General features: G+C 66.2%; 147 protein-coding genes, 2 tRNA genes and 4 pseudogenes (1 of these 153 running past the window's edge). 70 read left to right on the top strand and 83 right to left on the bottom strand.

Annotation, left to right across the window (positions count from 1 at the left end):
* The 7 genes and pseudogenes from ACWDTF_RS05880 to ACWDTF_RS05850 all read right to left on the bottom strand — a co-directional run.
* Positions 1 to 1,076, bottom strand: a 1,076-nt coding sequence (locus tag ACWDTF_RS05880; protein ID WP_449754100.1) for a DUF222 domain-containing protein, incomplete at its 3' end; no start/stop codon positions are given.
* 503 nt (positions 1,077 to 1,579) lie between these two features.
* On the bottom strand, positions 1,580 to 2,419 hold the full coding sequence (locus ACWDTF_RS05875) for an SDR family oxidoreductase (RefSeq protein ID WP_449754099.1): 840 nt from the start codon (positions 2,417 to 2,419) through the stop codon (positions 1,580 to 1,582).
* Entirely contained in the window at positions 2,416 to 3,291 is an 876-nt protein-coding gene (locus ACWDTF_RS05870) for a tyrosine-protein phosphatase (RefSeq protein WP_355274087.1), read from the bottom strand. Before ACWDTF_RS05870 ends, ACWDTF_RS05875 begins: the two co-directional genes overlap by 4 nt.
* A gap of 1,097 nt (positions 3,292 to 4,388) precedes the next feature.
* Positions 4,389 to 4,880, bottom strand: a pseudogene (locus ACWDTF_RS05865) (glycosyltransferase family 39 protein); the annotation flags it as partial.
* Between the two features lie 206 nt (positions 4,881 to 5,086).
* Positions 5,087 to 6,409: a lipase family protein gene (locus ACWDTF_RS05860; RefSeq protein WP_449754098.1), complete on the bottom strand. Its 1,323-nt coding sequence runs from the start codon at positions 6,407 to 6,409 to the stop codon at positions 5,087 to 5,089.
* Between the two features lie 189 nt (positions 6,410 to 6,598).
* Positions 6,599 to 6,727: pseudogene (locus ACWDTF_RS05855) on the bottom strand (type 1 glutamine amidotransferase domain-containing protein); the annotation flags it as partial.
* Between the two features lie 72 nt (positions 6,728 to 6,799).
* Positions 6,800 to 8,116, bottom strand: a complete 1,317-nt coding sequence (locus ACWDTF_RS05850; RefSeq protein ID WP_240855268.1) for a helicase-associated domain-containing protein — start codon at positions 8,114 to 8,116, stop codon at positions 6,800 to 6,802.
* 290 nt (positions 8,117 to 8,406) lie between these two features.
* On the opposite strand from ACWDTF_RS05850, the gene rsgA reads away from it, so the two are divergent.
* The gene (gene rsgA, locus ACWDTF_RS05845; protein ID WP_433256985.1) at positions 8,407 to 9,519 is read left to right on the top strand and encodes a ribosome small subunit-dependent GTPase A; all 1,113 of its coding nucleotides are present in this window, start codon (positions 8,407 to 8,409) and stop codon (positions 9,517 to 9,519) included.
* Positions 9,520 to 10,683: 1,164 nt separating this feature from the next.
* On the opposite strand, the gene dnaB is transcribed toward rsgA, so the two are convergent.
* Positions 10,684 to 12,936, bottom strand: a complete 2,253-nt coding sequence (gene dnaB / locus ACWDTF_RS05840; protein WP_449754097.1) for a replicative DNA helicase — start codon at positions 12,934 to 12,936, stop codon at positions 10,684 to 10,686.
* A gap of 496 nt (positions 12,937 to 13,432) precedes the next feature.
* Between dnaB and ACWDTF_RS05835 the strand changes: the two genes are divergently transcribed.
* Positions 13,433 to 14,104: a hypothetical protein gene (locus ACWDTF_RS05835; RefSeq protein ID WP_433257033.1), complete on the top strand. Its 672-nt coding sequence runs from the start codon at positions 13,433 to 13,435 to the stop codon at positions 14,102 to 14,104.
* 526 nt (positions 14,105 to 14,630) lie between these two features.
* Here the strand turns inward: ACWDTF_RS05835 and rplI are convergent.
* The 5 genes from rplI to ACWDTF_RS05810 form a co-directional block, all read right to left on the bottom strand.
* Positions 14,631 to 15,083: a 50S ribosomal protein L9 gene (gene rplI, locus ACWDTF_RS05830; protein ID WP_240855279.1), complete on the bottom strand. Its 453-nt coding sequence runs from the start codon at positions 15,081 to 15,083 to the stop codon at positions 14,631 to 14,633.
* A 19-nt stretch (positions 15,084 to 15,102) separates the two neighbouring features.
* Positions 15,103 to 15,363, bottom strand: coding sequence for a 30S ribosomal protein S18 (gene rpsR, locus ACWDTF_RS05825; protein ID WP_240855280.1), 261 nt, complete (start codon positions 15,361 to 15,363; stop codon positions 15,103 to 15,105).
* A 27-nt stretch (positions 15,364 to 15,390) separates the two neighbouring features.
* The gene (locus ACWDTF_RS05820) at positions 15,391 to 15,912 is read right to left on the bottom strand and encodes a single-stranded DNA-binding protein (RefSeq protein ID WP_240855283.1); all 522 of its coding nucleotides are present in this window, start codon (positions 15,910 to 15,912) and stop codon (positions 15,391 to 15,393) included.
* A 129-nt stretch (positions 15,913 to 16,041) separates the two neighbouring features.
* Positions 16,042 to 16,323 carry a 30S ribosomal protein S6 gene (gene rpsF, locus ACWDTF_RS05815; RefSeq protein ID WP_240855285.1) on the bottom strand — a complete coding sequence of 94 codons (282 nt, stop codon included), beginning with the start codon at positions 16,321 to 16,323 and terminating at the stop codon, positions 16,042 to 16,044.
* A gap of 130 nt (positions 16,324 to 16,453) precedes the next feature.
* The gene (locus tag ACWDTF_RS05810; protein WP_240855288.1) at positions 16,454 to 16,867 is read right to left on the bottom strand and encodes a hypothetical protein; all 414 of its coding nucleotides are present in this window, start codon (positions 16,865 to 16,867) and stop codon (positions 16,454 to 16,456) included.
* A 50-nt stretch (positions 16,868 to 16,917) separates the two neighbouring features.
* Between ACWDTF_RS05810 and ACWDTF_RS05805 the strand changes: the two genes are divergently transcribed.
* Positions 16,918 to 18,306 (top strand): hypothetical protein, encoded by a 1,389-nt coding sequence (locus ACWDTF_RS05805; protein WP_240855292.1) that lies wholly within the window; start codon positions 16,918 to 16,920, stop codon positions 18,304 to 18,306.
* Positions 18,303 to 18,881 (top strand): GNAT family N-acetyltransferase, encoded by a 579-nt coding sequence (locus ACWDTF_RS05800; protein WP_449754096.1) that lies wholly within the window; start codon positions 18,303 to 18,305, stop codon positions 18,879 to 18,881. Before ACWDTF_RS05805 ends, ACWDTF_RS05800 begins: the two co-directional genes overlap by 4 nt.
* A gap of 27 nt (positions 18,882 to 18,908) precedes the next feature.
* On the opposite strand, the gene ACWDTF_RS05795 is transcribed toward ACWDTF_RS05800, so the two are convergent.
* Complete coding sequence (locus tag ACWDTF_RS05795; protein WP_240855295.1) at positions 18,909 to 19,802, bottom strand: LysR family transcriptional regulator; 894 nt, start codon at positions 19,800 to 19,802, stop codon at positions 18,909 to 18,911.
* A gap of 283 nt (positions 19,803 to 20,085) precedes the next feature.
* On the opposite strand from ACWDTF_RS05795, the gene ACWDTF_RS05790 reads away from it, so the two are divergent.
* Positions 20,086 to 20,907, top strand: coding sequence for a Mesocentin (locus ACWDTF_RS05790; protein ID WP_449754095.1), 822 nt, complete (start codon positions 20,086 to 20,088; stop codon positions 20,905 to 20,907).
* Positions 20,908 to 21,079: 172 nt separating this feature from the next.
* On the opposite strand, the pseudogene ACWDTF_RS05785 reads toward ACWDTF_RS05790, so the two are convergent.
* A pseudogene (locus tag ACWDTF_RS05785) lies at positions 21,080 to 21,348 on the bottom strand (hypothetical protein); the annotation flags it as partial.
* 7 nt (positions 21,349 to 21,355) lie between these two features.
* Here ACWDTF_RS05785 and ACWDTF_RS05780 point away from each other — a divergent pair.
* Positions 21,356 to 21,751 (top strand): annotated as a pseudogene (locus ACWDTF_RS05780) (GNAT family N-acetyltransferase); the annotation flags it as partial.
* A 14-nt stretch (positions 21,752 to 21,765) separates the two neighbouring features.
* Here the strand turns inward: ACWDTF_RS05780 and ACWDTF_RS05775 are convergent.
* The 4 genes from ACWDTF_RS05775 to ACWDTF_RS05760 form a co-directional block, all read right to left on the bottom strand.
* Positions 21,766 to 22,374: a hypothetical protein gene (locus ACWDTF_RS05775; RefSeq protein ID WP_449754094.1), complete on the bottom strand. Its 609-nt coding sequence runs from the start codon at positions 22,372 to 22,374 to the stop codon at positions 21,766 to 21,768.
* Positions 22,375 to 22,402: 28 nt separating this feature from the next.
* Entirely contained in the window at positions 22,403 to 24,031 is a 1,629-nt protein-coding gene (locus tag ACWDTF_RS05770; RefSeq protein ID WP_449754093.1) for a glycosyltransferase family 87 protein, read from the bottom strand.
* An 8-nt stretch (positions 24,032 to 24,039) separates the two neighbouring features.
* A complete protein-coding gene (locus tag ACWDTF_RS05765) occupies positions 24,040 to 26,328 on the bottom strand; it encodes a transglycosylase domain-containing protein (RefSeq protein WP_355274114.1) in 2,289 nt (762 codons plus the stop codon).
* Between the two features lie 173 nt (positions 26,329 to 26,501).
* Positions 26,502 to 26,891, bottom strand: coding sequence for a DUF5318 family protein (locus tag ACWDTF_RS05760; RefSeq protein WP_240855308.1), 390 nt, complete (start codon positions 26,889 to 26,891; stop codon positions 26,502 to 26,504).
* Positions 26,892 to 27,091: 200 nt separating this feature from the next.
* On the opposite strand from ACWDTF_RS05760, the gene ACWDTF_RS05755 reads away from it, so the two are divergent.
* Together ACWDTF_RS05755 and ACWDTF_RS05750 are read left to right on the top strand one after the other, a co-directional pair.
* A complete protein-coding gene (locus ACWDTF_RS05755; protein WP_240855310.1) occupies positions 27,092 to 27,811 on the top strand; it encodes a PadR family transcriptional regulator in 720 nt (239 codons plus the stop codon).
* Positions 27,804 to 28,895 carry an inositol-3-phosphate synthase gene (locus ACWDTF_RS05750; RefSeq protein ID WP_240855315.1) on the top strand — a complete coding sequence of 364 codons (1,092 nt, stop codon included), beginning with the start codon at positions 27,804 to 27,806 and terminating at the stop codon, positions 28,893 to 28,895. Before ACWDTF_RS05755 ends, ACWDTF_RS05750 begins: the two co-directional genes overlap by 8 nt.
* A gap of 338 nt (positions 28,896 to 29,233) precedes the next feature.
* On the opposite strand, the gene ACWDTF_RS05745 is transcribed toward ACWDTF_RS05750, so the two are convergent.
* Positions 29,234 to 31,252, bottom strand: coding sequence for an aconitate hydratase (locus ACWDTF_RS05745; RefSeq protein ID WP_449754092.1), 2,019 nt, complete (start codon positions 31,250 to 31,252; stop codon positions 29,234 to 29,236).
* A 200-nt stretch (positions 31,253 to 31,452) separates the two neighbouring features.
* Positions 31,453 to 33,177, bottom strand: a complete 1,725-nt coding sequence (locus ACWDTF_RS05740; RefSeq protein ID WP_240855318.1) for a plasmid pRiA4b ORF-3 family protein — start codon at positions 33,175 to 33,177, stop codon at positions 31,453 to 31,455.
* Positions 33,178 to 33,282: 105 nt separating this feature from the next.
* Here ACWDTF_RS05740 and ACWDTF_RS05735 point away from each other — a divergent pair, with 105 nt between their 5' ends.
* The 3 genes from ACWDTF_RS05735 (at position 33,283) to ACWDTF_RS05725 (ending at position 36,180) form a co-directional block, all read left to right on the top strand.
* On the top strand, positions 33,283 to 34,215 hold the full coding sequence (locus ACWDTF_RS05735) for a quinone oxidoreductase family protein (protein WP_240855561.1): 933 nt from the start codon (positions 33,283 to 33,285) through the stop codon (positions 34,213 to 34,215).
* A 106-nt stretch (positions 34,216 to 34,321) separates the two neighbouring features.
* Positions 34,322 to 34,897, top strand: coding sequence for a TerD family protein (locus ACWDTF_RS05730; protein WP_240855320.1), 576 nt, complete (start codon positions 34,322 to 34,324; stop codon positions 34,895 to 34,897).
* A gap of 128 nt (positions 34,898 to 35,025) precedes the next feature.
* Complete coding sequence (locus tag ACWDTF_RS05725) at positions 35,026 to 36,180, top strand: DUF475 domain-containing protein (RefSeq protein WP_240855321.1); 1,155 nt, start codon at positions 35,026 to 35,028, stop codon at positions 36,178 to 36,180.
* Between the two features lie 209 nt (positions 36,181 to 36,389).
* Here ACWDTF_RS05725 and ACWDTF_RS05720 read toward each other — a convergent pair whose 3' ends face one another.
* The 3 genes from ACWDTF_RS05720 to ACWDTF_RS05710 form a co-directional block, all read right to left on the bottom strand.
* Positions 36,390 to 37,151: a TerD family protein gene (locus ACWDTF_RS05720; RefSeq protein ID WP_449754091.1), complete on the bottom strand. Its 762-nt coding sequence runs from the start codon at positions 37,149 to 37,151 to the stop codon at positions 36,390 to 36,392.
* A 75-nt stretch (positions 37,152 to 37,226) separates the two neighbouring features.
* A complete protein-coding gene (locus tag ACWDTF_RS05715; RefSeq protein WP_449754090.1) occupies positions 37,227 to 39,323 on the bottom strand; it encodes an Ig-like domain repeat protein in 2,097 nt (698 codons plus the stop codon).
* 9 nt (positions 39,324 to 39,332) lie between these two features.
* Positions 39,333 to 41,009: an Hsp70 family protein gene (locus ACWDTF_RS05710; protein ID WP_355274132.1), complete on the bottom strand. Its 1,677-nt coding sequence runs from the start codon at positions 41,007 to 41,009 to the stop codon at positions 39,333 to 39,335.
* 65 nt (positions 41,010 to 41,074) lie between these two features.
* On the opposite strand from ACWDTF_RS05710, the gene ACWDTF_RS05705 reads away from it, so the two are divergent.
* On the top strand, positions 41,075 to 41,572 hold the full coding sequence (locus ACWDTF_RS05705; RefSeq protein ID WP_449754089.1) for a nucleotide exchange factor GrpE: 498 nt from the start codon (positions 41,075 to 41,077) through the stop codon (positions 41,570 to 41,572).
* A gap of 273 nt (positions 41,573 to 41,845) precedes the next feature.
* Here the strand turns inward: ACWDTF_RS05705 and ACWDTF_RS05700 are convergent, their stop codons facing one another.
* Genes ACWDTF_RS05700 through ACWDTF_RS05690 form a run of 3 tightly spaced genes read right to left on the bottom strand, consistent with a single transcriptional unit; the run spans position 41,846 to position 43,940 of the window.
* Positions 41,846 to 42,607, bottom strand: a complete 762-nt coding sequence (locus tag ACWDTF_RS05700; protein WP_433257051.1) for an AIM24 family protein — start codon at positions 42,605 to 42,607, stop codon at positions 41,846 to 41,848.
* A complete protein-coding gene (locus ACWDTF_RS05695) occupies positions 42,604 to 43,311 on the bottom strand; it encodes an AIM24 family protein (RefSeq protein WP_449754088.1) in 708 nt (235 codons plus the stop codon). The genes ACWDTF_RS05700 and ACWDTF_RS05695 overlap by 4 nt, the downstream gene beginning before the upstream one ends.
* A gap of 8 nt (positions 43,312 to 43,319) precedes the next feature.
* A complete protein-coding gene (locus ACWDTF_RS05690; protein ID WP_240855335.1) occupies positions 43,320 to 43,940 on the bottom strand; it encodes an AIM24 family protein in 621 nt (206 codons plus the stop codon).
* A gap of 193 nt (positions 43,941 to 44,133) precedes the next feature.
* On the opposite strand from ACWDTF_RS05690, the gene ACWDTF_RS05685 reads away from it, so the two are divergent.
* The 6 genes from ACWDTF_RS05685 to ACWDTF_RS05660 are packed head-to-tail and all read left to right on the top strand — an operon-like array spanning position 44,134 to position 50,899.
* The gene (locus tag ACWDTF_RS05685; RefSeq protein WP_240855564.1) at positions 44,134 to 45,249 is read left to right on the top strand and encodes a hypothetical protein; all 1,116 of its coding nucleotides are present in this window, start codon (positions 44,134 to 44,136) and stop codon (positions 45,247 to 45,249) included.
* Positions 45,246 to 46,451 carry an HpcH/HpaI aldolase/citrate lyase family protein gene (locus ACWDTF_RS05680; protein WP_449754087.1) on the top strand — a complete coding sequence of 402 codons (1,206 nt, stop codon included), beginning with the start codon at positions 45,246 to 45,248 and terminating at the stop codon, positions 46,449 to 46,451. The genes ACWDTF_RS05685 and ACWDTF_RS05680 overlap by 4 nt, the downstream gene beginning before the upstream one ends.
* Entirely contained in the window at positions 46,448 to 47,716 is a 1,269-nt protein-coding gene (locus ACWDTF_RS05675) for a phosphoribosyltransferase family protein (RefSeq protein ID WP_449754086.1), read from the top strand. The genes ACWDTF_RS05680 and ACWDTF_RS05675 overlap by 4 nt, the downstream gene beginning before the upstream one ends.
* On the top strand, positions 47,713 to 48,843 hold the full coding sequence (locus tag ACWDTF_RS05670) for a cysteine protease StiP family protein (protein WP_355274143.1): 1,131 nt from the start codon (positions 47,713 to 47,715) through the stop codon (positions 48,841 to 48,843). Before ACWDTF_RS05675 ends, ACWDTF_RS05670 begins: the two co-directional genes overlap by 4 nt.
* 47 nt (positions 48,844 to 48,890) lie before the next feature.
* Positions 48,891 to 49,739 (top strand): HAD family hydrolase, encoded by an 849-nt coding sequence (locus tag ACWDTF_RS05665; RefSeq protein WP_449754104.1) that lies wholly within the window; start codon positions 48,891 to 48,893, stop codon positions 49,737 to 49,739.
* Positions 49,736 to 50,899, top strand: coding sequence for a TerD family protein (locus tag ACWDTF_RS05660; RefSeq protein WP_449754085.1), 1,164 nt, complete (start codon positions 49,736 to 49,738; stop codon positions 50,897 to 50,899). The genes ACWDTF_RS05665 and ACWDTF_RS05660 overlap by 4 nt, the downstream gene beginning before the upstream one ends.
* Before the next feature lie 8 nt (positions 50,900 to 50,907).
* On the opposite strand, the gene ACWDTF_RS05655 is transcribed toward ACWDTF_RS05660, so the two are convergent.
* Entirely contained in the window at positions 50,908 to 51,681 is a 774-nt protein-coding gene (locus ACWDTF_RS05655) for an MSMEG_1198 family transcriptional regulator (RefSeq protein ID WP_374245936.1), read from the bottom strand.
* Between the two features lie 132 nt (positions 51,682 to 51,813).
* On the opposite strand from ACWDTF_RS05655, the gene ACWDTF_RS05650 reads away from it, so the two are divergent.
* The 5 genes from ACWDTF_RS05650 to ACWDTF_RS05630 all read left to right on the top strand — a co-directional run bounded on the left by ACWDTF_RS05650 (position 51,814) and on the right by ACWDTF_RS05630 (position 56,928).
* Entirely contained in the window at positions 51,814 to 52,443 is a 630-nt protein-coding gene (locus ACWDTF_RS05650) for a helix-turn-helix transcriptional regulator (protein ID WP_240855344.1), read from the top strand.
* A gap of 79 nt (positions 52,444 to 52,522) precedes the next feature.
* Complete coding sequence (locus tag ACWDTF_RS05645; RefSeq protein WP_240855345.1) at positions 52,523 to 53,071, top strand: TetR/AcrR family transcriptional regulator; 549 nt, start codon at positions 52,523 to 52,525, stop codon at positions 53,069 to 53,071.
* Between the two features lie 144 nt (positions 53,072 to 53,215).
* The gene (locus ACWDTF_RS05640; protein WP_449754084.1) at positions 53,216 to 54,826 is read left to right on the top strand and encodes a GMC oxidoreductase; all 1,611 of its coding nucleotides are present in this window, start codon (positions 53,216 to 53,218) and stop codon (positions 54,824 to 54,826) included.
* A 24-nt stretch (positions 54,827 to 54,850) separates the two neighbouring features.
* Positions 54,851 to 56,242 (top strand): acyl-CoA synthetase, encoded by a 1,392-nt coding sequence (locus ACWDTF_RS05635; RefSeq protein ID WP_449754103.1) that lies wholly within the window; start codon positions 54,851 to 54,853, stop codon positions 56,240 to 56,242.
* 26 nt (positions 56,243 to 56,268) lie between these two features.
* On the top strand, positions 56,269 to 56,928 hold the full coding sequence (locus ACWDTF_RS05630; protein WP_449754083.1) for a hypothetical protein: 660 nt from the start codon (positions 56,269 to 56,271) through the stop codon (positions 56,926 to 56,928).
* Here ACWDTF_RS05630 and ACWDTF_RS05625 read toward each other — a convergent pair.
* From ACWDTF_RS05625 to ACWDTF_RS05600, 6 genes are all read right to left on the bottom strand, one after another.
* Positions 56,834 to 57,670 carry an endonuclease domain-containing protein gene (locus ACWDTF_RS05625; protein ID WP_240855348.1) on the bottom strand — a complete coding sequence of 279 codons (837 nt, stop codon included), beginning with the start codon at positions 57,668 to 57,670 and terminating at the stop codon, positions 56,834 to 56,836. The genes ACWDTF_RS05630 and ACWDTF_RS05625 overlap by 95 nt on opposite strands.
* A gap of 255 nt (positions 57,671 to 57,925) precedes the next feature.
* Complete coding sequence (locus ACWDTF_RS05620) at positions 57,926 to 59,044, bottom strand: acyl-CoA dehydrogenase family protein (RefSeq protein WP_449754082.1); 1,119 nt, start codon at positions 59,042 to 59,044, stop codon at positions 57,926 to 57,928.
* Positions 59,045 to 59,107: 63 nt separating this feature from the next.
* Entirely contained in the window at positions 59,108 to 60,286 is a 1,179-nt protein-coding gene (locus tag ACWDTF_RS05615) for an alpha/beta hydrolase (protein ID WP_355274152.1), read from the bottom strand.
* Positions 60,283 to 61,392 (bottom strand): homogentisate 1,2-dioxygenase, encoded by a 1,110-nt coding sequence (locus ACWDTF_RS05610; RefSeq protein WP_449754081.1) that lies wholly within the window; start codon positions 61,390 to 61,392, stop codon positions 60,283 to 60,285. The genes ACWDTF_RS05615 and ACWDTF_RS05610 overlap by 4 nt, the downstream gene beginning before the upstream one ends.
* A gap of 32 nt (positions 61,393 to 61,424) precedes the next feature.
* Positions 61,425 to 62,639: an acyl-CoA dehydrogenase family protein gene (locus tag ACWDTF_RS05605; RefSeq protein ID WP_449754080.1), complete on the bottom strand. Its 1,215-nt coding sequence runs from the start codon at positions 62,637 to 62,639 to the stop codon at positions 61,425 to 61,427.
* On the bottom strand, positions 62,636 to 64,003 hold the full coding sequence (locus tag ACWDTF_RS05600) for a 4-hydroxyphenylacetate 3-hydroxylase N-terminal domain-containing protein (RefSeq protein WP_449754079.1): 1,368 nt from the start codon (positions 64,001 to 64,003) through the stop codon (positions 62,636 to 62,638). Before ACWDTF_RS05600 ends, ACWDTF_RS05605 begins: the two co-directional genes overlap by 4 nt.
* Before the next feature lie 146 nt (positions 64,004 to 64,149).
* Between ACWDTF_RS05600 and ACWDTF_RS05595 the strand changes: the two genes are divergently transcribed.
* From ACWDTF_RS05595 to ACWDTF_RS05585, 3 genes are all read left to right on the top strand, one after another.
* The gene (locus tag ACWDTF_RS05595) at positions 64,150 to 64,719 is read left to right on the top strand and encodes a GNAT family N-acetyltransferase (RefSeq protein WP_449754078.1); all 570 of its coding nucleotides are present in this window, start codon (positions 64,150 to 64,152) and stop codon (positions 64,717 to 64,719) included.
* A gap of 115 nt (positions 64,720 to 64,834) precedes the next feature.
* Positions 64,835 to 66,136, top strand: coding sequence for a TrpB-like pyridoxal phosphate-dependent enzyme (locus ACWDTF_RS05590; protein ID WP_240855364.1), 1,302 nt, complete (start codon positions 64,835 to 64,837; stop codon positions 66,134 to 66,136).
* Positions 66,133 to 66,882 carry a DUF429 domain-containing protein gene (locus ACWDTF_RS05585; RefSeq protein WP_240855570.1) on the top strand — a complete coding sequence of 250 codons (750 nt, stop codon included), beginning with the start codon at positions 66,133 to 66,135 and terminating at the stop codon, positions 66,880 to 66,882. Before ACWDTF_RS05590 ends, ACWDTF_RS05585 begins: the two co-directional genes overlap by 4 nt.
* A 188-nt stretch (positions 66,883 to 67,070) precedes the next feature.
* On the opposite strand, the gene ACWDTF_RS05580 is transcribed toward ACWDTF_RS05585, so the two are convergent.
* The 6 genes from ACWDTF_RS05580 to ACWDTF_RS05555 all read right to left on the bottom strand — a co-directional run bounded on the left by ACWDTF_RS05580 (position 67,071) and on the right by ACWDTF_RS05555 (position 74,402).
* Entirely contained in the window at positions 67,071 to 67,736 is a 666-nt protein-coding gene (locus ACWDTF_RS05580; RefSeq protein WP_240855366.1) for a response regulator, read from the bottom strand.
* Positions 67,729 to 69,372, bottom strand: coding sequence for a sensor histidine kinase (locus ACWDTF_RS05575; protein ID WP_240855367.1), 1,644 nt, complete (start codon positions 69,370 to 69,372; stop codon positions 67,729 to 67,731). The genes ACWDTF_RS05580 and ACWDTF_RS05575 overlap by 8 nt, the downstream gene beginning before the upstream one ends.
* Positions 69,373 to 69,477: 105 nt before the next feature.
* Positions 69,478 to 70,941, bottom strand: a complete 1,464-nt coding sequence (locus ACWDTF_RS05570; RefSeq protein ID WP_449754077.1) for a CitMHS family transporter — start codon at positions 70,939 to 70,941, stop codon at positions 69,478 to 69,480.
* Between the two features lie 274 nt (positions 70,942 to 71,215).
* Positions 71,216 to 72,424, bottom strand: a complete 1,209-nt coding sequence (dinB, locus tag ACWDTF_RS05565) for a DNA polymerase IV (protein WP_449754076.1) — start codon at positions 72,422 to 72,424, stop codon at positions 71,216 to 71,218.
* Between the two features lie 34 nt (positions 72,425 to 72,458).
* A complete protein-coding gene (locus tag ACWDTF_RS05560; protein WP_240855375.1) occupies positions 72,459 to 73,064 on the bottom strand; it encodes a class I SAM-dependent methyltransferase in 606 nt (201 codons plus the stop codon).
* A 189-nt stretch (positions 73,065 to 73,253) separates the two neighbouring features.
* Positions 73,254 to 74,402, bottom strand: a complete 1,149-nt coding sequence (locus ACWDTF_RS05555; RefSeq protein WP_449754075.1) for a MalY/PatB family protein — start codon at positions 74,400 to 74,402, stop codon at positions 73,254 to 73,256.
* A gap of 92 nt (positions 74,403 to 74,494) precedes the next feature.
* Here ACWDTF_RS05555 and ACWDTF_RS05550 point away from each other — a divergent pair, with 92 nt between their 5' ends.
* The 3 genes from ACWDTF_RS05550 (at position 74,495) to ACWDTF_RS05540 (ending at position 79,577) form a co-directional block, all read left to right on the top strand.
* Positions 74,495 to 75,295 carry an LLM class F420-dependent oxidoreductase gene (locus ACWDTF_RS05550; protein ID WP_449754074.1) on the top strand — a complete coding sequence of 267 codons (801 nt, stop codon included), beginning with the start codon at positions 74,495 to 74,497 and terminating at the stop codon, positions 75,293 to 75,295.
* 42 nt (positions 75,296 to 75,337) lie between these two features.
* Positions 75,338 to 77,365, top strand: coding sequence for a TPM domain-containing protein (locus tag ACWDTF_RS05545; protein WP_240855380.1), 2,028 nt, complete (start codon positions 75,338 to 75,340; stop codon positions 77,363 to 77,365).
* A 139-nt stretch (positions 77,366 to 77,504) separates the two neighbouring features.
* On the top strand, positions 77,505 to 79,577 hold the full coding sequence (locus ACWDTF_RS05540; protein ID WP_433257083.1) for a PhoX family protein: 2,073 nt from the start codon (positions 77,505 to 77,507) through the stop codon (positions 79,575 to 79,577).
* A 9-nt stretch (positions 79,578 to 79,586) separates the two neighbouring features.
* Here the strand turns inward: ACWDTF_RS05540 and ACWDTF_RS05535 are convergent, their stop codons facing one another.
* A complete protein-coding gene (locus ACWDTF_RS05535) occupies positions 79,587 to 79,811 on the bottom strand; it encodes a PLD nuclease N-terminal domain-containing protein (RefSeq protein ID WP_449754073.1) in 225 nt (74 codons plus the stop codon).
* Positions 79,812 to 79,986: 175 nt separating this feature from the next.
* Between ACWDTF_RS05535 and ACWDTF_RS05530 the strand changes: the two genes are divergently transcribed.
* A complete protein-coding gene (locus ACWDTF_RS05530; RefSeq protein ID WP_240855386.1) occupies positions 79,987 to 80,454 on the top strand; it encodes a MarR family winged helix-turn-helix transcriptional regulator in 468 nt (155 codons plus the stop codon).
* 18 nt (positions 80,455 to 80,472) lie between these two features.
* Positions 80,473 to 81,753, top strand: a complete 1,281-nt coding sequence (locus ACWDTF_RS05525) for an MFS transporter (protein WP_449754072.1) — start codon at positions 80,473 to 80,475, stop codon at positions 81,751 to 81,753.
* A 352-nt stretch (positions 81,754 to 82,105) separates the two neighbouring features.
* Here ACWDTF_RS05525 and ACWDTF_RS05520 read toward each other — a convergent pair whose 3' ends face one another.
* The 14 genes from ACWDTF_RS05520 to ggh all read right to left on the bottom strand — a co-directional run bounded on the left by ACWDTF_RS05520 (position 82,106) and on the right by ggh (position 97,210).
* Positions 82,106 to 82,795 (bottom strand): helix-turn-helix domain-containing protein, encoded by a 690-nt coding sequence (locus tag ACWDTF_RS05520; RefSeq protein ID WP_449754071.1) that lies wholly within the window; start codon positions 82,793 to 82,795, stop codon positions 82,106 to 82,108.
* Positions 82,796 to 82,819: 24 nt separating this feature from the next.
* Positions 82,820 to 84,016 carry an NAD(P)/FAD-dependent oxidoreductase gene (locus ACWDTF_RS05515; RefSeq protein ID WP_449754070.1) on the bottom strand — a complete coding sequence of 399 codons (1,197 nt, stop codon included), beginning with the start codon at positions 84,014 to 84,016 and terminating at the stop codon, positions 82,820 to 82,822.
* Positions 84,013 to 85,356, bottom strand: coding sequence for an FMN-binding glutamate synthase family protein (locus tag ACWDTF_RS05510; RefSeq protein ID WP_449754069.1), 1,344 nt, complete (start codon positions 85,354 to 85,356; stop codon positions 84,013 to 84,015). Before ACWDTF_RS05510 ends, ACWDTF_RS05515 begins: the two co-directional genes overlap by 4 nt.
* 80 nt (positions 85,357 to 85,436) lie before the next feature.
* Entirely contained in the window at positions 85,437 to 86,177 is a 741-nt protein-coding gene (locus ACWDTF_RS05505; protein WP_374245898.1) for a GltB/FmdC/FwdC-like GXGXG domain-containing protein, read from the bottom strand.
* Entirely contained in the window at positions 86,165 to 87,061 is an 897-nt protein-coding gene (locus ACWDTF_RS05500) for a class II glutamine amidotransferase domain-containing protein (protein WP_240855397.1), read from the bottom strand. Before ACWDTF_RS05500 ends, ACWDTF_RS05505 begins: the two co-directional genes overlap by 13 nt.
* A gap of 105 nt (positions 87,062 to 87,166) precedes the next feature.
* Positions 87,167 to 88,510, bottom strand: coding sequence for a type III glutamate--ammonia ligase (gene glnT, locus ACWDTF_RS05495; protein ID WP_355275201.1), 1,344 nt, complete (start codon positions 88,508 to 88,510; stop codon positions 87,167 to 87,169).
* 197 nt (positions 88,511 to 88,707) lie between these two features.
* On the bottom strand, positions 88,708 to 90,060 hold the full coding sequence (locus ACWDTF_RS05490; RefSeq protein WP_355275200.1) for an ammonium transporter: 1,353 nt from the start codon (positions 90,058 to 90,060) through the stop codon (positions 88,708 to 88,710).
* A gap of 62 nt (positions 90,061 to 90,122) precedes the next feature.
* Positions 90,123 to 91,157 carry a heme-dependent oxidative N-demethylase family protein gene (locus tag ACWDTF_RS05485; RefSeq protein ID WP_355275198.1) on the bottom strand — a complete coding sequence of 345 codons (1,035 nt, stop codon included), beginning with the start codon at positions 91,155 to 91,157 and terminating at the stop codon, positions 90,123 to 90,125.
* Entirely contained in the window at positions 91,154 to 92,149 is a 996-nt protein-coding gene (locus ACWDTF_RS05480; protein WP_355275196.1) for a PDR/VanB family oxidoreductase, read from the bottom strand. The genes ACWDTF_RS05485 and ACWDTF_RS05480 overlap by 4 nt, the downstream gene beginning before the upstream one ends.
* Positions 92,146 to 93,651: a heme-dependent oxidative N-demethylase subunit alpha family protein gene (locus ACWDTF_RS05475; protein WP_449754068.1), complete on the bottom strand. Its 1,506-nt coding sequence runs from the start codon at positions 93,649 to 93,651 to the stop codon at positions 92,146 to 92,148. The genes ACWDTF_RS05480 and ACWDTF_RS05475 overlap by 4 nt, the downstream gene beginning before the upstream one ends.
* A complete protein-coding gene (locus ACWDTF_RS05470) occupies positions 93,648 to 94,643 on the bottom strand; it encodes a PDR/VanB family oxidoreductase (protein ID WP_449754067.1) in 996 nt (331 codons plus the stop codon). The genes ACWDTF_RS05475 and ACWDTF_RS05470 overlap by 4 nt, the downstream gene beginning before the upstream one ends.
* Positions 94,640 to 95,254 carry a dimethylamine monooxygenase subunit DmmA family protein gene (locus ACWDTF_RS05465; RefSeq protein ID WP_240855405.1) on the bottom strand — a complete coding sequence of 205 codons (615 nt, stop codon included), beginning with the start codon at positions 95,252 to 95,254 and terminating at the stop codon, positions 94,640 to 94,642. Before ACWDTF_RS05465 ends, ACWDTF_RS05470 begins: the two co-directional genes overlap by 4 nt.
* A 6-nt stretch (positions 95,255 to 95,260) precedes the next feature.
* A complete protein-coding gene (locus ACWDTF_RS05460; RefSeq protein ID WP_240855407.1) occupies positions 95,261 to 95,647 on the bottom strand; it encodes a cupin domain-containing protein in 387 nt (128 codons plus the stop codon).
* A 219-nt stretch (positions 95,648 to 95,866) separates the two neighbouring features.
* Positions 95,867 to 97,210, bottom strand: a complete 1,344-nt coding sequence (gene ggh, locus ACWDTF_RS05455; RefSeq protein ID WP_240855409.1) for a glucosylglycerate hydrolase — start codon at positions 97,208 to 97,210, stop codon at positions 95,867 to 95,869.
* 81 nt (positions 97,211 to 97,291) lie between these two features.
* On the opposite strand from ggh, the gene ACWDTF_RS05450 reads away from it, so the two are divergent.
* Complete coding sequence (locus ACWDTF_RS05450) at positions 97,292 to 97,972, top strand: SDR family oxidoreductase (protein ID WP_355275187.1); 681 nt, start codon at positions 97,292 to 97,294, stop codon at positions 97,970 to 97,972.
* Between the two features lie 401 nt (positions 97,973 to 98,373).
* On the opposite strand, the gene ACWDTF_RS05445 is transcribed toward ACWDTF_RS05450, so the two are convergent.
* Positions 98,374 to 98,763 (bottom strand): nuclear transport factor 2 family protein, encoded by a 390-nt coding sequence (locus ACWDTF_RS05445; protein WP_240855412.1) that lies wholly within the window; start codon positions 98,761 to 98,763, stop codon positions 98,374 to 98,376.
* Between the two features lie 167 nt (positions 98,764 to 98,930).
* On the opposite strand from ACWDTF_RS05445, the gene ACWDTF_RS05440 reads away from it, so the two are divergent.
* The 5 genes from ACWDTF_RS05440 to ACWDTF_RS05420 are packed head-to-tail and all read left to right on the top strand — an operon-like array spanning position 98,931 to position 103,647.
* On the top strand, positions 98,931 to 99,605 hold the full coding sequence (locus ACWDTF_RS05440; protein ID WP_240855414.1) for a DUF4129 domain-containing protein: 675 nt from the start codon (positions 98,931 to 98,933) through the stop codon (positions 99,603 to 99,605).
* Positions 99,602 to 100,858 (top strand): DUF4350 domain-containing protein, encoded by a 1,257-nt coding sequence (locus ACWDTF_RS05435; protein ID WP_449754066.1) that lies wholly within the window; start codon positions 99,602 to 99,604, stop codon positions 100,856 to 100,858. Before ACWDTF_RS05440 ends, ACWDTF_RS05435 begins: the two co-directional genes overlap by 4 nt.
* The gene (locus tag ACWDTF_RS05430; RefSeq protein WP_433257105.1) at positions 100,855 to 101,907 is read left to right on the top strand and encodes an AAA family ATPase; all 1,053 of its coding nucleotides are present in this window, start codon (positions 100,855 to 100,857) and stop codon (positions 101,905 to 101,907) included. Before ACWDTF_RS05435 ends, ACWDTF_RS05430 begins: the two co-directional genes overlap by 4 nt.
* Positions 101,907 to 103,199 (top strand): DUF58 domain-containing protein, encoded by a 1,293-nt coding sequence (locus ACWDTF_RS05425; RefSeq protein WP_240855420.1) that lies wholly within the window; start codon positions 101,907 to 101,909, stop codon positions 103,197 to 103,199. Before ACWDTF_RS05430 ends, ACWDTF_RS05425 begins: the two co-directional genes overlap by 1 nt.
* Before the next feature lie 49 nt (positions 103,200 to 103,248).
* Positions 103,249 to 103,647, top strand: coding sequence for a hypothetical protein (locus tag ACWDTF_RS05420; RefSeq protein ID WP_240855421.1), 399 nt, complete (start codon positions 103,249 to 103,251; stop codon positions 103,645 to 103,647).
* A gap of 3 nt (positions 103,648 to 103,650) precedes the next feature.
* On the opposite strand, the gene ACWDTF_RS05415 is transcribed toward ACWDTF_RS05420, so the two are convergent.
* The gene (locus ACWDTF_RS05415) at positions 103,651 to 104,643 is read right to left on the bottom strand and encodes a stage II sporulation protein M (protein ID WP_355275760.1); all 993 of its coding nucleotides are present in this window, start codon (positions 104,641 to 104,643) and stop codon (positions 103,651 to 103,653) included.
* Between the two features lie 302 nt (positions 104,644 to 104,945).
* On the opposite strand from ACWDTF_RS05415, the gene ACWDTF_RS05410 reads away from it, so the two are divergent.
* Entirely contained in the window at positions 104,946 to 105,818 is an 873-nt protein-coding gene (locus tag ACWDTF_RS05410; RefSeq protein ID WP_449754065.1) for an RDD family protein, read from the top strand.
* Between the two features lie 10 nt (positions 105,819 to 105,828).
* Here ACWDTF_RS05410 and ACWDTF_RS05405 read toward each other — a convergent pair whose 3' ends face one another.
* The gene (locus tag ACWDTF_RS05405; protein ID WP_240855426.1) at positions 105,829 to 107,025 is read right to left on the bottom strand and encodes an acyl-CoA dehydrogenase family protein; all 1,197 of its coding nucleotides are present in this window, start codon (positions 107,023 to 107,025) and stop codon (positions 105,829 to 105,831) included.
* A gap of 138 nt (positions 107,026 to 107,163) precedes the next feature.
* On the opposite strand from ACWDTF_RS05405, the gene ACWDTF_RS05400 reads away from it, so the two are divergent.
* Positions 107,164 to 107,496, top strand: a complete 333-nt coding sequence (locus ACWDTF_RS05400) for a TfoX/Sxy family protein (protein ID WP_240855427.1) — start codon at positions 107,164 to 107,166, stop codon at positions 107,494 to 107,496.
* 80 nt (positions 107,497 to 107,576) lie between these two features.
* Here ACWDTF_RS05400 and leuS read toward each other — a convergent pair whose 3' ends face one another.
* Positions 107,577 to 110,384, bottom strand: coding sequence for a leucine--tRNA ligase (gene leuS, locus ACWDTF_RS05395; protein WP_449754102.1), 2,808 nt, complete (start codon positions 110,382 to 110,384; stop codon positions 107,577 to 107,579).
* A gap of 118 nt (positions 110,385 to 110,502) precedes the next feature.
* Here leuS and ACWDTF_RS05390 point away from each other — a divergent pair, with 118 nt between their 5' ends.
* Entirely contained in the window at positions 110,503 to 111,012 is a 510-nt protein-coding gene (locus ACWDTF_RS05390; RefSeq protein ID WP_240855435.1) for an SdpI family protein, read from the top strand.
* A 21-nt stretch (positions 111,013 to 111,033) separates the two neighbouring features.
* Positions 111,034 to 112,026: a bile acid:sodium symporter gene (locus tag ACWDTF_RS05385; protein WP_433257111.1), complete on the top strand. Its 993-nt coding sequence runs from the start codon at positions 111,034 to 111,036 to the stop codon at positions 112,024 to 112,026.
* A 48-nt stretch (positions 112,027 to 112,074) separates the two neighbouring features.
* Here ACWDTF_RS05385 and ACWDTF_RS05380 read toward each other — a convergent pair whose 3' ends face one another.
* Both ACWDTF_RS05380 and ACWDTF_RS05375 read right to left on the bottom strand, forming a co-directional pair.
* A complete protein-coding gene (locus ACWDTF_RS05380) occupies positions 112,075 to 114,111 on the bottom strand; it encodes a CocE/NonD family hydrolase (protein ID WP_240855439.1) in 2,037 nt (678 codons plus the stop codon).
* A 92-nt stretch (positions 114,112 to 114,203) separates the two neighbouring features.
* Entirely contained in the window at positions 114,204 to 114,881 is a 678-nt protein-coding gene (locus tag ACWDTF_RS05375; protein WP_240855441.1) for a YqgE/AlgH family protein, read from the bottom strand.
* A gap of 62 nt (positions 114,882 to 114,943) precedes the next feature.
* Here ACWDTF_RS05375 and ACWDTF_RS05370 point away from each other — a divergent pair, with 62 nt between their 5' ends.
* Positions 114,944 to 116,266 carry an MFS transporter gene (locus ACWDTF_RS05370; protein ID WP_355275750.1) on the top strand — a complete coding sequence of 441 codons (1,323 nt, stop codon included), beginning with the start codon at positions 114,944 to 114,946 and terminating at the stop codon, positions 116,264 to 116,266.
* A gap of 383 nt (positions 116,267 to 116,649) precedes the next feature.
* Here the strand turns inward: ACWDTF_RS05370 and ACWDTF_RS05365 are convergent, their stop codons facing one another.
* Positions 116,650 to 117,180 carry a hypothetical protein gene (locus ACWDTF_RS05365; RefSeq protein ID WP_449754064.1) on the bottom strand — a complete coding sequence of 177 codons (531 nt, stop codon included), beginning with the start codon at positions 117,178 to 117,180 and terminating at the stop codon, positions 116,650 to 116,652.
* A 168-nt stretch (positions 117,181 to 117,348) separates the two neighbouring features.
* Here ACWDTF_RS05365 and ACWDTF_RS05360 point away from each other — a divergent pair, with 168 nt between their 5' ends.
* A complete protein-coding gene (locus ACWDTF_RS05360; protein ID WP_240855447.1) occupies positions 117,349 to 118,440 on the top strand; it encodes an aminotransferase class V-fold PLP-dependent enzyme in 1,092 nt (363 codons plus the stop codon).
* Positions 118,441 to 118,443: 3 nt separating this feature from the next.
* Here the strand turns inward: ACWDTF_RS05360 and ACWDTF_RS05355 are convergent, their stop codons facing one another.
* Together ACWDTF_RS05355 and ACWDTF_RS05350 are read right to left on the bottom strand one after the other, a co-directional pair.
* Complete coding sequence (locus tag ACWDTF_RS05355) at positions 118,444 to 119,979, bottom strand: glycerol-3-phosphate dehydrogenase/oxidase (protein WP_240855450.1); 1,536 nt, start codon at positions 119,977 to 119,979, stop codon at positions 118,444 to 118,446.
* Positions 119,979 to 120,581 carry a TetR/AcrR family transcriptional regulator gene (locus tag ACWDTF_RS05350; RefSeq protein WP_240855452.1) on the bottom strand — a complete coding sequence of 201 codons (603 nt, stop codon included), beginning with the start codon at positions 120,579 to 120,581 and terminating at the stop codon, positions 119,979 to 119,981. Before ACWDTF_RS05350 ends, ACWDTF_RS05355 begins: the two co-directional genes overlap by 1 nt.
* Before the next feature lie 58 nt (positions 120,582 to 120,639).
* Between ACWDTF_RS05350 and ACWDTF_RS05345 the strand changes: the two genes are divergently transcribed.
* A complete protein-coding gene (locus tag ACWDTF_RS05345) occupies positions 120,640 to 121,560 on the top strand; it encodes a diacylglycerol/lipid kinase family protein (RefSeq protein ID WP_355275773.1) in 921 nt (306 codons plus the stop codon).
* Positions 121,561 to 121,567: 7 nt separating this feature from the next.
* Here ACWDTF_RS05345 and ACWDTF_RS05340 read toward each other — a convergent pair whose 3' ends face one another.
* The gene (locus tag ACWDTF_RS05340) at positions 121,568 to 123,061 is read right to left on the bottom strand and encodes a CCA tRNA nucleotidyltransferase (RefSeq protein WP_433257125.1); all 1,494 of its coding nucleotides are present in this window, start codon (positions 123,059 to 123,061) and stop codon (positions 121,568 to 121,570) included.
* A gap of 111 nt (positions 123,062 to 123,172) precedes the next feature.
* Between ACWDTF_RS05340 and ACWDTF_RS05335 the strand changes: the two genes are divergently transcribed.
* From ACWDTF_RS05335 to murJ, 3 genes are all read left to right on the top strand, one after another.
* Positions 123,173 to 124,384 (top strand): NUDIX domain-containing protein, encoded by a 1,212-nt coding sequence (locus ACWDTF_RS05335; protein ID WP_240855453.1) that lies wholly within the window; start codon positions 123,173 to 123,175, stop codon positions 124,382 to 124,384.
* Positions 124,377 to 127,055, top strand: a complete 2,679-nt coding sequence (locus tag ACWDTF_RS05330; protein ID WP_449754063.1) for a DUF6049 family protein — start codon at positions 124,377 to 124,379, stop codon at positions 127,053 to 127,055. The genes ACWDTF_RS05335 and ACWDTF_RS05330 overlap by 8 nt, the downstream gene beginning before the upstream one ends.
* Before the next feature lie 89 nt (positions 127,056 to 127,144).
* Positions 127,145 to 130,981: a murein biosynthesis integral membrane protein MurJ gene (gene murJ, locus ACWDTF_RS05325; protein WP_433259684.1), complete on the top strand. Its 3,837-nt coding sequence runs from the start codon at positions 127,145 to 127,147 to the stop codon at positions 130,979 to 130,981.
* Here murJ and ACWDTF_RS05320 read toward each other — a convergent pair whose 3' ends face one another.
* On the bottom strand, positions 130,982 to 132,016 hold the full coding sequence (locus tag ACWDTF_RS05320) for an alpha/beta hydrolase family protein (protein WP_240855463.1): 1,035 nt from the start codon (positions 132,014 to 132,016) through the stop codon (positions 130,982 to 130,984).
* A 54-nt stretch (positions 132,017 to 132,070) separates the two neighbouring features.
* On the bottom strand, positions 132,071 to 133,018 hold the full coding sequence (locus tag ACWDTF_RS05315) for a sterol desaturase family protein (RefSeq protein WP_240855466.1): 948 nt from the start codon (positions 133,016 to 133,018) through the stop codon (positions 132,071 to 132,073).
* A gap of 118 nt (positions 133,019 to 133,136) precedes the next feature.
* Between ACWDTF_RS05315 and ACWDTF_RS05310 the strand changes: the two genes are divergently transcribed.
* From ACWDTF_RS05310 to ACWDTF_RS05300, 3 genes are all read left to right on the top strand, one after another.
* Positions 133,137 to 133,823 (top strand): TetR family transcriptional regulator, encoded by a 687-nt coding sequence (locus ACWDTF_RS05310; protein WP_433257131.1) that lies wholly within the window; start codon positions 133,137 to 133,139, stop codon positions 133,821 to 133,823.
* A 31-nt stretch (positions 133,824 to 133,854) separates the two neighbouring features.
* On the top strand, positions 133,855 to 134,214 hold the full coding sequence (locus ACWDTF_RS05305) for a DUF2834 domain-containing protein (protein ID WP_433257133.1): 360 nt from the start codon (positions 133,855 to 133,857) through the stop codon (positions 134,212 to 134,214).
* Positions 134,215 to 134,287: 73 nt separating this feature from the next.
* Complete coding sequence (locus ACWDTF_RS05300; protein WP_433257135.1) at positions 134,288 to 135,142, top strand: oxygenase MpaB family protein; 855 nt, start codon at positions 134,288 to 134,290, stop codon at positions 135,140 to 135,142.
* Between the two features lie 9 nt (positions 135,143 to 135,151).
* On the opposite strand, the gene ACWDTF_RS05295 is transcribed toward ACWDTF_RS05300, so the two are convergent.
* From ACWDTF_RS05295 to ACWDTF_RS05280, 4 genes are all read right to left on the bottom strand, one after another.
* Positions 135,152 to 135,835, bottom strand: a complete 684-nt coding sequence (locus tag ACWDTF_RS05295) for a GNAT family N-acetyltransferase (RefSeq protein ID WP_355275729.1) — start codon at positions 135,833 to 135,835, stop codon at positions 135,152 to 135,154.
* 24 nt (positions 135,836 to 135,859) lie between these two features.
* On the bottom strand, positions 135,860 to 136,375 hold the full coding sequence (locus ACWDTF_RS05290) for a hypothetical protein (protein ID WP_433257137.1): 516 nt from the start codon (positions 136,373 to 136,375) through the stop codon (positions 135,860 to 135,862).
* A 156-nt stretch (positions 136,376 to 136,531) separates the two neighbouring features.
* Positions 136,532 to 137,803, bottom strand: a complete 1,272-nt coding sequence (locus ACWDTF_RS05285) for a nucleotide disphospho-sugar-binding domain-containing protein (RefSeq protein ID WP_433257139.1) — start codon at positions 137,801 to 137,803, stop codon at positions 136,532 to 136,534.
* On the bottom strand, positions 137,800 to 138,444 hold the full coding sequence (locus ACWDTF_RS05280) for a TetR/AcrR family transcriptional regulator (protein WP_240855485.1): 645 nt from the start codon (positions 138,442 to 138,444) through the stop codon (positions 137,800 to 137,802). Before ACWDTF_RS05280 ends, ACWDTF_RS05285 begins: the two co-directional genes overlap by 4 nt.
* A 337-nt stretch (positions 138,445 to 138,781) precedes the next feature.
* On the opposite strand from ACWDTF_RS05280, the gene sigM reads away from it, so the two are divergent.
* The 5 genes from sigM (at position 138,782) to ACWDTF_RS05255 (ending at position 142,972) form a co-directional block, all read left to right on the top strand.
* Positions 138,782 to 139,357: an RNA polymerase sigma factor SigM gene (gene sigM / locus ACWDTF_RS05275; protein WP_355275722.1), complete on the top strand. Its 576-nt coding sequence runs from the start codon at positions 138,782 to 138,784 to the stop codon at positions 139,355 to 139,357.
* A 96-nt stretch (positions 139,358 to 139,453) separates the two neighbouring features.
* Positions 139,454 to 140,161: a hypothetical protein gene (locus ACWDTF_RS05270; protein WP_433257142.1), complete on the top strand. Its 708-nt coding sequence runs from the start codon at positions 139,454 to 139,456 to the stop codon at positions 140,159 to 140,161.
* A 135-nt stretch (positions 140,162 to 140,296) separates the two neighbouring features.
* Positions 140,297 to 141,289, top strand: a complete 993-nt coding sequence (gene trxB, locus ACWDTF_RS05265) for a thioredoxin-disulfide reductase (protein WP_449754062.1) — start codon at positions 140,297 to 140,299, stop codon at positions 141,287 to 141,289.
* A gap of 38 nt (positions 141,290 to 141,327) precedes the next feature.
* On the top strand, positions 141,328 to 141,666 hold the full coding sequence (gene trxA, locus ACWDTF_RS05260; protein WP_240855497.1) for a thioredoxin: 339 nt from the start codon (positions 141,328 to 141,330) through the stop codon (positions 141,664 to 141,666).
* A gap of 112 nt (positions 141,667 to 141,778) precedes the next feature.
* On the top strand, positions 141,779 to 142,972 hold the full coding sequence (locus ACWDTF_RS05255; protein WP_449754061.1) for an N-acetylmuramoyl-L-alanine amidase: 1,194 nt from the start codon (positions 141,779 to 141,781) through the stop codon (positions 142,970 to 142,972).
* Here ACWDTF_RS05255 and ACWDTF_RS05250 read toward each other — a convergent pair.
* The 9 genes from ACWDTF_RS05250 to rpmH form a co-directional block, all read right to left on the bottom strand.
* A complete protein-coding gene (locus ACWDTF_RS05250) occupies positions 142,943 to 143,755 on the bottom strand; it encodes a hypothetical protein (protein ID WP_449754060.1) in 813 nt (270 codons plus the stop codon). The two genes, ACWDTF_RS05255 and ACWDTF_RS05250, sit on opposite strands and share 30 nt — an antisense overlap.
* A gap of 135 nt (positions 143,756 to 143,890) precedes the next feature.
* Entirely contained in the window at positions 143,891 to 144,949 is a 1,059-nt protein-coding gene (locus ACWDTF_RS05245; RefSeq protein ID WP_433257148.1) for a ParB/RepB/Spo0J family partition protein, read from the bottom strand.
* A 64-nt stretch (positions 144,950 to 145,013) separates the two neighbouring features.
* Positions 145,014 to 145,952, bottom strand: a complete 939-nt coding sequence (locus ACWDTF_RS05240) for a ParA family protein (RefSeq protein WP_449754059.1) — start codon at positions 145,950 to 145,952, stop codon at positions 145,014 to 145,016.
* Positions 145,953 to 146,095: 143 nt separating this feature from the next.
* Positions 146,096 to 146,830: a 16S rRNA (guanine(527)-N(7))-methyltransferase RsmG gene (gene rsmG / locus ACWDTF_RS05235; protein ID WP_449754058.1), complete on the bottom strand. Its 735-nt coding sequence runs from the start codon at positions 146,828 to 146,830 to the stop codon at positions 146,096 to 146,098.
* 227 nt (positions 146,831 to 147,057) lie between these two features.
* Entirely contained in the window at positions 147,058 to 147,735 is a 678-nt protein-coding gene (locus tag ACWDTF_RS05230; RefSeq protein ID WP_449754057.1) for a Jag family protein, read from the bottom strand.
* A 59-nt stretch (positions 147,736 to 147,794) separates the two neighbouring features.
* The gene (gene yidC / locus ACWDTF_RS05225) at positions 147,795 to 149,003 is read right to left on the bottom strand and encodes a membrane protein insertase YidC (RefSeq protein WP_433257156.1); all 1,209 of its coding nucleotides are present in this window, start codon (positions 149,001 to 149,003) and stop codon (positions 147,795 to 147,797) included.
* A gap of 3 nt (positions 149,004 to 149,006) precedes the next feature.
* Positions 149,007 to 149,360: a membrane protein insertion efficiency factor YidD gene (gene yidD, locus ACWDTF_RS05220; protein WP_355275714.1), complete on the bottom strand. Its 354-nt coding sequence runs from the start codon at positions 149,358 to 149,360 to the stop codon at positions 149,007 to 149,009.
* Entirely contained in the window at positions 149,357 to 149,758 is a 402-nt protein-coding gene (gene rnpA, locus ACWDTF_RS05215) for a ribonuclease P protein component (RefSeq protein ID WP_355275712.1), read from the bottom strand. The genes yidD and rnpA overlap by 4 nt, the downstream gene beginning before the upstream one ends.
* Positions 149,759 to 149,808: 50 nt before the next feature.
* Positions 149,809 to 149,952 carry a 50S ribosomal protein L34 gene (gene rpmH, locus ACWDTF_RS05210; protein WP_006337454.1) on the bottom strand — a complete coding sequence of 48 codons (144 nt, stop codon included), beginning with the start codon at positions 149,950 to 149,952 and terminating at the stop codon, positions 149,809 to 149,811.
* A 567-nt stretch (positions 149,953 to 150,519) separates the two neighbouring features.
* Here rpmH and dnaA point away from each other — a divergent pair.
* The 13 genes from dnaA to ACWDTF_RS05145 all read left to right on the top strand — a co-directional run bounded on the left by dnaA (position 150,520) and on the right by ACWDTF_RS05145 (position 165,898).
* Positions 150,520 to 152,136, top strand: coding sequence for a chromosomal replication initiator protein DnaA (dnaA, locus tag ACWDTF_RS05205; RefSeq protein ID WP_449754056.1), 1,617 nt, complete (start codon positions 150,520 to 150,522; stop codon positions 152,134 to 152,136).
* A gap of 590 nt (positions 152,137 to 152,726) precedes the next feature.
* On the top strand, positions 152,727 to 153,893 hold the full coding sequence (gene dnaN, locus ACWDTF_RS05200) for a DNA polymerase III subunit beta (RefSeq protein ID WP_433257161.1): 1,167 nt from the start codon (positions 152,727 to 152,729) through the stop codon (positions 153,891 to 153,893).
* Positions 153,894 to 153,924: 31 nt separating this feature from the next.
* Complete coding sequence (gene recF / locus ACWDTF_RS05195) at positions 153,925 to 155,115, top strand: DNA replication/repair protein RecF (protein WP_240855523.1); 1,191 nt, start codon at positions 153,925 to 153,927, stop codon at positions 155,113 to 155,115.
* A complete protein-coding gene (locus ACWDTF_RS05190) occupies positions 155,108 to 155,656 on the top strand; it encodes a DUF721 family protein (protein WP_240855525.1) in 549 nt (182 codons plus the stop codon). Before recF ends, ACWDTF_RS05190 begins: the two co-directional genes overlap by 8 nt.
* A 307-nt stretch (positions 155,657 to 155,963) precedes the next feature.
* Positions 155,964 to 158,024 (top strand): DNA topoisomerase (ATP-hydrolyzing) subunit B, encoded by a 2,061-nt coding sequence (gene gyrB, locus ACWDTF_RS05185; RefSeq protein ID WP_449754055.1) that lies wholly within the window; start codon positions 155,964 to 155,966, stop codon positions 158,022 to 158,024.
* Between the two features lie 98 nt (positions 158,025 to 158,122).
* Complete coding sequence (gene gyrA, locus ACWDTF_RS05180; RefSeq protein ID WP_240855528.1) at positions 158,123 to 160,606, top strand: DNA gyrase subunit A; 2,484 nt, start codon at positions 158,123 to 158,125, stop codon at positions 160,604 to 160,606.
* 108 nt (positions 160,607 to 160,714) lie between these two features.
* Complete coding sequence (locus ACWDTF_RS05175; protein WP_433257164.1) at positions 160,715 to 161,665, top strand: DUF3566 domain-containing protein; 951 nt, start codon at positions 160,715 to 160,717, stop codon at positions 161,663 to 161,665.
* A 248-nt stretch (positions 161,666 to 161,913) separates the two neighbouring features.
* Positions 161,914 to 161,990 (top strand) — tRNA-Ile (locus ACWDTF_RS05170).
* Positions 161,991 to 161,997: 7 nt separating this feature from the next.
* Positions 161,998 to 162,073 (top strand) — tRNA-Ala (locus tag ACWDTF_RS05165).
* Positions 162,074 to 162,967: 894 nt separating this feature from the next.
* The gene (locus tag ACWDTF_RS05160) at positions 162,968 to 163,468 is read left to right on the top strand and encodes a hypothetical protein (protein WP_449754054.1); all 501 of its coding nucleotides are present in this window, start codon (positions 162,968 to 162,970) and stop codon (positions 163,466 to 163,468) included.
* A gap of 68 nt (positions 163,469 to 163,536) precedes the next feature.
* Complete coding sequence (locus ACWDTF_RS05155; protein WP_433257168.1) at positions 163,537 to 164,721, top strand: hypothetical protein; 1,185 nt, start codon at positions 163,537 to 163,539, stop codon at positions 164,719 to 164,721.
* Between the two features lie 11 nt (positions 164,722 to 164,732).
* Positions 164,733 to 165,215 (top strand): enoyl-CoA hydratase, encoded by a 483-nt coding sequence (locus tag ACWDTF_RS05150; protein WP_433257170.1) that lies wholly within the window; start codon positions 164,733 to 164,735, stop codon positions 165,213 to 165,215.
* Positions 165,212 to 165,898 (top strand): hypothetical protein, encoded by a 687-nt coding sequence (locus tag ACWDTF_RS05145; protein ID WP_308221067.1) that lies wholly within the window; start codon positions 165,212 to 165,214, stop codon positions 165,896 to 165,898. The genes ACWDTF_RS05150 and ACWDTF_RS05145 overlap by 4 nt, the downstream gene beginning before the upstream one ends.
* A 16-nt stretch (positions 165,899 to 165,914) precedes the next feature.
* Here ACWDTF_RS05145 and ACWDTF_RS05140 read toward each other — a convergent pair whose 3' ends face one another.
* Positions 165,915 to 166,973 (bottom strand): DUF4190 domain-containing protein, encoded by a 1,059-nt coding sequence (locus tag ACWDTF_RS05140; RefSeq protein WP_449754053.1) that lies wholly within the window; start codon positions 166,971 to 166,973, stop codon positions 165,915 to 165,917.
* Positions 166,974 to 167,009: 36 nt separating this feature from the next.
* The gene (locus ACWDTF_RS05135) at positions 167,010 to 167,192 is read right to left on the bottom strand and encodes a hypothetical protein (RefSeq protein WP_240860458.1); all 183 of its coding nucleotides are present in this window, start codon (positions 167,190 to 167,192) and stop codon (positions 167,010 to 167,012) included.
* Between the two features lie 93 nt (positions 167,193 to 167,285).
* Between ACWDTF_RS05135 and ACWDTF_RS05130 the strand changes: the two genes are divergently transcribed.
* Both ACWDTF_RS05130 and ACWDTF_RS05125 read left to right on the top strand, forming a co-directional pair.
* Positions 167,286 to 167,807 carry a peptidylprolyl isomerase gene (locus tag ACWDTF_RS05130; RefSeq protein ID WP_240860456.1) on the top strand — a complete coding sequence of 174 codons (522 nt, stop codon included), beginning with the start codon at positions 167,286 to 167,288 and terminating at the stop codon, positions 167,805 to 167,807.
* 32 nt (positions 167,808 to 167,839) lie between these two features.
* Entirely contained in the window at positions 167,840 to 168,721 is an 882-nt protein-coding gene (locus tag ACWDTF_RS05125; RefSeq protein WP_240860454.1) for a rhomboid family intramembrane serine protease, read from the top strand.
* Positions 168,722 to 168,963: 242 nt separating this feature from the next.
* On the opposite strand, the gene ACWDTF_RS05120 is transcribed toward ACWDTF_RS05125, so the two are convergent.
* A protein-coding gene (locus tag ACWDTF_RS05120) for a PH domain-containing protein (protein WP_240860453.1) crosses the window boundary here: on the bottom strand, positions 168,964 to 169,402 show its 3' portion. The gene runs 29 nt beyond the window's last position; only the last 439 of its 468 coding nucleotides appear in the window; its start codon lies beyond the right edge, outside the window; its stop codon occupies positions 168,964 to 168,966.

Raw genomic sequence — 169,402 nt, 5'->3', positions numbered from 1 at the left:
GGATCCGACGGCAGATGCGCGGGCAGGGTAAACGTGCCATCCGGATTCGCGGTAGCTTGCGGCCCGATCACCGGTTTCACAATGGAGTCCTTACGGGCAGCGATGTCACGCACATGTCCACCACTGACGAGGCCGTGCCCTTCCACGAACGCCGGGTTGTCCGCGGTGCCGGCCAGCGTCGCCTCATCACACACCACATGCACCATGATCGCCGTCGACGGTGTCAGTGCCGTTGACGCCGAGATGGTCGCCGGGTCCGGGATCTGGGCGTCACACTCCTCACGCCCGCAATCACACTCGAACACGGTGCCCGACAACAACGCGAACATCGCATCCGAGCGCCGCTGCTGAACAGTGCGCGGATCGTTCGCGCACACCGCTTTCGCCAACCCGGCCACCCGCGCCGCAGCGACCCGCACATCCTCGGCAGCCCCCACCGCAGTGATCTCCCCGGTCCCGTCCTCCAACTCGGCCGTCCACACCCCACGTGCATCCAACGCGTCTTTACGGCGCTGACGCACCGCATCCGGGTCATGGCGGTAGACGACGCGGTCGATCATGTCGCGCATCCGCGCCCGCGACCACGTACCTTTCCGGGTCCGCAACAACGCAGCGATCTCGGCATCCACCACAGGTGCCGCCGACGACTCGTCCAACAGTTCGGTGCGTGTCACCGCGAGTTGTGCTTGCCAGGGTGCGATGATCCCGTCGCGTAAACAGTCGAACACCTCGGGCAGCCGGTCCCGCAACGACACCGCCTCACCCAACAGTTTCTCCGCGGCACGCTGCCCGATCCCACGGGCGCGGGCGATCCGCGCCGCACAATCGGCGTACCCATCGGTCACAAACCCCGACCCGGATGGTTCGACGAGTTTGGCCGCCACATACCGGTCATAGAGCACCGCCGCTGACTGGTACTCGGCATACGCCAACGACGCACGCCCACGATCGATCTCAGCCATCCCCAACAACAAATCATTGGTCGGGGTTTCATCCGCATCCGCCGGGTCGACCCCACCCAGCAACCCGGCAGCAAGCTGCTCAGGCCACGGCGACGGCGTCGACAACACAGACACGACAATCCCTTCCGATACGACGAACCAACGGATCGGGACCATCCGCACAACACGCTCATCATCAAAAGGAATCAGACCGGCAACCCGGTCTCAGTCATCAACTACTCACTCATCACATCCCGTGTACAAACCACGCTAAACCATGCCACCGACAAAACTCGTCAGCCCTGGTCAGCGCCCTTCATGCCGGCGTTCCGGAGCAACGTCGGGCAGTGCGCATTCACGAGGAGCAGGTCGGGTTCGTGCGCAACCTGCACGGCGAGTTCAGCGGCGGCCACGTCGAACTACGATGGGCCCGTCACTTAACGCTCGCCCACGACTGCCGCGAATCAGTCGCTCGCGTCACCATGACCGGCTACAACGCCCACTTCACCGTCGATATGCCCTACGCCGTCGCTGCAATCGGTTCTGCGCCCAGTGGCCGACGCCGAAGTGCACGCGTTGCAAAGATCGGTCGATGCCGCCATAAGTGGCATGTAACGCGTCCTGACCATCGGCAGCGATCACGGCCATTCCATCCAGAAGTCGAGTTCCAGTTCGTCGTCACCGGGAACCACGCGGTACTTCGCGGTATCGGTGACACCGTCGCGCGCGAGAACCTCATCGTCGATGAAGCATTGCCCGGTGGCGACACTCGCAGGTTTGGTGATGATGCTCATCGCGGCATCGGCCATGATGTCCGGCGTACGACTACGCGCAATCAGACTCTCGCTCAAGATGTTGCGCACCGCGGCGGTGGCGATCGTTGTCCGCGGCCACAACGAGTTCACAGCGATCCCATCATCACGCAGCTCCGCCGCCAGGCCGAGCGTGACAAGTGTCATGGAGAACTTGGAGATCGTATATGCCGCACCGATATCCCTGTACCACCGGGGATCCAGATTGATCGGCGGGCTGAGGGTGAGTACATGTGCATTCACCGACCGGCGCAGGAACGGGATCGCAGCCTTGGTGAGCGAGAATGCTCCGCGCGCATTGATGTCCTGCATGAGGTCGTACTTCTTCATGCTGATGTGCTCGGTTGTACTCAGATCCAGCGCGCTCGCGTTGTTGACCACGATGTCGATGCCCCCGAACTGCTCGACGGTCAGCGCCACTGCGGCAGAAACCGCGTCGTCGTCACGGATGTCTCCGACGATGGGCAGTGCATTGCCCCCGGCCTTCTCGATGGCGTTCGCCGCGGTGTAGATCGTGCCGGGCAACTTCGGGTGCGGCTCCGTAGTTTTCGCCATCAACGCGACGTTCGCGCCCAGGTCGGCCGCACGAACCGCGATGGCCTCACCGATCCCCCGGCTTCCACCCGAGGTGGTCAACGTGCGGCGAGCCAGCGAACTCGCCGTCATTCGACGACCTTCTTCAGTTCCGCCAGACTCGCCGCGTAGAGTTCGTCGATACTGGTGACCACAGCCGGATCTGCTTGCAGCGTGGCCGTCCACGTCACCAGAGTCCCGGTACCACTGTGATGCGGGCTCACCGTGATGGTCGACTCGTACTGCTCAAGCGGGATCGGTCCGTCGAGATAGGTGTAGGTGTAGGTGCGATCCGAATCACTCCGGGAGACAATCTGTTCACGCGCTTCACCGCCGTCGGCAAAGGTAGCGATCCGAACGTCCCCATCCATCCGTGTCTTGCTCAGCGCGGGCACCCACGCGTGGACGTTGCCGACGTCACCGACCAGACGCCAGACGTCGTCCGCGGACGCGTTGACGACGATCGCTTGCGTGATCTGGGACATGGGTTCTCCTTCATCGGGGGTGAGCAAACGGTCGGCCAGTTGGTCCAGTTGCGCGGTGGTGATTCCGGTGGACACCAAATACTCTCGGGTGCCGCCATATTCGAGATCGACCCAGGCGAGGAATCGCAGGATCGTTGCTGGGATCGACGCATACGCCTCCGGTGGATAGACATCGACCGCGGAGCCGTAGCTTGCCATGTCACGCAGACGACCCATCATCGTTGCGACATCCTCGGATTTCGCAACGTAGTTCGCGATGATGTCGCGGCGCAGCACGCCGAGCGCGTCGAGTACCACGGCGTAGGCGACACCTGTCCGATCCTTGCCGACCGTGCAGTGCACGAGGCCGGGTAAGCCTTCATCGGTCAGCCACAGCGTCACGATGTGTCGGAACGCCTCACGGTTCTCCAGATAGTTCAGGTACGTGCCGACCAGCGGATCGGCACTGTTCATCGGCGCAACCGCTGAATCCGCGCTCACCGTCTTCCGAATGGAAAACGGAACGTTGACGATCGCGAGACCCTACTCGAAGCACATCAGTTGCGGGACTGCGTGATCCGTTGCTCCGAGGGCGACGCCACCGGCTATGGCATCTTCGAGTCCATCGTCATCGGCGATCACCCCCGCTACGGACTGAGTGGAGACGACTCGTTCCTGTAGTCCACCAACTCCCGTCGGGCGTGCGTGATTCATCGTGCGCCCGGCGGGTCACCAGCGGGGACGGGCAGTCGGCGTCATTCCAGATGACGAAGCTCCGCCCACAACCACTCCGGATCGTTTGGATGTTCGCAGAGCGCGACAGGCATGCCCTGTTCTTCGTTGTCGACGCCGAGCCCGTTGTCGAGTGTGGCGAGAACCATGCACTCGCTGAATAGCTCCACAGCCCTGCGGACTTGACCCCCGACCACCAGAACCGCGTCGACGTCTGCAGGCAGCGGACGCTGATCGTAGAGCGCCACGTGAGCCGAATAGGGCGCCGGCAAACCGAATTCAGGACCGTAGCGCGCCAACGCTCCGGCCTCCCCGTAGTTCGACGCGAGGATCGGCGGTCGCGGTACGGGCAGAGCATCGTAGATCTGGGCGATCTGCTCCACGTACTGGGACCAGCCGATCTGGTCGGCCACCATCGGTCCGGCGTCGACCACCGGGGTACGCCCGACGACCCGTAGCGGAATGACCGGTAACGCCAACACCATTGACACCGCAGCATTGATTGTGACCACGAGGATCACCAGCCGCCGCCGGAATCGGTTGCCCGACAACCACGTTGCCACCGGCACGCAACCGGCGGCATACATCACCGACAGCAGGTGCACGGGATAGTGCGGCTGAGCACCACCGACGAACGTGAACACCAGCAGCACGGCGAACCCGACCACGAGCCAGCCGTCGACGTGGCGCCGGTCGGACCGCAATAGCCAGACGACGCCGGTACCCCACACCGCGACCAGCGGTGGACCCAGCAAGACGATCATCATCACGACGAAGCCGCTGCGCACGCTCGCGCCATGTGCGGCGCCGAGCGCCACGCCCATCTCGAGCTGCGGCCACCCGTGCCGGATCTGGTACAGCACATTCGGTAGGCCCACGGTCACCGCGACGACGCAGCCGAGGTACGGCCACGGTGTCCGGAACGCCCGCTGCGGCCCCAGCAGAAGTAGGCCGAGGACGAGCCCAGCAACCACGGTCACGATCAACCACCGGTTGTAGGTGGTAAGGCCCGCGAGCAGGCCTGCCACCAGCCACCATCGGTCGCGACCCTGCACCGCCACGAGCAGGGCGTACGCCACCAGCAGGATCAGCAGCAGATCGATCGTCGATGTGAACAGGACGTGGCCGAGCATCAGTGGCATCATCGCGGTGGCATAACCCCAGGCGGCAAGAGTCTGAGCGGTACGGCCACCACCGAGTCGCCAGGTGATCATCGCCAGCACGACGACCGACAGCGCCGACGCCAGCGTCGCAGGGATGCGCAACGCCCACTCCGCGTCGGCCAGGTGCAGCGTCATCCGCGCGATGGCCGGCGTCAGCGGAGGCTGGTCGACGTAACCCCAAGCAGGCTCGAGCATCCGGTAGTAGAGCTCGTCGCGGTGGTAGTCGTAGCCGAACGAGAAGGCCGTCAGCAGCACGGCCTGGACGGCCGCTGCCGCCCACACCGGGGCTCGCGCGAAGCGCTCGACGATCGTCTCCGAGCTCATGCTTGTGACGCTACTGCCCCCAACACTTGGTCGGCGAGATCTGATCTGGGTCGAGCACAAGTTGATCCAGCACCGGCTTACGGTGCATCGCGACGCCCAACTGTCGACGAACCGCGCAACCAGCGTCGTTGGCGGGCGTCGGACCGGCGACGGAATCGCGGACGTGGTTGCCCCACAAGCGAAGTGACAGTGCGATCGCGCGCCGGACGTCCCTCCAGCCGATGGGAGAGCCACTTGACCGCCAGTGGCCCCGAGAATGGCAGCAGGGTGAAATGCTCGCTGAGCTGGTCGCGGATGTAGGTCACCGGTACGCCTTGCGCCCGGTAGTTCGCGGTCAGCTCGTCTATGTCATCGATGCCGATCACTTCGTCGTGGACGGCTTGGACGACGAGCAGCGGAATGTCGGGTTGGTGTGAACCGAGTCCGAGATCGGCCATCATCGTCACGATCTCAGGCTGGGCAAGCAGGTCGGCGATCGGGATGTCGATGTCGTCATCGATGTCGTGATTGCGGAACTCACGCAGGGCGTCAACGGTTCCCATCTCGGCGATGGCTGCGAGGTTTCGCCGGCCCACCTCGGTCGCGTGTACCTTCATCGCCGCGGCCAACGCCGGATACACCCGACATAGACCGGCAATCACCATCAACGGAAGTCCCGCATGGAATCCGCCGTTGAGGCGTACCAGTGCCGAACCCATGTTGCCGACCGGCGAGCCCAGGACCGCGCCGATGAGATTCAGTTCCGGCGCGTAGGTGGGGGCCATCTCCGCAGCCCATGCGGTGGCCATTCCGCCACCGGAATAACCCCACAAGCCGACCGGCACATCTGGCGCCAGCCGATCGCCGGCGAACGCGATGGTTGCGCGAATGCCGTCGAGCGTGCGGTAGCCGGGTTCGCGGGGTGCACCCCACGCACCGAGCATGCCCTCGTGATCGGGAATGGTCACCGCCCAGCCCTTGGCCAATGCGCGGCGCACCACCAGAAACTCGAAGGGTGCGATTGCGTGTTTGGCTCCCGTGCCTTTACGAAGGGCATACGACGGGAAACAGGATGACGTGACGGCATCGATCGCACACTGGAACGACAACAGCATGAACTGGCTGCGCGGAGCACGCTTCCGCGGCAGAACGATGGTGGTGGCCGCCACTCCGGCGACTCCGTTGAGGTCGGTGGAGCGATAGAGCAGTTGCCACGCCTGGCTCTGATGGTGCGACGCCCAGAAGTCCTTGAGCTCCACTTGCCGCGATCGAATCACCTCGCCCGGAGCCAGGCTGCCGACCTCGGCGGGAGCGTCGAAGAACGGATCCTCGCTGGGCAGTGGCGTCGGCGCAATCATGTCTGGTGACGCGAAAGCTCCGGCGGCGGTCGTCATATCGGCAGTCTTCACTTCGACGGTCATCACGCACCTCGCCTTCCTGTCCGTCCGCTTCGTGCCGCGATCGGCGGACGTCGGCGTCTGAGCCACGTCCCCCACCATTCTGAACGATCACGGCGATGCCAAGATTCCGTCCGACTGGGCCGTCGACCCACCGGCCTCAGTTGTGACCGACCCCACTGCCGCGATTACCGGAAGGCCCCCGAGCCCGAGCTACCGAAGAAGCGACGCGACCTTCGTGGCCGTTTCCTTGGCCGATCCCGGGTTCTGCCCGGTGACGAGATTGCCGTCTGCGAGTACATAGGAGACAAACGGGAGCTTTGCCTTCTTGTGGTTCGCACCATCGTCGATGTGCTCTCCGCACTCGCCAACGACGCGATCCATGCCTACGTGCTGTCGCTGCCAGTGAACCCATTACACCGTCGGCAACACGTACCCGAGCTTGAGCAGAGCGGTCCGGAACTTCGGCTCGTTCTCGGGTGCGACGGTCAGAAATCGGTCTCCGAGCTGGCGGCACAGCGAGCGGAGCCTGCGATCCCGGGCGATGAGCGCGGCTACGGCCGGATCGGCGCACTCGATCACTCGGAGATGTCCGAGGTCGGTGAGTTGTGCGCCGCGTCGGCGGACGTCGTTGATGAGTGTGGTGAGGGGCGACGGCAATTCATGATCGCTGCGCAGGATCAGAAAGGCGACGAAGTCGGCGAGGTCTCTTCCCGCCCCGAGTGCGGCGGTCAGGGTGGTCGCCGACACTGTCCAGACGTGGTCGGCGGTTTGGGCGGCGAAGGCGGAGAGCGTGAGCTTCTCAGTGGTGGTGATGCCGCGGGGGATCACGATGTCGAGGTTGGGCAGAACAGTCAGCGACGACGTCTCGGCGACGTCGTCGGACGGCACGAAGGTATGGGTGAGGCCCAGTGCGTAGGCGCCCAACGGGGTGAGTCGGATTCGGCGCAGGCCGTCGTAGCGACTGAGGGCGTCGAGGAAGTCGCTTCCCCAATTGTCGTGGTAGTCGTCGCGAGCGCCGCGGGGGTCGCGGTAGTCGAGGTCGACCAGGCCCAGTGTGCCTGCGTATTCGAATGTGACCGCCAGCGTGTAGCGGCCCTCGAGCAACGACCAATCGTGGTACCCGTCGTAGCCGAAACTCCCGTACTCGGCGTCGATGATGTAGAGCTTCCACAGGGCGCGTTCGCTGCGGGCGATGGTGGGGTTGAGACGCGCTCGGCGCATCGTCGAGAACAGGTCGTCGACCTCGATCCACTCACCAGGAGGACAGGCGGCCAGTCCCTCGGCGACGGTCGCCCGACGCGGCTTGACCGCAGTCAGCACGTTGGTGGCACGCTGCCCTTTGATCGCATCGATCCGGCTGAACTCATCGACCACTCCGTGCGTGAGCCATCGGCGCCACAGGTCGCGGATGACGTCGGCCGGCGGTTTACCCAGCGCCGCACGACCTTTCGGCGTCAGCGCCAGGCGAGTGCCATCAAGGTTGGCCAGGCCGCCGGACTGGATCAGCAGGGGCCAGGCGAATGCGGCGATCGCGTCGTCGGGATAGAAGTCGCCGTTGATCAGGTGGCTGGCCACGAGACCCACCGTCGCCGCCGACGCGCGGGAGGTCTTCGCGCTGCACTTGAGTTGACCGGACGCACACAACTCCAGAACCGTGCGCAGGTTGGCCAGCGCTTCCTGCTCGGTCAACCGCACTTCGGTGCTCTTATCGGTATCCGTGTTCGTCACTCCTGCAGCCTGTCCGAGGTCGTCGCCCAGCGCAAACCTTCCGTTGTATTGCGAGCTGCCCGACGACAACACAGGCTGCTAAACTGAGTCAACCAGCAGACACATTTGTGTGCTGCGGAGCCTGATAGAGGTGAGCCGATGACCGTCGCGGCGATCACTGCTGTACGCAGTGCCCGAGTCATCCACACCTCACAGGCCTCGTCCTGATCAGCACCCTTCTTGTTCTCCCCTAGCGGGAGTTCTGGTTGCGCGTGCGATACGGAGGGCCCCTTCCGCAAAGGTCTCCACAAATGTCTTCACACCCCACTTCACGTCAACATCGTCACGCTTCCCCTGTGGGAGCACTGCCTCTGACCGATTACGGCTGGGACGCCGACCGCGACCTCCAGTTCGCACCATTCCGTGCCGACGGGCTGATTCCTGGCCGTGTTGTGCGGGCCGAACGCGGCTTGTGCGAACTCGTCACCGCGGCCGGACCGGTTCGCGCGGTGGTTCCCGCGCACTCCGGCAAGGATCGGTTGGCGACGTGCACCGGTGACTGGGTCGCGCTGCGACCGTCCACCACGTCCGACGCCGCCACCGTCGCCGAGGTTCTCGAGCGTCGGACCGCCGTGGTTCGCTCCTCCGCGTCGCGCACGTCCCATGGCCAGGTGCTGGCTGCCAACGTCGACACCGTGGTGGTGGTCGTCTCCCTCGCCGATCCAGTCCGTCCCGGGCGAATCGAGCGAATGCTGGCCCTCGCCTGGGAGAGCGGCGCCACTCCCCTGGTGATCCTCACCAAAGCCGATGAGTGCGAGGATGTTTCACGGGCAGAGGCCGAGGTGGCCGAGGCCGCATTGGGGGTGGACGTGCTGGTCACCAGCGCCGCCACCGGTGAGGGCCTCGACGCCCTCACCGACGCCCTGTTTGGCACGGTCGTGCTACTCGGCCCGTCGGGCGCGGGCAAGTCGACGCTCGGTAACCGATTGCTGGGCGAGGACCTCCTGGCCACCGGTGCGGTACGCACCAGTGATGGCAAGGGCCGCCACACCACTGCCTGGCGGGAGCTGGTGCCGCTGCCGCACGGCGGTGTTCTGATCGACACGCCCGGTCTGCGCGGCGTGGGTCTGCACGACGTCGATGAGGGTCTGGACCAGACCTTCGCCGAGATCACCGAGTTGGCGCAAGACTGCCGGTTCGCCGACTGCGCCCATATCACCGAGCCGGGCTGCGCTGTCCTCGCGGCCGTCGAGACCGATCGTCTCACTCAGCGGCGCCTCGACAGCTACCGACGGCTGCAGCGCGAAAACGCCTACGCCGCATCGCGTACCGACGCGCGACTGCGCGCCGAGCAGCGGCGGCACGACAAGCACTTGACACGCACGATCCGCGCCGTCAAGAACTCTCCCAACTTCAAGCAATGACAGCGAGGACTACGGTCATGGACCTACCTACCCCAGCATCATCAGCATCCGCGAAAGCGGCCTGCGGGTCGAGCGGCGCGCTGGAGCTTCACGTCTCGCGCTATCCCGCGTCGTGGTCGTGGGTCGGGATGATCAGCACCGGGCGCCGTCGGGGCTGAAGGTGGAGATCTGGCAGTTCGCCAGTGCTGGTAGGAACCATTGCCGCGGAGTTCGCGATGACCGGCAGTCTGGTGACGCCCAACGGCGTGGTGTGCGCGACGTATGAACGCGCCGGTGATGTGGCGACAGGAACGGTGAGTGTTTGAACGCTGGTACCCCACCACTACAGGCTGCGGCGCACCGTGGCGACAGCACGTGCACGTGTTGCCAGACGGCTGTGAACTGGCTTTTTTCAGATTGTGGGCTATGGTCGGAGGGACATCTAGCCGTCAAGGAGTGAGTCAGCCGTGAAACCTGTTGTGATGGAGTGCCGTATCCTCGTATGCGCTTCGCCACGTCGAATCGACCGTTTCATCCGCCACGCTAAAACTGTTGGGGCACGGTCCTTTTCCCGTCGGGTACGCCATTCTTTCTCAGTGGAGCCCATCGTCTCACCGATGCTACGTAGCCAGTGGGATGACGACAACGGTCCCGATACCGTCCCAGGTCCTCTCACGCGCGATGTGAGCCTTGCCTTTTCGGGATTCCGCGGACAACTCACCGCAGCGCGGCTCGATTCCGTTGCACGAGATGTCCTAGCCGACCTCGAGCCTCACCCTGGCAAGTTCACCGAGGAGATCACTCCGTGGATCCTCACGCTGACTACGGAGACGGACGATCATTCGCGTCAGACCATCGCCAACCGGCATCCAAGCATCAGCGTTGGGTTGTTCCCGACGACTGCCGGTAGATGAGACACCGCGGCATCACATCAGTGAATGCGATGCCGCGGCACTGCCTGTCAAGTACTGCTTGCTGGTTGCTGCGGCGCTGTTGGTCTCACGCTGCAGCTACGACTTAGCCCAGGCACTCCGCGACATTGCGATCGTGCATCGCGCCGCGGTCCAGGAGTCCCTGGTCGGTGAGTGAGCAGCGTGCGGATGTGCGCCGCGACGGCTCACCATCGTGTTCGCCGGCCCTCGCGACCGCAGTAGCAGCAGCCGCGGCAGCCGCCGCGGCAGCAGCTCAACCCCGAGCCATGTCCACAAACCGGCTCAAATGTAGTTGGTGCGCAACGGTTATCGTCGCTGTCGGTCCATTACGGTGCTTGCCCAAAATGATGTCCGCTTCGCCCGCACGGGGGTCATCCCGCTCGATTGAATCGGGGCGATGCAGCAGGATCACCATATCCGCATCTTGTTCAAGCGATCCCGACTCGCGAAGGTCCGAGACCTGGGGCCTCTTGTCGGTCCGTTGCTCCGGTCCGCGGTTCAGCTGGCTGATGGCGACGACGGGTACTTCGAGTTCCTTTGCGAGCAACTTTAATTGGCGGGAGAACTCGGAGACTTCCTGCTGGCGGGATTCGACCTTCTTGCCCGACGTCATCAGCTGCATGTAGTCCACCGCAACGAGTTTCAGGTCGTTGCGCTGTTTGAGGCGGCGGGCCTTGGCGCGGATCTCCATCATCGTGAGGTTCGGCGAGTCGTCGATGAACAGCGGCGCCTCGGAGATCTCGCCCATCCGCCGGGCCAGGCGGGTCCAGTCGTCGTCGCTCATCGAACCGGACCGCATGTCTGCGAGTTTGATCTTGGCCTCGGCCGAGAGAAGTCGCATGACGATCTCGGTCTTGCTCATCTCCAGCGAGAACATGGCACTGGTCAGACCATGGGTGATGGACGCGGAACGCAGGAAGTCCATGGCGAGCGTCGAATTGTGGGTGGGCACCATCGCCTCACCGGCGAGGTAGAGGGCGTCGGGGTTGTCGACCTGCACGCAGCGCACCGGAACCGACGCCACCGGGCGGACCGCGGTCACGCGTCGAACGCCGGCTGCGCGTCGAAGTTCCTTGTGCCGCACCGCTTTATGGTGGACGGTAAATACGTCGTCGTCGGCGTCGACGCGCAGCCAGCCGGTCACTGACCGCTTGTAGCTGTAACCGAGCCCGGCGACGAGGTCGGCGATCACCGCGGTCATGTGGCGGGTCGCGGCGGGCACGGTGATCCAGCCGTCGTCGTCGACGGTGGCGCGCGCGTCGAGCAGCCCGGCGAGCAGCGCCCGACGCTGGGCGATCGAGCCGCGCAGATACTCGTACGGAATGCGTCCACCGAGATCGGCCATCAGCGTCATCACGTCGACCGGGCCTTCGGCGTCGATGCGCATGGCGATCTCGGGATCGTCGAAGGCCATTCCGGCCAGCGCCGCGACGGTGTACGGGCCGTAGGCAAATCGCTTGCGCGGCAACTCCAATGGCTTGGCGTTGGGCACCACGGCACAGCCGGCGTGGGAGCGCAGGATCTCGGTGGTGACCACCTGAGGCTCGTTGTCGATGTCGACGATCCACTGGTGCTGCTCGTCGGCCACCAGAACGGTGCCGTCGTTGAACTCCACCTCGAAGCACGGGCGGTCGGTCATGACGTCGGTCGCGGCCACCACGCGGGTCGGACGACCCAGCGCATCGATCAACTCATCGCCGACCGAAACCCGGCCCATCGTCGTCCACCCGCACGGCGTCGGCAGCGGAGTATCGAGGGCGAGCGCCTTGCCCACACCGGGACGGGCCGCGACGATGATCATCTGGCCCGGATGTAGACCATTGGTGACCGAGTCCAGATCAGCGAAACCCGTTGGCACACCGAGGGAAATACCGCCGCGGGAGGCGATGGAGTCGATCTCGTCCATCGTCGGCTGCAGCAGCTCCTCGAGCGGCACGTAGTCCTCGGCGGTGCGACGCTCGGTAACCTCGTACACCTCGGCCTGCGCACGGTCGACCACCTCGGCCACATCCTGGCCGTCGGCACCGGCATAACCGAACTGGACGATGCGGGTGCCCGCCTCGACGAGGCGACGCAGAATGGCCTTCTCGGCGACGATCTCCGCGTAGTAGCCGGCATTCGCCGCGGTGGGCACCGTCGAGATCAGGGTGTGCAGATACGGAGCCCCACCGACACGACGCAGTTCGCCGGCGCGCTCCAGCTCAGCGGACACGGTCACGGCGTCGGCAGGCTCACCCTTGCCGTACAGCTCCAGGATCGCCTCGTACACCGCCTGATGGGCAGGACGGTAGAAGTCACTGGTGCGGATCTTCTCCACGACGTCGGCGATGGCGTCCTTGGACAGCAGCATCCCGCCGAGCACCGACTGTTCGGCAGCGAGATCCTGCGGCGGCTGCCGACCGAACTCCTCGGGTGGCGGCTCCGAATCGAAGCGACCACTGCCATTGCCCGACCCCTCGCCCCGACTCCGTGTTGCGTCATGCCCACGGTCATCCACAACGGCCACGCGTGCACACCTCTCGGAACGCCTTGTTGTTGTCAGCCCCGTCTTACCCGGCGGCACCGACAACCCATCTTTCGCGGTGCGCGCAGCGACATCGAGGCGCTGAGGCAGGACACTAGGACCTCACCCGGGCGCACTCAAACCGGACTGTTGATGAATCTGTTAGCGAACTGTGGACCGAGTGTGAACGACGCAGGAGCCGTTGTGCAGCGACTGTGGACACGATGAGGAATTGCGCTGTGAGTACATGCCAACTCGCTGGTCAGGGCGTTGACGTCTGTCCACAGCAACCGATTTCGGATAGCACGGCGTGTCATGCGAATGTCGATATCGGGCGTGTTGCGGACCAGAATCAACCCCCAGTGCCCAACATTTCGGTGAACATCAGATGTGATCTGCGTTACAGCAGGTAGACGCGGTGGGAAGCACCAGGCTCGATGTGGGGCGAGCGTCCCAGATGTGGACGTTCCCGTCCCGAACCGCGCGACGCTGTGATGCAATGTCGATCGTGCCATGGATCACTCTCCGACGACGTCTGGCGAGCACTCTCGCCGCCGCGCTGCTCGTGTCCGCGGGAGCGGCCTTGTCGACGCCCGCCGCTGATGCAGCCCCCGCCGGACCGCCGCTGCCGGTCGAGTTCGACCTCTCGCGCTATCAACCTGTCAACCCGACGACCTTCCGTTCACTGGCCTACGTCGACAACGGGCGCTCGTTCTTCACCACCGGGCGGTGGATGTGCCAGATCGGCCCGCAGTACCGCTACGTGGGCTGTCAGGGGCGTCCTGCGACGGCTCCGTTGAACGCGACGGGCGCGATCTTTGCCCTCGACCTCCAGGGCCCGTGGTGGGTGGCGTCCAAGGGTCCTGGTGGGCAGAACTACCGCTTCGGCTCGAAGTCCGGTTTCCGCCCGCCGCTACTCGGCGTCGGCAAACGCGTCACGATCGCTGGAGTGACGTGCACGGTGCCCCGCGCCAACGAGGTGGCGTGCCGGACCGCTGATCGCGGCCTGATCTTCACACCGGCGTGGCACAAGTTCTTCTTCCCGTCGTGGGACACCATCAAACCCGGCAACGACGCGGTCGGGCACAGCCCTAACCCGGCGCCCCGGTATCTTCCGCCGCGCCTGCAGTACTGGAATCAGTTGCCCGCCAACCCGCCTGCGCCGAAGTAGACGCGGACAGCCGATGGTCCCACTGAAAGTAGGGGAAGAGTTTCTTCCCCTACTTCTGGTGTCCTCCCCGCGAATTATATAGGGGAAGAAGCGATTTCACGGGGAAGAAACTCTTCCCCTACTTTCAGTGGACGGAACAAGCTGGGCGCCAAGTGTTTCCGATCTCCGGGAGCGGCGCCAGGCCCTTCGAGGCTCGCAGGCTCGCACCTCAGGGAGCGGGTGGGCTCGCGTGGCGGTGCTCACACCTTCGGGAGCGGGGTGTGTGAGGAGGTCGGCTCACCGTCTCGACACGACGCCTGGTTTCGAGACGCATCGGACTCGCTGTCGCTCGTTCGGTGCTCCTCAACCCAACGGCCTAGCGGCTCGGAGTCGGCTCGACCAGCGGGGGGCGGGGCGGAGTCGGCTCGACCAGCGGGGGGCGGGGCGGAGTCGGCTCGACCAGCGGAGGGGCCGGTGGGTGCCGTAGACAACAAAGGGCCGGATGGAACGAATTCCATCCGGCCCCTTGGGGTTTGGTGCGCTGGTGTCAGCTGGCGACGACGGCGAGCTGCACGGTGGCCGCCACCTGCGGGTGCAGGTTGACGATCACCGGGTAGCTACCGGTGGCCTTGATGTGGCCCTTGGGCAGCTCGACGGTGCGCTTGTCGACGGTCGGGCCGCCGGCGGTCTTGATGGCGCCCGCGACGTCGGCCGCGGTCACCGAACCGAACAGCTTGCCCGAGTCGTGGGTCTTCACGCCCAGCGAAACGTCGGCGAGACCCTCGAGGGCCTGCTTCAGCTCGTTGGCGTGCTCGAGACCACGAACCTCGCGGGCAGCCTGCACGCGACGGATGTCGTCGACCTGCTTCTGTGCGCCACGGGTGGCCCGGATGGCCAGACCGCGGGGCAGCAGGTAGTTGCGGCCGTAGCCGTCCTTGACCTCGACGGTGTCGCCGGCTTCGCCGAGGTTCTCCACGGCAGCGGTGAGGATGAGCTTCATGTCAGTTCTCCCTTTCCGCTTATCGGCCGGTCGAGGTGAAGGGCAGCAGGGCCACTTCACGCGAGTTCTTCACGGCCACCGCGACATCGCGCTGGTGCTGAACGCAGTTCCCGGTCACGCGACGCGAGCGGATCTTGCCGCGGTCGGACAGGAAGCGCCGCAGCAGAGCGGTGTCCTTGTAGTCGATCTCAGCCTTGTTCTTGTCCTTGCAGAAGCTGCACGCCTTGGTCTTGGTGACCTTTTCGACGCGGGGCTTCCGGCTGGCTTTTGCCTTTGCCATTGTGTGTTGCTCCAGTCGTTACAAAATCTAGAAAGGTGGTTCGTCGTCCCCGCCGCTGAACGATCCGCTGTTGCTGGCAGGCGCGCTGCCCCAGGGATCATCGGCGACCTGCTGATTCGAACCGCCACCGCTGCGGCTTCCGCCGCCGCCCGACGATCCGAATCCGCCGCCGCCCCCACCGCCGCGCGAGGCCTTGTTGACCTTGGCGGTGGCGTAGCGCAGCGAGGGACCGATCTCGTCGACCTCGAGTTCCACGACCGTGCGTCGTTCGCCTTCTTTGGTTTCGTAGGACCGCTGCTTGAGCCGTCCTTGCACGATGACCCGGGCACCCTTGGTGAGGCTCTCGGTCACATTCTCTGCCGCGTCCCGCCAGATGTTGCAGCGGAGGAACAGCGCTTCGCCGTCCTTCCACTCATTGGTCTGGCGGTCGAAGGTGCGCGGAGTGGAGGCCACCGTGAAGTTCGCCACCGCAGCACCGGACGGCGTGAACCGCAGTTCCGGGTCGGCGGTGAGGTTTCCTACGACGGTGATGACCGTGTCGCCTGCCATGTGTGTTTCCCCTCGGGTCGTGTGTGGGCACTCGCTGATCGACGTGCACCGGGAGTCAGTTGGGTTTGACCACTGCGTCAACCCTAGGGCCCGGTACCGACGTGTTCAGACGATCAAGGAATCTGTGGATTACTTCCGCAGGACCTTGGTGCGCAGAACCGACTCGTTCAGCTTGAGCTGACGATCCAGCTCGGAAACAGTCTTGGGCTCCGCGTTCAGGTCGATGACCGCGTAAATGCCCTCGTTGTGCTTGGCAATCTCGTAGGCAAGACGGCGCTTGCCCCAGATGTCGACGCCATCCACCTTGCCGCCGTCATTGCGGACAACATTGAGGAAGGTATCGAGTGAGGGTGCGACGGTGCGCTCGTCCAGATTCGGATCGAGGATGACCATCAATTCGTAGTGACGCATAAGACCACATCACCTCCTATGGGCTAATCGGCCACGGACGTTCCGTGGCAGGAGGGTCGCCTGCGTCGGCAACCGCTCCAAGATACACGACCAGGGGGTTTGGAAGAAAATCCGTGCACAGCGATGCGCGTCAGGTTGCCACGGTGACGCGATAGTTGAGCTCCAGTTCCGAGACCGCGTAGCCGTACAGATCGACCTGGGTGTGCAGCCAGCGTCGGCCACCGCCGCGCGGATCGTCGATGACGGTGGTCACGGCCCGCGCCACACCCAATGCCATCGGGGCCTGCGATCTGCTGAGGAACCGGCGCACGGAGACCTCCGTGTGCACAGACAGCGGTTCATCCGGGTAGTCGAGGCTGTCGGGGACAAAGAAGGCGAGCGGCGAGACGTCGGTGTGCCGGACAATGCCGCGAAACGACTGGTTGTGCACCAGCACGAGCACACCCTGGTACACGGTGATCTGCTGCGATGACACGTCCGCGGCGGCAGCATCCACGGTGTATCGCAGTCCTGGTGTGACCGCCTGAACGCTGATCGGTTCCACACGACCAGCGTAGGTGCTCGACGCTGCGGAGCACCGCATACGCTGTGATCATGGGTGGACCGCGTACTCCGATTCGCTCGCGGTTCCCCGCGTTCACCGGTCGCGGCGAGACAGTCCTCATCATCGTGGTGGCCCTGCTTCTCACCTGCCTGTCGCTGGCGTGGAGCTATCACGTCAAGGTGCGCTGCGGCGGCGACCCGTTCGACGCGGACGGTCGAAGCCAGAACTTCCCCGGCGGCGACCAGACGCGCCTGATCCCCTGCTACTCCGACATCATGCAGCTGTGGCTCGACCGCGACGTCGACAAGCACGTCTTCCCCTACATCCACGGCGGCATCCACCCCGACGGCACCCTCTACGGCGGGGTCGTCGAATACCCGGTGCTGTCGGGGTTGCTGATCTATCTCGGAGCGATCGGCGCCCACACCGACACCGAGTTCTTCCAGCACACCATCTGGCTCCTCACGCCGTTCGCCTTCCTGATCACCGTGCTGCTCGCACTGATGGCGCGGTGGTGGGTGCTGCTGTGGGTGGCGACACCCCCGTTGATGCTCTACGCCTTCCACAACTGGGAGCTGCCGGTGGTGGCCACCACGGTCGGGGCGATTGCGGTGATGGCGTGGGGGTCGAGCCCCGATCCGCGGACAGGAGATCGGCGGCTCTCGCTACGGACGTCGGCCGTGCTGGCGGCGATCCTGCTGGCAATCGGCTTCTGCCTCAAGCTCTATCCGGGTCTGTTCGTCCTCCCGCTCGCCCTGTACGTGCTCTATCGAGGCGACGACACCAAGCGCGGACCCGACTGGAGGAGCGCCGGCTGGGTTGTCGGCGCCGCTTCTCTGACCACCCTGCTGGTCCAATTGCCCTTCATCGCACTGGGTTTCGACGGTTGGAAGGCGGCGTGGCAGTTCCAGGGCAAGCGCACGGCCGACGCGACCACCAACTCGGTGTGGTACTGGGGATTACGCTTCCTCTTCGACGACGACACCCCGAGCTACGACGCCGTGGTCGGCGTCATGTCACCGTTGCTCATCCTCGCCGCGTTCGCCGTCGCCATCGCGCTCAGCCGACGACGCCAGGAACAGCTTGGCTACTACCCGTGGATCGGGGTGGCTGCATCGATGTTGGCCGGGTTCATGCTCTTTCACAAGGTGCATTCACCGCAGTACACGCTGTGGCTTCTACCGTTCTTCGTCCTGCTGCAGGTGCGCTGGCAGCTGATCGCGGTCTACCTCGTCGCGGACTTGGTGCTCGACATCTCCATCTTCCGCTACATAGGCTTCATCCAGAACGGGTGGCCGTCGTGGGTGCCGATCGCAGGCGTGTCTATCTCCGTGTGGGTCCATGCGGTCATCCTGGCCCTGCTGATCGTGACCTTCGTCCGCACGCCGCTGCGAGAACCATTGGCAACCATGATGACAAGAGAGAAGGTCCCCGCGTGAGTTCCTGGCTGGGTAGCGGTCCTCTGATCGGGGAACGAGTGACGTTGCGGCCGTTGAGATTCGACGACGTCGAGGCATTGTCAAAGGTGGTGGGCGATCCTTCCCGATTCCGCTGGGTACCGGGCGTCCCGGTCGACGCTGTCAGCGCCCGCAGCTTCGTCGAAGCAGCCCTGCACGATCCGGAGAGGCGCGTCGGTTTCGCGGTGATCGACAACGAGACCGGGACGCTGATCGGTTCCACCAGTTACTACGACATCGACGCAGCCAACCTTACCTGTGCGATCGGCTACAGCTTCTATACCGAAGCGGCACAAGGCACGACGATCAACCCGACCGCCAAGTACCTGCTGATGAAACACGCCTTCGAAGATTGTGGCGCGGTTCGGCTGGTGTGGCACACGCACGAGAACAACGCCCAATCCCGTGCTGCCATCACCAAACTCGGCGCCACCTTCGAGGGGTTGCTGCGCAAGCATCGACGCTTCGGCGACGGATGGCGCACCACGGCGCAGTTCGCGATGGTCGACGAGGATTGGCCGACGGCGAAGGAGACACTTCTGCAACGACTACCGTGACGATGGCGATCAGAGCTCCCCCACTTCTCACACTCGCGAACCACCGTCGATCATGGCGGATCGCAACGCCGAATGACTGTGCGGCAACCAGATCGCCTGCACAGGCACGAGCGGCGGTTCGTCGAAGTCGATCACGCGTATCGATCCACCCGCGAGCTCGCCGGCCGCATCCGTCACGAACGCCGCGGCGGACCGGTGACGCAGCACCGCGGTGAAGGGCGGGGTTCCCTGAACGTTGTTGATGATCAGCGAAGGCTCAAATCCGGAACGCCGACAATAGGATACGAGAAGATCGGTGTAGAACGAATGCCGTTCCGGAGCCCATACGACGATGGGGGTGGTGGCGAGTGCCTGCGCGGCGATCTGTCGCTCTCCTGCAAGCGGATGCTCCACATGGACCGCCAGCCGCAGTTCGTGATAGGCGAAAACCGACGACATCAATGCCTCGGGCGCGTCCACTCCACGACGAAGGGCGACGTCGATGTCGTTGCTCAACAGTTCTTCCCGAAGGTCTCCGGGGAAGAGCTGACGAACCGTGATGGGCTGCTCCGGCTCCGCGGCGATGATGGGACGGAGTAACCGGTACACCTCTTCACCAGAGATCGCCGGGGAGTGCCCGACGACGAACGGTGTCGGCCGGCCGGTCGCCACCGATTGCACTGACCGGACCAACGCCGCGTTGCCCGCGAGGATCGCCTTCGCGCCCTCATAGAGTACTTTCCCGGATTCGGTGAGCACCCAGTGCCGGTGCGAGCGATCGAAGAGCGGGGTGTTCAGCTCACGCTCGAGCTGACGCACCGAGGCGGAGAGCGCCTGCTGTGTCAGAAAGAGATTCTGCGCCGCGCGGGACAACGTGTCCGACTCGGCCGCCACCACGAAGTTTCGGAGGCGCCTACTGTCCAGCATCATCGGATCGGTCACGTCATCCTCCCTTCACATCGATCTCCAAGCGAGACAACGGTGGATGTCACGAACGACATCTGCGTCCGATGCCGGTGCCGCACGGCGCACGGGCTGTGGCCACTGCCGGTACAAGTCTGATTTGCACTACCCAAAAGCCTCGTTGTTCGTCGGTGGAGATCCGTCAGCATTTGCTTGAATCCTATCGAGAATGTCCACGCGGTCACGATGTGATCGCCCGCGGAATGTATCCGAGAAGAGCGTGATGAAAAGAGTACTTGTATGTGCGGCATCCCTATTCGCTGTGTGCTTCTTTCTGGCGGCATGTAGCGATGACACCTCGTCGGACTCGGCCGCCACGTCGACCAGCATTGTCAATGCGGCGGGATCGTGGGACACCAACGGCAAGCCGGTGAACGGCGGACCCAAAGGTGCGGACGGTTCGATGGGCAACAACCTCACGCGCGGCTTCTGCGCCCACAACGAGGACCCGAAGTGCCCCACCGGAACCTATCTCGGCCCGCATGTGGCGACCCATCCGGCAAGTGGTTTCTGGGACGGGAACGGCAACCCGGTCAAGGGTGGTCCGACCGGGGCGGATGGATCGACCGGCAACAACAAGACGCAGGCGTACTGCGCGCGGAATCAGGATCCCGCTTGCCCGAAGGGCAGTTTCGTCGCAGCTGACGCCATTCGGAATCCGAACGGCAGCAACTCGTACGTGAAGTGCGAGGGAACCGTATGCACCAACCCGAATCACGGCGGCGGCCCGGGCAATGGGGCATGGGACGCCGCCGGCCGCCCTGTCAACGGTGGTCCGCAGGGTGCCGATGGGTCGGAGGGGAACAACAAGTCCCAGGCCTACTGCGCACAGAACCAGGATCCGGCCTGCCCGAGCGGCTCCTACGTCGCGCCAAAGGCGATCCCCGCACCTGACGGATCCAACAGGTACGTTCCGTGCGAAGGCACGGTCTGTACCAATCCCAACAACGGCGCGGGCAATGACCCCGGTGCCGACGACACGACCCAGAACGACGACACGACCCAGGACGACACGACCCAGGACGACGACACGACCGAGGACAACGCCCCGACCACAGCCCCGGACGACGACGGCGAGAACTGAGCACCGGGCGCCTCCGGGCGCCGGCAATCGCCGGCCCCGGAGGTGTCAGCCGGCAGAGTGGGCGAGCGCAGGTCCCGGCGCTTGCGGCGGGTTCTGCGCCGACGACCGCACGGATCTCGGTCCCAACTTGTCCGGCGCGTCGGCGTCGCACGAGATCGTCGGCGGGATGTCAGATCTGCCAGATCACCAGGGCGCACAGCGCGAGCACCATCAGACCTCGCAGCACCACCGCAAAGGTGAACCGTTCGTCGGGTAATTATCGGCGGCTGGGGTCGAGGAACAGGCCCATCCGGGGAATCCAGAGCAGGCGTCGATCACCATCCAGCTCAACACAATTCGCGTGTGCGGCAGCGCCAGCACCGCGAGCGGGACCAGCCACAGCGAGTACTGCGGACTCCACACTTTGTTGACCAGGAGGAATCCCGCGACGAGCAGCAAGCTGAAGACACCTGAGCAGCGCGTCGCGTTCGCCGTCATCGACAGCGAGACCGGCGCGCTGGTCGGCTCGACCAGCTACTACGACATCGACGCGGCCCACCTGACGTGCGCCATCGGCTACACCTTCTATACCGAAGCGGCACAAGGCACGACCATCAACCCCACCGCCAAGTATCTGCTGATGCGTCACGCCTTCGAGGACTGCGGCGCCGTGCGGCTGGTGTGGCACACGCACGAGAACAACGCCCAATCACGAGCGGCGATCACCAAACTCGGCGCCACCTTCGAAGGCCTGCTGCGCAAGCACCGACGTTTCGGCGATGGATGGCGCACCACAGCGCAGTTCGCGATGGTCGACGACGATTGGCCGCCGGCGAAAGAACGTCTATTGCAGAGGATGTCGTGATCCGCATGGGCGGGTCACTGTCCGACCCGGTCCACCTTCGCGACACACAGATCTGAGTTCTCTTGCTCGACAGTGATCTCCATGGTGAAAGGGACCTTTGGCGTGGGTCCGGAGGAGGTCGTCTGCGTGACCGTGAACACGACGATGACTGGGACGGCATCGGGCGTGCGGTTTTCCGAATCGATCGCCGTGCGCTGTACCTGTGCCGATGCGGCTATCTGCTTACGCAGTTGCAGAGTCGTTTCTCTCGCATTCTCCAGCCCAGTGCGGGCACTCGAGCCGCGACAGGTTGACGCGATGGCCCGCTCATATCCGGACTGATCGGTCGGCGTCGACGTACTGAAGTCCGTCACGAACTGGCCGGCGAATTCGGTGTACTCCTTATCCGAGAAGCCAGACTCATCGTCGTTTCCACTTGCGGCCAGGACAGCCCAGATCACACCTCCGGCAACAAGTGCCACAACGACGACAGCCGCCAGGACGATCCCGATGATCAGGCCGGTACGCGAACGTCGTGGCGGCGGAGGCGCGTACGGACCCCATGTCTGTCCCGGCTGCATCGGCTGTCCGGGCGGCATCGGCGGAAACGGCGGGGGTTGCCCACCTGCGTTGTCGTATGTCATTCGTTGACCCCCTTGCGTCGGTTTGCGGTCAGGCTGGTTCAGGCTCTCGCTCGCCCAGCGGTTGCGGGCTCTGCCGACCCATCACCTTCGGTCCCAGTTTGTCCGGCGCACCGTCGAGCACTCCGCCGGCCGGGTCGTCGTAGTGACCGCCAAGACGCCTGCGCCGCACCAGGTCGTCGGCGGGATGCCAGACCTGCCAGATCACCAGGGCGCACAGCGCGAGCACCATCAGTCCCCGCAGCACCACCGCAAAGGTGAACCATTCGTCGGGCAGCCATCGGCGGCTGGGATCGAGGAACAGGCCCATCCGGGGAATCCAGAGCAGGGCGTCGATCACCATCCAGCTCAACAAAATTCGCGTGTGTGGCAGCGCCAGCACCGCGAGCGGGACCAGCCACAGCGAGTACTGCGGACTCCACACCTTGTTGACCAGGAGGAATCCCGCGACGAGCAGGAACGCGAGCTGCGCAACCCGCGGCCGTTGCGGAGCAACCAATCCGATGGCCACCACGGCGCCCACGACGAGCACCAGCAGCACCATCGTCAGCCCGTTGAGCAGACTCACATTCCAGGCGCTACCGCCGAGATCGGTGATGACGCGGTACCACGTGTCGGGGTCGGCGTTACGATCGGCATTGAGGCGGAAGAACTCTCGCCAACCGTTCGGGTACAGGACGAGGATCGGCAGGTTGACGGCCAGCCAGGTGGCGACCGCGGTGGCGGCCGTGGCGGCAAACTCCCGTAGCTTGCCCGCTCGTAGACACAGCACCGCCAGCACGATCAGGAGCAACGCCGGATACAGTTTGGCCGCTGTGCCGACACCGATGAATATGCCTGCCAGCCAGGGCATCCGGCGCGACCACGCGAGCATGGCCAGCGCGACCATGGCGGTGGCGATGGCGTCGAAGTTGGTGAAGGCGTGCACCAGAACCAGCGGCGAGAGTGCCGCCAACCACACCGACCACATGCGCGCGCCCGCAGTCAGAGCGGTCGCCCAGATGGTGACCAGCCAGAACAACGCCAGACCGAGCGCGACGACGTTGAAGAACAGCACGACGTCGATCGCAGCGGGAACTCCCCAGTTGTCGTGCGCCCAGCTCCACCAACCGGCCACCCGTGCGGCTCCGTACATGTACATGCCGGTGAGCACCGGATACTCCATGTAGCGCTTGATCTGTTGGCCGTTGCCGTCGTCCTGATACCAGTAATCCCGATAGGGCAGCGCGCCCATGTCGAGCCGTTCGGCCCCGTACAGACTGATGACGTCCGAGTAGCAGAGGTCGGTGAACTGTCGCTGGTCGTCCCAGTCGAGTCGCGCCACCGCGCCGGGCTGGCCGGCGGTCCCGTCGTCGGGCTCTGCCTGCTGCAGACATCCCGCCTTGCCGAACCAACTGAGCGCGAGCGTGAGAAGCGCGAGGCCGAACAAGACACGGATCGGCGTCAGGTATCGGCTACGACCAACCGCGGCATGTGCGCCCACCGGACCGCCGACAACCGAACTTGCCTCCCACACAAGATGATCCGTGTGCGACGGGGCGATTCGGTGTTCGTCGGTACGCCGATCCGCCGAGAGTGGGAGCGGGCTTACACCGTCCGGTTGTGCTTCACCGCCGACGGGTTCCGACCCACCAGGTTCCGACCCACCAGGTTCCGACACTGCCGGGGTCAGCCGATCGGGGGATTCGGCACGTCGCCGCCGTCGTCGTTGTTCCCGTTCCCGCTGTCGTCGTTGCCGTTGTCGTTGTTGTTCTCGTTGCCCTGGTTGTCGCCACCGCGTGGCGGTCCGGTCGGAATCGTGATCCCGGGCACCGGGGTCCAGTTGCCGTCGCCGCCATTGCGGTTGGTGTCATCGCCACCGCGCGGGGACGTGCGCGGACCTCGCGGCTGCGTGGTCGTGTTGTCGTAGGTGACCGGCGGCGGCTCGTAAGGCACCCCGGCCTGACCGCCGACCGCATCGGGTTCCGGGAACTGCTGAATCGGCTTGCCGGTGAGCGCGCCGTTCATCGCGGCCTGCCAGATGTCGGACGGCAGACCACTGCCATAGATCGACGCGCCGTTGAGATTCTCGATCGCTCCGCCGCCGTTGGTCCCGACCCAGACGGCCGTCGACAACTGCGGCGTGTACCCGACCATCCACGCATCCTTGTTGTTGCCGGTGTCGCCGAGCTGCACGGTGCCTGTCTTGGCCGCCGACGGGCGCGAGCCGAGGGTCGAATCGGAGAGGGCGTGCCCGTTGGAGTACGACGCGACCGGCTCGAGCGCGGCCGTCACGTTGTCGGCGACCTTGGCCGGGAACACCCGCTGGCCCGAGTTCTTCTGCCGCTCGAACAGCACATTGCCGTCGGAGTCGGTGACCTTCTGGATGAAATACGGCTCGCGATAGATGCCCGATGCAGCCAGCGTCGCGTATGCCGACGCCATGTCGATCACGCGCGACGGGTACTGCCCGAGCACGACGCCGCCCTCGGGATAGCCGTTGGCCTCCTGCAGCGTCTGCTCGATGTCGCCGAAGGACCGTGCGACGCCGGCCTGATGCGCCGCGTCGGCCACGGCCTTCGCCTGACCCTGGAGGTCCATCATCAGCCGGTAGTAGACGGTGTTGAGCGACATCTTCATGGCGGTGGCCAGGTTGCACGACCCGCAGCTCTCACCGTCGGAGTTCTCCACGGTCAGTCCGTTGCTGGCCTGGTAGGGAGCGGAGCTGTAGACGCGGGAGAGCGGAATGCCCTGCTCCAGCGCGGCGACCAGCGCGAAGACCTTGAACGACGAGCCGGTCTGCAGCCCGGCCTGGGCGTAGTCCCAGCCGAGCGACTCGTCGCCGCCGTAGTAGCCGCGCACGGCACCGGTCCGCGGATCGATGGAGACCGCCGCGGCCCGCAGATTCTTGGGTTCGCCGTTGAGCTTGCCGTCGGGGCACTTGTAGATGCGGTTCTGCCGGCACGCGGCCTGCACCACCGAGTTCTGCACCTGCGGATCGATGCCGGTCTCGATCTTCAGTCCGCCGGTACGAAGCTGCTTGTCGGTGATCCCGACCCTCGGCAGTTCCGCGAGGACCTGCCGTTTGATCAGGCCACTCGGACCGGGTGTGACGTCGGAGAAGCTGCGCGGTTCGATCGTCTTGGGGAGACGGTCACGAACCTCGAGTGCCTGCTGCTTGGTGATCGCACCGGTCGAGACCATGCCGTCGAGCACGTACTGGTAGCGGCCGAGCACCACGCCCGGGTTGATCGCGGGGTCGTAGTACGACGGCGCGCGCACGATCGCGGCGATCAGCGCGGCCTGATCGATGGTCAGGCCCTTGTTGATGGACTTGCCGTAGTAGGCCTGCGTCGCGACGGCGATGCCGTATGCGCCGCGGCCGAAATAGATGGTGTTGAGGTAGGACTCGAGGATCTTCTCCTTCGACCACCCGTTGCCCGGCTTCATCTTCGCCGCGTACGCCAGTTCGCGGAACTTGCGGCTGTAGCTGCGTTCGTCGCCGACGATCGCATTCTTCACATACTGCTGGGTGATGGTCGAACCGCCGCCGGCGTCGGCGTTGCCGGTCAGCTTGCCGATCACGGCACGCGAGATTCCCTTGGCCGAGAAGCCGTCGTTGTCCCAGAACTCGCGGTCCTCGGCAGCCACGATGGCCTGCGTCATGGTCTGCGGGATCTCGTCGTAGGGGATCACCTTGCGGTCGCCGTCGGCCTGCTTGACCTCGGCGATCATGTTTCCGCCGGAGTCGACGATGGTCGCCTTCTGGCTGACCTCGGGTTCCGGGATCTCGGCGTGGTAGTACGTCCAAGCGAACGCCATGACGAGCACCAGGATGATGGCCGGGACCACCGCGCCGACAATGCCGAGTGCCCACGCGAACCGCGTGTGCTTCTTGTGATTCGCGCTGTTGCTCCCCCGGGCCGGACCAGTTCCGGCACCACGCGACGTGGGCGAAGTGCTTCGTGCCTCGCTCATCGTCAACCTTTCCCACCGGGCCACGCGGGCTGTCTCACCGCCACCACAGTACTTCTCGATCGTGTTTCGTTATCCCATCGTGACGTATCGGCCCGCCTCACGGCAAAATCGTCGCGCAGAACACAGTCTCCTGCGACGACGACCAAGACCAACGTTCGATGGTGAGTTGCTGACTATTTGGCCACGCGACGAGTCCGCGTCGACCGCGGTGGCAACCCCGCAACGTACGACTGGACGAGATGGTTCCAGCTACACGTCCGGCACACCTCGACCACGTGCACCGAGAACTCCTCGGCACTCGCGTCGAGCTTGGCGATCTCCTCGGTGCTGCGGGCCGAGCCCGACACCTGTCCGAGACGCTCGCCGAACACCCAGGAGACCAGCGTGACCTGCTCTTTTCGGCAGATGGGGCACACCGTCTTCGACGGGCGGCCATGGAATTTGGCGGCACGCAGTAGATACGGACTCGCATCGCAGACATCGGCGACGGCGGTCCGGCCCGAGTGAACCTGGGCCAACCGCGCGCGCCGCTGCAGGGCGTAGTCGACGATCTGGCGTTGCACGTGTTTCAGCGTACGTCCTGCGTTGGTGGACCGCCCGCGCGACGTGCGGCCGCAGCAATGTGTCGAGTTGCATGGACGATTGTTATATCGGTGCGATACATTGGTGGACACATCGAAGCGAGGTGTCGGAGCGTCAGTGTGCACCGACACGTCATCGATACACATGCGTCGGACCACACGACCCCGGAAGGGGGTGAGGAATGCTCGAACTGGCCGTTCTCGGACTGCTGATCGAATCCCCCATGCATGGATACGAGCTGCGCAAACGCCTGACCGGTCTGCTCGGTGCGTTCCGTGCCTTCTCTTATGGGTCGCTGTATCCGACGCTGCGCCGCATGCAGGCGGACGGTCTCATCGATGAAGCCGCCACGCCGTCGGGGATGAAGGTTCGACGCGGACGCCGTGTCTACCAGCTCACCGACAAGGGGCGGACCCGGTTCAGCGAGCTCGTCGCCGACACCGGTCCGCAGAACTACACCGACGACGGATTCGGTGTGCACCTCGCGTTCTTCAGCCGGACCCCGGCCGTGGCGCGGATGCGCATCCTGGAAGGTCGCCGTCGGCAAGTGGAAGAACGCCGCGAGGGTTTGCGCGAGATCGTCGGAAGGTCCAACCGGACCGTCGACCGCTACACCCGGCAACTGCATCAGCTCAGCCTGGAATCCAGCGAACGTGAAGTGCGCTGGCTCAACGAGCTGATCGCGGCCGAGAACTCAGGATCTGCCGCCGACGACACGTCTGTGACAGATCCGGGTGGCACCAACGTGGATGCCACCGACACCGCAACCGACAGCGATGTCTTCGATGATGACGCCTTTGAGGGCGATGTCTTCGATGCGGAAACTGAGCAAGTGAAAACACCGGTCGCGCAGCGAACGTCTGCGGCGCCGCGAGAAGAAGGAGAACCCGACCATGGGTGAGCCCAACAAGGTGCGCGTTGCCATCGTGGGCGTAGGAAACTGCGCTTCATCCTTGGTGCAAGGCGTGCAGTACTACAAGGACGCCGACGAGAACTCCACCGTGCCCGGCCTGATGCACGTGAAGTTCGGCGCCTACCACGTGCGCGACGTCGAGTTCGTCGCCGCCTTCGACGTCGACGCCAAGAAGGTCGGCTTCGACCTCTCCGACGCGATCTTCGCGAGCGAGAACAACACCATCAAGATCGCCGACGTGCCGCCGACCGGCGTCACCGTGCAGCGCGGCCACACCCTCGACGGACTCGGCAAGTACTACCTCGAGACCATCACCGAGGCCGAGGGCTCCGGCGTCGACATCGTGCAGGCGCTCAAGGACAACCAGGTCGACGTCCTCGTCTCCTACCTGCCCGTCGGCTCCGACCAGGCCGACAAGTTCTACGCGCAGTGCGCCATCGACGCGAATGTCGCGTTCGTCAACGCCCTGCCGGTGTTCATCGCCTCCGACCCGGAGTGGGCGCAGAAGTTCGTCGACGCCGGCGTCCCGATCGTCGGCGACGACATCAAGAGCCAGGTCGGCGCGACCATCACCCACCGCGTGATGGCCAAGCTGTTCGAGGACCGCGGCGTCACCCTCGACCGCACCTACCAGCTCAACGTCGGCGGCAACATGGACTTCAAGAACATGCTCGAGCGTGAGCGCCTGGAGTCCAAGAAGGTGTCCAAGACCCAGGCCGTCACCTCGAATCTCACCGGCCCGCTCGCCGGCAAGGTCCAGGACAAGAACGTCCACATCGGCCCGTCCGACCACGTCGAGTGGCTCGACGACCGCAAGTGGGCCTACGTCCGCCTCGAAGGCCGCGCCTTCGGTGACGTGCCGCTGAACCTGGAGTACAAGCTCGAGGTGTGGGACTCCCCCAACTCGGCCGGCATCATCATCGACGCCGTGCGCGCCGCCAAGATCGCCAAGGACCGCGGCATCGGCGGACCGGTCATCCCGGCCTCGGCCTACCTGATGAAGAGCCCCCCGCAGCAGCTCGCCGACGAAGTCGCGCGTCAGCAGCTCGAGGCGTTCATCATCGAGGGCTGAGTCTTTCCGCTCTGACAGCCGTGCCGCACACCGAAAAGGTGTGCGGCACGGCTGTTTTCGCTCCATCGCGGCGCCATCTGCTGTCCGCTCCCTGAGGTGCGAGCCTGCGAGCCTCGAAGGGCCGGTGAGACAAGGCAATTGGTCAACCCCGTAGCGACGGTCACCGGGGCCGAGGCTCCTCGCTAGCGCTCGTCGCACCTCAGGCAGCGGACAGGGCTTCGCTCGCTCGTCGCACCTCAGGCAGCGGACAGGGCTTCGCTAGCGCTCGTCGCACCTCAGGCACCGGACAGGGCTTCGCTCGCTCGTCGCACCTCAGGCAGCGGATGGTCTCGTGCGCCTCAGGAAGCGGATGGATTGGTCGCGACGGTCGTCTCGCGCGCCTCCTGGTGATCCGACTCATGCTCGGCCGCGAGCCGCGGAATGATGCCTCCCGCGAGGACATCGGCCACCTGTCGCGCCGACAACCGGTGTCGCACCGTGAATGTCGTGTCCTTGGTGACGTTGTGGACGCTGATCTCGTCCTTGGATTCGAGCACATCGCGCAGATTCTCGACGTGGAGCACGTCGTCCTGGTCGATGCCGTCGTAGTCGGCGGGATCGTCGAATTCGACTGCGAGAACACCGAAGTTGGCCAAGTTCTGCCAGTGGATGCGCGCGAACGATTTCGCGATGACCATGCGCAGACCGAGGTGGCGCGGCGCGATCGCGGCGTGCTCACGTGACGAACCCTGACCGTAATTCTCACCGCCGACGATGATGTGCCCGGTGCTTTCGGCGTCCCGAGCCCGATCGGGATAAGTCTCGTCGACGCGGGTGAACGAGAACTCCGCCAGCTTCGGGATGTTCGAACGAAACGGCAACGCCCGCGCTCCGGCCGGTGAGATCTCGTCGGTGGAGATGTTGTCACCGAGCTTGAGCAGCACCGGGGCCTCGATCTCGTCGGGGAGGTCGTCGAGCTCGGGCAGGCTGGAGATGTTGGGGCCCTTCACCGGTTCGATCTCCAGTGCCTCGTCGGCATCCGGCGGCGCCACCAGCATCGCGGTGTTGATCGCATGTTCGGTGGGCAATGCCAACTCGGGGTAGGCCATGTCGACGTCGCGCGCCCAGTCGCGCGGATCGGTGATCACCCCGGTCAGGGCCGACGCCGTGGCAGTCTCCGGCGAGCACAGCCACACCGCGTCCTCCTTTGTCCCCGACCGTCCCGGAAAGTTGCGGGGCATGGTGCGCAACGAGTTTCGACCCGTCGCCGGTGCCTGACCCATACCGATACAGCCCATACAGCCCGCTTGATGAATACGCGCACCACCGATGACGAGACTCGCCGTCGCCCCCATCGTGGTCAGGTCGGCGAGGATCTCGCGTGATGTGGGATTGATGTCGAAGCTGACCTCGCCCAGCGTCTGACGGCCCTCGACCATCGCGGCGGCGATGGCGAAGTCGCGCAGACCGGGGTTGGCGCTCGACCCGATGACCACCTGCGACACCGGTTCTCCGGCAACCTCGGACACCGGGACGACGTTCCCGGGCGACGACGGTTTGGCGATCAACGGCACGATCTCGGACAGGTCGATCGTGTCTTCGACGTCGTAGGTCGCATCGTCGTCGGCGACGAGCTCGACCCAATCGTCCTCGCGCCCTTCGGCCCGCAGGAACTCGCGCACGGCGTCGTCGCTGGGGAAGACGGTGGTGGTGGCTCCGAGTTCGGCACCCATATTGGCGATGACGTGGCGGTCCATCGCGCTCAGCCCGGCCAGCCCCGGACCGTGATACTCGATGATGCGGTTGACCCCACCCTTCACGTCATGGCGGCGCAGCATCTCGAGGATGACATCCTTGGCCGAACACCATTGCGGCAGTTCGCCTTCCAGGCGCACTCCCCAGATCTCCGGCATGCGGATGTTGAGTGGGTGCCCGGCAATCGCCAGTGCGACCTCCAGCCCGCCGACGCCGATCGCGAGCATGCCCAGCGAACCCGCAGCAGGTGTGTGCGAATCCGATCCCACCATCGTCTTGCCGGGAATTCCGAAGCGCTGCATGTGCGTTGGGTGCGAGACACCGTTACCTGGCTTGGAGAACCACAATCCATAACGCGCACAAGCGGTTCGCAGATAGTCGTGATCCTCGGCGTTCTTCTCGTCGGTCTGCAGCAGATTGTGGTCGACGTACTGCACACTCACCTCGGTCTGTGCCCGGTCGAGCTCGAGGCCCTCGAGTTCCTGCATGACCAGGGTGCCCGTCGCATCCTGTGTCAGGGTCTGATCGATGCGGATCGCGATCTCGGATCCGGGTGTCATCTCACCCGACTCCAGGTGTGCTCCGATGAGTTTCTGTGCGATGTTTCGAGGTTCGTTTGACATGTCGGGTCCTCGGCCGTCCTCACGCGTCACCGCGACCTCTCGCGCACCACAGACGACGTCGGACCGAGCGCTGCTTCTTCTCGGTCGCCGGCGGACGGGCCGGGGCTGGACCCTTACGCGAATCGCGGCGTCGGACTGGGCGCTCGATCCGTGACCTCACCTCATGGTGTCAGGCTCGTCTACCCGTCGCCAGGGTTCGGTCACATGTCCGGATCGAGGAGAAGACGATTGACGTCGGCGACGTCGAACAGGGTCGGGTCAAGTTGGATGCGTTCGGGCATTCCCGTCCACTCACGGAGTTCCTGGTAGCGAGGGTGTTCGGGATCGTTGATCGCTTCGAGGAACTCGTCCCAACCGCCCGCACCGCCGACGTCCTCGAACGGCGCTGTCCCTGAGCCGTCGAGCACTGTGGCCGACGGATCGTCGTTCTCCGGCTCGATCTGCTCGATCTGCTCGACGACGAGCCGGACCGTCCAATCGTCACCGAAGTCGTACTCGTAGATCAGTTCGTCGCCTGGGGCGGCCAGCAACTCGCCAATTCGGATACGTTCTTCGACTTCGGTATCCGCAGCCGGGTGCAGTCCCTGTCGGATCGCATGCTCGGGCATGTACCGATGCACGTGCCCGGTGTGGCGAACGATGAATTGGTGAAGGTGGGCATCTTCCCAGTCGAACACGATCTGCAGGACGTCGTGCAGTTCGTCGAGGCGCACCCATGAGTGCAGCCGCAGCGTGCGCCAGACGGGCGGCGTGATCCCGGGCATGTCGGCGCGAACGGTGATCATCGCTTGGTCGTTCCCCAGTTCCGGATTGAGGTAGTCGGGGAATCCCGCCCACACAGCCGGTCGTAGGGCCTCGGGGACCACGTACTTGTCGTCGTCGATGACGAGCCAACCGTCCACGAGGATCGCCGTCAGACGTGCCTTGACGAGCGCACCGAGCAACTCGTCTTCCTCTTCGATCTCGTCGATCGCCTCCAACGGTATGTTCACCGGCATCAGCCCCTGGTAAACGATGCGGGCGACCACTTCGTCGGGCTCGTCGCTCGGAATCCGGGGGTCGGTGAGCAAGAAGGTCACCGAGGCAGCCACTGCGCGACGCCGTATGTCGAGAGCCGCTGTGAGTCCGTTGGCCTCGGGGCGCCAGTCTTCGGCGAACTCACCTGGTCGTACCTGCGAGGTGTCGGCCTCGATCAACCCGATGGCCTCCGCAAGATCCCACACCTGGGACTCGAGTGGGTGACCGCTCAACGAGGTCAGCTCTTCTTCGGGGGGGTCGACGCCGAGCGTCTCGAAGAGTTCGGGCAAGAGTTCCGGCTCTGGCAACGACTCTTCCGTCGTCGGCTGCCCCGGCCCGATCCAGTCGAGCAGCGCGTCGAGCCAGAGCACGATCTGTGTCGCCGACAGCTCCGCGAACTCGAGGTTCGGTTCGACGTCGGGGACCTCGACGCTCGTGGGCATGTCCATCTTGTCGGCGACGTACCCCTCACACGCACCCATTGCGAAGTCGGCGCCATCTTCGCCGCCCGTCCACTTCCCGGTGGCGACGAGGAAGTCGACGAACACACGCAGCGCGAAGATGAACACCACGGCCGGCGGAGCGCCCACGTCGTTCTGTTCGATGAACTCAGCCGTGTCGAACGCGGCGTCGAGGTCCTCGGCCGACGACCAGTCGGTGATCGACAACCCGGGTTGCGACTGGCTGAGGGTTTCGTACAGAAATTGGACGGCCGCAACCAGATCGGCACGGCGTTCGACGTCCGATTCGAAGTTTGTCTCTTCGAGCCAGTCGTCGAAACCATCCATCAGGGCATCCAGGTTGTCGGCACCGGGCCGCAGCGGAATGACGTTGTTGCGCCGGGCGGCGCGCTTACGCGACTTCTCGGCGCGCTTGGCGCCCCTGGGTTTCTTGTTCTTCGAGCTCATCGACGCCCAGGGTAAGCCATGTTCGACGGTTCTTTCGCGGCTCGGGAACTATCCTCGAGGGATGTGGACCAAGTGTGCGACCTCGACGCCACGGTGGTGAATCGGTTGCGAGCACAACGCTGGGTGGCAACGGGTTTCGATGGTCTCGGCGACTTCGCACTCGTCGACGAGGAGTTGGACAAACCAGGCCCAGGCGAGGTGACCATCGCGGTACGCGCCGCGGGAGTCAACCCGGCCGATCTCAAACACGTTCGACGCGAATCGGATTCGACGCTGCTGCCATTGCCTATCGGGTACGAGGTGTCGGGTACGGTCGAGGCCGTCGGCCCCCAGGTCGATTCCGTGGACATCGGGGGAGATGTACTCGCCTTCCGGGTTCGCGGCGGCTACGCAACAGCGCTGAATGTGTCCGCCGACAAGGTGTTCGCCAAGCCGGCGTCGTTGACCTTCGACGAAGCGGCCGGGCTGCTACTGGCCGGGTGCACCGCCGCCGACATGTTGCGGGCCGCATCTTTGGATCGTGACGAGACGGCGGCGCTGCATGGCGCGTCGGGCGCAGTCGGGGTCGCGGTCCTGCAACTGGCGCGACTGCGCGGCATCCGCGTCGTCGGGACGTCAAGTCCTGCGGGTTTCGACCGGATCCGCGAGTTCGGCGGCGTGCCTGTCTCGTACGACGGCCCGGGTCTCGCCGACCACATACGTGAGGCGGCCGAGCCGTTCGGCATCCAGGCAGCACTCGACGCCTCCGGCACCGACGACGCGATCGACGCCTCACTCGAACTCGTCGACGACCGGTCGAGGATCGTCACCATCGCCGCACCCCGGCGCGCCGCCGCCGACGGATTCATCGCGCTCGGTGGCGCCCAGCCCGAAAGTCAGCTGTTCCGAGACTCGGTGCGATCCAATCTCATTCGCCTCGCCGGACAGGGTGACCTGGTGGTGCCAGTCGCTCGGACGTTCGCACTCGAGGACGCTGTCGAGGCGCTGCGTCTGGTGGCCGGCGGCCATGCAGGCGGGAAGGTCGTCCTGACCACCTGAGTCATTCAGCAAGTATCTGCGGAGGATCCCCCGCAGCGAACTGACATAGAGTGGCGTCCGAGCGTCAAACCACACAATGTGGACACGAAACAGAGAGGTTCTCGTAATGGGCGTTAGCCTGAGCAAAGGTGGCAATGTCTCGCTGACCAAGGAGGCCCCGGGTCTGACCGCGGTGCTCGTCGGTCTCGGCTGGGATGTGCGCACAACGACTGGCACCGACTTCGACCTCGATGCCAGCGCGATTGCGCTCGGCGCCGACAAGAAGGTGCTGTCGGACGCGCACTTCGTCTTCTTCAACAACCTGCGTTCGCCCGACGGCTCGATCGAGCACACCGGCGACAACCTGACCGGCGAGGGTGAGGGCGACGACGAGGCGATCAAGGTCGACCTCGCGGCCGTTCCGCCGAACGTCGACTCCATCGTCTTCCCGGTCTCGATCTACGACGCCGACGCCCGCAGCCAGTCCTTCGGCCAGGTGCGCAACGCGTTCATCCGCGTCGTCAACCAAGCCGGTGGCGCCGAGATCGCCCGCTACGACCTCTCCGAGGACGCCTCCACCGAGACCGCCATGGTGTTCGGTGAGCTGTACCGTCACGGCGCCGAGTGGAAGTTCCGCGCTGTCGGCCAGGGTTACGCGTCGGGGCTCGCGGGTATCGCCCGCGACTTCGGCGTCAACGTCTGATCGACTCCGCAGCAGTGCCCGCGCATGCCGCACCCGACCTTCGGGTGCGGCATGGCGCATTCCGAGAGCATTCCATCCGCGAGGGCTCTGACACCGACCGTTCGCCTCGATGAAAGGCCCTGTACACCTTGGTAATACGAATATTCGGCATCTCGATTGTCGTGACGATTCTGTCCATCATCGTCGCCTTCCTCTATGGCGGGTGGCAGGCCGTCTTCCTCACCGTGATCCTCGGCATCCTCGAGGTGTCGCTGTCCTTCGACAACGCCGTCATCAACGCGACCGTCCTGCGCCGGATGAGCGAGTTCTGGCAGAAGATCTTCCTCACCATCGGCATCCTGATCGCCGTCTTCGGCATGCGTCTGGTGTTCCCGCTGGTGATCGTCTGGCTCGCGTCGGGACTGGGCCCTGTCCAGGCACTCGACCTCGCACTCAACCCGCCGCCCGACGACGCCGCCTACTTCCCCAACGGTGATCCGAGCTACGAGACGATCATCACCGACGCCCATCCGCAGATCGCGGCCTTCGGCGGCATGTTCCTGCTGATGCTCTTCCTCGGTTTCGTGCTCGAGGAGAAGGAGATCACCTGGCTGACCTGGATCGAACGGCCGCTGGAACGCATCGGCAAGCTCGACATGCTCGAGGTCGTCATCGCCACCAGCCTGCTGGTCATCACGGCCACATGGATCGCACCCGAAGACGAGGTGTCGACGGTCATGATCGCCGGCGCGCTCGGCATGATCACCTTCATCGCGGTCAACGGGCTCGGTGAGTTGTTCAACATCGAGACCGAGGACGACGACGAAGATGGCGAGGCGTCGGAGGAGAGCGCGACCTCCGAGACGAAGCGGTCGGGCCCGACGGAACTGGCGAAGGCCACCGGTAAGGCCGGATTCTTCCTGTTCCTCTACCTCGAGGTCCTCGACGCGTCGTTCTCGTTCGACGGTGTCATCGGCGCCTTCGCGATCACCGCGGACCCGATCATCATCGCGCTCGGCCTGGGCTTCATCGGCGCCATGTTCGTGCGTTCGCTGACCGTGTTCCTCGTCCGCAAGGGCACCCTGTCGGAGTACGTGTACCTCGAGCACGGTGCGCACTGGGCGATCGGCGCACTGGCGGTCATCCTGCTGTACTCGATCGGGACACACGTCAACGAGATCATCACCGGCCTGGTGGGCGTGGTGCTGATCGGAGCGGCGTTCACCTCCAGCGTCCTGCGCAAGCGGCGCGAGGAGGCCGGCGACGACGAGGCGAAGCCGTCGGAGATCGACGCACCGGCCTGACCGTCCCGGAAACCGACCGAGGGGTCCCTACCGCTCCCTGAGGTGCGAGCGAAGCGAGCCTCGAAGGGTCGTGGTGAGACAACAATGTCATCTCACCAGGGCCTTCGAGGCTCGTCGCTAGCGCTCCTCACACCTCAGGCAGCGGGAGGGCGACCACCTTCTGGCAGCGGGAGGGCGACCACCCACAGGCAGCGGGAGGAAGCCGCCGCCTACTTGCGGCCGGCCTTCCAGTTCAGGCCCCAGCCGTAGGCTTCGTCGACCTTGGACTGCGAACCACGGATGTAGCGGACCTCGCGGTTGATGATGAGTTCGCCACCGCGGTTCTCCAGCAGGGCGATGGCGCAGGAGATGGCGCCCTGATCCGACTCGTCGAGCCGGACCTCGATCTGCGGGCCGTTGGCCGGGAACAGGGTGACAACACCGTTCGCGGCCGCCCAGTTGGGTGCGCCCTCGTAGATGTAGGCGAAGATCAGCACCCGGCGAATGCGGTGGGTCTGGGAGAGATCGATGTACATGTTCTCGCCGCCGACGGCCGAACCGGAGCGGTCGTCGCCGTCGAGGTAGATGATGGGCTGGCCGTCGTAAGGCGCCTGGAACGAATTTCCCAGCGCCTGCACGATGCCTCGGTCACCGTCGTTGAACTCCCAGAGACACGCCAGATCGAGATCGACGCCCGCCGACCGCTTGAACAGCCCACCCTTGGACCCGGAGGTCCAGTTGAGGTTGACCCGCATCTGCCCGGTCGTCGAACCCTGCTTGGTCAGCGACACGCTCGGCGCCGACTTGGTCAACGTGACCTTGGACAGCGACACGGGTGGTTGTTGCGGGGCCGGCGGCTGCTGATAGGGCTGTTGTTGATACGGCTGCTGCTGATACGGCTGGGCCGGCGGCTGCTGATACGGCTGAACGGGGGGAGGCGGCGGCGGTGGTGCCGGCTGCGCCTTCGGACGTTTGGTGTAGTCGATGCCCATGATTGCGATCCTTCGCGTATCGGTTGCTGAGTTATGTCAACGGTACTGATGTTTCGACGACGACTTCTCTGTTCGTCACTCCAATCTGGATGAATCGACCACAGCCCTCGCCTGTGGCCCGAAAGCTGTTGCGGTGTGCAGCGCTCCACGTTCGTCGCGCCGACAACTCGCGACCGCGACATGGCGCGCACCGGCGGGCAGCACAAAGCCACCGTCGATCTCGTACCGCGTGTTGGTGATCTTGGTTCCGCGGGCCTGCGGGTCGGCGGGGTCGGACGGCGGCTGGTCGGGCCGGATGACCACCATGGCCTCGGTGACCCCGACCGGCCAGTCGAAACGGAGTCGACCGTCGACGACACCCCGGACCACAATGTCGGGACTCGAAGGCGCACTCCGTGATTCGGAGACTCTCGCGACGGCAGCCCCACCGTCGGAACGGGCTATATCCGACGACAATCCACCGAGCAGCGCGACCACGCCGTAGGAGGGCGGCACCGCCCCGGGCGTCGCGCCACCGTCCTCGAGTTCGGTTGCCGATGTGCGACCCACGGTCTGCGACGATCCGTCGGCCCGCAGCCGGAGCACACGGTAGACCACGCCCGGCGTCGCCGACGGTTGCCACGTGATGTGGCAGGCCACGCCACCGAGCACCGTGACACGCACATCGGTCGCGGGTTCGACGCTGACCTGCGCGGTCATCCGCGCCAGTTCCGGGTGGTCGGCGCAGGCGCGCGCAGCAGCGGCCAGTACTGCCGGGCCGACTCCTCCGGCCTTCGACTGCGCGACAACGCTTTCCGCTGCAGCCACGGCACGCCGGGAGACCTCCAGCGCAGCACTCAGCTGGGGTCCGTGGACGTCGAGGGTGTCGATGTCCGATGCCGTGCGCGAAAGCTCATCCAGCGCCGCCAACGCTGCGACGTGACGGTCGGCTCCCGCATCGTCGAGTGCACGTCGCCAACGCGCCTTTGCATCGGCCAGCAGATTCTCGACTTCCTCTGTCACCGAACGGATCTGGCGGATCGCGTCAGAGTCGTCGCCCGCCAGGTCGAGTGCCTCGCGGCACAGCGTCCGGGCCGCCACCGGCTTGCCCTGACGCAGCATCGCGCGCGCCGAACGCAGCGGAGCCTCCCACTCCCTCGATCGACGCGCCGGTTCGGGCCCGACCGCCGGCCGGGCTTCGACCGTCGGCTTGGGTGCCGCGGCGCCGAAATCCGTGGCGATCTCGTCGACCATCGCTCGCGCACCGACCGGGCCGAGGCCCAACGAGAGCGCCTCCTGGACCAGAAACTCGCGATCATGTTCCAGCAGTTCGTCTTCTACGAGCACAGCAGCACGAATACGAGGCTCGAGATGGGATCGGACCCTGGTCATCACGGCTGCGGAATACGCGCGCGCCAAGCCGACATCACCGAGCAGGATCTCCCGTATGTGCACCAGCAGTTCGTCGACGACGGCACGCAACCGGCCGGCCGGTAGTTCGCGCGACCGTTCCCCCAATTGCGCTGTCCGTCTCCCGATCTCGTCCAGATCGGTGGCGTCGTCGAGGGTCAGGCGCAGCAACGACAGCAATGTCGGGGTGCGCTCGTCGACCTGCAGACGGTCGAATTCGCCCAGCAGCGTGGCAATCTGTTCCAGCCGTGCCGAGCTGAGTTCCGGCGTCGGGGCGGGTAGCGGCGTCAACGCCGACGAATCGTCGAGGATGCGGTAGCGCCGCAGACGTGTCGCGATCTCGGCCGGCGTCAGGCCACCCATCGCGCCGATGTCGTCGAGTCCCGACCGCTTCGACGCCGGAATGCCTCCGTGACGCTGCATCAGCCGCTCGATCGCGCTGTCCAGCAACTCGAATCGATCCGCATCTCGTTGGTCCCGGGTCGCCGTGACGGTGCGTGCCAGCGCGGACCGCCGGTTGGCGAAACGCAGTGACTCACTGCGTTGTTCGTGTTCGGCGACGAGCTGACCGACCAGGACACGGTACTTGGGATGGTCGCGTTGTTTCTGCCAGAACGCCCACACCTCGTCGATCCGGCGGCTGACCTCGGCATCGGTGAGTGATTCGGCTTCGTCGAGCGGAATGTCGTAGAGCTCAAAGGGATCGGAGGCATCGACACCACCGCGGCGATCGACCGCGGCGAGGACACGCTTACGATAGTCGTTGGCGACGAACGGCTGCACCGGTCTGCCTCACCGGTCCCGACGCCGCGACCGCTGCACCTGGTCGAGTTCGCGGTTGACCTCCGACTGCGACAGCGTCGCACCGGTTTTGGCGCTCAGGGTCAGTGGTATGTCGGCGTCGACGTGATGGGCCCGCACATGCAGCACCCCGTCGAATCCCATCTCGAAGGTCACCCGCACCTCGCTGCCCTCGTCGTAGCCGGGCGGAATGTCGGTGATGGTGCCCTCGATGAGCACTTTGGCATCTTCGGGACGGGGCGTCGCCTGCTGTCCGAGTTGCTCGAGGACGGTCAGATTGATCCGATCCTGATCTGCCCGAACGGTGCCGAAGGAACGGCCCACCCGGATCGGCAGGGTCTGGTTGCGGTGCACCAGCCAGGTCGCCTCGAGTCCACCCGACCGTCCACCCACAGCCAGGACACCGAAGCCACGCGACACCACCGTGTCGACGGAGATCTCCAGCATCCGGCGCACCCCGGCGACGGGCAGCCCGAACGCGTCGGCGACGCGGCGGCACGAGTCCTCCACGTCGGCTGGATTCGCCTCGAGCGCGCCGGAACCGTCGGTCAGCCTGCCCCGCGTGCGCAGATCGGCGGTCACGAGACGTTCGATTTCGAGTTTGTCACCGTAGATCGCGGCTCCCCGCGCGACAGCGAGGTCGGGGTCGGACAACTCCGGGGTGATGTTCAGTGCCTTGCCGATCGCGTTGGCCACCATCGGCATTCGCGACGACCCACCCACCAGCAGCACACGGTCGACGCGGTCGACCCCCCGCGCACGTGCCGCCTTGAGGCAGGATTGGGTGAGGTCGACGGTGCGCTGCAGCAGCCCGCCGGTCAGTTCCTCCAACTGTGCGCGCGTCAGCGTGATGACCGAGCGAGCACCATCGTGAGCAACCACGACGGACGTCGAATCCGATTCGGTCAGTTCGTGTTTCGCACGCTCGGCAGAAAGAACCAGACTCTGCGACCCGGCCGAGTCGTCGAGCGGGTCCTCGGTGTCGGGGTGTTCGGCGCAGAAGGTTCGCGACAGGTGCAGGGCAATGCGTTCGTCCCAGTCCGCGCCACCGAGTTGATGATCCCCGTCGACCGCCAGGACCGAGATCCGCCGATCGGCGAGTTCGATCACGGTCGCATCGAACGTGCCACCGCCGAGGTCGTAGACGAGAACCGTCTCGTCGGGCGTACGCCCGACAAGTCCGTCGGTCAAACGGCTGAATCCGTACGACAAGGCGGCCGCGATCGGTTCCGAGAGCACACCGGCGACGTCGATGCCCGCGTAGTTCCCCGCCTGAATCGTGGCGCGCCGCTCCTCGTCGCCGAAGTAGGCGGGCACGGTGATGACGGCGCGCTCCACCTTCTCCCCCGCGAACGCCGCATCAGAGACGAGCGACTTGAGGATGAGCGCCGAGATGGCCGGCGCCGACCACGTCTGACCGTGCGCGACGAACCGCCAATCGGGGTCGCCCATACGTCGTTTCACGAGCGCGCAGACGTTGTCGGGGTCGAGGCGGGCCTGGCGGCGCGCACCCTCACCGACGACGTGGTCGGTGGCCGAGGTCAACAGGACAACCGACGGGGTGGTGACCGAGCCGCTGAGTCCGGAGATGACCTCGGGCCTGCCGTCGGCGCCGATTGTGGCGATGCCGGAATTTGTCGTGCCCAAGTCGATTCCATAGACGCCCACGAGACGGATGCTAGCAGCGCATCGACGCTGCGGGCTCCTCGGTGCGAGGCCGGTAGGCTCGATGAATGACCGAATCGGCGGATCCATCGGCACCCGAATCCCTCGTGGCGGAAGTGGCCGCTTCCGAGCCCATCGACCGCCTCGCCGAGCAGGTATCCGACCTCGCCCGCGTCGTGACGCGGCAGTCACTCACGCTCGACCGTCTGGTCGCGTCGGACAAGGCGCGCTCGGGCGGGCAAGCCTCCGACAGGCCGCTGCTCGTCGACCTGTTCGCGCTGTACACGGACGCCGATGTGTGTGCACGATCGGCGGAGTCCGAGCGCGAGGCCGCCGCTTTCACTGCATTGCGCGACGGCCTGGAGCGACTCATCGTCGGTCGCGACGGAGCCGTCATAAACCCGTGCGCCGGAGACGAGTTCGACGTCGCCGTGATGGAGGCGGCGGACACGCTATCGGCGGGCGATGCATCTGCCACCAAAGGCCGAGTGGCCGAGATGATCCGACCCGGACTCGTGGTCGCCGGACGGTCGGTGCGGCCGGCGATGGTGACTGTGTACGTGTAGCCACGGCTCGCCCTCTACTGCCCACCCGCTGCCTGAGGTGCGAGGAGCGCAAGCCGCCGGGCTGAGGAGCCCCATGCGAGGTACGAGCATGGAGCGTCTCGAAGTCGACGAGCCTCGAAGGCCGTGGCGACGTCAACTCACCAGCCCTTCGAGGCACCTCAGGGAGCGGTAGGGGCACCCACCCAGGCAGGCAGCGGATGAGAGCGTGTGGGACACCCACCTCAGCTCAGGGAGCGGAAAGGGCAACGGCTGGATCTGGGAGCAGCTCGCTACCTACTGATGCTGCCCGAGTTGCGCGGTGATCTCCTGGTTGATCTGCTGCAGACCGGGTGCCGAGAGGCCCGGGAGCTGACCGCGGATCGTCTGCACAATTGACTTGTCGTTGCGCACCTTCTCGCTCGATTGCACGAGAACCGTTCCGGCGCCGACGAAGTCGAATTGACGCTCTTCGCCGGAGTTGATCCCGAATCGGGCGCCGGCGGCCGCGATGAAGCTGTTGACCCATGCCTGATCGAAGTGGTGGCTCGGCGAAGGACAATCGGCCCACCCGACCAGCGCCTCCGGATCGACACGCACCGGCGGCTCCACGAACATGACCGGTCCGCTCGACGAGGCGAGGAACTTGCCGGTCCCGATGAGGGTGAGGAAGCCCGGCACGATCGACTGGTTGAGGGTCAGATTCGGCTGGAAGGCAAGCAGATTCGACGCCCGGATGGTGAGGTTGCCGTCCTCGAGGTCGTAGGAGTTGATGTCGTATCCGCGGTCGCCGATGATCAGCTTTCCGTGACCTTCGGCCACCACGTAGTCCCCGAGATACAGTGGCGCAGAGAACTGTTGGGCCACCATCTGAAGCATCTGGCCTTGCATGCCGTGCGTGAGTGAGGTGAAGTTCATCTGGCCGTAGTAGGCGATCATCGCACCTTTGGACAGGAACCAGGGGGCGTTGAGGTCGATCGCGAAACTGTAGTTGTTGCCGGGGACGTTGTCGTCCGACGGCAAGTTCATCGGATTCCAGACAGTGTTGAGCTCGCTCACAGCTTCTCCTCCGAGGCCTGCACGAAGACCACTCCATGGCCGGTGCACTCCAATTGCATTGCCTCACCACCGGTTCGGCCGACGTTGCGCCAGCTGACCATCGACTTCAGGTTGGTGTTGATCTGCCCCGCCGACGCGACAAAGGCCTGCGGGTCGACGATGACCGGCTTGTCCGGCGTGACCTGAAGATCGAAGACCCCGCCATGTCCGAGAATCACCGCCGAGCCGCCACCGGAGAGTTGGGTGGTGAACATGCCTTGGCCGGTGACCACACCGGCCGCGGCCGAACGCAGCGAGCCGAGCAGGCCGCCGCCCCCGCCTCCACCGCCGCCGCCGCCCGAGGAGGCGACCGACACCACCGATGCCTGCATGTTGGCGGCGTAGACGAGGAGACGTGATGCCTCTACGCGCATCATTCCGCCGACCGCCCCGACGTCGACGATCTGCACTTCGATGCCACGGAAGCCGTAGTGCACCTTGCCATTTCCCTGCGCGATCATCGTCGACTCGTGTTCGCCGGCCAGCGCGCGGCCGGCCATCGCCCCAAACCCTCCGCCAAATCCGCCGCCCCCGGCGCCGGCGATCTGGTGAGGCTGGAACAGGACGTTTCCGGTGTAGTAGAGCATGGCGCCCTTGCGGGCGACCACCGGTCCGGTCTGGCCGATGTCGACCGAGACGACCTTGCTGTTGACCTTGGTGAACACTGCTACTCCTACCGCTCCGCGGGCTGGATGGAGACGACGCCGGTACCGTCCCAGCGCAGCGAGAACGCCTCGCCGGCGTCCTGCCCGATGACGGTGCGCCACGAGACGTCGGTGACGAAGGACTGGTTGAGGTTGCCGCGCGCACAGACGAACGCGTCTGGGTCGACCACGAGCGGGTACTGGGGCGACACCTCGAGGTGGATCAGCGGGCCGCCCCGCGACAGCAGTGCGATCTGGCCGTGTCCGGTCACCGTCGTCGTGAACAGGCCCTGCCCCGACGATGCGCCGCGCAGGCCGGCGAAGGTGATGTTGGTGTTGAGATTGCCGTTCAGCACCATCAGCTGTTCGGATTCGACCTGCAGGGTGTCGCCCGTCATCTCGATGATGGTGGCCTCCGCGGCGTCGTGCGCGAAGTACACGACACCATGTCCGGCGCACTCCATCAACGACAGCGCCTCACCAGTCGCGCGCTGCTTGAGACCGGCCATCACGCCGGCCCCGCCGCCGAAGCCGGCTGATTTGAAGTTGACCTGACCTTCGTAAGCCACCATCGAGCCGCTCAGAGCCCGTACGGCGGTGTTGTTGAGCCTGGCCTCGATGACCCTCTTGGAGCGTTGGACTAGCTGCACGTCACCTCTACCTCGATCCTCCCCGTCGACGCGACCGACCTCGTCGGCACGCGGGCGCATCGACGGTGGTCGGCGCCTGGGTGTCGGGTTGAAAGTTACTCGATAGCATCGGCTCGTGCCCAGAAACTTTGCCCGCCGATGGTTTGGCGGAGGTAGCCGCCCTGCGGTGGACTCCAGCGGGTACATCGAACAGATGACCTCGGAGTTTCTGGCGTCCGATCGGATCGTCGGGGAGATCGACACCGCGGTGTCGGCGGCCGCCGAACTCGACCCCCGATCGTCGTTGCGCGCACAGTGGGTCGCGATCCGCGAGCGGCACTCGGCCATCACCGCCGAGTACCTGCGTCTGACGGGCAACGCGGACGATCGATTCCGTCCGCAACCATCGGAGGTGCAGGCTTGCACCGAAGCGCTCGGACGCATCAACGAGGAGATGACCCGTTTCGGGCACGACCATGACGCCGAACTGACACGCGCCCGAGGCGCCCTTCGGCAAGATGCCGTGCTGCGCAATGACGCGCGGGTGGCCACGACCCGCGCCGTGAACGCGCTCGAACAGACCGATCCCCGACTGGCCCGACTGACGTCGGTCGTGCGAGTCACCGACGACCTGGCGGCCGCGGATGCCGCCTTCGCCCAGGCGTCGGGGCTGGCCGGGCGACGGCAGGCCGCGCGTGCGGTGATCGCCGCGGCGGCCCGGGTGGAACAGGTCCTCGGCGAGGCCGCCGGCTACGCCGACCGCGCGCAGGTCGTCATTCGATCGGTGGAGACGTTGCGCAGCGCGATTTCGACGCGCCGCGAACAGGTGCAGCCGACACTCTCGACCTTGCGTCGCGAGTTCAGTGCCGAGTGCTCGACCGACCTCGAAGGAAATGACGCGACCATCACCGCCGCGCTGGGTCGCGCGGACAACGCCCTGGCCACAGCCCGCGGCCACCTCACCGACGCCCCGGATCTGGCCGTATCGGAAGCCGAAGCCGCCCGGGAGCAATTGTCCTTGGCCGACGATGCGGTCGATGCCGTCCTAGACCGCCTGCGCCTGCTGCGCGGCGTGCGCGACGATCCGTCCGCGGTTCGACGCCGGGTAAGCTTCAGGTTACGAGATGCCCAACAGTTCGCAATCAATCACGGCCTGGTTGACGAATGGGGTTCGGTGCTCGATGCTCAGGCCGACCGGATCGAACGAGCCGGCGGGGCGCTCGAACGAATCCATCCCGACTACTGGGCCTACCTCACCCAGTTGGAGGCCGTCGACCGACGGATTTCGGAGATCGTCGACCGAATGAGAGGACAGGTGGCAGCACGATGACCACCACCGCGGCCGCGGGTGGCGCGGCCGGGGTCGCCGGTGTCGGGGTGCAACACTTCCGCCACATCGACGCGACCGTCGCCGACCAGTTGTTCTGCGTGCATCCCGAACGCATCCCGCTCGACGCGCCCCGCACCCGGCTCGCCCTCGCCCTCGGCGCGACCCTCTATGTCCCGGGTACCCGGCCGGGACTGGCGGACGCCATAACTCGACGCCATGCCGAGGGCGTGACGTCGATGGTGATCGACCTCGAGGACGCCGTCGCCGACGACGACGAACGGATCGCCATCGAGTCTGCGGTGGATGCGTTGCGGACCCTCGCCGATACGCCGGAGTCCTCGATGCTGCTGTTCGTCCGCACTCGTCGGGTTGAGCAGATCCGTTCCATCACAACGGCATTGGGATCGTGTGCGGCTCTGAACGGCTTCGTCTTGCCCAAGTTCGGGACGTCGACCGGGCGCGGCGACCTCGCGGCCGTTCGCGACGCCTCGGTGGCGACCGGATCACGCTTGTTCGCGATGCCCGTCCTCGAGTCGCCCGCACTCGTCCACCGGGAGACGCGTGACGATCAGCTCACCGACATCGCAGCCCTCCTCGACGAGTTCCGCGAACATGTTCTCGCCGTGCGGATCGGCGCCACCGACATCTGCGGGTTGTTCGGCATCCGACGCGACCGGGACCTCACCATCTACGACGTCCGCGTCGCCGCCGACCTCATCGCCGCCGTTGTCAACCGGTTGGGTCGCCGCGACGCGACCGGCCACATCGTGACCGGTCCGGTCTGGGAGTACTTCGCCGACCACGAACGTCTCTTTCGTCCAACGTTGCGCCAGACCCCCTTTCGCGAACACGACGCGGTGATGTTCCGGCAGCAACTGGTCAGCCGCGACATCGACGGCCTGCTGCGCGAGATCGCGCTCGACCGCGCGAACGGCATCCACGGCAAGACCGTCATCCATCCCGCACACGTGGCCCCCGTGCACGCCTTGTCGGCGGTCACCCACGAGGAGTATCAGGATGCCGTCGACATCCTCGCGCAGGAGACCGGCGGGGTACGTGCGTCGTCGTATCACAACAAGATGAATGAGATGAAGCCGCACCGCAATTGGGCGCACCTGGTGATGGATCGGGCCGCCGTGTTCGGGGTGACCCGGCAGGGTGTCGACTTCGTCGATCTGCTGACGGCGCTGGTGCCGGGATGACACAAACCGTTCCTTCCTGGGTGACAGGTACTTTCGGTGCCGAAGTGATCGGGGTGGCGGATGCCACCACCGGCCGCTCGGTCAACGATCTCGTTGTACTGGGGTTGCGGCGCAACCGGCGACGCGCGCATCTGCTGGTCTCGACGGTGCTGGGCAAGCACATCCCGATCGGCCCGAGCGTGGTGCGCGGCGCCGCCGACGATCTGGGCGACGTCGTCCTCGGTGTGCTGGGTCCGGATCTCGCGCGGTCCGCCACGGTGGTCGGATTCGCCGAGACGGCAACGGGTTTGGGTCATTGCGTGGCTGAGCGAATTTCTGCTGCCACCTACCTGCATTCGACGCGGCGGTCGCGCCCCGGGGCGCAGGTGCACGGGACATTCGAGGAGGGCCACTCCCACGCCACCACACACCTGTTGCAACCGAGTTCGCCGGATCTGATCGCCGGTCCTGGGCCGCTGGTCCTCGTCGACGACGAGATCTCCACCGGTAAGACGGCGATCGAGGCCATCGCTGCGCTGCATCGTTTCGCGCCACGATCGCACTATGTGGTCGCCGCGCTGGTGGACATGCGCGACGCCGATCATGTAGCGGCCGCCGATCGTGCCGCGACCGAGCTCAGCGTGCGCATCGAGTTCGTGTCCCTGGCGACGGGCCGGGTCACGTTGCCGGACAACCTGATCGACGAGGTCTGTAACTTGCCACCGGCGAGACTCAATCCGGTGTCGCCGACGCGCAGTACTGTGACAGAGACGCATGCCGAGTGGCCGGACGACGTTCCCGACGGTGGACGGCACGGCTACCTCGCCACCGACGCCACCGCGTTTCATCGCGCCGCCGACGACGTGGCGGCTGCGGTCCGCGAGAGACTCGACCCGAGCACACCGCTCGTCGTGATCGGCCACGAAGAGTTCATGTACCTGCCGCTGTGCATCGCCGAACGCCTCGAGAGCGCGGGCCTCGACGTTCGGTACCAGACCACCACGCGTTCGCCGGCGCATGTCCGCGACGTCGACGGCTATCCGCTGCGACGTGGATTCGAGTTCGCCGCACCGGAATTCGACCCGGATGCGCGGCGCTACGTGTACAACGTCAGCGCCTCGCCCGCGCAAGTACTGTTTGTCGCCGATACCCCGGCGGATTCTGCGGAGCTACGCGAGCCCGGCGGCCTGCTCGATGTGCTCACCACCGCCGGGCACGATGTGATGGTGCTGGTGGTGCCCGAGACCGTACAGTCCGTGATCGCCAAAGCACGAGGTGCCCGATGACCGGAACGACAACCACTCGGACATCGGGACTGCGCGGCCCCGACTTCGGCTCTTACCGGCCCGACGAGGTGACCTGGCTGCTCAAGGACTTGTCGGACATCGCCCTCGAGGGCGCTATCGAGGAGCGTGAGCGGCGAATCCAGTCCGGTGCCGCCCATTACGCCGAATCGCTACCCATCGAGTATCAACCGGGCGAGGAGTATCAGCGGCTTTTCCACACGACCCTGGCGGCGTCGGCTCAGCGCCTTGCCGAGGCCGTCGGTGTGGTGGCGGAACTGATTCTGGCCGAGCGTCATTCACGTCCGACGCTGGTCTCACTGGCTCGGGCCGGCACTCCCGTCGGCGTGCTGATCCGACGCTGGATCGAATTCGCCCATGGTATTTCCTCGCCGCACTACGCGGTGTCGATCGTCCGTGGTCGCGGGATCGACACCAATGCCCTGCGGCACATCGTTTCCGACCATGATCCGGAGTCGGTGGCGTTCATCGACGGATGGACCGGCAAGGGTGCCATCCAGCGTGAACTCACCGTCGCCCTGCGGGAATTCGAGCAGGCCGGCGGTCCCGCGCTCAACGACGAGCTGGCGGTACTCGCCGACACCGGACACTGCACTGCGACCTACGGCACCCGCGACGACTTCCTGATTGCGTCGGCCTGCCTGAATTCGACGGTCTCGGGCCTTGTTTCGCGCACGGTGCTCAATCGCGACCACATCGGTCCCGACGACTACCACGGCGCCAAGTTCTATCGCGAACTCGCCCCGTTCGACGTCTCCGGCGTCCTCCTCGACACCATCAGTGCGCAGTTCTCGGCGGTCGCGCAGCGAGTGCCTGAGCGCGTACAAGAGATCGTCGCATCGGATCGGACGCCAACCTGGGCGGGTTGGCATGCGGTGGAACAGATCCAGGAGTCGTACGGCTTGTCGTCGATCAACTTCGTCAAGCCGGGCATCGGGGAGACCACCCGAGTTCTGTTGCGTCGCATCCCATGGCGTGTGCTGGTGAGCGATGCCGAGCAGCCCGATCATGCGCACATCCGTCTGCTCGCAGCCGAACGCGGGGTCCCGATCGAGGTCGTCGACGGTCTGGCCTACTCGTGCGTCGGCATCATCAAGGAGGGCGCGTGATCGCCGGGCCGGCACGGGTTCTCGTCGCGACAGACCTCGACCGAACGATGATCTACTCACGGTCGGCGATGGGTGACGAACAGTTCGCGACGCTGGCGCCCCAGTGTGTGGAGATCTACCAGGACGCGCCGATCTCCTACATGACGGCTCACAGCCAAGAGCTGTTGGCCCACCTTGCTGCCACCGTGCCGGTGGTGCCGGTCACCACCCGAACCCAGGCCCAGTTCGATCGAGTCACGCTGCCGGGCAGTCCTTTTCCGTACGCGGTGGTCTCCAACGGCGGCCGGATCCTGGTCGACGGCACCGACGACGCCACGTGGCGCGCCAGTATCGATCACGCAGTGCGTTCCACCGCAGCCGATCTCGACACCGTGGTCGCCGAACTGAGAAGGCGCACCGACGACTCGTGGGTGAAGTCCCTGCGCATCGCCGACGACCTGTTCTGCTACCTGGTGGTCGACCTCGCATCCCAGCCCGCCGACTTCCTGGCGGACTGGACGCAGTGGTGCGGCCGTCACGGCTGGACCGTGTCGCAACAGGGCCGCAAGATCTATGCGACACCCGGGTGCGTGACCAAATCGTCAGCCATCGGCGAAGTACGGCGCCGTCTCGTCGACTCCGACCGCATCACCGCCGACGCCCCGCTCATCTCGGCCGGCGACGGCTGGCTCGACGCCGACCTTCTCGAAACCTCCGACGCCGCCATCCGGCCCAGCCACGGCGAGCTGGAGAACCTCGGGTGGAACCGCGACCACGTCGCCGTGACCGAGCACTCGGGAGCGCTTGCCGGTGAAGAGATCCTGACCTGGTTCGGCGACTATGTACGCTCGGCCACCGAGGCCGGCGACCGCGACATCAATCAGGACGCCGTCAATGAGTTGGAGGCCACCCCATGACCGCTCTGAGCAAGGGGCAGAACGCGCCCCTGCCCACCGCCGACCTGACGATCACCGTCGATGTTGGTGCCGCCGCCGATCTTTCGGCTCTCCTGGTCACCGATCGCGGCCTGGTGCGCTCCGACGCCGACTTCGTCTTCTACAACCAGCCGCTCGGCCCCGGGGTGCGGCTCGAGACCGCGTCGGGACGGCCTCGCCTGGTCATCGCCACCGGCGCGATCCCCGCCGACATCGATGCCGTCCGCGCAGTCGTCACCCTCGACGACCCGTCGTCGAACTTCGGGCGCAGTGCCCCGCCGGTCGCGCGGGTGGGCGACGCGTCGGGCCGGGAGCACTACGACTTCGTGATCGGCGGTCTGACAACGGAATCCGTGGTCATCACCGTCGAACTCTATCGTCGCGGGAGTGACTGGAAGGTTCGTGCGGTCGGGCAGGGCTATGCCGGAGGGTTCGCCGATCTCGTCCGCGACCACGGCGTCAGCGTCGACGATCAGCCCGCTGCCCCGACACCGCCACCCGCACCGCCCGCGTACACACCACCACAGCCGCCGCCCCCGGCACCCGAGATAAATCTGACCAAGTCGCGTCCGGTCAACCTGTCCAAGGGCCAGAAGGTGACGCTGCGCAAGGACGGCGGAGTTGCCCTGACCGCCATCCGCATGGGTCTCGGCTGGGATCCCGTGCCGCCGCCGGGTGGCCTCCGCAAGCGGGGCAGTGCGATCGACCTTGACGCGTCCGTGCTGATGTTCTCGGCGGGCCGGTGCGTCGACACCGTGTACTACGGACGGCTGAACTCGAAAGACAAGTCGATCCACCACTCCGGCGACAACCTGACCGGCGAGGGTGAAGGCGACGACGAGGTGATCAGCGTGTCACTGCCCGCGGTGGCACCGTCGGTGGACAATCTGGTCTTCATCGTCACCTCCTATCGCGGACAGACCTTCGAGGAGGTCCAGAACGCGTACTGCCGCCTCATCGACGACACCAACAACGCGGAACTGGCCCGCTTCACCCTCGCCGGTGGTATGCCGTTCACCGGTGTGGTGATGGCGGTGATCAATCGTGAAGGCCCGCAATGGAAGCTGCGCGCGATCGGTGACGGGTTCCAAGCCCGGACACCGAAGAAGGCCGAGAAGCTGGTCGACCGCTACCTCGCCTGATCGGGCAACTATCTCAGTTCGCCGAGCACATCCGCGTGGCCGTGCCGTCGGCACCAGCTCACGATGTAGCGGGCGTGCAGACCGCACCACCGGTAGACGGCTGCCTGAGTCATGGGCAGCCGGTCGTCGTGCTCACCTCGACGTTCGATGATCGGCCCGAGGTAATGGCTGGTGACCTTGTTGGCGGTGTTGGGCGACACCTTCGCGGCCCGCGCCAGTGAGACGTTGTCCGACGACGCCCCGGACGCGATGGCCCCTGCGAGCCGTCCCGCGGTGTGGCCACGCTGCCCCACGAAGAGCTCATAGAGCGGCGTCCGGCGCCGGTCCGTGGCCGGCTCGAAGGGCAGACGTTGCCCGTAGGCCACGGTCCGGATCGATTCCATCAGTGCCTGGAGGCCGTCGGACTTGGCGACCACGCCGAGCACCTCGGGACGCAGTCTCGCCTCGTCCAGATGGTCCTGCTCCATTCCATATCCCTGCGTGGCGAGCAGCACGGGTGCCAGGCGGTCGTGCTTGGTGAGCGCATCGATGACGTCGAGACCGTCGAAGGTCCATTCCGTCTCGGGGCTGTTCCAGATCAGGTCGGCCACCACGACGTCGAAACGAACCTGCCCGGCCACCGCACGCGTGAACTCATCTTCGTCGGTGGCCACCACCACGGTCACGTCATCAAAGGCTTGCAACGGCGGTTCGACGACATGCCCGAGCGGCGACGCGATCAGCATCCGCAGTCCTCTCAGCACGTGCGTAATCTTGCCGGATCGTCGGCAATCATGCGACATCACGCATCGCGGGTTGTCATTCATGCGAAGCAGCACCCGGATATGTCCGAATCGGGTCGCAAACTCTGCTGACTTGCGCGATCCGTTCAATCAGGGTTGAGCATGGATGCCCGATCTCGTCAGGAGGACCGCATGACGTCCACGATGCCCGCCCCGGGAATCCCGGTCGCGCCGGTCCAACCCACCGTTGCGGTAGTCGGTGTGGAGAGCATCGCCACCGCGGCACTCGTCGCGCTGGTCGAGCGGTCCGGCCTTCGTGCTGTTCACGTGCCCCCCACCAGCGACGACGTCGTTGTCGCCCACGGAATCATCGCTCGTGAACCCAACGACCTGCGCCAGGCGCGCATCGGCGACTGCGGACATCCCATTCCCACCGTCTTCCTGTCCACGCCCGACCGGATAGGGAGGATCACCGCATATGGCGGCGGTCCCAGCGTGAGAGTGATCCCGGCCGAAGGACCCGAGTCGCTTGCGTACCTCGAGCGGTTTCTCACCGAGATCGCCGAGCGCGCCCCGCGTCCGGCTCGAGTCCATGTCACTCCCCGCGAGTGTGAGATTCTGCACACCTACACCCTGGGTGCCACACTTCGGCAGACATCGCGTTTGCATCGCATCGCCGAGAGCACAGTGCGCGAACACTATCGTCGCGTCGCACGGCGCTATGAGGACGCAGGACGTCCGGTGGGCAACAAGGCCCAGATGCTGCTGCAGCTCGTGGCCGACGGGTGGATCGATTCCGCTGCGATGCGCGAATCTGCCTGACGTTCTACGGCCACCCAGCAGCTTTCGAAAGATGAACAAGCCACCGGGCGGCATGTGCCGTCGGTGAATAATGGACATCATGCGGTCGCGCGGGAAGATCATCGATGCCACCCTCGAACTGGTGCAGACGTCGGGTTTTGACGGCGTCACCATCGCGGCCGTCGCCGAATCTGCCGGAGTGTCGCGACAGACCGTGTACTCGATCTTCGGAACGCGGGAGGACCTGGTTTCGCAGTCGGTGGCCCATCTGACGCTGATGGCGATGGAAGACATCCAGGCGCATGCCGCGGCGACCGACAACCCCACCGACTTCCTCATCGAACTGGTGATGGCCGGACGGCATTTTGCGCGAACCACGCCGGTTCTGAAGGCGATGTTCCAGGCCGACCAAGGCAATCCGCTCTTCGACGAGGGGGTGATCCGACGCGCCAAACCCGTTGGGTTGCAGTTCCTGTCACCACTGAAGGGCCAAGTCCGCGACATCGAGGACCTGGCCGAACTCATGGTCCACCTCAGCCTGTCGGTGGTTCTGTTCGACGACCGGCCCGACAAGGAACTGCGCCAGTTCCTGCGCCGCTGGCTCGACCCCATGGTCGCGAGCATCCGGATCGACGCGCCTACTCCCTGAGGCCCGCGCACCTCCGCAAACCGCCTTGGCGGGTGGTGCGACAGGACACAAAGGTGAGGATTCCCTCCATTAGTTGACACATTTGGCCACCTATGTCTAGTTTTGGGTCTCGTTCGGGGAGATCCACTTCACTCACTGGGGGCCATGGTGTCTGCTGACACGCGCATTTCTCGTCGTACCTTCCTCGCCGGCACCGGAGCCGTGGTGGCCGGTGCGGCCGTAAGCAGCGCCATCGGTGGCGCTCCGACCGCATCCGCTCAACCGGCCAAGCGCGTGCGGACGGTGCGCGAGGATCACCGCGTCGTCGTCATCGGGTCCGGTTTCGGCGGCGGCGTCGCAGCTCTGCGGCTCGCCCAGGCGGGCGTTCGGGTGCTCGTCCTCGAGCGGGGACGCTGGTGGCGGACCGGACCCAACGCCAACACCTTCCCCAACCCGACCAACCCCGACAAGCGAATCCTCTGGTACAACTCGGCGTCGCAGATCTTCGGTCGGCCGATCTCGGTGGAACCCTATGTAGGACTTCTCGAAACGGTGGTCGGCGACAACATGACCGCGGTCTGCGCGGCAGGCGTGGGCGGCGGCTCACTGGTCTACCAGGGTATGACCCTGCAGCCCGATCGGGCTGTCTTCGAAGCCCACTTCCCCAACGCTCTCGACTGGCCGACGATGAATCGGGTGCACTACCCGCGCGTCGCCCGGATGCTGCACCTCGCGACCGCCCCGGACGCACTGGTCAATTCGCCAAACTACCGTGCCGCACGGCATTTCGCCGATCGCGTCCGCCATCTCGGCCTGCCGCTGTCGAAGATCCCGATGCCGATCGACTGGAACTACGCACTCGCCGAGTTGCAGGGCAAGATGCGGGCGTCGTACACCACCGGCGACGGACAACTCGGCGTGAACAACGGCGGCAAGTTCAGCGTCGACAAGACCTACATCGCGGCCGCACAGGCCACCGGCAACGCAACCATCCGGACCCAGAGCAACGTCACCGAGATCTTCCGTAACCCCAACGGACAGTGGGTGATCCACGTCGACAAGCTCGACGATTCCGGGCGGGCAATCGAGAAGCAGATCCACACGACGCCCACGCTCATCATGGGTGCGGGCAGCGTCAACACCACCCGACTATTGATGCGCGCCGAGAAGCTCGGACACATCCCCGACCTCCCCGACGGCCTCGGCCAGGGATGGGGCACCAACGCCGACCGCATCTACATGTGGACCGATCCAGACGCCGATTTCGGCGCCAAGCAGGGCGGACCGGTGGTCTACAGCAGCAAGAACTGGCGGGACCCGGAGTCGGCGTTCACCGTCATCCAGGCGTCGATGCCGCCCAATCCCATCGGACCGAAGACCACCATGCTCGTCGGCTACGGCGCCAGCCGGGTGCGCGGACACTTCCGCTACGACGGCCGCAGCGATCAGGCCCGACTGTGGTGGCCGGCCACCGGCGACGAGTCGATCCAGAACCGGCACATCGGCCCGACCGTCAAACGCATCGCCGGCCCTCGGTCCGTCCTCACCGACACCAACGGGATCGTCAACTCCACCTGGCACCCGCTGGGCGGGGCATGCATGGGCACCGTGTGTGACCTGGACGGCCGCGTCCGCGGGCAGCGCGGACTGTACGTCGTCGACGGTGCGTTGATGCCCGGAAACTCGGCGGCCTGCAATCCGTCGATGACGATCGCCGCGGTCGCCGAACGCGCCCTCGATCACATCGTCGCTAAGGACGTGGGCACGCTCATCTGACCGGCATGACACAGTAAGTGGGTGCTGCTGCTCGGAACCCTGCTGCCCAACGCCCCGGATCTGCCCGACGCCGTCGTGATCGGCGACGATCGACTCTCGCGGGAAGAACTCGTCGGCGCGGCGACGGCGGTCGCCGAACGCATCCGTGGTGCACACACCCTTGCCGTCCTGGCCCGGCCGAGCATCGACACAGTGCTCGCAGTGGTCGGCGGGTTGATCGCAGGCGTCGCGGTGGTCCCGGTGCCACCGGATTCGGGTGCGAAAGAACTCGAGCACATCCTCGCCGACTCGGGGGCGCAGGCGTGGCTCGGTCCCGCACCCGACGAGCCGATGCTGCCCGCGATCCCGGTGCGGCGCTATGCGCGGTCGTGGCATTCACACCCGGAGCCCGCACCGGACTCGACGGCCCTGATCCTCTACACCTCGGGCACCACCGGGCTGCCCAAGGGAGTTCCGATCACGCGACGGGCGATCGCAGCGGGTCTCGACGCACTGGCCGACGCCTGGGCCTGGACCTCGAGAGATACCCTGGCACATGGTCTTCCGCTGTTTCATGTGCACGGTTTGATACTGGGTGTTCTGGGCCCGTTGCGACGAGGCGGTGCACTGATCCACACCGTCAAACCCACGCCCGCCGGCTACGCGGCGGCGGCCGAGGCGGGAGCGTCGATGTTCTTCGGCGTCCCCACGGTGTGGCATCGCATGGCATCCGATCCTGCTGCCGCACAAGCATTGTCATCGGCGCGACTGCTCGTGTCCGGCAGTGCGCCGCTTCCCGTGCCGGTGTTCGAGCAGATCCGTACGCACACCGGCCACGAGATCGTCGAACGCTACGGGATGACCGAGACTCTCATCACCGTCAGTACCCGGGCCGACGGCGAGCGTCGTCCCGGCTGGGTCGGGCTACCGGTGGCAGGCGTCGAAACCCGCTTGCGCGAGGCCGATTCCGACGTTCCGCACGACGGGGAGAGTGTCGGGGATCTACACGTTCGGGGCACGATGCTGTCGTCGGGCTACCTCAACCGACCCGACGCCACCGCCGAATCGTGGGTCGGCGACGGCTGGTTCGCCACCGGCGACGTCGCGGTGATCGGCTCGGATGGCATGCACCGCATCGTCGGCCGACGCGCCACGGACCTCATCAAGTCGGGCGGCTACCGCATCGGCGCGGGTGAGATCGAGACCGTCTTGATGGCGCATTCCGCCGTCCATGAGGTCGCTGTGGTCGGAGTACCCGACGACGATCTGGGTCAGCGCATCGTCGCGTATGTGGTCGGCGACGCCGTGGAGGACCAGGTCCTCATCGAGCTCGTGGCCAATGAACTGTCACATCATAAGCGGCCCAGAGAGATTCGCTTCGTGGAGAGCCTTCCGCGCAACGCGATGGGCAAGGTGCAGAAGAAGCTCCTGGGCTGAGCTCGCAGGTCCGTGACCTTGGACTCATGACGTCGCGGGTCGAGTTGGAGCATGCTGAAGACATGCAGGCGACGGCTCGCACCGAGACCCGCCCGCCGCGGACGCCGACGCGGCGTCGGCCGTGGCAATGCTGGATGCTGGCCGTCATCGAACTCTTGATCGCCGCGCAGGCAACGTACGGCGGACTCTCGCTCATCGCCGACACATGGCAGATGAATCGAGACTGGCTGGAGCGCACACCGTTTGACAGCTGGGTGGGTCCCGGATGGATGCTCATCGCGCTCATCGCGGTTCCACACCTGGCGGCTGCCATTGCCGCACTCGTACCGAGTTCGCCACGCCTCGGCGTCCTCGGCGGAGTGCTCGCGGGTGCGACCTTGCTGCTCTGGATCGTCGTGCAGATCGCAACGCTGCAGGTGTTCTTCTTCCTGCAGCCGGTCATCGCTGTTGTCGGCGTGCTCGAGATCGGCCTGGCATTGTGGTGGCGAAGTGACCACCCTGAAATGTGTCCCCGATTTCCACCCTGGCCAGGGCCGTCGTTGACATATCGTCAGCGCCGACCTCGACGAGGGCGGAATTCGGTGACAGATTTCAGGCCGAACGCTTCCGGTGGTACCCATTCCGCAGAGCCGCCTGGATATCGGCATAGGTGCTGTTCCACCGCAGAAACACCTGGTTGTACGTGACCCGCATGGGAATGTAGCCGCGGGCGACCAGCTTTCGGTCACGAGTCCGGTCGGCCTCGTAGTTCTCCTCGCCGGTGTGATGCGCCTTGCTGTCGAACTCGATCGCGAGCCGATCTCCCACCAGCAGATCAATATGTCCGACGCCGGGCACCTCGTGCTGAACCTCCACCTTCACCCCTCTGGACTTCAGGCGGAGGCGACCCGCGGTCTCAGTGCCCGACGCCGCTCCCTCGTCACACTTTCCGATCGAGCGTCGAATCTTCTCCGGCGCCAAGCGAAACGCGTGCTCGAGCTCTTTGACAGTCACCTCGCCGAGGTTGAGCGCCGAGTCGCAGAGTATGACGAATCCCTCCTCGTCGAAACACCGCGCACCGTACTGAAGCGACGTCAATACGTCGTCGACGGCGACCAAGGCGGGCGACGGTCGCCCGTAGCGGCGACAGCGGTCATGAGATTGCCTCCGCTCGTGCCGGGTCACCCGGTTGTGCAGCTCCTTCGAGTGGTCAGGCACCCAGAGTCCGCAGCGCCGCAGCGCCGATGCGCACGTCACGACACCGCGATCCCGCACTGCGGCAACGACTCCGGGATCAGCGTCGCGAACCGCGTACCATCCGTGGCGCAAAGGGCTGAGCATCCCGTCGAACTTCGCCTGACGTATGTCCTCGGTGCTGTGGCCGCACGCGAGCAGTTGGTGCGTGGCCAGCACGCCCCCGTAGGCCTTGGCCAGGTCGTCGAAGTCCATGAACGCGAGTGTGCACGGCCATCGTGCCTGCATTGCCGCTCACGATGCACCTGTGGAGAACCACCACCGCCTGTGTAAGGTTTGGGACGCACATGCACGTAGTGTGCCGATCGGGTGCCCACAGTCGGTCTGCGCGTCGGCCGCTGAAAACCGCCCCAGAAACCTGCCGCCGATATCCGCCCTCACCACGTACGTCATCGACAGTGCGTAAACAGGGGAGCTGACGAGGGCGGGAATCTGGGGCAGATTCCAGAGTCACGCGGCTCCCGGGGTGAGTAGGTCGAGGCAACCTGCGGTGACCGCGCGATCACGGAACTGATCCGGGGTGCCACCGATGGCAGCGGTTGCGCGCGCATGCCGGAAGTGCAAGTGCGCGTCATGCTCCCACGTGAAGCCAATCCCGCCGGAGACCTGGATCAATGCGCTGGATGCGTCGGAATAGGTGTCGGCCGCCTGAGCCCGCGCCAACAGCACGATCTGCTCCGCCGCGCTGGCATTGTCGGCGTCATGGGCGTCTGCGGCTGCGACGACGAGCGCCCGTGCCGCAGCAGTGGCGACAGCAGTGTGGGCGCACCGATGAGAAATTGCCTGGTAGGTCCCGATCACCTGACCGAATTGCTCACGGACCTTGGCATACTCCACCATCCCGTTGAGGCAGCCTTGCGCGCCACCTACCTGCTCGGCCGCGAGGAGCATGGTCTCGAGCCGATGGTGCCGGGCGAGGGCACCGGCGTCCGCGGGAGTCGTCAGCAGCAACGCAGGTGTGTCAGAGAATGCGATGTCCGCCAACGGAACTACCAGGTCGACGCTGGGCACCGAGGTGCGTTCGATCCGCGTGTCCCCCGGGTGGATCAGCGCCACCGCAGGACCCTGCGGCGTCGACACCGACGCCACGATCACATGCGCGACCGCTCCGTGGGTGACCGCTCCGAGTCGTCCGCTGACTCGCCCATCGGCATGGGTGAGGGTGTTGTCACCCGTGGGCGTTCCCACCACCGCAGAGCCAGCGAGGACGCTGTCCACAACCTCACGTTCCTGGGTGGGAACAGTGTCGGGGTCCACACCGACGAGCGCCGCCGACAGCAGCAGAGTGGCGCGAACTGGCCCCGGATACAGGGTGGCCCCGCACTCTTCGGCCGCCGCGACGAGATGTGCAGCCGGAAGCTGCAGGCCACCCCAGGATTCGGGTGTACCGAGACCGGTGATGCCCATTTGTTCCGACAGCGTGCGCCAGCCCGCGACATCGAATCCCGCTGCAGTGCGACCTGTCTGGTCAGTCGCGTCCCGGTTGTGTCGAACCTCGGCGATTCCCGGATGGTCGGCGAAGTAGGTGCGCAGGGAGGTGCGCACCTCGTCGGTGGAGATGTCATGCATGGCTGCGGCCGCCCTTCGAGGCTCGTCGCTTGCGCTCCTCGCACCTCAGGGAGCGGATGGGTGTCACACGCCGGTCCATGACCGCTCACCCAACCAGTCGGTGATCGTCGTGACGGCCTGCTTGAGGTACGGGATCTGTTCGCGGCCCGAATAGTAGTGCGTCGCACCGGCAATCGTGTGCATCGTCTTGTCCGGATGCCCGACGGCGTCGAAGAGCCGCTGGGTGTGGCTCGGGGTGCACGCATTGTCGGCGGAGTTGCCGATGACCAGGGTGGGCACCTCGAGATCGGCCGCGCAGCGCGGGCCGTCGCCGTTGGCATCGTCATAGCTCCACTGCGACAACCAGCTTCGCAAGGTGGTGAAGCGGGCCAAGCCGACCGGGCCCATGTTGACGATGCGCGGATCACCCAGGTAGCAGCCGGGTTTGCGGTCGTTGGGGTCCTGAGTGAGGTCGAGCCAGCGGGGGTCGGCCATGGTCCCGTGCACCACGAACCCGCGCTCCATCAGCGGCTCACCCCGACCACGCAGATCGGCGAGCTGATCCTTGACCCACGCGGTGATGCGCCGATTTCGGTCGATCTGCGCGGCCCGGTAGCGCGTCACGAACTCTTCGGTGTAGGGCGCCTGATTCGGGTTGTTGGGGTTGTACAGGTCGAGCTCGGGATCGCGTTTCTCCGGGTCGTTTTCGTCCAGGATCGACGGATCCATCCACTCCGTGAGCGTGCCGTGGCGGCTCACGTGAGCGGCGAGCAACATCATGCCGTCGGCGGCGGGCAGGTCGAGCTGGGTGAGATCCGGTGGTTCACCCGCCGGGGTGGCGGTGACCGTCGCGTGTTGCGCCTGCTGTTGGTAGTACAGCGACAGTGCGCCACCGCCGCTCCAGCCGGCCAGGATCACCTTCTCGTAGCCGAGTCGCTCCTTGGCGTCCTTGACGCAGGCACCGAGGTCCTGCACGACCTTCTCCATGATGAGCGCGCTGTCGACGCCGCGATACCGGCTGTTGCAATAGATCACGTGATGCCCGGCGCGTGGCAACGCATTCGACATCGGCAGGTAGGCACCGCCACCGATCGGATGCATGAAGATGATGACCGTGTCGGACGGAACATCCTTGGGGCGCAACAGATAACTTTCCAGTACCACGCTCTCCGTCACGCCACCGTAGGTGTCGCGATAGGCCGAGGTGTCGTCGAAGACGACGAGGTAGGGAACGCGCTCGTACTCGAACTTCTTCTCGCTCATACCCGCACTTCCTCTTGGACCTCGACCTGTAGGGATTCGATCATCGCCGGCGTCGGGGTCAGACGCTTGTGGGTGTCGATGGAGATGACCTTCCACTCGACACGCTCGTCCTGGTCGAAGCGACGACGCGCACGTTCCCGGGCCCGCTCCGGCATGCCATGGTGAATGCCCTGCGGCGCATGGGAGATGAGCCCCGGTGGCATCTCGATGCCGAACATGGTGCCACCGTGGAAGAAGGCGATCTCGTCGAAGTCGACGTTGCGGTGATACCACGGCGGCCGCTCGGCGCCCTTGCGGCTCTCGACCGGTCGCGGCAGGAAGTTCATCACGTAGACCCCGGTGGCCTGCATGAACAGATGCACGGTCGGCGGCAGATGCACTGTGTCCGAGGTGATCACATCGTAGTCTTCGAGGTTGTAGGTGAACGCGAAGTTGTCACCCTTCCAGCCCTCGACGTCGAGCGGGTTGAACTTGTAGAAGACCGACGTCTTGCCCTCGCGCTGCCGGAACCGGACCTCGTACTCCTCACGGCCGTCGTCGGGGAACACCTCGGCCTCGGGTACGACGACGAGTGACGAGTCGAACGGATGATGACGCCCGAGTACCCCGGCGTCGGGAACCCGGAACTCCTCGACGGCCTCGATGATGAGGAACATGCACTGGTTGTCCGGGATCTGGCGGTACGTGGTCGCCTTGGGGATGTACACGTAGTCTCCGGGACGGTATGAGAGACGGCCGAATTCGGTCTCGAAGTGGCCGGTTCCCTCGTGTACGAAGATCAACTCGTCACCGTCGACGTTGCGGGTGTAGAACGGGGCGACCTCGTTGCGCCGGCTCAGCAGGATGCGGCAGTCGTCGTTGTAGAACATCAGCAGCGGTTCGCCGGCCGGATCGATCTGATCGGTGGGGGTCAGATCATGGGTCAGCCGGTCGACGCCGGACAAGTCGCCGACGGCCCGATACGCGGTGGGATCGTTGCGGCGGTAGAAGTGTGCTGTGCGGCCGACGAATCCGTAGCGGCCGAGCTCGTCGTCCTTGAGGTCCTCCACGTCGCGGTGAACCTGACGCGGTGTGCGTCCCTTGCGGTGCTGGATGAACGATTCCATCTCGATCTCCTTCTGCTGTGGTGGATTGAGGACTATCTTCGCGGAAGCCCAAGTCCGCGTTGAGCGATTACGTTGTATTGGATCTCGTCGGTGCCGCCGGCCAGATGCAGTGCCGGCACACCCAACACGAACTCCGACCACGCGAACGCATCCTTCTCGCCGTGATCGACAAAGGCGCGTTCGCCGAGGACCGCCGCGGCCAGCGCGGAGATCTCGTCGGCGGCCGCAGCCATCAGCATCTTGAGCACCGACCCCGCGACCGGCTCCATGCGGTGCGACCACGATCCGGCGGACAGTCCCGACGCGGCGCGCATCGCGGCCACGGCCGCGACGGTTCGAGCGATCTGCGGTCGCAGCAACGGATCTGCCTCCGCCTCGAGCCGGCGCACCAGCCCGACGACGCGCTCCATGACGTACGGCGTCAGCGGCCCTGCGGCACCGCTCATGGTGCTGCGCTCGTTGCCGAGGCTGGTGGAGGCCACCGTCCAGCCGTCCCCGATCCCGCCGATCCGATGGGAGTCGGGAACCCGCACCTCGTCGAGGAACACCTCGTTGAAGGCCGCGCCGCCGGTCATCTGCCGGATCGGTCGTACGGTGACGCCGGGCGCGTGCATGTCGACCAGAAACATCGTCAGCCCAGCGTGTTTGGGGGCATTCGGATCGGTCCGGACCAGCGCCTCCCCGACGTCGGCGAGATGACCCATCGAGGTCCACACCTTCTGGCCGGTCAGCACCCAGTCGTCACCGTCGCGTACCGCCTTGGTGCTCACGCCGGCCAGATCGGAGCCGGCGCCGGGTTCGCTGAACAACTGGCATCCGATCAGGTCGCCACGGTAGAGACCGGTCACGACGCTACTCCGCAGGTCGGCTGACGCATGATGCACCACAGCGGGTGCGACGATGTTCAATCCGACGAACAGAGCTTCTCGGGAAGGCAAGCCGAGCTCGTCGAGCACCGTGTCCAGGACGGTGTCGTGGGCGAAGGTCAGACCGAGACCGCCGAGGTCGAGGGGTCCACTGGGCCAGGCGATTCCGGCGTCGAAGAGTGCCCGCTGCAGCCGGCGCTGCGTCGCGACCGCAGCGTCGTGCCCGTCCCGCAACTCCTCGACCGCCGCGATGCGGTCGCTGGAGTCGACGGAATCCTCTGTCGTCGAATCGAATTCGTTGACGAAAGTTCCGACCCGGGTTCGGACGTACTCGGCGAAGGCCCCGAGATCCCCCGGCACCTCGACGGTCTCAACGGTCATGCCAGGCCCGCGAGTTCAAGTGCCAGTCGCTTGGCCTTGTCCATGTCGTAGTGCTTGCGCGCCACGAGACGTTGCGCATAGAGACCGCCACCGGACGCAAGCATGGTGACCAGTTGCCAGCCACCGTAGGCGTCGGCGGTGAAGTCGCGGATCGCGTGGAACAGCCGCGTGCGGTACTCGCCGTCGATGCCGTCCTTGGTCCGCATGTATTTCTTGATCAGCGGCCCGACCTCGTCGTTCTCCAGGTCGGCCACCGACGGCGCGGTGAGAATCGACCCGCCGCCGATGTCATGGAGATGGCGCACCATCAGGCTGTAATCGGCTGCGGCGTAGTGCTTTGCGGCATTCGTGTACAACTCGCTGGGGAAGTACCAGCCCTCCGGACTCTCCTCGGAATTGGCGATGGCCGCCTCGAGACCCGACCGCACCATCGTCGCGTAGATCACCATCTCGGCGATCTTCTCCCGGATGTGATTGATCTTCTCGGTGCCGTTGGCCTCGGCGATGAGTTGCGCCAATCCGACCAGCTGGTCGGCGAATTCGGACATGTGCGCGGTGCTGCCGAGCCGTTCCCACAGCCCAAGCGCGTGCGCGAAGGTCGCCGAGTGGGCGATCTGGCCGTCGAGGAACACACGCTCGTTGGGCACGAACACGTCGTCGAAGATGATGAAGCCCTCCGGCATGTTGTGCTTGGAGCTCACCGGGAAATCACCCTCGCGCTCGCGCGGTGCGTAGCTGGTGTTGACGATCCGGACGCCGGGCGCGTTGACCGGAACCGCGCACGCGACCGCGTAGTCCTCCTCGCCGGGCTTCATGTTCTTGGTCGGCATCACCACCAGCTCGTGGCTGATGGCGGCCGACGAGATGTGGAGTTTGGCCCCTCGGATCACGATGCCGTCGGGGCGGCGTTCGACGACGCGGGTGTAGACGTCGGGGTCGTCCTGCGCTCCGGGTGGAAGTTTGCGGTCGCCCTTCGCGTCGGTGATCGCCTGCACGCAACGGAGGTCGTTGCGGCGGCAGTACTCGAAGTACTCCTCGATGCGCTGGGAGAGCGCCGGGTTGTCGGCACGCATCCGCGCGGCCGCGGTCAGTAGTGCGAGCAGGCCCTGGCTGGTGGTCACGGTGACCATGTCCCAGTGCAGGAGTTCGGTCAGGATCTCCTTCAGATCCGCGGTGCTCTTCGGGATCTGGAAGTACTGTCCGCTGGCGTCGTCGCCCGGCCGGTAGTTCTGCTCATAGCCGTCGCCGACGAGTTCGATCGCCGTCGCGAACTGCGGATGATCGGCCAGTTGCTTGACCTCTTCGCCCTCCGCGAAGATCCGGCGACCGTCGTCGAGGGACGCGAGGTAATCCTCCCTGGTCATCATCGCCATCTTCTACGTCTCCTTCGGGTCAGACTCTCGGTACCGATCAACTTTTCTGATGCTAGATTCAGATTCAGAAAACCACAAGGTCTTGAGGATGCTTGGACACGGTTGCGAGTGCACCGCCCGTCCGTGAGGGTGGTGACATGGCCTTCGACATACGACCGGCGTCGCGGTTCGCCGATGTGCGCACGATGGTCGGGCCCAAGCGGCCCGACGCCAACGTCTGCTGGTGCCTCAGCTATCGGATTCCCAACAAGTTGAACCAGGAACTCGCCCGTGAAGCCCGTGGTGAATACGTCCGCAAGCTGTGCCGACGAACGGTGGCGCCCGGTGTGCTCGCCTACGACGGTGACGACGTGGTGGGGTGGGCCGCGGTGGCACCGCGCGCCGACACCACCTTCGCGGGCAACCGGAAGATCCCGCACGTCGACGACCTCGACGTGTGGTCGATCTGGTGCCTGCGCGTGCGGCCCGGGCATCGCAAACAAGGGATCTCGCACCCGTTGCTGGCCGGTGCGGTCGAGTTCGCACGCGAGCACGGCGCACCGGCGGTCGAGGGGTATCCGGTGGACAACCGCGGCGAGAAGGTCGACCTCACGATGGCCTACGTCGGCACCCGGAAGCTGTTCGAAGATGCCGGGTTCGAATTGGCAGCGCAGACCGATTCCGTGCTCAACGGATTCCCGCGGGTACTGATGCGGCTCGAGTTCTGACGCACATCGTTGACCGTGCGTCCCAAATCGTTCATCGTGCGTCGCAATCCGTTGACCGTGCAGCGGACACGCGAATCAAGGGATCGTTCAACCCCGGCGCACTACAGTGAATCGCATGACGATGCACGTGGACGCCAGCAATCCGGATCTGATCACCGTCGATGTTCCTACGCACTGGTACAACCTGGCTGCCGAACTCGATTCTCCGATCCCACCGCATCTGCATCCGGGAACCAAGGAGCCGGTGGGGCCCGACGACCTCGCGGCCTTGTTCCCGAGTGGACTGATCGCGCAGGAGGTGTCCACCGACGCCTACATCGAGATCCCCGAACCGGTCCGTGACATCTACCGGATGTGGCGTCCTTCGCCGCTGTTCCGAGCACGCAAGTTCGAGCAGGCGCTCAACACCAAGGCGCGCATCTACGTCAAGTACGAGGGCGTGAGCCCCGTCGGCAGTCACAAGACGAATTCGGCAGTGGCCCAGGCGTATTACAACAGCGTCGACGGCGTCACCAAGCTGACGACGGAAACCGGTGCGGGACAATGGGGCAGCGCACTGGCGTTTGCCGGGGCGCAGTTCGGGATCGACGTCGAGGTGTGGCAGGTGCGTGCCTCCTACGATTCCAAGCCCTACCGCGGCTACCTCATCCGCACCTACGGCGGCACCATCCACCCGAGTCCGTCCGATCTCACCGAATCCGGCCGCGCGATGCTGGCCAAGGACCCGAACACGACGGGCAGCCTGGGTATGGCCGTCAGCGAGGCGGTCGAGGTGGCCGCGCAGAACCCCGACACCCGGTATGCGCTCGGCAGCGTGCTCAATCACGTTGTGCTGCATCAGAGTGTGATCGGTCAGGAGGCGGTCGAGCAGCTCGCGGCCGTCGAGCCCGACGGCGCCGACGTCGTCTTCGGCTGTGCCGGAGGCGGTTCCAATCTCGGTGGGTTGTCGTTCCCGTTCCTGCGGGAGAAGCTGCACGGTCGGTCCAACCCCCGTGTGGTGGCGGCCGAGCCGGCTGCATGTCCCTCGATCACACAGGGCGAGTACCGCTACGACCATGGTGACGTGGCCGGGCTCACCCCGCTGCTCAAGATGCACACGCTCGGAATGGATTTCGTCCCGGACCCGATCCACGCGGGTGGTCTGCGCTATCACGGGATGGCCCCCGCCCTGAGTCACACCGTCGAGCTCGGCCTCGTGGAAGGGGTGGCGATCAGCCAGCACGACGCCTTCTCCGCCGGCGTCCAGTTCGCCCGCACGCAGGGCATCGTGCCGGCACCGGAATCGACCCACGCCATCGCCGCCTGTGCTGCGCACGTCGCCGACAACGACACCGAGCAGGTGGTCGTGATCGGTCTGTCCGGGCACGGGCAGCTCGACCTTCCCGCCTACGCCGAGTTCCTGGAGGGCTCCTTCTGACGTACACCGTGGGCGTCGATCTGGCAGCGTCGCCGGTGAAAACCGCTGTCGCGGTGATCGAGTGGCGATCCGGCTCGGCTCGGGTGACAGAGCTCGTGATGCCGGCCGACGATGCACGGATCCACACGATGGTCGCGGGGGCAGCCCGCGTAGGTATTGACTCGCCGTTCGGCTGGCCCGACGACTTCGTGGATTTCGTTGTGGCGCAACATCGAGGCGAGTTGTCGGCGGGGAGCGGCCTCGACGACGTCTCGCGTCGGCGCCCGTTGGCCTACCGAACGACCGACCTCTACGTGGCCGCACTCGCCGGCGGTCGACGCCCGCTTTCGGTGTCGGCCGACAACATCGCCCACGTCGCGTTCCGGTGTGCCGGCCTGCTGGCCGATCTCGGCATCACCGACCGCGCGTCGGGCTGGGCGATCGAAGCGTACCCCGCTGCAGCGCTACGACGTTGGGGTCTGCAGTCACGCGGCTACAAGACCGCCGCGAATGTATCTGCGCGCGAAGTGATGGTCGAGCAGCTCGGTCAGGCGGCGCCCTGGCTCGATCTCAACAGCCACGCGGATGCCATGATCGCCGACGACGACGCCTTCGACGCCGTGATCACCGCGCTGATCGCGCGAACGGCAGATCTCGGACTGACCCCTGCACCGCCCGACGACGTTCGCGACACCGCGATGCGCGAGGGCTGGATACACGTGCCCGACTGCGAGCTCGACCAGCTGGTCTCTTCCGCTGGTCCCTGATCCTGGGGTCTTTCTGGGCCGAAGTTCCGCTACCTGAGCCTGGATCCGTGGAAACGGAGTTACCCTACGCTGCCTGAGGTGCGAGCTTGCGAGCACCTCAGGGAGCGGGGGGATCGACCGGGAGCGGTGGGATCGACCTCGAGCGGGGTCGGCAGGGTGTGGGTTCAGCGTTCGTCCCACGGTTGGAGTCAGAGGGCGAGGCGGTACTCCTGGCGCGGTCGGCCGGTGGAGCCGTAGCGCAGGGTCATGGTGAGGCGGCCGGCGGTGACCAGGTTGGCGAGATGCCGGCGGGCGGTCGGTGCGGCGACGCCGATGGCGGTCGAGACATCGTCGGCGAACAGTGGTCCGTCGGCGTCGGCGAAGAGTTCGAGGATGCGCTTCTCGGTGGGCGAACCGCCGTCGTCGCGGTCGGCGGGGCGGGTGCCGAAGCGCAGCGCCGACAGCGCGGCGTCGACGGCCCGCTGATCGACGTTGTCGGCGTCGAGAACTCGGCGGTACTGCGCGTACCCGGCGAGCCGGCGCGCGAGTTCGGCGTCGTCGAACGGTTTGATCAGGTAGGCCAGCGCGCCCGATCGCATGGCGGTGCGCACGGCGGTCGCCTCGGTCTCCGCACCCACTACAAAGCTGTCACAGGGGAGTTCGCCGACCAGGTCGATACCCGATCCATCCGGGAGGTAGACATCGAGGAGCGCGAGGTCGATGTCGGGGTGGTCGGCGATCGCGGCACGCGCCGCCGCAACCGATCCCGCGCGCGCCACCACCCGAAAGCCGCGCACCGCGTCGACGATGGCGGTGTGGAGCGCGGCGACCCGGAAGTCGTCGTCGACGATCAGCACGGTCAGGTCCTCACTCATGGCTCTCCTGACTCCCTGTCTCCAGAACGCACGGCAGATGCGCGACGAACACGGCTCCGCCGAGCGAGCTGGGTGCGCGACGTTCGCCGCCCGGGTCCGCGATCCACACGTCGCCGCCGATACGGCGCGCGAGTTGCCGGGTCAGCGCGAGTCCCATACCGCGGCCACCGGGTACGCCGTCGCCGGGTTTGGTGGTGGCACCTTCGGCGAACACCTCGTCCGGGGTGTCGAACTCGATACCCGACCCCGAATCGGCGACCGCGATGACCAGCGCGTTGCCGTCGCCGATGACGTCGACCTCGACAACGCCCTCACCGTTGTCCTCGGACGCCGCATCCAAGGCATTGTCGATGAGGTTGCCGAGCACGGTGGTGACCACGACGGGTTCGGTGAGTGTTCCGTCGACCCACGTCTGGTCGCCGAGTCGGAGCGTCACCCGGCGTTCGCGGGCCTGCGACGTCTTGGCGTCCAGGAAGGCGTGCAGATGCGCTTCTTGCACGTTGTCGAGTCCCGCAAGGTGTGTGGTGCTGGTGGCGCCGGTGATCTCGTCGAGGTACGCCTGCGCCTCCTCGGTGTGTCCGTGCCGCAACAGCCCCGCCAGGACGTGCATGCGGTTCGCGGTTTCGTGCCGCTGAGCGCGCAGGGCCGAGCTCATCGATCGGATGGAGTCAACCTCGCGGCTGAGGGTCTCCACGTCGGTGCGGTCGATCACCGAGAGCACCATGCCCAGGTCACGGCCGTCGGCCTGGACGCGGCGCGAACTCACCAGCACGATGCGATCGCCGACACTTGCGGCCACCGGGTCGGCGGTCGGCTCGTCGAGCACGGCGCGCACTCGGGGGGTCAACCCGAGTTCGTCGGCTGCGGTTCCGATCGGGGCGTCGATGTCGAGGAGCGCTCGCGCCTTGTCGTTGATGACGCGCGCGACACCGGTGCTGTCGACGGCGAGCACACCATCGGCCATCGAATGCAGCACCGCGGTCTGTTCGCGGACGAGGGCGGTGAGTTCGTCGGGCTCCAGACCGAGGGTGAGCCGGCGCCAGCGTCGGGCCAGCAGGATCGACCCGATGGCGCCGATGCCCAGCGCAACCGCCGCGATGAGGGCGGTCGCCACGACGTCACGTCGGGTGTCGGCGGTGAGGCTCTCGGTGGACACGCCGACGCTGACCAGCCCGACCACCGACCCGTCGGGCCCGTAGATCGGCACCTTGGCGCGGACGGATTCGCCGAGGGTGCCGCGGTCGGTGGTGATGTCGACCTGACCGCTCAGCGCCTTCGACGGATCCGTCGACACCGGTTTGCCCACCTCGGCGGCCTCCGGGTGGGCCAGGCGAACGCGATCCCGGTTGGCGATCACCACGAACAGCGCACCCGTGCGGTCCCGGACGGCGTTGGCCTCGGTCTGCACCGGTCCGGCGGCGAGTGCTGCCGCGTCGAGACCGGTTCCTTGAGTGGATGCGACATCGGCCCGGACCTGGGGATCGCTGGCGACGGACTCGGCGATCGCGAGGGCGCGTTGTGCGTACTCGTCGCGGACCCGGTCGTCGGCTCCGACGACGACCCACCCGAAGCCGACGGCGAGACTGACCGCGATCACCGCGAGTTGCAGCACCAGCACCTGCGTCCGCAATCGCATGGATCTCAGATTAGGACGCAACGGCCCGCCGACCCGGTCGGTTGGACCGGGTCGACGGGCCCTTCGAGGCTCGCTCCGCTCGCACCTCAGGGAGCGAGGCGGTGCTCAGAACGGGATCGCTCCGATCAGCGTTCCGACGACGAGCATCACGAGCGACACCGCCGTGGCCCGCCAGAGCACCTTCTTGTGGTGGTCGGCGAGCGTGACGCCGGCCAGTGCGACCAGCAGCAGGATGGCGGGGACCAGCGGACTCTGCATGTGCACGGGCTGCCCGGTGATGGAGGCGCGGGCCATCTCGGTGGGATCGATGCCGTACTTCGTCGCGGTCTCCGAGAGGACCGGCAGCACGCCGTAGTAGAAGGCGTCGTTGCTCATCAGGAAGGTGAGCGGGATGGACAGAACTCCGACGACGATGGCCATGTGCGGACCCATCCAGGCGGGGATGCCGTCGGCGAGCCAGTGCGCGATCGCGTCGACCATGCCCGTCCCGTTGAACACACCGGTGAGGACCGCCGCGGCCAACACCATCGCGACCACCGACACGATGCTCGAGCTGTGCCGCGTGATGGCCTCCTGCTGATCCTTCACGTGCGGGAAGTTCACTGCGAGGGCGATGCCGGCGAAGATCATGAACAGGACCGGGATGGCGACGACGTCCATGCCGAGGATCGCCAGCAGGGCGACGGTGAGTCCGGCGTTGATCCAGAACAGCTTGGGCCGCAGGGTCTTTCGGTTGGGATCGAGGACACCGGTGAAGGTGGTCTCGCCGTCGTCATTGTATTCCTCGATATGCAGGTCGCGAGTCGCGGGAGCATCGTCGGCATCGGGGGCGTCGCCGGTTCCGCCGATCGGGCGGCTGCGTCGACCCGAGTTCGGGGGTGTGGTGCCGGACCCGCCGGCTCCGACGAGCACCTCGTCGCGCTGCGGGGCGAGGATGGATTCGCGGATCTCGATCTTGCCGATGCGACGACGCTCCAGCACCCCGAGGTGATAGCTGAACAGCAGCACGACGACGAGCGCGGCACCCAGCGCGGGCAGCATCGGGATGAAGACGTCGTTGGTGTCGATGTTGAGGGCACTGGCGGCGCGGGCGGTCGGGCCGCCCCACGGCAGGATGTTCATCGTGCCGTTGGCCAGACCGGCCGTGACGGTGAGGACCACGGGGCTGACGCCGAGCTTCAGGTACAGCGGAAGCAGGGCCGCCGTGGTGATGATGAACGTGGTCGAGCCGTCACCGTCGAGGGAGACGACCATCGCGAGGACCGCGGTGCCGACGACGAGCCGGGCTGGGTCGTTGCGCACCATGCGGACCACGCCGCGGACGATCGGGTCGAACAACCCGACGTCGATCATGATGCCGAAGTAGATGATCGCGAAGAACAGCATCGCCGCGGTGGGCGCGAGATCTCCGATTCCGTCCTTGATCATGTCGCTGATGCTGAGACCGGCGCCGGCGAAGAGGCCGAACGCGACCGGAACGAGGATCAGCGCAACCACCGGGGTGGCCCGTTTGGTGATGATGAGGACCATGAAGGTGGCCACCATCAGGAGACCGAGTGCTACCAACATTGTCGTGCTCGATTCTGGCTGTGAGTTGTGGGGAACGGCCGTGTGAGGCCGTTGACATCGAAGTCAACGGGTAATCCACGTCACAGTCACGCTTGCGTGCGATAGACGCGTTTTGCGCTTTTCGCTCGCCATTCGACGCGGGAAGCGTGGGCACCACCGCCACCCCCCGTCGGATCTCTGTACGCCGCAGCCCAACCAATCGCACTGTGCACGTGGCTGGCCTGCCACGTACAGATTTCCGCAGCCCAGAGAACTGGTCACCAAGCTCTTCGGATCAGTCGGGCAGCATCGGTGCATCGTCACCGTGGTTTCGGCCGATGAGGACGGCCCGGGTGACCGAGTCGCGACCGAACCTGTCCCGAAGCTGATCCATCGTATTGTCGAGCGCCTCACCATGATCCGGCTCGAACGGCAGGGTGAGTTGGATGCTGTCGTGATCGTCGAGGTTGGTCAGCGAAAGGCCCACCAGGGTGCAGCCGCGGTCGCGGATGAGCGGCATCGCGTCGGCGAGCAGGCCACGCGCGGCGACCATGATGACGTCGGTGCGATCGGTGGCCTCGATGAGGGTGCGCGACCGGGTGGCGCGGGCGAAGTCGTCGAATCGGAGCCGTAGAACAACAGTGCGACACACCCTTTCGGCCGTACGCAACCGTTTGCCGAGACGCTCGACGATGGCGACGATGGTCGCCTCGAGATCGGATTCCGACTTGGGCCGACGGCCGAGGGCGCGTTGCGACCCGATGGAGCTGCGTCGTTTCCCGGTCTCCACGCGACGCGGATCCTGCGCCAACGACAGTGCGAACAGATGGCGCCCGGCGCCGGGCCCGACGATCGACCTCAGCGCACGCTCGCCGAGGCCCGCGATCTCCCCGACCGTCGAGACCCCCGCGTCGCGCAGCTTGGCCTCCGTCACCGGCCCGACACCCCACAGCCGACGCACCGGCAGCGGATGCAGAAACGACAGCTCGGTACCGGGTTCGACGATCAGCAGGCCGTCGGGTTTGCCCACCGCACTGGCCACCTTGGCGAGAAACTTCGACCGCGCACCTCCGACGGTGATCGGCAGCCCGACCTCGTCCCGGATGCGACGGCGCAGTTCGGCTCCGATCTGGTCGGGGGTGCCGCTGATCCGCTTCAGGCCACCGACGTCGAGGAATGCCTCGTCGACCGAGATGCCCTCGACCACGGGCGTCGTGTCGCGGAAGATCTCGAAGACCGCCTTGCTGGCATCCATGTAGGCGTCGAACCGGGGGCGTACGACGATTGCCTTCGGGCACAGCGCCCGCGCTTCGTGGCCGGGCATTGGCGTGCGGACACCGAAGGCCTTGGCCTCATAGCTCGCGGCGAGCACCACTCCCCCGCCCACGATGACAGGCTTACCGCGGAGAGCCGGGTCGTCGCGCTGCTCCACGGATGCGTAGAAGGAGTCGAGATCGGCATGCAGGATCGAGGCGTCGTCCCGGGACTTACGCTCGATTCGCATAGAACATATGTTCGCACGGCCCTACGACAGACGTCTATGCCGTGCGACGCGCGCGGAGCACCACGTCATGGGTGTGGTGACCGCCGCCGGCTGCTCGACCACGCTCGCGGGTCTCGTCGACGAGCACCTCCCACCCTTCATCGAGCAGCTTCCGGAAGTCGGCGGGCTGCACATACTCGTCGGGGTTGTATCCGTGGGCACGGACGCCGTCGGGTGCGTGGGCGACCACCAGGAGCGTGCCGCCGACACCCACCGCGGCGACCAGCTTGCGGGCCACATGGGCATTCTCGGCGGTGATCGGAAAGTAGTGCAGCGCAACCAGTCCGAAGTCGACGCCGGGAACATCATCGGTGCGGAGGTCGGCCTGAATCCAGGTGATCGCCGGACGCGGATAGATCTCCAGGGCACGGTCGATGGCCACCTGCGAGATGTCGAGCGCGGTGACCTGCCAGCCGCGATCGGCGAGCCAGCGGGCGTCGGCACCCTCGCCGGATCCGACGTCGAGTGCAGTGCCGGCAGGTAGATCAGCGGCCTCGGCGATGAGCGCCGGGTTGACGTCGGCGGTCCATAGACGGTCGGCGTTGCGGTAACGCGCATCCCATTCGGCAGCGCTGTGGTCATCGGTTTGCGGTGTGCTCATGAATTCGACTGTGTCACGGAATCTCTGGCAGATCGATAGTGGTTGCGAGGATGGCAAGAACTGGTCGCAGAAACCGCAGGTGCGCATCGACTGCTGAGATCTGCTCGCGTGTCTCCCATCTGCGCGTGATGCATTGCGAGCGGATGAGAGAAACGCGAGCGCCTGTGGGTGCGCCGGCGCGACTTCAGATCAGAGGACGCTGGCCATCCGGGCGATCGCGGCGCGCAGCATCTCCGGCGAGCACCCGATGTTGAGTCGTGCGAACCCCTTTCCGGCATCACCGAATGCGGGCCCGCGATGTAGCGCGACGCGACCGCGCTCGAGGATCGGTTCGGCCGGGTCGTCGCCGAGTCCGGTGGCACGGAAGTCGAGCCACGCCAGATACGACGCAGACGGTCGATGCAGCACGACGCCGGGCATCTGGTCGGCCAGGAGTTCCTCGAGCAGATCAACGTTGTCGACGATGCGGGTGATGGTGTCGTCGAGCCAGCGATCGCCGGACGAGAACGCGGCATCGGTTGCAGCTCGGCCCAGAATGCTTGTGCGATAACGAACTTCCTCGGGTTGCCGGGCGATCAGGGCGCGCATCTCGTCGGATGCGACCACCGACATCGCGCATTTGACTCCGGCGATGTTGAACGCCTTGCTTGCCGAGTGCGCCGCGATCCCGACACGGCGGGCGGTGTCGGAGACGTCGAGGAACGGCACGAACTCGATGCCCGGGTGCACCAGGGGTGCGTGGATCTCGTCGCTGATGACCACCGCGTCGTGCTTCGCGGCGATCTCGGCAATGCGGTACAACGTCGCTGGGGAATGGACGAGACCGAGCGGATTGTGCGGGTGACACAGCAGGATCGCGCGGGCACCGGCGTGCAGCGCGGCCTCGATGCCGGGCAGATCCACAGCCCACCGCGCGCCGTCGAAGCTCAGCGGCACCTCGACCACGCGCCCGCCCGCCTCTGGCACGACCTCGAAGAACGGCGGGTAGATCGGCGGCATCACGATCACGCCGTCGCCGGGATCGATCGCCACTCGCAACGCCTCGACGAGGACGACGCTGACGTCGGTGGTCAGTGAGACGTCGGCCGGATCGACCTGCCATCCCCACCGGCGTTCGGCGAAGCCGGCGAAAGTCGTTCCCGTGCTGCCGGAGTCACCGGCGTAGCCGAGGTCGGAGGCGCGCACCTGGGCGATGATCGCGTCGGCGACGACGGGCGCGAGTTCGAAATCCATCTCCGCGATGAACATCGGGAGTACGTCGTCGGGGTATGCGGTCCATTTGACCGATGTGCGCTTGCGGAGAGCGTCGAGCTCGGGGATGACCGGTGAATCACTCACGGCGTCCTTGCTACCGGATCCAGAGTCGCTGCACAGCCCCGGTCAACGAATCGGACATCGACGCCGAGCGGATCTGCGGGCAGACTGGCGACATGAGCTCCCGCGACTTTCCTCTCCGCATCGGCGTCCAACTCCAGCCCCAGCAAGCTCCCGAATACAAGCTGATCCGCGACGCGGTGCGTCGGGCCGAGGACACCGGCGTCGACGTCGCCTTCAACTGGGACCACTTCTTCCCGCTGTACGGCGACCCCGACGGCGCGCACTTCGAATGCTGGACGATGCTCGGGGCGTGGGCGGAGCAGACGTCGAATGTCGAGATCGGCGCGCTCGTGACCTGCAACTCCTACCGCAATCCGGAGTTGCTGGCCGACATGGCCCGCACCGTCGACCACATCAGCGACGGGCGGCTGATCCTCGGCATCGGCTCGGGTTGGTTCGAGCGCGACTACGACGAGTACGGGTACGAGTTCGGGACGGCGGGCAGCCGCCTCGACGACCTCGGGCGCGCGCTGCCACGAATCGCCGACCGACTCGGCAAGCTGAACCCGAAACCCACCCGCGACATCCCCGTCCTCATCGGCGGTGGCGGCGAGAAGAAGACGCTGCGCCACGTCGCCGAGCACGCCGACATCTGGCACTACTTCGTCGACGAGGAGGCCTACCGGCGCAAGTCCGCCATCCTCGACGAGCATTGCGCGGCCGTTGGTCGTGACCCGGCCACCATCGAACACTCGGCGGCGGTCGAGGCGCGCGGCGGATCGATCGACGCCGCCCTGCGCGAGGCGGTCGCTCTGCGCGACGCCGGAGTCACGCTGATCACCGTCGGTGTCGGCGGTCCCGACTACGACCTCAGCACCCTCGACGCCGTGTGCCGCTGGCGCGACGCGAACTGATCCTGCTTCGGCCGGCCGGCAGAGCCGACTAGGTTTGTGATCATGCATGTCGTACGGACGTCGTCGCACCTGATTGCCGGCGTGGGGGTCGCGCTCGCGCTGCTCGCCGCGTTCTTCCTCGGGAGCGGGCGGTCGAATGCCGAGGCGCCGGTGAACATGTCGACGCACGTGGTCGACTCCGCGGGGGTGCTGACCTCGGCGCAGCGCGCACAACTCGACGAGCGGATCAACCGGCTCTATGCCGATCGGGGCGTCCAGCTGTGGGTGGTCTACGTTCGCGACTTCAACGGGCTCAACCCCGAGCAGTGGGGCAACCGCACCGCGACATCGAGCGGGCTCGGCGACCACGACGTGCTGTTGTCGGTGGCAACCGAATACCAGTCCTACGACCTGTTCCCCATCGATCCCAACGCGGTGAACCTCGACCAGTCGGATCTTGACACCATCGCGTCCGACGACGTGGTGCCCGCCCTGAAGCGCGGCGACTGGGCGGGCGCCGGTCTCGGCGCGGCCAATGGCATCGACACCGCGTTGGAACCGTCGTACACGGGCTGGATCATCGCGGGTGCGCTGGGCGGAGCCGCGGTGGTGGGTGGCGGGGGTGCGCTCGCCTACCGTCGACGGCGTGATCGTCGTCGAATCTCTGACGACCTGTCGCATCTGCGCGACAACGAGCTGACCGCCGACCAACTCGCCGCCCAGCCACTCGACGTGCTCGACCCGTGGTCACGGGAGGTGCTCACCGACACCGACAACGCGATCCGCACCAGCGCCGAGGAGCTGCAGCTCGCGGTCGGCGAGTTCGGCGAGGCGCAGTGCGCCCCGTTCACCAGCGCGCTCGACCGAGCCCGCAAAGGCCTCGCCGATTCGTTCTCTCTGCGTCAGCGGCTCGACGACAACGTGCCCGAGACCGCCGACGAGCGACGGTCGATGCTGGTCCAGATCATCACCACATGCACCGACGTCGACAACGCACTCGACGCGCAGGTCGCCGAGTTCGACGCCATGCGCAATCTCCTGATCAACGCCGACGCGCGCTTCGACCAGATCACGCAGCGGATCGTCGCACTGCAAGCGCGCCTCGACGGATCGCGTCAGCGGCTCGACGGCCTCATCGCCAAGCATGGGGAGAACACCCTCGCCTCGATCCGGCACAACGTCGACCTGGCGGCCGAGCAGATCACCTTCGCCGAGGCCAGTGCCGACCAGGGCCGGGCGGCCATCGCCCAGCCGGCGGGTGAGCAGGGGCCGGCGGTCGCCGACATCCGGTCCGCCGAAGGGGCCATCGAACAGGCCGGCCAACTGCTCGACGCGATCGATCACGCCGACGCCAACATCGCCGCAGCCCATTCGCGGATGCCCGCGCTCATCGCGGAGGTGGAGGGTGAACTCGCCGAGGCGGCTGCCCTGACGTCCGACGGTGGACCGGCGCTCGCGACGGCGGTGGCCGCGGCACAGCTTGCGCTGCAGGCGGCGCGGGACAACTTCGACACCGACCCGTTGGGGGTGTTCACCGCGCTCGTCGACGCCGACGCCGACCTCGACGACGCGCTTGCCGCCGCCCGCGACGCCTCGGCCGAGCGGATTCGACGCACCCAAGTGGTCAGCGCCGCAATCGAATCCGCACAAGCCAAGGTGTCGACGGCCGCCGACTTCATCGGGACCCGACGCGGAGCTGTGCAGTCCACCGCGCGCACTCGCCTCGCCGAGGCAGAGCGTCTGCTGGCCACCGCACAGGAGTCGGCGAGCACCGATCCGCTCGCGGCGGCCGACGCGGCCCGGCGGTCGGGTGCCCTCGCCGACCAGGCTTTGATGGCCGCGCAGGGCGACGTGGTGAGCTGGCAGAACACGCAGACGCCCCGCTCCGATGGCGCATCGACGGCGGGCGCGGTACTCGGCGGCATCCTCGTCGACAGCTTCCTGCGCGGCAGCATGGGCGGCCGCGGACGCGGCTACGGGGGCGGATTCGGCGGGGGTTTCGGGGGCGGATTCGGAGCCGGTGGTCGGAGCCCGGGGTCCTTCGGTGGCTCGAGCAGTTCGGGTCGGATCGGAGTGGGCGGTCGATTCTGACCGTCGGCCACCGCTTGTCCGTTTTGTTCGCCTTCCGTTCACCGCAGGGTGTCCGGGACGTTCCTTCGCGCACCTAACGTCGAATCCGGTTCTCCAACAGCCCCGGAGACTGTCCCACGCAAATCGGGGAGGATTCCGCGTGCGTATTCCGTTGCAACTGTTCACCAATGGTGGTGCCGAGGTCGGCCGGTCGGCCCGTGCTCGCGTGACGTGCCGGTACAAGTGCGGCAGCGCCTGCTGGCATGAGCCCGGAAATAGCAGCGACAACAACTACTTTCGCGACATCGCGCGTACCGGTGTGTCTCGACGGACGGTGCTCCGTTCGACCGCGGGTGCGGCCGTTGCAGTGGGCGCTTCGTCGGTGCTCGCCGCATGTGGCGACTCTTCGGAGTCCGCCGCCCCAAACTCCGGCGCATCGCCGTCCGGCATGAACTTCACCGCGGTGCCGCCCAATACCGAAGACACACTGGTGATTCCCGACGGATACCGGCAGCAGGTGGTGATCCGCTGGGGCGATCCGGTGCTGCCCGGTGCGCCTGCATTCGACTTCGGTGCGCAGACCCCGCAAGCGCAGGCAATGCAGTTCGGGTACAACAACGACTTCGCCGGCCTCATCCCGGTCGACGGTGTGAGCAACCACTTCTACCTGGTATGCAACCAGGAGTACACCTCCGAAGAGTTCATGTTCACCGGCTACGTCCCCAAGCAGCCCACCGAGGATCAGGCACGCATCGCGATGGCAGCGCATGGCATCACGGTGCTGGAGGTGAGCGCTACGCCCGGCGTGGGATCTCTCGATCCGGTTGTCGGAGAACGTAACCGCCGGATCACGGCGTCGACGCCGTTCCAGCTCACCGGCCCGGCCGCGGGCAGCGAGTTCGTGCGCACTTCAGCCGACCCCGCGGGTACCACCATCCTCGGCACCATCGCCAACTGCTCCGGCGGGCTCACCCCGTGGGGCACCATGCTCTCCGGCGAGGAGAACTTCAACAACTACTTCTCCAACGCGAGCAAGGTCACCGACAAGACGGCGAGCGACAACCTCGATCGCTACAGCTTCGACGACGACGCCGACGAGCACCAGTGGGGCCGATACGAGAAGCGATTCGATCTGTCCCAGGAACCCAACGAGGCCAACCGATTCGGATACGTCGTCGAGGTCGATCCGCACGACCCGGCGTCGACGCCGATCAAGCACAGTGCCCTCGGCAGGCTCAAACATGAGTCCGCGACCATCCACGTCGTGTCGAGGGGCCCGGAAGCCGGGACCGTGGTCGCCTACAGCGGCGACGACGAACGGTTCGAGTACATCTACAAGTTCGTGTCGACGCGGCGGATGAAGACCGGACTGTCGAAGGCCGCGCGGGCACACAATGCGGGAATCCTCGACGAGGGCACCCTGTACGTCGCCACGTTCACCGGCAACGACCCCGGTGCCATCGACGGCAGCGGAAAGCTCCCGCCCTCAGGCACATTCGCCGGTTCGGGCAGTTGGAAGCCGCTACTCACCGTTCGGCCCGACGGCAGCGCCCAATCACACATCGAGGGGATGTCGCCGGAGGAGGTCGCGGTGTTCACCCGGGTCGCCGCCGACCGCGCCGGTGCCACCAAGATGGATCGGCCCGAAGACATCGAGCCGCATCCGATCACCGGAAAGGTGTACTGCGCGCTCACCAACAACTCCAAGCGCGGCACCGACGGCGAGGCCGCCGCCGACACCGCAAACCCGCGCAACGAGAACAAGAACGGTCAGATCATCGAGATCACCGACAACCACACAGGCACCGACTTCACCTGGGACCTACTTCTGGTGTGCGGCGATCCGGCCGAGGCCGACACCTACTTCGCCGGCTTCGACAAGACCAAGGTCAGCCCTATCTCGTGCCCGGACAACGTGGCCTTCGACCCGCACGGCAACCTCTGGATCTCCACCGACGGCAACGCGCTCGACAGCAACGACGGTCTGTTCGCCGTCGCACTCGACGGCGAACACCGCGGGCAGACAAAGCAATTCCTGACCGTGCCGAAGGGCGCGGAGACCTGCGGACCGATCATCGGCACCGACCGCGTCATCGTGTGCGTGCAGCACCCCGGCGAGGAGGACGACCACTCGGCCGACAACCCGGCGTCGAACTGGCCCGACGGCGGCAACGCCCAACCGCGTCCGGCCGTCGTCGCGGTATGGCGGGACGCGGGCCCGATCGGGGTGTAGCCCCGTGTCTCAGTCGGTCTTGCGTCCCGTGACGAAGTAGGCGATCGGGCCGAAGAAGTTCACGAAGCTCAGTGCCACCCACTTGCGTTTGCCGCCGTTGATCTCCGAAGCCGGGCGGCGCGCGATATCGACGAGCGCAGCAACCTGCAACCCGATCTGTACGACCGTGCCGATTCGAATCAGTGCCTGGGACCGCGGGGAGAGATCGCTGAATCGCTTCTTGGGACGTGCCATGCCTCCAGGATAGGCCTCTCACGATCGGCCGATGCACGGTCAACGATTCGAGGCGCCCAGCGAACGGTTTGCGACGCACGGTCAACGATTCGAGACGCACGCTCAACGAGGTGTGTCTGGTATCTCACACCCGTTCGGCTTTTACTTCGTATCCCTAAGTATTAGGCTTACGAATGTGTCTGATGTCGAACCCTCCGCCCTGGCGGCCGCCCTGCGGCCGACGCTGACGCGGCTCTACCTGGCACTTCGACGCCACACGCCGATCCGTGAGTACACGGCGGCGCAGGCGTCGGCACTGTCCGTACTGCTCGACCACGGTCCGATGCGGATGGGCGAACTCGCCGACCGCGAGTCCATCCGCATGCCGACGGCCACCGCCCTCATCGACGGTCTGGCTCGGAACGGCCTCGTCGAACGTCATGCGGATCCCGAGGATCGGCGGGCCGTCCTGGTCGGGCTGACCGACCACGGCGTCGACGTTCTCGACCGGGTTCGCGGACAACGCGACAGCATTCTGACCGAAGCAGTGGCACAACTGAGCGACGCCGATCGCGCAGCACTCGACGCCGCCGCACCAGCGTTGGAGCGTCTGCGCGAGCAACTCGAAATCCAGCCGGCCCGCGCCGACGCACCCACCGATTGATCACGCGAGGAATCACTTATGACAGTCACCGAGAATCGGCCAGCATCTTCGGAAGTAGCTGACCATCAAGAACATTCGCTCATCGAGGCGTTCCGTGGACAGCCCCGCACGGTCTGGGTGACGGCCTTTGCCGCGGTCATCGCGTTCATGGGCATCGGTCTCGTGGACCCCATCCTCAACAGCATCGCCGAGGCGCTCAACGCACCACCGGAGAAGCTGACCCTGCTGTTCGGCGTGTACGTCGGCGTGCAGTGTGTCGCCATGCTGCTGACCGGTTGGGCCGCTTACCGTTTCGGCCCCAAGCGGACCCTCACCGTCGGCCTTGCCTTCATCGTCGTGGCGGCCGGGATCTCGGCCTTCGCCAGCGGCATCGACCAACTCATCGCCTACCGCGTCCTCTGGGGGCTCGGCAATGCCCTGTTCATCGCGACCGCACTCGCGTTCATCGTGACCGCTGCCAAGGGCAGCCAGCACGGCGCGATCATGCTGTATGAAGCCGCGCTTGGCGTCGGTCTGGCAATCGGCCCGCTGCTGGGAGCCGTTCTGGGTGAATGGACGTGGCGCGCACCGTTCGCCGGGACCGCAATCCTGATGCTGATCGGCGCCATCCTGTGTGCGGTCATGCTGCCCACCGACGGACCGCGCACCGAGCGAGTCCCGGTCCGGATCGTCGACCCGCTGAAGGCGCTGCGCAACCGCACCCTGCTCATCACCTCGATCGGCTCGGCGTTCTACACCGGCGCTCTGTTCACCGTCATCGCCTGGGCACCCATCGCCATGGGACTGCGGCCGATCTACGCCGGCCTGGTGTTCTTCGGCTGGGGTCTGCTGACCGCCCTCGCGGGTGTCTTCGTCGCACCGTGGCTCGCGCAGCGGATCGGGCAGAAAGGTGGCGTCATCACCGCCATCGCGACCTACGCGGTGGTCATGGCGCTCGCCGGCATCGGCACCCTCGACGATCAGGTCTGGCTCATCGGGCTCGCGGTCATCATCTCCGGCATCCCGTCGGGCGTGCTCAACACGCTGTTCACCGGCGTCGCGATGTCGGCGAACGGCCCGGAAACCCCACGCTCGGTGTCGAGCGCCGGTTACAGCTTCCTGCGCTGGATGGGTGCCGCCGTGGCCGCCGTCCTGGTCGCGCACCTCGCCGAGTGGTTCGGATCGCATGCCGCACCGTGGTGGTTCGCCGCGGCCTACTGCGTGGTCGCCGTCTGTGCCGTGTCGTTCGTCAGCGGAAGCAAGGCGGTGAGCCGCGAGGTCGACGAGGACGCCGCGCTCATCGGTGCCGAGGAGTACTAGTGAGCCGCCGGGCCACTGAAAGTAGGGGAAGGTTCTTCCCCTACTTTCGTCCCCGGCTTGTTGAGTCGTCCGTGAGAAGTTTCGCGGGGAAGACTCCAGGAGTAGGGGACGAGTTTCTTCCCCTAGTTTCTTGCGGTGCGACGGCTGGAGTGACCGAGCACGCCAGGTGTCGAGGCCGAGCAGCCGACGATGTCGGAGACCACTGGGTCGCGGACACGTTTGTCTCACCGGATTTCGATACGGCTCGCCCTCGGGGGCTCGCCTACTCAATCACCAGGACGCCCCTCGACAAGGGCTCTCCTACTCGAACAGCAGACGGAGATCCCGACGAGCCAGGGTAGGCGCCGAGAGGTCAGACGGCGGAGTCGGGGAAGGCGATCACCGAGAGGAAACGGCACGGCAGTTCGACCAGCTCGACGGGACCGTGCGCGCCTTCCCCGTCGAGCTGGAGTGCGTCGCCCGGCCGCATTCGGTACACCGAGCGGCTGTGGGCGTAGTCCATCGACCCCTCGAGCATGTAGATGAACTCGGTGCCCGGATGCTGGAACAGCGGCTGGGTCACCGACTTCTCGGTCAGCGTCACCAGCAGGCATTCCAGGCGCTTGTGCTCACCGCGCAGCGACCCGAGCAGCTCGTACTCGTGGCCCTCACGGGAGCCCTCGCGAATGATCTGGGAGCCTTCGTTCGCCTTGACGAACACCGCCGAACGTTCCAGGTCGGCGCCACGGAACAACGACGTGACCGAGACGTCGAACCCGTGGGATAGACGAGCGAGAGTACTCAGACTGCACGACGTCTGAGCATTCTCGATCTTCGACAGCATCGCCTTGGAGATGCCGACCTTGGCCGCCATGTCGCCGACCGACAACCCCTCCTGCTGACGGAGCCTGCGCACGTTGCGCGCAATCGCGGCCTCGAGTTCCAGTTCCTCGACGGGCTGGTCGACGGGGCGTTCTCGCGCGGTTCCGGATTGATTCCGGATCAGGGGCTCGTCCACCACGCCAGGATAGTGACGCCCGGCGTCCACTGTCAGGAGACACACGGTAAGACTCCCGTCACGTGCAGGTCAGCGCATCTCACCGGCACCCACATATGGGAAGCGCGTCGTGAGCAGTTCCCCTTCGGCGAACCGGGTGTAGCGGAAGTCAGACTCAGGGATACGCGGATCGGCGCTACGGCCGTCGACGACGAGATCGGCGACGAGCCGGCCCACCGCCGGCGAGATCTTGAAGCCGTGCCCGCTGAACCCGACGGCGAGCACCAGCCCGTCGAGCGGTCCACGCGAGATGATCGGATTCCAGTCCGGGGTCACGTCATAGCACCCGGCGTAGCTGCTGGTGATCGCTGCTTCGGTGAAGTCCGGGAAGCGGGTACCCACCTTGTCGACGGTGAGATCGAGGAATGCCTCGTCTGCGCGATTGAGGTAGCTGTCCGGATCGGCGATCTCGAGCTCGGCGAGATCGCTGTTGCCGAACAGGATCTCACCACGCACGTCCGGCCGGACGTACTGGAGCGACACCAGATCCGAGAACACCGGCACCGCGCCGAGTTCCACACCCGGGTGGATCATCACGATCTGCTCGCGATGCACCGAGATCGGTACGTCGACGCCGTGGGGCGCGAGGAAGGGCTTCGACCACACGCCGGTCGCGACCACCACGGTGTCCGCCGAGATGGTGGAGCCGTCGGCCAGCCGCACACCGGTGGCCCGGTCGCCGTCGACGATCAGTTCGGTCACCTTGGTGCCCTGACGAATTCGCACGCCGGCAGCCCGTGCCGACGCCGCGAAGGCCTGGGCGGTCTGGTACGCGTCGCCGTAGCCGCCGCGCTCTTCCCATCCGAAGGCCGCGAACGGCTCCAGGTCGGCGGCGGGCCACAGCTTGGCGACCTCCGCCTTGTCCATCTCCTCGGTCTGCACCCCGACCGCACGCTGCGCGGCGAGACTCTTGCGCAGATTGTCGACGTTGGGTTCGCCGACGCCCACGACGTACCCGGTCTGACGGAATCCGATGTCGGTGCCGAAGATCTCTTCGGCCTTCTCGAAGACCTCCAGCCCGATGGCGGCCATCGCCGCCAGCGAGCTGACCCCGTAGTGGCAGCGGACGATGCCCGACGACTTGCCGGTCATCCCGCCGCCAACGGTGTCGCGTTCGCAGACAACGACATCGGTGATGCCACGCTGGCTCAGCGCCCATGCGGTCGCCACACCTTCGAGTCCACCGCCGACGATGACGACGGATGCGGTCGAATTACCTTCGCTCACAATCGGTCCCCCGGAATCCACGAGGTGCCGGCCAACGGGACCCGTGCCATGGCAGCGGCCTCGATCGAGATCGCCACCAGGTCTTCGGGTTCCAGGTGCTGGAGGTGTGCCTTCCCGCACGCGCGGGCGATGGTCTGCGCCTCCATGGTCGTGACCCGCAGGAAGTTGGCGAGGCGTTTGCCGCCGATCACCGGGTCGAATCGCGCGGAGAGTTCCGGGTCCTGGGTGCTGATCCCCGCCGGGTCGCGTCCGTCCTGGAAGTCGTCGTAGTATCCGGCCGCCGAACCGAGGGCTTCGTATTCCTTGGCGTAGCGAGGGTCGTTGTCACCCAACGCGATCAGCGCCGCAGTACCGATGGCCACGGCGTCGGCGCCCAGCGCCATCGCCTTGGCGACGTCGGCGCCGTTACGGATGCCACCGGACACGATGAGCTGCACGCCGTCCTTGCCTGCCCGATGCACACCGAGTTCCTGCAGCGCCTGCACGGCTTGCGGGATGGCAGCGAGCGTCGGGATGCCGACGTGCTCGATGAACACTTCCTGGGTGGCGGCGGTGCCGCCCTGCATGCCGTCGACCACCACGACGTCGGCGCCGGAATGCACGGCCAGCTTCACGTCGTAATAGGTGCGGGTGGCACCGACCTTGACATAGATCGGCTTTTCCCAATCGGTGATCTCCCGCAGTTCGTTGATCTTGATGGCGAGGTCGTCGGGTCCGGTCCAGTCCGGGTGACGGCAGGCGCTGCGCTGATCGATGCCCTCGGGCAGCGTCCGCATCGCAGCCACTCGCTCGGAGATCTTCTGTCCCAGCAACATTCCGCCGCCGCCGGGCTTGGCACCCTGCCCGAGCACCACCTCGATGGCGTCGGCCTTGCGCAGGTCGTCCGGGTTCATCCCGTACCGCGAGGGCAGGTACTGGTAGACGAGGTTCTTGGACTGTCCCCGCTCTTCCGGCGTCATGCCACCGTCGCCGGTGGTGGTCGACGTCCCGACCTCCGATGCGCCGCGGCCGAGAGCCTCCTTCGCACCGGCGGACAGGGCGCCGAAGCTCATGCCGGCGATGGTGACCGGGGTGTCGAGGTGCAACGGGTACTTGGCATTTCGGGTGCCGAGCAGTAGGTCGGTGTCGCAACGCTCGCGGTAGCCCTCGAGCGGGTACCGCGACATCGACGCTCCCAGGAACAGCAGGTCGTCGAAGTGCGGCAGCTTTCGCTTGGCGCCCCAGCCCCGGATGTCGTAGACACCGGTGTCGGCGGCGCGCTGGATGGCTGCGATGGTGGTGCGGTCGAAGGTGGCGGACTCACGGAGCCCGCGCTGCTCGATGCTCAGGTTGTCGGTCATGATGTTCTTTCTGTGGAAAGGTGTAGCGGCCCTTCGAGGCTCGTCGCTAGCGCTCCTCGCACCTCAGGGACCGGAAGGCGTCAGTACGCGGACGTGTTGTCGCTGTGGAAGTGGTAGAGCTGACGGGCCGAGCCGTAGCGGGTGTAGGTGCTGGGATCGTCGTCCTTGTAGCCGGCGGCCTTCAGCAGTCCGGCAAGCTCTTCGAGGTGCTCGGCACGCATCGGCTTGGCGACGCAGTCGGCGCCGAGGGATTCGACGTTGCCGCGCAGATAGATTCGCGTCTCGTAGATCGAGTCGCCGAGCCCGTGTCCGGCGTCGCCGCGGATCACCAGGCGTCCGGCCTGCGCCATGAAGGCGCTGTTGTGGCCGACGCTACCCCCGACCACGATGTCGATGCCCTTCATCGAGATGCCACAGCGGGCCGCGGCATCTCCCTCGATGACGAGCAGTCCGCCGTGCGCGGTGGCGCCGGCCGATTGGGAAGCGTTGCCCTTGACCACGACGGTTCCGCTCATCATGTTCTCCGCGACACCGGTGCCGGCGTTGCCGTCGATGGTGATCTCGGCCTGCTGGTTCATCCCGGCGGCGTAGTAGCCGACATGGCCGTTCACGGTGATCTTGACCGGCGCGTTGACGCCGGCGGCCACGCTGTGTGCGCCGGCCGGGTTGTCGATGACGATCTCGCCCGACACGTCGCCGTGCAGGGCCGAATTGACCTCGCGCAGAGGAGTCTCGGCGAGATCGAAATGATGAGCGGGATTCATGGTCTCCTCCTTCGGGATCGAAAGTTGTGGTTCCAGGGTTGCGGTCAGCGTGTCCATGCGTAGACCACCTCGGGCTCGGGCTCCCAGATGCGCGCGTTTTCGACGCCGGGAAGTCCTGCGAGAGCACGGTATTCGCTCGCCATCGCAACCCAGTCGTCGGTCTCGGCGATCACCGCGGGCTTGCAGGCGATAGCATCGCGGACCACGGCGAAGGAGTCGCGGTTGGACACCAGCAGGGTGTAGAAGCCGTCGAAGGTGGCGCAGACCTCCTTGAGTGCGGTCTCGACGTCCTTGCCGGCGGCGAGTTGGTGGGCGACGAACCGGGCACCCACCTCGGTGTCGTTCTCGCTGTCGAATTCCACACCGGCAGCACGCAGGTCGCGGCGGATGCTCGCGTGGTTGGAGAACGAACCGTTGTGTACCAGGCACTGCTCGGGCCCGACGGCGAACGGGTGTGCGCCCGACGGGGTGACCGCGGACTCGGTTGCCATGCGGGTATGCCCGACGCCCTGCCAGCCCGACGCCTGTGCGAGGCCCCAATCTGCAGCGAGGTCGCGGGGTGCGCCCACGCCCTTGAGTACCGTGAGGTCGGCACCGAAGCCGGCGACGAGTGCGCCGGGATATGCCGCACGCGCAGCGCCCAGGAGTTCTTCGGAGCTCACCGGCGCCGACAGCACGAGGGTGGCGTCGACGTTCTGTGCGGCGACCGAAACACCCAGTGCCGCGCCGATCTTCGCCGAGGCATCGGCGGGTGTCACGTCGACCGCGAGCAGGCTGACGCAGCCGTGCCCCGACGGAGACCATGCCTCGTTGCCGTAGACCGCGATGCCGGCCGAGTCGGCGCCGCGGTCCTGCATCTCACCGAGCATCTCGGCGAGCAGGGCGCCCAGGCGCGGGTACAGATCTGGGTTGCGGAGATGGAGTCCGACTATGCCACACATGATTTGGGTCCTTTGCTGTGGTGGGTTCGGTATGTGTGGTCTCGACACGACGCCTCGCCTAGCGGCTCGGTGTCGGCTCGACCAGCGAGATGGGTGGGTGGGTGATCAGAAGGCGGTGAGGTAGGCGTCGACCTCCCACGGGGACACCGACGAATGCCATTTGAAGAACTCCTCACGCTTGAGGTTGGAGAAGTAGCTCGACGGCCGGTGATCTACCGCCCAGTCGTCGGGAAGCGCAGCGTCGAGCGCACCGAGGATCACGTCGTCGGACTCGAACGCCTCGACCGCGTGCAGCAGGGTGAGCGGCAGGTCCGAGATGTGGCCGGGGCAGGTCCCAAGGGCGCCGGGATCGAGACTGCGCTTGATGCCATCGAGGCCCGCGCCGAGTGCGGCCGCGATGGCCAGGTAGGGATTTGCCGAGCCGTCGCCGCCGCGCAACTCCACCCGCTGTTCGTCGGGGATGCGGACGTAATGGGTTCGGTCGTTGCCGCCGTAGGTCGCCTTGCGGGGTGCCCAGGAAGCTCCGGAACGGGTGGCGGTTGCTCCGGTTCGCTTGTAGGAGTTGACCGTCGGGGCCATCACCGCCTGCAGGGCGGGAGCATGTTCCAGAACACCGCCGACGAAGGCATATGCCTCCGCCGTCAGACCCAGGCCGCGCTCGTCCTCCTCGACGTTGCCCGGGAAGACCGGCTTGTCCGCCGAGGTGAGGGACAGATGGAAGTGCAGTCCGGAGCCGGTGCGCTCGGCGAAGGGCTTCGGCATGAAGGTGGCGATCATGCCGCGCTCGGCGGCGATGGTGGAGAGCAGGTAGCGCAGGGTGACCACCCGGTCGGCGGTGGTGAGTGCGTCGGAGTAGGCGAAGTTCTGCTCGAACTGGCCGTTGCCGTCCTCATGGTCGTTGGCGTAGTTGCTCCAGCCCAACTGATTCATCGCGGTGGACACGGCGGTCAGGTGGTCGTACATGCGGGTGAGGCCGCGTACGTCGTAGCAGGGCTGATCGGAGTCGTCGGAATCGTCTGCGGTGACCAGCGAGCCGTCCGCTGCCCGCTTCAGCAGGAAGTACTCCACCTCGGCGCCCACCCACGGCTCGAATCCCGCGTCACCGGCCTGCACGATCAACGACTTGAGGATGTTGCGTGGTGCGAACGGCCACGGCTTGCCCTCGACATGGGGATCGCAGTGGACCAGCGCGAGGCCGTCCTTGATGAAGGGAATCGGCAGGAAGGAGCTGACGTCCGGGATGGCGATCAGGTCCGGGTCCTTGGGTTCCTGGCCCATCGCACCGACCGCGTAGCCGGCGAAACCCACTCCGTCGGTGGCGAGTTCGTCGACGGCCTCGACCGGGACCAGCTTGGCGCAAGGCTTGCCGCGGAGGTCGACGAACATGGCGAGGATGAACGTGGTGCCGTGCGCCTCGCAGAGACTGGCGAGGGTGGGGGTTTCGGTCATGGCTTTCTCCGGTCGGTGGTGTTGGTAACCAGTATGTCTACTGTTGGTGTCCTTTGTCTACTTGAAGTAGACCCCCGAGTTGTTACGATCGTGTTTCTCGGTCGTGAGCGGTCGGTGTCGTTTCCCTGAGCACTTGGCCTGCGGAAACGACGGCAGGGGGCCCACCGCGTCGGTGGACCCCCTGCCGCTACTGCCGATCAGGACTGGCCGGCCGGAACTGATTGAGCCACAGCCTGTTCCACGCTCTCTGTGGTGTGACGCGACTGCGCTCCCAGGCCGGGACCGTGACCTACACCCGACGCCGGGATCTCGTAGGCACTCTCGGCGTGGATCGTCGAGTCCAGGCCGGTGGTCTCGGTCTCCTCGTCGACGCGCAGACCGATGGTCTTGTCGAGGGCCTTGGCGATCAGCCAGGTCATGACGAAGGAGAACGTGCAGGTGATCGCGATGCCGCCGAGTTCTCGCCACAGGATGTCGAAGTCGCCGCCGAACAGGATGCCCTGGACACCGGCCGGGGCCGACTCGGCCGCGAAGAGCACGATGCAGAGCGTGCCGACGATGCCGCCGACACCGTGCACGGCGAAGGCGTCGAGCGTGTCGTCGACCTTGAACTTGGACTTGAAGCTCAGCAGCAGGGCGACCACGGCCGAAGCGATCAGGCCGACCATCAGCGCACCCAACGGGTTCATCGTGTTGGCCGACGGCGTGATGCCGACCAGGCCGGCAACGGTGCCGGTGATGAGCCCGAGCGACGTCGCATGTCCCTCGCGCCACTTCTCGATGATGAGGAAGCCGATCATGCCCGAGCAGCCGGCCAGCAGCGTGTTGAGGATGACGACCTGGGTCAAGAAGCTCGCACCGAGCGCGCAGCTGCCGTTGAACCCGAACCAGCCGAACCACAGGATGCCGCCACCCAGCAACGCCAAGGGCACATTGTTGGGTCGCTCCAGACGCTTCCGGCGTGCACCGAGAACCAGCGCGAGTGCCAGCGCAGCAACACCGGAGTTCATGTGCACCGCGGTACCGCCGGCGTAGTCGTGAATCTTCAGGTCGTTCAGCAGGAATCCGCCCTGCGCGTCGTCGGTGTCGGCGCTGAACACCCAGTGCGCGACCGGCAGGTACACCAGGATCAGCCAGATCGGGGCGAAGACGAGCCAGGCGGAGAACTTCATCCGGCCCGCTGCACCGCTGGCCACGATGGCGATGGTGATGGCCGCGAACAGAATGAACCATGCGACGTAGTACAGGGTCTCGGTGGTACCGGTGCCCTCGTCGGACATCCACTTGGTCAATCCGAAGTAGTCGGTCGGGTCGCCGATGATGCCCCAGCCGCCGACCGACGGCCCCGACTGCAGGCCGTATCCGAAGAGCACATAGATGATGGCCGTGATGCCCAGGGTCGACAGGACCATGGTCATCATGTTCAGGATGTTCCGCGATCCGACCATGCCGCCGTAATACAAGGCGAGGCCGGGAAACATGAGCAGGACAAAGACGAATGCCGCGAGCATCCACGCCAGATCGGCGTTGGCGGCGATTACCGGTTCCATAGGGTGTTCCTCGGGTTGACGACAGGGTGTGTCGGGGTGGGTGATTCAAACAGCAGCGGGCGTCATTGCCCGCGGAGGTACGCGACCACGTCGTCGCGATAGTCGAGAAAGCCTTTGTACGATGCGATGTCCGGACTCAACGTCTCGATGACCGTGGCCAGTTGAGCGGACCATTCCGGAATCCGGCGCACCTCCTCGAGCGATGCCATGAAGGTGCGGATGTTGAAGGTGACCGCACCCGACATCGGCAGCCGGACAAAGTGTTCGAGCTCGATGCGGAGGCGCGCTCGAGCGAAGTCTCCCTCGGTGACCATCTGCGGAACGTCGTTCACCCATTCGGGCAGCTCCTCGAGACTCACGTCGAGTTTGTCGGAGTCCGATGCCGACAGGGTCCAGTTGACGCGCCGGTACACCTGGTCGGCGGGCAGGCGCCGCAGAAACTGCTCGGCTCGGGCCACGATCCCGTCCCGCGTGAGACCCGGTACCGGGGCGTGGATCTCGTACATGTCCATACCGACATCGAAGGAGACCGACCACGCGGCGGCGAAGGTGACCACGCCCGCGTCGAAGTAGAGGCGGCCGTCCCGTTCGACGACGAGCAACAGATCGTCGGGCACCTCCCGGGCCAGGAAATCCAACGGGCCGTTCGGCAGCGTGTCGTACTCGCCCAGGACAAACTCCTGGTCGGTGCCGAGAAGATCATTGCGCCAACGGAATCGGCCGTCACCCTGCTCGGTGAGATGCATCAGGTCGGGGTAGGTGAGATCGAGGTCACGCAGGTAGTAGAGGAGCAGATCCCAGCAGGCCAGTTCCATGCCGGGCATCACTCGCACACGCGACGGATCGGCGTCGAGTATCCGACGTCGTTCGGTCATGTAGTGCAGGTACTCGGCGCCGCCGAGGTCAACCAGGTGCCTGCCCCATTCACCACCACGGGTCCGGCGCGGCACCCGGGCCGGTTCGACGTTCACGGTGTAGGTGAACTCGGCGAGCTCGTCGGGGAACGGCCAGGGCAGGTTGGCCAGATGGTCGACGGGCTGGTCGAGATACCGGGCGACCTCCCCGTGAGTCGAGATCTCGTGCGGTGCAATGCTCATAGGTCCACCTCGATATCAGCGCCGCGGGACACGCAACACAGCATCGCGTCTCCGGCGGTCTTCTCCTCCTGGGTGAGCACGAAGTCACGGTGTTCGAGTTGCCCTGCGCGCACCGGGATTCGGCATTCTCCGCACACCCCCTGGCGGCAGAGGTTGGGGATCGCGACACCGTGCTCGAGGAGTCGCTCCAAGAGCGACACTCCCGCCGGGACCTCGACCTGCTCACCAGAGCGCAGGCCGACGGTGAACGGCTCCCCGGGATCCTGCTCGGGTGCGGTGAACCGCTCCAGATGAACTCGCGCCGAAGGCCATCCAGCCTCGGTGGCGATCCGCTGGTAGGTCTCGAGCAGAGCGGTCGGTCCGCACGCATAGGCGTGAGTGCCCAGTGGTTGCCGGCGAAACATGGTCCGTAGGAGCGCGGCGGTCGCGTCGGCACCGTGCACCTCGTGCAGCGTGATGCCGGCCCGGGTCGCCAGGTCGCGCAGATCGTCGACATGCGCTGCCTGTCCCGGCCGATAGGAGTAGACGATCTCCGCTTGACCAGCATCGCGGACGATTGCCCGTGCGTGCGACAGCACCGGCGTCACCCCGATCCCACCGGCCACCAGCAATGCGCGCCGCTGGTCGAGAACGGGTGCGAACATCGATCGCGGCCCCTCGACCTCGACCACATCTCCCTCAGAGAGGTTGTCGTGCAACCAGTCCGACCCGCCGTCGGCTCCACGGCGCAGCACCGAGATGCCGTAGCCGGTGGCGTACATCCCGTCGTCCACGAGCGAGTAGGCGTTGCGATGCTCGCCGGCCGACACGATCAGATGACTGCCGGGCGCGAAGGGTGTCACGGCAACCGAGCCCACATCCACCGGCGCGAAACGAAAGTGCTTGATGCGTTCGGTCAACGACCGGACCTCGGTGACCCGCATCGGCCGGGCGCGGGTGTCATACGACGGATGGAGGTGTCCGGGATGTCCCGGCTCGGCGACCGCCGTCATGACCGCTCCGAGCCGACTTCGGCCGCCGACGCCAGGAAGCTTCCCCGCACTGCGGAATGATGCGCGTGGATCTCCAGAATCCTTACGCAGCCGGGACATTCGACGACACTCCCCGGCGCGGCCTCGACCCGGAAGGTGTCGCGGCAATGCGCACAGTACATCGGCAGGTCACGGGTGTGCGTGACAAACGCGCTCAGCTCCGCGTCGGTCGCCCCGGCCTCACGGGCCAGCGCCAGAGCCATCATCACGTCGTACTGGCCGCCGGTCACCAGAATTCTTGTTCCCGTGCGTGCATCGTCGAGGGCATCGAGCAGCACGGCGAGATCGGTTTCCTCCGAAAGGGAGTCGAGGACCAGCAGCCGCGTGGGGCCGGCAGCCTCGGCGGCACCGACCCACAGGCGCGACACGTGGCCGGTCTGGGCGTCCTCGCCGATGCCGACGACGAGGAACGCGGCTCCGGTGGTGTCCACGGCAGGTGGTGTCGTCGGCCAGATGGGCATCCCGGGCCCCGGCTCGGGAGCTGCGGCCCGCAGCCACGCCGCCGCGCGCTCCTTGTACTTGATCACGCCCTTGTAATCGGCCATGTCCGAGGGCAGTTCGTCGAACACCTCGGCCGCGCGCAGGCGCCACGCCTCCACCGTCGCCAGCTGCTCGAGCGGCAACATGTAGGTGCGGATGAGGAACATCAGCGCACCGGAGTCGGGCAGGCGGATGAGATGTTGTACCTCGACGCGCAGGTGGACGAGGCGTCCGAACTCGGCGTCGTCGACGTGCCCGATCATCTCGCGGTCGGGTCCCCACTCCGGGTAGCCCTCGGTCGACACGTCGAGGCGACGGCCGATGGTCATCGTCCAGTTGGTGCGTCGGTACGGCTTGTGCGGTTGCAACCGTTTGAGGAACTCGTGTGCGCGGGTGATGACGCCCATCTTGCGGACCCGGGGTACCGGTCCGTGGATTTCGAGGAAGCTCATGCCGACGTCGAAGCCGAAGCTCCAGTCCGCCGCGAAGGTGATGACACCCGCGTCGACGAACAGCGTGTCGCAGCGCTGATCGAGCACAGCGATGTCTTCCTGAACCTGAGATGCGATGTAGCGCAGCGGTTCTTCCGGAAGTGTCGTCGAATCCCCGTAGCGGAAGGTCTGCTCGACGTCGAGCAGGTCGTTGCGCCAGTGCCAGGTGTCGGTGCCGGTCGAGGTGAGGTGCATGGTGTCGGGGTAGGCCGCCGACAGCGCGCGCATCAAGGTCAGCATCGCATCCCACGCCGCCGGTGCCATGTGCGGGAGCACCGCGTGACGGGTGGGGTCGGCCGCCAGGACCGCGGCTCGCTCGGCGAGCTCGTGGCGGTATTCGGAGTCGATGTCGACGACCGCGGCGCCCCAGCCGCCTCCGGCGGTGACCACCGGCTCACCGGCCGGTTCGACGTTGGTGGAGTAGCGGTAGCGATCCTCGGGGAAGGGAAACGGGAACCCGGCGACAAGGTCGGGCGAGAGTGACACGGTCACAGCGGAACCTCCAGGGTGCAGCCGTCGGGGGCGCGGGAGACGCACGGCATGATCGCTTCTCCCGAGAACTTCTCCTCGTCGCTGAGGAACAGATCGCGGTGGACGGCCTCCCCGGCGGTCAGCGGTATGCGGCACTCACCGCACACACCCTGTCGACAGAGATTCGGGATCGAGATCCCGGTGGCCTCCAAGGATTCGAGCATGCTGGTGCCCGACGGCACGTCCAGGGTCGTACTACTCTCGGTCAACCGCAGGCGGAACGGGTCGCCGGCATCGAGTGCGTCGATTTCGAAGCGCTCGAAGTGAATGCGCGATTCGGGCCAGCCCAGCGCCACGGCCGTCTCGACGACGTGGTCGATGAGCGGTCCGGGGCCGCAGGTATAGAGGTGGGTGCCGACCGGCTGCTCGCACAGCACCACCGAGAGTCGCACGGCGAAATCGGCTCGCGCGGTGAACAGTTCGGCGTCGGTCCCGCCCAGTTCGACGACGTCGTCGACGTGTGCCGCGTTGTCGGGACGGAAGGTGTAGAGCACCTGCACCTTTCGCCCCCATCGAGCGGCGGCACGCAGGTGCGACACGATCGGTGTCACCCCGATCCCACCGGCCAACAGCAGATGTTTGGCCGCACGTGCGACGGGGGCAAAGGCACTGCGAGGTGGGAGGACACGAACCAGGTCGCCCACCCGCACGTGGTCGTGCATCCACGCCGAACCGCCCGCGCCGTCGGCGACGCGCAGCACCGAGATCGAGTACTCGATCGGGTCGGTCCCGTCGGAGGTGAGGCTGTAGGCGTTGGTGTGTGGACCTGCGTGAACCACCAGATGACTGCCGGGAATGAAGCCGGGTAGCGGTGCACCCTGCGGATCGGCGAAAGTGAACGTGCGGATCGACCTGCCGGACTGGGTGATCCCGGTGACGATCAGCGTCAGCGCACCAATGCTCGGGGCGGCGGTGTTCACCTCGCTCGACTCGGCGCTCACAGCGAGTTTCATCGGTCGGACTCCTGATGCGTCCCGGGCGCGCGGGCGGGCTCCTCGGCATCGACCATGTAGCCGAGGTACGAGCCCGTTCTGCGCGAAACGTGATAGTAGACAAGCAGATTGCGTGCGCATCCGTTGCAGGTGATCACGTCGTCGACCTCGGCCACGACCTGATTCACCACGCGACAATGGGAGCAGAAGACGTCGATGGCGCCCGAACCGGCGACGGTGACGTGGATCTCGTCGTCGTTGAGACCGGCATTCACACCCGAGGCGCGCACGGTGAGACACGCGCCGGCCGGACCGGACACGAGAACCCGTACGCCGACGACACTGCGTGACACAGCCGCGCGCAGTCCGGCCGCAGCGCCCGACGCGTCGGCGTGGGTGACCTGCGCAACGGGTGCCGCGTCGCCAATGGCGCGCGCCCAGGTGTCGACGTTCGCGCAGCCCTCATCGCCGATGCCGACGAGCACATACGAGGTACCAGCCGGGATCGGCAGATCGGCCGGCGACGCGGCGTCCTCTGCGATGGCGGGCCGGGCCCAGCTCGGGATGCTCGAGTATGCGATCTGTGTGTATTCCTCGCCGGCGGAAGCCGGCGAATCGACCAGCTCGGTCATTCCGCGTCAGAGCAGTGTCGCGTCGCGCTGACCGGTGTAGAAGGCCAGGGCGTAGCTCGGTGTGCTGAAGTAGATCTTCGAGCCCTTCGGGAAGAAGATCGCGTCCTTGGCCTTCGCGACCGACTTCTGCCCGGTCTCCTTGTTTTCCAGGAGGAACTCACCCTCCAGGACGACCTTCATCTCGTCGTACTCGTACTCGTAGTACAGCGGCGCATCGGTGTGACGGAGCTCGAAGAAGCCGCTGCACATGGGGCTGCCGTCCGGGTTCTCATACGCGTCTCCGATGAAGCCCTCGGTGCCGGGGTACTCCGCCTCCGGCATTCTGGGCAGGCCCTTCCAGGCGTCACTGGTCACACGGAATTCGGTCGCTTGGGTGGTGCTCTCGACGGTCACATTGGCTCCTTCGGGGGTTTCACGGGCTCGAAGAACGCTGGATCATCTCAGTGGACTTCGTTGCATGCTATGAAACATAGTGACTGTTTCGAACGTGTGACATGTGTGTTTATGCGTGAGAAACATCGTCTTCTACAGTGAGACTCACATCACATTCGTGCATTCGCGAAAAAACGGACACAGTGGCCGTGCTTCGTTACCCGGCCACCTGTGGGGAGTTCAGTCGAGCCAGTCGAGCACGGACGCCGCCGTCCAGCTCTGCTGCATGCTGCCGAGCGGCTCGCCGGTGAAGGGCTCGTAGTATTCCGCGAACGAGCCGTCGGTGGCCTGTCGCAATCCCTCGTCACGCAGTCGGGCGGATCGTTCCGTCCAGCCACGCCGAGCAAATGCCCAGCTGAACAGCCAGGTCATCACCGGCCATACCGGCCCACGCCAGTATTCGCGGGGGCGGAAGTCCGCCGAGATCGGCGACGTCGACGGTGGTACCGCGTACCGGAGGTCGGGGTGCCCGCAGAACCGCGGACCGTCGAACAGACGCAGCAGAGCCCGCTCACGTTCGCGGGAGAGCCCGCCGCACAGGAGCGGGGCGAACACCGCGATGGTGTCGGTGTTGATCCACGCATTCGCTCGCAGATCGAAGTCGCGCGCCGCGCCGTTGCGATCGTTGGCGGCCGCGACGACGCCGGCGCGGAAGCGATCCGACCAGGCGCGGAGGTCGCGCACATCCGACCGCGGCTTCGAGTAGTCCTCGCCGATGGTGGCCAGCACGTCGCAGGCCACCGAGAAGATGGCGCTGACGAACACGTCCTCGACGGCGAAGTCCATCGTCTTGGGCAGCACCGCGTCGTCGTAGTTGGCGCGCTTCATCTGCTCCACCAGCCAGATGTAGCGGTCGTACTCGAGGTTGGACGGTCGCATCGACGCGTCGCCGCCGACGTGGTCGAGATCGGCCCGCTTGTAGGGCGGAAGGTCAGCTCCGGGAACCACATTCGAATAGGGCTTATCCCACCGTGGCGAGTTGTCCATGCCGGATTCCCAGCCGTGGAAGATGGTGATCCGGCCGCGGCCGCTGGGATCGCGGGCGTCGGCGAGCCACCGGTGCCACCGCATCAGCGCACCCCAACGGCGGTCGATGAACTCGTTGGCCGCGGCTCGAGTGGTACGACCGTGCCGACGTGAGTGGTCGAGGATGCGCTGCACGGCGATCGCGTGGACGGGCGGCTGGGTGATTCCGGAGGTGTCGGGGAAATCGGGCGAGCAGTCGGCCAGCCGGGCGCACTCCCAGCGCGACGGTCCGGGAAAATAGCCATCCCGGCCATTGGCGAAGACGATGTGCGGGATCATGCCGTTGCGCCACTGCGCGGACAGGAGCGTGTCCATCTCGATGACGGCACGCTCGACGGACAGCGGCGCCAGCCCGACCGTCACGAACGCGGCATCCCAGCTCCACATGTGTGGGTAGAGGCGGGGCGCGGCGCTCGTCATCGTCCCCAGGTCGTTGCCGCGCAGGAGATAGGCGGCGCGGGCCGACAACTGCGTTGGGGTGAATCCGTACCGTGCCACCCGTCGATTCTGCACTGACTCCTGTGCGTCCGCTGCGCGAGTGTCTTCGTCGGGCCACTGAGCATCGGTAGGGTCGGATGGGTGCCCACCGCATTGATCACCGGGGCCAGCCGCGGCCTCGGGGCCGAGATCGCCCGCCAGCTCGCGCCAACCCACGACCTGCTGCTCGGCGGACGGCCGTCACCGCAGCTCGACCATCTCGCCACGCAACTCGACGGGGCGAGCACATTTCCCGTGGAGCTGACCGACTACGACGAGGTCGCGGCCGCCGTCGAAGCTGTTTCCGAGCTCGACGTCCTGGTGCACAACGCCGGTGTCGGGAGCAGCCTCGAGATGGTCGCCGACACCCCCGTCGAGGAGTGGCACCACGTGCTCGAGGTGAACCTCGTCGCGGTGGCCGAACTCACGCGGCTGCTCCTGCCTGCGCTGCGCTCCGCGCAGGGACACGTGGTGTTCATCAACTCCGGCGCGGGCCGCAACGCCCGTGCGCACTGGGCGCCCTACGCCGCGAGCAAGTTCGGGCTGCGCGCACTCGCCGACGCGCTGCGCGCCGAAGAGCCGACGCTGCGCGTCACATCCATCTACCCGGGCCGTATCGACACAGACATGCAGCGCGACCTGGTCGCCATCGAAGGGCGCGACTACGACGCCGCCCAGTTCCTGCGGCCCGAGACGGTCGCCGCCGCGGTGGCGCACGCCATCCACACCCCCGCCGACGCGCATCCGCAGGACATCGTGCTTCGGCCGACGGGTCGCGGCTGAGGGGTCGTCAATCGAAATCGTCGGCGGACCAGATGATCGACGTCCGGCCGCTCGCCGCATCCGGAACCGCCCACAGCCGACGCTCGACGTGGTGACCGATGCGGCGCGGTGGGCGTAAGAGTTTCCACAGGTCAGGAGCCGGAAAGCAGTACTCCTCGGATCAGCGACCCACCCGCCGTCTGCGGCGGCGATCGTGGAAGCGGGCAGCGGGTCGTCGTCGGGGGCGGGTGGCACACAAAGTGGGGGAAGAAACTTCTTCCCCCACCCTTGGTGTCGTCCCCTAGGAATTTCTAGCGGACGACTATGAAACCCGGGGAAGAAGTTCTTCCCCTAGATTTTGCGGGCACCGCGCTGATGCGTTTTCCCAGGTCAGCGGGGCTGGTCACCTGACTCCTCGGGGATCAGAGCTGCTTGAGATCCGACTGCTGCCAGACGGCGCGCATGGTCGAGATCTTGCCGTCGGCGTCGAACACCATGATGTCGACCGGGGTGATCTCGAAGCGCATTCCTGCGGTGCCGGTGACGAGAGTGAACTCGAAGACCGCGGTGTCGCCGGCGACCTTCTTCCACTTCAGGGTCGCGGTCCGCTCGTCCATGCCGGTGATGATCGAGTAGAACTCGATCAGCTGCTCACGGGTGTCGCGGATGTCCGCGCCGATCGGGTCCTCGACGGTCGCGTTCGCCGCGTAGAGGTCGGCGATCTGCTCGGCCGTGCCGGTCGTCAGGTACTCGATGTAGGAGTCCACCACGGCGTCGATCTTCTCCGCGAGCCCTGCCTGGTCAACGGTCATGTTCATCCTCCGAAATTAGAACGTGTTCTAGTCGTGACGCTAGCACGCCGCCCGCCGGTCAGAAAGATGCTTCGAGCGAACGACGCTTCCCGACGGGCCGTCGCGGATTTGGTAGGTTCGGCCCACAGGCACGGCGCCGACCCGGCGTCCAAAGGGGGAGAAGGTCGATGATCGCCCTCGCGGCCGGGCTGGACCCCGACAACGAGCAGGCCCGCGAATGGGCCAAGGACGAGCTGTCCAAACAGGAGTATCAGCCGAAGGAACCCAACTGGTTGCAGCGTGCCGGTGAGAACATTCTCGAGTGGTTCGCCAACACGTTCACCGGCCTCGGCGACGTCTCGCAGCCCCTCACGATCATCTTCTGGGTTCTGGTCGCGGCCGTCGCGACCTGGCTCATCATCTACCTCGCCCGGTTCGTTCGTCGAACTCCCAAGAAGAAGACGACCGACACCGAGACCGCGCAATCGGTACTCGGCTCGGAACCCCTGAGTGCCAAGCAGTTACGCGAGCAGGCTCGGGAAGCCCTCGACGGCGGGGATTTCGACGCCTGCGTCGTGGCCGCGATGCGTGCGGTGGCGCAGCGGGCATTCGAGCGCCGGCTGCTCGACGACGCACCCTCGTTGACCGCCCACGAGGTCGCCACACGACTCGTGCGACGCTTCCCCGACCACACCACCCGCCTGCGCGACTGCGCCGATCTGTTCGACGCGATCGCCTACGGCGATCGGCACGCCTCTCGAGATCAGGCCCACCGGGCACTGGAACTGGAATCCGAGCTCGCATCGACCCGGCCCGAGGACGACACCGAGGTCGCCGATGACCGATTCGCGGTGCCTCGATGACGGTGACCACACCTGTGTCGTCGACTCCGAAGAGGACGTTGGACCGATGGATTTGGCTGGCCGTCGGAATCGTCGTCGTGGTCGTCGGGGTTGTCGTCGTGGCATTCCTGGGTGCCGGGCTGAATTCCCTGGCCACCGAGTCTCCCGACAACCCTTTCGATCCCGGCAGCGCGGGCCCCGGCGGCACCAAAGCGCTCGTGTCCGTGATCGACGACCACGGTGTGGATGTCGAGGTGGCGCGAGGCATCAAGGGACTCGACGACGCGGATCGGCCCGACTATGACACCACCGTGGTGGTTTCGTCGGCGTCGTTGCTGAATCCCGGTACCCGGCAACACTTTCTCGACCGGGTAGCCAATGCGGGTCGCATCGTCCTGGTCGGGCCGCCCGGCGATCTCGCCGCGTTCGGAGTGAACGCCACAGCCGTGTACGGCTCGGCCACCAGTGCTGTCTACGCCGGCTGCACCACGTCCGGTATCGCCCCCGGCGACGCCACCACCTACGGACCCATCGCCTACACCACCACCGAACCCGGTGCGGTGGCATGCTTCACCGACGGGATTGCATCGAGTGTGCTCATCATGCCGGCGATGACGAGCCGACCGGAGATCGTGCTGATGGGCGGCGACATGCTCGTCAACGCCCATCTCGACCAGTACGACAACGCCGGCGTCGCGATTCGCATGATCGCCGGCAATGACCGTGTGCTGTGGTACGTGCCTTACCTGACCGACGAGATCACATCCGACGACGAGTCGTCCGACATCCCGCGCGCGATCGGGCCACTCATCCTGCTGTCGGTCTTTGTGGTTCTCGCTCTGATGCTGTGGCGCGGCAGGCGATTCGGCCCGCTCGTCACCGAGCCGCTTCCCGCTGTGGTCAAGGCGATAGAGACCACGCAGGCACGCGGACGCATGTACCACCGTGCGCGAGCGGTCACCCGATCCGCAGCCACCCTTCGCATCCAAACACTGACCGACCTGGCCCGCTATCTCGGCCTGCCCTACGACCCGTCGGTCGCGATCACCGTACTCGCCCAGCCCGATTGGGAGCTCGACGCGCTGGCGGGTCACCCCGCCCCGCCGGGTCCCGCGGTGAGCGCGATCATCGACGCAGTGGTCGCCGCGACCGGCCGCGATCCGGCGCAGGTGAGCGCCCTACTTGCCGATCGGTTACCCGACACAGAGGACGCGCTGGTCGTCTTCACCACCGAACTGACCGCCCTCGAGAAGGAGGTTCACCGCACACCATGACCATCGACCCTCATCAGCCCCCACAGTTCCCCCATCAGCCCCCACAGTTCCCCCATCAGCCCCCACAGTTCACGAAGCAGGCGCCGCCGATCCCGCCCGCCGACCCGGCACGGGCCGCGCTCAACGCTGTGCGCGGCGAGGTCGCCAAAGCCGTTGTCGGGCAAGATCCGGCCGTCGCGGGCATCCTCATCGCACTACTGTGCCGCGGCCATATCCTGCTCGAAGGCGTACCCGGTGTGGCCAAGACCCTGCTGGTGCGGTCGGTGGCAACCGCGCTGGCCGTCGACACCAAACGCGTCCAGTTCACGCCCGACCTGATGCCCGGCGACATCACCGGATCACTGGTCTTCGACAGCGCCACCTCGGAATTCACCTTCCGCGAAGGTCCGGTGTTCACCAACCTCCTCCTCGCCGACGAGATCAACCGGACGCCGCCGAAGACGCAGGCGTCGCTGCTGGAGGCCATGGAGGAGCGGCAGGTCACTGTCGACGGGGCTCCCCGTCCTCTCCCCCGCCCCTTCCTCGTCGCAGCCACCCAGAATCCGGTGGAGTACGAGGGCACCTATCCGCTGCCGGAAGCCCAGCTCGACCGTTTCCTCCTCAAGGTGACGCTGCCGCTGCCGCCTCGCGACGACGAGATCACCGTCCTGGCGCGTCATGCCGCGGGTTTCGATCCGCGCGATCTGGCCGCGGCCGGACTGCGGCCGGTCGCTTCGGCCACCGACATCGAGGCGGGTGCGGATCAGGTTCGGCACGTGAGTGTTTCACCACAGGTCGCCGCGTACATCGTCGACATCGCGCGGGCCACTCGGGTGTCGCCGTCGCTCTCGCTCGGTGTGAGCCCCCGCGGTGCCACCGCACTTCTGGGAACCAGCCGGGCATGGGCGTGGCTCAACGGTCGTGATTTCGTGACGCCCGACGATGTGCAGTCACTCGCACAATCGACACTGGCACATCGCCTTTCGCTGCGACCCGAAGCCGAGTTGGAGGGGGTGTCGGTGACCGCGGTACTCGACACCGCCATCCGGTCCGTACCCGTCCCGCGCTGATGTATCTGACCGGGCGGTTCTTCGCGCTGGTGGCGCTCGGCGCGGTGCCGGTGATCGTGTGGCCCCACTACCTCACCGCGTTGGCATGGGTGTTCGGGTGCCTGGTGCTGCTCGGCATCGACGTACTCGCCGCCGGCTCCACGACGGCGGTAACCGTCCGGCGCAGCCCGACCGATCCGATCCGACTCGGCCAATCCACCTCCAGCACAATCGTTGTCGACAATCCCGGCACCCGCCGATTCCGGGGCCAACTGCGCGACGCCTGGCAGCCGTCGGCAGGGGCAACCGGCAACGTCCACGCACTGGACATCCCCGCCGGCGAACGTCGGGCCGTGCACACCGTGCTGACGCCGACCCGACGCGGCGATCGGCTCGGCCTGCGGGTCACGGTGCGGCGGCGCGGACCGTTGGGCCTCGCCGGACGACAACGTGGCCTGCCGATGCCCGGGTTCATCCGGGCACTGCCACCGTTCGGATCTCGGAGACACCTGCCGTCGCGACTGGCCCGGCTCCGTCAGCTCGACGGCCGGTCCGCGGTCCGAATCCGCGGTCAGGGAACCGAATTCGATTCGCTGCGCGACTACGTCGAGGGTGACGATGTGCGCAGCATCGACTGGCGTGCGACCGCACGTCGACGCTCGGTGGTTGTGCGCACATGGCAGCCGGAGAAGGACCGGCACATCGTCATCGTGCTCGACACCTCGCGGACATCGGCAGGGCGCGTCGGCGACACGCCACGTCTCGACGCCGCAATGGACGCCGCGCTGCTCCTGGCCGCGTTGGCCTCACATGCCGGCGACCGGGTCGACCTCATCGCGGGCGATCGTCGCGTGCACTCCCGGGTGGTCGGAGTCACCGGATCGGACTTGCTGAGTTCCCTCGTCAACGCGATGTCGACGCTCGAACCCGCGCTGTTGGAAGCCGATTGGCCGATGCTCGGCGCCGAGGTCACCAAGCTGAGCCGGCAGCGGGCACTGCTGGTGTTGCTCACCCCGCTCGAGCCGGCCGCCGTCGAGGAGTCGCTGCTGCCGCCGCTGTCGGTGCTGGCGCAGCGTTACCGCGTGGTGATCGGATCGGTCGCCGACCCCGCGCTCGGCGACCTCATCGAACAGCGCGACGATGCGCGAGAGGTGTACGGTGCTGCCGCCGCGGCTCGAACCACGCTGCTGCGCAACCGGACCGCGACCGCCGTCGGGCGGCTCGGCGTCGACGTGGTGGATGCCGAACCCGACAAGCTACCGGCCGCACTGGCCGATCACTACCTGACGCTGAAGTCGCGCGGCCTACTCTGACGCGCCTCGGGTAGCCTGTTCGGACGAAATCGGCTGTGCACTTCACCCAGTGACGACAGTGGCCGGTACCTTTGCGCTCATGGGCATCATTGCGCGATTCGTGAGCGGGTCCCTCATCGTCGGCGCTGCGTCCGTCGGTGTGGTCGCGGCGCCGACCGTACTGGGCGTTGAGTCCATGGCCACTGCGGCACCCCAAACCTGGTTCACCTCAACGACGAACCTCGGCTACAGCTACGGTCTGTCGCGGCCGACCAAGTCCGGGCCGGATCAGCTGACCATGCGGACACGGAAGAACTGCCTGGTGTACTTCAGCCGGGTGTCTGCACCGGGCGTCGGCAAGAAGACCATCGTCACGATCCGGGGGCGCAACGACGTTCCCGGCCGATTTGACTCGGTGCCGTCGAAGGCCGAGTTCCAGGCTGCAGCAGTGCGTCTCGGCTGCGCCTGACGCCTACGCCACCGGGGCAGCGAACCCTCGATCGGCCTCGCTCACGTCGCCGCGTTCGCCCGCGTTGTAGGCCCACCGTCCGAGCGTGAAGACGTAGGCGAAGAAGGCCGCCCACACGGCGATACCGATACCGACTCGTGCCCAGGTGGGCAGGCCCGATGGCGTCACGAACGCTTCGATCACGCCGCTGATCAGCAGCAGCCCAACGAGTCCCAACGCGACGCCGATGGCCGAGCGGCCCTCTTCGCCCAGCGCGGTCGCGCGGGATCTCGCCCCTGGCGCCACCCACGCCCAGAACAGACGCAGCCCGACTCCCGCCGCGATGAACAGGCAGGTCAGTTCGAGCAATCCGTGCGGCAGAATCAGTCCGAAGAACAGGTCACCGCGACCGTGCCGGATCATGATCGACGCGACGATCGCAATGTTGATGACGTTGAAGACGAGCATGAAGACGACGGGAAAGCCGAAGATTCCCAGCGCAATACACAGCGCGGCCAACCAGAAGTTGTTGGTCCACACCTGAGCCGCAAAGGACGTCGCGGCATGCTGGCTGTAGTAGCCCTCGAAGTCATTGTTGACCAGCCGCTCGATCTCGTCGGCCGATGCAAGGGAACTCTCGATGCGCGGATGGTCGAGCAACCACCACGTGACCGCGACGGTCAGGACCATTGACGCGCCCATCACCGACAGCCACCACCACCGCATCCGGTACAGCGCTGCCGGAAACGACTGGGTCACGAACCTCGCCATCTCGGCCCAGGTGTCCCCCTTGGTGCCTGCGGCACGGGAGCGGGCCCGGGCGAGCAGCGCAGACAGGTAGGCAACGAGCGACGCGTCGGGCGCGGCCGAACGAATCACCGACAGGTGCGTCGCGACGCGCTGATAGGTGTCGATGATCTCGTCGGCCTCGGCCCCCGAGAGTCCGCGTCGCCTCGACAGCTCGTCGAGTCGTTCCCACGTCGCGCGGTGCGCGTTGACATAGGCATCGAGATCCACTCGGCCAGCCTAGTGGTATCGAGTCGTTTGTCGGGACGATGTCATTCGCTGGTTGGTCATTCGCTGATAGGTCATTCGCTGATTGCACAACCGCTTGTGACGAGGGCGGTGGACCCGGCGGTCCACGCTGGTGGTGTGTCTCGGGAATACGTGACCAGTCTTCGGTGGAGCGATCGGCGTTCTGGCAAGGCGGAGGAGGGAGCGATAGCGGCGCTATCGTGACCGACGACAACGTGGCCAGGCGTCGATCGAACGCCGGAGACTAGTTACGTATTTCCGAGACACACCATTAGGGTGGCGCTATGTACGGACCTGTGCCGCCGCACCCGCCTGGATTCGGCCCGGTCGTCGGACCGCCGGCGGCTCTGGCCTGGGGACGTGGCAGCGCCACCGTCGGCGTCGGGCGCGACGATCAGGTGTCCGGTGAGGCGGTCGCCTTGGAGTTGCCGCCCGCCAATCTCGGTTTGCGGATCTTGTCCGGCATCGTCGACGTCATCGTCGGCGTCGGCCTGTACGTGCTGCTCAATTGGGTGTTCGGCAGTGTGTTTGCGCAGGCCGACTCGGCGTTGAAGGATGCGCTGAGCACCGTGGCCGTGGTGATCGCTTTCGTCGCGGTACCGACAGCGGCCGAGACCGCCACCAAGGGAAAGAATCTGGGTCATCTCATCGTCGGCCTGCGGACGGTGCGCGACGACGCCGGACCGGTGGGCTTTCGCCATGCACTGGCGCGGGCGTTGATCGGGGTCGTCGAGATCTACGGCTGTCTTGGCCTGCCCGCGCTGTTCACCGCGGCGATCACGTCCAAGGGCAAACGCATGGGCGACCTCGTGGCCGGAACCTACGTCATCCGTGATCGCCGACGCCTGGAGATCCCCGACCCCGTCGTCATGCCCGCCGAGCTCGCGACGTGGGCGTCGTCGGCCGACATCGGCTCACTTCCGGCGCCGCTGGCCGTCATGCTGCGCCGATTCCTCGGACACCGCGAGAACATGCGGCCGCAACCGCGAGAGCGACTGGCACGTCAACTGATCTTCGACGTCGCACCGTTCGTCTCGCCCGCGCCACCGCCTGCTCCCGACGAGGCGGTGCTGTGCGCGGTGATGGCCGAACGCAGCCGGCGCGACGCAGCGCGGATCGAACGAGAGAACCGGCTTCGGGAGCGTCTGTTGCGATGAGTGTGTGGCCCTATTTGAGGTCGGCGCTGGACTTGCCGAGCACGCGTCGCGCGATGATCAGCTGCTGAATCTGCTGCGTGCCTTCGAAGATGTCCAAGATCTTGGCATCGCGCGCCCACTTCTCCAGCAGCGAGGTCTCCGAGAAGCCGGCTGTCGCACCGATTTCCACGGCCTTGTTGGTCAGTTCTGTGACCATGCGGCCGGCCTTCGCCTTCGACATCGACGCCTCAGCCGAGTTGGGCTGGCGGTTGTCCGCCATCCAGGCAGCCCGCAGGGTGTGCAACCACGAAGCCTCCCAATCGGATTCGATCCGAATGAACTCGCTCACCGCAGCGTGTTGAGCGGCGGCCGGCTTGTCGTAGTCGATGGTGTGGCCGGCCTCTTCGAGCATGCGGCGCATCTCCTCGAGGGCCGCGCGGCCCAGGCCGACGGCCATCGCGGCGACGACGGGTCGCGTGTTGTCGAAGGTCTGCATGACGCCGCCGAAGGCCTTCTTGGTGTCGATCTCCGGCGAGCCGAGCAGATTCTCCTTGGGCACGCGGGCATTCTCGAACCGGACCACCGCGGTGTCGGACGCCTTGATGCCGAGCTTGTGCTCGAGGCGCGCGATGCTGACGCCCTCGGTGTCCATCGGGACAACGAAGCTCTTGATCGCGGCACGGCCGATGCTCTTGTCGAGGGTCGCCCAGACCACCACGTGGTCGGCGCGTGAACCCGCGGTCACGAAGATCTTCTCGCCGTTGATCAGATAGTCGTCACCGTCGGCGGTCGCGGTGGTGGACACCGCCGCCGAGTCCGACCCGAAGCTGGGCTCGGTGATCGCCATCGCGGCCCAGACGTCGCCGAAGCGGTCGAGTTGTTCCTCGGTGGCGACCGCAGCGATCGCCGCGTTGCCCAGCCCCTGGCCGGGGATCGTGAGGAACAGCCCGACGTCGCCCCAGCTCATCTCACGCGCCGCGATCAGGGACCGCAGGTTGGCGCCGTTGACCGACGGCGCATCATCCTTCTTGTCGCCGCCCTTGTCGTCGGAACGTTCCGCGGAACGCGACTGCTTGGCGAGTTTGCCCAGCTCATCGAGTTCGACCGGGTACTCGTGCTCGGCTTTGTCGTATTTGCGGGTGATCGGCCGGAACATGTGCTCCGCCGCCAGATGGGTGCGCTCGACCGTCGAATCGAACTTCTTCGGGAGCTCCAGGTTGATCGCCATGCGGCTACCTTACTCCAGAGTAAGATCAGGCACCAGTCCCGACCTCGCGGCGTCTTGAGGTCCCCGCTGTGCGGTCTGAAGGTCACAGTCGTGTGCACCCTCTGGCCGCACGGACGCGCGGCCCCTACCCTCGTACCCGTGGCCTACGACGAGGATCTCGCCTACCGGATACGCGCTTTGCTCGCGACGGAATGCGGGCTCGACGAGAAGTCGATGTTCGGCGGTCTCGCGTTCCTGATCAACGGCAACATGGCGGTCGCCGCGAGCGGCCGTGGCGGGCTCATGGTGCGGGTGAAGCCCGAGGACACCGAGGGGTTGCTCGAGCATCCACACACCGAGCCGATGATCATGTCCGGGCGCGAGACGCGCGGCTGGCTCCGCGTATCCGATGAAGGGATCGCCGGCGACCGCGCGTTGAGCCGATGGGTCTCCATCGGCGCCGACTATGCGCGCAAACTGCCCCCGAAGTGATCCCGTGGGCGGTTTTGTAGCAATAGTGCGTGCCAGGCGCGCACTCTTGCTACAAAACCGGACGACCGGCGGGGCGTGGGTCAGGGAACGACGTTGACCATGCGGCCGGGTACGACGATCACCTTGCGGGGCTCGCCGTCGAGCAGCGCTGCGATCTTCTCGTCGGACAGCGCGGCCGACCGCACGGTGGCCTCGCTGGCGTCGGCGGCGACGGTGATTCGGCTGCGCACCTTGCCCTTCACCTGGATCGGGATCTCGATGGTGTCCTCCACCAGCCATGCCGCGTCGGCTGTCGGGAAGGGGCCGCGCACCAGGAGTTCGTCGTGGCCGAGCCGGCGCCACAGTTCCTCCGCGATGTGCGGGGCGAGCGGCGCGAGCATGATCACCAACGCCTCGACCGCCTCCCGTGGAGCGCCGGTGGATTCGAAGTTCTTGGTGAGGTGGTTGGTCAGAACGGTCAGCTTGGCGACCGCGGTGTTGTTGCGCAACGCGGCGTAGTCCTCACGGACCCCGTCGATCGTCTTGTGCAGCACACGATTCGTCTCGTCGTCGAGGGCGGCGTCCGAGACACGAACGACTCCGGACTCCTCGTCGACCACGAGTCGCCAGATGCGCTGCAGGAACCGCTGCGACCCGACCACGTCCTTGGTTGCCCACGGCCGGGACTGATCCAGCGGACCCATGAACATCTCGTACACGCGCAAGGTGTCGGCGCCGTAGTCACGGCAGATGTCGTCGGGCGCAACGGAATTCTTGAGCGACTTGCCCATCTTTCCGTATTCCTGGTTGACCTCGACGCCCTGGTAGAAGAACGTGCCGTCGCGCTCGGTGACCTCGTCGGCGGCCACGTAGACACCACGCGCGTCGGTGTAGGCGTAAGCCTGGATCATGCCCTGGTTGAACAGCTTTCGGTAGGGCTCGCGACTGGTCACATACCCGAGGTCGAAGAGCACCTTGTGCCAGAACCGCGAATAGAGCAGATGCAGAACAGCATGTTCGACACCGCCGATGTACAGGTCGAGGCCGCCCGGGTCGTTCTCCCCATGCAGCGCCGGACGCGGACCCATCCAGTACGCCTCGTTCTCCTTGGCACAGAACGTTTCCTGATTGGTGGGGTCGATGTAGCGCAGCTGATACCACGAACTGCCCGCCCACTGCGGCATGACGTTGGCGTCGCGCGTGTAGGTCTTCACACCGTCGCCGAGATCCAGTTCGACGGTGATCCAATCGGTGGCCTTTGCCAGCGGTGGGGACGGTTCGCTGTCGGCGTCGTCGGGGTCGAAGGACACCGGCGCGTAGTCGTCGACCTCCGGGAGCTCCACCGGCAGCATCGATTCCGGCAGCGCGTGCGCGTTTCCGGCCTCGTCATAGACGATCGGGAAGGGCTCCCCCCAGTACCGCTGCCGCGCGAACAGCCAGTCCCGCAGTTTGTATTGCACGGTCCCGGTGCCGGCCCCTTCGGACTCCAGCCAATCCACGATCTTGACCTTCGCGTCGTCGACCGAGAGTCCGTCCAGGAACGACGAATTCACCAGCGGACCGTCACCGACAAAGGCCTCGGATTCGACGCCCTGCTCCGATCCGATGACCTCCCGGATGGGCAGGCCGAACACGGTCGCGAACTCGTGGTCTCGGCCGTCGTGGCCGGGGACAGCCATGATCGCGCCGGTGCCGTAGCCCATCAACACGTAGTCGGCGATGAACACCGGAATCGATTCACCGTTCACCGGATTGGTGGCGTAGGTGCCGGTGAAGACACCGGTCTTCTCCTTGTTCTCCTGGCGCTCGAGATCCGACTTCGCCGCGATCGCCGCACGGTAGTTCTTGATCGCTTCGGCGGGGTCTGTGGACTGATATGTCCACCGCGCGTCGACGCCGTCGGGCCAAGCGGCAGCGGTCAATTCGTCGACCAGCGGATGCTCGGGCGAGAGCACCATGTAACTCGCACCGAACAACGTGTCGGGGCGGGTGGTGAACACCTCGATCCGTGCGTCGGTCCCGGGCACCGGGAAGGCCACCCGCGCGCCGCGGGATCGGCCTATCCAGTTGCGCTGCATGGTCTTGACCTTGTCGGGCCAGTCCAGCAGATCCAGATCGTCGAGCAGTCGGTCGGAGTAGGCGGTGATGCGCATCATCCACTGCCGCAGATGCTTGCGGAACACCGGGAAGTTGCCGCGATCGCTGCGCCCGTCGGCAGTGACTTCCTCGTTGGCCAGCACCGTGCCCAATCCGGGACACCAGTTCACGAGCGAATCACTCTGATAGACAAGGCGATAGCCGTCGACGACGCCTCGGCGGTCGGCCGGGGACAGATCGGCCCACTTCCGGCCGCCGTCGAGAGTTCTTGCTCCCGAATCCAGCTCGTCGACGAGCTCGGAAATGCGACGGGCCTTGCCGGCCTCGGCGTCGTACCAGGCGTTGTAGATCTGCAGGAAGATCCACTGCGTCCAGCGATAGAAGTCGACATCGGTGGTCGCGACCCGGCGTCGTTCGTCGTGGCCGAGCCCGAGCTGCCGGATCTGGGCCAGGTAGCGCTCGATGTTGGCCTCGGTGGTCGTCCGCGGATGGGTTCCGGTCTGCACCGCGTATTGCTCGGCCGGCAGCCCGAACGAATCGAAGCCCATCGTGTGCAGCACGTTGCGACCGATCATCCGCTGGTACCGCGCGAAGACGTCGCTCGCGATGAAGCCGAGCGGGTGTCCGACGTGCAGTCCGGCGCCGGACGGATACGGGAACATGTCCTGCACGAACAGCTTGTCGGCGGCCTGCGGACCACCCCCGTCGAAAGCACTCAGGTCGCCGGCGAGCGGCCCGACCGGATTCGGCGCCTCGTAGGCGTGCCGCTCGGTCCATTCCTGCTGCCACCGCTGTTCGATCTCACCGGCCATCTCGGCGGTGTAGCGGAACGACCTGCTCGCGGATTCTGAAGTCACCCGACCAGCGTAAATCGTGTCCATCGTGGGACAGAAACCCGGTGCGATTCGGTGTGGTACGACGCACGGTCGTATGGTTGAGCTCGTGAGTGTGGTGTCCGTCGTCGTCGCAGTGCTGCTGCTGGTGGTTGCCGTCGCATGGGCGGTCACCGGTGTGCTCGGCGTGACCGGACGCCTGCGCCGCAATCGGTGGCTCGGCGTGCGCGCCGATGATTCCATGGCCTCCGACGAGGCGTTTGCATTGGCCAATCGCGTTGCCGGCCCCGGTCAGATCGGCGCGGCAGCGATCTTGGTGCTGGGGGCTGTACTGACCCTGGGCGTTGACAGCGCATGGTCGGTCGTCTTCGGGGTGGCCGCGTTCGTCGCGGGATTGTTCATCGTCGGCCTGGTCAGCGCACTCGGTGTCCGCGCCGCCGCGGCTCTTCCCGTCGAAGACTCGGGTTGTGGTTGCTGCTCGAGTACCGACAACGAGGCACCGGCCGAAACCACAGAGCACGACGACCCCGCTTCGGACTGTGGCACCTCGAGTTGCGGGTCGTGCTCATTGCGCGGCGTCTGCTCCGACGAGACCGCCCAGGCCTGAGGCCGGGCGCTCCCAGCCGCGATGTCGATCCCTGCCACCCTGCGTCGATGGTGGGCTCACTCCCCCGTCGACGGTTTCGTCGTGGCCATCGTCGCGGCCGTGGTTGTCGCGGCCTTCCTGCCTGCACGAGGGGCCGCCGCCGACATCCTTGACTGGGTCGTCGTCGCGGCGATCGCGGCACTGTTCTTCCTCTATGGCACCCGGCTGCATCCGCGGGAGGCGCTCGAAGGTCTCAAGCACTGGCGACTGCATCTGACGATCCTGTCGTTCACCTTCGTCGCTTTCCCGCTCATCGGCCTCGCTATGCGGCCGGTGGTCGAGCCGATCGTCGGTGACGACCTCTATACGGGGCTGCTGTTCCTGTGCCTCGTCCCGTCGACGGTGCAGTCGTCGATCGCGTTCACGTCGATAGCCCGCGGCAACGTGCCCGGCGCCATCGTCAGTGCATCGGCGTCGAACATCCTCGGAGTGTTCCTGACGCCACTGCTCGTGGTCGCGCTGATGAGCACCAGCAGCGGCATCCACATCGACGCCGGTTCGGTACTCAAGATCGTCGCGCAGATCCTGGTTCCGTTCCTGCTGGGGCAACTCGCGCGGCCCTGGGTGGGACCCTTCTTCAACCGGCACTCGGCACCGACCAAACTCGCCGATCGAGGCGCGATCGTACTCGTCGTCTATGTCGCGTTCAGCGAGGGCGTGCGCCAGGGCATCTGGTCGGCGGTCGGGGTGGGCCAGGTGATCGCGGTGGCGGTGATCTCGCTGATCCTCGTGGTGGTGATGCTCGTCGTCACACGGTGGGTCCCACAACGACTCGGCTTCTCCCGAGCCGACGTCATCGCCATTCAGTTCTGCGGCACCAAGAAGAGTCTCGCCACCGGACTACCCATGGCGACCGTGCTGTTCGCCGGGTCGGTGGTCGGGATCATCGTGCTGCCGCTGATGATCTTCCATCAGATCCAGCTCATCCTGTGTTCGTGGCTGGCGACGCGGTATTCGCGGGAGGTTGTGGACTAGCGGGAGTGATCTCGACACGGTGCCTCGCTCCGCTCGGTACCGGCTCGATCAGCGGGTAGGAAGTGGCGTGGAGAGAGGCAGATTCACGAAGCTCGGATGTGTGGGATCGAGCTGGATGTGCTGTGGTGCCAGTCGTGATTCGTTGAGCAGCGGCCGAAGCGGCAGTCCACGAGGGAAATTCATGGCGAACACGTCGACGCGCAGCCGGTGGCCGGGCCGGATGAGGGCCTCGGTGGGCAGCAGCCCGATGTCGATCGCGACCGGCCGACCGGGTGTGACGCGCTGCCGGGTGGACAGGGTCAGGTTGTAGAACGGGTCGATGACGTCGCCGTTCGGTGCGAACTGCGACCGCGCCGGATCGTAGCTGCGCAGCGACGCCATCACCTGTCCGGAGCTGATCACCTTGGACGTCCCGTCGGGGGCAACATCATTGAGGGTTGCGGTCCAGTAGCCGTCGGTCGCGTTCATCACCGCATTCACCCGGACATTGCTGTACCCGGACACGCTGCGCGTCGTGGTCATCGGCGCTGTGGTGAAGGAGAGCGCGTTACGTTCGGAGATGCGGGCATCCTTGGCGCAGAACGGGAACAGCGCCAGCGCACCGGCCAACTGCTGCGACGCATCACGCGAGCAGGCCGTCAGTACGCCCGGCGAAACCGTCAGTCGCCCATGCGATCCCGGCGTGGCCGTCACCAGGCTGCCGTCGCGGACGGCGTACGGGGCGGTGCCGCTGCGTCGGTCACTGAGATAGAGGCGCTGGCGCGACATACCGGCCCGCGGGAACTGCTGGGCGGAGATCCAACTGTCGCCCACCTGCTTGAGCTGGACCGGACCGTAGGCGTCGATGCCGTTGTCCTTGCCCTTGATCCACTTGTCGAACCACGCCTTCTGCAGCACGTCAAGGCGTGGTGGGGTTCCCGCCCGACCGGTCTGTCCGCCGCCGATCGTGAGGTGATAGCCGTCGCCCATGATCAACTGCTTGCGTCCCGGGGCCAGCGGGATGTTGTTGTACATCCGCACTTCACTGTTGGTGAACAGATCGAACCAGCCGCCGTAGATGAACGTCGGTGTGGTGATCCGCTCGGCGTGGTCTTGCCAGGCCTTGCGGGGACCCGAGTTGGTCTCCAGGAGTTCTTTCAACTGCGGTGGGACCGAAGGGATGTCGGGCGTCAGCAACGCAGCGAAGAGTTGCGGGTAGAACGTGAACGGGTCAGATATGCGGTCGGCCAACCACTTCCAGTCGAAGGTCCCGTTCAGCATCGACGCCACATTCGGGATCATCTTGGTGGTGTTGACCAGCGTCAACCACATCGGCAGGAAGCCGACGCCCAGCGCACCGCCCGGCGCGACGATGTCGCGGATCAGATCGCCACCCGGCTCGACCGGGAAGATGGCCTTGAGCGCTGCCGGCCGTTTGCTGGCCGCCTGGATCTGATTGATGGCCGAGTACGAGACCCCGGACATGCCGATCTTGCCGTTGGACCAGCGTTGCCGGGCGGCCCAGTCGATCACCTCGACGGTGTCCTGTTGCTCGCGAGCCTGGAAGACATCCCATTTGCCCTGCGAGAAGCCGGTGCCCCGGACGTCGACGACGACCTGCGTGTAGCCGCTGCGCACCAGATTCTCGTCGACCAGGAACGTCCGGGCACCCTGATCGCGGAGCGTGTTGGTCAATGTCGAAAGATCGGCGAAACCCTGGATCGGCCGCGAGACCTGACCGACTGCCGTGGCGACCTGCGTGAGGAACGGCCCGAGCACCGGATTCTGCGTCACTGCGGTGCCGACGGCGGTGATGAGCTTGGTGTAGGGCGTCATGTTGACGATCACCGGCGTCTTGCTCGACGTCGGTTGTTGGCGCGCGTTGGCGGGCCGATAGACGTTGGCGCGCAAGATGGTTCCGTCGCTCATCCGGATCGGCACATCCCAGGTGACGTTGACGCCCGCGTAGGGTTGCGGGCCGTCGTGACTTGCCTGCCAGCCACGCGCCGCAGCGCCGCCCGTCGGGTCGGCGGCTGCCGTCCCCCCGATGCCGACGACCAACGCCCCGATCGTCACCAGTGCTCCGACTACCACCCTGAGTCGCATAAATCCCCCACGCCCCGATACCCGATTGTTACTCGAGCGTAGGCTACGCGCGGGTCAGGTCACAGCACAAGCACAAAAGTGTTCTGGGTTACTCAGTTGAGGGCGAGGTCGATGGGGTGGGTGGCCAGCAGGGGCATCGGCCACGGTTGGCGACGCAGGATGTCGGACCACACGTCGATCGTCGGTGGCGCCAGGATGTCGCGGGGCAGCGCGGAGGCGACCATCCAGCTGCCGTCCTGCAATTCTCCGCCCAGCTGCCCGATCCCCCACCCGGCATAACCGGCGAAGATCCGGACACCCTCGAGGACCTCCGCCAGCTCGTCGGGGTCGCCGTCCAGATCCACCAGCACCACGCGACCGTCGATGGGCCGCAGTGCCTCGAACGGGGTGATGTCGGCACCGGGTTTGACGACGCCGAGGCACAGTGCGGCGTCCTGCTTGACCGGTCCGCCCACATAGAGCGCGCGCGGCGTCGCGGCCAGGTCGGTCCACTGCGGCAGCAGATTGTGAACGGCGGTCTGACTCATCCGGTTGATCACCACGCCGAGACTCCCGGCGTCGTTGTGCTCGATGACGTAGACGACCGATCGTGCGAAGGTCGGTTCGATCAGATCTGTGGATGCGAGAAGTGCGGTGCCGGGGCGCACACGATGGGCTGATTCGCGCTCGGCAGCGGCGCCGGGCATGCGGCCACCGCTACCTGTCCCAGCGGGATGTGTGTCGTCGCGGGAGTCGGGAGTGGGGTCATCTGCGTCGTCGGCGCCGGCCACGTGACCATCATCGCACGCTCACGCCGATCGGGGTCGCCAATGCAATGCCCTACGCTGTATCAGTGAGCTCCACCCCGCACCGTCAGCCCCGGGGTTGGCGCACATTCGTCGCCTCGCTCCGGCATTCGCCCGGGTTGGGTCGGTTGCTCGCGGTGCGCCTGTCCAGTCAGATCACCGACGGCATCTTCCAGGCGTCGCTGGTCGGCGGAATCCTCTTCAATCCGGAACGGCACGCCGATCCGCTCGCCGTCGCGGGCGGGCTCGCCGTGCTGCTGCTTCCCTACTCGCTGATCGGTCCGTTCGCCGGAGCGCTGCTCGATCACTGGGACCGTCGCAATGTCCTGATGTACGCGAACTTCCTGCGCGCGTTGATCATCGCTGTCGTCGCGGCCGCCATCGCGTCGGGCGCCCCCGACACCGTGGTGCTGGTCGGTGCGCTGGCCGTCACCGGCGCCAGCCGCTTTGTCGCAGCCGGCCTGTCCGCAGGTCTTCCGCACGTTGCCCGACGCGACGTCATCGTCGCGACCAACGCCCTGTTCACGACGCTCGGGGGCGCGATGCTCACCGTCGGGCTCGGTGTGACGCTGGCCCTGCGCGCGGTATTCGGCGACGACAACACCGGCAGTGCACTGACCATGGCGTCCGGTGTGATTCTGGCCGTCCTGGCCGGTGGTCTCGCCCATCGCTTTGCGCCGCTGCAACTGGGTCCGGACGAGCCGGACGATCCCGGCCGCTCCGCATTCCACGCGGTCGCCGTGGGTCTGCTGCACGGAGCCCGGGCGGTGGCGCACTGCCGGCCGGTCGCGGCCGCGTTGTCGGCCATCGGAGCACACCGGTTGGTGTTCGGCATGAACACCCTGATGATCCTGGTGATCGCCCGGCACACCGGATCCGGAGACGGCGTCGACCGGCTGAGCATGGTGGTCGGCTTCACCGGGGCGGGTGCACTGGTCGCGGCCATCCTCACACCCATCGCGGTCGCCAGAGTCGGGCGGCGCACAACGCTGATGGCCGCACTTGTGGTCGGTGCCGCCGCCGAGCTCACCATCCTCTCGTTCAACTTCGCCGTCATCTGCGCGGCCGCACTGGTCCTCGGGCTCGTCGGACAGACCGCCAAGCTGTGCGGCGACGTCGCGATGCAGGTCGACATCGACGACATGGTCCGAGGGCAGGTGTTCTCTGTGCAGGACGCGGTGTTCAACATCGCCTACGTCGGTGCGGTGACGGTCGCGGCGCTGGCCATCCCCGCCGACGGCCAGGCCACCGGACTCGTCGTCCTCGGCGTCGTGCTGTACCTCGTCGGCGTGGCCGTGGTCGCGGTGGTGCATCGACACCGGCCGGTGGATGCGACGACCGAGTCGCGGCCGGCCCCGGCGAGTCACTGACCGGCTCGCTGACCTGGGCAAATGCTTCGGTACCGTGCTCGCAAAATCTAGGGGAAGAGTTTCTTCCCCGGGGTTCACAGTCGTCCCCGAGGAATTTGTAGGGGAGGACTCTGAGGGTAGGGGACGAAGTTTCTTCCCCTATCTTCTTGCGGGTGCCGGGAGCGTGTGGCGCGTTCTGCGGAACGCGTCGATCGATGGTCGCGGGCTCGACGATGACGGTGGTCCGAGGCCGCCGCCGAGGCGCATTGTCGGCGTGTCGCGATCTCAGAAACCGCGTGTCTGGTCAGAAACCCGGTGCGCACCAGCGGTTTCTGGCCACACGTGCGGTTTCTGACGACAAGTGCGGTTTCTGCGACGAGGCCCCACTCGTCCCACCTCCACGATCACCGACGGAAGCGCGGGTCGGCACGGTCGTAGTACGCGTCGGCCCGGCCGTCGCCGTCGAGATCGACGAGGACGTGGTCGAAGATTCCATCCCCGTCGGCGTCGACGTAGAGGCGGTCGGGGGTGATTCGACCACCGCGATCGGAACTCTCCAGCTTCGCGTCGACCCGCCCGTCTCCGTTCGTGTCCATCTCGGCGGGCGGACGATGTCGCGGGGGTGGCGGCGGTCCGTCCGGTGGCTTGGGCACCGGTGTCCGTCCGCGGTCGGTCTCGACATCCCACAGCCCACGCCCCGAGTCCCGGAAGAACGCGTCGCACACCCCGTCATCGTCGAGGTCGAGTGCACTGACGTCGGCGGTCCCATCGCCGTCGGTGTCCCACATGGCGTCATCACGACGACCGTCACCGTCGAAGTCCAGCGCGACCGCATCGAGGGTGCCATCCCGATCGAGGTCGAGGTCGGCCGACGACGTCCACGTGGTGGTCGAACCGTCACCGGGTCCGAAGATGTACTCGATTACCGGCTCCATGAATGGTTGGACGCATCGGCACCGGTTTCGGTTCCAGTTCACACCGGGCCCGCTCGCTCCGCTCCCGGCGCCCACCACACACCGGGCCCGCTCGCTCCGCTCCCGGCGCCCACCCGGACGTCGACCGAGTGCCGGACGCATTACCGCCACCGGGTAGGTTCAAGGCCTATGTACGTGAGCGAACTCGGCGAACAGTGGCACGCGGCCCGAGTCGAACCTGCCTTCGCTCATCTGGACTCGGCGGCCGCGGGACGGTCGTCGAACGCCGTCATCGAATCGATCACCGGGCATCTCTGGCGGGAATCCGAACGCGGGTCCTACGTCGCCGCGGACGAGGTGGCCGACGAGATCGCCCGCGACAAACGTGATCTCGCATCGCTCATCGGGCACACCACCGACGAGCTCGCCTTCCGCGAGAGTGCCCGCGCCGCCCTGCGCGCACTGTTGACGCACTGGCAACTCCCCATCGCATCGACGGTGTGGGTGGCCAAGAACGAATTCGGTCCCAACCTGGTGGAGTTCGAACGCCGCGGCTACGCGGTTCGCACAATGCCCGACGCGGACGTATACGGCCACGTCGACACCGACGCGCTCGAGAACATGCTGCAGTTCGAGCAGCCCGATTTCATCCACATCTGCCACATCGGCTCGATGTCCGGTGTGGTGCAACCGATCTCGAAGATCGTCGAGATCGCGCACCAAGCCCAGGTTCCGGTGGTTGTCGACATGGCTCAGGCCGCCGGACACGTACCGACCGTCACCGGCGCCGACGTCGTCTACGGCACCAGCCGCAAGTGGCTGACCGGTCCGCGCGGTGTCGGGTTCGTCGCGGTGCGGCGGGACTGCCTGCGCCCGGTGGAGATCGACAGCTCCGAGGCGTTTGTCGCGGGCCGTCTCGGTCTCGGAGTCGCGGTCCGCGAGGTGCTCGCAGTCGGCCAGCAACGCGTGTTCCGCGAACTCGCCGCGGTCGGTCGCGCCACTCGCGAACGGCTCACCGGAATCGCGAGCTGGGAGGTTCTCGAACCGGTCGACGAACCGTCCGCGATCGTGACGCTGGCGCCTCCGCCGGGCTGGGGAGCCGGCGACGTCGCCGCAGCACGCGACAAGCTCCTGTCGCTGGGCATCCTGGTGACCGCGGCCGACCCCTGGCGGGCGCCGCTGGCCACCGAGCAGTCGGTGCTCCGCCTTTCGCCGCATCTCGATCTACGACGCACCGACCTCGACCGAGTCGCGGATGAGTTGCGGACGATGGGCTACTGACCCTCAGGGAACGGTGGGCGCGATCTCGCCGACGATCTCGGTGACCGCTCCCCAGGCCGCCTTGGCGTCGGCGTCGACCAGGCCGATGCGGGTCCGGCGGTGGATGATGTCGTCGACGTCCAGCGCGCCTTCATGAGTCAGCGCGAATTCGACCTCGGCGCGGGTGACGTCGATGCCGGGCGCGATCGGATCGAGGGGCCGGGGCAGCCGGGCGTGGCCGACGACGGCCGGGGCTTCGGCGCCGAACCGTTCGACCAGCGACGTCGGGAGCTCCGCGTCGGCGCGTATCCCGATGGCTCCCACGAGCGGCGTCGTCGTGGTGACGCACTCGCCGCCCCTCAGTTCGCCCACGGCGACCGCGGTGTCGACGGCATCCTGCGCCATGCGGCGGTAGGTGGTGAGTTTGCCACCGATCACGCTGACCAGACTGCCGTCGGTGACCTGGACGCGATGACGTCGGGAGACGTCGGCGAGGGCGCCGCCACCGTCGCCGTCGCCTGCGTCGATGAGCGGGCGCAGGCCGGCGAACGTGCCGATGATGTCGTCGCGGGTGAGTGACCGCTGCAGCGCCGAATTGATGGCGTCGAGCAGGAAATCGATCTCGGTGTCGTCGGGCTGCGGCTGATCGACGATCGGACCGGGCGCGTCCACATCCGTCAGCCCCAAGTACACCCGACCGAGCTGAGCGGGCAGCGCGAACACGAACCGGGACAATGATCCGTCCACCGGAACCGTCAGTGCCGCGCTGGGTTTGCCGAACGATGCGGCGTCGAACACCAAATGTGTTCCGCGACTGGGCCGTACGGACATCGTCCGATCCACGTCGGGTGCCCAGACGCCGGTGGCGTTGATCACCGTACGGGCCGCGACGGTGAAGCTCTCGCCGGTGCGCGTGTCGGTGAGTGTGGCACCCCGCCCGTCCACTGCCGTGGCCCTGGTGTAGGTGCAGATCCTCGCCCCGAACGCCACCGCGGTGCGCGCGACGGCAACCACCAGCCGGGCGTCGTCGACGAGTTGTCCATCGGCACTGGAGATTCCGCCGCGCAGCCCGGTCCGTCGCACGGTCGGGCAGCGGCCGAGCACCTCCATGGTGGACATCGGCGCCGGTGGCGGCAATACCGACGACGGCGTTCCGGCGTTGCGCCGCAACATGTCTCCCGCTCTGAACCCTGCGCGGATCAGGCTCGACCGCACGCGCGGACCGTTCTCGGGCACCACTTGGCGTAACGGTCGGATCAGGTGCGGCGCAATCACTGTCATCAGATGATGACGTTCGACGGCGCTCTCGTGCGCGATCGACAACTGACCGGTCGCCAGATAGCGCAACCCGCCGTGCACCAGTTTGCTGCTCCACCGCGAGGTGCCCGATGCGAGGTCGCCGGCCTCCACGAGCGCCACCTGCAGTCCGCGGGTCGCGGCATCGAGGGCAACGCCGACACCGGTGATCCCACCGCCGATGACCAGCACGTCGAGCGGCTGGGTCCGTTCCGCGAGTTCTTCGAGATCGGCGCGCCGGGTGACGCCGGACAACACGGCCATCAGAAGTGCCCGTCACCGGCGGTCGGACGCAGATACCCGCCCAGTACGTGGCACAGTTCGGTGCGCCAGTCGTCGGCGAGGATGTCGGAGACCAGCGCCCCCGACTGCAGGAACGCCTGGGCCATCATCAGCACCATGGCGGCCATCTGCTTGGTGTCCCCGACCCGCACCTGACCGCGGCTCTGCCCCTGCGCGAGCAGGTCGGCGAGCAGCGCGAGCACTCCCTGCTGACTGGTACCGAGACGTTCGAACACGTAGGGCGCCATGAAGTCTCGCTGTTCGCGCCACAGCGAGGCGATCAGCTCGTTGGCACGCAGGGCGGCGACCACCCGCACGATGAGCGAGACCAGATCGTCGAGTTCCTCGGCACCGTCGACGAGGCTCGCACCGGCCGCGCTCTCCACCGTCCCGAGAACCTCCCGGGTGAGCAGCGCGCGGATGATCTCGGCGATGTCGGGCCACCGCCGGTAGACGGTGGGACGGCTGACACCGGCCTCGCGAGCGACCTCGGACACCGTCACGCGGTGGCCGTTGCTACGGATGAGGCATCGGCGGGCGGCGTCGAGAACGAGATCCGCGATCTCCTCGTTACGGATTGACATGATGTGTAACACTGTAACGCATGACGAACCCGCCGCGACGACATCGGGCCCCCATCCGATGACCCCGGCCACCCCCGAACACGTCACCCTGCTGGTCAATCCGTACGCCCGGCACGGTGCCGGTACCCGCGTGGCGGCCGAGGCCGCCCGCGCGCTGCACAGCGCCGGCGTAGAGGTCGAGATGCTGGTCGGCGAGGACGCCGACGAGGCCGCTGACCTGGCCGGCAAGGCCGCACGCGGCGCGACCGACGCGCTCGCCGTGGTCGGCGGCGACGGCACCATCCGTCTTGCCGTCGAGGCGTCGATCGGCACCGGGACACCCTTGGCGATCATCCCGGCCGGCAGCGGCAACGACGTCGCCCGCAACCTCGACATCCCACTCGGGAGCCCGGCGAAGGCCGCCGAGATATTGCTCACCGGCCGCCGCCGGACCGTCGACCTGGGCCGCGTGACCTTTCCCGACGGCCACACCGCACTCTTCACGACGGTCGCGGCCACCGGATTCGACGCCTCGGTCACCGAACGTGCGATCGCGATGTCGTGGCCGCGGGGTCAGGCCCGCTACACCCTTGCCGCCATGCGCGAGCTCGTCGGCCTGCGCACGAGGCACTACCAGGTCCGCGTCGACGACGAGCGTTCCGAGGGGGACGTCGTGTTCGCCGCGATCGGCAACACCACGTCGTATGGGGGCGGGATGCAGATCACGCCGGATGCGTCGATGTCCGACGGCGCCCTGGACGTGACCGTGGGCCATCGACCACCGCGGTTCGCGCGAACCACCGTTGCCCGCGTCTTCCCCAAGGTCTTCAGTGGCGAACACGTGAGCCATCCGATGGTGCGAACGCTGCGCGGGCGTGAGATCGAACTGTATTGCGATCCACCGGCAGCGGTGTCCATCGACGGTGACCTGGTCGGCGAACTGCCCGCCGTGTTCGAGGTGGTACCCGACGCGATCGAGATCTACGCACCCGCGGCCTGACCCTGCCTCACTTCTGACGCTCGGCCCACCACTCACGCAGGGCGTCCTCGGCTTCTTCGCGGCTCAGCGGTCCGCGGTCGAGGCGCAACTCCTTGAGGTGGCGCCACGCCTGTCCGACGAGCGGTCCCGGCGGTAGACCGAGCAACTCCATGATCGCGTTGCCGTCGAGATCGGGGCGCACTCGGTCGAGATCCTCGGCCTCCTGCAGCGCCGCGATCCGCTGCTCGAGGTGGTCGTAGTTCTGTTGCAGCCGGCGGGCCCGGCGCTTGTTGCGAGTGGTGCAGTCGGCGCGCACCAGCTTGTGCAGGCGGTCGAGCAGTCCTCCGGCGTCGGTGACGTAGCGTCGCACCGCCGAGTCCGTCCACGTTCCGTCGCCGTAGCCGTGGAAGCGCAGATGCAGGTAGACGAGGTCGGACACCTCCGAGACCACCGCGTTGGGGTACTTCAACGCGCGCATGCGCTTGCGGACCATCTTCGCGCCGACGACCTCGTGGTGGTGGAAGCTGACGCCGCCGCCCGGTTCGTGTTTGCGGGTGTCGGGCTTGCCGATGTCGTGCAGCAGCGCCGCCCAGCGCAGCACAAGATCCGGATCGCCCTCCTCGAGGTCGATGGCCTGCCGCAGCACGGTCAGCGAGTGTTGATAGACGTCCTTGTGCTGGTGATGCTCGTCGATGGTGAGTTTCATGCCGGGCACCTCGGGCAGCACCCGCTGCGCGAGTCCGGTGTCGACCATCGCGTCGATCGCGTCGATCGGGTACTCGCCGCAGATCAGCTTGTCGAGTTCGGCGCGCACCCGCTCCGCGGTGATGCGGTCGATCTCGGGGGCCATACGGCTGATCGCGTCGGTCACCCGGGGCGCCAGTGCGAAGCCGAGCTGCGAGACGAAACGCACCGCGCGCAGCATGCGCAGCGGATCGTCGCCGAAGGAGTTCTCGGGTGCCGACGGGGTGTCGATGACGCCCGCGAGCACCGCGGTCACCCCGTCCAGCGGATCGTGCAGCTCGCCGGCGCCGGCCGCACCGATCGCGACGGCCATCGCGTTGATGGTGAAGTCGCGGCGGACGAGGTCGCCGTCGAGGGTGTCCCCGAAGGTGACCTGCGGATTGCGGCCCACCTGGTCGTAGACGTCGGCGCGGAAGGTGGTGATCTCGATCATCGCCTCGCCCTTGCGGGCGCCGACCGTGCCGAATTCGATCCCGACGTCCCACACCGCGTCGGCCCAGCCAGTGATCAGTTCGACGACACGTTCGGGCCGTGCGTCGGTGGTGAAGTCCAGATCGTTGCCGAGCCGCCCGAGAATTGCATCGCGCACCGACCCTCCGACGAGGTACAGCTCGTGTCCGGCGTCCTCGAACACCGCTCCGAGTGGCTTGAGGATGTCGCCGAGGCCCTGCAGGGTGACCGCGCCGGCGGCGAGCAGTCGCGTACGCCGTTCGGGGTCCGGTCGGGCCGATCCCGGCGGCCGCGTCTGGCCGGGCCGGCCGGCGGTCGAGTCTGTCACGGCATGCCACCCTACCGTCGAGTCGTTCGCCGGGCGCCAGGAGTCATCCGCACCGCCACATGCCGAGGACTCCAGGCAAACAGCAGGTGACCAGCGGCTAGAGTCGGGGGCGTGCCCACCGATCCCTCAACCAACCCTTCAGGCGTCGCAGACGACGTCGCGTCGGGTGGTCGAATGACGAACGGTCGGGCAGCCGAAGCCGCCGCTCAGGACGATTCCGCGGGCTCGACCACCGGTCAGCAGGGTGCGTCGCGGCGCCGCAATCGTCGCGGACGACGTCGGCGTGGCGGACGCAAGGGCGAAGCACGGACACCCGACAGTCCGCAGCTGTCGGGCCGGACCGCCCAGCCGGTTTCGGCCGACCCCGGGCAGGCTCGAGGCGAGCGACGCGGCAGCGCGCCGTCGGCGCCCGTTCCCACACCCAACGACGTGGCGCACGGCCGTGCACCGGGGTCGACGGCTGCGCAGAGTGCCGACCGCCAATCCGCCCTGATCGAAGCCCCATCGGCAGACAACCGACCTGTCGACAAGCTGCCGGTGGACCCGGACCGGCAGAGGCCACGAGTGACCCCGCCGAAGCCCTCCGACCTCGTCTCCGTGACCGCGACCATCACCAAGACCGGTCTGGCGTCGGCCGCCAAGGTCCCGGGAAAGCCGACGACCAAGAAGCGGCGCCGACCACCGCGGGCCGAACGGCCCAACGGCGAACGACTGCGCACCGTGCGGGAGACCTCGGCCGGCGGCCTGGTGATCTCCGACCTCGACCTTCCCGTCGATCAGCTCGCCGCGGCACTGATCGGCCGGGTGGACCGGCGGGGCCGGATGATGTGGTCGTTGCCGAAGGGGCACATCGAAACCGGGGAGACCGCCGAGCAGACCGCCATTCGCGAGGTCGCCGAAGAGACCGGCATCCAGGGCACGGTGGTGGCCCCCCTCGGCAAGATCGACTACTGGTTCGTCAGCGAGGGCCGCCGCATCCACAAGACGGTGCATCACTATCTGCTGCGCAGCGTCGGCGGCGAGCTCTCCGACGACGACTACGAGGTCAGCGAGGTCGCGTGGGTGCCGTTGGCTGAGCTACCGCGCCGTCTCACGTACTCTGACGAGCGGCGACTGGCCCGGATGGCCCGCGGCGTGATCGCCGACCTCGCCGCCGATCCGAATCGACTGGCCCAGTCGGAGGCCGACAGCATCCGCACCGAACCCAACGCCTATGAGAAAGCCGCAGCCGCGCGCAACGAGCGCCGAAACGAGACGCCGCCACCGGCACGGTCTCGTCGGCGCCGTCGCCGGTCGCGTCGGCCACCGGCAGGCGATGACTGACGGTCCACCACGGTCGGTGGCGCCTCGAGTTCGTCGACGGTCTCGACGTGCACGGAAACTGCTCGTCTCGCTGTCCGTGACACTTCTCCTCGCGCTGCTCGCCAACCCGTTCGTGGGACTCAATCCGTTCGCGGGGCGCAGCGCGGCCGCACCCGACGACGCGGGCGCGTTCCCGTCGTTCGCGCGCATCGTGATCGAGTCGATGAACCCGACCATGGTGACCACCACGAGCAGCTCGACCGTGACCGTCACCGGATATGTCGACAACACGAGCGACCGCAGCATCCGCGACGTGACGATCCGCCTCGAACGCGGCGACGCAGTGAGTTCGGCGTCGCAGCTGCGCAGTTCGCTGGCGCTCGACCATCCGCCGGTGGCCGCGGCCAGTCCGTTCACGCGGGTGAGCGACGTCCTCCCACCGCGATCGCGCGCGCAGTTCCGGATCTCGATGGCGCTGTCGGCGGCCGACGGACTGCGGATCTCGCAACCCGGGGTGTACCCGCTGCAGGTCAACGTCAACGGGATTCCCGACTACGGGGACACCGCGCAGGTCGCCGGGTCGCGAACCCTGCTGCCCGTGTTGTCGTTGCCGCCCGACGCCGCCCGCGCCGCCGACTATGTGCCGCCGACCACCGAGGATCCGAGCGAGTCGAGCACGCCCGGCCTGGGACCGGACGGCTCGGTGTCGGCGAATCTCGCCAGCCCGTCACGGATGACGATGCTGTGGCCGCTGGCCGCGCCACCGCAGCTCGCGGCTGGTGTCCTCGGCGGCAACACCGAGCCCGTTCGCCTGATCGGCGAGGATCTGGCCCGTTCGGTGAGCGACGGTGGCCGCCTGCACACGCTGCTCGCCGCGCTCGAAGACGTCGTCGGCCCCGCACCTCGGGAGAAGGTCGAGTCCGGGTCGTCGCAGGAGGGCGATGACAACTCCGACGACAACTCCGGTGACCAGCAGACTCCCCCACCGCCCGCGGCCGCACTGGCCGGCGGCCTGTGCCTGGCCATCGACCCCGATCTCCTCATCACCGTCCGTGCGATGTCGCTCGGCTACCAGGTGTCGACGAATCTCGCCGACCCGCGCTCACCGACGGTCGACGGGATCGGCAGCGACGCCGCCGGTGCCTGGCTGTCCGAACTACGCAGGATCGCCGGACGCCTGTGCGTGGTGGCCCTGCCGTTCGCCCAAGCGGATCTGACCTCGTTGGCGCGGGTCGGGAACCTCGCGCTGTCCACCGCGGCCCTCGAGTCACCGGCCGACGTGATCGACGCGATCCTGGGGGTGCGCAGCATTCGAACCCTCGCGATCCCCGCGCTCGGCGCCGTCGACCGCGAAGGTGCGGGCGTCCTCTCCGGCGCCCGGATTCCGGGAGTTGCGCTCACATCCGGCTCGGTGCGACCACAGAAGTCGGCCGAATCCGGCCTCTACCGGGTGGACGGGCTCGGGGTCGCCACCTACGAGGCTCCGATCAGCGCCGCGTTCGCAGGTCTCGGCACCGCACCCACGACACCCCCGATCACCCCATCCGACCAGGTCGTCGACCTCGCAGCGGAATCCGATCTCAGCCGTCGCCAGGCCGCGATCGCGGCGCTGGCCTATCCGGCGATCGCCGCGCCGGTGGCCCAGGCCTCGGCGAACAGCGCCGAACAACGGCGGCCCACGGTGGGCCGAAGCGAGCTCCTGATGCCGTCGACCTACTGGTCACCGACGCTCGCCGACATCAGGGCACTGTTCGACGCGACCCGGCTCCTGGTGGACTCCGGCGCAGCGACCGCGGTACCGCTCGGCACGGTGGCCGACGCGGTGTCGCGGGCCACCGATGCGGCCCGCCTCGCCAACCCGCCCGGCGTCGGTCCGATCGCCCGCCTGGGGTCGGTGCTCACCCCGTCGACCACCGCCGCAATCCGGGACAACGCCGAGGTCAGCTGGCAGCTCCAAGGGTCGCTGGTGTCGTCGGCCGACGTCGACGCCTCCCCCGAGCGATACATGTCGCCCCTGCGCGAAGATCTGTTGCGCGCCATGCAGACACCCGCGCTGGCCGGGACCGCCGCCCGTGCGCAGACGGCCGGCGCACAGAGCGAACGGGTGACCGCCGTGTCGTCGACCCTGCAGCGCATGCGTGGCGAGGTGACCATTCTCGATCCCGGCGGTCGGTACACGCTGGCCTCCGAACGCAGCCCCTTGTTGCTCGTGGTCCGCAACCAGCTCGACCTCCCGGTACGTGTGAAGATCACCACGAGCGGCCCGGCCGATCTGGAGGTCGGTGATGTCGGCGTGGTCGAGATCCCGGCCAACGGGACCAGGCAGATCCAATTGCCCACGCGCGCAGAGTCGTCGGAGGCCACGTCGGTGGCGATCAGCCTGTCCACGGTGACCGGCTTGTCACTCGGTGAACCGATCACGCTCTCCCTGCGATCCAACGCGTACGGGCGCGTCCTGTTCATCGTCACCATCGTCGCCGGAGCCGCGCTGGTGCTCCTTGTCGCACGACGGCTGTGGCATCGCTTCCGCGGCGAACCGGATCCCGCCGACGCCGACCGTCCCGAACCCGACGACCTCGAACGTCTCCTCGCAGGCAGCAGCTACCAGGAACGACGCCGCAACCTGCACCACGAAGAGATCGGGTCGCATCCGGACCCGGAGCCGCCCGGCGACGCCGGCGGTCCGCGATGACCGAGGACCGCAAGAATCCAGGCAGGAGCCCGGACCCACGGAACCGGCTGCGACCACCGAGTGGTCGGCCGACGCCACCCGACCGAGCCATGCCGCAACGTATTGAGCCGCAACGCAACGGACCGCAGCGCAACGAATCGCAACGCACCGGGCCGCGCCCGGGCACGCCGGCTCGCGGTGCCGCACCGTTGGCCGGACCGATCGGCGAGCAGCCTCCGATCGCCGGCCGCTCGCAACCGCCACGTCGACCATCTCCCCCCGAACGCCGCGCACCGCTGCCGGAGCAACCGGCCGGCCACGAACGGCCTGCGGCCGCGGTCACGTCCGACAACGAGCCGGCGTCGTCCACCGGACTGGCGCGCGACTCCGACTCGAGCATCCTGCGCACCAGCGGTTCGATCGCACTGGCGACCCTGACCAGCCGAATCACCGGATTCGTCCGGACGGTGCTGGTCCTGGCGATGCTCGGTCCGGCGGTCGCCTCCGCGTTCCAGGCCGCCTACGTGCTGCCCAACATGATCGCCGAGGTGGTGCTCGGCGCGGTCCTGACGGCGATCGTCATCCCCGTCCTGGTGCGTGCGGAAGCCGAGGACCCCGACGGCGGACGCAGTTTCATCAACCGGATCTTCACGCTCACCGTGGTCACGTTGGGTGCCGCGACGGTCATCGCCCTGATCGCCGCTCCCCTGCTCACCTATCTCAACGTCGGCAACGGCGAGGTCAACCGTCCGCTCACCACTGCGCTGGCCTATCTGCTCCTGCCGGAGATCCTGTTCTACGGGCTCTCGGCGCTCTTCATCGCGATCCTCAACATGAAGGGCTTCTTCAAACCGGGCGCGTGGGCACCGGTGCTCAACAACATCGTCCAGATCTCCACCCTGGTGCTCTACGCGTTGATGCCGGGAACGATCACCCTCAATCCGGTGCGGATGACCGACCCGCAACTGTTGGTGCTCGGCATCGGCACCACGCTGGGCGTCGTCATGCAGGCGTCGATCCTGCTCCCCTGGCTGCGTCGCGCGGGGGTGCACCTGCGCTTGGAGTGGGGACTCGACGATCGGCTCCGACGGTTCGGCAACATGGCACTCGCGATCGTCATCTATGTCGCGATCCTGCAGGTCGGACTGGTGATCACCTACCGGATCGCATCGTCGGCCACCGCGTCGGGCATCAGTGTGTACGCCACCCACTGGCAACTGTTGCAGCTGCCCTACGGCGTCCTCGGCGTCACCATCCTGACCGCGATCATGCCGCGGCTCTCGCGCAACGCCGCCGCCGACGACACCCGCGCCGTCGTCGACGACCTGTCGCTGGCCACCCGGCTCACCATGGTCGCGCTGGTGCCGGTGGTCGCCTACATGACGTTCTTCGGCCCGGCCCTGGGTGTGGCGGTCTTCAACTTCGGCAAGTTCAGCGCCGACGACGCCAGCCAGCTCGGCTCGGTCCTCGCCTGGGGCGCCTTCACCCTCATCCCGTACGCGATGACGCTGGTGCAGCTGCGCGTCTTCTACGCCCGCGAGGACGCCTGGACCCCGACCCTCATGGTCCTCGGCATCACCGCCATCAAGGTGGGTGCGTCCTATCTCGGTCCGGTCCTGTTCGACGATCCGGATCTGGTGGTCCGCTGGCTCGCCCTGTCCAACGGGCTCGGGTATCTCGTCGGCGCGATCGTCGGGCATTTCCTCTTGAAACGTCGGCTGGGCAACGTGCACTTGCGCGGGGTGACGCGGACGACGGTCGTCACCCTCGCCGTGTCGATCGCCGTGGCCGCACTCGTCTGGCTGGTCGCCACCCTGTCGGGACTGCACATGCTCATCGAGCATCTCGCCAAGTTCGGATCACTGCTGTACCTGGCCTTCACGGCCGCCATCGTGCTGGGCGTGACCTACGCTCTCCTCGCCGCGTTCCGGGTGCCGGACGTCGTGGCGATCGGAATGGCGGTCCGCCGCTTGCTCGGACGGTTCATCCCATCGCTCGCGCCGCCACCGGTTCCGCAGCAGGAGAGTGCCGCAACGATCACGGTTCAGTTTCCGCGCGTCACCGACGACGAATCGCTCCCGTACTCTGGTCAAGTACAAGTGCTGCGTCGGTTCGACCGGGGCACGGCGACGTGGCAGTCCTACTCGGTGCATTCCGGTGGCGCCACCGGCTATCGGGACGCACCGCGCCTGCAGAACGACCCGCGCCCAGCGGCGCCGCCCCGTGACATGCGGTACCGGAGGAAAGGAGTTCGGCGCGTGAGCGACAGCGAGGTCGACACCACAGCTTCCGATCCGGCGGCTTCACACCCCATACCGACGGATCCCCCCGGTCCCGACGCTGCCCCCCGCAACGACAGCGACCCGCGCGCCGAGTCCTCCCCCGCACCGGCACCCCGACCCCGAGGTCCGCGGCTGGTGCCCGGCGCCGTCGTCGCGGGCGGCCGCTACCGACTACTCGATCACCACGGCGGCACCCGCGGTCTGCAGTTCTGGCGTGCCCTCGACGTCAATCTCGACCGCAACGTCGCCCTCACCTTCGTCGACGCCGAACAACTCGCACCACCTCCCGAGCGCGGGGTCGCGGTCAAGGCATCTGATCAGGGCCCCCAGGCGGTGTTGTCCCGCACTCTCCGTCTCGGACAGGTGAACTCCGACGGTGTGGCGCGCGTGCTCGACGTCGTGCGCGGATCGTCCGGCGGGATTGTCGTCGCCGAATGGGTCGAGGGCTCGTCCCTGGCCGACGTCGCCGCGTCGGGTCCGTCCCCGATCGGCGCTGCGCGTGCCGTCCGATCGCTCGCCGCCGCAGCCGAACTGGCCCACCGTTCCGGTGGCGCCCTGTCCATCGACCACCCGAACCGCATCCGGATCAGCCACGAGGGCAATGCGGTCCTCGCCTTCCCGGGCACGCTCGCCGGTGACGACAAGGCGTCAGACGTTCGCGGACTCGGCGCGGTGCTCTACGCGCTTCTCCTCAACCGGTGGCCGTTGGACGCCGAATCGGGTTCGCGACTGACCACCACCGCCGGGCCAGGCAAGCCGGTCGGTGGACTCGCGGTCGCCGAGCCCGGCCCGGGTGGGGAGCCCATCGAGCCGCGAGAGGTCAACCCCGACATCCCCTTCGAGATCTCTGCGGTGGCTGCGCGGGCGCTCGACGGAAGTCGCGGCATCCGGACCGCCGCCACCGTTCAGCACGTGCTCGACCAGGCGACGGTGCTCGACCTCAACACCGACATGCTGCCGGCCATCCGCGACGACGCCACCGAGCCGGTCGCGATGGCGTCCCGGACCACCGAGCAGGACGATCCCGCGCACAAGAAGCGCAACGTCGGTCTGCTCGTCGGTGCCGGCCTGCTCGCCCTGTTCCTGGTCATCGCGCTGATCGTGTGGGCCTCCAACATCTTTGGCGGCGGGGGCGAATCCTCGGATATCGACTCCATCCTGACCACCTCCGCACCCCCGTCGGCCTCGGCGCCGCCCGCGGGTCCGGGCCCGGCGGCACAAGGTGCGCCCGTCGCGCTGCAATCGGTCACCGTGCAGGACTTCTCCAGTCAGCCGCCGGACCCGTCGACCAACGTCAACAACGTCATCACCGGTGCTGCTCCCCCGTGGAAGACCGATCCGTACATGCGCTCACCGGCGTTCGGAGGTCTCAAGAACGGCTTGGGACTGCTCTTCGACGTGGGCGGATCGAAAGCCGTCAAGACGGTCACAATCCGGACTGCGACACCGGGTTTCACCGTCTCCATCCGGACGTCGCCGAGTGCGAATCCGACCTTCGCTCAGACCACCGAGGTGGCCACCGGCAACGTCAACCGGCCGACGACCACCATCACCATCCCCAACCCGCAGGCAAGTCCGTACCTCATGGTCTGGATCACCTCACTACCGCAGAACTCACAGGGCCGCTACCAGGCCGAGGTCGCCCAGGTGTCGATGACGGCCTGATCACCTCGGCCGCGAATTACGCATCTCCTCAACGGATTTGCGCGTGAAGCCGGTGACGATGTCCAGGATCTCCCGGTAGGACGCCGTCCCGCGCCGTGCGACCGTCCCGTGACTGCTGCCCGGCGCGACCACGAGCCGGCCGAGTCCCCCGGCCGCCACAACCGCACTGATGTATCGCGTCGACAGCACGGCCGGCACCAGACGGTCGCTGTCGCCGTGCACCGCGATCACCGGCACCTGCGGATCGATGAGCGCGATCGGGTCGACGGCGCGGTACCGTTCGGGAACCTGCTCGGGTGTTCCGCCCATCAGCGCGACGATACGACTGTTGCCGTGTTCCGCGGCGAACGCCATGGCCAGCGGGGCCGACACCGACACCACTCGAGCGGGCCGGAAACGCGGCGTGCTGCCCAGTTCATGACTGACAGTCCGGTTGCCGGACAACCGATGTCGACATGCCAACCAGGTGGCGAGCTGTCCGCCGGAACTGTAGCCGAGAATCACGGTCTCGGCGAGATCGAGTTGCGGCCGGGTGCGCGCAAGGTCGACGAGACCGTTCACCGCGTCGGCCGCGTCGGTGAACGTCGTCGGCCACCCGCCGCCGGAACCCACCCGACGGAACTCGATGTTGTAGACCGCAAAGCCGCGTCGTACGAGATCGATGGCGAAGGGACGCATCATCGTGAGGTCGTACTCGGCCTTCCATGATCCACCGTGGACGAGGATCACGAGAGGGACCGATCGCGATGGATGCTTGCCGTCCGGCAGGTACAGATCGGCGAAATTCTGGGCCGGGTCACCCGCTCGACGCGTTCGATAGGGGAGTCGGGTCACACTGTAGCCCTTGACCGCTCGCGTTTCGGGTGCCGCCGCGAGCGCCGTCGGCTCCGGCGATCTCCCATCCGCGATCGGTGCACCCATCAGCGGGCCGGCGAACTCGGGCGGTGGGGATGGGTCGGACGAACACCCGGCGATGAGCGCTGCCGATGCCGAGACAGCAATCAGCGCGACGCGTACGTCACGCCACGTTCTCATGCGCAGGGATGCTACGCCGGGTCGCGGCCACGTCGGGTGCAGTTGCGCGAGTCCTCACCGAATCTTCACTGTGTCGTGCTCCGCGCGGGAGCTTGACACCTCGTCGGGGTCGGGGGCCGTCCATCCGGGCGGACCGAACAGGTACCCAAGCCGATTGCGAAAGCCTCTCGTGTGTCGGACATCTCGAAGGATCGCCGCATACTCGTGGGTCTGCAGACGCCAGATGTTGTAGGTGTCGATCGGCTTGGTGAGTCCATAGGTGGGACGCTGCGCCTCGGCGGTGAAGGTGCCGAACATGCGGTCCCAGATGATGAAGGTGCCGCCGTAGTTGCGGTCGAGGTAGTCGGCGTCACTGCCGTGGTGCACGCGGTGATGCGACGGTGTGTTGAAGACGAATTCAATAGGTCGCCAGAGCTTTCCGATGCGCTCCGTGTGAATCCAGAACTGGTAGACCAGATTCAGAGAGTACACACCGAACACCACGGCGGGTGGAATCCCGAGCAAGGGGAGGGGCAACCACATCACCAGTCCTGCACTGTTGTTCCACTTCTGCCGCAGGGCCGTCGTGAAGTTGAAGTACTCGCTTGAGTGATGGGCCTGGTGCGTCGCCCAGATCAGTCGGACACGATGCGCCATCCGATGTTCCCAATAGAACAGGAAGTCGAGCGCGACGAAGGCCACCACCCACGTCCACCACGTCGTCGCCGACAGTTGCCACGGCGCGAGGTAGGCGAAAATCGCGGAGTAGGCGAGGAGCCCAAGGGCCTTCCACCCTGCGCTGGTCGCGATGGAGACGAGCCCCATCTGCAGGCTCGCCCGCGAGTCACGCCAGTTGTAAGTGCCGGCCGCGGACGACTCGCGCACCTCTCGCTGCGACGGCCGCTGCGTCTCGGTGTGCTCGAGCTTGGCGGCGGCCACCCATTCCAGTACCACCATCGTCACGAAGAACGGGATCGCGACAACTGTCGGTTCTCGCATCGCTTCGGGCAGAAAGTCCAGCATGTCGGCTCCTCACGGTTCATCTGACACGAGATCGGGTCAGATAGCCAATTTCTGACACGATAGCATGTCAGATGCGTCCGGTCTATCGTCGGACGCGGCCGACAACGGAAAGAGGGTCGTGAGCGAAACCGAGGGTCGACGGTATGGAGGAGCCGACGCGGACCTCCGCCGCGAGCGTCGCCGCGCGGAGCTGATCTCCGCGGGACTCGAATTGTTCGGAACCCACGGCTTCCGCGCCGTTTCGGTGAAGCGGGTGTGCGACCACGCCGGTCTCACCCAGCGCTACTTCTACGAATCCTTCGCCGACCGCTCGGCGTTGCTGGCCGGCGTCTACGAGGACTGCGTCACCTTCGCACGATCACAGGTCATGGAGGTCGCGACGCCACTGTTGCCGGCCGACGGCGGGGGAGTGGCCACCACGGACGTCCCCGTTGTAGCCCGTGCCACCCTGGGCGCGTTCATCACCGCGCTCGCCGAGAATCCCCATCGGGCCCGCGTCATGTTGGTCGAGGTGGTGGGTGTCGACGAGGATCTGGAACGATTGCGCCTCAACGCAATTCACGGTTGGGCGGACCTCATCATCCTGCTCGCGAGGGGCGGTGTCCCCGCAGCGGCCAGTCAGCGTTTGGCCGCGATCGCCCTGGTCGGCGCCATCACCCAGCTCCTCGTGGACTGGTACACGAGTCACACCCAGGGCTTCGGCCCCGACGACACCGCCGACCCGTCGCTGTTCGACCTCACAGCCATTCGCGATGTCGGGGTTGAGCTGTTCATCGATGCGCACGCACGCTGGCTGGCACCATGACGCCCGACGCAACCACCCACCAGGAGGACCGATGACCACGCAGACCGACACCCCATCACCGTGGCGCGAACGCTCACTACTGATCGTGTTCCTCTCCGCGTTCGTCACCCAGAACGCCATCGCCATACCTTACGTCCGCGAGAACGGCTGGCGATCGGTCGGCGACTTCTTCGGCGGAGACATCCTCAAGACCACACCCGGCCGCTTCGCGATGGTCGACCTGACCTACGTGGTGATCGCCTTCCACCTGTGGGCGGTCGTCGAGGCCAAGAAGCTCCGCATTCTGCGGTGGTGGCTGGCGTCGCTGGTGCTGACGTTCGGCGTGGGGATCGCGACCGCCATTCCCTTCTTCCTGCTGGTACGCGACCGCGCGGCTGCGGGTGGTCGTTGACAGTGTGCCGATAGCACCGCATACTCGAGGTATCTGGTTACAGACGTAGTCAGATTGAGTGTTGGGGGAGACCATGGCGCAAGACACCCACCGGATGTCGCGGGTCGAGATGGATCACATCGACAGCAGGCTGTTTGCGAAGTCGCTGCTGTCGATGGGACAGACGATGAGTACGGCGAACGTCATCATGCAACTCGCCAATCCCGCCATCGGCTACGGAGTCGCACACAGCACGGTCGAGAGTGGACGCCTCGATCTGCATCCGATCAAGCGTGGGCGCACGACGGCGTCGTACCTCGCGGTGGCCGCGATGGGTAGTGCCGACGACCGACGGCGATTTCGGCAGGCGGTGAATCGTCAACACGCACAGGTCCGTTCGGTCGACGACAGTCCCGTCGAGTACAACGCGATGGATCCGCGGCTCCAATTGTGGGTCGCGGCATGCCTGTACCTCGGCTGGGAAGACATCTACGAGCGTGTGCGCGGACCACTGCGCGGCGCACAGCGCGAGGAGTTCTACCAGCAGGGCAAGGTCTGCGGAACCACTCTGCAGATGCCGGCCGAACTCTGGCCTGTCGATCGCGACGCGTTCGAGACGTACTGGAATGAGCAGACAGCCAACCTCCACATCGACGACGAGATCCGCGAATTCTTGCTCGGCATAGCCAATTTCGGCTACGCGCCGCGCTGGGTGCAGAAGCGGCACGGACCGGTGAAGTACCGTCGTACCATCGGCTACCTACCGGAGCCGTTCCGAGCGGCCATGCGGGTCGAGTGGTCGGCCGACGACCAACAATGGTTCGACGACTACGTCGACAAGCTCGTCAAACGCGAGCGTCGCAAACCATTGTGGTTGGCACAGTTGATCTTCCGACTGTTCCTGTGGGACACCCGGGTACGCAACCGGTTGGGTATTCCGTTGGTGTGAGCGTCGACCTCACTTCGGCGCCGTCAACAGGGTGAACATCACCTCGCTGCGCACGACGAACCCGAGGTTCTCATAGAGCCGGATGGCATTGGTGTTGTCGCTCGCGACGTGCAAGAACGGAGTACGCCCGCGAGCGCGAATCCGGTTGCACAGCAGTATTATCAGACTACCCGCCAAACCCTGACCCCGGAACTGCGGATCGGAACACACGGCACTGATCTCGGTCCATCCGGGCACCAGCAGGCGTTCGCCACCCATCGCGACGAGCCGACCATGGCGGCGAATACCGAGGTAGGTGCCGAGTTCGATGGTCCGTTCGGCGAAGGGTCCGGGTCGCGTGCGTCCGACCAAATCCAGCATGTCGAGTACGTCGGACGCTCCGAGTTCGGCTGCCTCCTCGTCGGATTCGAGGTCGAGCATGTGCTCGGCCACCATCTGAACGCCGGGCATGCTCAGTCGAACATGCCAGTCGGGCGGCGGGTTCACCGGCACTACGGGGAGAAACAGGGAGCCGCCGGGACCGACGAGTTCGCATGCGTCGGCCCAATCCTGCTGGGTCGGATCCAACGGCAACGCTGCGATCGGGTTGACGTCCGCCGGATACCGCAGCGCCCGACCACGACGCTCGGCAACGTGGGCATGCGGGCCGGACAGTGCCGCATACGCGGGGTTGTCCAACGGGTTTGTGTCCACGCGACGACGGTACCGCCATGGCCGTCAGACAACGGACACTTGGTGTCCACGGATCTCGATACCGTTGCGCTCCAACGCCTTGGTGACCATCTTGTCGAGCAGCTCGAGGTGGTACGCCATAACCGCATCGTCTGGGTTGCCCTGCACCGACTCGACCACGGACGCGCGATAGGCGGTCGCCGTCGCAGAGAAAGAGGCCGCCTCGGCCGGCGTTGGTTTGCGGGCCCGCAGGCTCACCGTCGTCACCCAGGCCACCAGGAGCACCGCGATGACCGCGCAGGCAATCGCGAGGGCCGTCTTGGGCTCGGCCATTTCGTCGTAGCTCTTGGCACCACCGTTGGTGAAGATGCAACTGTCACCAGGGCTCATGGTCTCCCCGTCGCACGACGGCGCTCCCGGGTGCATTCCCCACCACCCCAGCCAGAACAGGCCGAGCACGGCAACGGTCAGGCTGCCCCACCACCAGGCGAGGTTCGACGCTCGTGCGCGCTGCGGCCAGGTGATCCACTCACCGACCTTCTTCTGCGTGTTGTCAGACACTGCCGTAATCTGCTTGGTGGTAAGGTGTTTCGCCGGATCCGTCATCGTCATCTGATTCCCCCTGTTCGGTGACGACCGTCGCAGGTCGCGGTTCCGCGCTGAGAATACCCACGGTTACAGTTGGTGCCGGGCGTTGTTGTTCAGTTTGAATGACATTCAGGCCGACCCGGCGAGCACGCGCTCGACAAGTGCGACGGCGTTGGCCACACCGTCCTCTCGCGCGAGGTGATCGGCCAACTCTCTTGCACGAAACCGATACTCGGCACCCTTGTCGTCGGACAACGCCGACAATGCCGCGGCCAGATTGTCGCGGGTGGCCGAGGTTCGGGGAATCGGCTCGGGCGCACAGCCGAGTCGATGCAAGCGCAGCGCCCAGAACGGTTGGTCCATGATCCCGGGTAGCGCGACGCTGGGGATGCCCGCCCGTAGAGTCGCGGCGGTTGTACCTGCGCCGCAGTGATGGATCGCGGCCGAGACACGCGGAAGCAACCAGCTATGAGGAACATCGTCGATCGTCAGCACATCCGGATCATCCGAGCCTCCATCGAGATTCGCCCATCCGCGATTAACGAGGCCGCGACGTCCCGCTGCGCGTAGGGCCGCTCTAACCATGTCGCTGATTTCGCTCCCATCGCTCAGCGCGGTGCTACCCAGGCCGACGTACACCGGTGGCGGGCCGTCCTCGAGGAAGGACGCCAATTCGGCCGGTGGCTGATACTCCGAATCATCGTCCGGCCACCAGTATCCGGTGATGTGAACGCTCTCCGGCCAGTCTCGGGGTCGTGCGACGACGGACTCACTGAAGCCGCAGAGTTGGATCCACTCACGCTTGCGCTTCTGCACACTGCTTCGCGATTGGTCCGGCAATCCCAGCGATGCCCGTAGATCGTCCACCAGAGGCGCAAACACGCGCTCACCGGCTGCGCCCAATCGCCAGGCCGTACGGTTACCGAAGCGCCCGAACGACCTGGTACCGAGTGCCGGGGGAGCGAAATCGCCTGTCGGGTAGGCAGGCTGCAGCATCAGCGCTGCGCTCCGGACACCGCAGGCTTGGGCCGCATGCCATCCGAGCAGACCGCCGACGGGCCCTTCACACAGGACGAGGTCGGCATCGGCGGACGCCTTCGCCATGGCTTCTCCGACGCCCACCAGATCTCGTCGCATGCCCGCCAACGCGTCCTTTGTCGGTCGCATTCGACGACCGTCGACCATCGCTTGTCCGTACTCTGAAGCACGCGTGTCACTCTCGGTGTCACGCGGCAAGAGTCGGAACTCGAGTCCAGCATCGGTGACCATCTGCTCGTACGGGTGCTGCGCCGCTACAGATACATCCGCGCCGAGGTCGCCTTGCAGACCCGCGGCCAGACCGATGATGGGCGCGACGTCGCCGCGGGTCCCGAAGGCCAGGATTGTGACACGTGGGCTCATGACTGTGCTCCTAACGCGTTGACGAACAAGTTCCGTACAGCGGCGCAGTGCGCGATCACGTCGTAGTCGGCGTCGCGCGACAGTTCGCTCACCGCCCCGTCGAGGGACGCGCGAAGAATGTTCTTGAGTGTCAGCGGATCTGCGTCGGACGCGAACTCGCCTGAGGTCAAACCCTTCTGCAGGATGACGAGTGGGTCGAGTATCGCGAATTCGCTTGGAATGCCGTGCTCTTCGACATCGGCTACCACCGCCTGATCGAATCGTCGACCCGACGCGTCGCGATAGCCAAGGGACACCTCGTGCAAGGCCACGGCTTCTCGACGGTGGCGATCGAGGAACTCACCATTCGACTCGATGTAAGCAATGAGTCGCTCCGGCGGCGTTGTCGCAGCCAGCACGCGCGGAGCAATGATCGCGACGGACGCCTCGAACACCGAGGCAACGACACCCTCGACGATTTCGTCCTTGTTCTTGAAATGGTAGAGCACAACACTTTTCGCGATGCCAGCGCGCTCGGCGATCTTCGCCAGCGACGCCTGCGGGTAGCCGACTTCGGCGATCAGATCGATTGCGCATGCGACGATCTGCCGCCGACGCGCTTGGTCGGCAAAGGTCCGTTCGGATTCGAGTTTCGACCGCACGGTCTAATCATAGACCGTGCGGTCTAGATTCGCCACATGGTTGGAGGTCGTACGCGAGGCACAGTCGACCCTCTGGGGTATGACACCGCTTCGCGGGCGGGTCGAGGTGACGTGTCGAGCGATGTTGACGCCCGAGTCGATGTTCTCGGCGTGGCTGATCGGTCTGGAGGATCAGCCGGACCGCTGCGGGGAGATCTGTCTTGTCGAGGTCTTCGGCTCCACGTCCGCCACGTCCGCGCGTCGCCGTAGCCGGACTGTCCACGTCCACACCTCACACCGCTGTGCACAACCCCGACATCGACCATCGACCACCCCGATCCTGCACTAGTCTCAGCCCATGGCCTGGGGGAAACGTCAACTGCACGCGTCAGATACGCGCACCGACGAAGAACTCATCACCGCCCACGGCAACGGCGACCCCCAAGCCTTCACCATCCTCATCGAACGCCACCTCACCTACCTCTGGTCACTCGCATACCGCACCACCGGCAACCCCGACGACGCCGCCGACGCCCTCCAAGACGCCCTGCTCAGCGCGCATCGCACCGCTCACCGGTTTCGGGCCGACGCCAAGGTCATCAGTTGGCTGCATCGCATCGTGCTCAACTCGTGTTTCGATCGGATTCGTCGGACGAAGGCACAGAAGGCCATCTCGCTCCCCGGATGGGATGTGCCGGAACTGATGGACGCAACGGATCACACTGCAGCCGTTGATCTTTCGGTGTCTATCGGTCGTGCTCTCGACGTGCTCACCGCCGACCAGCGCGCAGCGATCGTGGCTGTCGACATCGAGGGATACTCCGTCGCCGACGCGGCGAAGCTGCTCGGCGTCGCGGAGGGCACGATCAAGAGTCGCTGTGCGCGCGGCCGGCTGCGACTCGCCAAGGCGCTGGGGCATCTCCGTGAGAATTGATGGGAACCGAAACTGGATCGCGTGCGTCCAAGACATCGAGACCACCGAACCGATGCAACCCGATCCGACGCACACCCAGAATGGAAGACTGAAACGATGACCCCGCAGAGTGATCTGCCAGATCCGCCCTACTCTGCCGACCTCCTCGCCGATCTCGATGCCGGAGCCCTACCCGATGATGTTGCGGCACATATGTTTCAGCAGATCGCCCACGACCCGCGCGCCCAGGCTGTCCTGCGCGCACTGGCCGCCACGCGACACGATCTCGCTGCCAGTGCCACCGACATGGTCGACGTTCCCGATGATGTCCGCGCGCGTGTGGGTGCCACCCTCACCGATCTCGCCGCGGCGCCGCCATCCCGCGCCGGTTCGCATCCACCGCGCACGCGGATTCTCTCGGCTGCCGCAGTGGTACTGCTGTTCGTCGTCCTCGGGGTGTCGGTGCTCGTCATAAGGGCCTCCTCCGATGACGCCGCACCACCCATCGCGGCGTCGTCGACCCCCGCCACGCCCTCGCGCACACTCAGCGGGGACGAACTCGTCTCTGCGTTGTCGGTCCTCGGCCATTCCGACAGCGCTCCGTTCGGATCCGCCGCCGCACTACGACGCTGCCTCGCCGCCAACGGTGTGCCCGACGACGCGGTGGTCGTCGGGTCGGGACCGATCACCAGCGACGGACGGCCGGCCGCCGTCATTCTGCTGTCGACCGGAGTCGCCGGTCGCTTCGACGCCCTGGTGGTCGGTACCGACTGTGACACCGGTCACCCCTCCACCATCACCCGCACCACCATCGGCGCACCCTGAGTCAGACGTCTGGCCGAATCACTCGGTGCAGGTCACCGATGGGGGAACATCTCCGCTTACCCTTGTGTTGAAGCAGCCGTGACGCCCTCCCGGCAACCCGGGACGAGGCCAACGGCGTCAGAGCACGGAGGATGGATGAGCGAGACGACATCGAACCAGATCCATGAGGTGATCATCATCGGTTCGGGACCGGCCGGATACACCGCAGCGGTGTACGCGGCGCGCGCCGAGTTGGCGCCGATCGTCTTCGAAGGAACCCAGTTCGGCGGCGCACTGATGACCACCACCGAGGTGGAGAACTTTCCCGGCTTCCAGAACGGAATCCAGGGGCCTGCACTGATGGACGAGATGCGTGAGCAGGCGCTGCGCTTCGGCGCCGACCTCCGCATGGAAGACGTCGACGCGGTGCGCCTCACCGATGCGGTGAAGGAGGTCGAGGCCGGTGGCGAGGTCTTCCGGGCACGCGCCGTCATCCTCGCCATGGGCGCCGCAGCCCGCTACCTGGGCGTGGAAGGGGAACAGCAACTCCTCGGCCGTGGCGTCTCGGCCTGTGCCACCTGCGACGGCTTCTTCTTCAAGGACCAGGACATCGCCGTCATCGGTGGTGGCGACTCCGCGATGGAAGAAGCGACCTTCTTGACCAAGTTCGCGCGCAGCGTGACGTTGGTGCACCGGCGCGAAGAGTTCCGGGCGTCCAAGATCATGCTCGAACGGGCCAAGGCCAACGACAAGATCCGGTTCGTCACCAACGCCGGGGTGCAGTCGGTCATCGGCGACGGCTCGGTCAGCGGTCTCGTCCTCGCCGACACCCGCACCGGCGATACCCAGAATCTCGACGTCACCGGCATGTTCGTCGCCATCGGGCACGACCCGCGCAGCGAACTGGTGCGCGGCCAGGTCGACCTCGACAGCGAGGGGTACGTGCAGGTGCAGGGTCGCACCACGTATACGTCGTTGCCCGGCGTCTTCGCTGCCGGCGACCTCGTCGACCACACCTACCGCCAGGCGATCACCGCCGCCGGAAGCGGGTGTGCCGCCGCGATCGACGCCGAGCGCTGGCTCGCCGAACAGGGAGAAGCCGCCGACCTGACCGTGGCCGACGCCGAGCCGGTCCAAGCCCCCGCCTGAAACCAGCAACACACCTTTCCACTGAGGAGGACACCACCATGGGTGCAAACACCGTCGTCGTCAACGACGCCACATTCAAGGACACCGTGCTCGGCTCCGACAAGCCGGTGCTCGTCGATTTCTGGGCAACCTGGTGCGGTCCGTGCCGCATGGTCGCTCCGGTGCTCGAGGAGATCGCCCGCGACCACGGCGACAAGCTCACCGTCGCCAAGCTCGACGTCGACGAGAGCCCAGCCACCGCGCGGGACTTCCAGATCATGTCGATCCCGACCATGATCCTGTTCGAGAACGGTCAGCCCACCAAGACCATCGTCGGAGCCAAGGGCAAGGCCGCGCTCCTGCGTGAACTCGACACCGTGGTGGGCACCTCCGCCTGACACCCACACCCCGGTCAGCAAACTCCCAGGTCGAGGCCTCGGCGACGCCAGTATTTGGCGGTGCCGGGGCCACCTGAGAGAATGCAGCCTGACGAGACGAGGAGTGTCAGCGATGCCATTGTTCCGCCTGGGGGATCACGGATCGGCGGTTGCCGAGATCCGCGCCATCCTGGCCGGACGCGGTCTGCTGCCCACCCGTGCCACCGGATTCGGCGGTCCCACCAACGGCTGGACCCCTCCGGAGGCCGTCTTCGACGCTCCGGAACAGATCTTCGACGACGCTACCGACCAGGCTGTCCGCGCCTTCCAGCAAGAACGGGGGCTGATCGTCGACGGCATCGTCGGTCCGGCCACCTACCGCGCGCTCCGCGAGGCCTCGTATCAGCTTGGCGCCCGCGTGCTGGCATTCCGCTTTTCCGCGCCCATGGTCGGCGACGATGTGGCGACGCTGCAAAGCCGGCTGCAGAACCTCGGGTACTACACCTCACTGGTCGACGGTGTCTTCGGCGAAACCACCGACACCGCCGTCCGGCTATATCAGAGCGAATACGGATTGTCGTCGGACGGCATCTGCGGTCCGGCGACCCTGCGTTCTCTCGAGCGTCTCGGCACCCGGGTCACCGGCGGATCGCCGCATGCGATCCGAGAAGAGGAACACGTCCGACGCTCGGGTCCCCGCTTGTCCGGTAAACGTATCTTGATCGATCCGGGTTCCGGTGGCCTGCACGACCTTTCGTTCGGTGACACCGCCGAGCACGAGTCGCGTCTGTTGTGGGATCTCGCCGCCCGGCTCGAAGGGCGCATGGCGGCGGCGGGCATGGAAACGTTCCTGTCGCACGATGGCCGCGGACACCCATCCGACGACGAACGAGCACGTGTCGCGAACCTCATGGACGCCGATCTGATGATCGCCTTGCGCTGCGGGCACTACCGCAACCCGAAGGCACACGGCGTGGCGTCGTTCTACTTCGGGAACAGCCACGGGTCGTACTCGACCATCGGCCGCAACCTCGCCGGCTACATTCAGCGCGAGATCGCTGCGCGCACACCACTTGCCGACTGCCGCACACACGAACGCACGTGGGATCTGTTGCGTCTGACCCGCATGCCGGTGGCGCTCATCGACATCGGCTACATCACCAACCCCGAAGACTCTGCAACGCTTGAGGATTCGAACTACCGCAACGTCATCGCCGAGGCCATCCTGGTTGCGGTCAAGCGGCTGTACCTGCTGGGCCAGGACGACAGGCCTACCGGCAGTTACACTTTCGCCGAACTACTGGCGGCCGAAGAGATCTCCAGCTAGAGCTCCCTTCAGCCCGACCGGCACGGCGCTGCGTTCACGTCCTGCCAGATCGATCGCCGCCATCACCACCAGCTTCTCCAGGGCACTCTCGACCTCGAACTTCCAGCCGAGCCCCTCGTCGAGTTCGAGACGAAATCGCGGGAACCGGGGATGGCTCGCGACAACGTCGAAGGCCGAGTCCTTGAGGAAGCCGGCGTCGATCATGCAGGCCGTGCACAGATCACCCTGGGGACCGTCGAGGATTTCCCGGGCGACTTCCACGATGGATTCGTCGGTCCATGAACTCAGCCCCTCCTCTGAGGCCATGTCACCGTCGCCCGGCTGATGCGCCGACCGCACGAGACCGAAGGCTTCAACGGCTCGGACTCCTCGACGCATGAGATCTGCGAGCACCGCGTCGAGCAGAAGCGTCGCGGCTTCGTCGTGACCGGGTTCGGTCCGAATGCTCGTCAACAGCACGGCGTCGTGACTCACCGGGGAAGTGGGGAAGGACGTCGACCGCGGCACCCGATTGGGCGGGGCGTAGAAGGCTGTCCCGACGACGCTGTTGGTTGCCGTATCGACCGCGATCTGTCCGCACGTTCCCCACTCGAGCAAGAGCCCGGAGATCCACGCTTCTTTGTCGAACTCGCTCTCGAAAGCACCGAGGTCACCGAACATCGCCGTGTCACCGGGCCGCCCCTGATTTGTCGCCGGATCCACCTCCCAGAACACGCACCGCCGGGTGTGTTGGGGCAGCAACTCGAACGAGTCGAGGTCGAGGCGAACGATTCCGGTGCCCATCGTCACCCGATCTTCGACTTCAACGTACGGTCAGCCAAACATGTTGCAGCCCATAGCTTTTGATTGACAGGGCGCGTTGTCGTCACAGTGACATAACTTCCGTGGGTCATCATAAGGGGATCTTCGGCCGACGAATCACTTCTTGGGGTCGATGACGCCGACAATCCGCTCGAGGTCTTCCACCGATCCGAACTCCACCACGATCTTGCCCTTTCGCTTGCCCAATCCGACTGTAACCCTCGTGTCGAGCCGATCCGAGAGTCGCTCGGCAAGATCTTGGAGTCCGGGCATTTGCATCTGCCGGCGCTTGGGCGCGGCCGGCGACCGACCGTCCGGCCCGTCGCCCCGGTTTGCGAGGGTCACTGCCTCTTCGGTGGCGCGCACCGACAACCCTTCGGCGACGATGCGCGCAGCGAGTGCCTCTTGCCCGTCGCTTCCGGTCTCCAGGGAGAGGAGCGCGCGTGCGTGGCCCGCCGACAACACGCCGGCTGCGACCCGGCGCTGGACCGGGATCGGGAGCTTCAGGAGACGGATCATGTTCGAGATCAACGGACGCGAACGGCCGAGGCGAGAGGCGAGCTCCTCGTGAGTGACGCCGAACTCGTCGAGCAGCTGCTGGTACGCGGCAGCCTCTTCCAACGGGTTCAGCTGAGCCCGATGAATGTTCTCGAGCAGCGCGTCGCGCAGCATGTCGCCGTCGGGCGTCTCTCTAACGATCGCCGGGATCGCCTCGAGCCCGGCTTCTTGGCTCGCCCGCCACCGTCGTTCACCCATGACCAACTGGAATCGGACGCCCGACGCCGTCGGCTCGGGCAGCTCGCGCACCACGATCGGCTGCATCAGTCCGAACTCGGTGATGGAGTGAACCAGTTCGGCGAGGGCCTCCTCGTCGAAGACCGTGCGTGGCTGGTTCGGGTTGGGTTCGATCTCGGCGGGCGGGATCTCGCGATAGACCGCACCCACCTCATCGTGGGGTAGGGGTTGGGTGAGTGTGGCCGTCGCGGCCCCGCCGGCGGTCGTCGGCCGCTGAGTGCCGGACTCCGGGGCAGCCGACTTGCCGATCACCACATCGGCAGCCGCCGCACCCATGCGAGGCGCACCCGTCGCCTGGTCATCCACCGGTCCGGTAGGAATGAGGGCTGCCAGCCCGCGTCCGAGTCCGCCACGGCGCTGTGCGGTTTCACGTGGACTCATGATGGTTGTCCTCCCGGCAAGGTCTCGATGGGTGTGCACTGCTGTTGCCCGCTACCACTTCGCGTCATGCGCGTGCGGTCTCCGGTGCGGGGGAGCGGAGCGCCAGTTCACGCGCCGCGTCGAGGTAGCTCATCGCACCACGGGATCCGGGGTCGTATTCGATGATCGTCATGGCATAGCCCGGTGCTTCCGACACCTTCACGCTGCGCGGGATGATCGCGCCGAGGACCTTGTCGCCGAAGTGTCGTCGCACCTCTTCGGCCACCTGATCGGCGAGCTTGGTGCGGCCGTCGTACATCGTCAGAACGATCGTGGACACATGGAGTCCCGGATTGAGATGCGCCTGCACCAGCTCGATGTTCCGGAGAAGCTGCCCCACACCTTCCAGCGCGTAGTACTCGCACTGAATCGGGATCAGCACCTCACGTGCCGCGACCATCGCATTGACGGTGAGGAGCCCGAGCGATGGGGGACAGTCAATGAAGACGTAATCGATGTCGAACTCAGCGAGAGTTTCCTCCGAGAGCGCATTGCGCAGCCGGTTCTCGCGTGCCACCAGAGAGACGAGCTCGATCTCGGCGCCGGCCAGGTCGAGGGTGGCCGGAACACAGAAGAGGCGCTCGTTGCTGGGACTCTGCTGGATCGCTTCCCTCAGCGTCACCTCGCCGAGCAACAGCTCGTAAACCGAGGCGATGTCGGGCGCGCGGTGGTCGATCCCCAACGCCGTACTCGCGTTGCCCTGTGGGTCGAGGTCGACGACCAGGACGCGCAGACCATGCAGAGCAAGTGCGGCGGCGATGTTCACGGCGGTGGTTGTCTTGCCGACACCACCCTTCTGATTCGCCACCGTCATGATGCGGGTCTGGGATGGACGGGGGAGTTGGCCGGCGCCACCGGGAGTCAAGACCTGACTGGCCCGTTCCGCGGCGGCTGCAATCGGAGTGTCGTCGTAGGGAACTCCCTCGGCTGTTTCACGTGAAACGTTCGGGTCCTGGTCGACCACGCGTTGACTCCTTTGCCCGACCTCGTAACCGTTGGCGCCTGCTGCGCCGACGGCATCTGCCGAATGCGGTTGCGGGCCGCCCTTCACTTCTCCGGCGGACCGCTTCCTATTCTGCGCCCTCCGCGGACTCCATACCACCTAGCTCACCGCTTCCTTCCGCGACCGCGTTCGCGACCGCCACGCTCCGACCTCACACCGACCACGACGGTGGTGGGGGAGGGCAGAATGGCCTCACCACACAGCTCCACATGTAGACCGCCGATCCCCGCCCGGCCCACTGCTGCTGCGTCACGTTCGATCTCGTCGGCGGCCGACGCGCCCTTGATGGCAACCAGACGACCGCCGGGACGTATGAGCGGGGCGGACCATTTGCTCAGCCGTTCCAACGGCGCGACCGCACGCGACGTAGCCACGTCCCTGCCACCGAGCTCGTCACGTACGACGCGCTCCTCCGCCCGACCACGCACCACGCGCACTGGCAAGCCGAGCTCGTCGACCGCCCGCTCGAGGAATGTGCTCCGCCGAAGCAGAGGTTCCAGGAGCACCACCTCAAGATCCGGACGCACGATCGCCAACGGGATCCCGGGCAGGCCGGCCCCACTCCCGATGTCGACGACGGCCTCGCCCTGGCCGATCTGCTCCTCGATCACCGCGCAATTGAGGATGTGTCGATCCCACAGTCGGGGAATCTCCCGCGGACCGATCAGTCCATGATCGATGCCGTCGGTCGCAAGGATCCGATGGTATGCCTGCGCCAACTCGAGGCGGTCACCGAACACACCGGCAGCTGTTGCGGGCGGGGTAGCGGACATCTCGATTGCGTCGTCCTTCGAGTCGGTGTCGTTGCGATCATCGTCTCGTTGATCTGACACTTTCATTGCCCCCTTGCGTCGAAGCTCGATGGTTCAGTGTTTCACGTGAAACAGTCGGTCCCATGGCCGGGTGGCTGCCCATCCACAGATGCCGCCGAAGCTGGCCAGCGATCCACAGTCGCCCATGTTTCACGTGAAACAACACTGCTGTAATTCAGAGCCAAGAAAACAGACAAGGCCCCGAACACGTCGGGGCCTTGTCTCTAGATCAGCCTGTCTGTAGATCCGGCGGATCAAGCAGTGGGGAGTACCACCACGCGGCGCTTCGGTTCTGCGCCCTCGCTCTCGCTCACCACACCCTCGACGTCGGCGACCGCGTCGTGCACGATCTTGCGCTCGAACGGGGTCATGGGATCGAGTGCCTCGCGGTCACCTGACGCCAGCACGCGCTCGGCGACCTCTCGGCCAAGCCGGGCGAGGCGGTCGCGACGATCCGCACGCCACCGCGCGATGTCGAGCATGAGCCGACTGCGATCACCGGTCGCCTGTTGAACAGCGAGTCGGGTGAGCTCTTGCAGTGCGTCCAGCACCTCGCCCTTGCGGCCGACCAGCTTGGCAAGATCGTCTCCGCCGTCGATGCTCACAATCGCGCGATCACCGTCGACGTCGAGATCGATGTCGCCGTCGAAGTCGAGGACGTCGAGGAGTTGCTCGAGGTAGTCGCCGGCGATCTCGCCTTCCTCGACCAGACGATCCTCCTCGTCACCCTCATCCGCATCATCCGCGTCGTCGTCCGCGTCATCCGAATCATCGGTCTCGGCGACCACATCTTCGACATCCGACTCCGCAGGTGCGACGCTCTGTCCCGGCTCCTCGGTCGTCGCAGCGGCATCCACCGCAGCGGCATCCACCGCAGCCGACTCGTTCACCTGCTCGGTCTCGCGATCGCTCTGGGTCGCAGTCTCCGTCATCTCACATCCACCTAACTCTGTGCTTCCACCAACAAGTCTTTGTTGCTCGAGATCGAGCGTCATCTTCGGCCACCGCGTCGGCCACCGCGATTGCCGGCCTTCTTCCCGCCGCGATTGCCGGAGTTCTGCTTCTTCGATCCGGGACTCGAACCCGACCCGGAACGCCCGCCCGGGCGTGTGGGTTTCTGTCCGGGTTTGGGTTTCACGCCGGCCTCGGTTGCGGCGCTGGACGCGCCGTCGGTCTCCTCCGGCTCGCTCGCGGCAGCATCGGTCACAGCAGCATCGGTCTCAGTTGCCGCATCGGCCGCGACTGTCTCGTCGGACGTCGACGCCTGGCCCTTCTTCATGCGAACCGGCTTCGCTCCCGGCTTGGGGGAGTTGGCCTTCAGCTTCTCCTGCTTCGCGAGCTTGGCTTCCTCTTCTTCCTTGGCGATACGGCCGAAGACGAGGTGCTGCTGCCCGTAGGTCCAGATGTTGTTGCTCATCCAGTAGAGGAGGATCGCGACGGGGAAGAACGGACCGGTGACCAGGATGCCCAACGGGAAGATGTAGAGCGCGAGCATGTTCATCATGCGCGTCTGCGGGTTCTCGAGGGCGGCCTCCGGCTGGCGGGCCACCGATGCCCGGGAGTTCATATGGGTGGCGATCGAGGCGACGATCATCATCGGGATCACCACGATGACAATGTTCATCCGGGTGAAGTCGATGGGCTGGCCCGGCTCGACAAACGCCTGCCACTCGGTGACCGGCTGCGTGATGAACGACGAAAGCGGAACGCCGAACAGACGTGCGTCGAGGAAGTTCTGCACCTGGTCGACGCTGAAGAAGTAGTTCGGCGCGTTACGCGTTTCCTCCGGCGACATGCCGAGCTGACCCATGCCGGTCGCGGTGCGGTTGAACGACCGCAGCACGTGGAACAGACCGATGAACACCGGGATCTGCAAGAGCATCGGCAGGCAGCCGAGCAACGGGTTGAACCCGTGCTCCTTCTGCAGCTTCTGCATCTCCTCGGTCATCTTGACCCGATCCTTGGCGTACTTCTTTCGAATCGCCTGCAGCTCCGGATTGATCTCCTGCATCTTCTTCGTCGTGCGGATCTGCTTGACGAAGGGCTTGTACAGGATCGCGCGAAGGGTGAACACCAGGAAGACCACCGACAGCGCCCACGCGATGCCGTCGCCGCCGGGAGTGTTCGGGGTGATGTGGTCGAACAGCCAATGCCAGACCCACATGATCCCGGAGACGGGGTAGTAGATGAAGTTGAGCACGGGTTAGTTGCCCCTCACTTCCGTCGGTGGTCTACGCCAGCGGAACCCGTGTTCGGGTACCGGGTCGTAACCAGGTTTGTGCCAAGGTCCACATTTGAGGAGTCGAACGATCGACAACCAGCCGCCATAGAAGAAGCCGTGGGTTTCGAGGGCTTCGACCGCGTACCCCGAACAGGTCGGCTCAAACCGGCACGTCGGCAGACGCAGCGGCGAGACCCAGGTGCGGTAGAGCTCGATCAGGAAGATCAGTGCCCGGCGGGGGAGGAGCTTGGTCGTTGTCCACAGCCGCCCCGTTGTCGTGGGAGAAGCCGCCGTCGTCGGAGGAGTCTGCATGCTCTGGTCCACAGTGTCCGTCATGGCCGATCACCGAGCCGGGCAAGTCGCGGATGCGTGAACGCTCCCTCGAGTTGTTCGGCCAGCTCGATGCTGCTACGGCCCGCAGCGCTGCGGTGAGCACGAACAACCACGAAGGTCTCCGGTGACGGACACGATTGCATGGTCTCGGCGAAGGCAGCACGCAGACGACGCGCGACGGCGTGCCGGGTCACCGCCGGGCCCACAGCTTTGCTCACGATCAGTCCCAACCAGGGTCCACCGGTCATCGCGACGTCGGATCGGACGTTGCGAGGATCGGGCCACATGGTCGGGACGGGCGATGCGTGCACCACCAGATCGCGCGACGAAACCCGCACGCCGTTTCGCAGCGTGCGAGAAAAGTCGGATCTCCGGGAGATCCGATGGCGAGGCGCAGTCATCGATCAGCGGAGACCGAGGCGGTGGCACCGACTCGGTCATCGGTCGACGATCAGGCCGTGAGCTTCGCGCGGCCCTTGCTTCGACGGCCGTTGACGATCGCGCGGCCGGCGCGAGTGCGCATGCGCAGCCGGAATCCATGCACGCGCGCACGACGACGGTTGTTCGGCTGGAAGGTCCGCTTGCCCTTGGCCACGGTGACTCCTTGTGCTCCGTGCGTGGGTGCCCGCCTCGCGTGCGAACCCACGGCTTTCTGGTTGGTCGGTTGATCCGGGAGCGGTGCCGAACTCGTGTCGGTGGTATCAGTCGGTTGACCTCGACGGAACCTGGTAAAGCTCCGCGCGGTCACCGCGCAAATCCGCAACCTGGATGACCAGTCGAGAGTACTGAGAGTGGCGCCTCAAATCAAACGAGGGTCCCGACGCCGACCGGGCAATCGCAGACCCTGTGATGAAGCCGACACGAGGTCGTCCTGGCCGAGTCATCCGGCGTCGTACGCGCCCGACGCCCGGCTCGCGCAGTGTTGTCTTTCTCGTGATCGAAAGTTTCGGATTCTGTTGTGACGGAAGCCACTGCTCTGTAACCTTCACCGAAGTGGTCGCCCGCGTCGACCATGGAACTTGGCCGCGAAGCGTTGCTTCCGGTATCTTCATCCCTTCTGTACACAGATGTGGATAACTGTGTGGACAACTCGGCTCTATCGCAACGCAACGCCATCCTTGCCGGAGAACGCTGGTAGTTTTCCCGGGCAGGAGGGCCCCACGTGACTTCAGACCGCGACACATTTGGCGAGGTGTGGCAGCAGGTCGTCGCCGAGTTGAACGACGACGATGCCGCCGCACCCGACCACGAACCGCTCACCAGGCAGCAGAAGGCCTGGTTGTCGTTGGTCCGCCCGCTCACCCTGGCCGAAGGCTTCGCGCTGTTGACGGTGCCCACGCCACTGGTCCAAGAGCAGATCGAACGGAACCTCCGCGACACCATTCGATCCACCCTCAGCAAACACCTCGGGCAGCCGGTGGACCTCGGCGTTCGCATCGCCACGCCACGCGCGGAGGACACCCGCGCGGAGAACGGCTCCGACGTCGATGCCCGCGCCGACATGAATCGCGGTCCGGTGTCAGCTCCTTCTGCGTCAGCTCCTTCTGCGTCGGGTCCTTCTGCGTCGGGCACGGCATTCGACGACGGGCTCCCCGGTGAGTCGATGGCGGGTCGTCCGCGGCCTGGTTTGGCCGACAACGCGTTCCGCTCACCTGGCGGCGAAGCCTCCGGCGACCGCCCGCGACCTGATTCCGGGGACTGGACCGCCTATTTCGCGGAACGTCCGACCACCGCACCGGCGGTGCCGAGCGCCAACCTCAACCCGAAGTACACCTTCGACACCTTCGTCATCGGCGCGTCCAACCGGTTTGCCCATGCATCGGCGGTTGCGGTGTCCGAGGCCCCGGCCCGGGCATACAACCCGCTGTTCATCTGGGGGGAATCGGGGCTCGGCAAGACTCACCTGCTGCATGCTGCCGGCCACTACGCTCAGCGCCTCTTCCCGGGTATGCGGGTCAAGTACGTCTCCACCGAAGAGTTCACCAACGACTTCATCAACTCGCTGCGTGACGACCGTCGGGTCGCGTTCAAACGCCGCTACCGCGATGTCGATGTCCTTCTCGTCGACGACATCCAGTTCCTGATCGGCAAAGAAGGTATCCAGGAAGAGTTCTTCCACACCTTCAACACGCTGCACAACGCGAGCAAACAGATCGTCATCTCCTCCGATCGACCGCCCAAACAGCTTGCGACACTTGAAGATCGACTCCGCACGCGATTCGAGTGGGGCCTGATCACCGATGTCCAGCCACCCGATCTCGAGACCCGCATCGCGATCTTGCGCAAGAAGGCACAGATGGACAACATCGCGGTGCCCGACGACGTCCTCGAACTCATCGCCTCCAAGATCGAGCGCAACATCCGCGAACTCGAGGGTGCGCTCATCCGCGTCACCGCCTACGCGTCGCTCAACAACGCCGAGCTCGACATGTCGCTCGCCGACGTCGTCCTGCAGGCGCTGCTGCCCAACTCCGGCACCCTGGAGGTCAGCGCGGCCAGCATCCTGGTGATCACGGCCGAGTACTTCGACATCTCCGTCGACGAACTCCGCGGACCCGGCAAGACGCGTTCGTTGGCCCAAGCGCGGCAGATCTCGATGTATCTGTGCCGTGAGCTCACCGACCTGTCGCTACCCAAAATCGGCGAGACCTTCGACCGCGACCACACCACCGTCATGTACGCCGAACGCAAGATCCGCAAGGAGATGGCCGAGCGGCGCAAGGTGTACGACCACGTCCAGGAGCTCACCGCGCGCATCAAACAGCGCGCCTCCTCCTGACGATTCGACCGCCGCGGCCACCGAGATAGCTCCGTCCAGACCCCTCGGGAATCTGTACCTGGGAGACCGGTCAGGTGCACTGTGCGTCTCGTGAGGTCAGGGCGTACAGATTCCCTATGGCGATCGTGGAACCAACCCTCAACCATCACGACAAGGTTGAGGTTCTCGTCGTCGATGCGGCGACTCACAATCCCACTGAGTATGTTCATCACCAGCTGTGGATGAGTCTTGGGATAACCGTCGGTAACTTGTGTACGCAAGGTGCACGGAATACGAACAACCTTGGTACTCCACATACCTCGGCGTAACCGTGCACGGATCGTCCACCGGACATCCACATCGCCAGAGGCGCTCGGACAGGGCTGATTCCCCGGTTGTGCACAGATTCCACAGCACCTATTACTGAGATGGATCCCTCTCTAGAGAACTTCTTTTGTAAGAAGGACTGTGCACAGTGTCAGTGCCGAAACCGACAGCCTCGCTCGGCTCGCATCCACGCAAAGCGCCTCGACTTGCACCCAACAGCCCACTCCGGCGCGGTGGCGTTCTACAGTGGGGATCCCCGAACGAGAGAAGGGCTGTTTCCCAGCATGAAGTTTCGTGTCGCGCGTGACGAGTTCGCAGATTCCGTTGCCTGGGTCGCCCGTAGCCTGCCTTCTCGACCGCCGGTACCGGTGCTCGGCTGTGTGGTCCTCGACGTCGACAACGGCCTGACCGTCTCGGGATTCGACTACGAGGTCTCGGCCCAGGAGTCCATCGCCGCCGAGGTCGCCGAACCCGGCAAGGTCCTCGTCTCGGGCCGACTCCTCGCCGAGATCACCAAGGCGCTGCCCAACAAGCCGGTCGATGTGACCCTCGACGGTTCCCGCGTGGCCATCGCGTGCGGGAGCGCCAAGTTCTCGCTGCCGACGATGCCTGTGGAGGACTACCCACAGCTGCCCGACGTGCCCGCGGTCACGGGCACCATCCCCACCCAGCTGTTCGCCGAGGCGATCTCGCAGGTCGCCGTTGCGGCCGGGCGTGATGACACGCTGCCGATGCTGACCGGTGTGCGCGTGGAGATCGAAGGCTCCGGCGTGGTGCTCGCCGCCACCGACCGATTCCGTCTGGCTGTCCGCGAATTGCAGTGGGAGCCCACGGATCCGGACACCACCGGGGCGGTTCTGGTACCCGCCAAGACTCTTTCGGAGAGCGCCAAGACCGCCGGCGCCGAGGGCACCGGTGTGGTGTCGCTGGCATTCGGTGCGGGCTCGGCAATCGGCTCCGACGGCATCCTCGGCATCCTCGGTGAGTCCAAGCGCACCACCACCCGATTGCTCGACGCCGAGTTCCCCAAGTTCCGTCAGTTGCTGCCCGCAAGTCACACGGCGGTTGCCACCATCGACAGCGCGCCGCTCATCGAGGCGATCCGACGCGTCGCGCTGGTCGCCGAGCGTGGCGCCCAGGTGCGCCTGGAATTCGCCGAGGGATCCGTGCTCCTCACGGCCGGTGGCGACGAAGCCGGCAAGGCCGAGGAGGAGTTGGCTGTGCAGTTCAGCGGCGAACCCTTGACGATCGCCTTCAACCCGGGATACCTGCTGGACGGCTTGTCGGCCATCAACGCCGACACGGTCGATTTCGGATTCACGACGCCGAGCCGGCCCGCTGTCCTGCGTCCGGCGAGTGGTGACGAACCGGTGGCCGACGAGTCGGGTGCCTTCCCGGCGCCGGCGAGCGCGTTCACGTACCTGCTCATGCCGGTCCGCCTTCCGGGCTGACCCGCGCGCCCGCGCCCGTCGAGAAGCTGCCGTGTTCGTTCGTGAGCTGCACCTTCGCGACTTCCGGTCGTGGCAGTCTGCCGACATCGAGCTGCGTGCCGAGCCGACCATTTTCACCGGGCGCAATGGTTTCGGTAAGACCAACATCCTGGAAGCGCTCTACTATCTGGCGACGCTCCGGTCCCATCGGGTGTCCAGCGATGTGCCGCTCGTCCACACTGGAAAGCAATCGGCGCTGGTCACGGCGACCGTCGAGAACAGTGGACGCGAACTCACCGCGCAACTGCGGATCAACGCCGAAGGTGCCAACAAGGCGTCGATCAACGGTGGTCCGGCACGTCGCGCCCGCGAGGTCGTCGGGATTCTGCGCGCCGTGCTGTTCGCGCCCGAGGACCTGTCGCTGGTGCGTGGGGAACCGACCGATCGTCGACGCTTCGTCGACGAACTGGTCGCGCAGAAGGGCCCGCTCCATGTTGCGGCCCGCTCCGACTACGACCGCGTACTGCGCCAGCGGTCCGCCCTGCTGAAGACCGCGGGGGCCGCGATGCGACGCGGGGGCAGCGACGCCGAATCGGTGCTGAGCACACTGGACGTCTGGGACGGTCAGCTCGCCGAGCACGGAGCGGTGGTCACGGCGGCACGCATCGACATCCTCGAAGCCCTGCGCCCGCATTTCATCGAGGCGTACGGGTCGATCGCCCCGCACTCGCGTCCGGCAGACCTGGCCTACCTCCCCACGGCGGGAGCAGATCTGCTGCCGCCGGCAGGTGAGTCGGCCGACGTGGAGCACATTCGTCAGTCACTTCTTGACCGGTTGGCCGATCTGCGGTCCAAGGAGATCGATCGTGGCGTCTGCCTGGTGGGTCCGCATCGTGACGACGTCGGCGTGATTCTTGGTGACGAGATCGCGAAAGGCTTTGCCAGCCATGGTGAATCGTGGTCGCTCGCATTGTCGCTGCGGCTCGCGTCGGTGGCCCTTGCGCGTGCCGAGGGCGTCGAGCCGGTGATCATGCTCGACGACGTCTTCGCCGAACTCGACGCGGCGCGGCGTCGTAAACTGGCGGAGTTCACCGCCGACGCCGAACAGTTGTTGGTGACCGCTGCCGTGGCGGAGGACATCCCGTCGGGCATCGGTGGCCGACGCGTCGCCATCGAAGTCGTCGCCGACGAGGAAGGCCGACGGTCGGTGCTGGCGACAGGGGAGGAGGCGACCGGTGACTGACGAAGACGACGCCGGTACGCCCGAGAACCTGGGCGGATACGAACGCGCGCGCCGCGCCCTGGAAGAGGCCCGGGCGGCGGCGAGGGCTGCGGGAAAGTCGGTCGGACATGGCCGGGCGTCCCCGGTTCGACGTCCGACCAGCGGAAAGAGCAAGCGCCGACGCTGGTCGGGGTCGGGACCCGACGGCCGGGATCCGCAGCCGCTTGGCCGGCTCGCCGGTGGTCTCGCCCGCGAGCGTGGGTGGCAGCCCAAGATCGGTGAAGGCACGCTCTTCGGCATGTGGGAGCAGATCGTCGGTGCCGACGTTGCGGCGCATGCACAGCCGGTTGCTCTGCGCGACAACGTCTTACACGTTCAGGCCGAGTCCACCGCGTGGGCCACCCAGCTGCGTTACGTGCAGGCTCAGATCCTGGCGAAGATCGCCGCGGCCATCGGCGACGGGATGGTCACCTCGCTGCGGATCACCGGTCCCAAGGGGCCGTCGTGGCGAAAAGGGGAGCGGCACGTCCCCGGTCGCGGACCCCGCGACACCTACGGGTGACAACGGTCTCCAGAACGAGGTTTTGTCCCCGGGCCACGATCGAACCGGCAACTATCCAAAAAAATTCGCCAGCGAACGCGTCAGCGGCCCCGGATGCGGGTTCCTGGTCGGGTTAGGCAGTACACTGGTGATGTTGTCCCGACAGGGGTGGGAGCACGACCATCACATGTGGCGGTCGCGGGCCAGACGAGGCCTGCGACGAACCTGACTTGTGTCCACACCGATGGTAGTCGTCCCACCACGTCGACGGAACGACGACGCACGTCTGATGGCGTCGTCCAGAGCAGAACAGGAGCGGACGCACCTCGTGGCCGACAGTAACGACACCGCAGGATCCAAGGGTCGCAAGACAAAGAAGTCCGGCGAGTACAGCGCCGATTCGATCAGCATCCTCGAAGGCCTCGAAGCCGTCCGCAAACGACCGGGCATGTACATCGGCTCCACCGGTGAGCGCGGTCTGCACCATCTGATCTGGGAGGTCGTCGACAACTCGGTCGACGAGGCGATGGCCGGTTACGCCTCCAAGGTCGAGGTCACGCTGCTCGAGGACGGTGGCGTCGAGGTCGTCGACGACGGCCGCGGCATCCCCACCGACATGCACGCGACCGGCGTCCCGACGGTCGAGGTCGTCATGACCCAGCTGCACGCGGGCGGCAAGTTCGACTCGGACGCCTACGCGGTGTCCGGCGGTCTGCACGGCGTCGGCATCTCCGTGGTGAACGCGCTGTCCACCAAGGTGGAGCTCGAGATCAACTACGGCGGCTTTCACTGGGAGCAGACCTACGATCACGCCAAGCCCGAGGCGCTGCAGAAGGGCGACCCCACCCGAAAGACCGGCACCACGGTGCGGTTCTGGCCGGACGCCGACATCTTCGAGACCACGGTGTTCAGCGCGGAGACGGTCGCGCGTCGCCTGCAGGAGATGGCCTTCCTCAACAAGGGCCTCACCATCACGCTGACCGACAAGCGCCCGCACGTCGTCGACACCCCCGGGGACGCCAACGGTGACACCCCGCCCGCGGACACCGCGGAGACCGTCAAGTCCGAGGAAGAGAAGAAGACCGCGGCCGCCAAGCCGAAGACGCGGACCTATCACTACCCCGACGGCCTGGTCGACTACATCAAGCACCTCAATCGCACCAAGCAACCGATCCACACCTCGGTCATCGGCTTCACCGCCAAGGGCACCGGGCACGAGGTGGAGATCGCGATGCAGTGGAACGCCGGCTACTCCGAGTCGGTGCACACCTTTGCCAACACGATCAACACCCATGAGGGCGGCACCCATGAGGAAGGTTTCCGCGCGGCGCTGACCAGCACGGTCAACAAGTACGCCGTCGACAAGAAGCTGCTCAAGGAGAAGGACGGCAAACTCACCGGCGACGACATCCGCGAGGGACTCGCGGCGGTCATCTCGGTGAAGGTCGGCGACCCGCAGTTCGAGGGCCAGACCAAGACGAAGCTCGGCAACACCGAGGTCAAGGGCTTTGTGCAGAAGACATGCAACGAGCACCTGGCGCATTGGTTCGAGTCCAATCCGGCCGAGGCCAAGATCATCATCCGCAAGGCCGTCGACTCCGCGCAGGCCCGCATGGCGGCGCGTAAGGCGCGAGAGTTGGTGCGGCGCAAGACCGCAACCGACATCGGCGGTCTGCCCGGCAAGCTCGCCGACTGCCGCAGCAACGATCCGTCCAAGTGTGAGGTCTACATCGTGGAGGGTGACTCCGCGGGTGGCTCGGCCAAGTCGGGCCGGGATTCGATGTACCAGGCGATCCTGCCGTTGCGCGGCAAGATCATCAACGTCGAGAAGGCACGTATCGACCGGGTGCTCAAGAACACCGAGGTCCAGTCGATCATCACCGCGTTCGGTACGGGCATCCATGACGAGTTCGACATCGCCAAGCTGCGCTATCACAAGATCGTGCTCATGGCCGACGCCGACGTTGACGGACAACACATTTCGACGCTGCTGCTGACGCTGCTGTTCCGTTTCATGCGCCCGCTCATCGAGCACGGTCACGTTTATCTGGCACAGCCGCCGCTGTACAAACTGAAGTGGCAGAAGACCGAACCGGAGTTCGCCTACTCCGACCGCGAGCGCGATGGCCTGCTCGAAGAGGGTCGGGCCGCCGGCAAGAAGATCAACGCCGACGACGGCATCCAGCGCTACAAGGGCCTCGGCGAGATGAACGCCAAGGAACTGTGGGAGACCACGATGGATCCGGAGGTCCGCGTCCTGCGTCAGGTGACGCTCGACGACGCGGCCGCTGCCGACGAACTCTTCTCCATCCTGATGGGCGAGGATGTCGCCGCCCGCCGCAGCTTCATCGCCCGCAACGCGAAAGATGTTCGCTTCCTAGATGTCTGACGCCTCCCCATCGCAGGCTCACATGCGAACCGCCGCACTCCGCTGGTTGAGGTGCGAGCGAAGCGAGCCTCGAAACCACCCGGCAGAAAGAATGAGCAATGACTGACACCACGCTCCCGCCCGCCGGCGGTGAAGGCGATCGCGTCGAACCGGTCGATCTCGGCCAGGAGATGCAGAAGAGCTACATCGATTACGCCATGAGCGTGATCGTCGGGCGCGCGCTGCCCGAGGTGCGCGACGGCCTCAAGCCGGTGCACCGTCGCCTGCTCTACGCGTCCTACGACGCCGGGTTCCGCCCCGACCGCAGCTACGTGAAATCGGCGAAACCCGTTGCGGAGACGATGGGTAACTACCATCCGCACGGCGACACGGCGATCTATGACGCGCTGGTGCGCATGGCTCAGCCATGGTCGATGCGCTACCCGCTCATCGACGGCCAGGGCAACTTCGGTTCGCGCGGCAACGACGGCGCAGCCGCGATGCGTTACACCGAAGCGCGTCTGACGCCGCTGGCGATGGAGATGTTGCGTGACATCGACAAGGAGACAGTCGATCTCACGCCCAACTACGACGGCAAGACCGAGGAGCCGACGGTTCTGCCGGCGCGCATCCCGAACCTGCTGATCAACGGATCCGGCGGCATCGCCGTCGGCATGGCCACCAACATCCCGCCGCACAACCTGACCGAGGTCGCCGACGCGGTGTTCTGGGCGCTCGAGCATCCCGACGCGGACGACGAGACGTTGCTCAACGCCTGCATGGAATCGATCAAGGGACCCGATTTCCCTACGGCCGCACTGATTGTCGGCAGCCAGGGCATCCGCGACGCCTATACAACCGGGCGCGGCAGCATCCGGATGCGGTCGGTGGTCGACATCGAGGAGAACAAGGGCACCACCACTCTCGTCGTCACCGAACTGCCGTACCAGGTCAACCCCGACAACCTGATCCAGTCGATCGCCGAGCAGGTGAACGAAGGAAAACTCAAGGGCATCAGCCGAATCGAGGATCAGTCCTCGGATCGTGTCGGCATGCGGATCGTCGTCACCCTGCGCCGCGACGCGGTCGCCAAGGTGGTGCTCAACAACCTGTACAAGCACAGCCAGCTGCAGACCAGCTTCGGTGCCAACATGCTGTCCATCGTCGACGGTGTGCCGCGCACGCTGCGTCTCGACCAGATGATCCGTTACTACGTCGAGCACCAGATCGACGTCATCGTGCGTCGCACGCGGTACCTGCTGCGCAAGGCCGAGGAGCGCGCACACATCCTGCGTGGTCTGGTGAAAGCCCTTGACGCCCTTGACGAAGTGATCGCGTTGATCCGCGCGTCGGCCAACACCGAGGCCGCTCGCACCGGCCTGATGGGTCTGCTGGAGATCGACGAGATCCAGGCCGACGCCATCCTGGCGATGCAGTTGCGTCGCCTCTCGGCGTTGGAGCGGCAGAAGATCATCGACGAACTCGCCGAGATCGAGCGCGAGATCGCCGACCTCAAGGACATCCTCGACAAGCCCGAGCGTCAGCGCGCGATCGTGCGCGACGAGCTCAAGGAGGTCGTCGAGAAGTACGGCGACGAGCGTCGTACCCAGATCATCGCGGCCGACGGCGACGTGTCCGACGAGGATCTGATCGCCCGCGAGGACGTCGTCGTCACCATCACCGAGACCGGCTACGCCAAGCGCACCAAGACCGACCTGTATCGCAGTCAGCGTCGGGGCGGCAAAGGTGTGCAGGGTGCCGGCCTCAAGCAGGACGACATCGTCAAGCACTTCTTCGTGTCGTCGACGCACGACTGGATTCTGTTCTTCACCACGAAGGGCCGCGTCTACCGAGCCAAGGCGTACGAGTTGCCCGAGGCCAACCGCACCGCACGCGGCCAGCACGTGGCGAACCTGCTGGCCTTCCAGCCGGAAGAGCGCATCGCGCAGGTCATCCAGATCAAGACCTACAACGACGCCCCGTACCTGGTGCTCGCGACCCGCAACGGTCTGGTGAAGAAGTCGCGGCTCGAGGACTTCGACTCCAACCGGTCGGGCGGCATCGCGGCGATCAACCTGCGCGGCGAGGACGAACTCGTCGGTGCGCAGCTGTGCAGCGCCGACGACGACCTGCTGCTCGTATCGCAGAAGGGCCAGTCGATCCGCTTCCACGCCGACGACGAGGCGCTGCGTCCGATGGGTCGCCAGACCTCGGGCGTGCAGGGGATGCGATTCAACGCCGACGACACGCTGCTGAGCCTGAACGTGGTCCGAGAGGGCACGTACCTGCTGGTCGCGACGTCGGGCGGCTACGCCAAGCGCACCGGAATGGACGATTACCCGGTCCAGGGACGCGGCGGCAAGGGCGTGCTGACCATCGCGCACGACCGCAGACGCGGCGAGCTGATCGGCGCACTCATCGTCGACGACGAATCCGAGCTGTACGCGATCACCTCCGGTGGGGGCGTCATCCGCACGGGTGCCAAGCAGGTGCGCAAGGCAGGACGTCAGACCAAGGGTGTGCGGCTGATGAACCTCGACGAGGGCACCACGGTCATCGCCATCGCACGCAACGCCGACGAGCCCGACGAGCCGACCGAGTAGCCGACAGCGGCGGCGGTAACGCGGATGTGACCTCGACTACCGTTAGGCTGGGAACGACGTGCTGCCGACAACACGGTGACCAGAAGACGCCGAGCGAGGGAATTGCGAGTGAGCACACCGAACAATCGGGACAAGGACAACGGTGGTCCCAACGCTGGGGGTCAGCCGGGCACAGGCACGCCGACGGGCGGTCTGGTCCCGCCCTGGCAGCGGGGCCAGACGGACAGCCGTGACCAGGTGGATCCGGGCGTCACGCAGGAGATCGAGCGGCCGACCCGGGACACCGTCGTAGGTCCTAATGGGCAGGGTGCGCCAACCGGGCCGAGCGGCCCGCCGCCGAACGGACAAGGCGGCCCGCCGCCGAACGGACAAGGCGGCCCGCCGCCGAACGGACAAGGCGGCCCGCCGCCGCGCGGCATTGTGAGCAGCGGTACCGCCGCCGCCAGCATGAGCGGAGAGCAGGCCCCGGTCACCAATCTGGAGAATCCGCCGCGGCGGACGGCCACCGCAACCCAGGAGCCGACGCAACGGTTCGTCGAATCGCCGACGAGCACCATCGAACGCGATCAGCTCCAGGGGCAGCAGCTGCCCGACCTCGACGCGATCCACCACACCGAGGCCAAACAGACGGCCGCGGCCGCTGCGGCGACCAAACCGTCGGCACGGTCGGCGCCGGCACAGGTCCGCGCCAACACTCCGCTGCGTGCGGCCGTCCAAATCCGCCGGATCGATCCCTGGGCGACGTTCAAGATCGCCGCGGTGCTCTCGGTCATCGGCTTCATCATCTGGATGATCGCGATCGCCGTGCTCTACCTCGTGCTCGACGGCATGGGCGTCTGGGACCAGGTGAACAACTCCTTCGGCACCCTCGTCACCGCCGACGGTTCGGCGAGCGAAGGCGACATCGTGAGCGCCACAACCGTGTTCGGTGCGTCGGCGTTGCTCGGCGCGGTCAATGCCATCCTCATCACCGCTCTGGCCACCATCGGGTCCTACATCTACAACATCTGTGCCGACCTCGTCGGTGGCGCCGAGGTCACACTCGCCGACCTGGACTGACGGCGGACCCGTCGGAAATCTGTACCTGGGAGGCCGACCAAGTGCACAGTGCATGTGGTGGGGTCGAGACGTACAGCTTTCCTACGGAGTGGCGATCGCGTTCGGGCATTCGGGTCGAGAGCCCCGCGGTGACGGTCACCGAAATGGTCGCCGTGGCGTGTCACCGCGCAGCGTAGGCTCCCAGGGCCCACCGACCAGCCGTTTTGCTACTTGAGCGTCGGGTCGGGTAATCTCACACCTCGGTTCAAGGGCCTATAGCTCAGGCGGTTAGAGCGCTTCGCTGATAACGAAGAGGTCGGAGGTTCAAGTCCTCCTAGGCCCACCAAGAACCAGGGGCCTTAGCTCAGTTGGTAGAGCGCCGCCTTTGCAAGGCGGATGTCAGGAGTTCGAATCTCCTAGGCTCCACCACCCCACCACGCACCTCATTCTTGCGGAATGTAACTCGTGCCGCGTCGTTCGCCAGTAAGGCGAAGCCGGCCGTCATCGACCAAACGAGAATGCTCATGGAGTCATAGCTTTTGAAAGTATGACGCGCCACGACCTCCGGGTGTAGTTGAAATCGCGAGTGAGTGTGCCACCGCGTCCGGCAAGCCTGTGCCGGTCCCTGGTGGGGACAGATTCCAAACACGCCCCACCACCGACCGCCTGGCCCCGTGCGGGTGCTCCGGCGGCTGAGCGTCCGCTCAAGCAGGTCCGGCCCTACGGTGACAGCTTTCAGCACGATAGGAGACAGCGACTGTTGCCGCGGAGCACTGCGCCCGTCGCTTGGACCGTCGTGCCCAGAGCCATGCACTCGACTGTGACTGGGCACACACCTGTGGATGCCGGGATGAATTCCACATTTGATCTGATGTAGCGTCGCGCTCAGAGTGTTTCAAGTGCAGGGCATTTGTCGTCGGGGGAACTTGCGGTGAGCAGTCGGGGGGATAGGGCTATCAGCTGGGCAGGGTCTGCCTGGGTTGAGTCATGCTCGGTTCCGGTGCTGACGCGATGAAACCGACCTTGCGCTGGTTCGATGACCTCGAACCGCCGGCCGCGACACCCGACACCAGAACTGGCCGGGTCCTCGCCGACCACCTCGCCGCGGCGCGACTCGGAACTCCGCGTCCGGCCGCCACAGCACCGTCTGAACCCCAGCGTCCGGCTGCAGTGCCTGCGGCAAGGGCTGAGCGAGCTCCACAAGAGTGGGAGACGCTCTTCGAGCCCCCCAACCGCACACCACCTCGGACTGGGCGCCTGTCAGCTGTCCGCGGGGTCTGGGACGACCATCGAGGTGCGGTTCTCGCCTCTGCGGCGGCTCTTGTGGCAGTTGCGCTCATCGGAGGCCTTACACTAGCGCTGACCGGCGGCAGCGAACCTCGCGCCACGGAATCGGTTGCCGCGCAGAGTTCGACGCCATCGCCCGACGACACGATCTCGTCGACGCCCACCAACGACAGCCCGTCATCGACCCGGGGTCCGGTCACCACCGGCAACGACGCGGGAGATCAGCGGTCAGGTGCCGGTGCCATCAAGGCGTTCAACTACGCCTACTACGTCACCCGTTCCGCACGGCAGGCTCGGCTCGTAACCCTGGCCGGTGCAGTGGATTCGGAGAACGTCCTGCAGGCCATCATCGACAACGTTCGTCCGGGATCTCACCACTGCTTGGTGATCACCAGCATCGGAGAAGGCACCTACCGGGTGCGGCTCAGCGTGTTTCCGCCCACCGGCGGCGCCCCGATCGTCTACCCGCAGGTGATTCGCACCGAGTCGCTGGAAGGCAGGACGTGGATCGCGTCGATAACCAAGGACGAGGGCTGACAAGTGTTTGCCGACAACGACAATCGCTGTGCTCCCGGGGGGAGCCGCTGGAGGAGAGGAAATCACAGGTGAGCAATCAACTCGGGGGACGGTCGAAGCATCGTCGGGAGGCCGACGGAGTGGGCTCGGTACGGCTGTCGTTGAGTGTCGCCGCAATGGCTGCCGCGCTGGCGACGGGTGTGGGTGCTGGTGTCGCTCATGGTGTTCCGGAGCAGGGTGGTACAACGCCGGGCGTTCCGGAGCAGGGCGGTACCACCCCGGCGCCGTCGCCGGGTAATGAGGTTCCGTTGGTGGAGCCGGGTCCGGGTTCGGTGCCGGGTCCGCCGCAGGAGGCGCCGTATCAGCCGTATGTGCCTGAGGTGATTGATTATGGAGATCGGTATTCGCCGGTGCCGAATCGTCCGTTGACCGCGCCGAAGCCGGTGGCTCCGGTGCGGCCGATTGCGCCGCCGCCGAACAAGATTCGTATCGGCAACTTCATCACCGACATCCCGCAGGGCATGAGTGTTCGAGATGTGAACTCGATCAATGCGTGGTCTGCGTATGGGGAGTCGAAGATCGCACAGGGTTTGATTTCGGTAGGCGTGCCCAAGGATGAGGCGAGTCGTCAGGCTGCGTCGACGATCATCGGTGTGATGGCCGGTGGCACGGTCGCGGTGGGTGCGACGGTGGCTGCGGCGGCTGTGGGTGGGCTCGCGGGTGCCGCGGTCGGCGCGGGCATTGGTGCGGCGGTCGGGCTTGCAATCGAGCCGCTTGCGCCCTGGCCGTTCGTCGGTCCGGGTGCCCTGATTGGCGCTGGTGTGGGCGCGGTGACGGGTGCTGCGTTGCTGGGTGTTCCGGTGGCGGTGGTGGGTTTGGCGGGCACGGTGGCTGCTGGTGTTGTGGCGTACACGTTGGGTGCGGGGGATCCGGGGGCGAATCCGCGGGCGCCGTGGCAGCAGAACCCGGGTCCCAAGCATGCGTTGCCGAATCCGGAAGGGAACCAGTTTGTGCTGACCCTGGGTCCTGATGAGGCCAAGCGTGCTGGGTTGCCGGCGGTGAGTTATGTGGTGAACAAGCGTGGTGATGTGAGCGGCAATATCGCCGGCCAGAAGTTCGGGTGGTCGGTGGAGCAGGCCACTGCCCCGTATCGGGTGTTGGGTCCGCAGGTCGAGCAGAGTGCTCGCGCTCTGACGAAACAGGGTGCGGCAGCACTGAAATCCGTGGTGCCCGGTGTGAACATCGCGTGGCCACAAGAAGCACGACCGAACTGAGGAGACCTCGAATGGTGCGCAAGAGTGCAGTCGTATCGATCGCAGTGGCCGTCATGGCCATGCTGTTTGGTGCCGCCCCGGCGCGAGCCGACCGTCCCCTCGGCAACATCGCGATCTACAGTCCGATCATCGCGACAGTCGGTGATCATGACTACTGTCGTGGTTCGTTCGACGTGGGACTCTCCTCGAAGAGTCGGAAGCCGGGCGTCGTCAAAGTCACACTGACCTCTCGAGGCTTCACCGGAAACGGCCGTGGATGGACGCGAAATCCACAGTGCCGATTTCTGATCGGAATCACCGCTTTGGGGAGTCGGGCCTTCTATCGTGACTATTGGATTCCGGCGGCCTTTGGTCCTCGACCTGGACAGAAGATCGTGCGCGAGGTGATGACGGGTTCCGGGCTGAGCACGGTCGCCGTTCAAACCTACGTGTCCAAGACTACGGTCCGGACACCCCAATCGCTAAAGACGGCTTTCTACTTGATCGTGCCGTGACCCAGCCACCACCCTGGCCCGAGCGTCCGGTCATCGTGTGCGGCACCGCCGGTGGTGTCGGCACCTCGGTGATCGCGGCGCTGCTCGCCGATCACCGTGCCGCAACCACTCTGGGCGAATCGTCGTGGTGGATCGACGCCGCCGGCAACGACGGGGATCTCGAACTCCGCATGCGTGCGGGCGGCGACCCCGACCTCCTGCGGTCGACGTTCGGCACTGGTCTGTACCTCGCGCACGACGAGGACACGATCAGCGAAAGCGTCGCCTACGCGTGGGGTCAGGGCGCAGTGCCGGTGGTCGACGCCGGTGCCCGCGCCCTGTCGGTACTGCCTGATCTTGCCGAAGGCCCGTTGGCGCAGCACATGATTCCGGTCCTCGTGCTGAGCCCGCGGCCCGACTTGCTGAATCGTGCACGCATCTACCTCGACCAGTGGCAACGCATGGGCGTGCTGAGTAGGACGATCATCGTGATCAATCCTCAAGTGCCCGATATCGATCCGCGTCCGCTGCAAGATCTCGTGGTGGCGGCCGTGTCGGGCGAGGTCGCCGGCGTGATCGCACTCGAGTACGACCCGGTCCTCGGCGCCGGAACCGGACTCGACCGTTCCGCTCAGGAGAACCTGGCCCAGTCGACACGGGATGCCCTGCGCGAGTTGGCGATTGCGTCCGGAAGTCGGCCGTAGGTTACACGACGGCGGATCAGCTACCGCTACGGATCCACCAGTAGACGATCAAGCCGACCACGAACACGAATACGTAAAGGGAGCCGACCACGATGGCCGCGACCGCATATGGCCGGCCCTCTTCTCGTGAGCGGCCAATGTCAATCAGGGACTTGTAGCCCAGGCCGATACCGATCAGCGCCGTGATGCCCAGCATCGACAACACGAGCGCCCAGATCGCCATCCGGTTGACGCGGCGTCGGGGTTCTGGTGGTGCGGCGGGTCGTCGGTTGTCGGCCGGCTTGGCCAGGTTCGGGCGCACGGGTTCCTCCGGAGCAGCATCGATCGGGCAATCACGGTCGGGTTCGGGGTCGGAGCGCACCGCTGAATACGCCAGCGCCGACTTGTCGCTGCCCTTGTCGAGGCCGCGACCGGCGGGCTCTGGTCTCGAGGAGGGTACGGGCGCGAAGTCGTTGTCGTCGTCGTAGAACGGATCGAGACGCTCGTCGGGTCCGTCCGACGAACGCGAGCCCAGGGCACTTGTCGGCGCCGAAGTGGGTGGCCGCGGGCCGGGCGGACGCGCACCGGGCGGGGGAGCACCCCGACCCGGAGGTGGACGCTGGCCCGGCGGCGGACGATAACCGGGGGGAGGCCCACCCGGTCGCGGCGCCGGCCCGGACTGCGTCGTCGGGTGCGGTCCGGTGGTCCTGGGAGTGACGCTCTGCGGGCCGGTCGTGCGCGGCGAGCGGGGTGGCATCGATCCGGCGCGCGGCGGGATGGGCTGACCGCCGGTGGTGGTCGGACCGACGCCGGAACGCGCTGGGCCGCCGGTCGGGCGCGGACCGGTGACTGGGCCGCGCGGCGGGATCGGATGGCTGCCGGTGGTGCGACGCGGGTCGGGCGTCGGGGGTCGGGCCGACGATGGCTCGCCGGACGGCGGACGCACGGGTGCACTCAGCGGAGCCCGCGGAGGACGCTCCCATGGGGCCAGGCTGCCGGAGCCGGCCTCGGTGGACGATGGAGCCGGTCCGGCGCCACGTGCGTCATCGGCATCGCCCGGGCCGGGCGGCCGATTGCGTTCGTCGTCGGAGGTCACGGTTCCAAATTACCTGTGGCGATCGTCCGGCCGCCGTCAGGAGGCCTCTGACGTCGACTTCTCGGAGTCGATCGTCGTGGTCAGTTCCTCAACACGGGGCACAGTGGCAGACACCGGAGCAGGTTCGCGCCGCGACCGTCGGACCAGCAGGACAGCGATGCCGGCCGACACACTCGCGACCAGCGCACCTGCGGCGGCGATCAGATACTTCTTGGGCATGTGGACAAGACTGCCAGTCGACGCGACACGATGCCAGCGGGGTTGGTCGTGCAGTCTGACCACCGACTTCGTCGCAGATGGTTGGATGGAGGTGTGACTACACCGAATTCTTCTGTAACCATTCACACCAATCGCGGCGACATCAAGGTCGACCTGTTCCCGAATCACGCTCCCAAGACCGTCGCGAACTTCGTCGGTCTCGCCGACGGCAGCAAGGACTACACCAAGCCCAACGCGTCGGGCGGCAACTCCGGACCGTTCTACGACGGCTCGCCGTTCCATCGCGTCATCGAGGGATTCATGATCCAGGGCGGCGATCCCACCGGCACCGGCACGGGCGGCCCGGGCTACCAGTTTGCCGACGAGTTCCACCCGGAACTCCAGTTCGACCGCCCCTATCTGCTCGCGATGGCCAACGCCGGACCCGGCACCAACGGCTCGCAGTTCTTCATCACCGTCGGCCCGACCCCGCACCTGAATCGTCGCCACACGATCTTCGGCGAGGTCACCGACCCCGCGTCGCAGCAGGTGGTCGACGCGATCGCCACCACCTCGACCGACCGTCGTGACCGTCCGCTCGACGAGGTCGTCATCGAGAAGATCGAGGTCAACTGACCGGCCCTCAGTACACGCCACCTCAGGTGGCCGTGTGCTACCGGCACCCCGACCGCCCCACCGGACTGTCCTGCAGTCGGTGTGGGCGGCCGGCGTGTCCGGAATGTCTGCGTCCCGCCGCGGTCGGCCAGCACTGCGTCGACTGCCTGCGCGACGACGGAGTCCAGCGAGGTTCGGCCAATCCGGGACGACGGTCGTGGTCGTTCCGGGCCATCTCGTCGAGCCGGACGCCGTACGCGACCTACGCGCTGATCGCGATCAACCTGATCGTGTTCGGACTGTGCGTTGCCGAGGCCGGTGTCACCGACCCCTCGAACGCGGCACTGTTCGCACACGGTGATCTCGTCAAGGGCATCGTCGGCGACGGTGAGTACTGGCGTCTGCTGACCGCCGGATTCCTGCACTTCACCGTGATGCACGTCGCAGTGAACATGATTTCGCTCTACATCATCGGCCGCGACCTCGAGATCGCCCTGGGCATCTACCGGTATCTCGCGGTGTACCTGATCTCTCTACTCGGCGGCAGCGCTGCCGTGATGCTCTTCGAAGCCGACAACGTCCAGACCGCGGGCGCATCCGGTGCGATCTACGGGCTGATGGGGGCGATGCTGGTGATCGTTCTCAAGGCCCGCGTCTCGCCGACCCCGGTGCTGGTGATCATCGGTTTCAACGTGGTCCTGTCGATCTCGTTGCCGGGCATCTCCCTGATGGCACATCTCGGCGGTCTGGCCTTTGGCGTCGCCGCAACGGCCGCGATCGTCTACCTCCCCGAACTGGTGCTGCCACGCAATCGGCTCGACGCGGCGTCGGCATCGCGGGTGTCGTGGGCCGCGCTCGGCGTTCTGCTGGTGCTGGCGCTCGCTGTCGGGGTCGGCGCAGGAGTCATGTACAGCGGGCCGATGATCCTGCGCTGAAAGGTGTTGCTCCCCCGCAGGTGCCTTCCTCCGCTCCCTGAGGTGTGAGGAGCCCCCACCCGCTGCCTGAGGTGTGAGGAGCGCTAGCGACGAGCCTCGAAGGCCTGGTGAGAGGACATTGTCGTCTCACCACGGGCTTCGAGGCTCGCAGGCTCGCACCTCAGCCAGCGGGTGGCGACTGTTCGCTTGCACCTCCGGCGGGAGTGGACTCTTTGCTGCTCAGCCGGCGATCGGGGCGTGTCCTACGGCCGCGCGTCGTCGACCGTGAAGCCCGCGCGGCGCAATTCGTCGACCACGGTGATGAGGTCGGCACCGAGATCCCATCGGCTGAAGACCACCAGCCGGGCGTCGTCGCGCGAGCCGGCGCCGTCGGGGAGCAGATCGATCTCCAGCTGCGCGGTCCGGCGTCCGATCCGACGCAGGGCCAGCAGGCGGATGCGTTCGACCTGATCCGGCGCGTAGGTGTGGACGCCGCCGATCGTCCGGATCGTCAGCTGCGGTGGTGACGCCGCAACGGCCAGACGTGGCCGGATGATCAGCGCGTACCCGCCGAAGGCCAGCAACAGGACGCCGGCGACAGAGATCATCAGCAACCCCACCGCGTCGGGAGCTGCCACCAAGGCCACCGCGAGCAGGACGAACCCGGCGATACAGAGGGCTGCGGCAGCGGCTCGGGGGGTC

The organism is Gordonia sp. NPDC003422 (assembly GCF_053588675.1).
Note: the sequence above shows the minus strand (reverse complement) of the source record. Positions and strands in the feature narration are given on the sequence as shown.

Bases quoted from the DNA above. Each gene is read 5' to 3' on its own strand.
- rnpA (WP_355275712.1), bottom strand. From the start codon at position 149,758: ATGACTGCGCCTCGCCATCGGATCTCCCGGAGATCCGACTTTTCTCGC.
- ACWDTF_RS05405 (WP_240855426.1), bottom strand. From the start codon at position 107,025: ATGGCGATCAACCTGGAGCTCCCGAAGAAGTTCGATTCGACGGTCGAG.
- ACWDTF_RS05360 (WP_240855447.1), top strand. From the start codon at position 117,349: ATGTACGTGAGCGAACTCGGCGAACAGTGGCACGCGGCCCGAGTCGAA.
- ACWDTF_RS05575 (WP_240855367.1), bottom strand. From the start codon at position 69,372: ATGCGATTGCGGACGCAGGTGCTGGTGCTGCAACTCGCGGTGATCGCG.
- murJ (WP_433259684.1), top strand. From the start codon at position 127,145: ATGCCGCAACGTATTGAGCCGCAACGCAACGGACCGCAGCGCAACGAA.
- ACWDTF_RS05610 (WP_449754081.1), bottom strand. From the start codon at position 61,392: ATGGAATCGTTCATCCAGCACCGCAAGGGACGCACACCGCGTCAGGTT.
- ACWDTF_RS05490 (WP_355275200.1), bottom strand. From the start codon at position 90,060: ATGGAACCGGTAATCGCCGCCAACGCCGATCTGGCGTGGATGCTCGCG.
- ACWDTF_RS05600 (WP_449754079.1), bottom strand. From the start codon at position 64,003: ATGACCAGGGAGGATTACCTCGCGTCCCTCGACGACGGTCGCCGGATC.
- ACWDTF_RS05670 (WP_355274143.1), top strand. From the start codon at position 47,713: ATGACCGGAACGACAACCACTCGGACATCGGGACTGCGCGGCCCCGAC.
- ACWDTF_RS05875 (WP_449754099.1), bottom strand. From the start codon at position 2,419: ATGACGGCGAGTTCGCTGGCTCGCCGCACGTTGACCACCTCGGGTGGA.
- gyrA (WP_240855528.1), top strand. From the start codon at position 158,123: ATGACTGACACCACGCTCCCGCCCGCCGGCGGTGAAGGCGATCGCGTC.
- ACWDTF_RS05505 (WP_374245898.1), bottom strand. From the start codon at position 86,177: ATGGACACGCTGACCGCAACCCTGGAACCACAACTTTCGATCCCGAAG.
- ACWDTF_RS05255 (WP_449754061.1), top strand. From the start codon at position 141,779: ATGCCATTGTTCCGCCTGGGGGATCACGGATCGGCGGTTGCCGAGATC.
- ACWDTF_RS05485 (WP_355275198.1), bottom strand. From the start codon at position 91,157: ATGAGCATTGCACCGCACGAGATCTCGACTCACGGGGAGGTCGCCCGG.
- ACWDTF_RS05720 (WP_449754091.1), bottom strand. From the start codon at position 37,151: ATGGGCATCGACTACACCAAACGTCCGAAGGCGCAGCCGGCACCACCG.
- ACWDTF_RS05775 (WP_449754094.1), bottom strand. From the start codon at position 22,374: ATGACATACGACAACGCAGGTGGGCAACCCCCGCCGTTTCCGCCGATG.
- ACWDTF_RS05350 (WP_240855452.1), bottom strand. From the start codon at position 120,581: ATGTCAATCCGTAACGAGGAGATCGCGGATCTCGTTCTCGACGCCGCC.
- ACWDTF_RS05705 (WP_449754089.1), top strand. From the start codon at position 41,075: ATGACCGAATCGGCGGATCCATCGGCACCCGAATCCCTCGTGGCGGAA.
- leuS (WP_449754102.1), bottom strand. From the start codon at position 110,384: ATGGCCGGTGAGATCGAACAGCGGTGGCAGCAGGAATGGACCGAGCGG.
- ACWDTF_RS05655 (WP_374245936.1), bottom strand. From the start codon at position 51,681: ATGTCGCATGATTGCCGACGATCCGGCAAGATTACGCACGTGCTGAGA.
- ACWDTF_RS05525 (WP_449754072.1), top strand. From the start codon at position 80,473: ATGACAGTCACCGAGAATCGGCCAGCATCTTCGGAAGTAGCTGACCAT.
- ACWDTF_RS05860 (WP_449754098.1), bottom strand. From the start codon at position 6,409: ATGACCGTCGAAGTGAAGACTGCCGATATGACGACCGCCGCCGGAGCT.
- ACWDTF_RS05755 (WP_240855310.1), top strand. From the start codon at position 27,092: ATGCTCGAACTGGCCGTTCTCGGACTGCTGATCGAATCCCCCATGCAT.
- trxB (WP_449754062.1), top strand. From the start codon at position 140,297: ATGAGCGAGACGACATCGAACCAGATCCATGAGGTGATCATCATCGGT.
- ACWDTF_RS05560 (WP_240855375.1), bottom strand. From the start codon at position 73,064: ATGAGCACACCGCAAACCGATGACCACAGCGCTGCCGAATGGGATGCG.
- ACWDTF_RS05300 (WP_433257135.1), top strand. From the start codon at position 134,288: ATGGCGCAAGACACCCACCGGATGTCGCGGGTCGAGATGGATCACATC.
- ACWDTF_RS05625 (WP_240855348.1), bottom strand. From the start codon at position 57,670: ATGGACTTCGACGACCTGGCCAAGGCCTACGGGGGCGTGCTGGCCACG.
- ACWDTF_RS05230 (WP_449754057.1), bottom strand. From the start codon at position 147,735: ATGACGGAGACTGCGACCCAGAGCGATCGCGAGACCGAGCAGGTGAAC.
- ACWDTF_RS05640 (WP_449754084.1), top strand. From the start codon at position 53,216: ATGGTGTCTGCTGACACGCGCATTTCTCGTCGTACCTTCCTCGCCGGC.
- ACWDTF_RS05425 (WP_240855420.1), top strand. From the start codon at position 101,907: ATGTATCTGACCGGGCGGTTCTTCGCGCTGGTGGCGCTCGGCGCGGTG.
- ACWDTF_RS05750 (WP_240855315.1), top strand. From the start codon at position 27,804: ATGGGTGAGCCCAACAAGGTGCGCGTTGCCATCGTGGGCGTAGGAAAC.
- ACWDTF_RS05250 (WP_449754060.1), bottom strand. From the start codon at position 143,755: ATGGGCACCGGAATCGTTCGCCTCGACCTCGACTCGTTCGAGTTGCTG.
- ACWDTF_RS05645 (WP_240855345.1), top strand. From the start codon at position 52,523: ATGCGGTCGCGCGGGAAGATCATCGATGCCACCCTCGAACTGGTGCAG.
- dnaN (WP_433257161.1), top strand. From the start codon at position 152,727: ATGAAGTTTCGTGTCGCGCGTGACGAGTTCGCAGATTCCGTTGCCTGG.
- ACWDTF_RS05385 (WP_433257111.1), top strand. From the start codon at position 111,034: ATGTCGATCCCTGCCACCCTGCGTCGATGGTGGGCTCACTCCCCCGTC.
- ACWDTF_RS05285 (WP_433257139.1), bottom strand. From the start codon at position 137,803: ATGAGCCCACGTGTCACAATCCTGGCCTTCGGGACCCGCGGCGACGTC.
- ACWDTF_RS05390 (WP_240855435.1), top strand. From the start codon at position 110,503: ATGGTTGAGCTCGTGAGTGTGGTGTCCGTCGTCGTCGCAGTGCTGCTG.
- ACWDTF_RS05675 (WP_449754086.1), top strand. From the start codon at position 46,448: ATGACACAAACCGTTCCTTCCTGGGTGACAGGTACTTTCGGTGCCGAA.
- ACWDTF_RS05135 (WP_240860458.1), bottom strand. From the start codon at position 167,192: ATGCCCAAGAAGTATCTGATCGCCGCCGCAGGTGCGCTGGTCGCGAGT.
- ACWDTF_RS05680 (WP_449754087.1), top strand. From the start codon at position 45,246: ATGACCACCACCGCGGCCGCGGGTGGCGCGGCCGGGGTCGCCGGTGTC.
- ACWDTF_RS05480 (WP_355275196.1), bottom strand. From the start codon at position 92,149: ATGACGGCGGTCGCCGAGCCGGGACATCCCGGACACCTCCATCCGTCG.
- ACWDTF_RS05435 (WP_449754066.1), top strand. From the start codon at position 99,602: ATGACGGTGACCACACCTGTGTCGTCGACTCCGAAGAGGACGTTGGAC.
- glnT (WP_355275201.1), bottom strand. From the start codon at position 88,510: ATGACCGAAACCCCCACCCTCGCCAGTCTCTGCGAGGCGCACGGCACC.
- ACWDTF_RS05330 (WP_449754063.1), top strand. From the start codon at position 124,377: ATGACTGACGGTCCACCACGGTCGGTGGCGCCTCGAGTTCGTCGACGG.
- ACWDTF_RS05465 (WP_240855405.1), bottom strand. From the start codon at position 95,254: ATGACCGAGCTGGTCGATTCGCCGGCTTCCGCCGGCGAGGAATACACA.
- ACWDTF_RS05580 (WP_240855366.1), bottom strand. From the start codon at position 67,736: ATGAGTGAGGACCTGACCGTGCTGATCGTCGACGACGACTTCCGGGTC.
- ACWDTF_RS05740 (WP_240855318.1), bottom strand. From the start codon at position 33,177: ATGAGCTCGAAGAACAAGAAACCCAGGGGCGCCAAGCGCGCCGAGAAG.
- ACWDTF_RS05765 (WP_355274114.1), bottom strand. From the start codon at position 26,328: ATGAGCGAGGCACGAAGCACTTCGCCCACGTCGCGTGGTGCCGGAACT.
- ACWDTF_RS05470 (WP_449754067.1), bottom strand. From the start codon at position 94,643: ATGAAACTCGCTGTGAGCGCCGAGTCGAGCGAGGTGAACACCGCCGCC.
- rpsF (WP_240855285.1), bottom strand. From the start codon at position 16,323: ATGCGTCACTACGAATTGATGGTCATCCTCGATCCGAATCTGGACGAG.
- ACWDTF_RS05605 (WP_449754080.1), bottom strand. From the start codon at position 62,639: ATGACCGTTGAGACCGTCGAGGTGCCGGGGGATCTCGGGGCCTTCGCC.
- ACWDTF_RS05805 (WP_240855292.1), top strand. From the start codon at position 16,918: ATGGGTGGACCGCGTACTCCGATTCGCTCGCGGTTCCCCGCGTTCACC.
- ACWDTF_RS05545 (WP_240855380.1), top strand. From the start codon at position 75,338: ATGCATGTCGTACGGACGTCGTCGCACCTGATTGCCGGCGTGGGGGTC.
- ACWDTF_RS05535 (WP_449754073.1), bottom strand. From the start codon at position 79,811: ATGGCACGTCCCAAGAAGCGATTCAGCGATCTCTCCCCGCGGTCCCAG.
- ACWDTF_RS05445 (WP_240855412.1), bottom strand. From the start codon at position 98,763: ATGACCGTTGACCAGGCAGGGCTCGCGGAGAAGATCGACGCCGTGGTG.
- ACWDTF_RS05410 (WP_449754065.1), top strand. From the start codon at position 104,946: ATGTACGGACCTGTGCCGCCGCACCCGCCTGGATTCGGCCCGGTCGTC.
- yidD (WP_355275714.1), bottom strand. From the start codon at position 149,360: ATGACGGACACTGTGGACCAGAGCATGCAGACTCCTCCGACGACGGCG.
- rsmG (WP_449754058.1), bottom strand. From the start codon at position 146,830: ATGAAAGTGTCAGATCAACGAGACGATGATCGCAACGACACCGACTCG.
- ACWDTF_RS05730 (WP_240855320.1), top strand. From the start codon at position 34,322: ATGGGCGTTAGCCTGAGCAAAGGTGGCAATGTCTCGCTGACCAAGGAG.
- ACWDTF_RS05590 (WP_240855364.1), top strand. From the start codon at position 64,835: ATGACGATGCACGTGGACGCCAGCAATCCGGATCTGATCACCGTCGAT.
- ACWDTF_RS05150 (WP_433257170.1), top strand. From the start codon at position 164,733: ATGGTGCGCAAGAGTGCAGTCGTATCGATCGCAGTGGCCGTCATGGCC.
- sigM (WP_355275722.1), top strand. From the start codon at position 138,782: ATGGCCTGGGGGAAACGTCAACTGCACGCGTCAGATACGCGCACCGAC.
- ACWDTF_RS05365 (WP_449754064.1), bottom strand. From the start codon at position 117,180: ATGGAGCCGGTAATCGAGTACATCTTCGGACCCGGTGACGGTTCGACC.
- ACWDTF_RS05345 (WP_355275773.1), top strand. From the start codon at position 120,640: ATGACCCCGGCCACCCCCGAACACGTCACCCTGCTGGTCAATCCGTAC.
- ACWDTF_RS05550 (WP_449754074.1), top strand. From the start codon at position 74,495: ATGAGCTCCCGCGACTTTCCTCTCCGCATCGGCGTCCAACTCCAGCCC.
- ACWDTF_RS05315 (WP_240855466.1), bottom strand. From the start codon at position 133,018: ATGCTGGACTTTCTGCCCGAAGCGATGCGAGAACCGACAGTTGTCGCG.
- ACWDTF_RS05270 (WP_433257142.1), top strand. From the start codon at position 139,454: ATGACCCCGCAGAGTGATCTGCCAGATCCGCCCTACTCTGCCGACCTC.
- ACWDTF_RS05570 (WP_449754077.1), bottom strand. From the start codon at position 70,941: ATGTTGGTAGCACTCGGTCTCCTGATGGTGGCCACCTTCATGGTCCTC.
- trxA (WP_240855497.1), top strand. From the start codon at position 141,328: ATGGGTGCAAACACCGTCGTCGTCAACGACGCCACATTCAAGGACACC.
- ACWDTF_RS05835 (WP_433257033.1), top strand. From the start codon at position 13,433: ATGTCGATCGTGCCATGGATCACTCTCCGACGACGTCTGGCGAGCACT.
- ACWDTF_RS05355 (WP_240855450.1), bottom strand. From the start codon at position 119,979: ATGGCCGTGTTGTCCGGCGTCACCCGGCGCGCCGATCTCGAAGAACTC.
- ACWDTF_RS05630 (WP_449754083.1), top strand. From the start codon at position 56,269: ATGACGTCGCGGGTCGAGTTGGAGCATGCTGAAGACATGCAGGCGACG.
- ACWDTF_RS05820 (WP_240855283.1), bottom strand. From the start codon at position 15,912: ATGGCAGGCGACACGGTCATCACCGTCGTAGGAAACCTCACCGCCGAC.
- ACWDTF_RS05615 (WP_355274152.1), bottom strand. From the start codon at position 60,286: ATGAGCGAGAAGAAGTTCGAGTACGAGCGCGTTCCCTACCTCGTCGTC.
- ACWDTF_RS05430 (WP_433257105.1), top strand. From the start codon at position 100,855: ATGACCATCGACCCTCATCAGCCCCCACAGTTCCCCCATCAGCCCCCA.
- rsgA (WP_433256985.1), top strand. From the start codon at position 8,407: ATGTCTTCACACCCCACTTCACGTCAACATCGTCACGCTTCCCCTGTG.
- ACWDTF_RS05440 (WP_240855414.1), top strand. From the start codon at position 98,931: ATGATCGCCCTCGCGGCCGGGCTGGACCCCGACAACGAGCAGGCCCGC.
- rpsR (WP_240855280.1), bottom strand. From the start codon at position 15,363: ATGGCAAAGGCAAAAGCCAGCCGGAAGCCCCGCGTCGAAAAGGTCACC.
- ACWDTF_RS05620 (WP_449754082.1), bottom strand. From the start codon at position 59,044: ATGCATGACATCTCCACCGACGAGGTGCGCACCTCCCTGCGCACCTAC.
- ACWDTF_RS05305 (WP_433257133.1), top strand. From the start codon at position 133,855: ATGACCACGCAGACCGACACCCCATCACCGTGGCGCGAACGCTCACTA.
- ACWDTF_RS05245 (WP_433257148.1), bottom strand. From the start codon at position 144,949: ATGAGTCCACGTGAAACCGCACAGCGCCGTGGCGGACTCGGACGCGGG.
- ACWDTF_RS05665 (WP_449754104.1), top strand. From the start codon at position 48,891: ATGATCTACTCACGGTCGGCGATGGGTGACGAACAGTTCGCGACGCTG.
- ACWDTF_RS05320 (WP_240855463.1), bottom strand. From the start codon at position 132,016: ATGAGAACGTGGCGTGACGTACGCGTCGCGCTGATTGCTGTCTCGGCA.
- ACWDTF_RS05660 (WP_449754085.1), top strand. From the start codon at position 49,736: ATGACCGCTCTGAGCAAGGGGCAGAACGCGCCCCTGCCCACCGCCGAC.
- ACWDTF_RS05685 (WP_240855564.1), top strand. From the start codon at position 44,134: ATGACCTCGGAGTTTCTGGCGTCCGATCGGATCGTCGGGGAGATCGAC.
- ACWDTF_RS05650 (WP_240855344.1), top strand. From the start codon at position 51,814: ATGACGTCCACGATGCCCGCCCCGGGAATCCCGGTCGCGCCGGTCCAA.
- ACWDTF_RS05595 (WP_449754078.1), top strand. From the start codon at position 64,150: ATGGCCTTCGACATACGACCGGCGTCGCGGTTCGCCGATGTGCGCACG.
- ACWDTF_RS05510 (WP_449754069.1), bottom strand. From the start codon at position 85,356: ATGACCGACAACCTGAGCATCGAGCAGCGCGGGCTCCGTGAGTCCGCC.
- ACWDTF_RS05745 (WP_449754092.1), bottom strand. From the start codon at position 31,252: ATGTCAAACGAACCTCGAAACATCGCACAGAAACTCATCGGAGCACAC.
- ACWDTF_RS05500 (WP_240855397.1), bottom strand. From the start codon at position 87,061: ATGTGTGGCATAGTCGGACTCCATCTCCGCAACCCAGATCTGTACCCG.
- ACWDTF_RS05380 (WP_240855439.1), bottom strand. From the start codon at position 114,111: ATGCGACTCAGGGTGGTAGTCGGAGCACTGGTGACGATCGGGGCGTTG.
- rplI (WP_240855279.1), bottom strand. From the start codon at position 15,083: ATGAAGCTCATCCTCACCGCTGCCGTGGAGAACCTCGGCGAAGCCGGC.
- dinB (WP_449754076.1), bottom strand. From the start codon at position 72,424: ATGCGAATCGAGCGTAAGTCCCGGGACGACGCCTCGATCCTGCATGCC.